The organism is Micromonospora sp. NPDC048871, assembly GCF_043198155.1.
In the GTDB taxonomy this organism is placed as follows: Bacteria; Actinomycetota; Actinomycetes; order Mycobacteriales; family Micromonosporaceae; genus Micromonospora.
The window spans coordinates 1-184,302 of record NZ_JBICUM010000011.1 but is presented as its reverse complement, the minus strand read 5'-3'; the positions used below and the strand labels follow the sequence as shown (position 1 = coordinate 184,302).

The following is a 184,302-nucleotide window of genomic DNA, read 5'->3' as shown; positions in this document are numbered from 1 at the left end:
GCGGGGAACTACCTGGCCGCCACCGGGGAAAAACCATGGCCGCCAGCGGGGAAAACTACTGGCCGCCTACGGGGAAATCTGATTGGCCGTTGACAATCCGCGCACCCGCAAGACCACGTCGACCAGCTCCGACTGCTCCCCGCGCACGCGGGGGTGATCCCATGTACGGGGCCATCCACACCAACCAGGTGGCCTGCTCCCCGCGCACGCGGGGGTGATCCGCGGCTCCACGAACAACCCGGCGACCACGGAGCCTGCTCCCCGCGCACGCGGGGGTGATCCCGGCCGTCGGGAAGTGGCTGTCCCGGCAGGGGTCTGCTCCCCGCGCACGCGGGGGTGATCCGTCGCGGCCGTGTGCGGCGGCGGCGGCCTGCTGCTCCCCGCGCACGCGGGGGTGATCCCAGTGCACCGCCAGCGCCAAGAGCGCGATCGCACTGCTCCCCGCGCACGCGGGGGTGATCCCAGTGCACCGCCAGCGCCAAGAGCGCGATCGCACTGCTCCCCGCGCACGCGGGGGTGATCCCCCGGTCTACCACAGCTGGCAGATCGGCCGAGTCTGCTCCCCGCGCACGCGGGGGTGATCCCGATGTGACGGCCACCAGGCCGGGCGGAAGCTCCTGCTCCCCGCGCACGCGGGGTGATCCCCGCGGCCGTCGCCATGGCCAGCAGGGATTCCCCTGCTCCCCGCGCACGCGGGGGTGATCCCAGGCTGCCGAGCGTCCGACCCAGCCCGGTCAGCTGCTCCCCGCGCACGCGGGGGTGATCCGAAGGAGGCCATGTGATGCAACCCGATGCCCACCTGCTCCCCGCGCACGCGGGGGTGGTCCTCCGGGACCAGCGACTCCAGCTCCGGCGCATGCCTGCTCCCCGCGCACGCGGGGGTGGTCCTCCGGGACCAGCGACTCCAGCTCCGGCGCATGCCTGCTCCCCGCGCACGCGGGGGTGATCCCCTTGGCGCTGAGCCTGTCGCCCCGAGGGGGATAGGTCGGGCCGCGGAACCGGGTCGGCTGGGCGCCCGGCCCTGGTGCCTTACTTGATCTCCGGACCCTGTTCCCGCCGTGGGGGTGGTACCGGCGCTGACGCCGTCGACGCGGGTTTGTGCTTCAGAGCTGCGATCGACCGGGCGAGCGAGTTGGTACCGTAGGTAGTACCATCGCAGCCGTCAATAGCCAAGCTAGTTGAGGCGATGAGGAAGAGTCAGCAGAACATCGCGTACAACGATCTTTACCGGGTGTGCGAGCACTACTTCGGGAAGCCGCGCCAGACCGGCACTTCCCACGCGGTATTCAAGATGCCCTGGGCTGGCGACCCGCGCGTCAATATTCAGGATGACAAAGGTAAAGCCAAGGCTTACCAGGTGCGGCAGGTACTCAAGGCGATCGACAAGAAGGAGGTCATGTGATGTCGGAGTCCTTGGAGGTCTCCCACTACACCTACCGCGTTACGTGGTCGGCCGAAGATCGTGAGTTTGTCGCCACCTGCGTCGAGTTTCCCTCCCTTTCCTGGCTGGCTCCCTCACAGATGGAAGCTCTGCATGGGCTTCAGAGTCTGCTGAGGGAAGTGATCGCGGACATGGCAGAGCAGGGCGAGCAGGTTCCGGAACCGTTCGCCGAGCGTAGCTATTCGGGCAGGTTCAACCTCCGCATCGGCGAAAGTCTGCACCGCGAACTCGCCCTCCATGCCGCCGAAGAAGGTATGAGCCTCAATCAGTACGTGTTGCGGAAGCTGAACGCTGCCTGACCAACTGTCAGTCGATGGTGGGTAGAGGTGGGCCCAGGACGTCGTCGGCGTCGACGATGGTGTAGGCGTACCCCTGCTCGGCCAGGAAGCGCTGGCGGTGGGCGGCGTACTCGGTGTCGATGGTGTCCCGGGAGACCACGGTGTAGAAGTGGGCCTGCCGACCGTCGGCCTTCGGTCGCAGCACCCGGCCCAGCCGTTGCGCCTCCTCCTGCCGGGAGCCGAAGGTGCCGGACACCTGGATGGCCACCGCCGCCTCGGGCAGGTCGATCGAGAAGTTCCCCACCTTGGAGATCACCAGCGTACGCAGCGACCCGTCGCGGAAGGCGTCGAACAGCCGCTCGCGCTCCTTGTTGGTGGTCGACCCCTGCACGATCGGCGCGTCCAGGTACTCGCCGAGCTGGTGCAACTGGTCGATGTACGCGCCGATGACCAGGGTCTGCTCCTCCGGGTGCCGGTCGACGAGGGCCTTCACCACGGGCAGCTTGGTGCGGGCGGTGGCCGCCATCCGGTAGCGTTCCTCGGTCTCCGCGGTTGCGTACGCCATCCGCTCGGCGTCGGTCAGGGTGACCCTGACCTCGGTGCACTGGGCCGGGGCGATCCAGCCCTGCGACTCGATGTCCTTCCAGGGGGCGTCGTAGCGCTTCGGGCCGATCAGGCTGAACACGTCGCCCTCCCGGCCGTCCTCCCGGACCAGGGTGGCGGTCAGCCCGAGCCGACGGCGGGCCTGGAGGTCGGCGGTGAACCGAAAGATCGGCGCGGGCAGCAGGTGCACCTCGTCGTAGACGACCAGGCCCCAGTCGCGGGCCCCGAACAGATCCAGGTGGGTGAACGTTCCGCCGCGACGCGAGGTCAGCACCTGGTATGTGGCGATGGTGACCGGACGGATCTCCTTGCGCTCGCCGGAGTACTCGCCGATCTCCTCCTCGGTCAGCGAGGTACGGGCGATCAGTTCCCGTTTCCACTGTCGACCGGCGACCGTGTTGGTGACCAGGATCAGGGTGGTCGCCTTGGCCTCGGCCATCGCCGCCGCACCGACCAGGGTCTTGCCGGCGCCGCAGGGCAGCACCACCACCCCGGAGCCGCCGGCCCAGAAGGCCTCCACCGCCTCCCGCTGGTACGACCGCAGGGTGAACGGCTTACCCCCGTCCTTGCCGGCCTCGGCCAGCTCGATCGGGTGCGCCTCCCCGTCGACGTACCCGGCCAGGTCCTCCGCCGGCCAACCCAGCTTGAGCAGGGCCTGCTTTAGTCGGCCACGTTCGGAGGGGTGCACCGCGATGGTGTCGTCGTCGAGTTTGGCGCCGAGCATCCCGGCGAGCTTCTTGCTCTTGGCGACCTCGATCAGCACCACCCGGTCCAGGGCGCGCAGCACCAGGCCGTGCACCGGGTCGTTGGCGAGTTGCAGTCGGCCGTAGCGGTCCATGGTCTCGGCCACGTCGACAAGCAGGGCGTGCGGCACCGGGTAGCGGGAGTATTTGATCAGGGCGTCCACCACCCCCTCGGCGTCGTGGCCGGCGGCGCGGGCGTTCCACAGCCCCAGCGGGGTCAACCGGTAGGTGTGCACGTGCTCGGGGGATCGCTCCAGCTCGGCGAAGGGCGCGATGGCCATCCGGCAGGACTGGGCGTCGGGGTGGTCGATCTCCAGCAGCAGGGTTTTGTCCGACTGTACGATCAGGGGTCCACCGCTCACGCCGAATCTCCTCCTCCGTACGGCCGATGGGGTTGGCACGGTAGGCCGCTGACCTGCCACCGGGCGACCATCCAGTGTTGCACGTCGAAGTCGGTGCCAAGAATGCGTACGCGGGCGGCAACCTTTCCCTTTCCGAGCTGCGTTTAGCAGGTGGGAAGACGGGTCGCATCGGTCCCGGATGCTTCGTCTTCCAGGTCGGCGCGGTGCGTGTGCGTTCGATCCGTGATCAGGCGGGCCAGGAAGCGGGGGCGCTTTCCGCCATCACGGAAGCCAACGGGGGCGAGCGGCGCGCCCGGGCCGACCTTCCGCGTCGGATTCCGCGTACCCGCCGCCGGGTAGAAGCTGCCGGGACCGGTCGGCCGTGCTGCTGGCCGGTTGCCATCTTCAATGACACCCTGGGATGGCATGCCGACCGTACGGGGAGGGCAGATGTCCGTTGATCAGGAATTGATCTTTGCGCGTGACAAGGCCGATTCGGCGGAACCCGTATCCACCGCGACGGTGGTGGCGTACGCGGTCCTCGCGGCGCTGTTGTTCGGCTGGTTCCTGTACGGCTGGCTGGTCCTCCAGCAGGGTTTCATGGATTCGGTCGGGGAAGCCGCCGGCGCCGGTTCCGCGCTGCTGCTGATCGTGGCGATCGTCGGGTCGGTGCGCCGCAGCCGCCGTTGACCCGTTTCACTTCTCCAGCACCGCTGCGGTGATCCGATGCAGGGCGAAGGTGTGCAGCATCTCGGTGCGTTCGTCCTCGGCCCGCAGGTAGCCGGCGCCGAGGGAGACCGGTCGGACCAGCCGCGACGCGGTCGCCCCGTGAGCGTCGACATAGCCGACCCAGACCAGCGCCTTGTCGCGTACCGCCTGCTGGAGGACGGCCAGGGCCTCGGCGTGACCGCGTGCGGGGGCCGGGCCGGTCGAGGTCGCGGCACCCCGTACGGCCGCCGGAGCCCGCCGGGCCGCCCGGGCCGCCGCATCCCCCCGGCGGATCTGCTCGACCACCCCGAGCAGGCGGGGCAGCGGCAGGCGGGGGGTGGCCAGGGGGTCGAGGACCCGGGTACCCACGGAGACCCGGGCCGCCGCCCGGCGGACCTTGGGTCGGGTCAGCACCGCCGAGCCGGTGGCGTCCTCGGCCACCGGGGCGTAACCGGCCTCCCGCAACACCGCCAACATCCGCCCGGTCTGGTACGGGGTGACCAGCACGGTCGGTGCCAGGCGGCGCAGGGTCAGCTCCTCGACCCGCCGGTCGGCCAGCAGTTCGGCTAGCAAGGCCTCGTCGTCGCTGCGCAGGTACGCCCCGGCAGAGCCGACCCGCAGCCCGCCGTGCCGACGGGCCATGTCGTCGATGAGGTAGGTCAATCCCTGGGGTATCGGGGTGCGGGACCGGCGCTGGAACAGGTCATGCAGCTCCTCGGCCGAGTGGCCGGTGTCCAAGGCCCGGCGCACGCTGCCCGGGGTCACCCGGTACACGCTCGCGCCACCGGCCGACTCGGGTTCGGCGACCGCCTCCAGTTCGACGGCGAGGATCGGCTCCGGTGGCCCGGGAACCACCACGGTCAGGTCGGCCTGCACCAGGAAGTGATCGACCGGGGCGGGCAGCAGGGCGTCCAACACCCGCACCGCCGTACCGGCATCCTCGGTCTCGCTGCGCAACCCCAGGGGGTCGCTGCCGTCCCGCTCCTCGGTGTCGGTCACCTCGGTCAGCAGCAGCCGCCCGTACGAGGTGAGCGCCCCCAGCCCGGTCACCCCCAGGGCGGCCGCCTCGGCGAGTACCTCCCGGTGCGCGGCCTCCCGGCCCCGGCTGCGGCGGGGGGCCCGCCAGTCGAGCAGCGCCAGCACCTCCTCGACGGTGGGTGCGGCGGCCGGCTCCAGGTCGGCGAGCACGCCGAGCACCGCCCGTCGGGCGGCCGGCGTACCGGCCCGTTCCGCCTCGGCGGAGAAGACCGTGATGGGTCGGTCCCGGTCGTCGCGTTGGCCGATGAGCCCGACCTGCCGGGTCATGATCAGCCAGGCCCGGGCCACCTGGGCCCAGCGTTCGGCCAGGGAACCGGCCCGCCACAGCTCGTACCCGGCGGTGGGTAGCACCTGCTGGTCCGCCCCGTACCGGCTGGCACTGCCGGGCAGCTCCACCTCGCCGGCCAGCCCGGCCGCGTACGCCGCCTCCAGCAGCAGCGCCGCCGTCGGCTCGTCCAGCCCGGTGGCCCGGGCCAACCGCCGCAGATCACGTACCCCGATCCCGCCGGAGCGCAGCACCGGGGCCGGTTCGGCGGCCAACTGTTCCAGCAGCGCCTCGGTGTGGCGTACCACCTCCATGGTCTGCCCGGCCCCGGCGGAGTCGACCGCCTTCGGCTCGCGGGGGGTGCTGACCACCTGCGGCCCGCTGACGCTCAGCGGACCCAGCGGCCCGGTGTCGCGGCGCAGCAGCAGCCCGATCTCCCGGGGCAGCTCGACCATGCCGCTGGTGCCGCCCTTACCCCCGGCGACCCGCACCAGCAGCCGGTGGTCGACCAGCCAGCGGACCGGGGAGCCGGTGGGCGCCCCGCCGTTGGTTTCGTCCGGGGGCAGGTCGTCGTCGCTGCCGGTGGCCGGTGCCTGCAACGCGCCGGGGGGCACACTGCCGACCGGGGGCCCGGCCGCCAGCCGGTCCAGGATCGCCCGCGCCGACGGGGGCGCGGCCAGCAGGGTCCGGCGCAGTTTCGCCGGGTCCGCGCAGAGGGCGGCCGTGCGCGGGTCCAGCTCCGCCGCCGGTCGGCCCAGCCCCGCCGGGTACGGGGAGATCTCGTCGATGCCGCCGACCAGGTGCAACTGATGGTCCGGGCCGTACACCAGCAGTCGCGCCCGCAGCCGGTCCAGGGCGGCTCGGACGGAGGTGGGTGCGGGTGGGTTGGGGCCGGCGGTGGCCATGGCCAGGACCCCGTCGACCGAGGTGGTGCCCTCGGCCGGGTCACGGGTCAACCGGGCGGCGTCCATGATCTGAAGGGTGAACTGGTCCAGCCCGTCCAGGGCCCGTGACACCGAGACCCGGGACTGGGCCCGGATGGCCAGGGCGTCGACGTCGGCGGGGACCGGCACGACGAGGTCGGGCCGCAGTTGCAGCAGCGCGGCGAGGGAGTCGTCGGGCAGGGCCCGCAGGTGGTCGGCGAGTGAGTTGCTCATCGTCGTTCCACGCTAGCCCGCCGGGGGGTCCTCCCGCCCATCGGACGACCGGGCCGGGTCGGGGGCCGGGTAGCTTTCCAGGATGCCTGCACTGACGGTCGGCTTCGATCTCGACATGACTCTGCTCGACACCCGCCCCGGCATCGCCGCGGCCTACCGCGCGCTGACCGAGCGGACCGGGGTCCGGGTCGATGCCGAGGCGGCGGTGTCCCGGCTCGGCCCGCCGCTGCGCACCGAGATCGCCCGCTGGTTCCCCCCCGAGCAGGTCGACGAGGCGGTCCGGGTCTACCGGGAGCTGTACCCGGCGTATGCGATCACCCCGACGGTGCCGCTGCCCGGCGCGCGGGCGGCCCTGGACGCGGTACGCCGGCGGGGTGGGCGGGTGGTCGTGGTCACCTCCAAGCTCGGCCGGCTGGCCAAGCTGCATCTGAACCACCTTGGCCTGGCCGTGGACGAGCTGGCCGGAGACCTGTTCGCCGAGGAGAAGGCGACGGCGCTGCGGGCGCACGGTGCGACGTACTATGTCGGCGACCACGTGGCGGACATGGTGGCCGCCGAGGCGGCCGGCGTGCCGGGGATCGCAGTGACCACCGGACCTTGTTCCGCCGATGAACTGCGGGCCGCTGGCGCGGCGGTGGTGCTGGCGGATCTCACCGGATTCCCGGCGGCGCTCGACGGCATGATCCGGCTAGCCTTGAAGCAGTAGTCGTCTCAAAACGAAGCAGGGGATCTCAGGTGCCTACGGGTCGAGTGAAGTGGTACGACGCGACCAAGGGATACGGGTTCGTCACCAGTGACGAGGGTGGCGACGTGTTCCTGCCAAAGGCCGCGCTACCGGCAGGTGTCACCGACCTGAAGGGCGGCCAGCGCATCGACTTCAGTGTGGTGGACAGCCGGCGCGGCACCCAGGCGATGGGGGTCAAGCTGCTGGAGGCCCCGCCGTCGGTGGCGGAGCTGCGCCGTCGCCCGGCCGAGGAGCTGCACGGGCTGGTCGAAGACATGATCAAGGTGCTGGAGGCGAAGGTGCAGCCGGACCTGCGCCGGGGTCGCTTCCCGGACCGCAAGACCGCCCAGAAGATCGCTCAGCTGGTCCATGCGGTGGCCCGCGAGCTGGAGGTCTGAGGCACCAGCCCGGCGTCGGCGGCCCGGCCCAGCAGCGCCTCGACGGCAGCGAACCCGGCCTCTCCCAGGTCGGCCGTGAACTCGTTGACGTAGAGGCCGATGTGCCGGTCCACCACGTCGGGCTCCATCTCCTGGGCGTGCTCCAGCACGTACCCCCGGCTGGCCGCCGGGTCGGCCCAGGCCTGCCGGACGGACTCCCGGATCCACCCGGCGGCCTGCTGCGGGTCCACCACCCCGCGTCGGGCCAGGATGGCCCCGAGGGGGATGGGTAGGCCGGTGTCGCCTTCCCACCACTCGCCCAGGTCGACCAGCGCGGTCAGCCCGTGTCGCGGGTAGGTGAAGCGGGCCTCGTGGATCACCAGCCCGGCGTCGTACCGCCCTGCGGCGACGCCGGGCATGATCTCGTGGAACGGCACCACCTCGATGCGCCGGGGGGTTTTCCCAGCCGACCAGAGCCGGAAGATCAGGTACGCCGTGGTCCGGTCACCGGGCACCGCCACGGTGGCGTCGCGCAGGTCGGTCCGGTCCGGGCCGCCCTCGCGATCCGCCCGGGTCAGCACCAGGGGCCCACAGCCGCGTCCCAGCGCGCCGCCGCAGGGCAGCAGGTGGTAGTCGTCCAGCAGCCAGGGCAACGCCGCGTAGCTAACCTTGACCAGGTCGAAGGCGCCCCGCTCGGCGGCGGTGTTGGTCACGTCCACGTCGGCGTAGGTCACCTCGACCGGGGGTGCCCCGGGCACCTGCCCGTGCACCAAGGCGTGGAAGACGAAGGTGTCGTTGGGGCAGGGCGAGATCGCCATCGAGAGCGCCACGCCCCCACCGTATCCCCGCCCGGTCCGCCGCCACCGGGCGGTCGGCGCCGCACCCTGCCCGGTCACACCCCACCGCCGCAACAACCCGACCCTGAGCCCTCCGGGTCCGCCGAGCCTGCGGCCGGCGTCCAGACGTGGCGTACGCGGTGGGGATTGAAGGGCATGTCGCGGCGGACCATGTCAGATGCGGCCCCTGTCGAGCTGAGAGCAGCAACGGATCACCCATCCCGATGCCCGTCCTGGCAACCCCTGCGCCAGGAATGCCGACGATGCGCCAGGAATGCCGACGATGGGTCAGAGATGACGATGATCCCCGTCGGGATGGCGGGGCGGTGGAGGGCCGATGATATGGCAACCTTTTGTCGCTGGCCGTGCCATGGGTCGTCGCTGACGGGTCTGCTGGATCAGTCTGCGGCGATAGCGCAGACGGTTCAGCTCGACAGGGGCCCTGGGAGACACCCTCGGTCCTGGGCCGACACACGCTGCTGGAGACCGGTGCGCGCTGCTGGGTGCAGGCGTTCCCCAACGGCCTCCGGGTTATCCACAGGGTTGTCCACAGGTGGACGATCGGGGTTGAGTGGTCTGGGGCGGAGCGGAAGCATCGATGGCATGGGGGACGAGTCGGGTGCTGACGGTCTGGCTGATCTGGGTTCGATGCTGCGGTCGCTGCGTCGGCAGGCCGACCTGAGCCAGCGCGAGTTGGCCGGGTTGTCTGGCGTGCCGCAGTCAACCGTGGCGCGGATCGAGTCCGGGCAGTGCACCGATCCTCGGTTCCAGACCGTGCACCGGCTCATCCGGGCAGCAGGCGGGAGGTTGCGACTTGCCGGCGCCGGTGATCCCGCTGCTGGTGATCCCGCTGCTGGTGATCCCGCCGCTTCCTGCGGATGCGATGACGCAGGCCGCGAGGTGATCCAGGATGACACCCGGCGCGACGAAGCGGGGCGGCGATATCCGGCACACCTGGACGTGCGGAAGGTCCGTACGTTGAAGGACTGGTCGGGGGCTTGGTGGGCGTACTCGTACACGCTTGCGCCCGACCGGTGGCCGTTGCGGGTACCCGAGGTCACGTACGACCTGGATCGTGGTCGTCGGGACGAGCGGCGCCTGCGGGAGCGGATTCGTGACTCGGTGGTGATCCGACGGGTCACCGAGGGTGTGCCGGACGGGTGCTGGCGTCTGCTGGCCGAGCTGCCCGACGGGGATGTCGTCGGCGAGCTACGCGCTCATCTGCGCAGCCTGAGCCTGCTGTATGGGGAGGATTGGGGCAACGGGCGTGAGGTCGTGCTGGACGGGGTGTTGGTGGCGCCGGGGCTACGGCTACTCGGCATCGGTCGCCGGCTGGTGACCCGACTGGCCGAGGAGACCCGTCTCGCGGGCGTGCCGGCAGTGTGTGCCACTGCGGAGTTCGGTGGCATCGACTTCCTGCGGGCCTGTGGATATCAACTCGATGGGAGTCGGCCGGCCACGCTTCGTCTGCCGCGCCCCTGGTCGGCCCGGTCAGGGTAGAGCGACGGCGGCAACCGCGGCGGCGGCGGTGGTCAGGGCGGCCAGGGCGTCGGACAGGCGCCAGGCCTCCCGGTCGCGGGGGCCGATCGGGTTCGAGATGGTACGCAGTTCGGCGAAGGGGACCCCGGCCTGACTGGCGGCGACGGCCACCCCGTACCCCTCCATGGCCTCGGCAACCGCGTCCGGGTACCGCTGCCGCAAGGCCTGGGTGCTGGCCGCGGTGCCGGTCACCGTGTTGACCGTCAGCACCGCGCCGACCATGACCGAGGGCAACGCCGTACGCAAGGTGGTCAGCAGCTCCGGGTCGGCGGACACGGCGGGGCCGCCGCCGAGCAGGGCGGGCGGCATCCCCAGCTCGTCGATCGGGAGGAAACCGTCCGGCGACTCCGCGCCCAGGTCGGCGGCGACGGCCCGGGTGCCGAGGACCACCCCGCCGACCCGCACCCGGTCGGCGAAGCCGCCGGCCACCCCCGCGCTGATCACTGCCCGGTACGGCCTACCGGCGGCCTCGGCGAAGGCCAGCAGTCGGCCGGTGGCCGCTGCGGCGACCGCCGCTCCCACCCCGACCGGGACCACCGCGATCGTCGGGTCGTCCAGGCCGGCCTGGATCGCCTCGGCCTCGGCGGGTACGGCGGTGACCACGAGCAGGTCGGTCACGAGACCGACCCGGGTGAGTTGCTGCGCGTCTCGTCCTCGCCGCCGGTGACCGCCGAGGAGGGCCGGTAGATGTGGAAGCCCGGGGGTGCCAGGTCCGGCTCCTCGGGGGCGGTACCTCCCTGGGTGGGAGCGGGGGAGGTGGGGGCGTTGTCCTCGGCGGCCTTGCGGTCCCGGTCGGCCTGCTCCTTGGCGGCCCGCTCGTCGGCCTCCCGCTCGGTGGCCTTCAGCTCCTCGTCGGTCAGCGGGCGGCCACGGAGCCGTTCGGCGCGCAGCCGGTGGGCCATCACCAGCCCGCGTACGGCGGCGAGCACCCCGACCCCGGCGGCGACCGCGATGCCGACCCGGCCGTGGAAGGGTACGAGTCCCAGCCCGCCGCCGGCCACGAAGGCGAGCATCAGCACGGTCTCGGAGTGGGCGAAGGAGCTGGCTCGCAGCCGTTCCGGGATGCGTTCCTGGATCGAGGCGTCCACGGCCAGTTTCGCGATGCCGCTCATCATGGCCGCGACCACACAGAGCAGGGTGACCATCGGCAGAGTGAAGGACAGGGTGGCGAGTACGCCCACCCCGGCCACGATGACCATGCCGCTGGACTGGAGGGCGGTCGGCCGGTGGATGCGCAGCCGGGTGCCGAGGGCGGTGGCCAGGAAGGTCCCGACCGCCAGCGCCCCGCCGACCAGGCCCAGCGCTCCCTTGTCGCCCAGGTCGCGGCCGAACAGCACCGTGGTCAGGTCACCGGCCTTGATGGTGAAGGCCAGGAAGAGCAGCAGGAAGCCGTAGATGGCACGGAGTACGGCCGCGCCGACCAGGTTGGAGATCACCAGACGGCCGGCGGGGCGGCCCCGTCCCAGCGGGCGGTCGCCGGTGGCTCGCCGGAGGGCCCGCAGTGGTCGGGGTACCCGCTCCGGCGGTTCGGAGTCGGCCTTGGGCGGTAGCCGCAGGGCGATCACCATGCCGACCAGGAAGATGATCGAGGCTACCCGTAACGGCCACTGCGCCCCGAACCAGAAGGCGGCCAGCCCGATCGGCGCGACCAGGGCACCGGCGACCGTGCCGTACACGCTGGCCCGTGCGCCGACCTGGGACAGGCCCAGCCCTTCGGGCAGCAGCCGGGGGACGGCGGCGGAGCGGGCCACCCCGTACGCCCGGGACAGCGCCAGCACCCCGAAGGCCGCCGGATACAGCCCGAAGCCGTGGATGTAGTCCGAGATCATCCAGGCCAGGAAGGCGCGGCCCAGCATGGTCGTCGCCAGGGCATACCGGCGGCCGTGCCGGAAGTGATCGAGCAGCGGACCGACCACCGGGGCGAGCATGGCGAACGGCACCATGGTCACCAGCAGGTAGAGGGCGACCTTGCTGCGGGCCTCGCCGAGCGGCACGTTGAAGAAGATCGTGCCGGCCAGGCCGATCGCGATCAGGGTGTCCCCGGCGCAGGAGACCGCGTGCAGATCGAACATGCGGACCATGCCGGTCTCCCCGCCGGCCCCCCGGGCCCGCGCCCGGGCGGCGCTGCGGGTCACCCACCGGCCCCCGCTGAGGGAGCCGCGGAGCAGCAGTCGAACGGCACGGATGCCGGTGCCGACGGTCCGCCCCAGGAGGGACCGCTCGGAGTGGGAGGACAGCGGCATGGCACCCATCCTGACCTATCCGCTGCCCGGATGCCGCACCACCTTCGGAGAACACCTCTGGGGAGTGCCTCACGGTCCGACCCACCCATGGGGAACAATGGTTGGGTGACCAGGCCTGTCTCCGCCCGCGCCGCTCGTCTCGACCAGGTCTGCGCCGCCGCCGTCGAGGTGGCGCGTGCCGGCATCACCGAGGTGGACGCCACCGAAGTCGGTGAACATCTCCAGGCTGTCGCCGAGGGCGATCGGCTCGTCACCCACTACTTCGAATGCCTGCTGGCCGGGTATCGCGGCTGGCGGTGGGCGGTCACGGTCACCCGGGTGCCGCGCAGCCGTACGGTGACCATCTGCGAGACCGTGCTGCTGCCCGGTCCGGATGCGCTGCTGGCACCGGGCTGGTTGCCCTGGCAGGAGCGGCTCAAGCCGGGTGATCTCGGCCCCGGTGATCTGCTGCCCACCCCGGCCGACGACGAGCGACTCGCGCCCGGCTACCTGCTCTCCGACGACCCGGCGGTCGAGGAGACCGCCTGGGAGTTGGGCCTGGGCCGACCCCGGGTGCTGTCCCGGGAGGGGCGGGCCGAGGCGGCCCAGCGCTGGTACGACGGCGACCACGGCCCCTCGGCGCCGATCTCGGTCTCCGCTCCGGCCGCCGCCCGCTGCGGCACCTGCGGTTTCTACCTTCCGCTCGCCGGGCAGTTGCGCCAGTGCTTCGGGGTCTGCGGCAACTTCTACGCCCCGGACGACGGTCGGGTGGTCAGCACCGACCACGGCTGCGGCGCCCACTCGGAGACCCTGGTCGAGGCCGAGACGGCGGTGGAGGAGGTCCCCGCCATCTACGACGACAGCGCGGTGGAGCCGATGTCGGTGTCCCGGGCACCCGGGTCGGTCGAGTCGAGCGAGCCCCCGGAGCCGTACGGCCACCCCTGATCAGGCGGGCCGGTTCGGTCGACCGCGCTCAGGCGGTGGCGCGGCGGCGGCGTCGGTGGGCGTCATGCCGCATCATCACGGCCAAACCGGGGAAACCCCACAGGAAACCGGCCAGGCAGATCCAGAGCCAGTCCTCATGACCGCTCGCGGCCAGCCGGTCTCGGAACAACAGCAGCACCAGACCGGCCACCGCCCACGCCGCCATGCCGGCCAACGCGAACGGAACCATCGGCGGGTCTAGTGGTTCGGGTCTGGGCTGCTGCTTCGGCACCTGGTCAGGGTACGCGACCGACCTTTGCGGGTGGCCGATCATCTGGGACGATGCGCGCGACGACCTGATCATTCGCTGTGAGGTTTCTGATGGCAGTAGCCCCGCTCGACAACAGCACACCCCCCGACCCGAGTCGGCCACGCAACGGCTTCGACCGGTACTTCGAGGTCACCGCCCGCGGCTCGACGATGAGCCGCGAGGTACGGGGTGGACTGGCCACCTTCTTCACGATGGCGTACATCGTGGTGCTCAACCCGCTGATCATCGGTGGCGCCGTCGACGGTGACGGCAAAGCCCTGGCCATTCCGGCGATCGCCGCGGCGACCGCGCTGGTCGCCGGTCTGATGACCATCCTGATGGGCGTGGTCGGCCGGTTCCCGCTGGCCGTCGCCGCCGGTCTGGGGGTCAACGCCCTGGTGGCGTACGAGATCGCGCCGGAGATGACCTGGGCCGACGCCATGGGCCTGGTGGTCATCGAGGGTGTGATCATCGCGGTGCTGGTGTTGACCGGCCTGCGTACCGCGGTGTTCCGCTCGGTGCCGACCCAGATGAAGACCGCGATCGGGGTCGGTATCGGTCTGTTCCTGACGATCATCGGTCTGGTCAACGCCGGTTTCGTCCGGCGGATCCCGGACGCGGCGAACAGCACCGTGCCGCTCGGTCTGGGCATCGGCGGCAAGCTGGCCACCTGGCCGACCCTGGTCTTCGTGCTGGGTCTGCTGCTGACCCTGGTGCTGGTGGTACGCCGGGTCAGGGGTGCGATCCTGATCGGCATCTTCGCCTCCACCGTGCTGGCCATGATCGTGGAGGCGGTCGGCAACATCGGCCCGTCCTTCGTCAACGGGCAGCCGAACCCGAATGGCTGGTCGCTGAACGTCCCGACCCTGCCCAGCAACCCCATCGACCTGCCGGACCTGTCGCTGCTCGGTCAGTTCAACGTGCTCGGCTCCTGGGAGCGGGCCGGTTGGCTGGTCGTGGTGATGTTCATCTTCACCCTGCTCGTCACGGACTTCTTCGACACCATGGGCACGATGGTCGCGGTCGGGCAGGAAGGCAGCATGCTCGACGAGCAGGGCACTCCGCCGCGGACCAAGGAGATCCTGCTGGTCGACTCGATCGGTGCGGCGGCCGGCGGCGCGGCCAGCGTCTCCAGCAACACGGCGTACATCGAGAGTGCCGCCGGTGTCGCGGAGGGCGCCCGGACCGGGGTGGCCAACCTGGTCACCGGGGCGCTGTTCCTGCTGGCCATGTTCCTGGCCCCGCTGGTCGTGGTCGTGCCGTTCGAGGCGGCCTCCGTAGCCCTGGTGGTGGTCGGCTTCCTGATGATGACCGCGGTCCGGACCATCGACTGGTCCGACTACGAGATCGCCATTCCGGCGTTCCTCACCATCGTGCTGATGCCGTTCACCTACTCGATCTCCAACGGCATCGGCGGCGGCTTGATCGCCTACGTGGTGATCAAGGTGGCCAAGGGCAAGGCCCGTGAGGTCCACCCGTTGCTGTACGGGGTGGCGGCACTGTTCGTGGTGTACTTCCTGCGCGGTCCGGTCGAGGCGCTGGTGTTCTGACATCCCAGGTCCGGGCCGGGTGTGGGTTCGCCGCACCTGGCCCGGTGGGGTGAGGGTGGTCATATTCCCTGCGGTCCGGGCAGCTCATTAGTTAGGCTAACTATCGTGACGGAGCGGACGGTGACGGCGCAGAGCATGCCACCGGCGCAGCTGGCCCATCAGCTGCGTGATGCGATCACCCGGCTCAACCGGCGGGTCCGCCAGGCCCGGCCGGTAGGTGACCTCACGGTCACCCAGTTGTCCGCGCTCACCAGCATCCGGCTGGGTGGAGCGCTCACGCCGCGGGAACTCGCCGACGTCGAACGGGTGCAGCCACCGACGATGACCAAGATCGTCGCGAAGCTGGAGGAGCGCGGCCTCGTGCAGCGCACCCCGCACCCGACCGACGGGCGGCAGGTGATCCTCGCGGTGACCGCGGGGGGCCAGGACGTGCTCGACCAGTTCGAGCGGGTCCGAGACGAATGGCTGGCCCGCCGGCTGACCGAGCTGAGCGATACCGATCGGGAGACTCTGCAACACGCCGCGGAGATCCTCCAGCGACTCTCTCGCGCCTGACGCCGCACACCGGTTGTGCGTAGCGCCGCGCCGTCCGGCGACGACGACGCGTACCACCGCGAGGAGGCGCACCGAGAGTGCAGGCACGGTTTAGCACGATGTTCCAGTCCCTACAGGTCCGCAACTACCGGCTATTCGCATCCGGGCAACTGATCAAACTGATCGGCGTCTGGATGATGTTCATCGCCCAGGACTGGCTGGTCCTCGAGCTTTCCGACGATTCGGCCACCGCCCTCGGCGTGGTGGTCGCGCTCCAGTTCACCCCCGTACTGCTGCTCACGCTGATCTCCGGCCGGTTGGCCGACCGGTACGACAAGCGGATGCTGCTCTTCATCGCCAACGCCTTCTGGACCGTGCTGTCCCTGGCGATGAGCCTGCTGGTCGTCACCGGCCTGGTGCAGCTCTGGCACGTCTTCGTCTTCGCCGCCCTGCTCGGTACGGCCAACGCGGTGGAGACCCCGGTCCGGCAGGCCTTCGTCTCCGAACTGGTCGGCACCCGACTGCTTCCCAACGCGCTCTCCCTCAACGCGGCCGTGTTCAACTCGGCCCGCATCGTCGGACCGGCCGTCGCCGGCCTGGCCATCGCCGCCTTCGACGTCGGGCCGGTCTTCATGGTCACCGCGCTCAGCTCGATCGCACCCCTGGTCACGGTGGTGCAGATGCGCAGCTCCGAGCTGCACCGCGCACCCCTGCCGCCGCGTGAGGAGCGGGCCGCCGCCACCGTGATGGACGGACTGCGGTACGTCGGTCGTCGCGCCGACCTGCTGCTGCCGATGGTGGTGATGTCGGTGATCGGGATGTCGCTGTTCAACTTCCAGCTCACCCTGGCGGCGCTGGCGAAGACCGTGTTCAACACCGGCGCGGCCTCCTTCGGCCTGCTCAGCACGACCCTGGCGGTCGGTGCCCTGATCGGCGCGCTGGCCGGTACCGGTCGGCGCAGTCGCCCCTCGGTCTGGCTGGTGCTCGGTTCCGCCATCGCCTGCGCGATCTTCGGCACCCTCGTCGGGCTGGCACCTACGTACTGGATGGTCGTGGCGCTGCTGCCGCCGACCGGCTTCTTCATGGTCTACTTCGCCCAGGCCGCCAACCAGCGGGTCCAACTCGGCACCGACGCGGCCTTTCGGGGCCGGGTCATGGCGCTGTGGGTGCTGGTGTTCCTCGGCACCAACCCGGTAGGTGCGCCGCTGATCGGCTGGGTCGCGGAGACCTTCGGTGCCGGTGTCAGCATCTGGGCCGGCGGCCTGGTCTCCCTGGTCACCGCCCTGCTCGCGCTGGCCTGGCAGCTCCGGCGTGACGGTGCCCGAGTGCGGTTCCGGATCCTGCCGATGCCGCGCTTCTACGTCACCGAGGTCTGAGCGGCCGGGCGGTCGGATACTGGAAAACCAGTGACGTCACTCTCCGAAGCGGCATAACTTCGTTGGGTGGAGGTCCTGCGCTTACTGCTGCTGTCCCTGGCCCTGGTCGCCGCGGTCTTCGTACCGGTGCTGATCGCGCTCGTGGTCTGCACGGACGAGGCCCTCGCCCGCTTCACCTGCGGCTTCGACCAGCGGCGCACCCGGCGACGGGAGCGGCGCCTGATCCGACAGCTCGATCAGGCGGTGACGGCCGGCGGGGAGACCCTCGCCGCCCTCGACAGCCCCGACCGGCGCCCCTTGGAGCAGCTCGCCGCGGATCTGCGGTGCCTGCGCCGGGACCGGCTGGGCGGCGCGGCCGTGGTGTGGCACAGCAGCGTGCTCGACGCGTACGACGACCGGCTCCGGTGGGCCTGTCAGGCGCTGGGCATCACCGAACACCTGGTAGAGCTGACCGGTATCGACCGGCAGCTCGAACGGGTCCGGATCGAGGGCGAACTGGACGCCGCCGGCCTCCGCCTGCCGGCCGCCCGCCCCGGCCAACACCAGCGCCACCACTAGCCCGGGTACGCCCGGCGCCGGGCCTGCGGCCTGACATCCTGCCTCGATGCGACTCTTCATCGCGGTCTACCCGCCCGCCGAGGCGATCGGACACCTGTTTCGTACGGTCACCGGGCTGCGGCTCAGCGCGGCGGCAGCCACCGGGGCGAAGGTACGACTGGTCGACCCCGACCGCGCCCACCTCACCCTCGCCTTCCTCGGCGAGGTAGACCCCACCCGGCTGCCCGCCGTACGGCAGGCACTGTGGCTAGCCGTCACCACGGTCCGCAGTGATCCACCGATGCTCCGGCCACCGGTGCTCCGGCCGCCTGTGCTCCGGCTGGGTGGCGGCGGTCGGTTCGGCCAGGGCCGCAGCACCGTGATCTGGGTCGACGTCCGAGGCGAGGTCGACGGCCTGATCACCTTGGCCGGTGCCGTCCGCGCCGAACTGGCCGCGATCGGGGTGCCCAGCGACGACAAGCCGCTGCGGCCCCACCTGACCATCGCCCGCCCCGGCGACCAACTGCCCCCCACCGACCTGGACGCCGACCTCGCCACCCTGGATGACTACCGTGGCCCACCCTGGCCCGTAACCGAACTGGTCCTGGTGCAGACCCGCCCCGGCCCTCCCCCCACTTACCACCCCCTAACCACCCACCCCCTCTAGCCCACCCCCGCCCGCCGCCACCGCCCTCGACTGCTCGCCGATCTTGCACTTTTGGTCGGTGATTCGCCCCGGTATGCGCGTTTTGCGGGGACAGAAAGCGCAAGATCGGCGCGGCGGGGCTCGACGGGTGGGTGAGGGAGCGCGGGCGTTTCACGCCTGGCGGCAGGATCGTCCGCTCGCCCGGCGGTGCAGGTGATGCCCGGGTGGGGTTAGGAGGATTCGCGGGCGGCGGGGCCGGTGCCGAACAGGACGTCGTCCCAGCTGGGCAGGCGCTTGCGGGGCTTGCCGCCGGCCTCGGTCGACTCGGCGGCGGCCGCAGACGGGGTGTTGGTACGACGGGGGCGCAGCACCGCCAGCGAGGGTACGGCCGGCACCTCCTTCGGCGCGTCCGCGTCGTCGTCGAAGGCCGATCCCTGACCACCACCGAGCAACGCCGCAGCGCCACCGGAGACGGCCCGCTGCCGGGGGGAATCCGGGGTGCCGGCCAGCGCGGCCGGGGTGCGGGGTTCGAGACCCCGACCCGAGGTAGAGCCGAGTGGCCGATCGAGGGAGGCGAGCAGGGCGTCCCGACCGGCGCGGATCGGGTCACGGCCAGCACGGCCCGACTCGGCCGGTGACGGCAGCCCGTGGCCACCCCGGGTGGGCTCGCCACGCGAGGGACCGGGCAGCCCGTGACCGCCCCGCTCAGGTGCCGGCTCCTGCCCGAGGATCGGGGTGGGGCGTTCGGCGCAGAGGTACTGCGCCATGTCGTCGTGCGGCGCGACCGACTGGCGGGTCTTGTCCAGATCCCAGACCGCCTGGGCGGTGGCCTTGCCGGAGGGCCAGGTGGCGACGATCCGCCAGGTGCCGTCGTCGCGACGCCAGGCGTCCCAGGAGATCTTCTCGGTGTCGATGCCGTGCTGGGCGAGTCGCCCGTTCACCACCTCGGCCAGCGGGGTCGGCTTGTCGGCACCCTTGAGTCGGGTACGCCGGGCATGCTGGGCGAGCATGGCCCGCTCCTGAAGCACCGGACCGGCGTAGCGGAGCACCCGGTCGACCGGAACCCCGGCGATGCGGGCCACGTCCTCGGCGGACTCGCCGGAACGGATCCGGGCCTGGATGTCCCTAGGGGACAGGGAGGGAACCGGATCGGCCGTGGTCGGTGCCACCGCCAGGGTCGGTGCACCCGGCTCGGCGTGCAGCACTCCGGCGACACGCTCGTCGATGGGCAGGGCGAGCAGCCGCCCGACCTCGTCGGCGAGCACCAGGGCCTGGCCGTCCTCGGAGAGGGCGACGAAGCGTACTGGGCGCATCGCGTTGCCTCCGTCCCGCTTCGCTGGCCGTACGCCACGAGCCGGCCACCCGGGGCGTTGAGGACCACGGTACGCCCATCCGGGTCCAGGTGGGAGACGCCACGCCCGGGCAACTCGTGCTGAGCAGCCTTGTCCGGTGCTGGTGAGGGCTGTGCGGCCGGTCAGTCGCCAGGGGCCGAAAGGGCGATTCGACCCCGACGGTACGAAGGTCGCACGGCCGGTCCGTTCAGCGTAGCGGGCCCGGCCGACCGCGCAGGGTAGACCGGGCCCGGTGTCTCAGCGGCGGGTCAGAGCCGCTCGACCACGTAGTCGATGGAGGCGGTCAGGGCCTCCACATCGGCCGGCTCGACGGCCGGGAAGAGCGCGATGCGCAGCTGGTTGCGGCCCAGCTTGCGGTACGGCTCGGTGTCCACGATGCCGTTGGCGCGTAGCGCCTTGGCGATCGCGGTGGCGTCCACCCCGTCGGCGAAGTCGATGGTGGCGACCACGTTGGACCGCAGCGCCGGGTCGGTGACGAACGGGGTGGCCACGGCGGAGCGCTCGGCCCAGCCGTACACGATTCCGGCGCTCTCGGCCGTGCGCTTGGCCGCCCAGGCCAGCCCACCCTGGGAGTTCATCCAGTCGGTCTGCTCGGCGGCCAGGAAGACGGTGGCCAGCGCCGGGGTGTTGTAGGTCTGCTCCAGCCGCGAGTTGTCGATCGCGGTGACCAGGTCCAGGAAGGCGGGGATGTACCGACCGGAGGCCTTGATCTCGGTGGCCCGCTCAAGGGCGGCCGGGGACATCAGGGCCAGCCACAGGCCACCGTCGGAGCCGAAGCACTTCTGCGGGGCGAAGTAGTAGACGTCGGTCTCGCCGACGTTGACCTCCAGGCCACCGGCGCCGGAGGTGGCGTCGACCAGCAGCAGCGAGCCCGGGTCGGCGTCGGCCACCCGGTTGATCGGTACGGCGACACCGGTCGAGGTCTCGTTGTGCGGGGTGGCGTAGACGTCCACCCCGGCCTCGGCGACCAGGGTCGGGGCGCTGCCCGCGTCCGCCTTGCGGATGGTGGGCTCGCCCAGGAAGGGGGCGTCCTTGACGGACTTGGCGAACTTGGCCCCGAACTCGCCGAAGCTGGCGAACTGGGCCCGGTCGCGGATCAGGCCGAAGGTCGCCACCTCCCAGAAGGCGGTGGCGCCACCGTTGCCGATGATGACCTCGTAGCCCTCGGGCAGGGAGAAGAACTCGGCGATGCCGGAGCGCAGCCGGGCCACCTGGTCACGGACGGTCTTCTGCCGGTGCGAGGTGCCCAGGTAGCTGGTGGCCACCTCGGCGAGCGCGGAGACCGCCGCCGGACGGACCTTGGACGGCCCGCAGCCGAATCGGCCGTCGGCGGGCTTGATCTCGTCGGGAATCCGGATGGTCGGTGCGTCAGCCACGGTTTTCAAGATCCTTCCGCATGGGTCGGGGCCCGGTTGAGCAGGTGGGAGTGGACCGATCGACGTGCGCGTGTGGGTGCGTGATCGCACCCTCCGGCGGCACTGCCGCCTTCATCCTCGCACCCGCCGGTATCCCTCCGGGCGCTCGTCTCACCCCGAACCGTGAGTCGTCCGCCACAGCCCGTGGCCTGGCCCACATCGGTGTCGGCCACGGGGCATACGCCGACGATCCGCCCGCCCACGACCCGGACGGCCTCTGCGGTGCCACAAGCCGGGAACGGGGTGTTAAGAGGGGGCCCCTCCTCTACCGGAAACGTTAAGAAGGGGCCCTTCCTTACACCTCAGACGCCGTGCGGGACGGCGTCCCAGCCGTCGACCTCGTGCGGCTTGCGGGGGCTCGGACCGACGTAGCGGGCGGAGGGCCGCACCAGGCGCTGGAGCTTCTTCTGCTCCAGGATGTGGGCGCTCCAACCACCCATCCGGGCGCAGGTGAACATGGAGGTGAACATGTGCGCCGGAACCTCGGCGAAGTCGAGGACGACCGCCGACCAGAACTCGACATTGGTGGCCAGCACCCGGTCCGGCCGGCGGGCCTGCAACTCGGTCAGCGCCGCCTTCTCCAGCGCCTCGGCGACCTCGAACCGGGGTGCCCCCAGCTCCTTGGCGGTACGCCGCAGCACCCGGGCCCGGGGGTCCTCGGCCCGGTACACCCGGTGGCCGAAGCCCATCAGCCGCTCACCCCGGTCCAGGACGCCCTTGACGTAGCTCTCGGCGTCCCCGCTGCGCTCGACGGCTTCCAGCATGCTGAGCACCCGTGAGGGCGCTCCGCCGTGCAGCGGGCCGGAGAGGGCCCCGATGCCCGAGGAGATGCAGGCGGCGGCGTCCGCCCCGGTGGAGGCGACGATCCGGGCGGTGAAGGTGGAGGCGTTCAGGCCGTGCTCGGCGGCCGAGATGAAGTACGCGTCGACCGCCTTGACGTGCCGGGGGTCGGGCTCCCCGCGCCACCGCTTCATGAAGCGCTCGACCACCGTAGAGGCCTTGTCGATCTCCTTCTGCGGCACGGCCGGCAGGCCGAGGCCCCGGGCGGACTGGGCGACGAAGGACAGCGCGGTGACCGAGACCCGGGCCAGATCCTCGCGGGCCTGCTCGTCGGAGATGTCGAGCATCTGCTGCAGCCCCCAGTACGGGGCCAGCATCGCCACGGCGGACTGCACATCGACCCGGATGTCACCGGAGTGCACCGGCACCGGGAACGGCTCGGCCGGCGGCAGACCGGGCCCGAACCGACCGTCGACCAGCAGGGCCCAGACGTTGCCGAAGGAGACCTGGCCGATCAGATCCTCGATGTCGACCCCGCGATAGCGCAGCGCACCGCCCTCGCGGTCGGGTTCGGCGATAGCGGTTTCGAACGCTACGACGCCTTCGAGTCCGGGTTTGAAATCGGCCATCTCACTACTCCTGGTGTGTGGTCGGTGCGCCCGCCCGGGCTCGATGACCCGGCCCCGGCCGGGTGAGCGCCTTAGGCGACCCTCAGGGATGTGTTCGTGACATCTTGCCTGCTGGTAATCGGGTACGCGACCCACTGTCGATGTGCTGCACACGACATCCCCGGGTGCGGCGGCCGTGGCTGATTGGGTGAGACTTGACCGTACGGGCTGGTCGGGGGCGGATCAGCCGGATGGACAGGGGAGGACACGTGACGGGGGACACACCGCCGCCGGTCGACATGCGTAACGAGTACACGGCCGGATCGGGGCTGGTCGAAGCCGACCTGGCCGAGGACTGGCACACCCAGTTCGATCGTTGGTTCGCCGAGGCGGTCGCTGCCGGGCTGCCGGAGCCGAACGCCATGGTGGTGGGCACGGCCGACGCCGGCGGCCGGCCCAGTGGGCGGACGGTGCTGCTCAAGGGGTACGACCCGGAGGGGTTTGTCTTCTTCACCAACTATCACTCCCGCAAGGGCACCGAGGTGGCCGCCAACGCGTACGCCAGCCTGGTGTTTCCCTGGTTTTCCATCCAACGGCAGGTGATCGTGGCCGGGTCGGTGGAACGGATCGACCGGGCGGCGACGGAGGCCTACTTCGCCAGCCGACCCCGCGGTTCCCAGCTCGGGGCCTGGGCCAGCACCCAGTCGTCCGTACTGCCGGACCGAGCCACCCTGGACGACTCCTACCGGGCGGCGGCGCAGCGGTTCGCCGAGGTGGAGCCGATCCCCGCCCCGGAGCACTGGGGCGGGCTGCGGGTACGCCCCGACTCGGTGGAGTTCTGGCAGGGGCGGGCCAGCCGGTTGCACGACCGGCTGCGGTTCCGCCGTACCGACACCGGCTGGGTAGTGGAGCGGCTGGCCCCGTGACCAGGACCGACACCTCCCGGGGGCGCGAGCGGCGCCGCTGGGCGATCGACCTGCGCCCACTGCGGGTGCCGGCGTACCGGCGGCTGTGGAGCGGCAACGCCATCGCGATGTTCGGGTACCAGCTGACCGCGGTAGCCGTACCGGTGGAGATGTACGCGCTGACCCGGGACTCGCTGTGGGTGGGGCTGCTCGGGGTGGCTGCCTTCGTACCGTTGCTGGTCTTCGGGTTGTGGGGTGGCGCGGTCGCCGACGCCCTCGACCGGCGTCGGGTGTTGCTCGGTGGGTCCGTGCTGCTCTGGTTGTCCGTACTAGGACTGCTGGCGCAGGCCGTGCTGGATGTCGGCAGCCCGGTGCTGCTGCTGGCCCTGGTGGCGCTGAGTTCGGTGTCGTTCGCGATCGCCAGCCCGGCCCGCGCCGCCCTGGTCGGCCGGCTGGTCCCGACCGAGCTGGTGCCCGCGGCCACCACCCTGAACTTCACCACGGCGATGGCCACCTCCGTGCTCGGGCCGTTGACCGCCGGTCTGATCCTCGCCACCTTCGAACTCGGGATCGCCCTGCCGGTGGCCTACGGCCTGGATGCCGTGCTGTTCGTCGCGCTGATCTGGGCCGCCCTGCGGCTGCCCGCGATGCCGCCCGAGCCGGATCCCGACGGTGCTCCCCGGCAGGTCGGGCTGCGCAGCATCGTCGACGGAGTCCGCTACCTGGCCGGTGCCCCGGTGCTGCTGCTCTCCTTCGCGGTCGACCTGATCGCGATGGTGTTCGCCTTCCCCCGGGCCCTCTTTCCCGAGGTCGCGACCGAGCGGTTCGGTGGCGGCGCGGCGGTGGGCTGGCTCTACAGCTCCATCGCGATCGGCTCCCTGCTCGCCGGGCTGCTGTCCGGCTGGATCGGCCGGGTCCGTCGGCAGGGACTGGTGCTGGTCCTGGCCGTCGTCGGCTGGGGGATCGCGGTGGCCCTGGCCGGGCTGGCCCGTCAGCTCTGGCTGATGGTCGCCTTGCTGGTGCTGGCGGGGGCGGCCGACCTGGTCAGCGCGGTGGTGCGGCAGTCGATGCTGATCGTGTACGCCCCGGACCGGATGCGCGGACGACTCCAGGGGGTCAACACCGTCGTGGTGGCCGGCGGGCCCCGCCTGGGTGACCTGCGGGCCGGGGCCACGGCGGCCGGTTTCGGCAGCGGGGTGGCCTGGGTGGGCGGTGGTCTGGCCGCGGCGGTGCTGGCGGTGCTGCTGGCGGTGGCCTTCCCGGCGCTGACCCGGTACCGGGCCTCCGGGGGAGCGCGATGATCGTCGACCGTGGTGAGCGGGCGACGTACCCGGAAGCTAGGGTCTGGCGACATGGATAACCACGAGCCGCGTCCCCTCTCCGGAGCACAGTGGACCATCTCCGCCGCCGGACACGAGGCGGTCATCGTCGAGGTGGGCGGCGGGCTGCGCGCCTACCGGCAGGACGGCGTCGAGCACCTGGACGGGTACGGCACCGACGAGGTGTGCCCCGGATCCGCCGGTCAGGTGCTCGCCCCCTGGCCCAACCGGATCCGGGACGGGGTCTACACCTTCGACGGGCAGTCCTTGCAGCTCAACATCACTGAGCCGGAGCGCAACACCGCCCTCCACGGCCTGGTCAACTGGTCCGCCTGGCACCTGATCGAGCAGCGGCCGGACGAGATCACGATCGGGTTCGACCTGCCGCCCCAGCCGGGTTATCCGTGGCCGCTGCGGCTGCGTACCCGATGGAGTGTGGGGCCGGACGGGCTGCGGGCCGAGCACGAGGTGACCAACATCGGCGGGCAGCCGGCACCCTTCGGCTTCTCCGTGCATCCCTACCTGCAACTGCCCGGGGTACCGGTGGAGGAGATCGTGTTGCAGGTGCCCGCGCAGACCCGGATGGTGGTGGACGCCCGGTTGCTGCCGGTCGGGGTGACCCCGGTCAGCGGCACGGAGTACGACTACACCCAGCCGCGACGCATCGGCGACGCCGTACTGGATCTGGCCTTCGGGCAGGTGGACCGGGACGACGACGGCGGTTCTGCGGTCACCCTGAGCGGGTCGGAGGCGACCGGCGGGTTGCGGATCTGGGCGGACCCCCAGTTCGGCTGGTGGCAGGTCTACACCGGTGACACCCTGACCGGTGAGCGGTTCCGGCGTTCGGTGGCGGTCGAGCCGATGACCTGCCCGCCGGATGCCTTCCGCTCCGGCCGGGATCTGATCGTCCTGGCACCCGGCGACACCTGGCGGGGGACCTGGGGCATCCAGCCCATCAGCTGAGGGACCGCCGCCCGGACCAGCGTGGAGGAGAGTGCAGGTGGAGTTCGCGGAGGTGGTCCGGCGTCGCCGGATGGTGCGCAACTACGACCCGGACCGCCCGGTTCCCCCGGCCGTGGTGGACCGGTTGCTGGACCATGCCGTACGGGCCCCATCGGCGGGATTCTCCCAGGGCTGGGGGTTCCTGGTGCTGGAGGAACCGGCGGACCGGGAGCGTTTCTGGGCGGCCAGCACCCCGGCCGGGGGCGGCCGGGAACGCTGGCTGACCGGGATGCGCCGGGCCCCGCTGATCGTGGTGCCGCACGCCAACCGCTCGGTCTACCTGGAGCGGTACGCCGAGGCGGACAAGGGTTGGGCGGACCGCTCGACGGACCGCTGGCCGGTGCCCTACTGGTACATCGACACCGGCTTCGCCGCCCTGCTGATGATGCTGACCGCGGTCGACGAGGGACTGGGGGCGTGCTTCTTCGGCATCCCGCCCCAGCGGTGGGAGGCCTACCGGGAGGCCTTCGGGGTGCCGGAGGAGTACCACCCGATCGGCGCTGTCACTGTCGGTTACCGGGCCCCCGACCATCGGTCACCCTCATTGCGCCGAGGGCGGCGTCCGGTGGAGGAAGTGGTCCGCCGAGGGCGGTGGAGCTGACCCGTACGGGTGGTTTCGTCCGGTTGAGAACCGGACTCCCGGTGGCGAAACTGGCGCCGGGGAGCAGAACGCGGGGTGCGGGGTGCCGCTACGCTGGCACGGACATCGGTGCTGCGGGTCGCGGTACCGTGCCGCGACCCGCGTCGGCGTCGTGGTACGAACCGGGTAGGGGAGGGGAGCGTGCCGTCGTGATCTTCAGAGCGGTCCGGGACGGGCGTCCCTACCCGGAACACAACCTGACTCTCAAGCAGTGGGCGGAGATCCCGCCCCGCCCGCTGCGGCTGGACCAGCTCATCACCACCAAGCGTGAGCTGGCCCTGGACAAGCTCCTGGCGGAGGACTCGACCTTCTACGGTGACCTGTTCCCGCACGTGGTGCAGTGGAACGGGGGCCTCTACCTGGAGGACGGTCTGCACCGGGCCCTGCGCGCCGCGTTGCAACAGCGCAACCAGATCCACGCCCGGGTGCTCGTGCTCGCCGAAGCGGTCGAGTGACGGTGCCGGTCCCCGCCGGGTCCTGACCCGTCCTGAGCTGCGGAAACACGCGATCGGGTGACTCGGTGAGCGGGTGTCGTACGGGGGGCTTACCGTCATCACAGACAACGCGTCTGAACAAGGACGGTGAGGGCGATGGCACGCGACGGCGACATCAACGAGCCCACCAGCAGTTTTTCCGACACTGACCTGCGAGCGGACGACCGGTCCGAGGCCCCACCCGCGCCCCCGTCCAGTGGCGGCGCCGCCCGCGCCCTGCTCTGGGTGCTCGGCGCGGCGGCACTGGCCGTGGTGGTCCTGCTAGGTGTGCAGACCACCGGGCTCCTGCCCGAGTTCCGCAACCCCTTCAGCAAGGAGCAGACCGACCGCAGTCAGCCGGCGCTGCTGGAGTCGATGCGGGACCTCAGCCGGTACGTGGCCGCCGAGGGCAACTTCCAGGTCGTCGTCGACCTGCAGAACGACCGTCGCAACGTGCCGGACTGGCTGCTCAACCAGCGCACCCTGTTCGTCGGGTCGGGCAGCGTCGAGGCGTACGTGGACTTCGGGGCCCTCACCGAGGGGGCGATCACACAGTCGGCCGACGGCAAGTCCGTAGAGGTCAGGTTGCCGGCGCCGCAGCTCGGCAAAACCAATCTCGACCTGGACAAGAGCTACGTCTTCGCGGAGGAGCGGGGCCTGCTCAACCGGGTGGGTGACCTGATCGGCAATGACCCCAACCGGCAGCAGCAGGTCTACCAGTTGGCCGAGGACCGGATCACCGCTGCGGCACGGGACAGCGGGCTGGCCGCCCGGGCCGAGGAGAACACCCGCAAGATGCTCATCGGTCTGCTCGCCTCCCTGGGCTTCGAGCAGGTCACCGTCACCTACGTGGCCCCCTGACCCGCCGGGCGGCTCAGTCAATCCGTTAGCTGGGGCGACTTCGGGGATCGCCGCCTCCGACAGGTCGGTCGGCGGGCAGCATCCCCGAAGTCGGCTGCGCTGCTTGCCGTGAAGCTGGTTGCTCGCAGTCGGCTGCTTGAAGTTGGGCTGCTTGAAGTTGGCTGCGCCGGGCTCGGGTGGAAGCCCGGCGTGGGGGGATCAGCGACCGGCCATCACGTAGCGGTCCTCGTTGGGCATGATGATCCACAGGGCCAGGTAGATGATCACCTGGGTGCCGGGCAGTAGCAGCGACAGCAGGAACAGCAGCCGGACGAACCCGGCCGACATGCCGAAACGCTGGGCCAGGCCGGCGCAGACACCGGCGAACATGCGCCCCCGCCGGGGCCGAACAAGCTTGCGACTCATCGTGGTGGTTCCCCTCTGCGGCGATCCGCCGCTCCGGTTGTCAACGCTAGGGACTCGATCCGCCCTCGCCCTCCGTCCCGAGAACGAACCTCACCCCGCCCACCCGTAGGTACTTACCCGCGCCCCCCACCCCCCACCCCCCACCCCCCACCCCTGCCCCGCCCGCGCCCTCCCCCCACCCCCGCCCACCCCGTCGATCATGGAGTTTTGGTCGGGGCGTAACGGGCTTAGCGGGTCAAAACGGCGACCATAAGTGCATGATCGACGGGGGTGGCGGGGGTGCCGGCTGCTAACCTGGCGTCCGTTCGGTAGGCGGGAGAACGACGGTGACCTCTGGCGTGGGGGCGTTGTGGTCGCACCGCAACTCGCTGCGCATCCTGGTCAGGCGCGATCTGGCGGTCAAGTATCAGCAGTCGGTGCTGGGCTACTTCTGGTCCCTGATCGAGCCCCTGGGGATGGGGGCCATCTACTGGTTCGTCTTCGGGGTGCTCTACTCCCGGGACACCAACCGACACCTGGGCGAGGCAGCCGGGTCGTACCCCCTGTTTCTGATCACCGGGATCTTCGCCTGGATGTGGACCAGTTCGGCGTTGAGCGAGGCGACGAACGCCCTGACCGGACAGTCCCGGTTGATCACCACGATGAACGTACCCCGGCAGGTGTTTCCGATCGGTCGGGTGGCCGGCCGGTTCGCCGAGTACGCCGCCGGCCTGCCGATCCTGGCCGGCATCGCGATCTGGTACGCCGCCCAGGGCCGGGTCGAGCCGGGCTGGTCGCTGCTGGCCCTGCCTCTGGCCGTGCTGGTGCAGGCCACCCTGTTGATCGGGGTGGCCCTGCTGCTGTCCGCCTGGAACGTGCTGATGCGCGACGTGGAGCGGTTCATGCGACTGGTCATCCGGGTGCTGTTCTACGCCACCCCGATCATCTATCCGCTGAGTCTGGTCCGGGACTCCGGCCTGCCAAGCTGGCTGAAGGTGGGCTACGAACTCAACCCGCTGGTCGGCATCTTCCAACTGCACCACTCGGTGTGGTACCCGCAGGAGTTCCCGTCAGCCCGGATGCTGGCCACCACCGTCGGGATCAGTCTGCTGCTGCTCGTGGTCGGCTGGTGGTCCTTCCGTCGGCTCGAACCCGCCGTGCTCAAGGAACTCTGATGAGCGAATCGATCATCGAGGCGGAGGGTATCGGCATCCGGTTCGTCCGCAACCGCCGGCGGCAGTTGCGGCTGCGGGAACTGCTCATCCATCGGGGGCGGCGCAGCGCGGCCGACGGCCAGTTCTGGCCGCTGCGCGACCTGACCTTCTCGATCGCCCCCGGGGAGACCGTCGGGGTGGTCGGCCGCAACGGCACCGGCAAGAGCACCCTGTTGCGGCTGATCGCCGGGGTGCTGATCCCCGACGAGGGGGCGATCAGGGTTTCCGGGGAGGTGGCGCCGCTGCTGGAACTCTCCGCCGGGTTCTCCAACGACCTGACCGGGCGGGAGAACCTGTACCTGGTGGGTGGCCTGCACGGGCTGTCGTCGGGCTACCTGAAGCGGCACTTCGAGGAGATCGTCTCGTTCGCCGGGGAACAGGTGGAGCGGGCCATCGACACCTCGGTGCGACACTACTCGTCCGGTATGAAGGTGCGGCTGGGCTTCGCCATCATCTCCCACCTGCCGCACCCCATCCTGCTGATGGACGAGGTGACGGCGGTCGGGGACGCGGAGTTCCGCGCGAAGTGCTACACGACCATCGATCGTCTGCTCGGGGAGGGGCGCACTCTGGTGCTGGTGTCACACAACGAAAAGGACCTGACCCGGTTCTGCCGTCGAGGATTGTTCCTCGACGCGGGCCGGCTGAGCGTCGACGGCACGATCGCCGAGGCGCTGGCCGCGTACCACGACGCGGTTCCCCGGTGACCCTCGCGATCGTGCTCGCCGCCGGTTCCCCGGCCGCGGGCCTGCCGACGGGCGACGGTACGGCCCTGACCGACCGACTGGCCGCGCAGTGGCGGGCGGCCGGGGTCAGCGAGGTACGGTTCGCGGCCGACCTCGACGAGCTGGCCGACCTGGCCGGGACCTCCGTGGGCCCGGTGGTGGTCAGCGGTGCCGACCTGGTCGCGCACACCGCCGTACTGCGGCATCTGTTGACCAGCCCGGTCGGGCCGACGGTGGCCTTGGTGCTCACCGACCCGCCGACCGGTGGCCGCACCACGGTCCGTGAGGAACGCGGCCAGGTGGTCGGCGCGGGGCCCGCCCACCGACTGGACGGCGAGGCCACCGGGGTCTTCGGTGGCGCGGTGCGGGTCGGCCGGGACGACCTCCCGGCGCTGGTGGCCGCCGCCCGGGCCGCCGCCACCGGTCGGCTGGCCGATGTGGCCGCCGGGCACTCCGACGGCGGCGGTGCGCCGGTGGAGCCTTCGGGACCCGCGGTGGACCAGGTCTTCGCCGGGCTAGCCGCCCAGGGGGTGCTGGTCTTCGCCCAGCGGGTACGCCTGCTGGTGGCGCACCGGGTGGACGAGGTGAGCGATCTGCACGCGGCCCAGGCCGCGATCGCCGCGGTGGACGAGGACCGGGCCGAGTTGCGGCTGTCGGTGAAGGAGCGGGACGACTTCTTCACGACCTACTTCGTCAGCACCTGGTCCCCGTACGTCACGAAGGCGGCGGCCCGGTTGGGCCTGAGCCCGACCGGGGTGACCATGCTGTCGGTGGGGTTCGCGGTGGCCGCGGCGGCGTTATTCGCCACCGGCGGGCGGGTAGCCCTGGTCACCGGTGGGGTGCTGCTCTACCTCGGGTTCGTGCTGGACTGCGTGGACGGCCAACTGGCCCGGTACACCCGCAACTTCAGCGCCTGGGGCGGCTGGCTGGACACCATGGCCGACCGGGCCAAGGAGTACCTGGTCTACGCCGGTCTGGGGTGGGGGGCCACGGCGGCCGGGGTCCGGTACGGGTGGGCCCTGGCCATCGCCGCGATGACCCTGCAGACCGTCCGGCACATGACCGATGCCTGGTACGGCGTCCTGCACGACGAGGCGGCCCGACGGCCGAAGACGGTCGGCACCGGGGGCGGCGGCATCGGGGACCGGCTGAACGCCGCCTCCACGAAGGTGCAGGCCGACACCGGCTCGGTGTCGTACTGGCTCAAGCGCACCGTGGTCTTCCCGATCGGGGAGCGGTGGGCCCTGATCGCGCTGGCCGCCGCCCTGTTCAACCAGCGGATCGCGCTGCTGGCCGTACTGACCTGGGGGGTGCTGGCGTTCGCGTACACCGGGGCGCTGCGTACCCTGCGGGCCCGGTGGATGCGGGTGCCGGTGCTGGACACCCTGGATGCCCTCCTGCACCGCGACGACGGCCTGCTCTCAGCCCGGCTGCTGCCGGTGCTGCGTCGCCCGGGGCCGCTGGTGCTCGCGGTGTTCGCCGCCCTGGGTGCGGGGGTCCTGCTGCTCGCGGCGTTGCTGACCGGCGACGATGCGGACGGGTTGCGCTGGGCGGTACCAGTGGTGCTGCTGGTGTTGCTGGTGGGTGCGGCCGGGGCCCGGGCGGCCCACAACGGCCCGCTGGACTGGCTGGTGCCGGCGGCCCTGCGGGCCGCAGAGTACCTGTTCGCCATCGCGGTAGGGGTGATCGGCGGGGCTCCGGCCTGGCTGATCTTCGGGTACGTCTTCGTGCTGACCCTGCACCACTACGACCTGGTGGCCCGGCTGGAGAAGCGGCAACCGGCACCACCGTTGCACCCGGCGACCCTCGGCTGGGAGGGACGGTCGGTGGTGCTGGGGCTGACGGCGATTGCCGGAATCGTCGGTATTGGTCTCGCTACACTCGGTATCTACCTGTTGGTGCTTTTCGCGGCGAGTGTGGTGCTGGCCTGGTTCGTCCGGCCGGCCCGGGTGCCGACAGGTGCCGGGGGGAACGCGACAACCTGACGGGGGCCGGGACGATGACGCTGATCAGCTTCGTCGTCCCGGCCTACCGGGTCCAGGGCTACCTGCGGGAATGCCTGGACTCGATCCTCGCCCAGCCGGTCGTCGACATCGAGGTGATCGGGGTCGACGACTGCTCACCCGATGCCAGCGGGGAGATCCTCGACGAGTACGCGGCCCGCGACGAGCGGGTACGCCCCCTCCGGCTGGACCGCAACCTCGGGCTGGGTCCGGCCCGCAACGCCGGGCTGGACCGGGCGGTCGGGGAGTACGTCTGGTTCGTCGACGGCGACGACTGGCTGGTGCCGGACTGCCTGATCGAGGTGGCCGAGCGGCTGCGCAGCACCCGCCCGGACGTGCTGCTGGTCGACCACGTCCGGGCCCACTGGAACGACACGGTCACTCCCAGCGCCATGGCGGAGGTGTTCCCGCAGCCGCCCGGGCCGGTCACCTTCCGGCTGCGGGAGCGACCGGAGACCCTGAACCTGCTGCACACCGTCTGGAACCGGCTGGTCCGTCGACAGTTCCTGGCCGAGACCGGGCTGCGGTTCGCCCCCGGCTGGTACGAGGACGTCTCCTTCAGCTATCCGGTGCTGCTGGCCGCCGACCGGATCGGGGTCCTCGACACGGTCTGTGTCAACTATCGGCAGCGGCGGGCGGGTGCGATCACCAAGACCCGGGGCGAGCGGCACTTCGAGCTGTTCGAGCAGTGGCACCGGGTGTTCCGGTACGCGGATCAGCTCGGTGCCCAGGAGCTGCGGGCGGCGCTGTTCGAGCGGATGATGTGGCACTACCTGACCGTGCTCGGCAACCCCGATCGGCTCCCCGCCCACCTGCGGCCCACCTTCTTCGCCCGGATGTCGATCGAGTACGCCCGGTACCGGCCGCCGGGCGGCTACCGGGTCCCGCCCGGGGTGGAAGGGCTCAAGCATCGGCTGGTGGCGGCCGGGCGGTGGCGGGCCTACTCGGCGTTGCGGGCCACCAGCCGGAAGGGGGAGTTTGCTCGCCGGGCCGTCCGGCAGGTCAGACGTCGGGCGGTGCCACCGGTGCGGGCCACCGTGCGGGCGGCCAGGGATGCCGCGCTGCACGGGTACCACCGGGCCGAACTGCACCGACCCCTGGACGAGAACCTGGCCGTCTACGCGGCCTACTGGTACCGCGGCTACGCCTGCAACCCGGCGGCGATCTACGAGGCGGCCCGGCGGCTGGCACCCCAGATCCGGGGGGTGTGGATCGTACGCAGGGACCGGGTGCACACCCTGCCGGCAGGGGTCGAGTACGTGGTGGCCGGCAGCCCCGCGTATCACCGGGTGCTGGCCCGGGCCAAGTGGCTGATCAACAACGTGAACTTCCCGGACTCGGTGCGCAAACGGCCCGGTTCGGTGCATGTGCAGACCCACCACGGCACCCCGGTCAAGGTGATGGGGCTGGATCAGCAGCGTTATCCACTGGGGGCGGTCGGAATGGATTTCGCCGGGCTGCTGCGTCGGGTGGACCGCTGGGACTACAGCATCTCCGCCAACAGCTTCTCCACCCAGATGTGGGAGCGGGCCTATCCGGCCGCGTACACCACTCTGGAGGTGGGTTATCCGCGCAACGACCGGCTGGTCACCGCGACCCCCGAGGAGGTGCTGCGGCTGCGGGCCCAGTTCGGTGCCGGCCTCGGTGAGCAGGTGGTGCTGTACGCGCCGACCCACCGGGAGCATCTGCCCGGCTACCGGCCGCCCTTCGACCCGGAGCGGGTGCTCGACGCCCTGGGCCCCTCCGGGCTGCTGCTGATCCGTAGCCACTACTTCCATGACCGCAACCGGAGAGGGTGGCCCCCGGCGGGCCGGGACCGGATCATCGACGTCAGCTCTCATCCCCAGGTCGAGGACCTTTACCTGGCGGCGGACCTGCTGGTCACGGACTATTCCTCCGCGATGTTCGACTACGCGGTGCTGGACCGGCCGATCGTCATCTACGCGCCGGACTGGGACGCCTACCGGTTGACCCGGGGGGTCTACTTCGACCTCTTGGCCGAGCCGCCCGGACCGGTGGCCCAGACCTTCGCCGAGTTGCTGGAGGTGTTGCGGGACCGGCGATTCGACACCCTGGCGGCCGACCGGACACGGGCGCGGTTCCGGGAGCGCTTCTGCTCCCTGGAGGACGGTCAGGCCGCACAGCGGGTGGTTCGGCAGGTGTTTTCGGCCGACATCTCCGGCGGAGATGGAAAATTCAGTCGATAGTCGCTACTCGATGGCACGTATTAAGTCTGTCACGACTTGAACATGACACGTTTACCCGATGTGCGGCTGACATGATCCTGGCCACAGTCATTGCCGGGTTCGGCAGACGAGGGGTCGGGGGAGGAGACGGGTGAGCACCGTCGCGCTCAAGGATGTCACGAAGGTCTTCCGGGACGGCACGGTCGCGGTGGACAGCATCAATCTCGAGGTCAACGACGGCGAGTTCATGGTGCTGCTCGGGCCATCCGGCTGCGGCAAGTCGACGGTGTTGCGCATGGTCGCCGGGTTGGAGGAGCCGACTGCGGGCTCGGTGATGCTCGACGGTGAGGTCGCCAACGACCTCCCACCCCGGGAGCGCGGCATCGCCATGGTCTTCCAGGACTTCGCGCTCTACCCCCACATGAGTGTCGGCGACAACATCGCCTTCCCCCTCAAGCTGGCCGGGATCGAGCCGGCCCCGCGCGGCGAACGGGTCACCGATGTGGCCAGCGCCCTCGGCATCGGCGACGTACTGGCCCGACGACCCAGCCAGCTCTCCGGCGGGCAGCGGCAGCGGGTGGCGATGGGCCGGGCCATCGTGCGCCGCCCGAAGCTGTTCCTGATGGACGAGCCGCTGTCCAACCTGGACAGCGGGCTGCGGGCGGAGTTACGGGCGGAGATCTCCGCCCTGACCCGCGAGCTGGGGGTCACCACCATCTACGTGACGCACGACCAGGCCGAGGCGCTGACCATGGCAGACCGGGTGGCCATCATGCGCAAGGGAGTCCTCCAGGACGTGGGCACCCCGACCCAGGTGTACGGCCGTCCGGCCACCCTCTACGTGGCCGCCTTCCTGGGCAGCCCTCGGATGAACCTGCTGGAGGCCTCGGTCTACGTCCACCTCGACCGGTACGTCACCCTCACCCTCGGGGATCAGGCCCTCTACCTGCCCTGGGACGACATCCGCAGTCGGGCGGTGGCGCACTACCACGGGGAGCGGATCGTGGTGGGCATGCGGGCCGAGGCCCTCACCCCGGTGGCCCCGGACTCACCGGGTGACGTCCTGCAGGGCCGGATCCGCTACCTGGAACATCACGGGCACGAGTCCCTGGCCTTCCTGGACATCGGCGCCACCGCGATCGTGGTGGACGAGGTCGGCGCGGCCCCGGACAGTGACACTCCACTGGGCCAGCGCGGCCTGCGCCGCTTCGGTCAGGTGATGCAGCGGTTCACCAACCGTGCCCCGGTGCCCCAGGCCAACCCGAACAGCGGTCAGGCCAGCGTCCTGCCCGACCCCGGCCGGCACCACCGCCGCCCGGCCGAACTGGCCGTCCGGCTAGCGCCGTACCCCGCGGTCTCCGCCGGTCACCCACTGGCCATCAAGGTACGCATGGACGCCCTGCACTTCTTCGACGAGCGCGGCGACCGGATCGACGTCGGCTGGCGTTGAGGGCACCTGCGGCGCGCCGGGTTGAGCGAAGTACGTTTGCCGGCCGGTGACCGTGGATAGATTGGGGCGATGCTCGGCCTGCCGGATCACGTGACCGCGTGTCTCTTCGACCTGGACGGTGTGCTCACCCAGACCGCCCGGGTCCACAACGCCGCCTGGACCGAGACCTTCGACGACTTCCTGCGCCGGCACGCCGAGGCGACCGGTGCCGAGGTGGCTGATGCGGCGTACCGGCCGTTCGATCCGGGGCCGGACTACCACCGCTACGTCGACGGGCGGCCCCGACTCGACGGGGTCCGCACCTTCCTGGCCTCCCGGGACATCACCCTGCCCGAAGGGACCCCGGAGGATCCGCCCGGTACCCAGACCGTGCACGGCCTGGGCAACCAGAAAAACGCTCTGGTCCTGGAGCGGATCCGCAGCATCGGGGTGGACGTCTACCCCGGCTCGGTCACCTATCTCAAGGCGGTGGCCGAGGCCGGGCTGCGTCGGGCGGTCGTCACGGCCAGCGCCAACGGCCGGGAGGTCCTGGCCGCCGCCGGGCTCGAACCCTTGCTGGAGGAACGGGTGGACGGACTGAGCGCACGGGCCGAGGGGTTGCGGGGCAAACCGTACCCGGACACCTTTCTCGCCGGGGCGAAGCTGCTCGGCGTACAGCCGGAACAGGCGGCCGTCTTCGAAGACGCCCTAGCCGGAGTCGAGGCCGGACGGGCCGGGGGCTTCGGGTACGTCGTCGGGGTCGACCGCGCCGACCAGGCCGACGAGTTGCTGGCCCACGGCGCCGACGTGGTGGTCACCGACCTGGCCGAACTGCTCGACGCCGGACGGCCGGCGTGATCCGGGAGCGGGCCTATCCGGTCGAGCCCTGGCACGTCCGGGAGACCCGACTCGACATGGACGTGCTCGCCCAGTCCGAGTCGGTCTTCGCCCTCTCCAACGGGCACATCGGGTTGCGCGGCAACCTGGACGAGGGGGAGCCGCACGGGCTGCCCGGCACGTACCTCAACTCGTTCTACGAACTGCGTCCCCTGCCGTACGCGGAGGCGGGTTACGGGTTTCCCGAGTCCGGTCAGACCGTCGTCAACGTGACCAACGGCAAGCTGATCCGGCTGCTGGTCGATGACGAGCCCCTCGATGTGCGCTACGGCGACCTGCTCGCCCACGAACGGATCCTGGACCTGCGGGCCGGCACCCTCCATCGGACCCTGCACTGGCGCTCCCCGGCCGGGCGGGAGGTCCGGGTGCACAGCACCCGACTGGTCTCCTTCCGGCAGCGCTCGGTGGCCGCCATCCGCTTCGAGGTGGAGGTCGCCGACGACGCGCCACTGCGGTTGATCGTCCAGTCGGAGCTGGTGGCCAACGAGAACCTGCCGCCACAGAGCCGCGATCCCCGGGTCGCCGCCGTACTGGAGTCGCCGTTGCAGGCGGAGGAGGAGCTGACCACCGCCGACGGGGGGCTGCTGATCCACCGGACCAAGGTCTCCGGGCTGCGGGTCGCCGCGGCGATGGAGCACGAGATCGACTCACCGTCGCGCACCACGATCGAATCCGAGGGGTACGAGGACTGGGTGCGTACCACCATCGGGTGCGTGCTGGAGCCGGGCCAGCGGCTGCGGGTGGTGAAGTACCTGACCTACGGCTGGTCCAGCCGGCGCTCCCTGCCCGCCCTGCGCGACCAGGTCGGCGCCGCCCTGGCCGCCGCCCGGCTGGACGGCTGGGACGGCCTGGTCCGTGAGCAACGGGAATACCTGGACGAGTTCTGGGACGCCGCCGACGTGCAGATCGACGGCGACCCGGAGGTGCAGCAGGCCGTCCGGTTCGGGCTTTACCACGTCCTCCAGGCCGGGGCCCGCGCGGAACGTCGGCCCATCGCCGCCAAGGGCCTGACCGGTCCCGGGTACGACGGGCACGCCTTCTGGGACACCGAGATGTTCGTGCTGCCGGTGCTGACGTACACCCATCCGGCCGCCGTGCGCGACGCGCTGTACTGGCGGTACTCCACCCTGGAGCAGGCCTACGAGCGGGCCCGGACCCTCAACCTGTCCGGGGCGACCTTCCCCTGGCGGACCATCGAAGGCCCGGAGTCCTCGGGCTACTGGCCGGCCGGCACGGCCGCCTTCCACGTCGCGGCCGACATCGCGGACGCGTTACGACGCTACGTGCTGGTCAGTGGCGACATTGAGCTGGAACGCGAGATCGGACTGACCCTGCTGGTGGAGACGGCCCGGCTGTGGCGCTCGCTGGGGCACCACGACCGCGACGGCCAGTTCCACATCGACGGGGTGACCGGCCCGGACGAGTACACCGCCGTCAAGAACGACAACATCTACACCAACCTGATGGCGCAGCGGAACCTGCGGGTCGCCGCCGAGGTGGCGATGCGCCACCGGGACGACGCCTTCCACCTGGGGGTCACCGACGAGGAGGCCGCCGCATGGCGGGACGCCGCCGCGGCCATGCACATCCCGTACGACCAGGAGATCGACGTACATCAGCAGGTCGAGGGCTTCACCCGGTTGGAGGAGTGGGACTTCTCGCACACCCCGCAGGACAAGTACCCGCTGCTGCTGCACTACCCGTACTTCGACCTGTACCGCAAGCAGGTGGTCAAGCAGGCCGACCTGGTGCTGGCCATGCACTGGCGGGGTGACGCCTTCACCCTTGAGGAGAAGCTGCGCAACTTCCTGTACTACGAGCGGCGTACGGTGCGGGATTCCTCGCTGTCGGCCTGCACCCAGTCGGTGCTGGCGGCCGAGGTGGGTTACCTGGAGTTGGCGCACAGCTATCTGCGCGAGGCGGCGCTGATGGATCTGCACGACCTGAACGAGAACACTCGCGACGGTGTGCACATGGCGTCCCTGGCCGGCTCATGGATCGCGCTGATCGCGGGGTTCGGTGGGCTGCGGGACGACGAGGACGTGCCCACGTTCGCCCCCCGCCTGCCCAGCCGGATCGGCCGGCTGGAGTTCTCCCTGCAATGGCGCGGCACTCGACTGCGGGTCACCGTACGCCCCGAGGAGGCGACGTACGCCCTGCACCATGCCGCGCCGGACGCGGTGATGGACCTCCGCCACCACGGCGAGTCGGTGCGGGTCACCTGCACCGAGCCGGTGACCCTACCGATCCCGCCCGCGCCGGAGAACCTGCCCCCGGTGGAGCAGCCTCCCGGCCGGGCCCCGCTGCTCCGCCTGCCGGAGCGGGTGTCCTGAGCAGAGGCGCTCGACCCGATCCGGTCTAGATCGGCTCGCCCTGTGAGGGACGGCCGGTGGTGTCGTGGGGTGTCCGGGCCCGAGGGTCGTCCGCCGACCGGGCCTGGGCTGCCTTGTCCGCCCAGTCCCCTCCCTGAGGGTTCTGTTCCCGCCGCTCGCGTTCGGCGGCCTGGTCGACGGGCTCACGGTGGTGATGGGGCATGACGGTCCTCGCGATCTGATCGCCGGCACCGAGCGGCCGGTCCGTCTGCTGGTTCCGCGACGGCTACCCGACCCGACCGCCGACAAACCCGGACGGCGCGCGGGCAGGGGCCGGCGTGACCCCCTCCCGACGGGGTATGCCGGGCGGGGGTCACGGCGGGTCTACCAATTCGACCGGTGCGGCGTGGCCCGGCCCGTGATCTGGCCGGCCCGTGATCTGGCCCGGCCGTGTCTGGAGAATGAGGATGGACGTGCGGGACGAGGCGGTGACGATCCCGGCCGGCGGGGCCGACCTACCGGCGGATCTGCTGGTGCCGACCGAGCCGGTGGGGGCGGTGCTGTTCGCCCACGGCAGCGGCAGCTCACGGCACAGTCCGCGTAACGTCGCCGTGGCGAGGTCCCTCAGCGCGGGCGGGCTGGGCACCGTCCTGGTAGACCTGCTCACCCCGGAGGAGGCCGAGGCGGACGTCGTCACCGCGGAACTGCGCTTCGACATCGACCTGCTGGCCGCCCGGCTGGCCGGGATCGTGGACTGGCTGGCCTCGGCGCGCCCCTTCGGCGGGGCCCGGATCGGCATCTTCGGGGCCAGTACGGGTGCCGCCGCCGCCCTGGTCGCGGCGGCTCGACGGCCGGAGCAGGTGCACGCCGTGGTGTCCCGAGGGGGTCGCCCCGACTTGGCCGGTGCCGCCCTGGGCCAGGTACGCGCCCCCACCCTGCTGCTCGTCGGTGGCCTGGACGAGCAGGTGCTCGCGCTCAACCGGCAGGCGCGCAGCCAACTGACCGCCCTCGCTGACCTGCGGGTGATCCCCGGTGCGACACACCTCTTCGAGGAGCCCGGCACCCTGGAACAGGTGGCCGAGGCGGCGGCCGACTGGTTCCGCGAGCACCTGCACCCCCAACCCGCCCCGGCCTGACCCGGCCGGCCAGGAGCGCGGCGGCGCGGCGGGCGGGGTCAGGGCACCTCAGCCGGGTACGGGATGGGGTGGGGCCGGGGGGTCCTCCGGTGCCGGAGGTGCCGGACGGGCTGTGGCTGCGGCGGCCTGTCGTTGGCGCTGCACGCTGTCGATGACCCGCCAGGCCACGGCCGTTATCGGCACCGCGACGAAGGCGCCGGCGATGCCGGCGATGAGGGTGCCGGCGGTGACCGCCAACAGGATCACCACCGGGTGCAGCCGTACCTGGCGCTTCATCACCAGCGGCTCCAGCAGGTTCCCCTCGATCTGCTGCACGGCGATCACCGCGGCCAGGGTGAGCAGCGCCGTCGTGGGACCGTTGGCGGCCAGGGCCACCAGCACCGCGACCGCACCGGCCACGGTCGCCCCGATGATCGGTACGAACCCACCGATGAATGTGATCAAGGCCAGGGGGAAGGCCAGCGGCACCCCGAGCAGTACCAGCGCCAAGCCGATGCCGACCGCGTCGATGCCCGCGATCAGCATGGTGCCCCGGCTGTACGAGCCCAGGGTGCGCCAACCGACCCGGCCGGCCTCGGCGGCGATCTCCCGGTTCGGCCCGGCCGTGCGGCGCAACGTCCAGTGCCACATCGCCCGGCCGTCCTTGAGGAGGAAGAACAGCAACACCAGGGCCAGCAGGGCGGAGCCGAACACCTCGGTGACCGTGCGGGCGCTGGCGACCGGGTCGACCTTCTGGCTGGTGGCCGCCTCGCGCAACTGGGCGAGCAGACCGTCGAGCTGCTGGTCGGTCACCGGCAGGGTCGAGGTGATCAGATCGCGGGTTCGCCCGATCCCCTGCCGCAGTTCGTCACCCAGCTCGCTGAACTGGCTGGCGGTCAGGTTCCAGACCAGCACCCCCAGACCGCCCAGGATGCCGAGCAGCAGCAGGACGGTGAGCAGGGCGGCCAGCGAGGCGGGTAGCCGTAGCCGACGCAGCGCGAGTTGCACCGGGTCGAGCAGCGCGGAGAGGAAGAAGGTGGCGGCCAGGGCGATGGCCAGCGGCGTGACCAGGATGATGATCCGGGCCAGCAGGTAGAGCCCGGCGGCGATCACCACCAGGCAGGCGCTCCACAGCACGGCGGTACGTACCAGCCAGGGCAGGCTCGCCCACGCCTGTCGTGGTCCGGCTCCCCGGTCCGCTGCCTCCTCGGTCCCGCGCCCGGCACCCGCTGCGACCACGTCGCCCTCCTCGCGTCCGCGAGGAGGTACCCATCCACCCCCCATCCGACACCGCCCACCCGCTCCCAGCCTGGGTGATCAGAGGTTTCTCGGTCGGGATTCAGGCCGATCCGGACCAAAACTTCTTGATCAACACCCCGAGCGGCGGGGGTGGGGGTGGGGTGGTTAGTAGGCGGTGGCGGGGGTTCGGGGGGTGGAGACGGGGACGGCGGGGAGGTCGCGGGTCTGGTCGGTGTCGGGTTCGGCGAAGGGGAGCAGGGAATCCTGGGGTTCGGCTGCCGGCAGGAGGGCGGAGACGGTCTCCGCTCGCAGGCTGCGGGCGGCTGCGGCGGCCGCCTCGGCGGCGTGCCAGGCTTCCTGCTCCAGGTCGCGGGCGATGCGCTGCTGGGCCAGCCGGTGGTCGCGGATCGCCCGGTGCAGCACCAACTCCTGCTCGACCGGGTGCAGGCGGGGATCCCAGCCACGGTGCGCGAAGACGTCACTGAGCTGCTCCACCGACAGATCCCGCCGCCAGTACGCCTCCAGGGCCGCCCGGTGCAACCAGCGCTCCCGGTCGGCGTACTCGGCCGGGGTGCGGGGGGTCTGCGGCAGCGGCATGCTCGCGGCGTCGGCCAACCGACGAACGTCCGCCTCCGCCGCCTGGTACGCCTGCCACGCCTGCTCGGCCGCGTCCTGCGCGGCCACCCACTCCTCGCGTCGGCGGCGAGCGGTCGCCTCGGCCCGCTCGGCGGCCACCATGACCTCCTGAGCCCACCGGTCCTCCTCGTGGGGCTCCGGCGGACTCGGCAGGGCGGCCTCGCGGATGCGGGCACCCACGTCGAACCGGAGCCGCCGGGGACGCAGCAGCAGAGCGGAGACGGCGAGCGTGACGATGCCCAACAGGCTCAGCCAGATCGCGGCGGCCCGGGGCACGTCGGGAAGGACGGCGGAGAGAGTGGTCTGCATCATCAGCACCTCGTGGCGGATAGGTTTCGTCGTCTGTGCTGCCAGGGCGGGAACGAGGCCGGGAGGCGGTGGCACGGGTTCTGGACTGCGGCCCTGACCGGGGGCGGGACGGGCCGGTATCGGCGGTGGTCAGCCCCCGGTCGGCCGATGGTTCTCAGCCCGACCCGGTCGGGCGGCGCTCCTCGGCTCGCTCCGGTCAGGCGGTGGGTGGGCCGCGCCGGGTCGGTTCACCGGCACCGGTCGCGAGGTGTACGACGGCGGGCCGGGGCGCGACGGCGATGGCCGGCGCGGCAGCGGCCTCGGAGGGCTCAGGGTGCGACACCACGGTTACGGCGAGCGCCCGGACGGGCTGGGTTGGCGCGTGACCGATGGCGGACGCAACGGAGACCACAGACCCGGTGGCGGGCGCAGCGGTGACCGCAGGCCCGGTGGAGGTCGACACCTCTCGTCCCGGCCACTTGGTCAGGGGGCCATCCACGGCTCGGCTGGCGAGTCCGGTGGTGGCCGGCGCCGCCGGGAGATCGGTGGTGTCGGGGCGACCTGCGGTGGCCCCGCCGAGACCGACCGCGAGGATGAGTGCCACCAGCGCCAGGCGGGTCAGATCCGCCAGCGCGCAGCGCCCGGCCGGCCACAGTGGACGGGCGAACGCGAAAGTCGGCACGCGGTCAAACCTATCGCCCCTGCCGCAGGATCGCAGCGGTCCGTTCGGCCCGGGATGGTGAAGCCGACCACGCCGTCACTGCCGCAGCGGACGGGCCGCCGGGGCCGCACAGCTGTCAGGGGGTGGGGCCGGCCACCGGCTCCTTGGTGAACAACGCCAGCAGGTCGCCGACCTGTCGATCGGCCTCGGCGGGGTGACGGAACCGGCCGGCCGGGTTGAGGGTGTACTCGTTGCGTCGCCCGACCCGGGTGCGGTGCAGGTAACCCCCGGCCTCCAGGTCGGCGACGATGGCCTGGGCGGCCCGCTCGGTCACCCCCACCTCGTCGGCGACGTCCCGTAACCGGGCAGTGGGGTTGCGGGCGATGGCGAGCAGCACATGAGCATGATTGGTGAGAAAAGTCCAGTTACGGGCGTTCTCCCGCTCGCCGGTGGTTGCCATGCCGCCCATCGTATGGGCCTTTCGGCTTCTCCGGGCCACGCCGTCCGGCCCGAGCACCCTGACCTGCGCGAAGGCAAGTGTTCGGCGATACCTGAAATGCATATCACGCATTGCTTGACGCGGCTTGCAGTGCGTGTGACGGTTGGAGCAGCCCGCGACCAGCGTCGGCCGGGGTGACCAGGCATCCCATGAGCAGCGAGGAGACGCCGGATGAGTCGACCCGGAGCGATCGGAACACACCCAGGGCTGGAGCGTGAACTGCTCACTGCGGATCTTCCGGGTGCCCCGCAGCGGGCGCTGGCCGAGCTGATCGCCGGCAACCGGCGGTTCGTCACCGACACCCCGTGGCATCCGAATCAGAACGCCGGGCGGCGGGCCGCCGTGGCGGCCGAGCAGCATCCCTTCGCGGTGATCGTGGGCTGCTCGGACTCCCGACTGGCCGCCGAGATCATCTTTGATCGTGGGCTGGGGGACCTCTTCGTGGTCCGTACCGCCGGGCACACCATCGGCCCCGAGGTGCTGGGCAGTGTCGAGTACGCGGTGGCCGTCCTGCGTACGCCGTTGGTGGTGGTGCTCGGGCACGACTCGTGCGGTGCCGTGCAGGCGGCCCGGGCGGCCCTGGCCACCGGCAGCACCCCCGCCGGGCACCTGGGCGCGGTGGTGGACGCCGTGGTGCCCAGCCTGCGCCGGGCGGAGGCCGCCGGGGTGGAGGACCTGAACCAGATCGTCGACATCCACATCGCGCAGACCGTGACGGCGATGCTGGAGGCCTCCACCACCCTGGCCGCCGAGGTGTCCGCCGGGCGCTGCGCGGTGGTCGGCATGTCGTACCGGCTGGCCGCCGGGGAGGCCCGGGCGGTGGCCGCGGAGCCCGCCGACCTGGTTGCCACCGCCGCCCTCGCCGCCTGACGACGAGGGCCGTCCTGCCAGCCGGCGGGACGGCCCTCGAAGCGGTGCCGGAGACGCTAGAGCATCGAGACGTGTACGTGGTCGGTGTGGTTCGACGGGCCGCTGTAGGAACTCCATCCGGTCGCCGGGAACCAGATCTGCCGGTTCCAGATCACGTAGTAGACACCCAGCCGGTCGGCGTTACGGACCAGGAAGGCGGCCAGGTTGTTGCCGTAGATCCGGGTGTCGTTGTTGTACCAGGGGCGGAAACCGCTGTTCTGCAACGACCAGTCACAGGCCCGGCCCTTGGGGTGCTCCCACTTGTCACCCGGGCGGTAGCAGCCGACGAACCGGTTGAACCCAGCCCGCTTGACCTCCTTGTACATGTGCAGGGTGCGCGCGGTGATGCAGCCCGAGGTGGTCGGGTCGTCCTGGTTGCACGACTCGGGCTTCCAGCCGCCGTCGGAGGACCGGTTGGGGCCGGGGCGGGCCACCGGGGAGGTAGCGGCCACCAGGCCACCGGTGAGGCCGACCCCACCGACCAGCCGGAGGGACTTCTCCGCGTCGCTCTTCTTGCGGGCCATGTCGTTGGTCAGCTTCTGCTGCTCGCGTACCTCGGCGTCGAGCGCCAGCTTGGCCGTCTCGGCGCGGCGCTTGACCGCGTTGACCTCGGCCAGCTTCTTGCTGTTGACCAGGTTCAGCTCGTCCAGGGCGGAGGCCCGGTGGATGAAGGAGTCCGGCGCGTTGGTCTGCAACAGCATGGCGATCGCGCCGACCCGCCCGGTCCGGTACGACTGGGTGGCGATCTCGGCGACCTGTGGGGCAAGGGCGTCCAGGTCGGCCTCGGCGCGGCGGAGTTCGACGGCCAGCTTGAGCTGCTTCTTCTTGGACTTCTCCAGCTTCGACTTGGCCTTGGTGTAGTCCCGGTTGGTCGCCTCGATCAACTCGTTGAGCATCGGCGGATCGTCGTCGTGACCGGCTGGTTTGGGGGCGTTCGGCGCAGCCGTCGCCGGCAGGGGGCCGGCGAAGACGGCGAACGCGGCGAACACGGCCACCACGGGCGTCAACCAGCGGCGTAGGGGTGCCGTCACTGTCTTCCCTTCCATCGACCGCCGACCGGGTTAGCTGACGGGTTCGGGACGGAAGTGGCCCCTACCGCTTTCGCGGATTCACCCCAGGTACCTGGGTCCCCGGCTCGCCTGGCGGCGATTGGGCGGTGGCACCGCAGGCGCCGGTGCGCGCCTTCGGCGGTGACCGGCAGTGAGGTTACCCGAGAGTCCGTCTGGGCTTCTACGTACCGAACCCGGCGAGATACGTCATTTCGTAATCGCAATGGGTGACGAGCGCCACGCATAGCGACCGATGTGGTCGGCGTGCTCACGTTGAGCAGTGTCACCATGGGGTGTCGGTGCTCCTGTCCGGTTCGGGCCACTCCGAACGGGTGGCGGGGGGTGTGTGACGGGTACGCGGATCGCTGAGAGCCTGCAGGGCCTCGGCCCGGTCCGTAGCCGGCCGGGGGACCCGGGGGCGGCCTTCGCCGACGGCGGCCACCTCGTCGGGGGCGGGGGCCGCGAGGTCCGTCCCGGCGCGCTGCCGACCGGCGGTGGTCACCACCGTGGCCAGGGCGGTGGTCAGGGGTACGGCGGCGATCAGCCCCAGGGTGGCCACCACACTGCGGACGATCTCCTGGGCCAGGAACTCGCTGGTGAGGATCTGCCCCAGGGCGCGGGAGTCGGCCGTCAGCAGGAGCAGCAGGGGCAGCGAGGCACCGGCGTACGCCAGGACGATGGTGTTCACCACCGAGGCGATGTGGGCCCGGCCCACCCGGGTGGCCGAGCGGTACAGCTGGCGGCGGGACAGGTTGGGGTTGGCGTGGGCCAACTCGGTGACCGCCGCGGCCTGGGTGACGGTGACGTCGTCGAGGACCCCCAGCGAACCGATGATGATGCCGGCCAGCAGCAGGCCGTGCAGGTCGACATCGCCCCGGAACATCGACAGGGTGGTGGCGTCCTCGCTGCCGAACCCCGTCAGGTGGGTGGCGTTCGTGGCGGCCAGACCGAGCAGCCCGGTGAGCACCAGGGCGCCGAGGGTGCCGAGTACGGCCACCGAGGTCTGCGCGGACACCCCGTGGGTCAGGTACAGCACCACGAACATGATCAACGCGGCGCCGACGATGGCCACCACCAGGGGCGGCTGGCCGGCGCTGATGCCCGGCAGTACGAAGGTGAGCAGGATGGCGAAGCTGGCCCCCAGCCCGGCCAGGGCCGCCAGCCCGCGCAGCCGCCCGAAGGCCACGATGGCGGCGGCGAAGAGCACCCCCAGCCAGATCAGGGGCATCCCCCGCTGGTGCTCGGCGATGTTGTAGTTGCTGATCGAGGGGTCCTCCGGGTCGATCAGCGAGACCAGGATGACCTCGTCGCCGACGTCCACCGAGGGGGCGCCCGGCCCGGCCGGGATGGGGGTGTCGACCTGCTGACCGGCGTCCGGGCCGTCCTGGACCTGCACCGTGACGGTGCCGCAGGGACCCCCGCCGGTGGTCGGGGTGCCCTCCGGCACGGTGGGGTTGGGCGGGCAGGGTTCGGTGACCACCCGGGTGACCGTGCCCTGGTAGCGGGGCAGGTCGTCGGCGGCCTCCGGGCGGGGGGCGTCGCGGGGCCAGAGCACCAGGGCGGCGATCAACGTGACGAGGAAGAGGGGGACGACCGTCACGATGAGGATCCGCCGCACCCCGGGCGGGGTGGGCGGAGCGGTCCGGCTGTGATCGGCGCCCATTCGCTAGTCTCCCAACGATCTCTTCAGCGGAGTACGTGTCGGCGGGCGAGTCGGTTCAGCCCGGTCGTACGACTGTCGCGGTGGGCGGCCGAGGTGGCCGGAATGTGGCGGACCCGCTGCGTACGGTGATTGCCGGGGTGGGCTCTGACCGGCCGCCGGACAGTGGCGGCGGATGCGGGTGCGCCGCCGGTGGCGGACGCAGGCCGGTGGGCCCGGATGTCGGCAGACCATCGTCTGGGAATCGTAGCCAGCCCGGGATCGGATCGCAGGCCGCGCCCGTTCCTCGGCGGTTCGCGGCCGGCGACCTGGGTGTCGTGGTGGCGTTCAGCCCCGCTTCATCAGGCGGCCCACGGCGGCCATCATCTCGGTGGCCATCTCGTCGGCGCGGCCCTCGACTGCGCCGGTGTGCATGCAGTGCCGGGCGTGCCCGTCGAGCAGGCCCAGGGCGACCTTGTCCAGTGCCGCCTGGATGGCGGAGATCTGGGTCAGCACGTCGATGCAGTAGCGATCCTCGTCGACCATCTTCTCGACGCCGCGTACCTGACCCTCGACCCGGCGAAGCCGGGCTAGCAGTTGGTCCTTGCTGGCGGTGTAGCCACGGATCGGCGCGGGTGTGGTCATGACAACGAGGATAACCTACCCCCGGGGGGTATGTTAGGGTCGGCGTTGGAGATACCCCCCGTGGGTATTCTTCAAGACGCCGGCCGCCTCTCGGCCGGGTCAGGCGGAGGAGGAGAGTTCCATGGTCACCACGACGTACCAGGTGCAGGGCATGACCTGCGGACACTGCGTCGGCGCGGTCAGCGCCGAGGTCACCGCGCTGCCCGGGGTCACCGAGGTAGCGGTCGACCTGGCCACCGGCCAGGTCAAGGTCACCAGCGAACAGCCGCTGGACGACGAGGCGGTCCGCGCGGCCGTCGACGAGGCCGGATACGAACTGGTCGGCGCCTGAGGCGACCGACGGCGGAAACCCGAGGTGCGACCATGAACACAGCGACGAAGCTGACCGGCTTCGCGCTAGGTCTGGTGGCGGTGTTCGGCGCGGCCTACGGGGTAGGTCAGCTGACCGACCCGCCCGCCCCGATCGTCGCCGAGGGCCACCAGGCGGGCGACGGCTCGCACGACACGACCGCACCCGGCCACGACACCCCGGATCCCGGTGGGCACCTGCCGGGCGGGCTGCTCGTCTCCGACCGGGGCTACACCCTGGTGCCGGTCGCCGCCCCCGAGGGCGAGTTCGCCTTCCGGGTCACCGGCCCTGACGGGAAGCCGGTGACCCGGTACGAGGTGAACCACGACAAGCCGATGCACCTGATCGTCGCCCGGCGGGATCTCGGCGGCTTCCAGCACGTGCACCCGGAGATGGCCGCCGACGGCACCTGGCGGGTCGCCTCGCCGTTGAGTTCCCCCGGGGTGTGGCGGGCCTTCGCCGACTTCACCCCGACCGGCGGCGAGGCCCTGACCCTCGGGGTGGACCTGACCGTGCCGGGGGAGTTGACCGAGCAGCCCCTGCCCGCCCCGGCCGGCAGCACCCGGGTCCACGACTACACCGTCGACTTCCACGGCACCCCCCAGCCGGGCGGCAACACCACCCTGACCTTCACCGTCAGCCGGGACGGGGTGCCGGTCCGGAATCTCGAACCGCATCTGGGAGCCTTCGGCCACCTGGTCGCACTGCGCCAGGGGGACCTGGCCTACCTGCACGTGCACCCCGAGGGTCAGCCGGGAGACGGACGGACGGCACCCGGGCCCCAGGTGCGCTTCGGCGCCGAGTTCCCCTCGGCCGGGGCGTACCGGCTCTACCTCGACTTCCGCCACGACGGGGTGGTACGCACCGCCGAGTTCACCGTGCACGTCGGTGACCCGGGCGCCATCCCCAGCCCGGGGGGCCTCATCGCCGACGAGCACGGCACCCCCGGACACGAGCACAACTGACGGGACCAGCGATGACCACCAGCAGCCCGCTGCCCACCGCGACCAACCAGATCGAGCTGTCGATCGGTGGGATGACCTGCGCCGCGTGCGCCGCCCGCATCGAGAAGAAGCTGAACCGGCTGGAGGGGGTGCAGGCCAGCGTCAACTACGCCACCGAGAAGGCCAGCGTCTCCTACCCGGAGTCGCTGACCCCGCAGGACCTGATCGCCACGGTGGAGAAGACCGGCTACCAGGCCAGGCTGCCCGAGCCGCCCGCCGCGGAAGCCACCGGCGAGGAGCCGGTGGACGAGCTGCGGAGTCTGCGTACCCGACTGTGGGTCTCGGTGGCGCTGGCCGTGCCGGTGATCGTGCTGGCCATGGTGCCGGCCTGGCAGTTCACCTACTGGCAGTGGCTGTCCCTGGTGCTGGCCGCCCCGGTCGTGGTCTACGGCGGGCTGCCGTTCCACCGGGCCGCCCTGGTCAACCTGCGACACGGCGCCGCGACCATGGACACCCTGGTCTCGGTGGGCACCCTGGCCGCCTTCGGCTGGTCGGTGTGGGCCTTGTTCCTCGGCACCGCCGGCACCCCCGGAATGACCCACCCCTTCAGCTTCGACATCAGCCGTACCGACGGTGCCGGCAACATCTACCTGGAGGCGGCGGCCGGGGTGACCGCCTTCATCCTCGCCGGGCGGTACTTCGAGGCCCGGTCCAAGCGCACCGCCGGGGCGGCCCTGCGGGCCCTGCTGGAACTCGGCGCCAAGGACGTCTCCGTGCTGCGCGGCGGGGTGGAGCAGCGGATCCCGGTCGAACAGCTCGCGGTGGGGGACCGGTTCGTGGTGCGGCCCGGCGAGAAGATCGCCACCGACGGCAAGGTGGCGGAGGGCTCCTCGGCGGTCGACACCAGCCTGGTCACCGGGGAGTCCGTGCCGGTCGAGGTCGGGGTGGGCGACCCCGTGGTCGGGGGCTGCGTCAATGCAGGCGGACGACTGGTGGTCACCGCCACCCGGGTCGGCGGCGACACCCAACTGGCCCAGATGGCCCGGCTGGTCGAGCGGGCGCAGTCCGGCAAGGCCGCCGCCCAACGGCTGGCGGACCGCATCTCCGGGATCTTCGTACCGGTCGTCCTGCTGCTGGCGGCCGGGACCCTGGGCTGGTGGCTGGGCTCCGGGGCCGGACCGACCGCGGCCTTCACCGCCGCGGTGGCGGTACTGATCATCGCCTGCCCCTGCGCCCTGGGCCTGGCCACCCCGACCGCCCTGCTGGTCGGCACGGGACGCGGAGCCCAACTGGGTGTGCTGATCAAGGGGCCGGAGATGCTGGAGTCCACCAAGCGGGTGGACACGGTAGTGCTGGACAAGACCGGCACGGTCACCACCGGACGGATGACCCTGCTGGAGGTGACCCCGGGCGCGGGCGAGCAGCGGGACGAGGTGCTCCGGCTGGCCGCCGCCCTGGAGGCCGGCTCGGAGCATCCGGTGGCCCGGGCCGTGGTCGCCGGGGCCGCCGAGGTCGGCGAGTTGCCGCCGGTCACCGGCTTCGCGAACGTCGCCGGGCTGGGGGTCACCGGCGCGGTGGAGGGCCGGGAGCTGCTGCTGGGTCGATCCCGGCTGCTGCGGGAGCGGGGTCTGGTCGTACCGGAGGATCTGGCGCGGGCGGCGACCGATGCGGAGGCGGCCGGGCGTACGGCGGTGGTGGTCGGTTGGGAGAACCGGGCCCGGGCCGTGCTGGCGGTGGCCGACCAGGTCAAGCCGACCAGCGGGGAGGCGGTACGCCGGCTGCGGGCTCTCGGCCTGACCCCGGTGCTGCTGACCGGTGACAACTCCACCGTCGCGGCGGCGGTGGCCGCCGAGGTGGGCATCGACGAGGTGATCGCGGAGGTGCTGCCGGCGGAGAAGGTCGAGGTCGTCTCCCGGCTTCAGGCCGAGGGCCGGGTGGTGGCGATGGTCGGTGACGGGGTCAACGACGCCGCCGCCCTGGCCCAGGCCGACCTCGGCCTGGCCATGGGCACCGGCACGGACGCGGCGATCGAGGCCTCCGACCTGACCCTGGTCCGGGACGACCTGCTGGCCGCGGTGGACGCCATCCGGCTGGCCCGGCGCACCCTGGGCACCATCAAGGGCAACCTGTTCTGGGCCTTCGCGTACAACGTGGCGGCCCTGCCCCTGGCCGCCGCCGGGCTGCTCAACCCGATGATCGCCGGGGCGGCGATGGCCTTCTCCTCGGTGTTCGTGGTGGCCAACAGTCTGCGGCTGCGTCGGTTCCGTCCGGTCGTCGGCTGATTCAGGTGATTCGCCGGGGCTCGGCTGGGTACCTGATGGAGGTAGCCAACGAACGAACCCGGGAGGCTGACATGGGTGTCGAGGACAAGTTCAACAACAGCACCGAGAACACCACCGGCAAGGTCAAGGAGGGTGTCGGCCGGGTCACCGACAACGAGCAGTTGGAGGCCGAGGGCCGCGCCGATCAGACCCGCGCCAACATCAAGCAGGCCGGTGAGAAGATCAAGGACGCGTTCCGGAGCTGACCTGCTGATCCACCGAACCGCCGGGTCGACTGTCGTCGCCCGGCGGTTCGCTGTGTACGGCCGCACCCGGCATCGGGGGTTGACCGGCGGTGAGCCGGAGGGTGAAGCCCTCGGCGTCCCGGTAGTGGGTGACGTGGTTGCACGACTGGTAGGTGATCCACAGGCCCAGCCCGCCCGGCTTGCCGCCGGTCGGCGGCAGCAGACCGGCGTAGGGGTCCTCCGGCCCACTGCCGGTGTCGCTGACGGTGGCCACGATGCGGTCCGGGGCCGTCCACAGGCGCAGCCGCACGGGTGGAGACCCGTGCCGCAGCCCGTTGGTCACGGTCTCGCTGACCGCGATCACGAAGTCGTCGAAGTCCTCCGCCGGCAGGAGCCCCGGACCGGCGCGGTGCACCGCCGAGCGGGCCTGGGCGGCGGTCGGGTCGGTCAGTTCGAGCACCGGCGGGTAGGCCTGGATCGGGTCGGGGGGCACCGGCCGGTTGCGCCGCAGGAAGGTCTCCGGGGGCAGATAGTCGGGGCTGGGCAGGTGCCCCCGGTCGGCGGTGGCGAAGTGAGGGTGGGTGGCGGCGACATCGGCCAGCACCTCGGCCGGGGTGATCCGGGTGTCGTACGCGCACATGCTCCACAACGGCCAGTCGTCGTACGCCCGGTTGATCGCCGCCTCGTACCGGGCCCACCAGTCCCAGGTCGACCCGAGCGAGGGCGGCGGCACCTCGCCGATGATCCGGATCTGTTCCGCACCGTCGGCCACCAGGTCGGCCAGGAGCTTGCGGTACATCCGGATCGCGGCGGTGGGCCGGGCGTACACCCCGGCACCGGTGAGGAACTGCACCCCGCTGTCGGTCGGCAACGCCGAGCGGACCAGGCCGCCGGTGCGCTCGCCGAGGGCCACGAAGGTCGGCTCGCCGGCCGCCACCCCGTCGAGCAGGAAGGGCACCGCGACGGCCAGCAACTCCTCGTCCAGGGCGTAGCACAGGGCCTCGTGGAAGTAGCCGGACCGTCCAGCGGCCGGACCCGTTCTCACCGGGCCACCTCCACACACAGACCGGGCAGATCCAACAACGCGACCAGGCGGGCGGTGCCGGCCGGAGAGCCGCGCAGCACCAGTCTCGCCTCCCACTGCCGGGCGTACTCACTCAGATGAACCAGCGTACGGTGATCGAGGAAACGTAGCCCACGCGCGTCCAGTGTCAACTCGCCGTCGACCGGTCGCAATTCGGTGCGCTCCAAGGCTTCGCGGAACAGGTCGTGGTTGGCCGGGTCGAGTTCCCCGGCGAGCACTGCGTGACCCTGGTGGGTCGTCGGGGCGTACAACCGGAACAGCAGGTCGGCCAGGTTGTGCTCCGGATGCAGACAGGCCAGCTCGGCTGTCGCCCGATCCCCCAACGTGGGCCGGTGATATCCGCACATGGCGTGGAAGGCCGCCCCGGGCATCATCCGGTTGACCCGCTGCTCGTAGCGGGCGAAGGCCTCCCGCTGGGCCGGGGTACGGACCAGACCGGTGCAGTCCGCAGCGACCCGCAGGCCGCGGTAGCCGTCGTCGAGGGCCGCCTGGATGGCCGACTGGTACGCCGCCACCTGACCGGCCGGGTCGACCACCGCCGGGCCGGAGTAGGTCGCGTCCAGGGTGAGCACCTCGGCGGCACCGGCGGGCAGCGCGTCGGCGAACAGGTCCAGCTCGCGCCACCGGTCGCGGACGGGAACAGGTGAGTCGGGGACGACGTACCAGACCCGCTCGCCGGCGGCCAGGCCGGCCCGGAGGAAGTCCTCCGCCCGGGTGGTGAACTCGGCGGGATCGTCGTAGGCCCAGCACAGATGCCCGTACCCTCGGGCCTGCTCGATCACCTCACACGCCTCATCGTCGCAGTCTACGGCCCATCCCGGCGGACCGCGCGATTCGAGTGAGTCGATCGGCGCACCAGGTAGGCCGGGTCGGGTCGGTCAGGCGGCACGGCGAGAGGCCTGCCCCGAGACATGGTGGGCCTGAGCCGAGTACGGGGGCAGCAGCCGCAGGGTGGCGGGCTCCTCGGTCTCGTCGAGGCGCAGCCGCCAACGGGACCGTTCCGGGCGCTGCCGATCGCTCGGGTCACCCGGCTGCCGCATGCTGCGCGCCAGTAGCAGGGTGATCAGATAACCGACCACCAGGAAGCCGTGACTGACCAGGCGTTCCACCGCTACCTGGGAGGCGACGAGATCGTTGACCGACAGCAGCACGAGGGTGGCCACGAAGGCACTGAGCATCGGCAGCAGCCCGGAGGGGCGGGTGCGGCGCAGCGCCACGAAGAGGAAACCGGCCCCGACCGCCACGTTCCAGGCGGCGGACTCGTGCCACAGGTGTTGGCCGCTGGCGTGCAGGTGCTGGGCGACCTCGGCCCGCCCGACCTGCGCCAGCCCGAGGACCAACTGCACCGCCCCGAGCAGCCCCAGGGCGGTCCGCAGGGTGGTCACCCGGGTGACCCGACCGGCTAGCGGGGCGAACCGGCGTCGCCGCGGGAGGGGGGTACGCCCACCCTGCGGCGGCACCGCGCTGAGGATGGCCCCGGTCAGGTCCGGCAGCTGCGACACCACCTGGGTACGCGCCCGTCGGGTCACCGTGGTGACCTGCTCCAACCAGCCCTGGCAGGGCACACAGGTGTCGAGATGCCGGTCGGCCGCACGCTCCTCATCCGGCGTGGCCTCGCCGTCCAACCGCGCCGACAGAATCTCCCGCCACTGCTCGCACCCCATGTACCGATAGTCGCTCATCAGGTCGGCATGGTTCCCCACCGGGCCACTTCGTAGCTGGTCAGGGGGCACCTCGGGCCGCCCGCCCGATCGACTGACCCGCCGCCGGGTGCGTCCGTCCCCGGATCAACCTGCGCCGCAGTTCGTCGGCCCCCCACACGACGACGGGGAAGACCAGTAGCAGCGCCAGGGCCGGTGGCGGTGGTGGCCGGGTACCGAAGACCTCCGGCAACGGCGGCAGGGCCACGATGACGGCGGCGACGGCGAGTTCGAAGGCGATGCCCCACAGCAGCAGGCGGTTGGAGAACACACCGACGGCCCGCAACGGAGCGCGTTCGGTACGGGCCGCGAACGCGGTGCCGATCTGACAGGCCACGATGCCGAGGAAGGTCATCGTGGTGGCCTGGAGGTAGGTCTCGTGCAGCGCGGTGCCCGGCCCGGTCGGCGCGCCCGGCGTCCAGCCGCCGGCGAGCAGGACGGCGAAGAAGCCCGCCATCACCAGTACGGCGGAGACCAGCCCGAGGAACGCCCAGGCCCGCAGCAGCATCCGCCGGTCGATGACCCGTTCGGTACGCCGTCGGGGTGGGCGGTTCATCAATCCCGGCTCGGCCGGCTCCCGACCCAGCGCCAGGGCGGGCAGCGTCTCCGTGCCCAGGTCGATGGCGAGGATCTGGAGCACGGTCAACGGCAGCGGCACCGCCCCGGCGGAGAGCGCGAAGATCAGGAACGGGACGACCTCGGGCGTGGTGTGGGCGAGGATGTACAGGATGAACTTGCGGACGTTGGCGTAGACCCGGCGACCGGCCCCGACGGCGGCCACGATGGTGGCGAAGTTGTCGTCGGTGAGCACCATCGTCGCGGCTTCCCGGGTCACGTCCGTTCCGGAACGTCCCATCGCCACACCGATGTCGGCCCGGCGCAGGGCCGGCGCGTCGTTGACCCCGTCGCCGGTCATCGCCACGATCTGGCCGTCGGCGCGCAGTGCCTCGGCGATGTGCAGCTTGGCCTCGGGCGACACCCGGGCGAAGATCACTTCGCGTTGCTCGGCGAGCAGGTCCCGCAGCGCCTGGGGAGTCATCCGGTCGAGATCCGCGCCGGTCAGCACGGTCGGATCGCCCCGGGTGATCCCGACCTGCCGGGCCACGGCGGTCGCGGTCAACCCGTGGTCGCCGGTGACCATGATGATCCGGATTCCCGCGGTGTGGCACTTGGCCACCGCGTCCGGCACCGCTGCCCGGGGTGGATCCACCATGGCGACGAAGCCGAGGAAGGTCAGCTCCCGCTCGGTCGTGTCCCGATCCCCGGGCGGCCCGGTCAACCGGCGTCGTGCCAGGGCGAGGACGCGGCGGCCCTGCCGAGCCTGCCCGGTCACCGCTTCGGCCAGCTCGGCCCGCGCCTGCTCGGTCAGTGACCGGTCGTCGCCGTCGGCACCGATGACCCGGGTGCAGCGGCGCAGCACCTCCTCCGGCGCACCCTTGGTGTGCAGCCAGAGATCCGCACCGACGGCGTCGACGGTGGACATCAGCCGCAGTCTCGGGTCGAAGTGGAACTGGCTCTGCCGCCGGCTGCCGGCCGGCTGCCGGATCATCGCGGCGAAGTGCAGCAGCGCGGTCTCGGTCGGGTCGCCGACGTCGGCGTCCGGGCGCAGTTCGGCGTTGTTGCAGGCGGCCGCCGTGGCGGCCAGAGCGGACAGCGCGGGACCGGGCGACGGCACCGGGTCGGGCAGCGGATCCAGCAACTCGTCGGCGGCGCGTACAGCGGTCACCCGCATCCGGTTCTCGGTGATGGTGCCGGTCTTGTCGGTGCAGATGACGGTGGTGGAGCCGAGGGTCTCCACGGCGCTTAGCCGCTTGATCACCGCACCCAGCCGGGCGAGTCCGCGTACGCCGACGGCCAGCGCCAACGTGATGGTGGGCAGCAGTCCCTCAGGCACGTTCGCGACCAGCAACCCGATCGCGAAGGTGAACGCGTCGGAGATCGGCATACCGGCGGCGAACACCCCGATCGGGAAGAAGACCACACCGGCACCGATCGCCACTGCCGCGATCAGCCAGGCCACCCGACGTACCTGCCGTTCGAGCGGGCTCTCCTCCCGACCGACCCGCTGGGACAGGGCGGCGATCCGGCCCAGCTCGGTTCGCATCCCGGTCGCGTAGATCATCCCGCGGGCCTCGTCCGACAGGCAGGACGTACCGCTGAACACCAGGTTGCCGGCCTCGGTGAGGCTCTCGGCGGGACCGGTCGCGTCGGCGCTGCGGTAGGCGGGCTGCGACTCACCGGTCAGGGCGGACAGGTCGACCTCGACACCGCCGTCGAGCAGCCGGGCGTCGGCGCTGATCCGATCACCCTCGCCGATGGCGATCACGTCACCCGGAACCAGTTCCCCGACCGCAACCTCCTGCCAGTTGCCGTCTCGCAAGGCGCGTGCCTGCTGGGGGAGGTACCGGGTCAGTGCCTCGACCGCCCGCTCGGCCTGCCGCTCCTGCACCGAGGCGAACACCGCGTTGACCGCGATGACCGCCAGGATCGCCGCGCCCAGCACGGCGGTACCGGCCACCCAGGCGAGGATCGCGGCCACCCACAACAGCAGGGCGAGGGGATGGATCAGCTGCCGCCCGAGCTCCCGCCACCAGCTTCGTCTGCGGGTTCGGCGCAACTCGTTGCGGCCGTACTCGGCGAGCCGTTGGCGGGCCTGGTCGGTGGTCAGCCCGTGTTCGCTCGCGTCGAGTCGGTGCAGCAGGTCGGGCAGCGGCGACTGCGGGTCCACGGCCTGCTCACCCCGCACCGGAGCCTCCTCGCCCAGCTCAGCGGGCCGCCGTCTACCCGCCTGCGGCCAGGGCAAACCAGGCGCTCAGGCCCAGATCGCCTCGGCCAGGGTGACGCCGCCGAACGCGGCACCGAGCGCGGCGGTCACACTGACCACGGCGTTGGCCAGGGCGTACCGGCGGGCACCAGTCTCGACGAGGCGGATCGTCTCGTAACCGAAGGTCGAGTAGGTGGTCAGCGCCCCGCACAGCCCGCTGCCGAGCAGGGCGACCAGGGAACCGGGCACCGCGCCTGCCCCCGCGCCACCGATCAGCACCCCGAAAATCAAGGAGCCCAGCACGTTGACGGTGAGGGTGCCCCACGGGAACGCCGAGCCGTGCCGGGCCTGCACCGCCCGATCGAGCAGGTAGCGCAGCGGTGCGCCGACGGCCGCGCCGAGCGCCACGAGCAGGACCGTCATCCGCTGCTCCGCAGGCGTCGCGCGCCGGTCGCCAGCCGGGTGAGCGTGAGGCCGACCCGGACGGCGAGAAGCGCGGCGACCAGGGTGCCGGCCAGGTACAGCAGCGCGGTCCGTGCCGCACCGGCCGCCACCGCCTGCTGCACCTGCACCGCGTACGTGGAGAAGGTGGTGTATCCGCCGAGCACCCCGACGCCGAGGAAGGGCCGGACCAGTCGAGGCGCGGTCCACACCTCGGTGATCAACACCATCAGGACGCCGATGAGCAGGCAGCCGGAGACGTTCACCGCGAAGGTGGCCCACGGAAAGCCGGTGGGGGAATGTGGGAACGCCACCGCCAAGCCGTGCCGCAGGACGGCACCGATCATGCCGCCGAGGGCGATCGCCGCCAGCAGGCTGGGGGTGCCGCCGCGCAACTCGGCACGCTGGCGCGGGACGCGGAGGTCGACGTCCGGATCGACGGGTGGCTGCTCGGGCGGCACGGTCACCACCTCCTCAACGCCGACCGAGAGTAGTCCCCGGGCATCTGGTTGCCTGCGGTGACGCGCAGTAGGGTGCGGCAGGTGACCGTGCTGCGTTCCGTCGTGCTGTTCGTGCTGGCCGCTGTCGCCGAGATCGGTGGGGCCTGGCTGGTGTGGCAGGGCTGGCGGGAGCACCGAGGGCTGTGGTTCGTCGCCGCCGGGGTGCTGGCCCTGGGCGCGTACGGGTTCGTCGCCACCTTCCAGCCGGATCCCAACTTCGGGCGCATCCTGGCCGCGTACGGCGGGGTCTTCGTCGCCGGTTCCCTGGCCTGGGGAATGATCTTCGACGGCTTCCGCCCGGACCGCTGGGATCTGACCGGAGCGGCGCTCTGCCTGCTCGGGGTGGCCGTCATCATGTACGCCCCACGCGGCGCCTGACCCACAGCTGCCGGCGGACGCGGCGAACTGCCGGCCCGACCTGACCCGACCCGGCTGGTCAGGTCGGTGTGCTCACGCCGCGCTGTCACCGGAGCGGCGGCGGCGCAGCAGGACGACCACCGCGCCGATCGCCAGGGCAGCCAGTACGGCGGCACCGGTCAACAGCGCGGCCGTACCCGCACCCCCACCGGAGGAGTCGCCGGCGGCGGGGCTGGCGGGCGCGACGGAGGTCTGCTCGGCGGTCGGGCTGGGGCTCTCCGTCGGCTCGGTCGGCTCCGGGCTGGGGCTGGGGCTGGGGCTGGGCTCGGCGGTGGCGCTCGGGTCGGCCACGGTGAACTTGTACGAGCCCTGCACCGGGTGCCCGTCGCTGGAGACCACCCGGTACGCCACCGTGTAGACGCCGTTGGGCAGGGTCGAGTCGATCGTGACGGTGCCCTTGGTGCCCTCGACCTCCGGCTCGCCGGTGGCCACCGGCTGCTTGTCGGCATCGCTGAGGGTGATCGTGGTGAACGCCGGGTTCAGCTTCTGGAGGAAGTCCAGCGTGATCTTCTTGGGCGCCTTGGTCAGCTCGGCGTCCTGGGCCGGGGTGGCCTTGCGCAGCACGTTGTGCGCGTAGGCCGGGGTGACCGGCGCGACCAGCAGGGCGGTGGCGGCCAGCAGGGCGGCTACCAGGCCCAGGGCGGACAGGTGGCGGAGTCGGGTGCGCATATGACGATTCTCCTCCTCAGCCGAGCAGCTGCTGGCCGACCCAGCCGCCCTCGGGACAACCGGGCGCAATGGCGAAGACGGCGGAGCCGATCGGGGTGGTCCATTCGTTGAGCAGGTCCCGCTCGGCGAGCCGCTGCTGGATGGGCAGGAACTGTCGGGTGATGTCGGCCTGGTACGAGGCGAAGATCAGCCCGCTGTCGGCGGTACCGTCGGCGCCCGGCACCCCGTCGTAGTTGTAGGGGCGGCGCAGAATCCGGAACCGGTCGTCGCTCACGTGGGCCCGGGTCAGGTGGGAGAAGTCCGGAATCACCGTCAGCCCATCCGGACCGAGAGCGGCGAAGTCCGGCTCGTCGTGTTCGTCGGTGCCGGTCAGCGGGGCGCCGGTGTCCAGCCGTCGGCCGACACTGAACTCCCGGTCGGAGCGGCCCAGCAGGTCCCAGGTCTCCAGGTCCATGCTGATCCGCCGAAGCACCAGGGTGGTGCCGTGGCGCAGCCATTCCGGCCCGTCCGGGATCCACACCGCCGTCTCCAACGGCTGGCCCGGCTTGGGATTGGCGGTGCCGTCGAGCTGGCCGAAGAGGTTGCGCTGGGTACGGCCCGGTTCGGCCCCGGCGGCCCGCCGGAAGCCCTGCTGCACCCAGCGGACGGTGGCGAAGGGGCGGCTGTCCTTGATCAGGACCCGCTGGGCGTGGGCGACCGTGATCGGGTCGTCCGCGCAGATCTGCACCAGCAGGTCCCCACCGGACCAGCGCGGTTGCAGCCGGTCGATCGGGAACGGCGGCAGGTCGGCCACTGAGGGAGGCCGCCGGTCGTCCAGTCCGGCCGCGGTGAACAGGCCGGGACCGAAGCCGAAGGTGACCGTCAGCCGGGCCGGCAGCAGCCCCAGCTCCGGCTCGGTGTCGGCGAGCGCGGGTCTGCCCTGGGTCAGGCGGGCGGCGTCGTCGGAGAGCAGGCGCATCATCCGGCCCAGGGCGGCCCGGTCGGTGCCGGGACGCAGGGTGAAGGCGACGAAGGCCGCGTGCGCCTGGGGCTCGGTCGCGACGCCGGACTGGTGTACGCCGTGGAACGGCTCGACCGCCTCGCCGAGGGTAGCCACCGGCACCTGGGCCGGGGTGCCGGTGCTGTCCGCCTCGCGGGTGGCGGCGACCGCGGCGGCGCCGACCAGGGTGCCGCCAGCAGCCAACGCGCCCCCGGTGAGCAGGCCGCGTCGGCTCACCGGCCGTTTCGTCGAGGTCATGGTGCCGGGCTGTGGCTGGCCGACGGGGCGTGTGAGGGCTCACCGTGACCGGGGGCGTAGCTCTCCTGGGCGCCGGTGAACGGCTTGGCCACGGCGGTGAAGGTCTGGGTCCGACCGTCGGCGAAGGTCAGGGTGAAGCTGACCTCGTCACCGGCCCGTACCGGCTGGGCCAGGTTCATCAGCATCAGGTGGTCGCCGCCGGGCTCCAGGCGGTACTCGCTGCGCGCCTTGACCACCACACCGCCCTCCTTGGCCTGCATGACCATCTGCCCGTCGCGCATGGTCATCTCGTGCACCTCCATCGGCGAGACGGAGGAGGTAGCCCCGGTGATGGTGACATCGGTGTCGGTGTTGTTGACCAGGGTGACGAAGGCCCCGGTCATCCCCGAGTCGGCCGCCTTGATCCAGGGGTCCTGGACGGCCAGCACACCCTCGGCCGCCGCCTGGGTGGCGGAGGGGGAGGCGGTGGCGGACGGGCCGGTGGCCGCCGTCGAGTCGTCGTCGGACGAGCCGCAGCCGGCGATCAGGCCGGCGAGGAGAACCCCGGTGAGCAGTACGGCCGGGCGCGCGAACCGACCGAAGGTGGCGCTGGACATAGGCTTCCTCTCAACGGGCGACGTCGTGAAGTTGGTCGCTCGTGATCACCTACTAGTTCCAGCGACTCCGCAACTCTTGGGGCAGGTGGACGCGGACCACACCGCGCTCGCCAAGGTCGCCCGGTCACGAGTCCGCAAGGACACCACGACGGGACCGAGGATCATGAGCTGATCCGTACCGACACCTTGGGCGATCTCGACCGCCTCTGGGACACGGGGGCGGTCTGTCGTTGGATGACCAACCCCGCCGGCTGAACGAAGATCGACCGTCGAGCCACCGCATCGCCCTTCGCGTTGAGCTGGTAGCCGTCCAGCCAGATCCACCCGTCATAGGTAACCCAGTCCAGCACGCGGATGACCCGGAACAGGATCGGCTTGTGGAACTGCACGCTGGCAGATCGGGTCACCTGCAACAGGTCACCGGCTCGGAGCGTGATCACCGCAGATGCCTGACCCTGAGCCAGGCCAAGACCCAGGCACGCGAGACCGCGACGCGAGGGCACCAGCCGTCCGGGTAGCACCGGTGGCAGCGTTCGATGAAGCTCGGGATGCCGAAGATGCAGGAGACACCCAGCGCACCGATGATCCCGATGACCATGCTGGCAACCGCCTTGCCGCTGGTCCGGCGGGCGACGTGCACGACGCTCGGACCGTTCACGGATCCGGGATCATCGATCCGGTACGGCGATTGCAGGTTCACTGGTCGTCCTCCGGCGACTCGGACAGGTCGGGCATCCGACCCGTCGAAAGGAACTGCGCGATCTCCTCGTCGGACAGTCCTCGCTGAGCTTGGACCAGATTCGTGAACAGCGGTGCATTCGCGCCCGGCAGCTGGTCGCACCAAGTGGTGTGCCGGGCGAGCCGCAGCAGTCCGGTTATCCCGCGAGACAGGTTGCCCGCCTGCCGGATCGACAGCGGGAACGCCCCGGCCGGCTGCCTGGCCTCCGGGTCGGTGTCATAGGTCTCCAGCATCACCAGCAGCGGCGCACCCATCGGTGTGTGCGCCATGCTCAGCACCAGCCGGAGGTTGATGACCTCCTGGCCGTCGGCGGAGATCATGATCGGACGCGAGACGTGCGATCGTGCCGGATGGTCTGCGTTGACCTGACACCCTGGCGCGCACCACCTCGGATGCAACATACGGTTGCTCATGGGTCCACTCCTTCGCAGTGGATCTAGGTCCGGGACCGGAGGGCTCATCTCCAGTCCCGGACCGCCATCGCTTGATCAGTTGTCGGCTTCGGTGGCCTGCTCGTGCTGCTCGACCGGCGCGGCCTGCTCGGCCTCGGTGGTCGTGGTGTCGGCGTCGTTCCTCGGCTTCGGGCGACCGTCCTCGCACCGCCAGATGGCGGCCGAGGTGTAGCCGGTCAGCTCGGCCAGCGCGGTCCGACTGACCAGGGGGCCTCCCGCCGCTGGCGGACGCCCAGGTTGCTGCGGGTTTCGGTGGGGGCCTCGGCCTGCGCCGGGGCCTCGACGGCCTGCGTCTCGGTCATCGGTCATCACTCCATCGCTCGATCGCCGGACCGTTCGAACGGATAGATCGACCGAATCCCATCGAGGATGTGATGCAAATAGCTCAAGTGAGACGAACTCACACATCCTGTGATCAACCTTCCGGCGCCCGGTGACCTCATCAGCATCACTTACCACTTCGGCACCGTCAAGTAGGCAAGTGTCGAAGTGGCAACCCCCGGCCTGCCTACGGTCGCGTCGTGAGACTTGCCGCGCTGGCCGATATTGCCGAGATGCTCGGTGGTGTCTCGCGCACGCGGACAACGGAGATCGTCAAGCGTCCCGGCTTCCCCGAGCCGGTCGACGTGGTCGGCAACGGCCGGATGCGGATCTGGGACCGGGACGCGGTCGAGAAATGGATCAAGCAGAACCGCCCGCACCAGCACGCCGACTAGCCCTGGGGTGTATGTCGACACCCCTGACCGGAGCGCTCTACCTGGAGCGGCCCGGCGAGGTTGCCGCGTACGCTGCGGCCCACGAGCAACTGCAAGCCCTTGCGCTGGCACCCAAGCCCACGCGAGATACGCTGCGTGCGATTGCGGCAGACCTCACCTAGGAGGGCACGGGATGGACCTGACTCGCGTCACTTGGCGCAAGAGCAGCAGGTCCGGCTCAAGCGGCAACTGCGTCGAGGTCGCCATACCGCCCCAGGCCGTCATGGTCCGCGACAGCAAGGACCGACAGGGGTCGATGCTGTCCTTCAACGCCGACCAGTGGGCCGGCTTCGTGCAGGGCATCAAGGCGGGCAACTTCGACGCCTGAGCAACGGCCAGAACACAGAGCGCCCCGCCGCGACCCGAGAGGCGCTGCTCGGACCAACCCGATGGCATCACGAAGGGTTGCACGAAGGCAACCCCCAAGGGGGTTGCCTGATGCAGTTCCCTCAAGAGCAAGCCCCAGGGGTCATAGCGTCAGGTCGTGGATCTGCTCGGACTGGATGAGATCCGTGATCTGCTTGGCGGGATCAGCAAGCAGCGCGCCACGATCATTGTGGGCCGCAAGGGATTCCCTGACCCGGTCGTCACGTTGAAGATGGGCCGCGTCTGGGATGGCAAGGCCGTGCGGGCCTGGATCGCCGAGAACCGCCCCACCCCAACCGACGAGGACTGACCTGCAGGTACTCACGCTCCGCGTTGACCCTTGACGCCCCTGGAGATGGCTCCCGAGGACGGGTGGGGCGGGTAGCCCTCGGAGAGGGCCCGTCAAGATAGCTAGGTGACCGCGCTCGTGGACTGGCTCGCCCGCCGACCAACCCTTCGGCTCGCGGCCAGCGCGACCGTCGTCAGCACCGCAAAGACCTGCATCCGGCTGCGTACCACTCTGGCCGCCGTCGGGGTGCTCGCCGTACTGCTCGTGACCGGCTGCGCCGACGACCGAGCCGAACCACCGGTGGCCGGCGACGGGACCGGCGGCGAGTTGACCGTGTTCGCGGCCGCCTCGCTGACGGAGTCGTTCACCCGCATCGGCCAGGACTTCGAGGCCGCCCGAGGGGTGAAGGTGATTTTCAGCTTCGCCGGTAGCTCCGGCCTTGCCGCCCAGATCAACCAGGGTGCCCCGGCCGATGTCTTCGCCGCCGCCGCGCCGGCCCCCATGGCCACCGTCGTCGAGGCCGGCAACGCCGCCGATGAGCCGGTCACCTTCGTACGCAATCAGCTTGTCATCGCCGTACCGAAGGGGAACCCGGACGGGGTGACCAGCCTGCGCGATCTCACCGGGCCGGACCGGAAGGTGGCCCTCTGTGCCGAGCAGGTGCCCTGCGGGGCGGCGGCCCGCGCGGCGCTGGCGGCCGCCGGGGTGGCCCTGACCCCGGTCACCCTGACCCAGGACGTCAAGGCGGCCCTGGCCCAGGTACGGCTGGGTGAGGTCGACGCCGCCCTGGTCTACCGCACGGACGCCCGAGCCGCCGCCGAGGTCGAGGGGGTCGAGTTCCCGGAGTCGGCCGGGGCGATCAACGACTACCCGGTCGTGGTGTTGACCGACGCCGCCAACCCGGCCGCCGCCCGCGCCTTCGTCGAACATCTTCGCTCCGAGGCGGGTCGCGCGGTGCTCGTCGCCGCCGGATTCCAGGTGCCGTAGCCGGTGCGTCGATCCCACACCCGCCGGGTTCCGGTCGCCCTGCTGGTACCGGCCACGATCGGCCTGCTGTTCCTCCTGCTGCCCCTGGTCGGGCTGCTGGTCCGTACCCCCTGGGGCACCCTGCCGCAGCGGCTCACCGAACCGGGGGTGCTCACCGCGCTGCGGCTGTCGGTGCAGACCGCCACCCTGGCCACCCTGCTCTGCCTGGTCCTCGGGGTGCCCCTGGCCTGGCTGCTGGCCCGGGTGCCGTTCCCCGGTCGCCGGCTGGTACGCGCCCTGGTCACCGTTCCGCTGGTGCTGCCACCGGTGGTCGGCGGGGTGGCGTTGCTGCTGGTCTTCGGCCGTCGCGGACTCCTCGGCTCCTGGCTGGACGAGACCTTCGGGGTCACCCTGCCGTTCACCACCACCGCGGTCGTCATGGCGCAGGCCTTCGTCGCCATGCCCTTCCTGATCATCGCGGTGGAGGGGGCGCTGCGGGGCGCCGACACCCGGTACGAGGAGGCCGCCGCCACCCTGGGGGCCGGGCGGTGGACCACCTTCACCCAGGTCACCCTGCCGATGATCGCACCGGGGGTGGCCGCCGGGGCGGTGTTGGGCTGGGCCCGCGCGCTCGGCGAGTTCGGGGCCACCATCACCTTCGCGGGCAACTATCCCGGGCGTACCCAGACCATGCCGGTGGCCGTCTACCTGGCCCTGGAGACCGACCTGGAGGCGGCCATCGTGCTCAGCCTCATCCTGCTCACCGTCTCCGTGGTGATCCTGGCCAGCCTGCGGGATCGGTGGGTGGGCACGCCATGACCCGGCTTCTGGACGCGCATCTGGTGGTCGACCGGGGCGGCTTCCGCCTGGACCTGCCGCTGACCATCGCCGCCGGGGAGGTGGTGGCCCTGCTCGGGCCCAACGGCGCCGGCAAGACCACCGCCCTGCGGGCCCTGGCCGGTCTGCATCCCCTCTCCGCCGGGCACCTGACCCTCGCCGGTCGGGACCTGGACCGTCCCGGGTGCCGGGCCTGGGTTCCCACCGAGCGGCGGCCGATCGGGGTGGTCTTCCAGAACTACCTGCTCTTTCCTCACCTCAGCGCGCTGGACAATGTGGCCTTCGGCCCCCGCCGGCACGGCCTGGACCGGCGGCAGGCCCGGCAGCGGGCGGCCGGTTGGCTGGCCCGGATGGGCCTGACCGAGCAGGCCCGACGTAAGCCCCGCCAGCTCTCCGGTGGTCAGGCCCAGCGGGTCGCGTTGGCCCGTGCCCTGGCCGTCGAGCCGGCGCTGCTGCTGCTCGACGAGCCGTTGGCCGCCCTGGACGCCCGCACCCGACTCGACACCCGAGCCCAGTTGCACCAGCATCTGGCCGCCCACCCCGGAGCCACCCTGCTGGTCACCCACGATCCGCTGGACGCCCTGGTGCTCGCCGACCGGCTGGTGATCATCGAGGACGGCCGGGTGGTCCAGCAGGGGGATGCCGCCACCATCACGGCCGAACCCCGTACCGACTACGTGGCCCGCCTGGTGGGGCTGAACCTCTACCGGGGACACGCCACCGGCCGTCAGGTCCGGCTAGCCGAGGGGCAGGTCCTGACCACCGGCGACCCGTACGACGGGGAGGTCTTCGTGGCCTTCGCCCCGGCGGCGGTCGCGCTGTACCCGCACCGGCCGGACGGCAGCCCGCGCAACACCTGGCCGGCGACCATCACCGGCATCCAGCGGCACGGCGACAACCTGCGGATCCAACTGACCGGCCCGATCGAGGTGGCCGCCGACGTCACCCCGGCCGCCGCCGCCCACCTGAAACCGGCCCCGGGCCAACCGGTCTGGGCTGCGGTGCAGGCCGCCGAGACCCGGGCCTACCCCGTCAAAGGCTGACCTACTGTGGGCGTAGCCGGACCCGGCGCAGCAACTGGGCGTTGAGGGCCACCACGATCGTCGAGGCCGACATCAACACCGCCGCGACCGCCGGGCTCAGCGCCACCCCGGCCCAGGCCAGCACCCCGGCGGCCAGTGGCAACGCGACCACGTTGTAACCCGCCGCCCAGGCCAGATTCTGGATCATCTTCCGGTACGCGGCCTGCGACAGCCGGATCACCCCGGTCACCCCGCGCGGGTCGGAGGAGGCCAGCACCACCCCAGCGGACTCGATCGCCACATCGGTGCCGGCCCCGATCGCGATGCCGACGTTCGCGCGGGCCAGCGCCGGAGCGTCGTTGACGCCGTCACCCACCATCGCCACCCGCAGGCCCCGGCGTTGCAGGTCGGCCACCGTGTCGTCCTTGTCCGCCGGCAGCACCTCCGCGAACACCTCGTCCTCACCGGCCCGGAACCCCAGGTCGGCGGCGACCGCCTCGGCCACCGGACGGGCGTCCCCGGTGATCATGACGATCTTCCGGATCCCCTGCCCGCGCAGGTCGGCGATGGCCTGCCGGGCCTCCGGCCGCACCTCGTCCTCCAGGGCCAGGGCACCGAGCACCTGCGCCCGATGGTCGTCCAGCCGCAGCAGGTACAGGACGGCGGCGCCCCGTCGGGACCACTGCTCCTGCCGCCCGGTCAGCGCCTCGGGGAGGGTCACCTCGAACTCCCGCAACAGGGCTGGCCCGCCTACGGCGTACCCGACCCCCTCGACCTCGGCGCGTACGCCCCGGCCGGTCAGCGACCGGAAGCCGGTGGCCGTACGCCGGAGCCCCTGGGCCTGGGCGGCGGAGACGATCGCCCGGGCCAGCGGATGCTCGCTGTCGGCCTCCACGGCCGCCGCGAGGGCCAGCACCTCCCGCTGCCCGGGGGTCTCCTGCCCGGTGTCGTCCTGGCTCGGTGGGTCGGCGGTGGCGGCTACACCGGTGAGGGTGTGGGCGCCCCGGGTCAGGGTGCCGGTCTTGTCGAACAGCACCGTGTCGATGGTGCGCATCCGCTCCAGGGCCAGTCGGTCCTTGACCAGGATGCCGCCCTTGGCGGCCACCGCCGTGGACAGGGCGATCACCAGGGGAATGGCCAGGCCGAGGGCGTGCGGGCAGGCGATGACCAGCACGGTGACCGTACGCACCACCGCCTCGCTGGGGTCGCCGAGCAGGGTCCACACCAGCAGGGTGACCAGGGCGGTGGCGGTGGCCAGGTAGAACAGCCAGGCGGCGAAGCGGTCGGCCAGCACCTGTGCCCGGCCACTGGACTGCTGGGCCTGCGCCACCAGCCGCTGGATGCCGGCGAGTGCGGTGTCGTCGCCGACCGCCTCGACGCGTACCCGCAGGGCCGCGTCCGTGGCGACCGTGCCGGCCACCACCCGGTCACCGGGGGCCCGGGCCACCGGCCGGGACTCGCCGGTGATCATCGACTCGTCCATCTCGGCCCGACCCTCGACGACCTGACCGTCCGCCGGCACCCGGCCACCCGGCCGTACCAGCAGGAGGTCCCCGACCCGCAGGTCGGCCACCGACACCGGCTGGGCCCGACCCTCCGGGTCGAGCCGTTCCGCCTCGTCGGGCAACAACGCGGCCAGCGCGGACAGGGCACCCCGGGCCTGGCCGATCGCCTTCATCTCCTGCCAGTGCCCGAGCAGCATGATGGTGACCAGGGCGGCCAGTTCCCACCAGAAGTCCAGGTCGAACGCGCCGACCGCGGTGGCCAGGGAGGCCAGGTAGGCGACCGAGATCGCCATCGCGATCAACAGCATCATGCCGGGGGCCCGGTCCCGGATCTCCCGCACCGCCCCCTGGAGGAAGGGCCATCCGCCGTACCCGAACACCACCGTGCCCAGCACCGGCCCCACCAGGCCGATCCCGGGAAAGTCCAGTTCGTAGCCGAACCAGTCCATCACCATGTGGCTGGTGACCACGATCGGTACGGTCAGGACCAGGCTCAGCCAGAACTTGCGCCGGAACGCCTCCGGATCGTGGCCGGCGTGCTTGTCGTGTCCACCGTGCTGGTCGCTGCCGGGACGGTGTGCGTCATGCGCCATCTCATCCCTCCTCCCCGCCACCATATACCCGGTGGGGGTATATGGTGGCGGATCTTGAGGGGTGTCGCCTCACTCCAGGTGGAACCGATCGTCGACGGCCAGGGCCGCCAGTTCCGCCTCGGAGAACGGCAACTCGATGCCGCCCTGCTGGTTGCTGCCACGGTTCATGGCCTGGGCGACGAAGACCACCACACCGTCCGGGTGGCGGTAGGCGGCCCACTGGTCGAACCGGTCATCCCCACCGGGGCCGACCACCACCCCCACGTGTGCGCCGGCGACCGTCATCGGTTCGCAGTTGCCCTGCATGCCCCAGAACTGGCGGGCCAGGGCGCACGGATCGGTAGCCAGTTGATTGCCGGCGGTGTGCACCTCGACCAGTACGGTGCCCGTCCACTCGCCCTTGGCCAGGGGAAGGGAGGAGGTGTAACTCCACACGTCCACTCCCTTGACGGTCTGTTCGTACTGCGCCTGGTGGGACGGGGCCTCCGGGGCCTGCGGCACGGTGTAGCCGGCCGGCACGACGGCGCGGAGCTGGTCGAGCAGTTCGGCGCCCCGGTCGTACCGGGTGCCGGCCTTCGCGGTGCGATCCTCCTGCGGCAGGCCGTCCGGCCCGGTAGGCCAGGGGGAGGCGGTGTCGTCGTCGGAGGAGGGGCCTCCGAACAGGGGCGCCGCAGGGCTCCACCCGCCGCCCACACCCGGGCTGGCGAAGGTGCCGAAGAAGGCGACGGCCACGACCGCCGCCGCCGACCCCACACAAGCCTGCAAGGTACGGCGACGGGTACGGGCCCGGCGGGCGGTGCCCAGCATGGCCTGCGTGTCCAGCGGCGGTGGCGAGGTCAGAGTGGTCATCTCGTCCCGCAACGCCTCACGCAACTGCTGTCCGTCCATCATCGACCTTTCTCGGTGCCGCTGTACGTGGGTGACAGGAGGCCGCGCAGGGTGTCCAGGCCGCGGGCGGCCTGACTCTTGACCGTCCCGGGCGAGCAGCGCAGCAGGGTGGCGACCTCGTCGACCGGCAGGTCCTCCCAGTAGCGCAGGACCAGCACGGCCCGCTGGCGAGGCGGTACGGCGGCCAGGGCCTGGAGCAGCACCAGTCGGTTCTCCGGCGCCTCGGTGGGCGCCGGCCGCTCAGGATGAGCACCGTCCACCTGCTCCCGCCGCCACCAGCCCCGTCTTCGCTCGTCCAGGAAGGCACGCACGATGATCTGACGCAGGTAGGCGTCGAGAACCTCATGCCGGGACACCCGGTGCCAGGCCAGGTACAGCCTGGTGAAAGCGGTCTGGACCAGGTCCTCCGCCCGGTGCCAGTCCCCGCAGAGCAGGTACGCGGTGCTGCGCATAGCGTTGGACCTGGCCGCGAAGTACTCCGCGAACGCCGTGTCGCGATCGCCCATCCATGCCTCCGATCCCCGATTCGAGTTAGTCACGCCAGGTGCCGCCTGCGGGGTTGCATGACCTGACGAGGGGTGGCGAATTCGGCCTGGGCCGATCGTCATCCGGGTGTAGACGCCTACGGCGGCACAACGGTGGCGAAGGAGAACACGATGCGTTACGCGCTGATGATTCATTACCCCGAGCCGGGGGAGGGGGAGCTTTCCGACGAGGTCGTCGCGGAGGCGAAGATGGCCTTCGACGCGTACGGTCGGGCGCTGCGCGCGGCCGGGGTGCTGCTGTCGGCCGACATCCTGCAACCCGCCGCGGCGACGACCACCATCACCCGCAAGGACGGAGACCTGCGGGTGCAGGACGGGCCCTTCGCCGAGACCAGGGAGGCGCTGGCCGGGGTGTTCCTGCTCGAGGTACCCGACCTGGATGCCGCGATCGGCTGGGCGGAGAAGTGCCCGGCCGCGCAGTGGGGGACGATCGAGGTACGCCCCACCGCGACGGCCTTCGTCGACGGAGCCTGGACGAGTTGACCACCGGGGAGGCGGGGCGGGCAGCCGCGGCCGTCGCGGCCCGCGACAGCTACGGACGGCTGCTGGCCCTGCTGTCCACCTCGACCAACGACATCGTCTGGGCCGAGGACGCCCTGGCCGACGCCTTCGAGCGGGCCCTGCGGACCTGGCCCGAACGAGGCGTACCCGACAACCCCGACGGGTGGCTGCTGACAGTCGCACGTAACCGGCTGCGGGACCGGTGGAAGTCGGCGCAGTGGCGGCGCAACGTCCCGCTCGACATCGAGCGGGACGCCCCCGTACACCTCGACGACCTCGACCCCGAGGCGATCCCCGACCGGCGGCTGGAACTGATGCTCGTCTGTGCCCACCCGGCGATCGGACGCGCCGCGCACACCCCCCTGATGCTCAACACCGTGCTGGGCTTCACGGCCGACCAGATCGGTAGGGCCTTCTCGATACCCCCCTCGACGATGGCCACCCGCCTGGTCCGAGCCAAGCGGCGGATCAAGGCCGCCCGCATCCCCTTCCGCATCCCGGACCGCACCGACCTGCCCGGCCGGATGGCCGCCGTCCTCGAAGCGATCTACGGGGCGTACGTCATCGACTGGGCGACCACCAGCCCCCAGGCCCGCCCGGTACCCACCGAGGCCCTGCACCTGGCCGAGGTGCTCACCACGGTGGCGCCCGAGGACCCCGAGACCCACGGGCTGGCCGCCCTGGTCCAACTCTCCGCCGCCCGCCTCCCCGCCCGCCTGGATGCCCACGGGCGGTTCGTGCCACTGGCCGAGCAGGACCCGGCGCGCTGGAACGATCACCTGATCCACCGGGCCCACGAGCACCTGCGCACCGCCCACGCCCGTGGACAACTCGGACGCTTCCAACTCGAAGCCGCAGTCCAGGCCGTGCACTGCGCCCGGCGGCACACCGGCACCACCGACTGGCCGGCCCTGCTGGACCTGCACCGGGCACTCCACACGGTCGCACCCTCGCTCGGTGGTGATGTCGCCTACGCCGTAGCCACCGCCGAGGTGCAGGGCCCGGCGGCCGGGCTGACCCGGCTGGACGAACTGACGAACCCGACCGACGACCGGGCCCGACGATTCCAGCCCGCCAAGGCCGTCCGGGCCCACCTGCTGGAACGGCTCGGCCGCCACCCGGAGGCGGTGGCGGCGTACGACAGCGCCATCGACCTCACCCACGACCCCGCCGAACGCGAATACCTTGCCCACCGCCGAGCGCGGCTGACCCGGGCACCCTGACCGGCCGGGTGCCCGGGACCCTCGGCGCAGGCCGTCACGTCACGCCGACCCAGCACGGGCCAGCGACACCCCGACCGCCAGCAGGCAGTACCAGGACCGGGGCGGCCCAGGCCCGCTCGGTCGCCTGGGCCCGGCTCGTCCACCGGCGCGGTTTCCACGTACACCGCGATCAGGCGTCTGGTGACCCCGGGCGACAGCAGGGCCTCACCGGCGGCCACCACCCGGACCGCCCGGACCAGGGCTCGGAAACCGGCCCGAACCAGCACCTGGTCATCGGCGAGAACGACCCGGATCACCCGGACCCCTCCGCGCACGGCTCGGACCGTTCCTGGGCCGCCGTACACCCGCTCGGCCACTGGGCGGTGACCCGGAACCACCCGCCGCAGTCGGCCCGGCCACCAGGGAGCCGCCGGTGGCCACCGCCCGTTCCCGCATACCGCAGATGCCGACACCACCCCCCGGCACCGGCCGGGGCGAATCCGATCCGGTGTACTCGACCACGACCCGCAACCCGGCCTCCTCCGCGTAGCTGACCGCGACCCGGGCGCTGGCCCCGCTCGCGTGTCGGGCCACGTTCGTCAGTGACACCTGCACGATGCGGTTCTTCGGTCTCGGTAGCATCCCGGTGACCACGAGGGGGCGCCGAGTGAGTGACATCATCCCAACCCTGCCCGAGCTGGGGCTGACGTTCCTTCCTTTGAACGCGGACGATCCGGTGGTGGTGGGCGACATCCAGTTGCTCAGCCGGATAGGCGAGGGTGGCATGGGATCCGTCTATCTCGGAGTGACCCAGGCCGGCCGGGCGGTGGCGGTAAAGGTCGTCAAGGACCCGTACTCGACCGATCCCGCCTTCCGGGCCCGCTTCGCGCGTGAGGCGGCCATCGCCAGGCGGGTCGGCGGCATCTTCACCGCCCCCGTGCTCAGCCACGACTCCGACGCCGTCCGGCCCTGGCTGGCGACTGCCTTCGTGCCGGGCCCGAATCTGGCCGTCGCCGTCGCGCGCCACGGAACGCTGCCGTTGCCCGGCGTGTGGCGATTCGCCGCCGGGGTGTGCGAAGCGCTCAAAGCCATCCATGCCGCTGGCATCGTCCACCGGGACCTCAAGCCCGGCAACGTGCTGCTCGCTGCCGATGGCCCCCGCGTCATCGACTTCGGCATCTCGCGGGCCGACGGCGAGGTCGACCTCACCCAGACCGGCGTGCTGATGGGAACGCCGTCCTACATGTCACCGGAACAGCTGCGTGGGGAGCGGTCCACCCCGGCCACGGATGTCTTCGCGCTCGGTTCGGTTGTCGCCTTCGCCGCCACCGGGACGGCCCCGTTCCGGGCCGGCAGCAACGCAGAACTCGTCTACCGCATCACGCAGGGCGAACCCCACCTCGACGGGATCGCCGATCCGGGCCTCCGCGAGCTGATCAGCCGGTGCCTGGACAAAGAGCCGGAGCTGCGCCCCACTCCGCAGGAGGTCATCGCCGCCTACGTCGAACGCAGCGCGGCAACCGCCGGGCAAGGCTGGCTGCCCGCAAGCCTTGAGGAGACTCTTTCCCAGGTCGGTGCCGCGTTGACCGTCCCTGTCAGAGTGCCCGGCATCGCACCGACGCTGACTGCCACCGCGTTGATTGGCCCAGACGGGTTCACTGCCGTCGACCCCGGCCAAGACACCACCCCGGAGTCGGTCGGCGCGAAGTTGACGAAGCTGCCGGACCTGACGACCCACGTCATGTCGCCGGCCGACACCCGTCGCCGGAAATGGCTTCTACCGGCTGTCGGCACGGTGGCCGGTGTACTGGTGGCGGTGTCGCTGGGGACCTATCTCGCCAATGGTGGGGCGGCATCCCGTGAGCCTTCGGCCGGCGACCCACCGGCCAATCTTGCCGCCGTGGGCACCTCCTCCCCGGCCGCTGGCGGGAGCGCCCGTCCTGCCGATTCCCCCGATGCCACCAATTCCCCCGATGCCACCAATTCCCCTAATGCCCCCAATGCGCCCGGCCCGACTGGTCCGACGGGTGCAGCCGACGGCGGCCCGGGTGCGGCTACCAGCCCTTCGGCCGGGGAGCCTCCGGCCAAGAACGATTCGGGCGCCCCGTCGCCGACCAAAACTACGCCTCGCACCACGGGCCTACCCTCGGGGCCGTTCAACCGCGACAGCATGGTGATCGTGAGTTTTGACGGCACCGTTCTCAGCACCACCGGCACGGACCACGGATCAAAGGTGGTGACCGCCGCCTGGCGGAACCAGCCCGGCCAGCGATGGGAATTCGAGTCGGACGACATCATGGTCGTGAAGTCTTTCCCGTCCATGCAGTTCACCATCCGCTACGACGGGATCGGCATGCTGTCGCCGGCCAACTTCGGAAATCTGAACGGGTGGGTCTACGACTCCGGCAAACGTCAGCTCCACAGGGCGAACAAGAGCGGGTGCCTGGCCTCCCACGGCCCCGGTGAGCCGGTCAGCTTCGACACGTGTGACGGCAGCGCGAGCCAGCGTTGGCGGATAGTTTCGTGATCGCTCCGCCCGGCGCCGCCCGTTGCTGGTGCCCGCCCGCGAGTAGCGACCGCAGGTGACGGTCACGAGGGCGAAGGGTGACGGCAGCGGCGGATGACGCCCAGGCGTACCGCTGGAGAGATCGCACAGCGTTACCGTCCGAGCCGCACGACCCCCACCCCATCGGTCCCTTTGCTCTGCATTCGTCGACGCAACAGTCACGCTGGGTTCCGGCTGGCTGCGGAGGCAACTACGGAGGCGGGCGGGAAAAGCGAGCCCAGGAAGCTGGTGCGTCCATGGCTGCAGAGCCAGGGCCTGTGGGCGGATCCGTCAACCCGCAGGCACCGTCACCCTGCGCGACCCAACGGATCGCCGCGCATAGCGACGTCCGCGGCACCAGCCGCGTTGACGGAGGGCGGGCGCGGCGGGTTGCGGCTCGGCGCGGGTCGAGCGGCTCACCTGAGGTGGACTCTCATGCCGCGATCCAGGCGCGTTCGGCATCCGCGCGATGAGGCAACGCGAGGATGCCCTGGCCGCTGAGCCGGGGCATCCTCGATCGTCTACTCCAACGCGAAACCGGCTTCCGCGATCAGTGACTGACCGGTCGCGTCTCGCGTTTGCAGTTCTGTGACGTGCCCCCGGCAGGATTCGAACCTGCGACACACGGTTTAGGAAACCGATGCTCTATCCCCTGAGCTACGAGGGCGCGAGGGCCTAGTCTAGCGACCTGGGGTTCACCTGGGGTGGCAGGGAGTGGCCCACGTTCACCCACGTCACCCGGACCCCTGTTCGGCCAGCCCAGGACCACAGCTCGAGCACACGAACCCCGGTTTGCGACCGGCGGTCGGCCGGGTGCCCCGCGTTGGCACCGGTTCACCCAGGTTGGCATCCGCTGGAGAGCACACGTCGAGCACAGCACGCAAGATCATGACCGGGGCCGCCCGTTAGTCCAGTCGCCGCGACTTGTCGCCGGAAGACGTGCAGTCCAGCGACTGACCGAAGCTGGTCAAGGTTCAGTGCCGGTGCTGCTCCCAATGCAGGTCGAGTCACCCGGGGGTGTCAGCATCGAGCCGGCCGACCGACTTCGACACGGACCCTAGAGCCGCCGGATCACTGCGCCAAACGGCAGTCTGTGGCCGGACACCGTGGCCGCGATCGGTGCGCCGTGCCCGACCCGACGCCGCCACGAGGACGACGGCGCAGGCAAGCCCGTGAAGAGCGACCACCGGAAGCCGACCACTACGTTTGCCCTGCTCCGCGGCACCGACTGAGAAAACTGGGGAGTTGAACCAAGATTTTTTGCAAGTTCGGGCGGATCTCGCGGCTGGGAGATAGGAGAGTCCAGCACCAGCCCCTATGAGGAGTACGACCAACCATGAACGCGCACGACCACGACCGGAGCAGCCCGGCCGGAGATCGACAGAGCCGGGAACCTGCGCCGAGCAGCATCCCGGCCGGCAAAGCGGAGCAGTTGCTGCCGGTGCGGCAGACGGCCTTCCACCGGGAATTCCCCCGTGTCGGGTCGGCGGAGCTCAAGGCGATCGTGTATGCCTCGCAGATGCTCGCCCAGCACGAGAAGACGATCAAGAGCATCATGGCCGCGTCGGGCGCGATGGCGCGGGTCGCCGAGATCGCCGACCAGGCAGCCACGAGGCAGGCCATGAAGATCGCCGCTGCGCCCGCGACGGCCCGCGCCGTCGAGGTCGTCACCCCCGCCGCAGTGCGGACCGTCGAGTCCGCCCGCGCGCAGTTGGCCTCACCTGCGACGAACCTGCTCGCCTCCATTCAGGCCGGGCCGCAATTCACCTTCGCGCTGGCGTCGTCCGCCCAGATTCACACTTTCGCGACAGGCGTAACCCCCCATCTGGCCACGATGGCGGACGCCATACCTTCCCGGGCCGCACTGGAGGCCTTCCGCACACAGAACTACCTGCAGGTCATGTCCCATACGCGCGGCCTGTGGTCGATGCCCGACGTGCTGGGCGACCTGTTCCGCGACTGGCGGCGTGCCGTCGAGCTGCAGGGCCCGGACCGAACGTTGGCCAGCCAGGCGTACAACGCGGCGCTCCGCACGCGGGAGGCTATCCTCCAGAAACCGGACTCCCAGGCTGCGGTCGCCGAGTTCGGAATGACGTGGCTGGGTTTCCGCAGGATGCCGCAGGCCCGGATCGACGCGACCGTGGCGGCGCTGCTCGACGACGACTGGCTGGACGCCGCCGAAACGAACTTCCCGACCGTGATGCGCTTGCGGGTCAACGAGCAGCACGAGGCGCACCGGCCGATCTGGGAACGACAGATCAAGGGCCGGCTGATCGACTCCCTCGACAGGCCCGTCCTGCTGAACCCGATGGCCGACCCCGTCTCTTTGGTCGACGTCATCCCGGGTGCGGAGGTCGTGGAGCAGCAAGTCCTCTCCGACGTCGGCGGATGGGACGATCCGCGCATCGGCCGGGTGCTGAGCCGGCTCAACGACGACGAACGGGCCATTGCTGCAGCGTTCGCGCAGAACCCTGACGCCTCTTGGGAGGTGGCCGCGAGAGTGAGTGGGAGGGATGAGCGGTTCGGCATCCGGGTCCAGCGCAAGCTGAAGCGTGAGGGCGAGCGGATCTCCGCCCGCCTCGCCGCTGCTGGTGCGGGTGGCGACCGTGGGTGACCTGTCGACCGGTCCGCGCGACATCGAACCGCTGCTGACCGTGCGCGCCGCTGTGGTGCTCCTGCTCGCCGTCCTGACCGGCGTGGCGGCTGGTGTTCTGATCCACCTGGCCGGGCAACCGCTGGCCGCCGCCGTTTTGGTTGGCGGCGGTGCCGTCGGTGCCGCGATCCCCCTGTTCCACAGCATCATCGGTCGTCGGTGACCCGGGCTCTACCTGGTCATCGTCAGCGTGGTCTGCGTTTCGTCGTGCCGGCCACACGCCGGGCCGGCTCGGCGTGTGGCCAGTCAGTCCTTTGGCCCGATGCGCGCGTGGTTCGGGCAGTAGGGCGCCAGCTCGGACTCCTGTTCGACAGGGCCGGTACGCTCGAATGGGAGATGCTCCCAGAGTTTCGTCAAGATTTTTTGCCGGTTCGGGCGGGCCCGGGACCTGAGAGGTGAGAGGCCACTAACGAGCAGCTGAAGGACCTACCTGATGCCGTACGACGAGCACTACATCCCTTCGGAGCCCGAGCCAAGTTCCCCGTGGATACGGCGGATGTCCGCCGACGTGGGCATCGACGGTATGCGGTGGACCCCGGACGGGTCGATCGCCGCCTTCCAGTGCAAGTCCACAGACAGCCGCTACCCAGACGGTTCCCAACGGAACCTGCAGCACTTGTTCGGGGACTGTCCGGAGTGCGCCGGTTGGTACGGGCCGCTTCACGGAGACCTTAGCGCCAGCAACATCACTGTGGCCGCGTCTAATGCCTACTTCAGCGGGCTCGACCCCGCCGCAGTCACCGAAAAGATGATCTGGGTCATCGACGACGTGGAACAGCACCTTAACGTTGGGGAATTGCTGCGCCAGCTGACGCCCGACCCGGAGATCCAGGTTCTGGTGGCCAGCGACCCGAGCGACGACCACCTGCCACCTTACGGCTTAAGCGGTGCTCCAGTCGTTGACGCTATCGACCGTGGCAAGGTCATCCGCCTGCTCAAGCATTGGAACTCGGTATCACAGCGCGGCACCACACCGCAGTTCGCGTTCGAGGTATTGACGGCAACACTCCTGACGGACCATCTCGCCGTTGGCGCCGCCCGCTGTGCCGTGCGGGCCGCCTACCAAGCACGGCAAGCAGTCGTACAGGACCCCGTAGCCAGCGGACCAATCGTGGCGCGGTTCGCCGAAAGATGGCTCGGCCTCCGCCCGAGCGACATAAACATCGCCGCCACGGGCAATGCCCTGCTGCAGGCGCCGCTCGATGGCGCTCACCCAGATGGAGACCATGCCGTGGTTCGCCGGCTCCGCTCCGGCGTCCGGGATCAACGACGGGCGTGGCGCCTCATCGGTGAGACAGAGCTGCGTGGCCGTACGGTTGACTCCCTAGACCGGACCCTAACGAACATGGGCACCGACAGCCCTTGGACCGTGGCCGACACCGTCGCCGGCGGCGCCCCGGTGGACAGCGTCGACGGGTGGAACGACCCGAGGCTGCACCGGGTGCTCGCCCGCCTTCAGCCCGATGAGCTGCAGGTCACCATGTCAAAGGCACACGATGGGCTCACCTGGTCCGCGGCGGCGCTAGCCTGCGGCAAGACCGTGGAGTTCGGCGAGCGGGTCCGATGCAAGCTCAAGCGGCTCGGCGCCGAACTGACCGCCCGGATCGATGCAGCGGCCAAGGCACGGCACCAGCTCGCTTGACCTCCTGCGACCGCTCGCCTCGGCACCGCTATGAGTATCGAACCGAGACAAGATCTTTTTATTACCGCCCTCAGCAACCACCGATCCGGGACGCCGTAGTTGGGGTCGATGCCGATCGGCTCCAGACCCGAGGTCCCAGCCCTCGGCGGCAACCCCTCCGAGGGCTTCGAGCGCCGGCTCAGATCACGCGCGGATGCCCGGCCAGCGGTCGGTGGGGCGGTGACGGACGAGTCTTTGCCGGGAGATCTCCGGGCTGACCCGGGTCGGGTTGCGCCGCCACACCCCGTCGAGCAGGTCGTCGAGGCCGTGCGGCGCACACACCGGGATCTGGTCGTACGCGTCGAGGCGTACCGGCACGGCGGTGGCGTACTCAGGCCAGGTGCCATCGGCATCGGTGATGGTCCGCAACGGGGCCACCGGGTTGCCGCCGAACTTCGCCGGATACCAGGTGTGCACGGCGGCCTGGTTCTTCGCCTCCCACGGCGGCGCCGGCCAGGCCGCCACCAGCCGCCGGGTAGCCCGGTCGTCGTTGTCGCGGCTCAGGTCCGCCGGGTCGAGGAAGACGACGTCGACATTGCGGACCAGCGAGAGGTCGAAGCCATCGCCGTACCGCTCGCCCCAGACCAGGTCGCGGATGGCGCCCGCACCGATCCAGGCGTCCGGCAGGCCGGAGTCCCGGACGACGCCCAGCGCCCGGATCATCCATGGGCTGCGCAGGACCAGGTCCCGCAGTTCGTCTTCTCGCATCGTTCGCCCGACTGTCGCTGTTGGAATTCTGGTCAGTCGAACAACCGGCCCACAAGCGCGCCCTGGCCAGACTGCAGGACGTGCGCGGTCCGTAGCGGTACCCAGAAGCACTCGAAGCGGGTGGGCTCCTGCTCGCCGTCGTGGTCTTCCTGGCTCGCCCATCGCTCGGGCGCCGGCCCGTGCAGTGCCAACTCGAAGACGTGCCGACGTTGGATCTCGAAGCGGAGCGGGCTGAGGTCGTACTCGATCTCCCCTAGCTTGCGCACGACGGTGAAGCCGGTCAGTCCGGTCTCTTCGCGGGCCTCGCGCAGCGCCGCGTCCGCCGGGTCCTCACCGGGGCGAACGCTGCCGCCGGGCACCTGGATGCCTACCTTCTCGTAGCTGAAGTCGGTGTGGCGGAAGACGAGCAAGTGACCTTCCCGCACGACGTAGCAGAGAACCTTGTTGGTGATCACCTTCTCGGGCACGGTGCCTTCCTCCACTCCTTTCCTTTGGTGCGTCTACCCGGGGTCTGGCAGGTCCGTATCGGGCAGGCCGAAGATGGCTTCCTGGGCCGCTCGGGCGAGGGTGGCCTGGGTGGTGGCGGGTAGTCCGAGCCTGTTCCAGTGGAAGATCACGTGCAAGGCGATTACTGCCCGCAGACCACGGGTGAGTGTGCCCCTTTCCCGTTGGCGGTGTAGAGCCGCGCCGGCGTGTGCGAATGCGGTGTGCCAGTCGCCGGAAGTGCGAGGTGCGCCGAGCAGCAGGCTTCGAACGTCTCCGGTGAACCTCTCCCACCTGCGGGCATCGGTTGTGGGTGCCTGGTTGAGGTGTGCTGCGCGGTGCTCGAGGACTTGGGCCCAGACGTCGCCTTGCTCGTTGGGGTCCAGCCCTGCTGCGCGCATCAGGGCGGTGCACAGGATCAGGGAGTGTTCGCGCCGGGTGGTGGGGTGCTGGTGGAGGTAGGTGAGGAGGTGGCGGCTGTCGTGGTGGAACAGCGTGTGGGCGGTGGTCGTGGCGTCGTGGCCGCCGAAGGCGTGGGTTTCGGGTTCGTAGATGTCGCCGGTCCAGGTGGCCCCGTCGGTGAGTAGCCGGCGGGCCTGGTCTCCGCTGTCGGGGCTGGTTGTAGGGAGGTAGCGGATGCGCCAGGCGCCTTTGCGGATGAACCACCAGGAGGTGATCAGGCCGGCGGTCTCGGCGGCGGGAAGCACTCGGCGCAGGTGGGCGACGGCCTGTTTCTCGCGCTCCTGGGCGGTCTGGCCGGGGTAGGTGATGTTGACCTGGTGCCAGGGGGTGTGGTCCACGGATGGCTCTTTCAGGTGAGGAGGAGACAGGCGTCCCAGGCGGTGGCGACGGCCGTGACGAGGTCGGCGCCTGTCCTGCCATCGAGCAGCCCTTCGGGCTCGTTGGTGGTGGGGGCGGTCTGCCGGTGGAGATCTTCTACGGCAGCCAGGGGTATCAAGGTGAGGGCATCGGAAGCGACCCGGCGGGCGGTGGCCACCAGTCCGGCGGTGCCGTGGCACAGGCTTCGGTCGGTGAGCCGTCGAAGCTGTTCGGGGTCGGTGACGCAGCTGGTGAAGGCGGTCTCGGCGAGGCGCTGCCGAGTGGTGTCGCGCAGGGCTTGTGCGGTGAGTTGCTGGGCGCGGGCTATGCCGGGGGTGCCGTAGCACCAGGACGGCCGCAGCGGGGTTTGCTGGGCCGGCGTTGTGCGGTGCAGGTCGGTGAGGGTGATGGTTTGCGGCCACCAGATCGTGCCGTCGGTGTGCTGCTGCCAGGCGTCCAGCCATCGGCTGATGCGGTTGATCGCCGTGGTGTGTCCGGCGACGGTGATGCCGTCGCGGAGGGTGAGGGCGAGCAGTGCCAGTGGGCCGGTGATGCCGTGGGCCATGCCGAAGTTCGCGTGACCGCCGGGGGGCGGTGGCTGGTGGCGTTCGGGCCCGTTCCAGCACCACCAGCCGGGCAGTTCGTCGCACGGTTCGGTGAGCCGGACGAGGTAGTCCAGGACCTGGCGGAGCAGGTCGTGATCGCCGAGCCGGCGCAGGACGACGCCGAGGCCTGTCAGCCCGCGGATGAGGTCGTACTCGGCGTAGTGCGGCTGCTGGTGGCGGTCGATGCGGCGGTGGGCGGCGTCGAGCCGTCGGCGAGTCACCGTGGCGGTGCCGTCGGCGGTGGCCGCTCGTGCCTGGGCGAGCCCTAACTGGTCGGTGGTGGCGAGGACGAAGGCGAGTGCGGGAGCGCCGTAGAAGAGGCTGGCTCCGTCGCTGATGCTCACGCCACCGGCGGTGGCTTCGCGTAGTGCCTTGTGCGCTGCGCGCCGATTGCCGGTTTCGAGGTGCAGCAGGGCGATGCCGGCCGCGCCGTCGGCGAGGGACTGCCCTGCGGTCACGGCTTGAGCCTGGCGAGGGTGGCGCGGGCGATGGTGCGGGCCAGCCGCAGGCAGTGCTGTTCGGAGGTGAGGTCGACGCCGATCATGCGGGCGTGGTGCAGGTGCAGCAGGTCGCCCAGCACCTCGTCGGGGTCGAGTCCGTCATCGACGACCAACGGCCGGTAGGCGGCCAGTGCTGCCGCGAGTCGCTCGTCGTGCACTGGGCGCCGGGCGTGTTCGAGTTGGGCGGGGTTGAGGCGGGGGCCGGTCCGGTGGGCGATGTGGGTGGTGAGCCAGCGCGGGCCGTCGCCGGTGAAGCCTTCGGCGATGATGATCATCCCGGCGGCGGTGGTGGCTTGTCGGTCTCCACTAAGTCGGCACATTGCGGCACGGGAGTCGGCGGCGAACACCCGCTCGGCGGCGGCGAGGGTCGCTGCGGAACCGTAGCGGGTCTCCGGGCGGTACGGATGGATGCTGTAGTCGTGTACGAGGGCGTCATCGTGCAGGTGCTGCACCCAGTCGGCGAGATGACGGGCGATGTCGGCGAATCGGTCGGTGTCCGATAGTGGGATGCGTAGCCGCAGGTGTAGCTCGGGATGGGGATACCGCAGGAACCACCAGCCGGCTGGAAGGTGGTCGGCGGGGCGGCCGGCGAGGTCGGCCAGGATGCCGTCGAGGTGGCCGTACAGGTGTGCCTCCAGCCACCGTGACCGCCCAGGCCAGTGCTGAACAGTGGTCGCGGTTCGGGCTGGCCGGGCTGTTCGGGCGGCCGGCGCGGGGTGGATGAGGGTGAGCAGGAGTTCGGCAGGGCGGTCGTCGATCCAGCCCGCCGGCCCTGGCGCCTCAGCGATCACGGCGCGGGGATGCCGGTCGAGGTGGTCTCGTAACACAGCCAGGTGGGCCGGGTTGTCCAGGTCAAGGCGTAGGCGTATGTCGTCGTCGCCGACCAAGACCCGCTGCGGGATGTGCCGCTGATGGCGGTGTCGCTGCCAAGCGTCGCACCACTGCTGCCATCCGGCGCCTTGAGCGGGAAGCGCGGTGTGGTCGATGATCCAGCGGGCGGGGTGCACGACCGTGCGTCCTCGCCGCAGGCGGGGTAGGAACGGCAGGCCGCTGGCGTGTCCCCAGTCGAACCGGCTGCAGGGTGCCGTCCAGGCGGTCCAGATCTCGGTCAGGAACCGCATCAGCGGCTGCTGCAGCGTGGGTAGCAGCACGCTGTTGAACAGCAGCGGTTCGACGGGCTGACCGGCGGCCAGCGATACCAGCCACAGCCGACGTCCGTCGCCGACCACCGCCAGGTCCTCAAGCGTGTACGGCGGTGCCGGGTGGAAGTCGCCGACAGGAAGGACGGGCAGCAGTTCGGGCGTCCGGGCTACTGCGGTGAGGCGGGCGTCCAGTGGGGGTCCGGACAGCTGCACCGTGGCTGCGCCGGGCAGGGCGGTCGGTAGTTGCCGGTAGACCTGTTGGAATCCGGCGAGTTCGGCGGGGGTGAGCAGGTGCAGGAACCGGGCTGCGGCGACCCCGGCGTGGCGGGACCCGCTGAGGACCGTCAGGGTGAACGCGCCGCGGTCCAGATCGTGCGGAGTGTCGGCGGCGAGGGTGAACCGCAGTTCGGTGTGCGGGATCGGTGGCCGGTCGTCATTCCCGCGTAGCCGGTCGATCAGCGCGTCGTCGAGCACCACCTCGGCGCAGGCGTCGAGTGCGGCCTGCTGCGCGAGCTGTCCGAGCAGCCGGTCGCGGGCGTTGAACAGCGCTGGGGCGCGGCGAGTGGATCCCCGGTAGCCGGCCGGGAACCCCAGCACGTTGAGCACCTCGCGGATGGGAACGGCCGCTCCTGGACCCCATCGCTCGATGAACACGCTGTGGTACTCGGCCCATCCGGGGGTAGGTGGTGGCGCTACCGCCACTAGGGTCGACGCGGCCCGCTCCGCCTCGTGCAGGACCGGCGGGGGCAGGGTCACGGCGATGTCGGCACGTAGATCGACGGCGGTCCGGCTGCCCGGCGTCGGAATGACGCAGTGGCGGGCGACCTGAGCGGCCAGGTCGGTGGCGGTCATGGGCGGGCGGAGAGCCGACAGCAGCACCCCGGTGTGAACCAGGTCGGCCAGCAGCCGCTCGGCGTCGGCGATGCTGGCGGGTCCAGCGACCCTCGCGGCGAGGTCGGTGAACCTGACCGGGGACTGCGCGGCCTGGATCGCGGCCCGGATCGGGCCGGTCAGGCGGACCTCGACGTCCCACCGCCGATCGTCGCGGGCGTGGGCACAGGGCAAAATCCACCTGTCGCCGCGCCGGTATCCCAACGAGTTCGTCACGACGGGGACGGTGCGCAGGGTAGCCAGGTCGTGTTCGGCCCGCGCGGTGTGCTCGGCGATGAACTGGCCGTCGGGGCGGGAGACCGCGCGATGGGCGTCACCCAGGCAAACCGCTGCGCGAGCGCCGATCTGGACCGGGGCGACGCCGGCGAACGTGCCGAACGGGGTCGCACGGGTGGTCCAGCGCAGCAGGTACCGGACCGCTGACTGCACCAGGCGCCGCAGCCGCTGCTGAGGCACCAGGTCACCGCTCAGTGTGTGTTGGATCTGATCGGCCAGCTGCGGTGCCGCGCCGGTGACGGCTGCCGCGAACCCGGGCAGCGTCCACGTTGTGTCCAGCCACTCGCGCCACTGATCCGGATGACCATGGGCCATGTCGGGCCAGGGAGGCAGAACGAGGCCCTTGGGGTAGGCGGCGATTCTGATCAGCGCCGCACCAGCTGCGGGAACCATATGCACCACCGAATCGACGGGCCCGGCGCGCTCGACGCCGGGCCCGATCGGGAGAGGAACGGATGGGGTCAGTTGCCGCCGTCGCACTTCGTGGTGCAGGCGTTGGAGCCGGTGTTGCCGGAGCCGCACCCGTCGTCGGTGGCGGTGGCGTAGCCGCCTGCGGTAGGGCCGGCGTCGACCAGGCTGACGTCCAGGGCGAACTCCGAGGCCTCGGTTTCGTTCACGTGCGTTCCCTTCTATGCGGGGGTGAAGGTGAGGACGAAGCGGCTGTGCCGCTTGTCCAGCACCGTCCCGGCCGGCAGGTCGCCGTCGGGAGTACCAGCGGGCAGGACGTGCAGCACCGGTGAAGGGCTGCCCGCATACAGCCATGCGCGCATCTGTCCGACCATCCGACCGGCCGCCGCCGCGGCGGCGGGCCCATGAGCGCAGGCGCTCAGGTCGAACATGTCGTCGTCGTTCCAGCGCAGCGTCGAGCGGTAGCAGAACGCGCCGTCATCGAGGGCGGCCGGTGTGCCGAAGCGCCACGCCGGGGCGACGACGCCCGCATCGACGGCCTCCTGCTGGGCCGTGAGAACAACGAACCGCTGTCCCGCACCGGTGATGCGGGTCGCCAGCCACAGGTCGAGGTCAGCCAGGACGGTACGAGGGGGCAGGCTCACCCCGGCCCATGCCCGAGCGGGTGCCTGCGCCAACAGCTCACCGACGGCGTGGCGATTGACCTGCTGGTCCTCGTCCAGCCGCAGGTGGACCCCGTCAGCGATGTCGACGTACCGCACCTCGTGCGCCCCAGCGCCCTGCATCGACACGAACCCGCACAACCGCTGGCTGTGGCTGACCAGCCGGTCGCCGGTCCGGCGCATCGCCCACGAGCGGGTCATCCCGAACGTCCGTAGCGGCACGACCAGCGTTCCGTTCTCGGCGAGCTGCGCGATCCAGGCCGGTGAGATGTCCCACGCGCCGACCGTGACGATGATCAGGTCGTATGAACGGCCCGGGTTGACCGGTTGCTCGGCATCCGCGCACACCACGACCACGTCGTCGTAACCCGCCGCGGTGAGGCAGGCGGTGGCCCGGTCGGTCACCTCACGGTCGATGTCCACGGTCGTGACCGAGCCCGACGTGCCGACCAGCTCGCGCAGCAGAGCGGCGTTGTACCCGCCGGAACCGATCTCCAGGACGTGCCGGCCGGCCAACCCGCCGTCGACGGCGTCGGCGGCCTGACCGAGCATCTCCGCGATGAGCCACGGCGCCGACACCGAACTGACCGCCTCGTCGCCGATCCGCTTGGTCACCACGGCCTGGTCGGCCCGGTACGCCTCCGCCAGCGCGGCATCCGGAGTGAACAGATGGCGTGGCACGGACCGTAGCGCCGCCTCCACCTCGGGCCGCATGACCAGCCCTTTCTCCGTGTGATCAGCGACGAGCTGATCGACCATTGCGGCGTGGAGGTCCTCGCCGCTCGCCGTGTCGACACTCATTCGGGTGCTCTCCCTCTCCATCAGGGCCTCCCGATCGGGTGGCCCGCCGTACCGCTCTTCTTCGAGACCAACAGAGCGTCAAGCCGCTGGACTCGCCGAGTCACACGGGTATCTCACGTCGATGTGGTGCCGGTCGAAGGTCGCCTCCTACTGGCGCTCATGGGTGCCCGGGTAAGCGCCCAGATGCCCATAGGCATGATCGTTCGTGCGGCGGGAAGGCCGGGGTGCCGCCGTTTATCAAGATCACGGCGCGGAGCGGACTCCTGCTGCACTGCAGCCTCCCGTGCTAGGTCGGTGGCGGATCTGACGAGCAGCCATCGGCACGTCTCCACACTCGCCCGTCGAGCCGGTGGAGTGAATGCCGAGCATGCGGACGAAGCGGTTGTCCGCATCTGAGCCACCGGATTGGCGTCTCCCGCACCTGTGCATCTCGGTGTTCGTGGTTGCGCCGCGCTGAACACCGAGTGACCCTATGTGCGCGATAGTCACGCTGATCATCGCCATAGTGGTGCGAACAGTCACGAGGAGGCGGTGCTGTGGGGCAGACCCCGCGGATGCTCCAGCCGTCCCTGTCCGAGCGTCACTTCTTCGGAGCCGAGCTGCGTCGGCTGCGGGAGCGGGCCAATTTCTCCCAGGCGCGACTCGGCGCGATGATCCGCTTCAGCGCCGACCTGGTGCGTCGGATCGAGACAGCGGACCGTTTCCCGTCCCGGGAATTCGTCGAGGCCTGCGACAGGGCGTTGGAGGCCGGAGGGGCCTTGACCCGCCTGCTCCCTCTTCTCGAGGAAAGCCGCAACAGCGAGAACAAGCGGGCAACTTCACCGAGCGGCTCTGGCAACGCAGACACCCTGCTGCCCACCCAGTTCGAGGAGAAGCCCGCGGTGGCGGGCATGGTAGTCCGTGTTCCCTTCCAGCCCGGCGTTCTCGACCGCGCCGCCCTCGACTGGCTGAACGCTGCGGCGGGACCCCGGCCGCCCGTGGCCGGACGACCCGGCTCACCTGACCAGGTCGACGAAGAAGATCTTCATTCGGCGGAGACCGCTCTGGCGATGTTCCGGCAGTTGGACCACACCCACGGCGCCGGACGAGTCCACGCCCAGGTGCAGCGGTACGTCGAAGGCGAACTGAACCGGCTGTTGGCGAACACTCCCACCTCCGAAGCTGTCGGCCGCCACCTCTACACGCTGGCGGCGGGATTCTTCGAGCTCTGCGGGTACCAGGCGGTCGACACCGGCGCCCATGGCCTCGCCCAGCGCCGCTACCTCCGCGCTCTACGTCTGACGGAAGCCGTCGGCGACCGCCTGTACGGCAGCTACCTGCTCGCCGTGAACATCGGCCACCTCGCACTGCACTGCGGGCACCCCGAGCCGGCACGCAGGATGGCGCTGACGGCGGTGCGAGGAAGCGAGACCCGGGCGACGCCTGCCGTGGCAGCCGCGCTGCACGCGGTGGTGGCGCGTACGCACGCCCGCCTTGGACGCGAAGAAGACTGCCTGACCCACCTCGACATCGCGGAAAGGCAACTGGCCCGTGCCAAGCCCGAGAACGAGCCGGCGTGGATCGGGTATTTCGACGGGGCGTACCTCGCTGACGAGATCGCCCACTGCTTCCACGACCTGGGCCGACCGCAGCACACCCAACGGCACCTGGGTGACGCCCTCACCGCCCTGAGCCCCACCCATGTCCGGCGACTCGCCATCGACACCGCGCTCCTGGCCTCGTCGCTGGTCGCCGCCGGCCGCATCGACGAAGCCTGTGCCACCGCACGCGAGGCAGTCGACCACGCCGCACGAACCACCTCACACCGCTGCCTGCAGCGCATCGTCGAGGTACAGGCCGACCTCGAGCCCTACCGGTGCGAGCCGGAGGTCCGCGAGTTCGGCGAGTACGTGCGTCACCGACTACCGCTGGCCGCCGTGTAACGCCCGTTGGTCGTTGGCCGCATCCGCCATCACCGAGCGGTAGTGGGCCAGCTCGGCCTCCAGCGCCGCGCCAGCTTGAGGAGACGACGCCACGTAGTGGCCGACATCAGGAAGAAGCAGCACCTCGGGTGCCATGCCGCAAGACGTCAACTCGTCGGCGAGTTCGCGGACATCCTCGACCACGGCCACCTCGTCGGCGCTGCCGTGAATGAGCAGCACCGGCCGTTGGACAGCAGCGGCACGGACCCGGCCGGCACCACCTCGCAGCCGCATCGCGTGCGCCCGCTGGAACCGGGGCACCGTCTGCGCCCACCGGTCAGGATCCACGATCGCCGACACGGCCGTGGCAGCGGCGAACGGACCGTCCTGGGCCACCGCGTGCAACGCGGTGTAGCCACCGGCGCTGGCACCACGGATGAACACCTGCCCCGGCACCGCCCGCCCCGTCGACAGCAGGTGGACCGCCACCGCCGCGCAGTCATCGACGTCGTCCAGACCCCACCGGCCGTACAGCGACTCCCGGAACACCCGGCCGTACCCGGTGCTACCCAGATAGTCGACATCAACGACGGCGAACCCATGGCTGGTGAAGAACTGCGCCTGCCAGTCCAGGCGCAGCAGGCAGGAGGCGGTAGGCCCGGGATGGGCCCGCACGATCACCGGTGCCTGCCAGTCCGCCGCCTCGCCCGTCGGCGGATACACCAGGGCAAGCACCTCCCGACCACTGGCCACCCGAACGCGCAGCTCCGTCGGCGTCGACACTCCCACCCCGTCGAGTCCGGCATGCTCCGACCTGGCAAGCACCTCCACCTGGGGGTCAGCGTCAGCCAGGTCCACGATCGCGACCTGCGGGGCTACGGTCGGTGACGATCCGATCAACGCCACCGTCATCCCTCGGACGGCCAGGTACGGCTTGATCGACGTGTACGGCAGGTCGACCGGGCGGACAGTGCCGTCGGCCTCGACGACGACAAGGCGGTGTCGCGGCCCCTCCTGCACCGCCACGACGATCCGACCGTCGTCGAGGAAGCCGTACGACGCGTAACCCAGCTCCCACGGCTCCGCGGCGCACTCGCCCGCGATCGGTGCCACCGCCTCCACCCTGTGGCCGTCCCACCGGTAGAGGTTCCACCAGCCACTGCGGTCCGACACGAAGTACAACGCCCCGTCGGGTCCCCACCGCGGCTCCACCGCAGACTCCTCCGGACCGCCGGCCAGTCTCACTGCACCGTCGACCTGACCACGCGGCGAGTAGGACGCCACCCATACCTCACACGCGTCCCACGGCATGTCGCGCTCGCTCCACGCGGTCCAGGCCAACCAACCCGGACCCGGCCGAGGCGCACCGAGAAACCCCGGCGACGAGACGAGGGTCCGCACCTTCGGAGCACCGGTGAGCGACACCGCGACGAGTTCGTCACCCTGCCCAGACTCCCGCACAGCTAGCAACTCGCCGTCGCCGACCGTCAGGTCACCGAAGGATCCATGAGCGATCAATTCGAGTTGATCGTCGGAACGACGACTCCGGTAGAGGCCGTCTCGGCCGACGCACCACAGCGTCCCCTTGGCAGCAGCGAAAGATCCACCCCCGTACGCGTGAATGCCGCTGGCGACATCAAAGCCCTTCGGACTGACATCACGCTGGCCCTCGCCGGACCGCCACCGTGTCACTGCCGTGCCTCCGCCGGCGTCGGGACGGGTCTCCAGCCAGTACAGGGCGTCATCACCCATACGCAGTTGGTCGTAGCTCACCGAGGCGCGGACGGCGTCTTCCACCGACACTTCAGCGATCCTGTCAGCCGGCCTCACGGGTCCTCCTCGAACAACTGCACGCGGGGCGGACGACGGCGGTCTAGTCAATCGGTCGCAGGGACACTGGGATGGCCAGGTCTTTCGTGCCGGTGTGCGGGCCTAGACGGCCGACTACGTCCGAGCGCCGTGCCCCTGCCCTTGGAGCACCCCGCAGACTGCCTCCGCCCGATCGCTTTTCTTGGGGGCAAAGTCGATACGGACAAAGGCTCCCGTTCAGCATCACTCCTGATCATGCCTTGTGTCTCAACAGGAGGCCGTGATGGTCGGCGAAGGAGCGAACGAGGTCTTCGAGTACGGCTTTGCCCTGGGCTGCGGTGGCGTGGGACGGCAGGCCGATGACGCCGCTGGTGGTGTAGCCACTCATGCCCTGCGTGAGGAGGTGACGCCGATCGTCCGCTAGATGGTCGGCATACTGGAAACCGTCACGCACCACCTCGGGCGCGACGTGCAGGAGCAGCGAAACCTCGAGCTCGCCCGCGTGCATGTCCTGGTGGGCTGTGCTGTGTAGGCCTGCGGCCACTCGGGCTTCGTCCCAGTCGGCCCGAGAGGGGAACAGAGTCATCCTCGGTCCGGCGACGTTGGCTTCCTGAACGACGTTGGCAAGCGCGTAGTTGCCGCCGTGTCCGTTGATCACAGCGAGCTGATTGATGCCTGATTGACGCAGGGAGGCGGCGATGTCACCGACCACGGCGGCGAGGGTGGTGGCGCTGATACTGACCGTTCCACGCCACGCCGCGTGTTCGTGGGAGCAGGAGATCGTCACGGGCGGCAGCAGAAAGAGGTCGTAGCGCTCGGCGACGGCCTTCGCGATCGCGCAGGCCACGATAGTGTCCGTCAGCAGCGGCAGGTGGGCGCCGTGCTGTTCAAAACTCCCGACCGGAAGGATCGCGATGGACGCCGCTCGCTCGGACTCCTCGGTGCTCGTCGCCGTCGTGATCAGATCCACGGGCTAATGGTTGCACGCTTCAAGAGTGGCCTGCCGATAGGCGCGCACGAAGGTCGCCGCCTCCGGAACGGCTGTCTGCTGGCGCAGGGCCACCGCCGTCGGGTTCAACCAGCGCAGAGCCCGTGCTGACGAGGTACCCGTGGCCAAGGTCAATGCGTTGGTGGCCTCGATCGCTGCGCGCTCAACGTCGCCACTGTTGATGTAGGCGGTGGACAAGGCCGATCGCCACAGGGCCTCATCGACGCGCCACTGATCTGGCCATTGGCGCAGGAGTTGCTCGTAGAGATCGGCGGCAGCCGCCGGTTGACCGAGGAGCAGACGGCATTGTGCTTCGTGGGCAGCCACATACACCAGGTCGCAGTGGGCACCAACATCGACCGGCAACGCCGAGCCCCAATCGGCGCGGCCCGCGATCCTGTGCGCCTGGTCGATGGTAGCTGCGCAGGCGTTCTGGTCACCTCCCATCGCGTAGGCCTGGGCCTGGCGGACCAGCAGTAAAGCGCGGATGCGGCCTGGTAACCGAACCTCGTCCAGCGCCCGCTGCGCCAAGGCAGCAGCATTACGCGGGTCGAAGCGCTCAAGGGCTCGTTGGCTCTGCCTCATCAGGACATAGCTGGCAAGCGCCGGCGCGTTCGCTTCGACGGCGTGCCGCTGGGCGCGTCGCAGCCAGGCGTCAACCTCGGCGGCGTCGCTCTGCTCGTCGATCCAGCTGAGGAACTCCGCCCACAGCGCCTGCGCGATTAGTACGTCTCGGCGGTCGGCTGAACGGCTTCGCCGCCCGATGGCGGCTGCGACGCCAATCTGCGCATGGGCAGTGGACGCCATCCCGACATATCCGGTGCGGTTTCCGGCAACGGCCAGACTGGCAAGCTGCTCATGCCACGAGCGGAGCAGGTCGGTCTTGTCGGGGTGATCGATGGAGGCCCGGAGTTGGCCCTCCGCACCCTCGGCCAAGCGGTAGCCGACACCGGTGAGGCGGCGCGCGCTCTCCAGGTCTGCCAGGAAGCGGACCAACTCGCCACCTGTCTGCAGTGCGCCTTCACACGACTCGACGAAGCGGGCGGACGGCCAACGTTCGGCTTTCTCCACCTTGCCGATGAGGTCCCCACTGACGTGCACGAGCCTGCCTAGCCTCGGCCCTTCGTTAAGGGCCGTCCAGAGTGTGGGTGGAGAAAGAAGAAGTGCCTTCTGATCAGGGAAGATAGGGCTTGTCGAAGGTCCTGATCATCCCGTTACGGAAGGCACTTGCTGGGTGAAGGCTACCGCAACGCGTCCGAGGATCGTGGTGACCGGCGACGGGCGGGGCGTGGTCGGTCACGCGGGTGCCCGCTTGCTCGCCGACCTGGCCGACGCGACCGGGTTGACCAGCGCATTCAGTCAGGCTCTCGCCGGGTTGCGGCAGCGGCGGAGCGGGCACGATCCGGGCCGGATCGCGGTCGATCTGGCAGTGATGCTCGCCGACGGCGGCGAGGCGATCGCCGATCTCGCGGTGCTACGAGATCAGGCCGCCCTGTTCGGGCCTGTCGCCTCTGATCCGACCGCGTGGCGGCTGCTGTCGCACCTGGACGAGACCCTGCTGGCCCAGTTGCGGGCGGCACGGGCTCAGGCCCGCGAGGTGTCCTGGGCCCAGCACGCCGAGGTTCACGACCAAGCTTTCCCGCAGGTCAGCGTGGCCGGCCAGCAGGTGGCGGGCCTGGTGCTGGACCTGGACGCCTCGATCGTGATCTGCCACTCCGAGAAGGAAGCGGCGACCCGCACGTGGAAGAAGACGTTCGGGTATCACCCGTTGTTCTGCTTCCTGGACAACACCGGCGAGGCGCTGTCCGGCCTGCTGCGCGAGGGCCGGGCCGGGTCGAACACCACCGCCGACCACATCACCGTGCTCGATCAGGCCCTGGCCCAGATCCCGGATGAACACCGCCACGGCACCCCGATCCTGATCCGCTCCGACTCCGCCGGCTCCAGCCACGGCTTCCTCGCCCACCTCCGCGGCCTGCGTGAGCAGCACCTCGACGTCCGGTTCTCCGTTGGCGCCGCGATCACCGAACCAGTACGCCAGGCCATTACCGCCGCCACCGGCTGGGTCCCCGCCCTCGACACCGACGGGGAACTGCGCGAGCACGCCGAGATCTGCGAGATCACCGGACGGTTCGACGCCGCCGGCTGGCCCGACGGAACCCGGTTCATCGTCCGCCGCGAACGACCGCACCCCGGCGCCCAACTGTCGCTGTTCGACACCATCGAAGGCTGGCGGCACCAGTTGATCGCCACCGACACCCCGCCCGGCCAGGGCAGCATCCAGTTCCTGGAGGCCCGCCACCGGGCCCACGCCCGCGTCGAAGACCGCATCCGCTGCGGCAAGAACACCGGCTTCGGCCGGTTCCCGTCCCGGGTCTTTGCTATCAACCAGGCCTGGCTGCAGCTCGCACTGGCCGGCATCGACCTGCTCGCCTGGGCCCAGAACCTGCTACTCGACGGAGACCTCGCCATGGCCGAACCGAAGAAGCTGCGCTACCGGCTGCTACACGTCGCCGCCCGCCTCACCCGCACCGCCCGCCGGACGTGCCTCGCCATCGCCGCCGCCTGGCCCTGGGCAAACGCACTGATCACCGCGTTCCAGCGGCTCGCAGCACTACCACGCCCGGCTGGCTGAACCCCGCCCCAACGTCCCGACAACCACCACGGAGGAACCCGGCCCACGCGCCGGGCCGCCGCCATGCCCGCACCCAGCACGGGCATCCTCAACCAAACTCATCGAGCCACGCCTATCTAGACACGCCCAGATGAAAGACCGAGGCTAGAGCGCGCTGGGACAACCCGCGGCACTCTCGCCACTGCCGAAGCGCGGCACCGAATCCATGCAGCGCCGACCGATGCGGGCTCAGCTGTCGTGGAGTTTGCGCCACCGGTGCTCCTGGTTGCCGTCTGTCCGTCGTTGCTGGATCCGGACAGGTCTGACCGTACGTGGTCGAACGCTACGCGGATAGTTGCATGCGGACAACACCGTATGTCCGCATCAACGGTATCGACTCAACTAGCCCGGTGAGCAATTCTCGTTGCCGAGATACCCGTTCGCATGCTCGACGAAATCGTTTGTGGCGGTTCAAGATCGAAGAGTCATTTGCCTTCGCTGACGAATGAGCTGCGAAATAGCGTGATTAGCCAGGACCGGAAAAGCTTGAGGAGTCTGATGAGTTCCCAGAACGACCTCTCCAAATATGGCTATCGGCAGGAGTTGAGCCGTCAACTACGGTTCCGGGACCTTGTCGCGTACGGCCTGGTGTACATGGTGCCGATCGCGCCGATGGCGATCTTCGGAAGCGTGTACGCCGGCTCCGGCGGGATGGTGGCCCTGGCGTACACGGTCGGCGTGGTCGCGCTGGTGTTCACCGCGTTCTCGTACGCGCAGATGGTCAAGGCGTTCCCCATGTCCGGCAGCGTCTACAACTACTCCGGCCGAGGCATCAGCGCGCCGGTCGGGTTCCTGGCCGGCTGGGTGATCCTGCTCGACTACGTCCTCGTACCAGGCCTGCTGTACCTGGTGGCGTCGGTGGCGATGCACTCCACCGTGCCGGCAGTGCCGGTGTGGCTGTGGTTGCTCGGCTTCGTCGCGGTCAACACGGTCGTCAACTCGGTGGGGATCCGGATGACCGCGATGGTGACCCGGGTGATGCTCGTCGGCGAGCTGATCGTCCTGGCGATCTTCCTCGCCGTCGCCGGTTGGGCCGTCGTAACGGGCAGGGGCCGGTTCAGCTGGGATGCGTTCTACAACGCCGACACCTTCACCTGGTCACTCGTCGCGGGGGCGGTGTCGATCGCGGTGCTGTCCTTCCTCGGCTTCGACGGCATCTCCATGTTGGCTGAGGAGACCAAGGGTGGCTCCCGCCAGATCGGCCGGGCGATGGCCGCCGTCCTCGTCCTGGCCGGCGTGCTGTTCATCGCGCAGACGTGGCTGGCCGCGATGCTCGTCGCCGAGCCAGCCTCGCTGCTCAGTGACGGTGATCCGAACGGCACCGCCTTCTACGATGCCGCGCAGGTGGCTGGCGGAGGTTGGCTGGCAACGTTGTGCGCGGTCGCGACCGCGATCGCGTGGGGCCTGCCGAACTCAATGGTCGCGCAGGTCGCCACGTCCCGGCTGCTGTACGCGATGGCCCGGGACCGGCAGCTTCCCGGCTTCCTGGCGAAAGTGTCGATCCGCCGCAACGTGCCGATCAACGCGACCCTGCTCACCGGCGTCGTGTCCCTCGCGCTGGGCCTGTACATGGCGACCCGAGCGGACGGGATCACGCTGCTGTCGTCGCTGATCAACTTCGGGGCGATGGTCGCGTTCCTGGTCCTGCACGTCTCCGTCGTCGTGCACCACCTCATCCGCCAGCGCAGCCGCAACTGGTGGGCACACCTCGTCATGCCCGGTTTCGGCTTCGCGATCCTCGCCTACGTGGTGGTCAACGCGAACATCGCCGCGCAGCGTCTCGGTCTGGCCTGGCTCGCCCTCGGCATGGTCGTACTCGCCGGCCTGTACCTGACCGGTCGCCGGCCCGCCCTGTCGGGTCTGGCGCCCGCGCAGCCGCAGGCCCGCCACGTCGAGCGGGTGTGACGACCATGGACGCGATCAGCTACCGGCCCGCCCGCGACGAGCTGGCCTACACCTTCGGTGGCCGGATGCCCGTAGCCCACATCCGCTCCGGTGACATCCTGCAGGTGCACACCGAGGACTGCTTCGGCGGCCTCGTCCGCGGCCCGGCGGACCTGCCGTCGCAGGTGTGCCGCATGCCCTACCTGAACCCCGTGTGCGGGCCGTTCTTCGTCGAGGACGCAGAGCCAGGCGACACCCTCGCCGTTCACCTCGCCTCGATCGTTCCGGCCCGCGATTGGGGAGTCTCCTCGACGTTCCCGCACTTCGGGGCACTGACCTCCACCTCACATACGGCGACCCTGCAGCAGCCTCTTGATGAGCGGGTGTGGGTGTACGACATCGACCAGCAGGCCGGCACGGTCCGCTTTCACGCCGCCGACAGCGACCACACAGTTGACCTGCCGCTGGCCCCGATGATCGGCACCATCGGCGTGGCCCCGGGCGGTTTCGAGTCGCGTTCGACAATCGTGCCCGACAGCCATGGCGGGAACCTCGACACACCGGAGCTGCGCGCCGGTACCACCCTGTACCTGGGGGTGAATGTGCACGGGGCGATGCTCGCCCTCGGCGACGGCCACGCCCGCCAGGGCGAGGGTGAGGCCTGCGGCGTCGGGGTGGAGATCGCCACAACCACCACCCTGACCATCGAGGTCATCAAAGGCGTCCAGACGGTGTGGCCCCGCCTGGAGACTGACGCGTCGATCATGTCAGTCGGCTGCGCCCGCCCGTTGGAGGACGCCTACCGGATCGCGCACCGCGACATGGTCGGCTGGGTGGGTGATCTCACCGGCCTGGAGCAGCTCGACGCCTACCAGTTGGTGTCGCAGGCGGGACGGGCGCCAATCGGCAACGTCTGCGACCCGAACTACACGGTCCTCGCCGCCGTCGACAAGCTGCTGCTTCCGCAGCCGCAGGCCGCCTACGACGGGATGCACGCCCGCCTGCGGCAGCACCCCGGCGAGCCACGGTAGGGGACGGGATCCATATGACCTCGTCCATCCCGCAGTTGCCGTTGCGAGACGAGTTGTTCCTGCTGGGCCACGACGACGACACCGGCCAGCCGCACATCCACCGCCAAGCCCTCGCCCTCGGCCTGGCTGGTGCGGTGCTGATCGACCTGTTCCTGGCCGGACGGATCGCCCTTGACACCACCGACGACGACACCGGGCCGGGCGGGGAGCAGCGGCTGTGGCTGCACCTGGACCGGCCGGTAGGGGACCTGATCGCCGACACCGCCCTGGCCTCCATCCGCTACGCCCACCCGACCCCGCCGCTGCGGGGGTGGCTGCGCGGGTTCGCCGCCGATCTGTACGACCGCACCCGCGCCGGCCTGCACGCCGGCGGGATCCTGCGCCACGACGTGCGCCGCCGCCTCGGCGGGCTCGCCCGCACCGACCGCTACCTGCCCGCCGACCTGAAGTGGCCGGTCGTCGCCCGCGCCCGGCTGCACTACATCGCCGCCGGCCGTGACCAGCCCGACAACCACACCGCCGCCCTCGGGGGCCTCGTTGCGACCCTCGGCCTGACCAATCACCTGTACCTCGCCGACGACATCGCCGCCCTCACCGTGCAGCTACGCACCATCGCCGCGCAGCACCACCGGCAGGTACGCCACATCACCGCCGCTGTCGACGCCGCTGTCGGTGACCTCGCCACCGCCGCCTACCGGTGAGCCCGCACCATTCCACCCGATCCGCTGCCCTTGGAGGCATCTCATGGACGTCAATCCGCGTATCCGTGCCGCCCGGTGGGCGGACAAGGAACCCGTCGCCGCACTGATCGCCGACGCCCTGCACTCCGGCCCGCTCGCCCAGTGGCTGATCCCCGACCCGACCTGCCGGCGGCGGATGCTGGCCGACGTGGCGGTCATCTGGGTGGAACACGCCATGTTCTTCGGCGACATCCACATCACCGACGACCTGAGCGCCGCCACGATGGGGTTTCACCGCTACCGCAGCATCCCGCCACCGTCGAACTACCGCAGCCGACTGGCCGACGCCGCCGGCCCGTACGCGCGCCAGTTCGAACTCCTCGACCACATACTCACCCAGGTCCGACCCACCGAACCTCACTACCACCTGGCAGTTCTCGCCATCCCTCCCGCCGCCCGACGGCGCGGTGCCGGCGCGGCGATGCTCACACACCACGAGAGCCGCCTTGACAGCATCGACATGCCCTCCTGGACCGAAACCATTCACGGCAGCCAGGGCGTGTACCGCCGGCACGGCTACCTCCCGAGACCCGCGCTCACCCTGCCCGACGGGCCGGTCATCGCCCCGATGCGCCGCAACCCTCACCCGAACCGCGGCGCCTGGCCCGTGAACACCGCCAAGCCGGCGACCGTCACCGCCCCAGCACACGCGCAGTCCGACACCCAACGCTAGGCCCTGGCTTTCGGCGGCCAGATCGCAGCTCGCACCACATCTCCCTGTCGCCGGCTGCGTCGCCGCCCACCTTCTGCGCTGGGCTCACATCGGGGCGTTCAAGCCGGTCGCCCGCCCTTAGAGGGAGGGCAGCGGCGACCGCCGTGGCCGGCGACGACAGCCCCCACTGTCGTCGCCGGCCACACCCTCCGCTCACATGCACCGTCTGCGGGTCGTTACGAACTACACAAACCCGGCTCTGCTGCCGCCGCCTGAACGCAACCATGAAACCTAGGAAGGAGTGCCGATGCCGACGCGGACGACAGTCCTCCCCGCGTGGACACCCGCCTTCGTCGCCGAGGTCGTCGCCGCGACCATCGAGCACGCCGCCGTCCACGGCCTACACCAAGCGACCCGGTACGCCGCCCGCAGCCACGGTCTGTCGCCGGCGACGGTCGAGGAATGGGTCTCGCGTGCCCGAGCCGTGCAGGCCGCGCCCGTGCCACCTGACCTCCTGGCCTGCCACACCTGCACGCGATCCATGATTCTCATCCAACTGCCCGGCTACGGCAGGGCATACCTGTGCGCGCCGTCCTGCGGGCGCACACCAGTTCCGGCCGACGAGATCCGCGACGCCGTGGCCGCAGTGGTCCTGCGCCGCACCCCACACCTCGTTCCAACCGGCAAGACGACCCAGGCCGCGTCCTACGCGCTCGGCCCGATCCAACGCGTCACCGTCGGCGGGACCGGCACAGACCTGCACATCACCTGGAGGGCCGTCTCCCGGCGGATCACCCGCCCGATGATGGGCATGGCCCAGCGTCTGCACCTGGCCCAGCGCCACGCCGCCGACAACACGCCCGAGCGTGCCATCGACGTCCTGCACAGCGGGCTGCTGCACATCGACCCCACCAGCGGCAGGCTCGCCCAGGACACCGCGACCGCCCGCGCCGCCGCGCTCCTGGCCACCCTCACCCTCACCGGCGGCGACCCAGCCGTCGCGCTCCCCTGGGCCCAGTGGGGACACAGCAGCCTGCGTCACCTTCTCCGCGATCCCACCAACCCGGAAGTCCGTGCCGCCCTGCGCGTCCTGGCCGCCACCCACCGCGCCGCCGGGAACCTCACCGCCGCCGCCGACTGCTACAGCGACCTCATCCGCCACCACACCCAAGCCGACGGACCCTACGCACTACCGACCCTCGCCGCCCAAGCCACCCTCGCCGTCGTCCTGTACGAACACGGCCGCCAGGAACCGGCGCAGCAGCTCCTCGCCCGGACCATCGCCGACCACCGCCGTATCCATCCCCGCCACCCCGCCATCGCGCGCATGACAGCCGTCCTATACCGCATGGACACCACAGCTACCGGCCCGCCGGGTAATCCCACACGCATCGCAACGTCCGCCACGCCCGGCACCAGCTAGGCGCCCGCACCTGACCACCCACCACCGGGGCAGCTTGCCTGGGCGCACTCGCGCCGAGCAGCAACACCACCACCCGGAGACGGGATGACCGCTGTTCGATCCCAGCCAGCCCAGAACGGTCCGCGCCAGCGATACCGCTTCAGTTCAGCTCCTCGAACGGCTCGGTGGTGGTGTCCCGCTTCAGCAGGCCCGTCTAGCTCAGGCCCTGTCGAAGGGCGTAGATCGCTGGCGCACTTCGGGCGCCGCTGCCCGATTTCAGGGGCTGGCTGGAAGGGCATCGTGGTTTCGGCGCGGCGCTGTGTACAGCGCGGTGACGTAATTGTCGGTCGCTGTCGCGCCGGGTTGGCCGGCGACCACCTCGGCGACGGCGTCGAGGAATGCCTCCCGCTGGTCAGTGCTTAACTCGCGTACGTTCGGGAAGGTCTCCCACAGCCCCCGCGCGCCGTGCGGGGTCAGCTGGTGTTCCCAGCGGATCATCTCGACCTGGACGGGGCCGAACCAGTTACCTGCCTGCAGTTCCGCCGTGCGCTCGGCGACCCGCAGCGGCGCTGGCACACCGGCGGGGCCGCGCCCCTGCCCCGGTAGCCATCGTCGGTACGCCGCGTCCAGCTCCGTGCGCCAGGGCGGGCTGCGGTCGGGGGCACCGAAGACCGTCCACCACACCGCCAGTCCTCCGCCCGGCCGGACGAAGCGGGCCAGCCGTCGCACCGCTGCGTCCTTGTTCAGCCAGTGGAAGGCGGTGGCGCAGACGGCTAGGTCGAAGGTGTCGTCGGGCAGCGGCACGGTGGCGAAGTCGCCCTCGATGACGGTCACGTCGTGGCCGGTCAGGTTCGTCCGCAGCCGGGCCGCCAGCCGGCCACCGAGTTCCACCGCCAGCACCGACGCACCGGCGTCCACGAGGGGGCGGGTCACCTGCCCGGTTCCGGGTCCGATCTCCAGGACGCGCGCACCCGGTCGCAGCCCGTGCTCGGCAAGCACCTCGTACACACGCGGTGGGTATTCCGGCCGAGCCGCCTGGTAGTTGTCCGGGTCCTCGTCGAAGCTGCGCCGCCGGCTCAGCCGCTGGTCGTCACCGCTCATGTCGCGAGCGTATTCGCTCGGGCGGCCGGGGCCGGCCTGACCGCACGCGGTCGTCCGCTGCCGCTTCGATGGAGGTGGATTTCACCCCGCCTTGCGGCGTTTCTGGTTGATCTTTCTGGCGACGGCATCGGCGGCGTCCTGGTGCATCCGCTTGGTGACGCTCTGGTAGGTGTCGCGGGTCAGGGTTGTGGTGGAGTGGCCGAGTTGCTCGGAGACGACCTTGATGTCGATGCCGGCGTCGAGGGCGATGGTGGCGGCGCTGTGGCGCAGGTCGTGCAGCCGGATCGGGGGCAGCCCGGCTTTGCGGACGAGTTTGCGGAACCGTTGGGTGACGGCGTTGGGGTGCCAGGGGTGCCCGTCGGGGCGGACGAAGAACAGTCCGGTGTCGGGCCATGTGTCGCCGGCGGCGAGTTGCCAGGCGGCGCGGCGGGCCTTGTAGGCGGTGAGGACCTTGGTCGTGTCGGTGTCGAGGGCGACGTCGCGGTTTCCGGCTCTGCTCTTTGGCGGTTTTTGCACGGCGGTGTAGCCGTGGGTGGCGATCTGGTTGTTGATGGTGGTCTCGCGGCGGTGCAGACGCACCTCGCTGTCGCGTAGGCCGCACGCCTCGCCGCGGCGGGGCCCGCGGTAGGCCATGTAGTGCCACATTGGGTGCAGGTCGGGGGCATGAACGGCGGCGTAGTCGAGGAACTGCACGACCTGGTAGTCGGTCCAGACCATCACCGGTCCAGGGACCTCGCCGGTGGTCTTCCACCGTTGCACGCGTTCGTCCTCCCACACGATCGGCAGGGGCCGGTCGGCGGGGACCTTGACCAGGGCGGCGGGGTTGGCGCCGACGATGAGTTCGTCGGCGAGGGCGTCGTTGATCGCCTTGCGCAGGCAGGCGCGGATGCGCTGGCGTGTGGTGGCGCCGGTGGGTCGCACGCCGGTGACGGACGCGCGGATGGCTGGGTCGGTGCTCGCTTTCGCGTCGGCGATCTCGTCGTTGCGGCGCTCGATGGCGGCGAACATGGCGCGGATGTGGGTGGTGCGCAGCTTGTCCAGCGGGATGTCACCCAGGTGTGGGATCAGGTGGACCCGGGCGATCGATTCGTAGCCGCGCTGCGTGTTCGCGTCGATCGTGAGGTGGGTCAACCAGCCCGTGAGGTACTCGGCGACGGTGGGCATGTCGGCCAGCGTGCCGTCGCCGCGCAGCCGCTGGCGGATGCGGTCGATCTCGGGCAGGGGACGTTTGGCGCGTACGGCGGTTTGCAGCAGGTCGGCGATCTCGGTACGGCGGCGCCGGTCACCGTTGGCAAGGGCGAGCAGGTCGCGGGCGTGGTCGAGTTCGGCGGCGGCGGCGCGGCGGGTGGGAAAGCTGGAGCGGCGTAGCTGCCGGCGCCCGCCATCGGTGGTGGGTGGGAGTTCGAGCTGGTAGGCCCAGTGGCCGTGGTCGGAGCTCCAGGCGCGGTTCGCGCGGCGTAGTTTCGGGCAGTCGTTTCCCAGTGGCTTGCCGGTGTCGGGGTGGCGGCAGCCGCAGCGCTTGAAGATGCTTCCGTCTGGCATCGGTGGTGGTGCTCCCGTTCGTGTGGGGTGGTGGGGCATCGGTTTGGTCGATCGACATCCACGCGTGACCGGCGGGCACGATCAAGTCGCCCCGGCTCCAGGTCCGGCGGTTGGTCCTCGCGCTGGGGGGCTGTGACCGGCGAAAGTCAGATGCGCACTGCTGGGGAGTCTGGGATTCTGTCCGGTTCGCGTGAGATCGGGCATGGAGGACGACCAATGGTGGCGGCAGATGACGTGGCGAGGGGCCCGGCGCGACGCCCGGAGCTGCATGCAGCAATGGCGCAGTTGATGGCAGCGGTGCTCAGCGACTTGGCCGCTCGCGACGGCGCCCCGGTGTTCGCGACCGTTTCCGACTTCGGCGAGTGGCACCGCCACGGGCAGGAATCGTTCGTCGCGATCCGCCGCGACGTCTGGAAGATGTCGGGCCGAGTCACCGACTACCGGTTCCTGGACACCTTCGCCGAGATGGGGGCGGTGCGGGCCGTCGTAGCCGCCGATCAGGTGCTACGCGAGCGGGTGGACTGCCTCGTCGGCGTGGAGTTCGCCCTCAGCCTCCGGCAACTGGGGTGGACGCTGGTAAAGCACGTCCTGGAACCCATGGTTGCCGCCAGCCGGAGCTACCGATTCGACCAGGACGCCTTCGACGCCGCGTACAGCAGGTTGGAGGACGGTCTGCTTGCCACGTGGGCGCGGCTGGTCGAGGTGGTCCCGCTCAACGCCTTCACCCCCACCGCGGGCATCGAGGCGGTCACGTTGCCGGACGGCCTGGTGCTGCAAGCGATGAGCGACCGGCAGGTGAGCGCCGCGATCGGCTACCTCGCGGTTCCGATCGCCTTCGCGGGCGGCCCGAACTCGGTGACCGTGTCGCGGTTCCACCAGTGGGCCCTGACCCGCTGCACCTCGTACCCGGTGTGCTCGACCATGGATGTACCCGCCCAACCGACGGCGCCGGAGTCTGGCGTGCTGGTCGAGCCGGCCAGCCGTCTGGTGACCGCGCTTCGGCTGGTGAGCGGTGGGTCCGTCACGGCGACTCGAGCGATCCGCTGCCCGCCTGACGACGACTTTCCCCAGGGGCTCGGGCCGACGGCGTTACTGTCGGCGCTGCCCACCTTCGACGAGGAGCGACCGACGATCCTTGGGCGCGAGCAGGTTGAGGCAGTGCGCGAGGTGTACGGACTCCTCGCGCATCCCGCGGTCCGGGAGAACCGGGGTCTGCAGACCGCGCTGCGCCGGCTGGTCCTGGCGGGGGCCGACCGGGTACCGACCGACCGGCTCATCGACCTGATCGTCTGCGCCGAAGTGCTGTTCATCAAACTGCCAGGCCTGCCAGCGGATCGCCGCAAGCAGGACAAGGTCGTTGCCGGAGCGACCGCGCTCTTGGCCGACGACCCTGTCCTGCAGGCGCCGCCCGAGCGGCTCGAGGCACTCCTGCGTCTCGGGTACCGGATTCGTAACGACGAGATGCACGGCGACGACCCGAGCAGGCAGGAACTGCGTACGCTCACCGGCCAGCCGACAGATGACCTGTCAGCGGTCGTGGATGACATCGAGCGGGTGTTGCGCCGCGCCCTGGTCTGGCTTCTCTCCGGCGTCGTCGAGCAGTAGTCGGCGCGACTGCACCGGCACGGCGTACGGAGCCGTGCCGGTGGACAGTGCGTACTACCCCGGGCGGGGTCAAGGCGTAGGACTGCAGCCCGTGGTGTCCCTGTCCCGGCCCGAATGCCTGCCGTCCTCGTCGGCACCCGCCCTGTCGGTGTCATCAGCTGTCGATATCGGTGGGGAAACGAGGTGCAGTTTCCGCAGGATCGGGGCGGTCGGTACGCGGTAGTACGCGCCGGCTCGGAACAGCGGCACCGGGAAGGCGTCGCGGGCGGCCAGTTTGTAGGCCGCCGAGCGGGAGATGCCGAGGATGGCGGCGGCGGTGGCGAGGTCCGTTGTCGCCCCGAGCGCCAGGATGCGCTCCGTGGTCCAACTGCAGGATGCGTCGTCGCTGTCTGGGTTGGCGGCGGGGGTGAGGTTGCGGGTTCGTCGTGCTGATCGCATGGGCTTGACTCCTAATCTCGGACTGCGCCAGCCGCAGGGGCGGTGGGGTCCGGGGTTTCAGATGAGGGCTGGCTCGCCGGAGGCGGCACCGCCACCGCGTCGGACTGGCGGCGCCGCCAAGGAGCGAGGCCGTGGAGGCGCAGAGCAGGCCTATGCCGGTTAGCGGGATCTCACTGGCACCCTGGCTCAGCCGGCGCACCATCCCTGGATACCTCGGTAGACCAAGGGACCTTTTCCCGCTACCACCTGTACGGGCACAGCAGCAGCCGCAGGGCGGCGGCGGCCTGTTGGGGCACGACCCCGTTGCCGAGGACCCGCAGCGCGAGCGTGCGCGGCAGCCCCAGGTCGGGGTCGGTGACGTGGCCTGGGTCAAGGCCCATGAGCCACTCCACGAACGGCGGCGCGAGGACGGGCTTGCCGTGCCGGCCGGTCTGCGTGGGTGCCGGTGCGGGCCGGCCGATCAACAGCTCCCAGCGGGCAACTGCGTCGGCGTAGCCGCCCCACCGCTGCTCGTCGGGCTGCCCGAGCTCAGCAACGGTGGTGCGCAGGTCCGCGCCACCGTCGCCATGCCGCCCGGGACCGCACCCGTCGGACACGCGCGGGGTGGGCAGGAGCCGGGTCGGGACCCGCACCGCCGCGGAAGGGAGAGTCAGGTCGCCGTGTGAGCCGCGCTGCCCAGGGCAACCTTTCTCGCCGTCGGTGGCCCGCGGGGTGGGCAGCAGCACCTGCGACAGCGGGGGCCGGAACCCGGCCCCCGCACGTCGTCCGGGCGTCCCGGTGTCACTCGCCCTAGGGGTGGGCAGCAGACGCGCGCCGTCGGCCCGCGTATGCCGGTGCTCAACGTCGCGTGCGCTGCGCCCCGCGGTGGTAGTGGATAGGAGGCCGTGGGTCGAGCCTGACGGTTCGATGACGTCGGGCAGCCCGTACGGAAGGCCGGGTCCTTTGCCGTCACGGGCGCACGGCGTCGGCAGCGTCCGCACCTCCTCCCACTCGTCCGGTGGGTGCGGCCAGCAGGAACAGCCTGTCGCGGCGGTGCGCGGCGCCGATGTCGGACGCGCGTAGGCACGTCCAGCTCGTGTCGTACCCGATCGCGGCCAGGTCGGCTTCGACGACGTCGAATCCCCGCCGTAGGAGGGCGGCGACGTTTTCCACGAACAAGAGCGGCGGTCGAAGGACGCGAACGGCGTCGGCAACGGAACTCCACAGGCGGGAGTGCTCTCCGGTGATGCCAGCGCGCTTGCCGGCGTTAGAGATGTCCTGACACGGGAACCCGGCCGTGAGGACGTCGACGGGCTCGACGCGGGTCCAGTCGACGGTGCGGATGTCACCGAGGTTGGGCACGCCGGGCCAGTGGTGGGCACAGACGGTGCGGGCGTGCCGGTCGGTTTCGGCGTACCAGGTGAGCTGGCCGCCGAGCACCAGCTCGACGGCCATGTCGAGGCCGCCGTAGCCTGTGCACAGCGATCCGATGCGCGGTGCCGGTCGGTGGTCAATCACGCACCTCCGCCGCCATCGAGCGTCGGAGTCTCACTGCGTGCGGCCAGCAACAGAAGGCAGCAGCTGTCTACTCCCGCCGCGCGACTCGGGTGGCGGTGGGCAGGCGCACTCATGCGACCACCCCGTCCCCGAGGGTGCCCGTCAGATTTCCTGCACCCGAGTCGGACTTCGGCTGCTTCGCCAGGATCAGGACGTCCTCGTGGGCGATGAGGTGCATCGGCACCCCGCCGGCCCTGGCCTTGCGGACTTGCTGGAGTTGGAAGAACGATGGCCGGGCGACGAGATGCCCGTCGCGGACGGCCGCGAGGAGCGCGACGCACCGTTCGATGGGGACGAGACCTGCACGAATGCCGGCGGCGATGACGGCGCTGGGCAGGTCGACCAGTTCGCCGCGTTTGCGCCACGGGCGGGCGGTGACCACGGCGACGCCGCCGGGTCGTAGCAGGGTGGCGCAGCCGGCCAGGATCTGGGTGAACCCGTCGGCGAGGCCGGTCAGGTCGCGGTAGGCGAGGTTGCCCCGGTCCTCGCCGTCGTTGTACCGGTGGTCGTACTTGACGACCCCGTCCGCGCCGGGCCGAACGAGGCCGTGCACCGTCGGCCCGTACGGCGGGGAGGTGACCACGAGCGCCACCTGCCCGGTGAGGGCCTTCGGGACCAGTGACATGAGTCGGGTGGCGTCGCCGCGGATAACCGACGCCCGGCCGGTCGCGCCTTGGTCGTGGGCGTGGCGGATGTTGGCGTCGGCGATGTTCGACCACTGCGGCTCGTACTCGATGCCGAAGGCGTCGCGGCCGGCGTGGACGGCCTCGACCAGGGTGGTGCCGATGCCACACATCGGGTCCAGGACCAGGTCACCGGGCTGGGTGTAGGCGCCGATGGCGTGGGCGGCGATCGCCGGCAGCATCCGGGCCGGGTGCTTGACCGACTCCGGTACGTACCGGCCCCGTCGCTGCACGGGGCCGGTCGTCTGCGCGGTGGTCCAGACGGACAGGCCGTCGGGGTCGGCCCGGTGGCGGTCGTCGTAGTCGTCGTCGCGGGTGGGGCTGGCGGTGGCCGTGTCTGCCTCGAGGTGTCCCGGGTCGCGGTGTTCAGGCACGGCGCTCACCGCCCTCGCGGTCACGGTGCCGCCGCGACCCGGGCACGGCGGGGAACTGCGGGATGGTGAAGACCAGCAGGTCGGCGTGGACCCGCAGGTGGGCGACCTGCCACTGCTCGGCGTCGGCGTGGGCCAGGCAGAGCAGTTCCTCGTCGGTGACGTGGTAGACGAACTGGTCGCCGTCGGTGTCGGCCTCGACCGCGACGATGTGTTGCAGGTAGCCGAGTCCGGCCTCCGACGCGGCGGCCACGAGTGGCCCGAAGTCCTCGGGAGTGGGCTGTGTGCCGGTGGGAACGCCGGCGACGAGGACGAGGCAGCCGCCGGGGCGCAGTAGCCGCGCGCAGGCGGTGAGGAGCCAGGCGAGGCGGACGCGGGCGGTGATGTCGGCCTCGTGTAGCGGCCAGGAGGCGACCACCAGGCTGGTGGCCTCGTCCAGTGGACCGTCGTCGGGCGGACGGACGACCGCGGTGTCGGCGCCGCACAGGTCGGGGTCGGTGAGGTCGTCGCCGAACCAGTCGACCAGCTCGGGCGGGTCGTGCGCGACACCGGCCCGTGGCTCGACCGGGACGGTGAGCGGGCGGGTTGCGGTCGTGGCCGCCGGCAGGCCGGCGGTGGCAGGTCCGATGATCAGGCTGGAGCTGTCGGTGAACCAGGCACGGTGGTGCCGGCGTCCCCCCTGGGCGCAGATCGCGGTCAGTGTGTGGTCGGTGGTGAGGTCGACCACCGCCTCCCCGGGCCGGCTGTAGGCGGCGACGAGGCGGTAGGCCAAACGGGTGGGCAGGCTGGTGGGTCGGTCGGCGTCGGTACGGGCCGTGCGCCAGACCGTGATCGGTACCGGCGGGTCACCGGCGATCAGGTCGATGAGAGTGGCCTCGGCCGGCCCGGTGTGGTCGGCCTGGTGGTGCGGGTGCGGCGGGTGCTCGCTCATATGGATGTCGGCTCCGCGCCGCGCCGTGAAGCGCTGACACCCCCAAACCGGGCCGTGTGAGCCCTGGCGAACACTTGCCCAACCCACAGGCCCTCACACCACGCGACCCGCGCACCGGCATGTCCTGCTTCTGTCGCCTCGTCTGCTGCCCACGACGTCAGAACCACCCTCGGTCGCCGTCTACCGCGCCGGAATCGGCCCTATTCCTGCTCGCCGTCGGTCAGTGACGTCACTGACAGGAACGCTGACGGATGCCCATACCGGTGCGGAGGGCGCCTCGGGCGCCGACGTGGACACCGCCGTCGACCAGCACTGTGAGACGTCGTCGAGCACCGTCTGCCGGGCCTATGCCATCGAGGTGGCGTCGCCTGTCACAGGACGGGGGATGGCCGGCGGTGACAACTCGCCCGCCACTGCCGCCGGTATGGCGAGAGTCCCCTACGGGGCGTGCCCGGCCGGCGGTGACAGTGGCGCGGCGAGTCGCTTGGTCGTCACAGCGGGCCGCCCGTGTCCCTGGTGGTGTCGTCCGGGCCGTCTCGCGGTCACGGCGTGAAGCCTGCGCCACCGCCACCCGGGCCGCGCGGTCACAGGGTCTGTCAGGGTGTCACAGGGCAGGTCAACCGGCCTCTGTCAGAAGTCCCGCCGCGATAGAGGGCGATGGCAGATCGTGCGGGCTGGGCCACTGACAGAGGTCCGACCCCGGTGGCGAACAGCGCCCGGAAGCTCCGTCAGGTCCTTGTGAGTCGCTTGTGGCGCAATCGATGGCACCGGTCGCCGTGACAACACCGGCAACGGCATCCCGCATCCCTTCGCTGTCACAGGAGTATTGCCATGAGCGTGTCCGACGCTACGAACTGGCCGACGTCCGCCCTCGACGCGGCGCAGACCGCCTTCGCCGCGCTGACCTGCGAGCCCGCGCCGCTGGTCTTCGACTGCACGGTGCTGGCCTGCGACGCGGGTCTGCCGCAGCCGGTGATGACGCTGCCCGCGCTGCGGGACTGGCTGCTGCGCCATCCCCGCGCCTACACGGCGCGTGACGAGGTGTGGCGGGAGCTGATCCGACGTGCCCGGCTCGACGGGCCGCACTGGGTCGTCGCCGCGGTCGGCATGGCGATGCCGGCGCTGCAGCGGTACGCGGCCCAACTGTGCGAGGGCTACGACGGCGACCCGGCGGACATCGACGCCGAGATCCTCACCGGGTTCCTGACCGCGCTGCGCGACCGGGCGGACCTGACCAAACCCGCACCGTACGCGAGCCTGTGCCGGGCGGCGTGGCGAGCCGGTCGGAACCTGCGCCTACAGCGGCAGGAGTACGTGCCGGTGGAGGACATCGAGCACGTCACCCCCGGCTCCCGCACCCCCAGGATGCCGTACGGGCATCCGGACCTCCTGGTCCGCCGCGCGGTGACCCTCGGCATCCTCGACCCCGAGGACGAACAGCCCTACATCGACGTGCGGCTCGGGTACCGGGCGATCGAACCGATCGCCGCCACGTACGGCGTCAGCGTCGACGCCCTGCGCATGCGGCTGTCCCGCATCGACAGCCGCATCGCCGAAGCCCTCGCCGGCGGGCTGCTGACCGGCGCCGTGTCGCCGGAGACCACGGCACGACTGCGGCAGCGGGCCGAGCAGCGCCGTCGGCGCCGCGCCGGACGCGCCGCAACCACCCGCCGCGAAAACGCCCGTCAGCACGCTGCGGCAGCCGCCTGACCGACCACCGCAAACGGCTGTGGCCCGACATTGCGCGTCGGGCCACAGCCGTTTCTCCGTGCCGGGCGCCTGACCTGGCGCTGTGAGCCCTCACAGGACGGTGTGAGCGCGACAAGTGTTCGCCAGGACTCACAAACCCCGGTTTGGGGGTGCGGGACTCGGCGAGCTGTACCGCTCGCCGGTTCCGCCCGCCGCCGGGCGATGCGAGCAGCCGCGATCCGCGTGCCTCGGGTGCCGCGCCAGTTGATGCGCTGACACCACATTGATGACCGCAACCCACCCATGAGGGAGGACGAGCTCCTCCCGGGGCTCACGCGGATCCGCGCTTCTCGCCCGCGCCCGGCGGCAGTCCCCATCTGCTTCGAGTAATCGCCGCCCCCGGCCACGTCCGTTCGTGGCCCGGGGCGGCGGGAGGTGAACGCCCATGTCCCGCACCCCACAGCACCCTTCCCGAATTCCGCGAGTCGTTCGTCTCGCGTTCCGTGTCGCCGTACCGCTGGCCGGTGTCGGCCTGTCGCTCGCCGTGCCGGCCGCCGCGTACGCCGACCCGGGTGGCACCGTGTATCTGGCGGCGAACTCGTTGCCGGTGGTGATCGCCAACCTGCGGGCCTGGATCATGGGGATCCTCGCCGCTCTGGCCACCCTGTTCCTCGTCCTGGCGGGCGTGTACTGGGCCACCGCCGGTGGTGACCCGTCGCAGGTCGAGAAAGCCAAACTCGCCCTGCGTAACGCGTTGATCGGCTACGGCCTGGCGGTGCTCGCACCGATCCTGCTGCAGGTCGTCCAGGGCATCGTCGGGGGCTGAACCCGATGGGATGGTTCCTCGACCAGACGTTGGACTGGCTGACCGACGCGATCCTGGCCTGCCTCGGCGCGATCTTCGACCTCATCACCAGCGTCCTGCTCACCACCCCGAAGGTCACCGGACTGCCGCAGGTGCAGGCCCTCACCGGCCGGTCGGTCTGGATCGTGGACACCGTCTTCGTCCTCGCGTTCGTCGCCGCCGGCGTGCTCGTCATGGTCGCCGGCGGCGGCGAGCAGTCGCGGTACACGGTCAAGGACCTCCTTCCGCGGCTGGTCGTCGGGTTCACCGCCGCGCACTTCTCCCAGTTGGCCTGCGACCAGCTCATCGATCTCGCCAACGCCCTGACCGCGGCGGTCAGCGACGGCGGCTACGACGGCGACGGCGCGTTCACCGCGATCCGCACCCATCTCGCGGCGGCACACGACCGCACTGTCCCGCTGTTGTTCCTGGTCCTGGCCCTGGTCATCACCGTGCTGGTCGTGACGGCCGCGTTCCAGCTGATCGGCCGGTTCGTGGCGCTGCTGGTGATGACGGCCATCGCGCCGCTGGCGCTGGCCTGCCACGCGCTACCCGCCACCGACGGCCTCGCCCGACTGTGGTGGCGCGCCTACGCCGGATGCCTGGCGATACCCGTGGCGCAGGCGTTCTTCCTCACCGCCGGTGAGCAGACACTGCTGGACCCGACGGCCATGCTGCCCGTGTTCGGTCTGCCCGCCGACCCGGGCGGCACCCTGAACCTCCTGGTCGTGGTGGTGCTGCTGTGGACCACCGTCAAGATCCCCGGGCTGATGGCCCGCTGGGCGGGCCAGACCGGACGCGGCACGAGCACCATGCTCGGCGCGGTCGTCCGCGTCGTCGTGGTGCAGCAGCTCTCCCGCACCATCCCCGGCCTGAACACCCTTCGGAGGACCATCAGATGACCGCACCTGAGCCCGAAACGCCGACCAGGGCACGGATGCCCGCCGACGTCGACGCCCCCGACAAGGTCGCCTACGGGCTGACGTTCCACCAGCTGGCGATCGTCGCCGCCGGCGCGCTCGTCTTCTACAGCCTGTGGCGGGCGCTGCACGGCGTCGTCGCGACACCGCTGCTCACCGGTGCCGGTGTCGTACTCGGCGGGCTGGTCATCGGCCTGGCGCTCGGCCGCCGCGACGGCCTGTCCCTGGACGTGTGGCTGCTCCACGCGATCCGCCACACCCGCACCCCCCGGGCCCTGACCACCGCGCCCAGCGCCACCGCCGACGGCGGCGGTGTGCCGGACTGGGTCGATGCCCCCAAGACCGGCCGGCAGCCGTTGCCGGCGCCGCTGCGGCTGCCCGCCGACGCCATCGACGACGACGGACAGATCAACCTCGACGGCGCGCGGGCGGCGATCGTCGGCACCACCACCGTGAACCTGGCGCTGCGCACACCCGACGAGCAGGCGGCGTTGATCGACGGCTGGGGCCGGTGGCTCAACAGCCTCTCGGCCCCGGTCCAGATCGTCGTGTCCGCGCAACCGGTCGACCTGGCCTCCCACAGCCGGGCCCTCGCCGCCGCCGCGGACACCCAGCCACATCCACGGCTACGCGCGGCCTGCGCCGACCACGCCGCGTTCCTCGCCGACCTCGCCGAACGCCGCGACCCGCTGCGCCGGCAGGTCCTCATCACCACCGCCACCGGTGTCGGCGAACGCGGCCCGCACGCCGCGCGTCGCCGCGCCGACGACACCGTCCGCGCGCTGTCCGGCCTCGGCGTCACCCCACGCGTCCTGGACGGACCGGCGGTCACCGCCGCCCTCACCTGCGCCGCCGACCCGTACCGGCCGCCGCGCCCGGGTGCCCTGGCCGCACCCGACGCCGTCATCAGCGCAGCCCGAAACACCCGCGTCGACGAGAGGAGAACAAGACCATGATCATGATGAGGCGTCGCATCAGAGGTCGTTCCGCCGAGCGGTCCCGGACCGGTTCGGTGGCGTCGGCGGTCGCGCCGGCCACCGTCGAGGTCACCCCCCGGTGGCTACGCGTGGGCGACGGCTACGCCGCCACCCTGGTGGTGACCGGCTACCCGGCCGAGGTCGGCCCGGCGTGGCTGGAGCCACTGCTGTCCTGGCCGGGCCGCCTCGACCTCGCCCTGCACATCGAGCCGCTGCCCGCACCTGTCGCCGCGTCCCGGCTACGCACACAACGCGCCCGCCTGGAGTCGTCGCGGCGGGCCGACGCCGAGCGCGGCAAACTCGCCGACCCCTACGTCGACGCCGCCGCCCACGACGCCGGTGACCTGGCCGAACGACTCGCCCGAGGCGCGGCGAAACTGTTCCGCGTCGGCCTCTACCTGACCGTGCACGCCCGCACCGAAGACGAACTACTGCAGGCATGCGCGCAGGTCCGGGCCGCCGCCGCGTCCACCCTCCTGGAGGTGCAGCCCGCGACCTGGCGGCAACTGTCCGGCTGGACCACCACCCTGCCCCTCGCGACGGACGGGCTGCGGATGCTCCGCACCATGGACACCGCCGCCCTGGCCGCCGCCTTCCCCCTGTCCAGCCCGGACCTGCCCGCCCCGCTGCCCGGCGACCCACCGACCACCGGCGGTGTCCTCTACGGCGTCAACCCCGCCAGCGCGGGGATCGTCTGGTGGGACCGCTGGACCCAGGAGAACCACAACTCGATCGTCCTGGCCCGCTCCGGAGCCGGGAAGTCGTACTTCGTCAAACTGGAGATCCTGCGCAACCTCTACCAGGGTGTGCAGGTCGCGGTGGTCGACCCCGAAGACGAGTACCTGCGCCTGGCCGACGCCGTCGGCGGCAGCATCGTCCGGCTGGGCATGCCCGGCGTGAAGATCAACCCACTCGACCTGCCGGCCGACGACCGCCGCCCCGACACGCTGACCCGCCGCGGCCTGTTCCTCCACACCCTCATCAGCGTGCTGCTCGGCCACCAGCCGCCACCGGCGGAACGGGCCGCCCTGGACCGGGCGATCCTCGCCGTCTACCGGGCCGCCGGCATCACCGCCGACCCGGCCACCCACCACCGGCCCGCACCACTGCTGCGCGACCTCGCCGCCACGCTGCGCGCCGACGACGACCCGGCGGCAGCGACCCTGGCCGCCCGGCTCGCACCGTGGGTGCAGGGCAGCTTCGCCGACCTGTTCGACGCCCCGACCACCCAGGCCCCCGTCGGACACCTCGTCGTGTGGTCACTGCGACACCTGCCCGACGAACTACGCACCGTCGGCACCCTCCTCGCGCTGGACGCGATCTGGCGCACCGTCGACACCCCGCAACGCCCGTCACGGCGACGCCTCGTCGTGGTCGACGAGGCGTGGCTACTGATGCGCGACGGCGAAGGCGCCCGCTTCCTGTTCCGCATGAGCAAGGCGGCCCGCAAACGCAACGCCGGACTGACCGTCATCACCCAGGACGCCGCCGACCTGCTCGGCACCGACCTCGGCCAGGCCGTGGTGTCCAACGCCGCCACCCAGGTGCTGCTGCGACAGGCACCCCAGGCCATCGACGCCGTCGGCGAGGCGTTCGGGCTCACCGACGGTGAGCGGCGGCTGCTGCTCTCGGCCCGTCGTGGCCAAGGAGTGCTGATCTCCGGCGTGAACAGGACCAGCTTCGAGTCGATCTCCTCGGACACCGAGCACAACCTGTGCACCACCGACCCGACCGAACTGGCCCATGTCGACGAGGAAGAGGACGACCTGTGACACCACCGACCGAAGTCCTCGGATCAGCGCTCATGTCACCGCCACCGGCGCCCAGCCCCACCATCGGGCCAGGCGCCGGTCCCATTCCCCCTCCCGCCGGGCCCGGGGCTGGGCTGGTCGACGCCGCCGTGTGGGCGGCACAGCGACCCTGGCTGGCGGCTGTCGCCGCCGGACTGCTCGCCGCATGGATCGCGGCCCGCAACCTCGTCGAGATCTGGCGGCACCACCACCACGCCCACGACGCGCGGCTGGTCACGATCGCCCCGCCGCCCGAGGTCGACCCGCACAGCGCCGCCGCGTTGTGGGCGAACCTGGCCGGCGTACTCACCCCGTCGCGACGCCGACGCCTGCTCTACGGCACCCCGCACGTCGTCTGGCAGTACACCTGGTCCGGCCGGCAGTTGCTGATCTCGATCTGGGTGCCCGGCACCGTCCCACCCGGCGCGGTCGAGGCCGCGGTCCGAGCGGCCTGGCCCGGCTCGGCCACCATCACCGACGACAACCCGCCGCCCCCGATTCCGCTCGACGCGCATCCCGCCGCCGGTGGACACCTACTACCGATGTACGCGGAGTGGCTACCGCTGACCACCGACCACGACACCGACCCGCTGCGTCCCCTGATGTCCGCCGGCGCACAGCTCAAACCCGGCGAGTACGCCTGCGTACAGGTCCTCGCCCGCCCGGCCACGCCCCGGCGAGCGGCACGGGCCCGTCGGGCGGCCGGACGGCTTCGGGCCGGCAAGACCGCCGTGCCGGCGCTCAACCCGGCCGCGCCGGTGCTGTGGCTGCTGGAGGCGTTCCTGCCCGGTAGCGGCGGCACCGGCCGCCCCACGCCGGTGGCACGGCGGGATCCCACCGTCGAGCGGGACGTCCGGGCGATCCTGGACAAGACAGCGCACCCGCTGTGGCAGACCGGTATCCGGTACGCGGTCGCCACCACCAGCCGACGCCCCGGCGCCGACCCGCGGGGCCGGCTGCGGGGCATCGCCGACACCCTCGCCTCAGCGTTCGCCATCCACACCGGCCGCAACCGGCTCACCCACCGGGCCCGGATGCCCGCCCCGGTGGCAGTCCTCGCCGCCCGACGGCTCGGCGCGGGGTTCCTGACCTCCGCCCCGGAACTCGCGGCGCTGGCTGCCCTGCCGCGAGACCTGGCCGTGCCCGGTCTCGACCGGGCGCGGGCCGCGTCCATGCCGGCACCGGTCGCCGTCCCCGGCGGCGGTCGTGGGGTGAAGATGCTCGGCGACGCCGAGATCGGCGGCCACGCCGTCGGACTCGCGGTACCCGACGCCAGGTATCACCTGCACGTCATCGGCTCGACCGGCTCCGGCAAGACCACCCTGCTGGTCAACATGGCCCTCGACGACATCAAAGCCGGCCGCGGCACCGTCGTCATCGACCCCCACGGCGACCTCGTCCTGGACATCCTCGACCGGCTCCCCGCCACCGTCGCCGACCGCGTCGTCCTCTTCGACCCCGACCAGGACAACCCACCCACGCTCAACCCGCTCGAAGGCAATGATCCCGACCTCGTCGTCGACAACCTCGTGTCGATCTTCGGCACCATCTTCGCCAAAGCGTGGGGTCCACGGATGGACGACGTCATGCGGGTCGCCTGCCTCACCCTGCTGCGCCACAACAACGTGACCCTGCAGCACATCCCCCCACTGCTCAACAGCCCCCAGTTCCGCTCCGCGATGACCGTGGACCTCGACGACCCAGCCGGGCTCAGCGGCTTCTGGCAGTGGTACGACGGCCTCAACGACAGCCTCCGCTCCCAGGTCATCGGCCCGGTCCTCGCCCGGCTGCGGGCGTTCCTGCTCCGCGACTTCGTCAAACGGACGATGCGCTACCCGAAGTCGAGCTTCGACATGGGCCGCGTCCTCGACGGCGGGGTCCTGCTCGTCCGCATCCCCAAAGGCGTCCTCGGCGAGGACACCAGCCGCCTGCTCGGCTCCCTCATCCTCGCCCAGGTGTGGCAGGCCACCACCGCCCGCGCCGCCATCGCACCCGAGAAGCGTCGCGACGCGAGTTTGATCATCGACGAGGCGCAGAACTTCCTCACCCTGGCCGACTCGCTGGACACGATGCTCGCCGAAGCCCGCAAGTACCGGCTCTCCCTCGTACTCGCCCACCAGGACCTAGCCCAGTTCCCGCGCGACCTGCTCGCCGCCGCGTCCGCCAACGCCCGCAACAAGGTTTACTTCACCTGCGCACCCGAGGACGCCAAAGTCCTGTCCCGACACACCCTCCCCGAACTCGGTGAGCACGACCTCGCCCACCTCGACGCCTACACCGCCGCCGCACGCCTCGTGGTTAACGGTCGCCACACCCCGGCGTTCACCATGCGGACCCGACCACCCAGGCCGGTCGTCGGTGAGGCGACCGCCATCCGGCAGGCAGCCGCCGCGGCGGTACCGGTCCAGGACACCAGCGCCGTCGACGAACTCGTCGAACGACTCAGCCGCAACCCCGAACAACGGCGTACCCGCCCGAAGAGCGACCGGGCCTGACCGTCTTCGCCGGTCCGGTGGCGTCGCCCGGGTCGCGCACCGGATCGTCACCGGGCTCGCGACCGGTGACCGCTGAACACTGCCCCCACAGTGCTGACCTGGTCTGTCAGTGCCGCACACGCCCCCTGACAGACCCTCCGCACCGACCTACCCGCTGCCAGACACCCTCCCGATCGGGAGGGAACCCCATCCTGCCCAGGAGCAAACATCGTGTACTCCCGCGTTCCCCCCGCCTTCAGCAAACCCGACCCCCTCGCGGTCTTCGGCCGCATCGTCCCCCGCGACCACGCCCTCCTCGCGCTACTCGCCGAGCACTACCTGCTGTCCACCGACCAGATCACCAACGCCTTCTTCGACAGCCGCCGCACCGCCCAACGCCGACTCACGATCCTGCACCGCCTCGACGTACTGCACCGCTTCGGCCGCAGCAACCACACCGGCCGCTACGGATCCCTGCTCTACACCCTCGGCCCCGTCGGACTGCAACTACACCCCACCGCCTACCACGACCCGAACGGCACCGGCGGCAAGCCGCCGCGCAGCTCCCTGGAACGCGCCAAGCGGATCGCCGCCAGCGGCCAGGTCAACCACCTCCTCGGCGTCAACCAGTTCTTCACCGACCTCATCGCCACCGCCCGCCGCAGCACCGACGCCCGCCTGTCCCGCTGGTGGTCCGAACAGCACGCCACGACCGTCTACGCCCAAGCGGGCATCCGTCCCGACGGGCACGGCGTGTGGACCATCGGCGACACCTCGACCGGCTTCTTCCTCGAACACGACAACGACACCGAGAACCTCGCCCGCGTCGTGGCCAAACTGCGCGGATACGAACGCCTCACCACCTTCGGCCCCAGGTACCCGGTGCTGTTCTGGGTACCCAGCCGACGCCGCGAGGCCAGCCTCCTCGGCGTGCTCGCCGGACTCCGCACCACCAGCCCGATCGCCACCGCCGTACACGGTCCCGACCCGGCCGGCAGGATCTGGACCCTTGTTTCGGACCCCACCCACCGACGCTACCTGCGAGAGCTGCCCTGCGACCACGGCCCCGACACCGTCACCAACCCCCAGCGCTTCAACCTGTAGGACTCGCACCGCAGGTAGCGGACATCCACATCTGCGGTCAGGTCAAAGACCACGCCCGGAGCAGCATCGATGACAGACACGACCTCGATAAACGCCGCCACGAATAAGCGCCGTGCGCTGAGGGCCGTCGCAAGTCGCCCCTTCGTGGCTACGCAGGCTTCCGGCAGCTGGGTGCCGGGCAATTTCGGCAGCGGCGCTCGGAGCAGGTGAGGATGCGTAGGCAGAGTGGGCTCGGGCTGGCTGCGACAGCCCGTTCCATCAAGACCACGCGGGGCAGGCCGGAGTGTGTCTGGGAAGGCGCCTCGTCTGAGAAACGATCGAGAGATCCAAGGAATTCTTCGGCCAGGATGCACCGAATGCCGCCTCACGACACCTCGTCGTACCTCTTCCAGAACTGCGCCCGAAGCTTGTGTCGCACTTGTTCACTCAAGTCGAATTCGCCGCGACGATCAGACAAATCGGTCAGCAATGCCTTGTCGATGTCGCGTGGAATCGATGGCTTCCCATCTTTGAGTTCGGCCAGTTCCTGTGCGGAGGCGGACTTGCGGTATGTCGTCAGGACGTTGATGACCACCGAGTCGATCTGCTCGGCAAGTTCGACGAGGTTCTCATGCTCCGCCGTGGCCTGTGGCTCGCGGCCGGTGGCCGCACTGTTGACGATCACAGGCGACGGCTGGAGCGCGCCTGGTTTCCCCAGCCCGGCGAGGTCCCTGGGCGTAGCCTTGACCTGCGGTTGCCCGGCTGGCGGTACGACCACCGGCTGCGGCGTCGGCGGAAGCATTTCGACCTTCGTCACCGTCTGATCAACAGTCTCCGGAGGCAGGGTTTCAAGCCCGTCGGCCGCCCGCATCAGATGCCGGCTGATGCCGTGGGGCTTGTCCTCCTTGGTGGGAACGGCGAGCAGGATGACCTGTACGCCGTGAACTTGGGCTTCCTCGACAGCCTCGGTCAGATCGTCATCGCCCGAGATGAGGATGAAGACGTCGGCGGCTCCGTTACGTGCGTGCGTCACGAGATCAAGCCCAATACGCAGGTCGACGCCCTTTTGCTGGCCGTCCATGCCGAACCGGCCAAGCCGCAACTTGACCTTGGGCAGCTCGCCGATGCGCTGCTGCTGGAGATCGGGCACGCCGTCCTTAGCTGAGTCGTACCAGTGCACCCTCAGCAGCGGCAGCTGGGACATGCTTTCGGCTTGCCTTACAAGCGCGTCGATCAGCGGCGTGTAGCCGACGTGAACTCCGCTGCGCAGCGACGTCCCGGTCACCCGAAGAGCTGCGGAACTGAGCAGGTAGCCGGCATCCACATACAGGGAGCACATAGACCTCATGGTCTACAGGATGTCACCGACCCTGATTTGATCGCTGACAGGTGCGAGGGCTGCTGTGTTGACTGTGAGCCATCGCCCGCGCCGATCAGTGAATCGTTCGGTGATCCACGGCGGTTGACGACGCTAAACCTTCGGTGGGTCCGCTCAGCCTGGCCCGCCTCGACCTGTGGGAATTTGGTGACGGTCTCGACGTCGAGCGCGGCGCAGTGTTCGATGACCGGTTCGGAGCCGACGTCGATCCAGGTTTTGGTCAGGGTGGGGCAGGCGGTGGTGGCCTGGTCGAGCAGGTTGATTCCGGTGGTGGTTCCGCTGGTGCTGGCCACGGTGACGATGGTGGCGGTAGGTGATGATGCCGCGTTTACGGCCGATGATCCTGGCGCTGCAGCAGCGTTCTTGATCACTAGAAGTAAGGTGTGTGTTGCAGAGAGCGGTGGCCCGTGATCGCAGCGGCGGTGTAGAAGATCTATGCTCTCGGGGTTGGCCTGCTCGCCCAAACCTGGCGGCGATTTCGATGGCGGGGGGTGCTGGCCCCGGTGGGAATGTCGACGGTGGTTGTGTCGCTGACGCGACCGAACGCGTATCGAGGTATCGGTGCCGCAGTGGCCGCTGCGCCGCACAACGCGTTGATCCTCGTGGAGCCTGGTCGTTACGACGGGCAGGTTGTGGCGCGGGCGAAAGCAGTCACCATCCGGGCTGCCGTCCCGGGCGGGGCGCCGGTCCTGTTGGAGAACCGTGACGCCGCGCCTGCGGTCTACTGCGACGGTGCCGAGGTCACGCTGCAGGGTGTGGCGCTGCGGACGTGGAGTTCCGACGCGCCGGCCACCGTCGCGACCCTCGGTGGGATATTGACCTTGGAGTCATGCACCGTCACGGGGCAGGCGACCAACGCTCTCCTCGCTGAGCAGGGTGAGGCGTACCTGCGGGGCTGCCATGTCCATGGGATGCGTCGCGGTGTGGCTTTTGTCGATGCCCAGGGAGTGGTCGAGCACTGCCGGTTGTGGGATGTCGATGAGTACGCCTTGCTGTCCAAAAGGGACAGCTTTCCGATCATTCGGCACTGCCATGTTCAAGACGTCGGGCACGGGTTCGAGGCGTTTGAGGGTGGTCGCGGCGCGGTGGAGGACTGCCAGTTCACCGATGTGCGGCAGGCGGCCCTGGTGGTGAGTAGCCGGTCCCGTCCATCGGTTCGTCAATGCAGGATCTCCGGCAGCCGGGGTAGCGGGTTGAAGTTCAGCGGCTCAGCCGGTGGGCTGGTCGAGGATTGTGAGCTGATGGATCTGGCAGGCTGCGGCATCGAGGTGTCCGACAGCGCGGAGCCAGACATCCGCCGCTGCCTGATCGAGCGGGTCGGCCGTAACGGAATCTACGTCAGCGCCTCGCGCGGCACGTACGCCGACTGCACGGTGACTGCTAGTCGAATGCCCGCGATCGCCGCAGTTGATGGGGCGGTACCGCAGGTCACCGGCGGTGTCCTGCGAGATGTACGGGGCGACGCGGTGCTGGTCCGCGCCGCTGCCGGCCGGTACGACAACCTTCAGATCGAGGCACCAGGCCGGTACGGCGTTCGCGTGCAGGGCGGTGATCCGAGCTTCACCGATCTCTTGGTCACAGGTGGCGAAGCCGGGATCGTGCTCGACAGCGACCTCGTGGCAGACGTGCGAATTGAGGGTGCCACCGTTCGAGATGCCGCACACACCGGGATTGCCGCCGAAGGCCCTGGTCGACTTACCGGCACCCGAGTCAGGGTGGAGAACTCCCTGACGGGTGTGATCGGCGCCGAGACGGTCTCGATCGACCTCACTGACTCCACGGTGTCCGGCGGTGAGATCGGGCTCGCCGGAACGGGTCAGGCCAGTCTCCTCTTGGACCAAAGCGAGGTCATCGGCACGACCGGGCCGGCGGTACTTGTGCAAGATCAATCACGGCTGACCATGCGAACGAGCACCGTGCGCCACTGTGGCAGTGACGGCGTACAGGTGGAGACTGACGCTCCGGTGCTGGTGGACCGGTGCGAATTCGTTGACGTCACTGGTGAGCCGGTACGGGGCGTCGACCGCCCGCTCGTATCGGTAATCGCCCCACCACAGGCCAGCCCGAAGCGACCGGCCTCAGGTGACTCCGCAACCGACACCGACGGCATCAGCGACGACACCGGTCGGGACCGCAGCGGTCGCCCCCGTGATCGCTCGGAGGCCGAGAGCACTGACGTCGACGCTGTCCTCGCCGAACTAGACGCCATGATCGGGCTGGCGGCGGTCAAGCGCGAGGTGCGAACCCTGGCCCAGCTCATCAAGGTGGGTCAGCAGCGACGAAAGGCCAACCTCCCGGTTTTGCCGGTCAGCCGGCATCTCGTCTTCACCGGACCGCCCGGCACCGGAAAGACGACCGTCGCCCGCATCTACGGACGGCTCCTCGCCCACCTCGGCCTGCTGTCGAAAGGGCAGGTCGTCGAGGTGGCCCGGGTTGATCTGGTGGGCGAGTATCTGGGTAGCACCGCGCTGAAAACCGCTGCCGTGTTCAAACGAGCCCTTGGCGGCGTGCTCTTCGTCGATGAGGCATACACGCTCGCGCGCCAGTTCGGCACAAACTCAGACCTCGGCTTGGAGGCCATCGACACTCTCGTCAAGCTGATCGAGGACAACCGGGACCAGATAGTGGTGATCGTCGCCGGGTATCCCTCCGAAATGACGCAGTTCCTAGCCGCCAACCCCGGCCTCGCCTCACGGTTCACCAAGACCATCGAATTTGCCGACTACACCCCCGACGAGCTGCTCGCCATCGTCTCCGGGCTAGCCGCACAGCACGGGTACGACCTGAAACAGCCGACCAACGACGCCCTACTGGACTACCTCGCCGAGGCCTCCAGCGACCCCGACTTTGGCAATGGCCGCGGCGCGCGAAAACTGTTCGGCGCCATGGTCGAACGGCAAGCCGAGCGACTCGCCGACATATCGGCACCGACAGCGGAGCAACTTCGGCTGCTGCTGCCCGAAGACCTCCCGCCAACAGGCAGCTGAGCTGAGGAGATCAGTCCCGCAGCTGGTGTGGTGACCATCGTCTCTTCCGCCGTTGCCACCGGATCCCCCAAATGCGGGACACGCCCGCCGATGCGCCTCCCAGGCAGGATCATTTGTGAGACTCAGCGAGTCTCACAGCGTCCGCGTCGACGACGCTCACGCGGGCCGAAATGTCTCACAGAGCAGGCCAGCCCGCTTCGCGGCGATCGGCTCGCCGAATCGGCCTGACAGAACAGACCGCTACCGTTCACGGCACTAACAGCACCTCATATATCTCCACCCCGGTTCGGTCCCACCTCGGAACCACCGCCGCACCTACCGGTGCGCTCGCCCACCCGCCCATACGGGCCGGTCGGCGCCGCGCCGTGCGGCGACCCCAGGTCGCACCCAACCACCTGCCGCACCACCCATCCCCGCGACCGACCCACGCACCCAGTGGGCCGGTCATCTCCGCGCGCCCTGACGCGCCCACCTCGAAGGAGGACCCACATGGGCAAAACTCCCCGCAAGGTCACCCCCGCTGCGCCTGTCAAGCCGCAGGCCAGGATCCGCGCCATGGTCCTGTGCATTCCGCCAGAGTTGCCCCGCGAGGCGCTGACCGCGCACCAGCTCGACCGCAACTTCGGCGTCCAGGGCACCCTGTCGCCCCGTTTCTGGGCCGGCACGGCTCTGCACCGGTGGCAGCACCGGCAGATGATCAGCCTGCGTAAGGGTCGCCCGGCATCCTGCGCCGGTGGACCGGTACGGCTTCTCGACCTCGACGGCATGCTCCAAGCCGCGGCCATGGGGGCGGGCATCCGCCACCAACTGTTCAGCCGCGTCGTGCACGGCACCCGCAACGCCGTTCCCTGGCACGTCTACGAGGCCCGCCATCTGGCAGACCCGGACACGTACCCGTGGGACAAGGCCGTGGCGGACTTCAACAACCAGACCCGCGTCAACGCGATCCGGATGCACAACGCCGCCACGTACGGTGCCGGGCAGATAGCTCTCGCCGAGGTGGAGATGTACCAGGCCGGATACATGGCCTACCAGCACTACAGCGCCCTGACCGCGGTCGCGGGCGACGCACTGATCACCACTGACGGGGCGACGTTGGCCCCGGCCAGCGACGCCATGGCCGACCGGGTGACCTACCTCGAACAGGCCAACCGCCTGTTCGCCGCCCTCGACCCCGACCAGCGACTGCTCGCAGTCGCGCTCTGACGGCCCTGGTCGGGGCAGGCGAGAAGACGAGCCCACGGCCGTGGGCGCTTCCACACGCCGCACCGACACCTCACCGAAGCGATCAGGCTGGCAGCCGCCATCCCTGTACCCGATGGATGCGCGCTGCAGCCCGATCGGCTCCTGCATTCACCCCTTGAGCATCCCCGAGCAGGAGGGATCCCACCCACATGATCTCGGTCTACCGGTTCCGACTCACCGACGTCTTGGAGCTGGCCGAACACGCCGCCACCGCGCACGCCGCCGCCGACGAGCCCGACGGCCCGGCGCTGCTGCTCGTCGCTGCTGACAGGGCCTACCTCGCCTGCAACGGCCTGCCCGCAGCACCGTCGGGCCCGGACGCGCCGGGGATCTGCCCTGTCCAGGCCGTGTACGCCGAGTACGCCGGCCACAATCCGCCAGGCCACACCGGCGAGGACCTGCCGATCGCCCTTCCACTGCGCTGGCCCGACGCTCGGCTCGTCAACGACCTACGGTCCGCCGCCAGCCACGGCCACTCGACCCTGGTCATCACCGTCGTCGACGGCACGGTCGGCCTGTCGACCGTCACCGTGCCCACACCGCCCGGCCCGCCGCCCGTCGTCTGAACCTCCCGGCCGCCCCGCGCCGGGGGCACCGAACGCCCGACCGGCCGGGCGATTGGCCGACCTTTCCCTCTTCCCACCAACTCGGAGGTTCCACCATGTCCCACCGACTGTGGTTCCGCGTCGACGACGTCCTCCCCCTCGCCGAACATGCCGCCGCCACCGCCGCCCACTCCACGACCCGGCAGCAGTACCGGGCCGGTCTACCGGACCAGGCCGCACTCATCTGGTACCGCGACGCCGACGGCGACTGGCTGACCTCCAACGGCGTCCCCCGCTGGTACGACGCCGACGGCACCGAACACCGGGCCCTCGCCGAGACGTGGACCCACACCGCCACCGGCGCCACCGGTAACCCGCGCCCCGCCGACGACGGGCACGGAGTCCTGCCCCTGCACACCACGTTCCTCGACGGCCGTCGCGACCTGCTCGACCTGCTCCGCTTCGCGCGCCGTCACCGGATGCACTGGTTCGGTCTGCACCCGGACCCGACCAGCGACGCCACCGACAACCGCTACCGGATCTCCCGCGATCGCGGCGACATCAGCCCACCGTTGGCCACCTGGACCCCGGCGGCCGTCACCTGCGACGTCGTTGGCGGCGGCGCCTACCGGGCCATGGTCGCCCCCGGCTACACCACACTCGGCCGGACCGGCCTGCTGTGCCGGTTTCCGCTGTTCGCGGTGCAGTGCATGGCCGCCCACCTCGACAGCCTGCATCCCGGCCGCATGCCCGGCGAACATCCCCGTCTGCGGTTCGACGGCGACGAGGCCGTCATCGAGTGGGAGCACGACGACGGTCTGGGCAGCCGGTGGGTCGAGCACGACCGGGCCGTACCCGACGCCAACCGCTGCTACGCCATCGGCGCCTACCAATGGCCCTGGGTCCTGGTCCCGGCCGAGACGACCGCCCCGCGTCACTAGCCCAGAGAAGCAACGCGCAGTGATCGTCGACGGGCTGCTCAGCGAGGCGGTCACGGCAGCCACGAGCTGACCGGGGTGCACCACCTCGACGGGGCCGTCCTGCGGATCCGGCTCTACGGCGGCAGCGACGTCGAGCAGAGCACGGCGGTCGCCGAGGTCGTCACCTCCGGCTGTTCATCTGAAACCTGCGATCCCATCCGCCGCACCCGCGGCCGGCGGCTGCTCGGCGCGTCTACGTCGCGCCGCTAAGCCTCTGAGCCGCTTGTCACTGGCACGACCTGGCCGATGCCCGGCCATCCGCGCACTCGCGCACACCCGGGCACGGCCGTGCCCGGGTTCCTGCCCTTTCCTTCAGGAGGGAACCCTCATGACATCCATCGCCAGGCTGGCCTCCGGCCGTCAGCTGCGTATCGCCGTCGTCGGCGGCAGTATCAGCGGCCCGGTCAGCGCGCTGCTGTTGCTGCACGCCGGATTCGACGAGGTCACCGTCTTTGAGGCGGCACCGGAGTCCGCGCCCCGGGGCGGCGGTCTCATCGGTCTGGAACACTGCGCCCTGGACGTGCTCGACCGCCTCGGCATCGCCCAGCACGAGTTCGTCGCCCACGACTCCGAGGCTGTCGTCCAGATGACCATCCGGGACCGCCACCCGGCCGAGGTCATTCGACGTACCTACCCGGGCCGCAACACCACCTGGACGTTGCTGCACCACGCGCTGGCCCGTCGCCTACCGGCCGGTGTCCTGCACACCGGCATGAGGGTCACCGCCCTTACCGGGCAGGCCGGTCAGCCGGTGCTGCGGTTCAGCGACGGCCACACCGAACCCGCCGACCTGGTCGTGTTCGCCGACGGCCGGTCCTCGACCGGCCGCCGGCTCCTCGACCCCGACCGAACCCTGCGGTACGCCGGTTACGTCGCCCACCGCGGCATCGCCGAGATCACCCCACCGTCGGGTCTGCGGGACTTCCTGCGGCTGCAGCCCTGCCCCGGCGTGCAGTTCAACCTCGCCCCGGTACCCGGGGGCTGTGACTGGACCTTCTACCTCGGCTGCACCAGCGCCGAGTACGCGCAGCGGTTCGGCGCCGACCCCACCCGCCGGGTCTTCGCCCTGCCCCGGCACGTCAGCACCGCCGCCCGCAGTCACGTCGACACCCACGCCGACCTGCTCCTGCCGGCCGAACACGCCGCGATCGTCCACGCCACCACCACCCGGATGGCCGTGCCGGTCCTCGACATCACCCCACCGGAGCGCATGGTGTGGCCGATCGGAGCTGGTCACGCCGTCCTGCTCGGCGACGCCCTCGCCCCCGTCCGCCCACACACCGCCCGCGGCGCCAACAACGGCATCGAACAGGCCGCCGGCCTCGTCGCCGCCCTCACCCAGCACCGCAAGTACCGGGCGGACCTCACCGCCGCCCTGCACGGGTGGCAACGCCGTCACCTGCCCGCCGCCGTCGCCGCCGTGCACCGAGGACCCGAAATCGGCCACCGCCTCGGCCTCGGCACCCGATAACCCACCCCGCAACCAGGAAGGGAGACCCCGCGTGGCCACCAGGACGACCGCAGTGCTCGTCGACGACCTCGACGGCTCCACCGACGACGTCGGCACCTACCAGTTCGCCTTCAACGGCGTCACCTACGAAATCGACCTGTCCGCCGGCAACTTCGACCGGATGGCGGCGGCCTTCGGCCCGTTCATCACAGCCGGACGTCGCCTGCCCAAACAGCCCAAGACCGCCCGGCGACGCCAGTCGGGCAGCGCCGCCGGGCGTACTCACACGCAGGAGATCCGGACCTGGTGGTGGACCACCAACTGGCAGGAGCGCAACCTGCCCCAACCACGAACCGGCGGCAGCATCCCCGCCGCGGTACGCGACGCCTACCACGCCGCCCACTGACACCAACCACGCCGCGAATGCGCCCGCCGGTGCGCGCCACACTCCCGTACTCCGGGCGGACGACTTGACCACCACCCCGATTCGAAGCGTGCATCAGCGCACGCGCCTCACTCACCGATCCCTGCCCAGCGGCAAGGAGAAAGGGGGCTACCCGCCCATGGCCAGCACACCAACCGACAAGACCACCGGTACGGCCGAAACACCGGCACCCAGTGTCGCGAAGGTCCTCGCCGCGCTGCACCGGCTCGGCGAGGCCACCGCCGCCGCCATCGCCACCGAAGCCGGACTCGGCTACTCGACCACCACCCCGAAACTACGCAGCCTGGAGACCGCCGGGCTGGCCGAGCCCACCCGCAGCGACACCGGCCGCAGCCTATGGCGACTGACCGACACCGGCCGCGCCCAGGTAGAAGAAGCCGACGACCACAGCCAGCCCGAAGGACAACCCACGCCTGATGCCGCCGCAGACGCACCACGAGGGACGCACGGCGACGACCCGCAGGACGCCGGGCAGGACCACGACCAGCGGCAAGCCGTAGCGGACCCCGCCGACCGGCCGCCAGCCACCGCCCCCGGATCGGGACCACCGGATCCCGGTGCTGCGGAGCCGGCACCTGGCGAGGCCACCCTGTCCGACAACACCGAGGACAGCCGCCCGCGTGCCGAACCCGAGGAGCTGGTCACGGCCACCCACGCCGACGCGCCCGCCGAGGTGCCCACAGCGGACGAACCCTCTGACACGGCTGCCGACGACCCCGCCGACAACACAACGGGCGATCCCACCGCCGAGGGAACATTCTCCGCCTCCGTTGGTCAGGCGGTGGGCGGGCCGGCTGGCACCCGTCGGGCGTCGGGCACGCTGCGCGGCGCGATCCTCGACATCCTCGAGGCCAACCCCGGCAAGCAGTACAAGGTCAGCGAACTGTGCAGGCTGATCGACCGGGCCAACGAGGGAACCGACGCGAAGAAAGCCAGCGCCGGTGCGGTCCACAACGCCGCGGTGAAACTCGTCGGGACCGGACGGGCGGTCATGGCCGCCGAGAAACCCGCCACGTTCGCCCTCACCGACCCCACCACCTGAAACGACCCTCGCCCCAGCCGGTAGCCCGTGGGCGGGCGTCGAACTTTGCCGGAACCACGCCCGCCCCCGGTGCTCCTTCACAGACAAGGAGCTACCCGAAGTGTCTCCCATCCTGTCCTCGATCGTCACCGCCGTCGGCGGGGTCCTCGCGGGTCTCGCCCTCGCCGCAGGGCTGCTGTGGCACCAGCAGCAGGCCCTGACCCGCGCCCGCCACGCCGCCGACCACGACGACACCACCGGCCTACCCAACCGGCGGGCCCTGCTCGCCGCCGCCGGCCGCGCCGCACGCCGTGGCACGCCGTTCGGGCTCGTCCTGCTCGACCTCGACGGCTTCAAAGCCATCAACGACACCTTCGGCCACGAGGCCGGCAACGACGTGCTCACCGACATCGGCCGACGGCTCACCGCCCTGCGCGGGCCGGTGCGGCTGGCCGCACGGCTGTCCGGCGACGAGTTCGCCCTCCTGGTCGACGGCGGCCCCGACGAGGTCGCCGCCGCCGCCCGCGCCGCCTGGCGGACGGTCGGTCGCCACCCGGTCGACCTCGGCGCGCACACCGTGTCCGTGCGGGCCAGCGTCGGGCACACCACCGCCGCCCTCGGCGTCAGCCCCCGCACCCTGCTCCACCACGCCGACATGGCCATGTACCAGGCCAAACAGTCCGGCGCGGGCGTCTACGGAACCACGACGACCACCGCCCACACCGGGCTGCCGCCGGGTACCCGCCTGCGGGACCTTCGCCGTCACCGCTGATCCGGCACCCGCACGGGGCGCCCTGGAGGGGCCTCGCGCCGATCGTCCGGCGCGAGGTCCTCACCGTGCCCCACCCCGCCTACCCGACCTCGTCTGTCCACATCCTCGGCCGTCGTCGAACCCCGCCCGCCCCGCACGACTTGACCTTGACCGAGAGATGAGCGTCGATCAGCGCTGGTCGTCGTCCGCCGGGCTGCCAGGGGCACCAGCATCCCTGGCCCAACGTGGGTCGGACGGCGACCGCGCATGCCCGCGATCCGCCGACCGAAGGGCCAACCCGTGGCACCCAACCCATATCCCGCCCGCCGCAGCCGGCGGCCCAGCGACCGCACTACCGTGCCGGACGACGTCACCGACCGGCTCCTGTGGACCCTCGCGGTCGATGTCGCCGCCGCCCACCAGCCCGGACCCGACGGCGCCTGCACCAACCTGCAGTGCCGCGGGCAGCAAGGCCCCTGCTGGGCGCTGCGCACCGCCCACCGCGCCCACCGCCACGCCCGCCGCACCCCCGCCACCTTTGGCGAATCCCGGCCGCGCCCGGTCGGGGCCGTACGCGGACGCGCCCCTATACCCGCGCCCTCCGTGCCCGCCCCGTCCGGCCGCTTCACCGGCTGGTTCACCCCCACCCACCCGCCCGCACCCCTGACACGAGCCGCGCCCATAGCCGACGCGGTGCCACCGGAGTCCCGGGGGCACCGGCGTCCACCCGTGGCGGCGATGGCCGCCTGAACCCGCGACCCCTGGAGGCAGACAGTGAACTTCCTACCGAACGACACACTCGCCGGCTACGCCCGCACCGCCGTCGACCTGCGGACACGCATGGTCGACTACCATCGCGGCCCGCTCGCGGCCCAGTACCTGCAGGCGTTCTTCGGCGGCCGACTCGCCGACCATCCCAGCCCCAGCCCGGCGGGCATGGCGAAGGTCCTCGACGCGGCCCGGGCCATCACCGCCAACCCGTGGCGATCCGGCGAACCGTACGTCATCGCCCCCGCGATGACCGCGATCATCGCCGCCGCCGCGACGGCCCTCGACCTGACCGGCGAGGTGCTCCCCGCCGACGTCGCCCCCACCGACGGCGGGGTGCTGTTCCTACCCGAACCGATCTACCACCGCAGCCACAGCGGTGAGGTGTCCTCGCTCGGAGCGATCACCTGGGCCCGCACCACCAGCACCGGCAGCGGCCGGTCGGCCTGGGCCATCGGCGGCTGGGCCGACCACCACGACCCGCACGACCCCTCCGCCATCCGCCGCCGCGAGCAACTCGCCGCCCGACCTGACCTCGCCCGGCAGTTCGGCCCCTACGTGCTGACCGACTTCACCGAGATCCCGATCGGCCAGCCCGTCGACCCCCGCCCCGACCTGCCGGTCCTCGACGGCGACGACCGCGACTGGGAACCGGCACCCGACGGCCGGTTCTGCATCGACGAGACCACCACCGCGATGCGCGCCTGCGCCGCCGTCGCCTACGCCTTCTGGCGCATCCAGGCCCAACCCCTGGCCACCGTCGCCGCCGCCCCACTGGACCGGGCCGCCCGCCGCCGCGCCGTGCGCGCCAGCATCCGCCACGACACCCGCGTGGTCATGCTGCGCCGCACCAGCCCACTCGCCGAACCCGCCGACGGGGAACCCAAGTGGCACTACCGGGTGCGGTTCGTCGTACGCGGTCACTGGCGACGGCTGATCGACCGTGAGGGCAACCCGTACCGGATCTGGATCAACGCCCACATCAAAGGCCCCGACGGGGCGCCCCTACTGCACGGCGAGAAGGTCGCCGTCCTCGCCCGCTGATTCCACCCACCGTCCGAAGGCCACGCGTGACGCCTCCAGGCCCCGCGTGGCCTTCACCGGTTCCCGGCCCTGCCCGCCTGCCTTCGAGGAGCGACTCATGTCCATCCGTCTGCTGACCGGGATCGCCGTCGCGGTCGCCGGTGTCCTGCTGCTGTGCTCCGGACTGGCCCCCACCCTGATGCTCGCCGACCGGGCCGCCGCCTGCGGCCCGACCACCGGTGCCGCACCCACCACCTCGCCGACCGCCCGCAGCACCGCCCCGACCAGTGTCGGGCCGATCGGTGACTGGAACGCCGAGCAGGTGGGCAACGCCGCCACCATCACCGCCGTCGGCATCCGTCTCGGCGTCCCGCCACGGGGCTGGGTCATCGCCGTGGCCACCGCGATGCAGGAGTCCTCCCTGCTCAACACACCGGGCGGGGACCGCGACTCGGTCGGCCTGTTCCAACAGCGCCCCTCCCAGGGCTGGGGCACCCGTGAGCAACTCCTCGACCCGCAGTACGCGGCGACGGCGTTCTACCGCAGCCTGCGCTCCGTCGACGGGTGGCAGGCGATGCCGCTGACCGAGGCCGCCCAACAGGTGCAGCGGTCGGCCTATCCGGACGCCTACGCCAGATGGGAACCCGACGCCACCCGCATCGTCGCCGCCCTGACCAGGGTCCGCGCCGACCTGACCGCCTGCCAGCTGACCGTCAGCATCCACGGCTGGACGCAGCCGGTGCACGCGGACGTCGGCTCCGGTTTCCGCACCACGAGCCGACCCGGCCACGACGGTGTCGACCTGATCGTGGCGAAAGGCACCCCGATCCACGCCGCGTCCGCCGGCACCGTCACCGTCGTGCGCTGCAACGCCGTCGACGTGCGCACCGGCCGGGACTGGGGCTGCGACCGCGACGGCCACCCCGAGCTGACCCGCGGCTGCGGCTGGTACGTCGACATCACCCACCCCGACGGGGTGGCCACCCGCTACTGCCACCTGCTCACCCGCCCCTCCGTCATCGAGGGCCAGCGGGTGACGGCGGGCCACGTCATCGGCGTGGTCGGCAGCTCAGGCCACTCATCCGGCCCGCACCTGCACTTCGAAGTGCACCTCGCTGACCACACATCCCGCACGGCGGTCGACCCGGTCGGGTTCATGGCCTCCGTCGGCGCACCCCTGAACCAGTAGCCCCGAGCACCGATACCGGCGGCTGCCACGCCATCCACACCCAGCCCGGCAGGTCGTCCCCGCCCGGGGACGACCACCGCGACCCATCCCACTGATCCTGAGAGAAGGGAAAGGCACGTGAGTACACCCACGCTGATCGGCGTCGCCGCGTCGCGCGGCAGGTACACCGCCCGCTACCTGCAGTTCGGCGAGGAGCCGGAGAAACTGGTGCCGCTGCTGCGCCGGATCTGGACCGACACGTTCGGCCGCGACACCAACGCCATGGCCGCCGCGCTGCTGGCCCACAACTGGTGGACCCTCGCCATCAACCCCAAGCCCCGCCGCTGGGACCGGCAGCCGCCCGTAGCGGGACTGGGCTACCCGGCCGACACCGGCACGACCCGGCAGGGCCTCCTGCGGGAGGACATCGACGGCGCCCTGGAATGGCTGTACCTGCTGCACCTCGACCAGCGGCGGCTGGTGGTGTACGAGGCGAGTATCCACGGCCACTGGCTGCGGCACAGCGCCCACCACCTCGACCCCGTCGAGGACCTGTTCATCACCGCCGCCGACGAGGGCGGCCCGGAGACGACGGTGTGCACCGCCTGCGGCGCGGTCGACGAGATCGACCACATCGAAGTGCCGTCCATGGCCGGCTACGGCCACGACACCTCCATCAGCTGCACCCGCTGCGGCTCCTCGGTCGTCACCGACCCGATGTTCGGCGACCACGTCACCCGCAAACCCTGGCCGCCGCACAGCCCCACGACGGACGGCACCCGATGAGACCGCCCATCCCGGGAGGCCGTCGCCGTCGACCGGCCGCGGCCTGCCCATCCACCGATCGGAGAACCTCTTGACCTACCAACCCGGCCAGCGCGTCGCCCTGGTCCACACCAGCGACCCGCACACCCTGCTGCGGCCCGGCGACACCGGCACCGTCCGCCGCCACGACCAGCAGCACCACACCGTCGACGTCACCTGGGACAGCGGCTCCACCCTGTCGATGTGCCTCGACGACGGCGACCGCATCGAACCCCTCACCACCACAGCGTCGACGGGGGACCCGGTCGACGACGCCGCCGAATGGGCCGCCACGCTGCGGCGGATCCGCGCCGCAGGCACCGAGGCCGGCCGCACCGCCGCCGACTGGTGGGCGCAGGACACCATCGGCACCCGCGCGAGCGGCGACACCCGCCTGGCCGCGCGCAGGATCCTCACCGGCATCGACGACGGTGACCCCGCCGTCCTCGACACCCTGCCCCAACCGACGGCGGCCGGGGATGCGGTCGACACCAGCGGATGGCAGCTGTTCGCCGACGCCACCGGCGATGTCTCCGGCTGGTTCGGGCTGCGCATCCCGCAACGCGACGAGGCGATGACCGTCTACCGCGACGCCTTCGACACCGCCGCCGTCGACCGCGTCACCGAACTGTGTCACCTCGCGGCCAGCCCCACCGGCCGCGACGTGTCCCACCTGCACCCCGACCGGATCCGTATCGGCGACGTCGGTGTGTTCTCCGGCGACTGGGCGCGCACCACCGGACCCGACGGCGACGACCGGATCGCGGTCGGGTTCGTCGGCACCCTGATCGACCGCTGGAACGGGTGGGCGGTGTTCTCCTGCACCCGCGAAGTGGCCGAGGCGATCGTCGCCGACCACCAGCGTCACCGCGACCAGTACCGCCACCGCCTGCGCGACGAGGGCGTACCGGCCAACGACCTGGACCGGCGGGTCGACGCCGCGCTGGCCGACCTGTCCTTCGACGGCGACGTCATCGTCGCCGACCAGCGCGCCACCTCCGACGACCCGGAAGCCATCGACCACATCACCCCGGACGGCGACGGCCGGTACGTGGTGATGGGCCGCAGCTGGTGCTGGGAGGCCGTCGACCCCTACGCCTGCGACCGGATCATCGGCGACCTACCCGACCAGGCGTAAAGGGCAGAACCGACCCAGGTCGGACCGGCAGGACCACAGCAGACAGGCGACACCGACGAGGAAGGAACTAGATAGTGACTGTCCGTACCCAAGAGGAGATCGTCACCCGAGTCCGGGCGCTGCGCGCTCACCGCCGGGACATCTTCGGCTTCCGGGAGGAGGTGCTCGTGGAGGCACTCGATCTCGACCACGCCCGCCAGCTCCTCGGCCCCGGCACCCCGGGCGGGTGGACCCCACGGGTCGACCATGAGACCTACGCCCGGGATTACCTGCGATTCGCCATCGGAAAGATCATCGACCACCGGGGCAACTCGGCGAGCCGGTCGGTGGACAAGCTCGGGGAACTGGCCTGGCTGCTCGGCCGCGACGACATCGTGCGGGCGATGGACCACACCAGCTACCCGATGTATGGAGCACCCATGGTCAAGGCGTTCGCCGACGGCTTCGGTTGGCCGTTCCTCGACGACCTCGACAGCGACGACCAGCGGGCCCTGGCCCGGATGGCGGACGGGCAACAGTGCGACCCGCAGGGCTGCCGACGAGGCTGCGCCGACTGACCGCAACCGGGCCACCCGGCACCACTCGCGGCCATCGAGGCGCGCACACGGTCAGCCGGCACCCCAGCAATCCCACAACCCGCACATCCATTCGACTTGATCGATCAGGCCCGGGGGCGTTGCATCGTCGGCGCCGACACGCCCGCGCAAGACCGCCCCCCGGCAGCACGCACCGGCGGCGTACCTCCGCGTCGCCGTAACCCTTCAGCACCACCGGGTGTGGTCGCCCACCTGCCCGGCCCGAACCGGCCGGCAGGTGCTGACCGCATCCGTCTCCGCAGTGCGGTAACCGACCGCCCGCGCACCCGGAGACGGGTGCGCGGGCCCGACGAGATCGAGGCAACCACATGGTCACACCACACCCGCCGACCCCACCGACCGGCCCACCCCGCACCGACCCGGCCGCGGCCGGCACCGGCGGCACACCCACCACTGAGGCCACCTCCGGACGGTCCGGCTACCTGTACCGCAAGGTCGCCCTACACCTGGCCGACCATCCCGACGACATCCTCAAGGTCGGCGAGATCACCCGGGCGATCGGCGCACCGTCCACCGGCGCCGTGTTCGAGGCGCTGAAGAAGATGGCCGCCGCCGGGCACGCCACCCACCACCGCGACCCGCACCACCGCTTCCAGATCACCCAGGCCGGCATCGACGCCGCCGGCACCCTGCCACCTGCCGCACCCCGCACCCGTTCCACCGGCAGCGGTGGTGGCCGCAGGTCCCGGCCCGCACCCGTATCCCGACCGAACGGCACCCTGTACCACCCGCGGCGGCTCGGCAGAGGCTGGGACGTCGAGGAACTACAGCGACTGCGTACCCAGCGGGTGCCCGTACTGCTGTACGGGCCACCGGGCACCGGCAAGACCGCCATGGTCGAAGCCGCGTTCCCCGACCTGCTCACCGTCGCCGGCACCGGCGACACCGTCGTCGACGACTTCCTCGGCTCCTACAACCCGATCCCCGGCGGCGGCTACGAGTTCATCCACGGACCCCTCGTCACCGCCATGCGCGAAGGCCGGGTACTGCTGGTCGACGACGCCACCCTCATCCCGCCCCGCGTCCTGGCCGTCCTGTACCCGGCCATGGACGGCCGCGGCGTCATCACGATCCCCGCCAACGGCAACGAAACCGTGGAAGCCGTCGACGGGTTCTACATCGTCGCCGGCCACAACCCCGGCGTACACGGCGCGGTCCTCACCGAGGCCCTGGCCTCCCGGTTCACCGTCCACCTGCACGTCACCACCGACTGGGACCTCGCCCGCCAGCTTGGTGTCCCCAAACCGGTCGTCGACGCGGCGATCGACCTCAACGCCGACCTGACCGCCGGCAAAACCATGTGGGCACCACAGCTACGTGAACTCCTCGGCTTCGTCACCGTCCGCGACCAACTGGGCATGGCCGCAGCCCTGGCCAACCTCGCCGGCATCGCCCCCGAAGACGCCCGCGACGACGTCACCGCCGCCCTGTCCCGACACACCGGCAGCCCCATCACCGCCCTCGCCCTCGGCAAACGCTGACCCCACCTGGAAGGAGCACCCGCATGTCACACACCCATCTGCGCCCCGGCACCCCACCGACACGGCCCGGCGCCAACGACTGGCAGGCCTGGTCACAGGCCTGGACCCAACATGTGCCGCTGCTGACCGGCCGCACCGACCTCACCGTCCTCGTCGCCCCCGGCGCCGCCGGGGACGCACCCGAATGCTTCTACCCCGACCTCCACCGCATCGAAGTCGACGCCACCTACATCGCCGAGCGCCCCGACATCACCGACCCGACCAAAGCCCGCCACAAGCGCCTCGTACCCACCGGCTACGGGCTGCTCGTGCACGGCGCCGCCCACGCCGCACACAGCCGCTGGACCACCCCACCCGGCACCCCGCCCATCCTCGCCGACGTCGCCGCCATGCTCGAGGAATCCCGGGCCGAAGGCCGCCAACGCACCCGCCGCCGCGGCGACCGCCGCTGGCTACGCCACGTCGTGAAAACCCTCCTCGACCCCGACGACGCGGCCGTCGACGACCCCTGGCACGCCGGACAACTCGCCGCCCTGCTCCTGGCCCGCGTCGACGCCCGCATCGTCACCAGCAAAGACGTCCGCCCGGTCCGCGCCGCGGTCACCGGCCTCCTCGGACGCAAACGACTAAGGCACCTGCGCGACATCTGGCGCGAGGCCCACACCTGCGACGACACCGACGCCGACACCATGATCACCCTCGCCCGGCGGTGGTGCCAGGTCCTCGGCATCGACCCCGACCACCAGTACGCCACCCCCGTACCCGACGCCGGGCAGTTCCCCGGCCGCCTCGCCGCCGCCCTCGTCGACTACCTCGCCGCCGCCTCCGGCCTCACCCCGGCCGAGTACACCGCATCACAGCTGGCCCACCGGCACAGCCCACCATCGGAGTGGGCGCGCCGGGACCCGACCGAACAGGAACGTCACGCGGCCGGCGACCTCGCCAACCGGCTACAACAGGCCCGCACCCGCCACCCCGAACCCGGCCGGCGACCGTCGACGATCCCACGCGGACGGCTACGCACCCGCCACGCCATCACCGCCGACGCACAAACCGCCGCCGGGCAACTGCCCACCGCTGCCCCCTGGCAGCAACGCACCTACCTACCACCCGAGAAACCCCGCCTACACCTGGCGATCCTGGTCGACCTGTCCGGATCCATGGGCCGCTACACCGAGCCGATGTCCTCCGCGGCATGGATCTTCGCCCACGCCGCCCGCCGCGCCCACGCGGTGACCACCACCATCGGATTCGGCGACCGCACCACCATCCTCGTACCCCCACGCACCTCACCGACACAGGTGCTCCACATGCGCACCGACGTCGCCACCGCCACCTTCCCCGAAGCGGTCAAGGTCGCCGACCAACTCCTCGACCTGCGCCACGGCCGCACCCTGCGGATGCTCGCCGTCGTCTCCGACGGCTACCTCGACGACATCCCCGCCGGACAACGCCTCGTCACCACCCTGCACCGGGCAGGCTGCGCCGTGCTCTGGCTACACCCCGCCGACCCACCCACCCCAGGCCAGCCCACCGAACCCGACCAGAGATGGGGACACACCTTCACCCACACCACCACCCTCACCGTCACCGACCCGGTCCACGCCATCACCGCGATCACCGACGCCGCCGTCACCGCCCTCGAACAGGCCTAGACCAGACCGCACCAGATCCCGCCAGCAGCCGATCAGCCCCGCCCCCGCAATAGCAGGTGAGCGGGCCGGCAGCGCCACGCAGACGGCGACCACGACGTACGCAAACCCCGGGCTTGCCGCCCGGCCACTCGTCCGCGCCCTACAAGGGCCGCAGCCGACGACCTGCATCGCCGAGCCGCGACTTGACCATTCCGCGCCATCGAAGCGTGCATGCATCGCGTCCCCAACCGGCCCTCGGCGGCCCGGCCCAGACGACAGACAACTCCGCCCCCATCACGAGGAGCCCATCCGTGCGCTACGACAGCGACAACGAATACCCCTTCGACACCGACAACCGCGCCTGGCGACGCCTCGGCGACGTCACCAGCGAACACTTCGACGCGATCACCTGGACCCGCGACCCAGACGCACGGCCGATCCTGCTCACCCTGCGCGACATGCCGACCGGGGACACCATCACCCTCGCCGTCCTCGACTCCCTGGAGATCCGCGACCCACACGCGCTGCTCGCCGTCCACACCAGCGGCGAACTCGACGCCCACGGCCCCACAAGCGGCACCACCGCAGCCCACTCCCACGCGGCGACGCTCGCCCTCGACAACGCCACCCTCGCCGCGACCAGACCCGCACCGCTACACAACCCCGCCGCCCCGACCCTGCCCGCCACCTGCTGGGTCGACCTACCCGCCGACCTCGCCGCGACCCTACGGCCCGCCCTCCACCACGCCCGTGCCGCCGCCCTCGTGCTGCTCGACCGCACCGGTGGCCGGCTCGCCACCGTCGGCCCGTTCCCCACCCACGCCGCCGCCGCCGCCTGGCAACCCGACGACGGACCCGGCCGCACCGCCGACCGCCTCATCGTGCCCCTACACCCCATCACCCTCCACGAGACCCCAGCCGTGACCGACACGGTGCCGCCAGCTGGCTGATCCGGCTCTCCACCAGCTCGGTACCGGCACCAACTTGACCGCCCAGCACGCCGGTGTGGGGCCCGCATCCACCGGATGCGGGCCCCACATGCAGGACAAGGAGACGACGATGAACAGCACGCCCCACCCCGGCAACGAACCGGACTCCGATAGCCCAGCCCGACTCAACGTCGGCGACCCGGACCTCCGCAAAACCCGCCTACTCGCCCGCGAATGCGCCACCTGCATCTTCAAACCCGGCAACCCGATGCACCTCGCACCCGGCCGGCTCAAGCAGATGGTGACCACAGCCTGCGGCGACGCGGGCTACATCATCTGCCACTCAACCCTGCCGTACGCCGGCAGCCCGGTCCCACCCGCAGTCTGCCGCGGCTTCGCCGACCGCTACCGCACCTGGCAACTACAGGTCATGCAACGACTCTGGGGCTTCGTCGAAGTCGAACCACCCACCCCGAACACCGCCGAAGCGCCTGAGTGACGGGAGACAACACATGCCTGACATCGACGACTTCCTCAGAAACCAGGAACGCATCATCACAACCAGGGGCTGGGCCGTCACACACGTCCTGCCCACCGACGACGACCCCGACACCACCGCCCCGTTCGCCTATACCGTCGGGCTCACCGCCCACGACCACCCCGAACTGATCATCGCCGGACTGCCGCCCCTGGTCGCTCACACCCTGCTCAACGACCTGGCCCGACAGGTCTACGACAAGGCCGAACGATTCAGCCACGGTCAGCGCATCAGCGACCTCATCGCTGGCTACGACGCGGTCATCATCGACGGGCGACCGACCGACGACCTGCTGCCTGGGGCGGCGATCGCACGCTACGGCCGCCACCAGATCCGCCTACAGCAAATCGTGTGGCCCGACCAGCAGGCTCAGTTCCCCTGGGACAGCGGCTACAACTTCGACCCACGCGTACAGCCCCTGATCGCCCATCTGTAATTGGACAACCTGCCGGCAGCGATGTCGGTATAGGAACGGACCTTACGTAAAGAGTTGCAGCGCAGAAACCGCCCCGACGATCGGCTGGTCTTGGCACCGCCAGGGACCAGCCGATCCGGAGGGCGACTGAAGGGCTGACCGTTCAACGACGGGAGCCTCGATATCCGCTCATGCCGAATACAGTGCGTCCGATTTGGCGGCCGGGGCAGCTGCGCGGATCGACTAGACATGGGCTGCTACTAGATCCGAGCAGTGACCGCCGCGCAACCACCTTTGCCATGTACCACGATGCACCCGACGGCGCTGATCTCTGCTCTCGGGAGCGGTTGCAGCAAGCGTCGATGATGTCGGGGCGGAGCAGGTGGCCGAAGCCGGCGCGGTCGAGGCGGTGGACGGGTCCGTTTGGTTGCCTAATACGGCAGCCGCCGTTCGGGATCATGGCTGAAGTTCGAGGTTGAGGCGGCGTGTGTAGTGGGATCGTCGGGCTCGGGCTTGATGCTGCCGCCGCCATCCTGACCAGTGCAAACGGTGGGCGAGGTCGCTGATCGGGCGGATGATGCAGGCGTTGATCAGGCGGCGGACCTCGTTGACGGTCAGTTTGATCAGTCCGGTGTCGGTCGGGTCGTCGTGGGTCGCGTCGGCGGCGCAGATCGCCAGGACGGCGAGGGCGGCCAGGGCCAGGGTGGTGAACCGGTGCCAGGAGTCCCAACGGCGGACCTGGTGCTGATCCAGGCCGACCTGGCCCTTGGCGGCCTGGAAGCTCTCCTCGACGGTCCAGCGGATGCCGGCGATCCGCACGAGTTGGGCAAGGGTGGCCGGGCGTGGGGTCCAGCAACGGTAGAAGGCCAGCTCATCGGTGCTGGTGTTGCGGCGGATCAGCAGGCTGTGGTGGCCGCCGTCGTCGGGGTCAGCGTCGGTGCACACGTCATCCAGCCAGGCCCAGTCGTAGAAGCGGGGGCCCTTGGATCCGGCGCCAGCGCTGCGGCGCTGCCACGCCGAGGCGGGCATGTCGGCGGCGATCCGGTCGGCGCGAACTCGGGCCTTGCCGCCGTCGAGCGGAACCAGGTGGCTGCGGGACACGGCCAGGACGTAGCCGAGGTCGTGTCCGCGCAGATGAGCGCGGAAGGCGGCGCTGTTGCCGTATGCCTCGTCCGCAGCGACCCAGCCTGCCGGCACCCCGGCGTCGAGGGCCGTGGTGATCATGTCCGCCGCCAACTCTGACCTGGTGGCGAACTCGATCTCGTCGGGCACGCCGGCGGCGTGGCAGCGGTCCCGGTCGTCGGTCCACGACGCTGGTAGATACACCCGTCGGTCGATCAGGGTGTGTCCGTCCCGGCCGGCGTAGCCCAGGAACACCCCGACCTGGCTGTTCTCGATTCGCCCGGCGGTGCCGGTGTACTGGCGCTGCACCCCAACCGTGTGGGTGCCCTTCTTCAGGTCGCCGGTCTCGTCGACGACCAGGACCGCGTCCGGACTGCCGAACCGGTCGGTGATCAGTTGCCGCAGGTCGTCGCGGACAGCGTCGGCGTCCCACACCGCCCGGTACAGCAGCCGCTGCATCGCATCCGGCCGGGCGTGCCCGGCCTGCTCGGCCAACTGCCAACACGTCTTGACCTCAAGATCGGACAGCAGCCCCGTCACGAACTGTCCCGCCACACGACGCGGCTCCACTCGCCCGAACCGGCCCGCGAAGCAGCCCAGCACCTCGGCCAGCACCCGCTCCCACCGACCAACAGCTACGCTGTGGCACGCGGCCACCGCAAGATCTGATGTTGTGTCCACAACGCACAGACGATCACGCGGTGGCCGCCTCGCGTCCACCCCGGTTCACCAGCAAGATTTCAAACGGCGGCTGCCGTACTAGCCCACTCTTCGCTGCCAGCGATTCGTGTGAGCGTCAGTCGTCCTGGCGGGTGCCTCGTGTGGAACCTTGTCGTTGTCGTATCCGTTTTCTCGGGATTCCTGGACGCCGGGGGTAGTCCGCTGGCAGGTACCGGTAGACCGATCGCAGCGACTTGCCGATACGTTCGGCCAGCATCTCGGGAGTGAGGTCTGGTTCTACCCGCAGCCAGTAGGCCACGGACTCTGCGGTACTCGTGGGCGTAATCGCCTTGCCGTTGCCCCACCTGGTTTCGCCGACGGACTCTTCGGAGTCGTGTGTGTCGGCCATGCCTGTGCCGGTCGGCCTCGTGGAAGGCGCTGCGATAGGTGGTGAGGCGTCATCGTTCGATGAAGGGGCTGGCTGAGGTTCACGGTTCAAGTTCGGCATGTGGTCGGCGGCGTTCGACGTAGCTGGCGTGGAAGGACTCAGGACCGGCGGCTGGGCCGGGGTTGGCGCAGGTGCCGTGGGCGTGACGGGGGCGTTTTCGCGTTTGCGCCAACGCCTGCGGGGGCGACCGCCCTGTCCCGCCGCGATGATTGTTTCTGGGGTTAGATCGGCCGCGAGGAGTGTGGTCAGTCCGGCGTAGTCGGCGCTGGCTGTGAGGCGTTGGGCGATCTCGTCGAGGTCGTAGAGGTGTATGGCGATGTCGGCGGTGGCGGGGTCGACCGCTTTGCGGATCTTGCGTCGCAGCACTGTGGCGATCGCCTGGTGGCGGTGTTCCCGCGTGATTGCGGTGCGGGCGGCTTGCAGGGAGTCGTAGAGGTCGAGGCCGTCGGCTTTGGCGAGGGATCGTGCGCGGATGGTGATGGAGGGGTGGCGGATCCAGTGGCCGATCAGTTCGTAGGCGGGTGGGGTGGGTGGGAGGTTGCCGGTGGCGCGGAGTCGGTCGCGGCGCTGGTTGCCGGTGTGCATGAGCCAGACGAGGTAGCCGAGGGCGGACATGGCGGCGTAGAAGCCGCCAACGAGGTGGTCGGGGTGGGCGATCCAGTTGAAGGTGACGGCCGCTGCGGCGATCACTGCGGACAGGAGTCGGGAGGCTAGGGCGTGTTCACCGAGGCGGCGTCGTACGTCGGCGTTGGCCATCACGACCACGCCGCCGAGTTCGAGTGCGGCGACGGCGGGGATCGCGATGAGCGGGGGGATGTCGAGGGTGTGGACGCTGCCGGTGACCTGTCCGACGAGGGCAACCAGCAGGACCAGGACGTAGAAGGTCTGGCGCATCAGGGCGGTGCGACGTACGGCGGCGGCCAAGTCGGCATCGACGGAGTCACGGGTCGCCACGTCGGTGGTGCCGCGCCTCGTCGGCGTCGTGTGAGGGCCGCTTTCCGGCGCGGCGCCTTCGCCTGTGGTGGAGGCCGGCCTGGTGCTGCGACCACCGCCGTCGGCGACAGCGTGCGCGCTGTTGTCGCGGTGGGGGGCGAAATGGTCGATGGTGTTCGTGGCGGTGTCGGGTGCCTCCGACCGGTGGGCCGTCATGGGCGCTGTCCGCGGGCGTCGGGGCGCGACCGATCTCGGGAACTGGCTTGTAGTTCGGTGATGAGTTGGTCGGCGAGGGCGAGGGTGTCCTGGCTGGGGGTGGTGTCGATGTCGTGGAGCCGGTGGGTGAGGGTGCGGCGGAGGGCGTGGATCTGGTCGAGGTGTCCGAGTACGGCGTGGGCGCGCATCGCGTGTTGGTAGACGGATTCGGCGTAGGGGTCGTGGTAGATCGCGGTGGTCAGCACGGTGATGGTCTCGGCCGGGTCGGGGGTGGCGGCGGCGAGGGCGAGGTGGGCGTCGAGGGCTTGGCGGCGGATGGCTTCGCGGGGTGCCTCGATCCATTCGTAGTCGAAGCCGTCGGCGAGAGCACCCTGGTAGGCGGCGACCGCGGTGCGCAGCGCGGTGAGCCGTTCGTCGGGGTTGTCGGCTCGTTGCGCGTGGCGTAGCGCGTCACGCATCCGCCACAGGTCCGCGTCGATCAGTTCGCGGTTGAGGGTGTAGCGGCGGCCGGGGTGGGTGAGGTAGTTGCCGGTTGCGCCGCCGGTGCGGGTGAGGGTCTTGCGGAGCGCGGACACGTAGGTGTGGAGGCGGTGTGGTGCCTTCGATCGTGGGGCGTCGGGTAGCAGGTCGTCGAGGATGGCGTCCTGGGTGGCGTCGCCGTCGTGGACCACGAGGTAGACGAGTAGTTCGAGGGCTTTGGCCCGCAGGGGGATGGTGGTGTCCATGTCGACGATGCGGGCGGTGCCGAGCGTCCGCACCGCGACGCGTCCGTCAGGCCGCGGGGTCGGCTCTGTCCGGTCGTCGGCCGCTGCCGGCGCCCCGGCGTGGGTGTGCCCGTCGACGGCTCCTGTTTCCGGCCTGGTTTCGGCTGCGGCGGCTTGAGAGGGACCGGGTTCGGCCTGGTCGGTGCCGTCGGCCCTTCCGCGTTTCGTTTCCGATGTGGTGAGGAGGTCTGTCGCCGGGGTGGGTGGTGTCTGCCGGGTTCCGGTGTGGGCTTCGGTGAGCGTGGTGATCAGGTCGATGGTGTCCGCGGGGGTGAGGACGGTGAGCCGGCCGAGGTCGGCGGGATGCCCGGCGCCGGTGTGGCGGGTCGTCTCGTCGGCGGGGGAGGTGGTGCCGTCGGTGGCGACGACGACGGTGTCGCCCTCGGGCCAGGTGCCGAGGAGGATGCCGTGGATGTCGAGGCGTTGTCCCTGGGCCAGCAGCGCGGCGATACGGACGCGTTCGTGGCGGGCGGCCGTGTCAGCGATGAGCAGGACGGGTGGCTGCGGCTGCAGGTGGGGTCGGCGGTGGCGGAGGTCGGCGATGGTGTCGACCTCGTGCTGGTAGACCAGCCGGGTCCGGTGCAGCGCCAGTGTTTCGAGGAGGTCCAGGGCGTCGGCCAGGCTGCGGGTCACGGTCAGGCGAGGGCTCGCGGGCAGGACGGCGGGGTCCAGGAGGGTGGCGGCGGTGGGGGAGGGGATGACCACCGAGCCGCGCGTGTGCGGATCGTGTGCGTCGCCGGCGGCGAGAGCGGCGGTGAGGAAGCCCCGCCCGGCCGCGTGCGCGCCGGGACCGGTCAGACCGAGGCCGGCGGCCGGCCACACTGCCGCCGGGTTGTCCAGAGCGGGCACCACCGGCGCCGCTGCGTCGGCCGCGGATCTCTCGTGGGACCTCGGTTCGCTGCTGGCCGGCGTGTCGTCCTCGACGTCGTCGCCTGCTGCTGCGGGCTCGGGTGCGGTGTCAAGGGGGTTCGTGGTGTCGAGGATGTCAACACCGATGTCGTTGTCGTTGTGCTGCTGGCGCAGGCTCCGCCGGATGCGGGTGACGACGGCGGGCAGCGGCGTGAGGTCGGCGTCGCCGCGCCGAGCCGGGCTGGGGGGTCGTGGTTGGTAGTGGCGCCGACGCAGGGCCCAGATCAGGGCGGCGGCTGCGGCGATCGCGGCGGCGAGACCGACATCCAGCCAGCTGCCGCTTCCTACCGTGATGCCGTGACTCGTCTGTGTCGGCGGGCTGCTGGTGGGCCCACTGGCGGTAGAGCGGGCCGGACGGCCTTCGGCGGACGGGATGGGCGGCGTAGCGGGGCCGGCGTCGTCGACCGGCGTAGAAGCGGTCGGGCCCGGGGGCGTGTCGGCGCTGGCGGGCGGAACTGGTGTAGTAGCGGGCTTGTCGGGTGTGGTCGGTCGTGGTTCGGGTGCGTCGGCCTCGGGCGGGGCTGGCGGCCGGGGTATGGCCGTCGCGGGTGGGAGCGCGTCTTGCGGTAGTCGCAGGGTCCAGCCGGGGTGGATGAGGTGGGGGTTGGTGAACGTGCCGCCGCCGGTGTCGAAGCGCGTACCACGGTTGAGCTTCCAGATCTCGGGCCAGCGGTCGGGGTCACCGAGCCGCTGTTCGGCGATCGCGGAGAGGGTGTCACCGGGACGCACCACGCACGTGTCAGCCTGTGCCGGCTTGCCGGTCGTCCGTGCCGCCGACGATGGCTGACCGCCGGTGTGGGTGGTGCGGTGAGGGGCGGCCGTGCGGGTGTGATCGATGGCGTCCGCTGCTCGTTGGCTGTTCGGGGGTGCGTGGCGGGTGTCCGTCGACGATGCCGCGACGGTGGGCAGCGGTGCGGGCCGCTGCAGGTTCCGGTCCGGGGTGGGGCTGAGGGTGTCCGCAGGTGGCGGAAGGTCGGGGGGAGAGGTGTCGGCGGTGGAGGTGGTGGTGTGCGCGGCCGCGGGTAGGGCGGCGGAGGTCACGGCGGTGGCGCCCAGCAGCGCCGCCGCGAGCCCCTGCAGCGGCCCAGGTAGACGCAACGCGAACCGCCACCGCACCCGCGCCCCGACACGCTGACGGACGCGGTGGGCCACGGCGGTGGCGAACAGTGCCCAGAGCAGCCAGGCAGCGGCCTGCAGCAGCGCGGTAAGGAACCCGGTGGTCAGGGGCTGGTGCACCCAAGCACGCAGCTGCTCGCCGGAGGGCGGCCCCGGAATCAGGTCCGGCCCCGCCAGGTACAGCAGCCCCAGCGGTGCCGCCGCGAGTACGACCGCGGCCACGGTCGCTGTCGACATCGGTGCTCTCACGCCTGCCTCCCTTCACCGGGCACCACCTACCGGCATGTGCCGGCCATGCGGTGACACAGACCGTAGGAGCGACGCGACGGGATCGACCCGGTTCAGCGGCTAACAGAACCTGACACCGTCTAACACGACCTCACAGCCGCAGGTCAGACAGCACACCCCGCGCGGGCGCGGCTCGCGGTGCCCGTCACGGTCCGGGGTGCCAACAGGCCGCCCTGCCACCAACGGCGGACTGTCGGTCGCCGGGTATCCGCTACCGACGGCCCGCCGCTCGCCGAGCGCCCTCGTTCTTCCGAGATTCCTGCCGCAGCGGCGGAGTCCGCTCAGGTGGTGCGGCCGTGTAGGAGCGCGATCTGGAGGACGTGGTCGGGGTTGAGGCCGGCGGCGATGAGACCCCGCTTGTACCGCTCGGTCAGGTCGGCGGCGGCCGTGTGCTCACCCAAGGCGGCGAGGACGCTTACGGCTCGCTGGTGCAGGTCGGCGTTGTACGGGTCGACGCGGATGCCGTCCTGGAGGTGGGCGAGGGCGCGTCGGGGGTCGGGTTCGGTGTCGGCCAGGGCGGTGTAGGCGTCAAGGACCAGGCGGCGGGCGGTTTCCCGGTACGCGTCGAGCCAGGGCCAGCTGTGCCCGGCGGCGAGGTCCCCGGTGTAGACATCAATGACCGCCCGCCACGCCATGGCCGGGTCGGTGAGAACAGATGCCGCGTGGGCCGCAGCGGCGCGCAGATGCCACAGGTCGACGTCGACATGGTCGGGGTGCAGGCGGTAGCGGTCACCGGTCCGGTCGATCAGGGGTAGGCCGGTGGCGGCGCGTACGGCGGTGCGGAGCTCGCTGAGGGTGGTGTAGAGGCGTCCGGTGAGCCGGTGCGCGGGCAGCCCTGGCCAGAGGGCTTCGGCCATGACGTGGCTGTCGACGCCGTCGGCGTGCACGGCCAGGAAGACCAGGGCCTGTCGGGCCGCGGTGCGCCGCAGCGGCAGAGGTGTGCCGTCGCAGAGCAGCATCGGTTCACCCAACACCTGCGCCCGCAACCGCCGACCCACCTCTCCGCCGTCGGGGCGCGGACCTGGTTGGCGGGGTATCCGAGCGTGCGGTATCGGCTGAGGTCGGGCGTCGCGGACAGGTGGATGGAGGTGACCGGTGACGGTGAGCAGATCCGCCGCGGCGACCGGGTCCAGCACGCACACCCGCGGGCCAGACGCCATCGTGTCGAGGGCCCGGGTGTGGCCATCGGCCGCCACATCCCAGGTCGTCGCTCGTGGCCAGTCGGCCAGCACGACCACGGTCGCCACCTCGGTGACGAGCGTGTCCGGGGGCGGCCCGTCGAGGATCAGCACCGACCGCCCGCCCGGCAAGGAGGGCGTCGCCGGTGGTGCGGCGGCCGCCAGGGTGGTGGCGTGCGTGACGGTGTCGGCGATCCACAGCCCCGACCCGGGACGGAGGCCGGCTGCCGCAGGCCCGAGCAACACCTGCGCCGCGCGGCGGGTGATCACCAACCGGGCGGTGTCCTGGCGTAACGCGGCCAGAAGAACCGTGACCAGCAGCCCACGGGCAGCTGCCAACGCGCCCGGCCCGCTCAACCCCACCCCGGTAGGCGGGAACCCCGGCGGCAGAACCCCCACCACCGCCGACGGCTGTGGTGGAGGTGAGTCGGGACGGACGGTGGTGATGGTCTGGATGGCAGCCACGGTGGCCGGTAGCGGCGCCAGATCATCCGCGTCCTCACTCGCCCGGCGGGGGCGGTAGGCCAGACGGCGACGCAGCCACAGCAACCCCACCGCCACGCCCACCTGGTCGGCGACCGCACGGGGCAGCCACCCGCCCACCACGACCACCCCATCGCTACTCGCGGCCTGCTCAACGTCGTCCCGGTCGTGAATGTCGCCGGCACCCACCGCCGTCGCGGGATGCTCGGGGCCACTGGTAAGGGTGGTGGGGGTCGCAATGGTCAGGGCGGCGGCACCGGCCATACCCGTCGCGGTGGCCTGCCACGGCGTAGGCAGCGGCAGGCGACGCAGCCACCGGACACCAGCCCACAACCGCACCGCCGTCCGCACGGTGACGGTGTAGGCGACGAAGGCCCACAACGCCCAGGCCAGCACCACCACCATCAGAACCAGGTTCTGCTCGGTCAGCGGATCACGAACCCACCCCCAGATCGCCACACGAGGACCACCCATCGCCGGCCAGCCGACCAGCCGTACGAGCAGCAGCGGCGGACCGACCAGCAGGACAACGACCATCAGCGCCGACGCGAGCCGCCGCGGCCACCACATCAGCTCACCCCACCCGACCCGGCCCGACCGCAGGCGGTCCCGGCGGGAACGCCGCAGGTCGGCCGGCAGTGGGGCCGGGATGGATGATGCGCGACCACAACCGGCGCAACCACCACATCGTCACCGCGATGGTGTAGATGACCGCGAGGATCCCCGTGGTGCGGTGACTGACCAGCGCGGCCAGGAGGATCGCGAACGGAGCACCCAGAACCAGACGCAGCGCCAGACGGGACACCAACGCGGTGATCACACCGACACCCATCAGCAGACCACCGACACGACCAGCCAAATCCAGCCACACGATCATGTCCTGCATCCGAGGCGCGGTCACCGACCACTGGATCACCAGCATCCCGGCGGTGGCCGCGACCACCGACGACACGGGAAAAGCCAGGAACTCCGACCAGCCGCCACGCGGACTACGCCACTGCCGGGCGGCGATCAGCGCCAACACGGCCGCCACCACCAACAACGGAACGGTGGGCAGTAGAGCCCACCGCAGGAACGGGCCCAACTGCGTACCGATGTACTGACTACCCACCACCGCGTACATGCCGGCCACGGCCACACCCAGCCACGCCGCGGTCACAATGCCAGTGGCGACCTGCGCACGCGGCGACAACGGCACCCCCGTGTCGGTACGCGCGGCGAGCGACGAGCCGAGCACCGTACCCGCACCCAGACAGGCGAGCACGGCGAACACCGCCGCCATCGCCAACTCACCCCAATTGAGCATCGCCCACGGACGCAGATGGCCGCTGTTCCAGATCGGGGTCAGCAGCATGTGCGTCACCAGCGCCAACGACGCGAACCCCGGCACCGCGATCTCCACCGCCCGCCGGATCGGCGGCACCGGCTCCGACACAACCTCCGACACCTGCTCCAGACTGCGCCCACCCGCATCCGCCGCACCCGCAGCGGCGGCCAGCAGAGGATCCCGCACCAGCAGCGGCGCGAACCCCGTCTCCGTGGACATCACCTCGGCGACCAGCGGCATCCTCGCCGCACCACCCGCACACCACAACCCGGAAATGCTGGCCGGATCGACCTCCGCCGCAGCCACCACATCACGGACCAGACCCGCCGCCCGGGACAGCACCGGACGAGCCGCCTGCTCCAACACGACACTGTTGAGCACCACCGCCGGCCCCGCCGGCACAGGCACCGTCACCGCCGCATGCTCGGACAGGGCATGTTTCGCCGCCCGCACACTAGCCGCCAAAACCCACCCGTCCGACGGTGACCCCGCCTCCGGCAGAACAGCGGCCAAAGCCCGGTCGATGGCGTCACCACCCGCGTCGACATCGGCGAGCGTGGCCAGGACCTCGAACCCGACCGGACCGCGCCGCACCACACTCACCTCAGCGCCGCCCCCGAGATCACACACCACGACAACGGAACCCACCGGCAGTGGCACCCCTACGGCGAGCAGGTGGCAGGCCACCGCCACCGGAGCCTCCACCAACCGTGGCTGCGGTAGACCCGCACGGTGCGCGGCATGCCGCAACCACGTCCGCCGCCGCGGCCCCCACCCCGCCGGCACCACCAACCGCACATCCTCCACCGGACCGCCCGCCACCACACGGGCCTCATCGACGACCCGCCGCAACGTTGCCGCCACCAGATCCGCCGGCGCCACCTCACCACCGGCCACCACCAGCCGGTCATCAGCAGGACGCCGGGGGAGAGGAACGAACCGACCCGGGTCAGCCGGAGCGGCCTGCCACGCCCGCTGCCCCGTCAGAACAGTCCCGCCGTCGGCGACGAACACCGCACTCGGCAGGCCCGGCTCGCCATCGAACAACAACGGCGACCACGACCCATCCGGCCACGCCAGCACCGCGGTCGTCGTGGCGCTTCCACAATCGATCGCCAGCCGCGCCTGACCCGCACGCATACCCGACAGTCAAACATGAGGATCACATTCACGTCACGCCTCAAACACACCCCGCGACCGTTAGGGCGGCGCCTTCCCGACTCATACCGAACCCCGCTCCCGAGGCCAGGGAACCGCTTGCGCCGATCGATACGATGCGCCGCATGACCGACGCCCTGCTAGATATCGTCCGCGCCGAGTCCGCGGTCAGGAACCTGAGGGCCTACTTCGACGACAACGGGCCTCGCCTGTACAGCGGACGCAGGTTCGAATCCCTCGCAGGAGGCGGCGACCGCCCCGACACGCGCAACGTGATCACCGCGGACGATCTCGTGGCAGTCCAGACGTTGTCGGTCACCGTCCCGACGGAGACCGCAATCGGCCTACTCGAAGGAGAACTCGGCGGGCGGATCGGGGAAATGCTCGCCGCGATCCCCACCAATGTCGAGTTGGGCACCGACAACGCTGACGAACTTGTCGCAGACGGACAGGCCGCAGACCAGGCCTGGCACCTACTCGACGAACAGCCCGGAATCGACTACGTCATCGCCGGCAAGCTCATGGCCCGCAAACGCCCCCACCTCATCCCCGTCTACGACCAGGTCATCGCATGCCTACTCGGCAGACCCGACCACGTGTGGCTCCAGATGCACTGTCGGCTCTCCGCGAGCCATGGCGTACTACGCGAAGAACTAGCTCGCCTGCGCTCCGACGCCGCCATCCCTGCCACCATCAGCATCCTGGGAGTTCTGGACGTGGCGCTCTGGATGCACCACCGCCCGCAACATCGCCGCACCAGGTCCTGCCCCGGATTCGGCACCGTCGCCTGGGCCAACTGTGACCAGGACTGTTCCTCAACTCAGCCGCCGGACCTCACGCTCCAGGCACCAGCAGCCGAGCCAGCGGGGTAACTTTGACGTACGGCTCGTGGGGCGACCAGCTTTCGTCGTCAGCGGCTTGCTGACTGGTACCGCCACCAACCTGCCAGAACTACACCGCCTCGCCACCAACGATCGAGACCTGGTGGCCAGAAATCCTCGCGTTCCTACACACCGGCATCACCAACGCCGGCTCAGAAGGCACCAACCGCGTCATCAAAACCCTCGCCCGCAACGCCTACGGATTCCGCAACCCGGAAAACCAACGCCTCCACGCCCGCGCCGCTACCACCCGCCGCCACCGCGGGGACACCTCAACCCCGCTTAACTTCTAAGAGCCCCAATACCTGGACCGGAACGGCCTGGTTCATCGAGGGAGACATCGCCGACTGTTTCGGGTCGCTTGATCACGACCTGATGCTCACCATCCTGTCGGAGAAGATCCACAACAACCGGTTCCTGCGGCTGGTGCGTAACATGCTCACGGCCGGATACCTGGAGGACTGGAAGTGGGGCGCGACTCTGTCCGGGGCTCCCCAGTGCGGAGTGGCATCACCGATCCTGTCCTCGATCTACCTGCACAAACTGGACCAGTTCGTCGAGACAGTCCTGATTTCGGAGTACACCCGAGGGGGACGCCGGGTGCGTAACCCTGCCTACCTCGACCTGCAAACAAGTTGGCCAAGGTCCGGCGACGTGGTGACCGCCCGTTGGCGCGGGCATTGCGGCGGCGGATGGTCAGCCTGCCCAGCGCCGACCCGGACGACCCGGGATACCGGCGGTTGCGGTATTGCAGGTACGCAGACGACCATCTGCTCGGGTTCACTGGCCCGAAGGCCGAAGCCGAAGAGATCAAACAGCGCCTGGCCGAGTTCCTGCGCGACGACCTCAAGCTCGAACTCTCCCAGGACAAGACGCTGATCACCCACGCCCGCACAGGCGCGGCCCGCTTCCTCGGCTACGAGATCACCGTCCAGCACGACGACACGAAGAAGACCGGCCGTTACCGACGCGTCAACGGCCAAGTCGCCCTACGTGTCCCCTTGGACGTGATCATGGCTAAATCGGCCCCCTGCTCCGCGGCAAACCAGCCAAGCAGAAGGCCCTGACCAACGGCAGCGACCACACCATCGTCGCCACCTACGGGGCCATCTACCGGGGCATCGTCCAGTACTACCTGCTCGCCGGGGACATCTCCCGGCTCCACCGGCTCCACCGGCTGCGCTGGGTCATGGAGACCTCCATGCTCAAGACCCTGGCAGGCAAGCACCGCTCGACGGTGTCGAAGATGGCGGCCAAGCACAAGGCGAAGATCCAGACACCGCACGGGCCGCGCACCTGCTTCGAAGCACGCATCGAACGCGACGGGAGGCAGCCACTCAGTCAGAGCCGGCGGCGCGGGCGTGGCCCGGGGCGGTGAGAGCGGATCGGGACAGTTGGTTCGTCGCTACTACCACTGAGCCGTGCAGCCCGGGCCTTGGCCCGCCGGTAGGCGTGCAGCAGAAGCGCCACGTCCTCGCCTACCGGGGGCGCCGCGAGGATCAACGAGGCGACGAGCTCTTTGCGATTTGTCCGTTCGCCAGCCTCTTCAGCGAGCGTTACGAGATCGTCAAGTCGATCGCTAATCGGCGCTGGCAACGAAAGGCCGATGCGCTTCTCGGGGCATTCAGGCAGTGGCGTATCGGCGCTGATTCGTCGCCGCGTGGTCATGTACCTGCTCCGGACACCGAGGTAGTCTATCGCCGAGAAACGCGTCTAAAACATGTCTATCGCATTTTGAGTTGGCAATGTACGATCACGCACCCGGCGATCGGGCCGGCAGGAGGTGGCGTTACTAATGGCGACGCAGGTCGACAGCGGTTCAGTCGTTCGGCCTCGGCTCGTAAACCCCGCCAACTTCCTCTTCGCAACCCGCGACACTGGGTACAAGACGACCGGACTGGCGATCGCGGAGTTGATCGACAACTCCCTGCAGGCCGGAGCGCGGCAGGTCACGGTTGAGGTTGCTGCCACCCGGAGCCCCGACCGGCAAATTGAGATCATGGTCGTCGACGACGGCGTGGGCATGGACGCGGAGACACTCGCGGAGGCGCTGACCTTCGGCGGGACGAGCCGGTTCAACGACCGGAGGTCGCTGGGGCGCTACGGCATGGGGCTGCCGAACGGTGCGCTCAGCCGAAGCCGGCGCGTTGAGGTCTACACCTGGCGGCCTGGTGTCGGTGTCCTCTGGTCGAGGCTAGACATCGACGAACTGGTGCACGCTGGTGATGCTGCGCTGCCTCCGGTCGAGCACATCGACCGGCCAGCGTTTGTGCCCAAGACCGGCTCCGGTACAGTGGTGCGCCTGACGCGCTGCGACAGGGTGGAATACAAACGTTCTTCTGCGCTCGTCCGGAGGCTCAAGGACGATCTAGGGCGAATCTACCGACACTTCCTTGCCGACGGCGTCAGCCTCCAGGTGAACGGGCAACCTGTGGTAGCAAACGATCCTTTGTGTCTGCAACCTGGGTCGAAGATCACCGGCGGTAGACAGTTTGGCGATGATCTCCTTTACGAGATCCCGGTAGGTTCCACGACCGGCACGATGTCGGTCACTTTTAGTGAACTTCCGATTGATCGCTGGCACGGGTTGTCGACGGAGGAGAAGCGGACGATGGGCGTTACGGCTGGCCCGCCGGTCTCTATCGTCCGCGCGGGCCGCGAAATCGACCGCGGGTGGTTCTTCATGGGCGGTAAACGTCGCGAGAACTACGATGACTGGTGGCGGTGCGAGATTAGGTTCGATCCAGTCCTCGACGAACTGTTTGGGATCACCCACGCCAAGCAGGCAATATCACCGCGACCGGAACTTTTGGATGTTATCTCACCGGATCTGGAAACGATCGCTCGCGCGCTAAACGGTCGCGCCCGAAACCAATTCATGCTCGTCAAGGCCGCAGAACCGCTGAGCGCGGCGGAACGGCAGGCGGCGCGGGCTGAGGCCTCACTGCCATCCTTGCCGCGCGGGCGCCGGCCCATCCCTGACGAACTCAAAGACTTGGTGGATAGCCTGAGCCGGCACGAGGCGCCGTACCAGATCGCAGCTGCGGAGTTGCCCACGATGGGCGCATTTGAGGTCGTCGTGCGAGATCGGCAGATCATCGTGTTACTCAACACGAAACATCCCTGGTATCGCGATCTATATGGTCCGCTCGCGATGAGTGAACTAGGCAGAGACCACGATCTTGCTCGTCAAGTTGCTCTCACACTTCTGGCCTCCGCCCGCGCTGAGGCAACGCTGCGGCGAGGCGCCGAGCGGGGGCATGCACAGACGCTGCGCCAGATGTGGGCCGACGTACTCGCCACCTTCATGAATGCCTAGCATGATCGAGATGTGGTACTCGCTCCCCTGCCCGCCAGGGTGTCAACCCGCTGAGCGGCGGGCCTTTGCGGCACTTGGTCGCGCGCTGGCAACCGATGACGCTTCGGCACGCCAGGCCGCACGGGAACGTTGCCTCGCGAAGGACAACGCCGCGCTCACCGCCGCTACCCACGTTCTGATTGATCTTGTCGGCCAAGGCTGGAACGTGCGGGTCGATGACCACCAGGTGGCCATCGCTCCGCCGCTTGGAGTCGCCGATCCGGTTGAGGAGAAGAATCGAGTACGGCGGCAGGAACTCATCAAGCGAGATGAGCAGCTTTCCATCCCGTCGGTGCGCCGCTTCATCGCCGCTATGGAGAAGCCGCGGGAGTTCGAGGGCAAGTTCGTATCGATCTTCAGCCTCATGAGAGATGGCAAGGAACTTTCGACGGCTCTTCAGGCCCTCGAGATCGACGGCGACGCGGATCTTGCTCGGTTGCGCGGGGTGATCGACCCGTACGTACAGGTAGTGTCCAGTAGTGAGCGCTGCATGCAGACTGGTTTCAGGCTCATGGACATTTGGCGGTACTTTCGTCACACCTGGTCTAATCAGTACACGAGCACTCCCGGGCGCACCATGATGGTTATAATTCGGGACCGTGCAGCCCCATTCCACCCGGTAATCGGAATCGCCGCACTTGGCAGCGCGGTCGTACAACTAGCGGAACGCGATGACTGGATCGGTTGGCAACCGGCAGTGTTCCTTGAAAACCTGCGCGCCGCCCCGACTCTGCGGATGGCTCGGTGGATTACCGCCCGACTGAAGACAGCGTTGGAAGAACTGTATGTCGATGACTTGGTTAAAGACGGCTTGTACTGGCCCACGCTGTGGGAAAACCCCACCACGGATGCAATCGAGCGATTGCTGAAGGAGGCGGAAACTCGCCGTCGAGATCATCATCGGTTCGTCAAGGCGACGGACTTCAAAAAGGTTCACGACGCCGACGATGTCAAAAGCTGGCGTCGACGTGCCGAATCCGACCTCTTCCGCAGCAAGCGTTGCCTGGCACTGGCCGATCTTCTCAGCGCTCGACAAGCGCTCGCGCCCTACCTATACCCAAAGGCAAGCCGCACCGGGCTGTCCGACGCGCTCGACAGCCCGAAGGCCCGGCGGGCGATCATGTCCGTACTGCGTAGGGCGAAAGCCGATGCAGTAGGAACCGAGATTGCCGATCTCACCGTATGCGGCGCTGTCGCTCCCTATAACGCGCTGCTGGGGGGCAAGCTCGTCAGCATGCTGGCGGTCAGCCCAACGGTCGTCAAGGCCTACCACCGGCGCTATTCGACCTATGCCAGTGAGATCGCGTCATCAATGGCCGGTCGACCGATCCGTCGGCGGTCAAACCTTGTTTTCGTCGGAACGACCTCGCTCTACGGCTCGGGCGCCAGCCAGTACAACCGGATCCGGATCCCGCCCGAGGTCCTCGGCGGGCTCTCGCCTATCGAGTTCCGCCAGCTCGGCCGGTCGAAGTCGTTCGGCACGTCGCACCTATCGGCGGAATCGGTGCGAGCGTTGGTGCGTCTTGCGGAGCAGACCGCACGCGGTGCGCGGGTCAATAGCATCTTTGGCGAAGGGGTGAACCCGAAGTTCCGCAAGGTCCGCCACGGCTTCGACCTCCTGCAGTGGCCGTCGGATACCCTGCTGCAGCATGGGCGTCAACGCATCATCTACGGCATCAGCTTGGTGGACAACCTCTTGCCCTACCTACTCGGTAGCGACGCGGAGCCGAGCTACAAGTTCCGCCGTCGTAAGAGCACCGCGGACGTGGACGCCATCTCCGCATGGTGGATGCGTCGGTGGTGCCACCCACGCAGCAAGTCGCCAGCGGTGCTGGAGGCGGTCACGGCGCACCGCCTAACCAGACCGGTCAGGCACGGTGCACGCGTCACACTGCCCGATTTGCCACTTGCCGCTGGCGAACATGAGCAGTTGGAACTGTACTGACTGCCTAGAAGAGGCGATCGTGTGGCGCCGGGTCAACATCGATGATGCGCTCGTAGTAGGGACGAACTGAGGTTCGTGTGTACGGCGTCTGGTGGGCGTTCTGCACAAAGCAGGTAAGGGGAGCCATCGTTCTTACTGCCTCGGCCAGGCGTTCGGCTTCAGGACCGCTGGTCTTTCCGACCAGGGCTTTCTGGACCGCACGGACCTGGTCGACCTGGGTCTGGCTGAAAAACAGCCTCGTCGCCGTAGCGCCAGACACTGCATCGGGCAGATCCTTCGGGTACTGCGTGGCGATGACGACACCCGCGCCGAACGCCCGGCCCTCTCGCATGAGAGGTTCCAGGAAGGGCGATTGGACGAGACGCCATGCCTCGTCCAGCACGACAAGCCGCTTCAGCACCCGCGGCTGTGGGCGTCGGATGAGCTGGTTGTAGAGGGCCATCAACAGGAATTCCGCCACCGCATTCTTGACCTCCTCGCCGGGCAGTTGGCTGAGGCGGACCACGGAACGCCCGTCGAGCAACTGCTCGAGCGTGGCACCGTCTCCATCGCCGGCGAACAACCCCAGATCAAAGATGGGCGACAGGCGCCCGATGAGCGCATCATGGCCTTCACGTTCGAGCACCTCACGGATGGCGTCAAACGGTAGATAGGTCTGGTCCGATGCTGGTGTGAAGGCCCTACCGTCGAGTCCCAGGATCGTATAGGTCTCTTTCATTGCCTCTCGCAGGTGGTATGCCTGCTGATCCCCAAGCCGATAGATCCGCTTGAGGATGCCGACGAGTTGATGCACGTGCGACATCGGGTTTGCCCTGCCGGAGGCGGGATCGGTCGGCGGTACCAACGGGTTGAAGGGCAGCCCGCCGATACTGGCGTCGAACATGGACAGCTGCTCGGTACGCGTGTACTCCGCGCCCGCGTAGTCATCTTTAAAGTCGAGAATCAGGGCCGGCAGACCGTTCGGCGCTGCCATGAGTTCGCGCAGGATCGCTTTGGTGGCTTGAGTTTTGCCACTGCCTGTCTCACCAGTGATTGCAATGTGGCCGTTGGCCAGCGGACGGTCGGGACGCTGCGGGTCGTACCAGACCTCAACCGGCCTGCCGTACTGCCCGGCAGCTTCACCAAGAAACGCGCGTGGCCGGTCAGCAGACGACGACGCTGCTACCGCGGTCTCAGGGGCTGCGACTCTGTTAGACGACGACCTTGCATGGGTCGTTTCGGCGGAGGCAGAGACTGGTCGCCCTACTTCAGAAGGCGAAGGGCTGTCAGGTTCCGCCCTTGGTGGCGTCTCTTGTTCCGGCGGACTGGGCACCTCAGGTACGGGCGCGACGGCCTGCTGAAGCGCGCCTACGCCGGATTCGTTGAGCTGCGTCACGGTGAGCGGAAACGTGTGACCTTTGGTGGTCTGGGCGCTCACACGCCTGGGCGGTCGTAGTGACTCCGTGTCCACACCGATGGAGACCTCGACGAGATGCAGCTCGATGGTGAAAGGCACCTCGCCTTCAAACAGCCGTTGCGAGGCGCTTGCCCAAGCACGTCGTTCGTCGGTGTCGTGGCCGCGTTTCGCGAGTTCGCGATACACGTGCGCTCGAAGGATCTCCCGGCGAGCTGGCGTTGTGATGAGCTCATCCGCCCGGTTGGGATTGAAGACGTCACGAAGCAGCATGCCGGTGGACAGGGCCTGATTGACCGCCGGCCCCGTGGCGGTGTCACCATCAATATGAAACTCAGCCGAGGTGTCCTGCATCGTCTTTACCTCGAAGACGGTGATGATGCACCCTTCTTCGCTGTACTCGATCCCGAGCAGGTCGGCCCTTCGGGCATCTTCGTGAAGGTGCAGCCACCTGCGGGCCATGTCGTCATCAAGGCTGATGAGCAGACGCTTGCGACCCGCGGGCCGGTTCTTCTTATACCACCGCGCCACGATGAGCGTTCCAAGCAAACCCTTGGTCCGGTTCTGGTCAACTTGGCGTTCGAAGTCAGGCGTGAGTGTCAAAGCGCCCACGTCGAGAAGCTCGGTTAACTCCTGTAGGAGTTCGTCAAGATCAGCGTCACTGACGGCAGTGTTGTACTGACGGACGACCTCGCGCAGCGCTCGCCGGAACGGGTCGGTGGCGTCGGCAAATGCAACTACTTCACGGGTGCGATCGCGACCGCTGAAGACCTGAAGCTTTCCGAGCATGAGGTCTCGGTCGACGTGCCGATCGGCCAGGACGAACCACGGAGCCGTTGCCGCAACGGCCTTGAGCCGTTCCCGCACGTCGCCATCCTGTCGCACGGCCAGGCGTGAGGCGGGCGCCTGCTTGGCAATCAGTTGGGCGACAGTGAAATAGGCGGCGAAGGGACCGCCTGGCGCGGGTTCCAGGTCCACAGTCTTGGCAAATACGCGGTACTTAAGTCGCTGAGGCATCGCGAGGGGCTGGACCGGCTGCTCTATGAAGCTGAGCGCATCCTGCATACCCGCCGATTGGTCGAATGCTACCAGGACGTGTGCAAGCATGCCTGCCGGTGGCTTCACCGTGTCGGCCGGCAGCGCGCGCACTTCGAAACTGAAGCGCCGATCCTCTGCGGTTGCGTGGAAGAGTTGCGCTACCCGCGCCTCGTCGTCGTCATCAAGTTCGAGCGACTGGATTCCAGCGTTGCGGCCCTTGTAGAGCACGGTGAGGTGAGCGCCCTGGATCTTCTCGCTGTACGCCAGGTCGGTCAACAGCTTCAGATAGGGCCCTGGGCCGGGCGGGTCCAGCAACGCCAGGCGGAGCCCGTGGCGCGCTGGAGGGTGTGCTTCAAGGAACGCCTCGACGATGCGACGAATTTGCGCATAGCCGTCTTGCCCCACGCTTCGTTCTTGCTTAACCGCGAAGTACGGAAGATGCCCGATGTCGCTGACGTGGGGCAGAACCTGTGGCGTGTCAGGCGTCAGATCTGGGAGGCAAAGACTGGTCAGAAAGTTAGGTAGCTTTCCCGCAGAGTCTCTCACCAACTGGAGGTCGCGTGCGCTGAGCCGATCACGCTGAGCGACAACGATGCGCGCGAATTCAGAGTACCGCCACAGGTACAAGGGATGCAGGGGGGTGAGCATCGCGATCGTAGTCAGGCCAGACCCAAAGGCAATGGTGTCAAGCTTCAAGATCTGGGAGATAACCTGATTGACATCTTGGGTGTACTCCGCAAACAGCTTCCCGTACGTGTTGCCGATGCACGTTAATAGGTCGTGATACCGCTCGACGTAGTCGCAGATCGCGACCCTTGAATTCCGTGCCGCCGCCACCGCAAGGGGCTCGACTGTCAGACGACCCGCATACCCCACGATCTTGTCTCGAGCCTTGTCGAACGACTCAAATCGCGCACGTAGTTCCCGGCCAGCGTCGTCGTCGAGGCTATCGAGGAATTCAAGGATCTGCTGGCTGGTCCACTCTGCCTTGAGGTCATCTTCACCCCGGTAGCCGCGGATTCTCTCCCAGATGTCGCCGTCGTTCCCGTCGATCCAGCCCCCGTAACGACCGACGCCCACCAGCCGGGTCACGATGTCGACGACTTCGCCGGAGACCTGCCCTTGGACGATGATCCCGGAGGGAAGCTCGTCCTCCCATCGTTCCGTGCCGACGGGAGTTCCCCCGCTGTCGAGTTCGCTGACCCCTGCAGCCGATTCCACGGCGGCGTCGAGATCATCCTGAAGGGACGCGTCACCGGAAAGCAATGCGTCCGCAGCGACAGTCGAGGCCGAAATCGGCGTGTCGAGCGGCCGATTGCCGCTCCCATCATCCGCGACGCCGCCCGAGGGGTGAGAGCCTTGGGTGCTGGTATCTGGCGGTATGATGGGGCCAGTTTGCGGTACCGCGTCATGGTCTGCTGGCAGGGGCGGGGGTTGCCACCGGCGGACCGAGAAGAGATCTTCGGCGTCAGCGACGGTGAGCTGATCCGCCGACTCGCCGCGGCGCAGCTGCCGAAGGAGGCGAAGACTGCGCCGAAGGGCCGCGCGCCGGTTCGGATCGGCCTCCTTGGCGATGTTCTCGGCGATTGCACGCCGGTCCTTTTCCGTCAGCGTTTGGAGCCGACCAACCAGATCGCGATTCCTCTGAATGCGATTGGCGACCGCCCGGTCGCTCGCGTCGTCAAACAGCTTCGGGTCTGCCAGCAGGCCCAAGCGCGGAAGTTCCCGGCTCGACTTCAGTTTGAACTCCATCGCCTGGTCAGGCCCGTCTGGCAATGAGGTGTAGTAGTCGAGAAGTTGGCCGAAAGAGATGTTTCGGTCACCGCCGAGCCTTTTCCACCAACTGATGAGTACATCGTTGGCGCCAGCGAGCTGCTGCTGTGCTTGCCTGATAAGTAGACCCTTGAGCTCGACTGGGCCGATGGGAGCGAAATCTTGCAGCGATGAAAGCCGGGCCTGATCTCCGGCCGCGATCACCACGATCGTCGCCTCAAGGCTTCTGTCATTACGCCACTGCTCGGCTCGCTGGACGCTGTTGGTGAACTTATCTGCCGGCATGCCGACCTCGGCGGCCACAGCCAGGGCATCGCTCGACAGCAACGCAACCCGCAAGTCGGACCTGTCTAGGATCCCGCTCAGCCGGGCTAGCACAGTGCGTGCGTCGAAATGCGGGATGTCCCGAACAAGGACGCCCACCGATCCGTGCAGCTCAATAACCTTGCGGCACAGCAGCTCGCTGACTAACTGTTCCCGAGGGTCGATCGTCGTCATAGCAGCGCCAAACTCTTTGGGTCGGTAGTGATGACGGTCTGCCCGTCGGCGAACGCCTTCGCGTAGCCAGCCTCAAGCATTGCCCTGCGCAATGCCTCGACGTTGAGTCGCAACTCCTCCTCGCTTACGGAAGTTGGCGTCCCGAACGGCTTCTGTGCCAGGTTATTGCATCGCACGATCTGGTCATCGGAGCGCTGTCCGACTACTATTCCATAGTTCGCGCGAATTTCGTCGAGAAACTCCGGAAAGTCGAGCGGCCTTTCTGGATCGACAGTGGCCGCAACGAGCGTTTCGAGGAATTCGGCGTTGATCCCATAGCGCTTTTGCTGCTTGCCGCCACGGCCGGCGACGGACCAAGGAGTGAGGTAACCAGCGCGGCGCCCAAGGTCTGCCAGGAAGCCTCGCGGATGGTTCTTCTCTTCCGCGGCAACTTGCCAGAACGCCTCAGCAATGGCTTCCAACTCGGACACCTGGTCGTCGTGACGGTACGCATCGAAGCCCTGTCGGACCCGGTCCTGAACCTTGGTGGGGAGGCCTGCGATCACTTGTTCAGCCCCGAGGGCACTGACCTGCGGCTGAAGCCTTTCTCGAATACGAAGCAGCATCAACGCCTCGATCGTGTCGCCCGCAGCACGAAAAGATGCTCGCGATGCATTGCGCAGGGATGTGCGGGAGCCATCGAACATGTCGAGCAGGATCGGGGAGCGTGGAGCGCCTTCAACAGCCTCGGAGTAACGGGAGATCAGATGGACGTGTACGGCGAAGCAGGCGAATGTCACCAGCCTTCGAAGGGAATTCAACTTCGAACCGCTGGTTCGCTCGAAACGGGCGAGACGGTCAAAGGAGCGGCGAAGATTGGTGAGGGTAGGTGAAGCAAGAACAGGCGTGCTTGCATCATCAACGATCATGGGGGCATAGGCATGCTGCATTGCGGCTTCAGTTGCGGTGTCAACGCCCTGCGGTTTAGCGAGCTTCGCCATCGGCATTGCCAGCATCGACCACGGGTCGTCGTCAGTTGACAGTAATTCACGGATATGGATGGCGGCTGCCGCTTCATGCCCAGCCGTCAGTAAACGCGCCAGAAAGATGCCGCAGCGATGATCCGATGGGTCACGGGTGAGGAGTGTTTCGTTGGACAGGGTGTATGAGGAGCGTGCCGCCTCGCCGAATACGGCCTTGTCTGTCCCCAGCACGCCTTCGGCAAGGTTCCGCAACGTGCTAAGTGAGTCTCGATCGATGACTTCACCATCGCGACCGGTGATCGCCTCGCCGTAACGCTCAAGGATTACGCTATTCGGGTTGCGCTCGACTTTCTCGCGTGTCTTCTGATTCAGGATTGATGGCCGAAGAAATTCGGCTAGTGCGTCCGAGTCATATACGCGTCCCGTCAACGCCCTTCCGAGGCCGTTGGCCACATGCACAGGTTTGATTGAGTTGTTGGTGGGAACAAGTCCGAACTCGGCGATGTAGAGGTCATTCAGGAACGTCTTCAGGTCCGTTATCACAGTCGGTACCTCGCCGGATGACGCTGAATTTCGAACCTCGCTTCGATATTCTTCTCCACGTTGCGGATTCGCACATCGACAACTTCTGTCTTGCTCGGCCCCACGGAATTGTGCACGCTGTCGACAAATCGTGTGATGCGCCGAGTTGCGCTCCGCGACCAACTCGTTCGCCCGAGACCCCACCTGGCCTCGGTAAGCGTTAGGTACAACGCGCGATCGACCAAGAGGCTGGCGACCGCCACGCCGTACTCGTCTGTAGCGGTGAGGGCAAAGGTCCGGACGAGACGCTGCTCATCGGGCAACCACTCGTCCACCCACGGAGCCAACTTGGGTGGATCTACCTCGAATCGGCCATGGTGGACCTCGTGCAGGGAGAGGAACGTGCTTGGGGCCCTGACGTCGAAGCGGTGGCTTTGCCAGAGGACGAGGCGTTCGCGGTCGCTATCGGGGCAGTCTGGCTCGTAGAACCTGTTGATCGCTAGAAGCAGTTGCCGGACAACGCCTCCGCCTGCTCCGTTACCGTCCGTGACCAGCCTGTCGAAGCTGCGTTCGTCGCTCGGCAAGAGGTCGAGAAGCGACCGACCGTCACGGTGCTCAAAGAAGAACCGCCGCTTGAGCGCGCGATACTCGTTATCTCGGTCATCCGCCGGCATCGGCTGTATGGCAGACGGGCGGAGCCCGCCGATCCACTCTTCTGCCTTTGTGGTCCCCTGCCAGAGCTCTGTGTCGCGCCGGGGGTGCGTTACGGCAGCGGGGTCGAAAACCTCCCGGACAGCATCGAACAGCGGTCCGACGCCGCCTTCGAAGGCAAGCTGCGCGTAGTGGTATCGGTGCGAACCCTGGCTCGCGAGCCGGACCGCAGCCGTTGCCCCTCCGGCGATCAGGAACGCCACGAAGCCGACCAACTGCCGCATTGTTGCGTGGTGGCCTCGCCGTGCAACCTCCGCAAGCATGAGGGCGATCCGCTCTCGAACCTGAGGATGGCGCAATGCCTCGCGGTTGACGACGGCCGGGTCTGTTGGCGACAAGCTGGCGTAGAAACGATCATCGGTTAGACGGGCGATGACCTCGAGTGTGATGGGCGCAGCAAGCACATTTCGCAGGCTAAGGTCGAGGACTCGAACGGGACCCTCAACATCCTTCACAGGCTCCCGGCCATATGACACCGCCTGCTGCACCTGCCGAAGCGCTGCCTTGAGTGGCTCGAAGTCGACAGCCAACGGATGGCGCCGCAGCACGAAAAGCGGCCACTCATTGATAGCTAGCACCATGGCTCGACGGTCGCGGTCGCAGTCGCGCCAGCGAGAGAGGATGCTGTCATCGGACAATTCATTGGCATCGGTAAGAACAACCGCCCCGGCCGCCTCTAACGCTGGCCTGAGCCGCTCGATGAGGTGCGTCTTTCCGTCACCGGGGTTACCCGTGATGATGATCTGATGGTGGGCGCGAGCCAGACCCAGGACATGATCGTTGAGACCGAGGTCCACATCGATCCAAGCGAGTTCTTCGGCGGTCAAGCGGTCCGCATAGCTGTTGGTGCTGCGGTACAGGCGTTCCACGAACTCACTGGTCTGAAGAGAGGCCGGCGAGCTTCCGAGGGACCCGGTGGCGTCCATGCCGCCCGAAACTGGCGCACTCTCACCGCTCGGTGTCACCCAGCAACCGCCCGTTCCCAGGTACATGCTGAGAGGTCGGCCAACCGCTGCTGAGGCACAGGCCCATGCGGACGGGGCATCGGGGTCACCACCATAAGCTTCTCGCTGCTATAGAGGGCTGACTAACGAGGGGTCGACCGCGCAACCGCGGTCAGCGCACCCCGACAGAGTAGTACCTGACACGGTATCGCCCACGTCTGAGTGAGTGTTTGAGAAGGGGCGTGTCGGACTCGGTGTGCGGCTGATGATCGTGGATGCCTGGTTGCCTTCGGCGTGTCTCGTAAGCGTCGGTACCCCTCTGATTTGACCACCGCTCAGTGGCGTCACATCGCTGGCCTGCTGCCACCACCTCGCCCGGGTGGCCGGCCGGAGAAGCACTCCCGCCGGGCCATCGTGGACGCGATCCTCTACGTCGTGCGTACCGGCTGCTCCTGGCGGCAACTCCCGGCGGACTTCCCGCCATGGCAGACCGTCTACTGGTACTTCGTCCGCTGGGAGCAGGAGAAAGTCACCCCACGCATCCTCGACCACCTCCGGGAACAGGTCCGCATCAGCCAGGGCCGCAACCCGCAGCCGTCCGCCGGGATCATCGACTCCCAGAGCGTCAAAGCGGCCGACACCGTCGGCACCGACAGTCGCGGCTACGACGCCGGCAAGAAGATCAACGGCCGCAAACGATTCATCGTCACCGACACCCTCGGCATGATCCTCGTCGTCATGGTCTGCGCCGCCAGCGTCCAGGACCGCGACGGCGCCAAGACCACCCTGCTCAGCCTCTACCTGGCCACACCAGTTCGGTTCGTCCTCGCCGACGGCGGCTTCGCCGGACAACTTGTCGACTGGGCCGCCCGCATCCTCCGAACCACCCTGCACATCGTGCGCAAACCCGCCGGCCAGAAGGGCTTCGTCCTCATCCCCAGAAGATGGCCGGTCGAACGGACCTTCGCCTGGCTCACCGCTCACCGCCGCCTGGCCCGCGACTACGAACGAGACCCCGCCACCTCCGAAGCCATGATCCGCTGGGCCGCCATCAACACCATGACCCGCCGCCTCACCCGAGGCCAACCAGCCACCCGCCGACAACGCCGCACCTACCACCAACAACCGACGTCATAGCCCCTTCTCAAACACCCTCTGACATTCGGTGCAACCGATCTAGATGCCCTGGGATCGGTCAGCGGATTCATCAATTAGGCGTTGCGGCAGGTCGATTAGAGCCCATAAGGCTGGTTTTACCAGAAAGGGTGTTTTTACGGTTTTAGTAATACTTTTTATGATCGGCGCCCCCAAGCGGCCTCAACAGACGGCCTCGGTGGCGCAGTGTTGGCCCGGAAGACATCACCCCTCAGGACCAGGAGAGACATGGCCCGTAGGCTGTGGCCTGGCGATCGTCAGGCTCAAGATCGGAACGCCCATGGAAAGAGCGCTGGCTTCACAAGAAGTCAACATGGCGCGCGAGTGGGTCGCGGGTAAGAAGATCGAGTTTTTCCGGGTGTACGGCGTCAACTCGTTGAAAACCTTGGCGCCCTCGCTCGACGACCTCGTCGGCGACCAGATCGTGGACCTGGTCGCCCGAGACGACGCTCGGCGGGTCGACGTGGTTTGCCGTGATCACGTCATAGCCGTCGAGCTTGAGCGGACCGGAAAAATGGCGGCGTTGCGCGAGGCCGCCGCATGGAGTCCGGCCGCCGGGACACCTATGCCGACCGGACGAATGACCTTCGAAGACGGCACCGGACTTGATTTCAGGGAGCCGGCGAAGACGAAGCGAATCACGTTTGCCGTGCGTCGTCGCTGACCGCAACTCCTTGCCAGCCGAAACACCATGCACGCCAGCACTGCAGATCAGAAGGTCCCTGCCGGCCTTCTCGGTACCCGCCTGCAGCGGTCGGGGTCGGGAGATGAGCGTCAAGGTTCCACAGCCCAGCCGATGACGCGCGTCCGGCCGCTTCCTCTTCCTGTCTGCCCTACCCGACCAGAGGTCGTCGCGAAGCAGCCGCCAGCCTCCCTCATCGCCGCACACAGCTGTGCAAGCATCGTTGCATGGACGCCCTACCCGGCTCCACGAGGCCGCCTGCCCGCCTCCGTGCAGGGGTTGTTGGACCTGCTCGAGAAGGCGGAAGGATCTGTGCAGGTTCTGGACCCGCCAGAACCGGTGAGGGCGGCCTGGCGTCGACTGATCCATGCTTTGCGGTCTGGCGGACATGTGCCCAAGGGCTGGCATCTGGTTCACCGCGGCCGCAACACCGGTGACCTGGTTATCGAGCTACGGCGGGGCCGCTACCCGAGCAAGCAGTACGTGCCGCCAAGTCGCTCATCAGTGCCGGTCCCCGAGTTCCTGGTGGATCCTCATCCGGTCATCGACCGGTTGCGTGAGCAGCCCAGCCGCCTACCGGAGTCCGACGAGAACCGCTCCCGGACGCTGTTGCTCCTGCAGGCGCTGTGTCTGGAGGCGGAGAAGCGGGAATGGGCCGTCAGGTCCGGTACGGACGCGCTGCTGAGCGTGGTCGTCGACGAACAGCCGCTCGAGGTGCGGGTACGGGAGGAGAAGGGAGCCCGCTGGATGCTACGCCTGGTGCTCACAGTCACCGACGCCGACGCCGGTGTGGCCGAGTGGAAGGACTACGCCCGCAAGCGGCTTGAGGACGAGTTGCCCGCCGTCCTGACGGACCTGCGCCAACGTGGCCGGCGGCTACGTGACCGCCGCGAAGCTGCAGCGCGGGCGGAGCAGGTGCGCTCCAGCAGGAACGCGACCGGGTGGTGACGGCGCACCGTGACCAGATCCTGCGGCAGCAGGTGGCTGCGTGGCTGCTGGCCGAGGACATCCGCTCCTACTGCGCAGATCTCGTCAACGCCGGCATGCGGATCGACGACCCGTGGCTGGCGTGGGCACACACCTACGCCGATGACCTTGACCCGCTGGCCGATCCGCCCGGAATTCCCAGCGATCCACCGTCATCGGTGGCCGTGCCGACACCGAGACAGCAGCACGTCGGGAGGACTGCCTCTGCGGCGCCGCCCTGTCAACCGTCGCATCCGAACCGCCGCTGGTACCACGGCTAGTAGTGCCAGTGGCCCGCAGGCAGGTACGGCCGCAGGTCATCGCGCTCGGGCTTTGGCGTCTTCGGCATGCCCTCCCGGCTGAGCCGGGGATCCACCTGGTCGGCATGCTGCAGGATCCACGTCGCCCAGGCCCGCACCTCCTGCGCACGGTCGGGCTCCAAGTCGTCAGCGACCGCCGCTAGCGCTGCCGCGTAGGCGCGGGCGTCGTCGGCGAACTGCCGCTCGCCGATACGAGCCTGGATAGTCTTGCGGCGGTGGTCCTCGGTGAATTGGCGTTGGGCCTCATCTTCGCGCCGCTGCCGTTCCCGTCGGCGCTCCTGTTCGCGGCGCTCCTCGGCCTCGCGGCGCGCGATCAGGAGGTCGGCCCACCGCTCGACGTGGGTGAAGATCTCGCCGAGTTGCCTGTGCAGGGGCTTGTCGGCGGTGTCGGTCCAGGTGTCGTAGCCGCGGCGCCGCGCCGGATGCACGTCCTTGATCGTCAGCTGTAGCGGCTTGCCGCGCTCCCCGTAGAGCTGGAGCGGGAACTCGTCCCGGTCGATCCGCAGGATCAGCTGGCCGCTGTCGTAGTGGTCCCGTCGGTTGTGCCGAAACAGCGTCTCGTACCCGCGGAACTCGGCCTCGGTGATGATGGCCTGCCAGACCTGGCGCATCCGCTGCACGGGCCGACGCTTGTTCGCCATCAGGTAGGGCCGGTGCTGGTAGATCATCCGCTCCGGGAAGTCCAGCGCCTCGGTGAGGTCCTGCACGATCGGGTGTGGGCGGCGCACCGTCGAGGGGACCGGGACGATCCGGCCGAGGAACTCCTGGGTGCGGGGCCGTGGACACGGAGGCGGAACCCACTGCCGGGTTGGCTGATCCGGTGGCGCCAACGCGGGCGACTCGACGCCCCGGCGGTCGACCTCCACAAGCAGCAGCGACATGCCACCCGGAAACGACCAACTGCGCAGCCGGTGCGGGCCGGCTCGCAGCAACCGCAGCTTGGCCACCTTGGCCGCGTGTCGCCACGCGGCCAGGGATTCCTCGTCCAAGCCCTCTAGCTTGAGCCGGCCATGCGCCGCTCTCACCCGCTTGAGCACCAGCTCCGGTGTAACCTCCATCACCTCTCCTTAACGATCCCACTCGCTGTGCGGGACGCGTTCATCCTGGCCAAATTGCCATAGCGAATTCGCCTCCGGGCGCTCAGGCACGGGCATGGCCGAGTTCCTCGATGCACTCGTCGATTGACTAGCCAGAGCCGGTGGTGCGCTGGGCATCGTCACCAGTTGGCTGGGGCTGATGCTTGGAGGCTTCGTCCGCGCTCGCCGCGCGAGCAACGGCCGTCGGCGCCTGTGAGTTCCGATAGGCAAGACGGGGGTAGGGCAGACCGAACCACTCCGCGAACGGTGGACATTCGTCGACTGCCGTGCCCACCTCTGGGGCCGGTTCCGGGGCGTGCCACGGCGCTGCGGTTCGCCCATCAGGCTCTAACCCATAGCGGCGCATTTGGTCCGCCTCGGTTCCTGTCAAGCTGAGTTGTAGATCGACGAGGTCGTCACCTGCAAGGCACGCGTCGCGAAGCGCCCGTTCGGCCTCCGTCCGGCGTCCGTCCATGTCGAGTACATCGGCCAGCGTCGACAACACTTCTGTCGTTGGTTGCGCCACGCCGCGCAGTAGTTGTTCCGCCTCAGCAGTGCGCCCGGTTTCGGCGAGCATGCCGGCCAGTACGACGAGTGCGTGCAGGTCGTCGGCGGCTGTCTGACGAAGGAGCGCTTCGGCCTGCTCGGGCTGCCCGGCTTGCTGCAGGACGTGCGCGAGTCGAACCGGCGCCTGGGGTTTGCCAGCGGCGGTCAACCGCCCAAGCACCTCGTTGGCCTCGTCGTGGTGCCCGAGGTGCATGAGTTCGTCGGCAACATCGAGAAGGACTCTCTGGTCGTCGGTGGCCGCCCGCTGTCGTAGGACATCCGCCGCATCCTCGGTCTTGCCCAAGCGGTCCAGCAGGTTAGGCAGCAGCAGATTGGCGTGCTCGTCGCCGGCGTTGGCGGCCTGCCGCAGCCAGCTTTCGCCTTCTTCGAAGAGCTCGGGGTCATCGTCGAGTTCGATGCCGTCTTCGATGAGCAGTCCGGCGAGCCGCTGCATGGCCCAGGCATGGCCCTCCTCGGCCGCGTGTCGCAACAATTCGTCGACTCCGCACCACTGGTCGGCCTCGATCAGTAGTTCGATGCAGTGCTGGAGGGCATCCGCGGGGATCCTCTCAACAATGGTCGAACGTAGTGTCTGACTCTCCTCTGCGCGGCCGACTTCATCCATGAGGCCGGCGAGCAGGATCGCGGCGACCGGGCTGCCCTTGGCGGTCTGCTGGTGCAGCAGGGGTTCTAGATCGCCTTGCTGGTCTTGGTCGTACAGCACGTTTGCCAGTACGACGAGCGCGGTGGGATTGCCTTGTTCTGCGCGTCCCGTCAACAAGCTGCGGGCCTCGTCGCTGCGTCCGCTGTCGGTGAGCAGGTACACGAGCCGAACAAGAGCATCGAGATCGTTAGGGTTTTCGACGAACTGTCGCAGGTGCCGCTCGGCGTCGGCGGGGTCTTCGTGCACCTCCCGGCCCGAGGTCGCGTCCCACTCGTAGCGCTGTCCGAGCGATTGAATGGCGCCCTTATGGCCGAGGGCGGCGGCGCGCCTTACCCAGGGGTCGCTCTCGTCGTGCCGGCCGAGCCGGCTGAGGAGCACGCCGATGGCCATGGCCGCGCCGGGTGAGCCCTGATTGGCCGGCGACGCGCAGAGCGTGACCGCGTCGCGGTAGAGGTGGCGATCCTCGGCCTCCCTGGCCAGGCGTAGCTGATCCTCAAGCGGACCTGGATCCGCAAGCAGGACGGCCCACAACTGTGGAGGCAGCGGATACATATGTTGCTCAGGACGCAGGTGCTGAAGGAGATAATCGGCGAGCACGTAGCCGTCGGGCTCGCCGAGATCGGGCTGAGACCGCACCGGGGTCAGCGGAGCGATAACGCCTTTGACCGTCCGGGTGACGTAGGTGATGGCCGCGGCGAACCAGGGCGCCGTGCGGGCTCGTTGCTGTTCGTCGAGATAACCGGCCGCGGCGCGTTCGAGCATGGCCGCCGACAGCGGGGCGGCGCGACCGGCGGCGCGGGCGTCGGCTGCGGCGAGCATGAGCGCTCGGGCGTACGGATCGGCATCCCGGTAAGCGGCGATGAGGTCCGGGCCGGCTGCCAGTGCTTGGGTGATCCGGTTCGAGGACCCGGCGGTCGCGATGGCCTCGCGGAGGCGTGAATCGGAGCGCGACCGGGCCAGTTCGACATCGGCGGCTAAGAATGTCGGCGGTACGTCGATGCGGACGGCTCGGGCCAGCAGTGTTCGAACTTCATGGTGCGGATCGGCGTCGCCCGGGTTCGGCTGTGCGGTGAAGCGTTGCCAGTACTGCGGCCACAGGGTGCCGATCACGACCACAGGCGCGTTCGATCGCAGTATCTCCATCAGGGCGACGGCCGCCGCCTCGCCGTGCGAGGAGCTGAAATATCGCTGCGCCTCGTCGAGCCAGATGACTGAGTGTGGACTCGCTGGCCGATCCCGCAAGGCGAGCGCGGTAGTGGGGAACTCCAGCGCCCAGTCCGGCAGACACGTCAGGACCGCCTCGTATGCGGTGCGCGTCTTCCCGGTCGACGAGCCACCGACGAGGACGACGAACACCCCGTTAATGGGCATGGGGTGCAGCAGGCGGCGAAGGTGCGCGTCATGGCTTCGACCGACGTAGTCCGGCAGCGTCGTCGCGACCTGCTCCGCCGGGCTGATCGAGCGGTGCACGCCCAGGTCGAAGGGCTCCCAGTCGACTACCTGGCGCTTCGGCGCTCCGGCCGCGCTCCGCCGCTCACGCAGGGCTTCGCTCCGCTGCTCACGCAGGGCTTCGTTGACATCATTGATGGTGTCCATGGCCTGAGCCAGGACATCACCGGGCGTGAGGAATTCCGCGAAGCGTCGGCTGATCTCGGGATAGGCGTCCAGGTAGGCGGACAACTGATTGGCGTCCCACAAGGCCCAGCCCTTGAGGCCGAGGCGCTGCCCGTATGCGCTGAGTAGGTCGGTGACACGGTCGATGCCGCCGCGCCCCGCGACGCTGGAAAGGCGGACGTTCGTGGCAACAATCAAGTACTGCGGGATCCGGCCGTTGGTGACGCGCCGTCGTCGCGGATCAAGCCACTGGTCCAGTTCGCTCGTGAGGGTCTGGCACAACCATTGAGCATCGGCGGCACCGCCAGCGGTCCGGCGGCACTTCGCCTGGAGGACGCCGTAGCCGCACCAATCAGGCCGAAACGACACCTCGCCGTCGAAGGTGGCCTCGCGGCCACCGTCCGGTCCCGCGCCAAAGGCCTGGATCGCCGGGCCCAGCACTCGCATCGCGAGCGCCCTACACAACTCCTCGAATCGCCGCTCGTCGAGTCTGCTCAGCTCGTATGCCACAGAACCATCATGAACCTGAGCCCTGACGCGCTCTGTCCTGGCTGGACGGGGCGTAGCTCGAACGAGGCAGTCCTCATGTCCTACGCCCTCAAGGCAGCACGAACTACGAGCCTGTAGGCGGGTGGCCCCTCGACTTCTTTGGCCGGGAGAACCGGCCAGACTCGTCGCGCGTGATCAGCCGTGCGATGTGATGGACGGTGCAGCGCTGGTTGCGAGTGCAGCGCCGACTTCTGCGGTGCAGGTAGTCCGAAGCAGAGCGCCGATGCCTTGGTGGCGCGACATCTGGACATTCCGGACAGTCGGTCGAGTTGGGCTGCTGCGTCGCTGCTCAACGCTTGCTGCCGTCGGGAACTGGCGACGGAGCCCTACCGGCCGGCCGGAGCTGCTGTCAGTCATCGGGTTCGAGGAACCCGAACCCGGACGCCAGGTACCGCAGTGTGTGCTCGACGAGGTCGTCGACCTCGGCGACGGTGAGGTCCAACGGCGTGGTCACCGTCGCCGACATCCACGGACTGAGCTGCTCGGGTGGGCTGCCCCAGTCGGCGAGATCAAGCATGTCGAGCAGCCCGACGACCCGTCCGCCAGGCGGCGATGCCCACGGCCGTTCAGTGCCCAGGTGCACTTCGACACGGCTCGGTCCGGCGGGTGTGGCGGTGTCGGGATGCGGGGTGGCGGCGGGCGGCAGCGACTGGGTCGCGGCCAGCCACGCAGCGGTCAGGTAGCGGTGCAGGTCGGCCGGGTTTAGCCGGTGAGACAGGTCGACCGTCGGGGCGTCCGGGCCGGTGACGTGCTTGGGCAGGGCGGTGAAGTCGATGCGCAGGTCGACGATGCTCACGACGGTGTCACGCAGCCCGTCGGGCAGCTGAAAGCGCGCCCACACTCCGAGCGCTGGACGGCCCTCGGTGCCAGGGACGAGCCGTCGGTAGCTGGCGAAGCGCCGGTTGTTGTAGCCCTCGGCCTCGGGAGTCCGGTGCCAGTCACCGCCGGCGTCGAGCCCGAACCGGGCGGCGAGCGCGGCGATGACCTCGTCGAGCGGTCCTTCGCGCAGCGCGGCGCGCAGCCGCCGCCGTCCGTCGCCGTCGATCGCGCACGCTGCGATGTCGGCCCAGCGCATGGTGGCGGCACACCGGAGCCGCAGGTCCATCGTGTCGCCGCCAGCGGTGTGCCAATCGCGGGTCATGCCGACGTCGAAACTGAACGCAAGCTGCGGTTTCCACCGCCAGCCACCGTCGGGGTCACGGACCAGGCGGCCAGCCTTCCAGTCGCCGCCGTCGAGGAGCACCTCGTCGGCGTCGGTGGACAGCAGCGGCGGGGTATGTGCGGTGACGACTGGGTAGCCGACCGAGGACAGCTGCCCGGCACCAGCAGCGGCGCGGATGGTGTCCCACAGTGCGGCGGTGACCGCGACCGCCGGTCGGCCGCGCCCGGCGCAGATCACCGCCTCGCCACCGACCGGTACGTCAGATGTCGTGCTGGATGGGGCGTTGAAATGCTGTACCCAGCCGGGTCCGTCGTCGTACACCTCGCTGCTCGGCTCGCCGAGTACGGCCGCGCCACCGGCGGCCCGGTACGCCGCCTCGAACGCGCGTCGGCAGCCGGGCTCGCCTTGGCCGACCGTGATCCGGGCGCCGGCCAGGGCGGCGTGGACGTCATCGAGCGTGCCGATCGCCTTGACCAGCACCTGACCCGGCGAAATGTACTCGGCGAAGCGTGCCGCGACATCGGGATAGGCGTCGAGGAACGCGGAGAGTTTGTTGGCGTCCCACAGGTCCCAGCCCTTCAGGCCGAGCTGGCCGGCGTAGCCGGCCAGCAGGGTCCGGACCCGGTCGATGCCGCCGCGCCGCGCGACGCTGGTCAGCCGTACGTTCGTCGTGACGATCAGGTACTGCGGGACGCGGCCGTCGCTGACCCGTTTGCGGGCGGGATCGACCCACAGGTCCAGCTCGCGCATGATCGTGCGGCTCAGCCAGTCGGCGTCGTTGCGTCCGACGTCGTGCTGGCGGCACTTGGCCTGCAGTATGCCGTAGCCGTCCCAGCCGTTGCTGCTGGTCGGGTACGGCACCGGGCCGTCGAACGCGGCTTCCCGGCCGCCGTCCGGTCCGGGACCGAAGACCTGCAGGCCAGGCCCAAGCACATGAACCGCCAACGCGCGGCACAGGTCCTCGAACCGCCGTTCGTCAATCCGGGTCAGGTCGTATGCCACCGCACCATCATCCGGCACAGATGCGTGGGCGACGTGGGTAGCACCGCGCCGCAGGCAAGGGCGCCACTGACAGCCGCCGCACCGGATTGGGTGAACACCGGCCCGGGCCGACGGCGTCCGCACGTTGCTGCCGATGCCCGAGCGGCGGCGCTCATGCCGGTGCCCTGCGGGAATCCCGGTGGCGTCGGCGACGGGTTGGATGCGTCCGAGCCAGAAAGTCAGCGGCGGCACCCGCAGTGAGTGCGGCAAGATGGAGCGGCTCCAGGCGGTCCATGGACACGTCCTGTTGAGCGAGGCAATAATCCGGCGAGCTGCGATCGGAACGGCTCGACCGACCCGACAGAGAGCATCAGTTTCGAAAGGTGGACGGCGTCGTGCGCGCACTCAGGGTTCGCTTGCAGCGCTTCCGCGGCTTCGTCGACCTGGAGCTGTTCCCGGCCGAGCACACCGTGGTGGTAGGGGAACCGAGGGCAGGTCGCACCGATTTGATCACTGCTTTGCGGCGGGTGCTCGACCCGCGCAGCACCAACGCCCGCCCCAACCTGCTCGACGTGCACCGACCGGTCCCGACGCCGGACGCGGAGGATGAGCTGACCGAAGTCGAGGTCACGCTGGTCGAGCTCGACGATGCGGTCGCCCAGGAACTCGACGACCGGCTGGAGCTGATCGATCCGGACACCGGTCTGCCGGCGGAGGAGGCCCGTGCCGACGAGGCGGTCATGGGGCTGCGGTTGTGCTACCGGATGCGCGTCGACCAGGTCAGCGAGACCGCCGAGCACTGGGTGGAGTATCCGAAGAGCGGCCTGCGGGCGCCTCGCGCCGAGCGGGACCTCGTCGCGGCGATCGTGCTGGACCGGCGTGCTCCGCTGCAGCTGCGCCCGGACGGGACGTTCCGGCGCCTGGTCTCCGACGCCGACGAGCCGGACCTGCTCGCGGCGCTGGCGGCGCTGAACACGGATGTGGCCGCCGCGACCGAACGGCTGACCGGCAGCAACAGCATCCGAAAGACGATCGAGGAGGTCCTCGGCGCCGGCGCGGCGCAGCTGCTGCAGATGACCGGCACCGCCCCGGCCGACGACATCGGCTTCGCCGCCGATGACGGCTCCGTCTCGGCGATTCTGCGGGCTCTACAACCCACGCTGGCCCTCGACGCCGCCGGCCCACTGCCGCTTACGGCGCACGGCTCCACCACAACTGGGGTGCTGGCCGCTGCCGAGGCGGTGGTGTCCGCGTCGGCACCTGGCGCGATTGTGCTCGCAGACGACTTCGGCGATGACCTCGACGCGGCGTCAGCGGAGTACCTGGCCTGCTTGCTGCGGCGCAAGGCCGGGCAGGTGTGGCTGTCCACCCGCCGCCCGGACGTGGTCCGGGCGTTCACACCTGAGGAAATGATCCGGCTAACCCGCAGCCACGGTCACCGTCAGGTCCATCAGTTGGCGCCCACCACTGACCGCAAGGAACGCTCGGCCCGCCGCCAACTGCACCTGCTGTTGCTGCCGGCGATGACCGCCCGCACCGTGGCGCTGCTGGAAGGCGCGCACGACTTGGACGGCTACACCGCCGTCGCCGACCGCAGGCTGCGCCGGAGTGGCGTGGCGCCGCCGGCCGCGTCCGGTGTGCGGATGGTCGCCCCGGCCAACGGCGACGGCGGCAAGGATGAACTGCCCAAGCTGGCCCGCCTCGCGAGCGAACTCGGCTTCCACGTGCGCGTGGTGCTCGACAACGACAAGCCCGGCGCCGACGCCGCCCTCATCGCCGAACTCACCGGGGTGGCCGAGCAGGTGATCCAACTGCCCGAACGCACCTCGGTCGAACGGGCATTGACCCACGGCGTCGAACCGGCCCGGCTGCGGACAGCGCTGCGCCAGCTCGTTGATGACCACGACTTGACCAGCATCGACGTTGACACGATCGACGACGAGGATCTCGAAGGCAAGATCATCAAGCAGTTGAAGGCGAAGGGTGGGCTGCACCAGCCGTATGTGGAGGCGCTGCCGCCAGGTCAGGCACCGCCACTGGCCAGGAGGGTCCTCAGCACGCTGTGCAAGCCGGTCGGCGCGGTCAACCTGGTGGAGCTGGAGCTGCCGTGACCTATCAGCCTGACCCGACGCAGCGGCAGGTCGTCGATGCCGACGATCCTGTCCTGCTGGTGTGCGGCGGTGCCGGCACGGGCAAGACCACAACGGCCGCGGCAGCTGTCCGAGCACACCTGCAACGCGTCGACGACCATCACGCCGCCACGGCCGTCCCGCGCCAGCGCACCCGCCGGCCGGCGGCTCGGGCGCTGTTCCTGTCGTTCTCCCGCTCGTCGGTGGCACAAATACTCGACCGCACCGCTGAGGTCCTCGGCCCGTACCAGCCGCGAGTTGAGACCACCACCTTCCATGCTTTCGCCTGGCGGATGCTCGCCCGCTGGGGTGGGACGATCGGGCTGGCCGAACCGAGGATGCTCAGCGAGACCGAAGCCAAGCTGTTCCGCGTCCGCGACACGGTCCGCTACCGGGACATGCTGCCCCGCGCCCTAGAGCTGTGCGCCGTTCCTGCCGTCCGCGAACACCTTCAGGCCCGCTGGTCGATCATCGTCTGCGACGAGTTCCAGGACACCGACGACCGGCAGTTCGAATTGCTGACCAGCATCCGCGGCGACGCCCGGCTGTTGCTGCTGGGCGACCCCAACCAGTGCATCTACAGCGAACTGCCCGACGCCGTCGGCGTCGGGCCGGAACGGCTCGACACTACCCTCGAGCTGCCCGGTGCCCGGCGCATCGACCTGCCCGACGTGTCCCACCGCGACCCCAGCAACATCCTGCCGGCCGCGGCAGCCGCGATCCGTCGCCGCGAGTTCGACCATGACGCCGTCACCGCCGCCCTGGATACCGGACGACTACACATCCGGGCGGGCCTGCCGACCGATCGGGAGGCGGAGGTGGTCGCCGGCGTCGTCGAGCAGCTGCGGGCCGAGGGGCACACCGTCGGGGTGTTCAGCCATCACGTCGACGCCACCACCGGTCTGTCCGACCAGCTCACCGGACTCGACATCGCCCACGAGGCCATCGGCCTGCCGGAATGCCTGAGCTCGGCCCTCGACGCGCAGCACGCGATGGTCCAGTTCGCAGGCGATGTCGCCTCCTGGACGCGGGTGCTGCAACGTCTCGCGGTCTTCGTGACCAGCTCGGTACGTGGCAAACAGGTTCCGGACCTGGCTCGGATACTCCTTGGCCAAGTCCCTGCGCCCGCGACCCTTGAGCGGCGTCTGAACAACCTCCGCCAACACCTGGACGGTGCCGGACCGTCCGCCGCTGTGGTCCTCGCCGCCGAGGCGCACGACACTCTTGGACTGCCCCGCGGCGGCCGTCACTGGCAACGCGCCGCTCAGCTGCTGCAGCCGCAAGTCGTACGTCACCTGCGTCGGCACAGCGAGCCGGCCGAGGCGTTGGGAGCCCTCGACACCGCCATCGCCGCGTACCGCACCGACCTGCTCACTCACGTCACCGGTGAGCCGGCCGCACCGGTGCAGCTTATGGGGCTGTACCAGACGAAGGGACGCGAAGCCGACGCCACCGTCGTCGTCCTGCGCAGCAACGACTTCTACGGACCGGAGCGCCACGAGCCCTTCGAAACCGGCTCTCGCCTGCTGTACGTGGTGCTAACCCGCGCCCGCCACAAGACCATCGTTCTGCTCTTCGGTGACGACCCAAAGCCGCTCGTGGCACCACTGGTCAAGCTGGCCCGCTGAGCCGCGTCCGCGCCCAACCGATCGAGTGATGCCGGTCCGGGGACCAGACCGGCCCGACGAGTGGGCTGACCTCATTCGTAGCGCCCACCCGGACTGCACCGGATCAACAAGCCGGCTATGGGGCTGGCCTAGGTATCGGCTCGACCTGGCCGGTTCTTTATCCCCCGAGCGCCCTGGTATCCCTTGTCCGCGAAGGTAATCACGTCCGCGTTGGTCAGCACGTCGATGATGCCATGGATGCGGGCGGCGGTGAGGTCGTGTGCCGAGCCGGGTAGCGCCGCTGAGGCCCACACGAGCCGACCGGCGGCGTCGGTGAGGACCTGGACGTTGACGCCATGGCTTGTGTTTGCCTGAGGAGTACGGCTTCTGGTCCGCCACGCGGCCGATCGGAATCAGCGTGCCGTCCGATCACGTACGCCAGGCGGCGGATGCGCCTCATCGCGGTGGCCAGGTCCTCGGCGCCTGCGGCGAGCAGCATGATCGCCTCCCGGACGTAGCACCAGGCGGTGGCGACATCGACGGCCATCCCGGCGGTGAGCCGGGCGTAGGTGTCGCCGTTGCGCAGGTGCGCCAGGGCGAGCAGCGCCTGCCGGCCCGGGCCGAGGCGCCGCCACCGGCTTCGGTGCTGGGTGCGGTGCGCTCGGATGCGTTCGGCGAGGTGGTTCAGGGTGCGGCTGGACAGCGGGATCGTGGAGAGGTAAGACAGCACAGGCGAGGCTCTCAGTCGGGGCATCTAATCTTGGTCGACTGCTGTCTTACCTAGCGCCTCACCCTCATCGATCTCCGAGCTCGCCGCACCCGCCCTGAGCTGCAAGATCAGCTTGGAAAGGCTCCAATGGTTGATCATTCCGGCCTGGTGTGAGTCGCTGGGCGTGCGGTAGCCGCCGATCGGTGGTCGGCTTGCTCCCGTAGCGGCGACGGGGACACTACGGATCAGATGGTTAGGGGTTCCAGCCCCTTTGGGCCGCCCCACACGATCAAAGCCGTGACGAGCGGAGACGCGGGCGGGTCACTGTCTGCACGTGGGCGATGCCACCCTGGTTCAAGCAGTCAAGCACCAGGTCGTACACCTGCTGGTAAAAGTCTGCCGACTCCGCGTCTGCTCGTACCGTCACCTCGATGGGCGTGTACTGGGCGAGGGGAATGGTGCTGCCCGCGTACGAGAAGTTCATCGCGTCGGTGGTCCAGATCTGGAGCCGCTCGGTCTTGTTCCACTCAAACCGGACCCTGACCTCGTACTCACCGAGTCCCAGACGGTCGCTTGCCTCACGGATCAGGCCCATAAAGTCTGCGATCGCCACCTCGACGTCTCGCGATTCGACGACATGGTCATCGTTGTACTCCGTGCTCGAACGCCGGTGACCGCCGACCGCTGCCGCGAGGCTCACTGAGCCGTTGTCGTGGATGCTGATCCAGGCTTCCTTCCAGCGTTGGCTGTCGCCGTCGATCATGGGTCTAGCCGTCCATCGGCGGAGCCCGGGGCGGGGGTTGTTCCGGTCGACGTTCTCAATCGGGTGCAGGCTGCCTCGCCCGACGTAGACGAGGGCGTTCTTGCTCGCCTCCTCGAACGCCATCCTGGCTGCCGTCTGATCTGGCCGGTTCGTGAGCGCCGACGGCAGTCGCGGGTGCGCTACTGCCACGATCCAGGCGGGGCTGTCGGGTGAGCGCATGGCGGCCGACTCGGCGTAGAGCTTGTCGAGCACCTCGGTGGATCGCCGGCGTTCGTCGAAGCGCGCTCGGTACATCGCCTCGATCTGACGCTCTTTCATCCAGACGGTGTCTGCGTCGTTGCGGATGGGTGCGCCGAAGTACTCCTTCTTGTAGATCAGATGCGGGCCGTCGACACTGGGCGGGATCACGACCACTACGCACTGGTTGCCCGGTTCGCCGAGCTGAAGTACCTCGAGCCCGAAGACCGGCGGGCTGATCGCCGTCACGGCGGCGCTGCGCAGGCCGCGCTCATAGACCTCAGTCAGCTCGCCGGTGTCCTTGCGTCCGGTGGCTGTCTTCTGTACTTCGGTGACGCCGAAGACCAGTGTGCCGCCACCGCTGTTGGCCATGGCAGCAACGTCCTTGGGGAAGTCGGAGTTCGGGATCGCGCCGAGCGGCGGCAGCTCGGATTTCCAGTCCAGGTCGTCCGTTTCGCGGAGGCCCTGAGCGATGGCGCGGTCGATCATCTCGCCTGTGAGCGGACCGGACGGATCGCCGAGGTAGCGATGGAGCGATGTGAAGGTCATCGAGGTACACCTACCAATTGCGGCTGGTCAGGTAATCCGAGTCCGGTGTGGTCACCAGCGACCTCTGCGACGTTTCGAACTTGTCGAGGATCTTCTTAAGCCTCTCGATGGTGTGCTCGGACTTGGACTGTCGGGCGTACGCGAGCACCAGCTCGCGGTCGTAAGCACCAGCTGCTGCGAGATCCTTGAGGAAGCTGAGGGTCACGAGCTCATCGGTGCCCTTGGTCCAGCCGTTGTATCCCTCGGACACGATGCCCTCCAACACCTTGGAGATCTCGGCGCTCAGACCCGCGTCCATGACCTCGCCAGTGACGACGTTGTACGCGCCACGAAGCCTCGCCCAAGCGTCAAACTCGCTAGGGATCCACTCGACGAGCACCACCACGCTCCGATCCAGGCGCTGGATCTTCTCCATAACCTTGTAGGTCGGGCACCAGGCAAGGACCACGCCGCCATCTTGTGGGTGGCCGCTCCGCTCGGTCACGATGTCGAGCTTGGCGAGTTCGGGGTGGTGAGTCGCCGAGTTCTTGTCGGGCGCTACGACCGTCAGATGGGCGCTGCGCTCGCGCGCTACAGCAAGGCCGAGCCGCTTGCCAGGCTGGATCGTGTCCGTTTCGGTGCCACGCGGCACGTAGATGTAGCGATGCCTGAGCACCTCTTCCAGCTGGCCCGACACAGCAGCTCCCTCCAGGTCGTTCTGCTCAGGGAGGCTAGACGGCACCTCCGACAGTTCCAGCACAGCCCCGAACAGGCCCGGAAACCGTCACCGACCAGCCGCCTCGGTCGTCCACCTCAACGGACTCGCCGTCAACGCCGCCCTCACTGAGCTCGTCGCCTGGCTCACCGGTGCGCGCCCGCCCGCCGCCTGGCTCGACATCGACCTGCTCGGCACCACCAAGCGGCCCGGCCGCCGGCGGCGCTTCCGGGTGCCGTCGGCTGCCTATCCGCCGACGCACCGCGCCGCCACCTGCACCCATCGACTCTCTCTACAGATCGGGGGACGGGCGAGTCCGGCGATGAGCCCGAGCACGAGGCCCAGCACCAGTAACGAAGACCACTTCAGCTCGAGACCCGGTTATCCCAGGTGCAGCCGTTATGCCACGCCTGCGCAGCAGAACTTGTACTTGCGACCGCTGGCACATGCGCACGGCCGGTACGGTCCCTCCTGGTACGTCGAGGCGTTCCCGTCCACCGATGGCCCGCCGGGGACGAAGTCGACCAGCATCGAGCCGGAACTGACGACAACGTTCATGCCGGCCTCCGCCGGGATGCCCCAGTTCCGGTCACCCGGTTGGTCCGGCCCGGGGATGGCCGGCTGGTCACGGGCGGGCAGTTCGCGCGCTGCCCGGCGACCGTGCCGCGCCAGTGTCGTCCAAACGGTGGCGGAGGTCTGGTTCTGGCCGGCTTCGAGTTTCCGCTTGACCATTTCGATGATCGTGGTGGTGGCGACGGCAGCCGCGCCGCCGGTGGGAAACATCGTCTCCGCGACGATGCCGGCACCGAGGGCGAAGGCGTCTCCGCCGTACCGGACGCCGATGCGCGACAGCGCTCCCCGGTCGGCGTCCCGGCGGGCGGCGTCGACCAGTGGCCGCAACGTCGCATCCTCGCGGTCGCGCAGGTACGTCGTGCGTTCCTGCGGCGGGGCGGCGGGCAGCTCGCCGTACGTCTCGTAGAGCTGGCGGCGGAACTCGCCGAAGTTGTCGTCGTCGTGGACGGCGGCAACCACCTTCGCGTTCAGACCGTGGAAGATCGGGACGTCCGAGGCGATCAGCAACTGGGCCACCCGTGCTTCAGCGGGGGCGAGGCCGGCACCCACCCGATCGCACAGGAACTCCTCGAACGGGAATGGGGCACAGTACGTCGCACCGGTCTGCGACGCGAACATAAACTCCCGTGCGAAGTAACGCACGCCGTGCTCGATGGCGGCACGCAGCTGCGTCTCCCGGTCACCTCCGGCGAAGACGAACGTTCCTCGCAGGTTGTCCGCCGTCGCCACGTCAGCTGGGGAGAAGCGGCTCGTTACGGCGTAGGGATCGGTGATCTGCTCCATGATCGCGGCGATCAGATCGCGCACCTGCGCGTCCTCGCGTCGGTGCAGCGCAGCGGCCGGGACGATGCTGACGATGCCGCGCTCGACCAGCGGCTTGAGAGCGAGCAATCCCGGTACGGCATTGCCGAGGAAGGCCCGCGTCTCCGCGACGTTCGCCCGGCCGTCCTCGCTCAGGTATCCCGGCCGCCCGGCCATCGGACGCTCCAGGTAGTACTGGTCGGCCGAGAACCAGTCCGAGATCGGATCACGGACGACGACGTGCCGGGCGTAGAGCAGAGACGTCAGGATCAGATCGCTGGACTCGACGTAGAACGGGTTAGCCGACGGCCATCCGCCAAGGTAGGTGGCCTCACGCGCCGGTGCGGCGACGGCCGCGTCGAAGTAGCGGCGGACCTCCTCGCCGAACGCCATCAGCTCGGTGCCGGGTACCCGGGAGAAGTCCACGCGGCCGTCGCGGCCCGCGTAGTTCTCCACCACATCGATGATCGAGACCACGATGACGAACATACGTTTGATCACGGGGTTCAACCAATACCAGGTACGGCATCGCATACTCACGGGTGATCGCCAACCGGAACGGCGACGCGCACCGGCGACCACGAGCAGCGTCGAGAATCGGCGGCCGCGCCGACGCTGCTCTCCGGTGCCCTCGGGCGGCTCACGGCGTATGCCGCCACCATCTGGTCGGCCGTCACGGCGGGCACGGGCCGGGCGACGACGCCAGGCGAAGTCGCAGAAGGGTCGACCCGAGTAACTCGCAACGGCAGTTACCCAGCGCGATGGTGCTCCGATGGTGCTCGGATGTTCAGCACCTGACTGGTACGGAGCGAGAAAAATCAGCACGCCCCCAACCAGGCGCTCGTGCTCGGGACACGCTTCAACACGCGTCACATCCGCATGCCGCTGACCAGGCATAACTCTACGGCCCTCATCAGCACGAACAACCGCCAAACAACACCCACGACCGGACGAGTCACGGAAAGTAAGAACATCTGATCCGTGCGGACTACGGATCAGAATGCTCGAGTCAGAGTTCCATCGCATGGTCAGGGGCAACGAGGCACTGTCCACCGTGGTCCTCCGCTCGCGGTTAGACCATGGCGAACGACGCCTTACTGATCTTTAGCAAGCGATCACAGCAAGGCCCCGCTGCGACCGGCAAACGCAGGCAGAAAACGGAAAGCCGCAGGTCATCACCCTGCGGCCACAAGCGAAGCCTCGGGTTAGGAAACCGATGCTCTATCCCCTGAGCTACGAGGGCGCGAGGGCCCAGTCTAACGGCCTGCGGGTTGACCCGGGGTGGCAGGGAGTGGCCTGGGTTGTTCCGGCGGGTCGGGGCGGCGGATGACCACACGTCGATCACACCGACCACGTCTGCGATCGTGATCGTTGGCCTGCTTTGCCCTGGTGTGGCATCGGTTGACCCAGGGTGGTATCGGCTGGAGAGCACACGCCGCACACATCATCCAAGATCACGGCTGGCCGTTTGGGGCGCGTTCGGAGGGCCGCGAACGGGCGGGTGTTGGCCATGTCGGCGGCTGTCGGGTGAGTCGTGGGGCGGTTCAGGTGATGACACGGACGCCGGGCCAGCGGTCGGTGGGGCGGTGGCGGGCGAGTCGCTGGCGGGAGATTTCCGGGCTGACTCTGCTGGGGTTGGGTCGCCAAATCCCGTCGAGGAGGTCGTCGAGGCTGTGTGGTGCGCAGACGGCGATGTGGTCGTGTGGGTCGAGGCGGATGGCCACGGCGGTGGCGTATTCGGGCCAGGTGGCGACTGCTTCGGCGATGCTGCGCAGGGGCGGTACCGCACCGCCGCCGAACTTCGCCGGGTACCAGGTGTGTACGGCGGCTTGGTTCTTCGCTTCCCATGGTGGCTCCGGCCAGGCCGTTTCCAGCCGTTCGGTGGCGCGGTCGTCGTTGTCGCGGCTGAGGTCGGTCGGGTCGAGGAAGGCGACGTCGACGTCGCGTACCGAGCTCGGGTCGAAGCCGTTGCCGTACCGTTCGGCCCAGACGAGGTCGCGGATGACGCCGGCGCCGATCCAGGCGTCCGGCAGGGCGGAGTCCCGCACGACGCCCAGCGCCTGGATCAGCCAGGGGCTGCGCCGTACCAGATCCCGCAGTTCGTCTTTTCGCATCGCTTCCCCCTGGTTGTCGCTGTTCGGTCCTGCCCAGTCGAAACATCCGGCCGATGCGAGGCGCTCGGCCGGATTGCAGGAGGCGCGCGGCCGCCACGGTATCCGGAAGCCTCATGGTTGCACCGTCAACGGTCAGGAGATCCCAGGGCAACGGGTCTGAATCGCAGCGGCCAGTTTGGCTGTCGGCAGCGCTGCGACGATCACCTGCGCAGCCTGGGAGATGCCCGCGGTCGGGCATCGCGGTGAGGATGAGTGGCAAGGGAAGGGGGGTGGCGATGACCGAGGAATCCGCTTCGGAAGCCCCGCCGGACCCGACCACGGCCGCCGGTGCACCCGTTGTCCCGTCCTCCGTCGAACCGCCGAGCAGCCTTGACCTGTGGGTCCGGGCGCAGCAGTTGTACCGCTGGTCCGGCGAGGACGACGGCGAGCCGCACATCCTGCGCGGATTCGACTGAGACGGGCGGGGTCACCTCCGCCGGTCGGCGACAGCCGGCAGGCGGGCGGGCGTGTCCGTCATCCGCCGATGGAGGAGTGCCATGTCCATCCACGACGCACGAGTCGAAGTCATGGATCCTGTCGAGTTCGCCCGGCTGGTCAAGCGCACCCCGGTTGACGAGCTGCGTCAGGTTTTGCGCGGTGATCGGCGGGCTGAGATTCTCGATCACCTGATCGGCGCGATGCCGGCCGTGTTCCGACCTGAGGTTGCCGGCAAGACCCGTGCGGTGGTGCATTGGCGCATCGGTGACCGGGCCGACGGTGGGGTCGACTCCTACGAGATGGTCATCGCCGACGGGGTGTGCACCCTGTCGCCTCGGGTCGACGCGAAACCGCAGCTGACGTTGAGTCTTGCCGCGGTCGACTTCGTCCACCTGGTCACCGGTAACGCACACGCGGTGATGCTGGTGATGAAGGGCCGGTTGAAGACCCGTGGGGAGCTCGGGTTGACCGCCCGGTTCCCCAACTTCTTCGCCGCGCCCAAGCCCTGACCGGGCCGGGACTGCGCACCCAAGCCCTGACCCGGCCGGGCCGCGCCCCGGACCTGATCGGGCCGAACAACTAGCCGGAGGCAGCGCCATCGCGTTGCCATCACCAATTCGAAGAGGGGTACTCGAGTGACGGAGCAGCCGAACGTGATCGCCGACCTCATCGCCGAGGGCGAGGATATCGACAGGTTGGTCGCCGACCTTGACGAGCAGGGTTGGGCGACGCCCACCCCGGCGCCCGGGTGGACGGTCGCTCACCAGGTTGCCCACCTGGCTGCCACCTTCCGGCTGGCGGCGCTCGCCGCGTCGAACCCGGAGGCATTCCAGGGGGTCATCTCCCGACTGACGCCGAACTTCAGCGCCAACGTCGACGCCGCTCTGGCCGAGTTCCTGGCGGAGCCGCCACCGGTCCTGCTGTCCCGGTGGCGGGCCGAGCGGGCCGGTGCCGAGAAGGCTCTCGCCGCGTTGCCGCCGGACCAGATGGTGCCGTGGCTGGTCCGGCCTCTGCCCGCTGCCGTGCTGGCCATGGCCGGCATGATGGAGACCTTCGCCCACGGGCAGGACATCGCCGACGCCCTGGGCGTACGGCGGGAGTACACCGACCGGGTCGGTCACCTGGTCGCCTTCGCCGTCCGTACCTGGGACTTCGGCTACCTGGCCCGGGAGTTGCCGGTGCCGGAGGTGGAGTTCCGGTTCGAGTTGACCGCCCCCTCGGGCAAGGTGTGGTGTTTCGGCCCGGAGGACTCGGCCCAGCGGATCACCGGCCCCGCGGTCGACTTCTGCCTGCTGGTCACCCGCCGCCGCCACCGTGACGACCTGGGGTTGACGGCCTCCGGTGAGATCGCCGACGGCTGGCTCGACATCGCGCAGGCCTACCGCGGGCCGGCGGGTGAGGGCCGGCGTCCCGGTCAGTTCGCGGCGGCCAGCCGCTGACTTTGGTGCCCGGCACGGCGACGCCGTGCCGGGCACGCTCGTGTTTTGACCGTTGTGTGGGCAGGGTGGTCTGGCGGTGTGGTGTGGGTGTGTTCGTGGTGGTGTGGGGGTGGGGTGTTATTTGCCCTTGTG

General features: G+C 69.9%; 160 protein-coding genes, 1 tRNA gene, 2 pseudogenes, 1 CRISPR repeat array and 1 riboswitch. Of the genes and pseudogenes, 94 read left to right on the top strand and 69 right to left on the bottom strand.

What is annotated here, in order from left to right; translation table 11 throughout:
• Positions 1 to 132 precede the first annotated feature (132 nt).
• Positions 133 to 945: a CRISPR direct-repeat array (repeat unit 24 nt; unit sequence CTGCTCCCCGCGCACGCGGGGGTG).
• 241 nt (positions 946 to 1,186) lie between these two features.
• Both ACGFIK_RS22375 and ACGFIK_RS22370 read left to right on the top strand, forming a co-directional pair.
• Positions 1,187 to 1,402 carry a toxin HicA gene (locus ACGFIK_RS22375; protein WP_393341114.1) on the top strand — a complete coding sequence of 72 codons (216 nt, stop codon included), beginning with the start codon at positions 1,187 to 1,189 and terminating at the stop codon, positions 1,400 to 1,402.
• Entirely contained in the window at positions 1,402 to 1,740 is a 339-nt protein-coding gene (locus tag ACGFIK_RS22370) for a type II toxin-antitoxin system HicB family antitoxin (protein ID WP_393341111.1), read from the top strand. Before ACGFIK_RS22375 ends, ACGFIK_RS22370 begins: the two co-directional genes overlap by 1 nt.
• Before the next feature lie 7 nt (positions 1,741 to 1,747).
• Here the strand turns inward: ACGFIK_RS22370 and ACGFIK_RS22365 are convergent, their stop codons facing one another.
• Positions 1,748 to 3,427, bottom strand: a complete 1,680-nt coding sequence (locus tag ACGFIK_RS22365; protein WP_393341108.1) for a DNA repair helicase XPB — start codon at positions 3,425 to 3,427, stop codon at positions 1,748 to 1,750.
• Between the two features lie 429 nt (positions 3,428 to 3,856).
• On the opposite strand from ACGFIK_RS22365, the gene ACGFIK_RS22360 reads away from it, so the two are divergent.
• Positions 3,857 to 4,096 (top strand): hypothetical protein, encoded by a 240-nt coding sequence (locus ACGFIK_RS22360; protein WP_327027300.1) that lies wholly within the window; start codon positions 3,857 to 3,859, stop codon positions 4,094 to 4,096.
• Positions 4,097 to 4,102: 6 nt separating this feature from the next.
• Here the strand turns inward: ACGFIK_RS22360 and ACGFIK_RS22355 are convergent, their stop codons facing one another.
• Entirely contained in the window at positions 4,103 to 6,574 is a 2,472-nt protein-coding gene (locus tag ACGFIK_RS22355; RefSeq protein WP_393341105.1) for a helicase-associated domain-containing protein, read from the bottom strand.
• 82 nt (positions 6,575 to 6,656) lie between these two features.
• Here ACGFIK_RS22355 and ACGFIK_RS22350 point away from each other — a divergent pair, with 82 nt between their 5' ends.
• Together ACGFIK_RS22350 and ACGFIK_RS22345 are read left to right on the top strand one after the other, a co-directional pair.
• Entirely contained in the window at positions 6,657 to 7,280 is a 624-nt protein-coding gene (locus tag ACGFIK_RS22350) for an HAD family hydrolase (RefSeq protein WP_393341103.1), read from the top strand.
• A gap of 29 nt (positions 7,281 to 7,309) precedes the next feature.
• Positions 7,310 to 7,696 (top strand): cold-shock protein, encoded by a 387-nt coding sequence (locus ACGFIK_RS22345; protein WP_013731110.1) that lies wholly within the window; start codon positions 7,310 to 7,312, stop codon positions 7,694 to 7,696.
• Here ACGFIK_RS22345 and ACGFIK_RS22340 read toward each other — a convergent pair.
• A complete protein-coding gene (locus ACGFIK_RS22340; protein ID WP_393341100.1) occupies positions 7,657 to 8,505 on the bottom strand; it encodes a 1,4-dihydroxy-6-naphthoate synthase in 849 nt (282 codons plus the stop codon). The two genes, ACGFIK_RS22345 and ACGFIK_RS22340, sit on opposite strands and share 40 nt — an antisense overlap.
• 609 nt (positions 8,506 to 9,114) lie before the next feature.
• Here ACGFIK_RS22340 and ACGFIK_RS22335 point away from each other — a divergent pair.
• The gene (locus ACGFIK_RS22335) at positions 9,115 to 10,011 is read left to right on the top strand and encodes a GNAT family N-acetyltransferase (protein ID WP_393341098.1); all 897 of its coding nucleotides are present in this window, start codon (positions 9,115 to 9,117) and stop codon (positions 10,009 to 10,011) included.
• Here the strand turns inward: ACGFIK_RS22335 and ACGFIK_RS22330 are convergent.
• Together ACGFIK_RS22330 and ACGFIK_RS22325 are read right to left on the bottom strand one after the other, a co-directional pair.
• The gene (locus ACGFIK_RS22330) at positions 10,003 to 10,668 is read right to left on the bottom strand and encodes a futalosine hydrolase (RefSeq protein WP_327023154.1); all 666 of its coding nucleotides are present in this window, start codon (positions 10,666 to 10,668) and stop codon (positions 10,003 to 10,005) included. The genes ACGFIK_RS22335 and ACGFIK_RS22330 overlap by 9 nt on opposite strands.
• 224 nt (positions 10,669 to 10,892) lie before the next feature.
• Positions 10,893 to 12,293, bottom strand: a pseudogene (locus tag ACGFIK_RS22325) (MFS transporter); the annotation flags it as partial.
• A gap of 87 nt (positions 12,294 to 12,380) precedes the next feature.
• On the opposite strand from ACGFIK_RS22325, the gene ACGFIK_RS22320 reads away from it, so the two are divergent.
• Entirely contained in the window at positions 12,381 to 13,217 is an 837-nt protein-coding gene (locus ACGFIK_RS22320) for a DUF3027 domain-containing protein (RefSeq protein WP_357529234.1), read from the top strand.
• Positions 13,218 to 13,245: 28 nt separating this feature from the next.
• Here the strand turns inward: ACGFIK_RS22320 and ACGFIK_RS22315 are convergent, their stop codons facing one another.
• A complete protein-coding gene (locus ACGFIK_RS22315) occupies positions 13,246 to 13,446 on the bottom strand; it encodes a DUF2530 domain-containing protein (RefSeq protein ID WP_393341141.1) in 201 nt (66 codons plus the stop codon).
• A 131-nt stretch (positions 13,447 to 13,577) separates the two neighbouring features.
• Between ACGFIK_RS22315 and ACGFIK_RS22310 the strand changes: the two genes are divergently transcribed.
• The 5 genes from ACGFIK_RS22310 (at position 13,578) to thpR (ending at position 18,170) form a co-directional block, all read left to right on the top strand.
• Positions 13,578 to 15,056, top strand: a complete 1,479-nt coding sequence (locus tag ACGFIK_RS22310; protein WP_327023150.1) for an NCS2 family permease — start codon at positions 13,578 to 13,580, stop codon at positions 15,054 to 15,056.
• Positions 15,057 to 15,161: 105 nt separating this feature from the next.
• Positions 15,162 to 15,611: a MarR family transcriptional regulator gene (locus tag ACGFIK_RS22305; protein WP_327023149.1), complete on the top strand. Its 450-nt coding sequence runs from the start codon at positions 15,162 to 15,164 to the stop codon at positions 15,609 to 15,611.
• A 77-nt stretch (positions 15,612 to 15,688) separates the two neighbouring features.
• Positions 15,689 to 16,966, top strand: coding sequence for an MFS transporter (locus ACGFIK_RS22300; RefSeq protein ID WP_327023148.1), 1,278 nt, complete (start codon positions 15,689 to 15,691; stop codon positions 16,964 to 16,966).
• 66 nt (positions 16,967 to 17,032) lie between these two features.
• A complete protein-coding gene (locus tag ACGFIK_RS22295; protein WP_327023147.1) occupies positions 17,033 to 17,524 on the top strand; it encodes a hypothetical protein in 492 nt (163 codons plus the stop codon).
• Between the two features lie 46 nt (positions 17,525 to 17,570).
• Positions 17,571 to 18,170: an RNA 2',3'-cyclic phosphodiesterase gene (gene thpR, locus ACGFIK_RS22290; protein ID WP_393341094.1), complete on the top strand. Its 600-nt coding sequence runs from the start codon at positions 17,571 to 17,573 to the stop codon at positions 18,168 to 18,170.
• 209 nt (positions 18,171 to 18,379) lie between these two features.
• Here the strand turns inward: thpR and sepH are convergent, their stop codons facing one another.
• From sepH to ACGFIK_RS22275, 3 genes are all read right to left on the bottom strand, one after another.
• Positions 18,380 to 19,462 (bottom strand): septation protein SepH, encoded by a 1,083-nt coding sequence (sepH, locus tag ACGFIK_RS22285; RefSeq protein WP_357529225.1) that lies wholly within the window; start codon positions 19,460 to 19,462, stop codon positions 18,380 to 18,382.
• Between the two features lie 287 nt (positions 19,463 to 19,749).
• Positions 19,750 to 20,877 carry a phosphoserine transaminase gene (gene serC, locus ACGFIK_RS22280; RefSeq protein WP_357529223.1) on the bottom strand — a complete coding sequence of 376 codons (1,128 nt, stop codon included), beginning with the start codon at positions 20,875 to 20,877 and terminating at the stop codon, positions 19,750 to 19,752.
• Between the two features lie 341 nt (positions 20,878 to 21,218).
• Positions 21,219 to 22,325 carry a citrate synthase 2 gene (locus ACGFIK_RS22275; protein ID WP_327023143.1) on the bottom strand — a complete coding sequence of 369 codons (1,107 nt, stop codon included), beginning with the start codon at positions 22,323 to 22,325 and terminating at the stop codon, positions 21,219 to 21,221.
• Between the two features lie 278 nt (positions 22,326 to 22,603).
• Between ACGFIK_RS22275 and pdxH the strand changes: the two genes are divergently transcribed.
• The 6 genes from pdxH (at position 22,604) to ACGFIK_RS22245 (ending at position 27,504) form a co-directional block, all read left to right on the top strand.
• Entirely contained in the window at positions 22,604 to 23,230 is a 627-nt protein-coding gene (gene pdxH / locus ACGFIK_RS22270) for a pyridoxamine 5'-phosphate oxidase (protein ID WP_393341139.1), read from the top strand.
• Positions 23,227 to 24,510 (top strand): MFS transporter, encoded by a 1,284-nt coding sequence (locus tag ACGFIK_RS22265; RefSeq protein WP_327023141.1) that lies wholly within the window; start codon positions 23,227 to 23,229, stop codon positions 24,508 to 24,510. The genes pdxH and ACGFIK_RS22265 overlap by 4 nt, the downstream gene beginning before the upstream one ends.
• A gap of 51 nt (positions 24,511 to 24,561) precedes the next feature.
• Complete coding sequence (locus ACGFIK_RS22260; RefSeq protein WP_327023140.1) at positions 24,562 to 25,491, top strand: aldose 1-epimerase family protein; 930 nt, start codon at positions 24,562 to 24,564, stop codon at positions 25,489 to 25,491.
• Between the two features lie 37 nt (positions 25,492 to 25,528).
• Positions 25,529 to 26,131 carry a nitroreductase family protein gene (locus tag ACGFIK_RS22255; protein WP_357529217.1) on the top strand — a complete coding sequence of 201 codons (603 nt, stop codon included), beginning with the start codon at positions 25,529 to 25,531 and terminating at the stop codon, positions 26,129 to 26,131.
• A 188-nt stretch (positions 26,132 to 26,319) separates the two neighbouring features.
• Positions 26,320 to 26,625 carry a type II toxin-antitoxin system VapB family antitoxin gene (locus ACGFIK_RS22250; protein ID WP_111214238.1) on the top strand — a complete coding sequence of 102 codons (306 nt, stop codon included), beginning with the start codon at positions 26,320 to 26,322 and terminating at the stop codon, positions 26,623 to 26,625.
• 135 nt (positions 26,626 to 26,760) lie between these two features.
• On the top strand, positions 26,761 to 27,504 hold the full coding sequence (locus tag ACGFIK_RS22245; protein WP_357529215.1) for a DUF4230 domain-containing protein: 744 nt from the start codon (positions 26,761 to 26,763) through the stop codon (positions 27,502 to 27,504).
• A gap of 198 nt (positions 27,505 to 27,702) precedes the next feature.
• On the opposite strand, the gene ACGFIK_RS22240 is transcribed toward ACGFIK_RS22245, so the two are convergent.
• Positions 27,703 to 27,909, bottom strand: a complete 207-nt coding sequence (locus ACGFIK_RS22240) for a PspC domain-containing protein (protein WP_393341088.1) — start codon at positions 27,907 to 27,909, stop codon at positions 27,703 to 27,705.
• A 326-nt stretch (positions 27,910 to 28,235) separates the two neighbouring features.
• Here ACGFIK_RS22240 and ACGFIK_RS22235 point away from each other — a divergent pair, with 326 nt between their 5' ends.
• From ACGFIK_RS22235 to ACGFIK_RS22200, 8 genes are all read left to right on the top strand, one after another.
• Complete coding sequence (locus ACGFIK_RS22235) at positions 28,236 to 29,063, top strand: ABC transporter permease (protein ID WP_327023136.1); 828 nt, start codon at positions 28,236 to 28,238, stop codon at positions 29,061 to 29,063.
• On the top strand, positions 29,063 to 29,809 hold the full coding sequence (locus ACGFIK_RS22230; protein ID WP_393341086.1) for an ABC transporter ATP-binding protein: 747 nt from the start codon (positions 29,063 to 29,065) through the stop codon (positions 29,807 to 29,809). The genes ACGFIK_RS22235 and ACGFIK_RS22230 overlap by 1 nt, the downstream gene beginning before the upstream one ends.
• Positions 29,806 to 31,812, top strand: a complete 2,007-nt coding sequence (locus ACGFIK_RS22225; protein ID WP_393341083.1) for a DUF5941 domain-containing protein — start codon at positions 29,806 to 29,808, stop codon at positions 31,810 to 31,812. Before ACGFIK_RS22230 ends, ACGFIK_RS22225 begins: the two co-directional genes overlap by 4 nt.
• Positions 31,813 to 31,826: 14 nt before the next feature.
• A complete protein-coding gene (locus ACGFIK_RS22220) occupies positions 31,827 to 34,037 on the top strand; it encodes a bifunctional glycosyltransferase family 2 protein/CDP-glycerol:glycerophosphate glycerophosphotransferase (protein ID WP_357529208.1) in 2,211 nt (736 codons plus the stop codon).
• A 130-nt stretch (positions 34,038 to 34,167) separates the two neighbouring features.
• Positions 34,168 to 35,466, top strand: coding sequence for an ABC transporter ATP-binding protein (locus tag ACGFIK_RS22215; protein WP_327023133.1), 1,299 nt, complete (start codon positions 34,168 to 34,170; stop codon positions 35,464 to 35,466).
• A gap of 69 nt (positions 35,467 to 35,535) precedes the next feature.
• On the top strand, positions 35,536 to 36,303 hold the full coding sequence (locus ACGFIK_RS22210; protein ID WP_393341081.1) for an HAD family hydrolase: 768 nt from the start codon (positions 35,536 to 35,538) through the stop codon (positions 36,301 to 36,303).
• Positions 36,300 to 38,675, top strand: a complete 2,376-nt coding sequence (locus ACGFIK_RS22205; protein WP_393341079.1) for a glycoside hydrolase family 65 protein — start codon at positions 36,300 to 36,302, stop codon at positions 38,673 to 38,675. Before ACGFIK_RS22210 ends, ACGFIK_RS22205 begins: the two co-directional genes overlap by 4 nt.
• A gap of 446 nt (positions 38,676 to 39,121) precedes the next feature.
• On the top strand, positions 39,122 to 39,790 hold the full coding sequence (locus ACGFIK_RS22200) for a dienelactone hydrolase family protein (RefSeq protein WP_393341076.1): 669 nt from the start codon (positions 39,122 to 39,124) through the stop codon (positions 39,788 to 39,790).
• A gap of 48 nt (positions 39,791 to 39,838) precedes the next feature.
• Here the strand turns inward: ACGFIK_RS22200 and ACGFIK_RS22195 are convergent, their stop codons facing one another.
• The 4 genes from ACGFIK_RS22195 to ACGFIK_RS22180 form a co-directional block, all read right to left on the bottom strand.
• Positions 39,839 to 41,008, bottom strand: coding sequence for an AI-2E family transporter (locus ACGFIK_RS22195; protein WP_327023129.1), 1,170 nt, complete (start codon positions 41,006 to 41,008; stop codon positions 39,839 to 39,841).
• Positions 41,009 to 41,173: 165 nt separating this feature from the next.
• Complete coding sequence (locus tag ACGFIK_RS22190; protein ID WP_393341073.1) at positions 41,174 to 41,953, bottom strand: hypothetical protein; 780 nt, start codon at positions 41,951 to 41,953, stop codon at positions 41,174 to 41,176.
• Positions 41,954 to 42,149: 196 nt separating this feature from the next.
• Positions 42,150 to 42,614: a hypothetical protein gene (locus ACGFIK_RS22185; protein ID WP_393341071.1), complete on the bottom strand. Its 465-nt coding sequence runs from the start codon at positions 42,612 to 42,614 to the stop codon at positions 42,150 to 42,152.
• 115 nt (positions 42,615 to 42,729) lie between these two features.
• The gene (locus ACGFIK_RS22180; protein ID WP_327023126.1) at positions 42,730 to 43,062 is read right to left on the bottom strand and encodes a MarR family winged helix-turn-helix transcriptional regulator; all 333 of its coding nucleotides are present in this window, start codon (positions 43,060 to 43,062) and stop codon (positions 42,730 to 42,732) included.
• Positions 43,063 to 43,263: 201 nt separating this feature from the next.
• Between ACGFIK_RS22180 and ACGFIK_RS22175 the strand changes: the two genes are divergently transcribed.
• Positions 43,264 to 43,962: a carbonic anhydrase gene (locus tag ACGFIK_RS22175; protein ID WP_327023125.1), complete on the top strand. Its 699-nt coding sequence runs from the start codon at positions 43,264 to 43,266 to the stop codon at positions 43,960 to 43,962.
• A 56-nt stretch (positions 43,963 to 44,018) separates the two neighbouring features.
• Here the strand turns inward: ACGFIK_RS22175 and ACGFIK_RS22170 are convergent, their stop codons facing one another.
• The 3 genes from ACGFIK_RS22170 to ACGFIK_RS22160 form a co-directional block, all read right to left on the bottom strand.
• A complete protein-coding gene (locus tag ACGFIK_RS22170; RefSeq protein WP_327023124.1) occupies positions 44,019 to 45,032 on the bottom strand; it encodes a hypothetical protein in 1,014 nt (337 codons plus the stop codon).
• A gap of 3 nt (positions 45,033 to 45,035) precedes the next feature.
• Positions 45,036 to 45,167, bottom strand: a riboswitch (cyclic di-AMP (ydaO/yuaA leader).
• Between the two features lie 166 nt (positions 45,168 to 45,333).
• Positions 45,334 to 46,713: a YibE/F family protein gene (locus ACGFIK_RS22165; protein ID WP_327023123.1), complete on the bottom strand. Its 1,380-nt coding sequence runs from the start codon at positions 46,711 to 46,713 to the stop codon at positions 45,334 to 45,336.
• Positions 46,714 to 47,037: 324 nt separating this feature from the next.
• Positions 47,038 to 47,334: a metal-sensitive transcriptional regulator gene (locus ACGFIK_RS22160; RefSeq protein ID WP_327023122.1), complete on the bottom strand. Its 297-nt coding sequence runs from the start codon at positions 47,332 to 47,334 to the stop codon at positions 47,038 to 47,040.
• A 121-nt stretch (positions 47,335 to 47,455) separates the two neighbouring features.
• On the opposite strand from ACGFIK_RS22160, the gene ACGFIK_RS22155 reads away from it, so the two are divergent.
• The 4 genes from ACGFIK_RS22155 to ACGFIK_RS22140 all read left to right on the top strand — a co-directional run bounded on the left by ACGFIK_RS22155 (position 47,456) and on the right by ACGFIK_RS22140 (position 51,154).
• A complete protein-coding gene (locus ACGFIK_RS22155) occupies positions 47,456 to 47,665 on the top strand; it encodes a cation transporter (protein WP_327023121.1) in 210 nt (69 codons plus the stop codon).
• A gap of 32 nt (positions 47,666 to 47,697) precedes the next feature.
• The gene (locus ACGFIK_RS22150) at positions 47,698 to 48,648 is read left to right on the top strand and encodes a hypothetical protein (RefSeq protein ID WP_393341067.1); all 951 of its coding nucleotides are present in this window, start codon (positions 47,698 to 47,700) and stop codon (positions 48,646 to 48,648) included.
• Between the two features lie 11 nt (positions 48,649 to 48,659).
• Entirely contained in the window at positions 48,660 to 50,909 is a 2,250-nt protein-coding gene (locus ACGFIK_RS22145) for a heavy metal translocating P-type ATPase (protein WP_327023119.1), read from the top strand.
• Positions 50,910 to 50,980: 71 nt separating this feature from the next.
• Positions 50,981 to 51,154, top strand: a complete 174-nt coding sequence (locus tag ACGFIK_RS22140) for a CsbD family protein (protein ID WP_327023118.1) — start codon at positions 50,981 to 50,983, stop codon at positions 51,152 to 51,154.
• Here the strand turns inward: ACGFIK_RS22140 and ACGFIK_RS22135 are convergent.
• The 6 genes from ACGFIK_RS22135 to crcB (ACGFIK_RS22110) form a co-directional block, all read right to left on the bottom strand.
• A complete protein-coding gene (locus tag ACGFIK_RS22135; protein ID WP_327023117.1) occupies positions 51,132 to 52,178 on the bottom strand; it encodes an anti-sigma factor RsbA family regulatory protein in 1,047 nt (348 codons plus the stop codon). The genes ACGFIK_RS22140 and ACGFIK_RS22135 overlap by 23 nt on opposite strands.
• Positions 52,175 to 52,999, bottom strand: coding sequence for an MEDS domain-containing protein (locus ACGFIK_RS22130; RefSeq protein WP_327023116.1), 825 nt, complete (start codon positions 52,997 to 52,999; stop codon positions 52,175 to 52,177). Before ACGFIK_RS22130 ends, ACGFIK_RS22135 begins: the two co-directional genes overlap by 4 nt.
• Positions 53,000 to 53,095: 96 nt before the next feature.
• Entirely contained in the window at positions 53,096 to 53,881 is a 786-nt protein-coding gene (locus tag ACGFIK_RS22125) for a zf-HC2 domain-containing protein (RefSeq protein WP_327027297.1), read from the bottom strand.
• A gap of 58 nt (positions 53,882 to 53,939) precedes the next feature.
• Entirely contained in the window at positions 53,940 to 56,663 is a 2,724-nt protein-coding gene (locus ACGFIK_RS22120) for a cation-transporting P-type ATPase (protein ID WP_327023115.1), read from the bottom strand.
• Between the two features lie 66 nt (positions 56,664 to 56,729).
• Positions 56,730 to 57,104, bottom strand: a complete 375-nt coding sequence (gene crcB, locus ACGFIK_RS22115) for a fluoride efflux transporter CrcB (RefSeq protein WP_327023114.1) — start codon at positions 57,102 to 57,104, stop codon at positions 56,730 to 56,732.
• Entirely contained in the window at positions 57,101 to 57,589 is a 489-nt protein-coding gene (gene crcB / locus ACGFIK_RS22110) for a fluoride efflux transporter CrcB (protein ID WP_327023113.1), read from the bottom strand. Before crcB (ACGFIK_RS22110) ends, crcB (ACGFIK_RS22115) begins: the two co-directional genes overlap by 4 nt.
• Before the next feature lie 75 nt (positions 57,590 to 57,664).
• On the opposite strand from crcB (ACGFIK_RS22110), the gene ACGFIK_RS22105 reads away from it, so the two are divergent.
• Positions 57,665 to 58,000 (top strand): YnfA family protein, encoded by a 336-nt coding sequence (locus tag ACGFIK_RS22105; RefSeq protein WP_327023112.1) that lies wholly within the window; start codon positions 57,665 to 57,667, stop codon positions 57,998 to 58,000.
• Positions 58,001 to 58,072: 72 nt separating this feature from the next.
• Here ACGFIK_RS22105 and ACGFIK_RS22100 read toward each other — a convergent pair whose 3' ends face one another.
• The 7 genes from ACGFIK_RS22100 to ACGFIK_RS22070 form a co-directional block, all read right to left on the bottom strand.
• Positions 58,073 to 58,708, bottom strand: coding sequence for a copper resistance CopC family protein (locus ACGFIK_RS22100; RefSeq protein WP_327023111.1), 636 nt, complete (start codon positions 58,706 to 58,708; stop codon positions 58,073 to 58,075).
• Positions 58,709 to 58,724: 16 nt separating this feature from the next.
• The gene (locus tag ACGFIK_RS22095; RefSeq protein WP_327023110.1) at positions 58,725 to 59,945 is read right to left on the bottom strand and encodes a Dyp-type peroxidase; all 1,221 of its coding nucleotides are present in this window, start codon (positions 59,943 to 59,945) and stop codon (positions 58,725 to 58,727) included.
• A complete protein-coding gene (locus ACGFIK_RS22090) occupies positions 59,942 to 60,541 on the bottom strand; it encodes a copper chaperone PCu(A)C (RefSeq protein ID WP_327023109.1) in 600 nt (199 codons plus the stop codon). The genes ACGFIK_RS22095 and ACGFIK_RS22090 overlap by 4 nt, the downstream gene beginning before the upstream one ends.
• Positions 60,542 to 60,702: 161 nt before the next feature.
• Complete coding sequence (locus tag ACGFIK_RS22085; protein WP_327027296.1) at positions 60,703 to 60,978, bottom strand: hypothetical protein; 276 nt, start codon at positions 60,976 to 60,978, stop codon at positions 60,703 to 60,705.
• Entirely contained in the window at positions 60,978 to 61,199 is a 222-nt protein-coding gene (locus ACGFIK_RS22080) for a hypothetical protein (protein WP_327023108.1), read from the bottom strand. Before ACGFIK_RS22080 ends, ACGFIK_RS22085 begins: the two co-directional genes overlap by 1 nt.
• A gap of 38 nt (positions 61,200 to 61,237) precedes the next feature.
• Positions 61,238 to 61,600 carry a hypothetical protein gene (locus tag ACGFIK_RS22075; protein ID WP_327023107.1) on the bottom strand — a complete coding sequence of 121 codons (363 nt, stop codon included), beginning with the start codon at positions 61,598 to 61,600 and terminating at the stop codon, positions 61,238 to 61,240.
• 168 nt (positions 61,601 to 61,768) lie between these two features.
• Entirely contained in the window at positions 61,769 to 62,041 is a 273-nt protein-coding gene (locus ACGFIK_RS22070; RefSeq protein WP_327023106.1) for a hypothetical protein, read from the bottom strand.
• 212 nt (positions 62,042 to 62,253) lie between these two features.
• On the opposite strand from ACGFIK_RS22070, the gene ACGFIK_RS22065 reads away from it, so the two are divergent.
• The 6 genes from ACGFIK_RS22065 to ACGFIK_RS22040 all read left to right on the top strand — a co-directional run bounded on the left by ACGFIK_RS22065 (position 62,254) and on the right by ACGFIK_RS22040 (position 65,988).
• Positions 62,254 to 62,448, top strand: coding sequence for a hypothetical protein (locus ACGFIK_RS22065; protein ID WP_327023105.1), 195 nt, complete (start codon positions 62,254 to 62,256; stop codon positions 62,446 to 62,448).
• A 172-nt stretch (positions 62,449 to 62,620) separates the two neighbouring features.
• Positions 62,621 to 62,815: a DUF397 domain-containing protein gene (locus ACGFIK_RS22060; RefSeq protein ID WP_327023104.1), complete on the top strand. Its 195-nt coding sequence runs from the start codon at positions 62,621 to 62,623 to the stop codon at positions 62,813 to 62,815.
• Positions 62,816 to 62,971: 156 nt separating this feature from the next.
• Positions 62,972 to 63,163, top strand: coding sequence for a hypothetical protein (locus ACGFIK_RS22055; protein WP_013731172.1), 192 nt, complete (start codon positions 62,972 to 62,974; stop codon positions 63,161 to 63,163).
• A gap of 192 nt (positions 63,164 to 63,355) precedes the next feature.
• On the top strand, positions 63,356 to 64,129 hold the full coding sequence (modA, locus tag ACGFIK_RS22050) for a molybdate ABC transporter substrate-binding protein (RefSeq protein ID WP_393341136.1): 774 nt from the start codon (positions 63,356 to 63,358) through the stop codon (positions 64,127 to 64,129).
• A 3-nt stretch (positions 64,130 to 64,132) separates the two neighbouring features.
• Entirely contained in the window at positions 64,133 to 64,927 is a 795-nt protein-coding gene (locus ACGFIK_RS22045) for an ABC transporter permease (RefSeq protein WP_327023103.1), read from the top strand.
• Entirely contained in the window at positions 64,924 to 65,988 is a 1,065-nt protein-coding gene (locus tag ACGFIK_RS22040) for an ABC transporter ATP-binding protein (RefSeq protein WP_327023102.1), read from the top strand. The genes ACGFIK_RS22045 and ACGFIK_RS22040 overlap by 4 nt, the downstream gene beginning before the upstream one ends.
• Before the next feature lies 1 nt (position 65,989).
• Here the strand turns inward: ACGFIK_RS22040 and ACGFIK_RS22035 are convergent, their stop codons facing one another.
• From ACGFIK_RS22035 to ACGFIK_RS22025, 3 genes are all read right to left on the bottom strand, one after another.
• Entirely contained in the window at positions 65,990 to 68,065 is a 2,076-nt protein-coding gene (locus tag ACGFIK_RS22035; RefSeq protein WP_327023101.1) for a heavy metal translocating P-type ATPase, read from the bottom strand.
• Between the two features lie 69 nt (positions 68,066 to 68,134).
• Positions 68,135 to 68,956 carry a hypothetical protein gene (locus tag ACGFIK_RS22030; RefSeq protein ID WP_327023100.1) on the bottom strand — a complete coding sequence of 274 codons (822 nt, stop codon included), beginning with the start codon at positions 68,954 to 68,956 and terminating at the stop codon, positions 68,135 to 68,137.
• On the bottom strand, positions 68,953 to 69,459 hold the full coding sequence (locus ACGFIK_RS22025) for a SigE family RNA polymerase sigma factor (RefSeq protein ID WP_327023099.1): 507 nt from the start codon (positions 69,457 to 69,459) through the stop codon (positions 68,953 to 68,955). Before ACGFIK_RS22025 ends, ACGFIK_RS22030 begins: the two co-directional genes overlap by 4 nt.
• Before the next feature lie 150 nt (positions 69,460 to 69,609).
• On the opposite strand from ACGFIK_RS22025, the gene ACGFIK_RS22020 reads away from it, so the two are divergent.
• The 3 genes from ACGFIK_RS22020 (at position 69,610) to ACGFIK_RS22010 (ending at position 73,728) form a co-directional block, all read left to right on the top strand.
• Entirely contained in the window at positions 69,610 to 69,981 is a 372-nt protein-coding gene (locus ACGFIK_RS22020; protein WP_327023097.1) for a YciI family protein, read from the top strand.
• Positions 69,978 to 71,222 carry a DUF6596 domain-containing protein gene (locus tag ACGFIK_RS22015; RefSeq protein ID WP_327023096.1) on the top strand — a complete coding sequence of 415 codons (1,245 nt, stop codon included), beginning with the start codon at positions 69,978 to 69,980 and terminating at the stop codon, positions 71,220 to 71,222. Before ACGFIK_RS22020 ends, ACGFIK_RS22015 begins: the two co-directional genes overlap by 4 nt.
• Before the next feature lie 646 nt (positions 71,223 to 71,868).
• Positions 71,869 to 73,728, top strand: a complete 1,860-nt coding sequence (locus ACGFIK_RS22010; RefSeq protein ID WP_327023095.1) for a protein kinase — start codon at positions 71,869 to 71,871, stop codon at positions 73,726 to 73,728.
• A gap of 612 nt (positions 73,729 to 74,340) precedes the next feature.
• On the opposite strand, the gene ACGFIK_RS22005 is transcribed toward ACGFIK_RS22010, so the two are convergent.
• Positions 74,341 to 74,413: transfer RNA gene (locus ACGFIK_RS22005), tRNA-Arg, on the bottom strand.
• A 669-nt stretch (positions 74,414 to 75,082) separates the two neighbouring features.
• Between ACGFIK_RS22005 and ACGFIK_RS22000 the strand changes: the two genes are divergently transcribed.
• The 3 genes from ACGFIK_RS22000 to ACGFIK_RS21990 all read left to right on the top strand — a co-directional run bounded on the left by ACGFIK_RS22000 (position 75,083) and on the right by ACGFIK_RS21990 (position 78,041).
• Positions 75,083 to 76,360: a hypothetical protein gene (locus ACGFIK_RS22000; RefSeq protein ID WP_393341056.1), complete on the top strand. Its 1,278-nt coding sequence runs from the start codon at positions 75,083 to 75,085 to the stop codon at positions 76,358 to 76,360.
• Complete coding sequence (locus ACGFIK_RS21995) at positions 76,353 to 76,562, top strand: hypothetical protein (protein ID WP_393341054.1); 210 nt, start codon at positions 76,353 to 76,355, stop codon at positions 76,560 to 76,562. The genes ACGFIK_RS22000 and ACGFIK_RS21995 overlap by 8 nt, the downstream gene beginning before the upstream one ends.
• A 333-nt stretch (positions 76,563 to 76,895) precedes the next feature.
• A complete protein-coding gene (locus ACGFIK_RS21990; protein WP_393341053.1) occupies positions 76,896 to 78,041 on the top strand; it encodes a hypothetical protein in 1,146 nt (381 codons plus the stop codon).
• A 183-nt stretch (positions 78,042 to 78,224) separates the two neighbouring features.
• On the opposite strand, the gene ACGFIK_RS21985 is transcribed toward ACGFIK_RS21990, so the two are convergent.
• The 7 genes from ACGFIK_RS21985 to fxlM form a co-directional block, all read right to left on the bottom strand.
• Positions 78,225 to 78,788: a nucleotidyltransferase family protein gene (locus tag ACGFIK_RS21985; protein WP_393341050.1), complete on the bottom strand. Its 564-nt coding sequence runs from the start codon at positions 78,786 to 78,788 to the stop codon at positions 78,225 to 78,227.
• A 32-nt stretch (positions 78,789 to 78,820) separates the two neighbouring features.
• Positions 78,821 to 79,255 carry an NUDIX domain-containing protein gene (locus tag ACGFIK_RS21980; RefSeq protein ID WP_393341134.1) on the bottom strand — a complete coding sequence of 145 codons (435 nt, stop codon included), beginning with the start codon at positions 79,253 to 79,255 and terminating at the stop codon, positions 78,821 to 78,823.
• 33 nt (positions 79,256 to 79,288) lie between these two features.
• Positions 79,289 to 80,071 carry a thiopeptide-type bacteriocin biosynthesis protein gene (locus tag ACGFIK_RS21975; protein ID WP_393341048.1) on the bottom strand — a complete coding sequence of 261 codons (783 nt, stop codon included), beginning with the start codon at positions 80,069 to 80,071 and terminating at the stop codon, positions 79,289 to 79,291.
• 11 nt (positions 80,072 to 80,082) lie between these two features.
• On the bottom strand, positions 80,083 to 81,153 hold the full coding sequence (locus tag ACGFIK_RS21970; RefSeq protein ID WP_393341045.1) for a lanthionine synthetase C family protein: 1,071 nt from the start codon (positions 81,151 to 81,153) through the stop codon (positions 80,083 to 80,085).
• Positions 81,150 to 83,897 (bottom strand): lantibiotic dehydratase, encoded by a 2,748-nt coding sequence (locus tag ACGFIK_RS21965; protein ID WP_393341043.1) that lies wholly within the window; start codon positions 83,895 to 83,897, stop codon positions 81,150 to 81,152. The genes ACGFIK_RS21970 and ACGFIK_RS21965 overlap by 4 nt, the downstream gene beginning before the upstream one ends.
• A gap of 68 nt (positions 83,898 to 83,965) precedes the next feature.
• Positions 83,966 to 84,121 carry an FxLD family lanthipeptide gene (locus tag ACGFIK_RS21960; protein WP_393341041.1) on the bottom strand — a complete coding sequence of 52 codons (156 nt, stop codon included), beginning with the start codon at positions 84,119 to 84,121 and terminating at the stop codon, positions 83,966 to 83,968.
• Between the two features lie 12 nt (positions 84,122 to 84,133).
• Positions 84,134 to 85,375 (bottom strand): methyltransferase, FxLD system, encoded by a 1,242-nt coding sequence (gene fxlM / locus ACGFIK_RS21955; protein WP_393341131.1) that lies wholly within the window; start codon positions 85,373 to 85,375, stop codon positions 84,134 to 84,136.
• A gap of 536 nt (positions 85,376 to 85,911) precedes the next feature.
• On the opposite strand from fxlM, the gene ACGFIK_RS21950 reads away from it, so the two are divergent.
• On the top strand, positions 85,912 to 87,297 hold the full coding sequence (locus ACGFIK_RS21950) for a helix-turn-helix domain-containing protein (RefSeq protein ID WP_393341038.1): 1,386 nt from the start codon (positions 85,912 to 85,914) through the stop codon (positions 87,295 to 87,297).
• Here ACGFIK_RS21950 and ACGFIK_RS21945 read toward each other — a convergent pair.
• The 3 genes from ACGFIK_RS21945 to ACGFIK_RS21935 all read right to left on the bottom strand — a co-directional run bounded on the left by ACGFIK_RS21945 (position 87,277) and on the right by ACGFIK_RS21935 (position 91,144).
• Positions 87,277 to 88,794 (bottom strand): S9 family peptidase, encoded by a 1,518-nt coding sequence (locus tag ACGFIK_RS21945; RefSeq protein ID WP_393341035.1) that lies wholly within the window; start codon positions 88,792 to 88,794, stop codon positions 87,277 to 87,279. The two genes, ACGFIK_RS21950 and ACGFIK_RS21945, sit on opposite strands and share 21 nt — an antisense overlap.
• A 544-nt stretch (positions 88,795 to 89,338) precedes the next feature.
• Positions 89,339 to 90,055 carry a creatininase family protein gene (locus ACGFIK_RS21940; protein WP_393341031.1) on the bottom strand — a complete coding sequence of 239 codons (717 nt, stop codon included), beginning with the start codon at positions 90,053 to 90,055 and terminating at the stop codon, positions 89,339 to 89,341.
• A 3-nt stretch (positions 90,056 to 90,058) separates the two neighbouring features.
• Positions 90,059 to 91,144, bottom strand: a complete 1,086-nt coding sequence (locus ACGFIK_RS21935) for an XRE family transcriptional regulator (RefSeq protein WP_393341029.1) — start codon at positions 91,142 to 91,144, stop codon at positions 90,059 to 90,061.
• Positions 91,145 to 91,256: 112 nt separating this feature from the next.
• On the opposite strand from ACGFIK_RS21935, the gene ACGFIK_RS21930 reads away from it, so the two are divergent.
• The 6 genes from ACGFIK_RS21930 (at position 91,257) to ACGFIK_RS21905 (ending at position 98,477) form a co-directional block, all read left to right on the top strand.
• On the top strand, positions 91,257 to 92,708 hold the full coding sequence (locus ACGFIK_RS21930; RefSeq protein ID WP_393341129.1) for an IS1380 family transposase: 1,452 nt from the start codon (positions 91,257 to 91,259) through the stop codon (positions 92,706 to 92,708).
• A 537-nt stretch (positions 92,709 to 93,245) separates the two neighbouring features.
• Positions 93,246 to 94,652, top strand: a complete 1,407-nt coding sequence (locus tag ACGFIK_RS21925; RefSeq protein ID WP_393341026.1) for an APC family permease — start codon at positions 93,246 to 93,248, stop codon at positions 94,650 to 94,652.
• A complete protein-coding gene (locus tag ACGFIK_RS21920; protein WP_393341023.1) occupies positions 94,649 to 95,662 on the top strand; it encodes an acetamidase/formamidase family protein in 1,014 nt (337 codons plus the stop codon). Before ACGFIK_RS21925 ends, ACGFIK_RS21920 begins: the two co-directional genes overlap by 4 nt.
• Before the next feature lie 14 nt (positions 95,663 to 95,676).
• The gene (locus tag ACGFIK_RS21915) at positions 95,677 to 96,363 is read left to right on the top strand and encodes a GPP34 family phosphoprotein (RefSeq protein WP_393341020.1); all 687 of its coding nucleotides are present in this window, start codon (positions 95,677 to 95,679) and stop codon (positions 96,361 to 96,363) included.
• A 43-nt stretch (positions 96,364 to 96,406) separates the two neighbouring features.
• Positions 96,407 to 97,075, top strand: coding sequence for an N-acetyltransferase (locus ACGFIK_RS21910; protein ID WP_393341018.1), 669 nt, complete (start codon positions 96,407 to 96,409; stop codon positions 97,073 to 97,075).
• 286 nt (positions 97,076 to 97,361) lie between these two features.
• Positions 97,362 to 98,477 carry a tetratricopeptide repeat protein gene (locus ACGFIK_RS21905; RefSeq protein ID WP_393341015.1) on the top strand — a complete coding sequence of 372 codons (1,116 nt, stop codon included), beginning with the start codon at positions 97,362 to 97,364 and terminating at the stop codon, positions 98,475 to 98,477.
• Between the two features lie 255 nt (positions 98,478 to 98,732).
• Here the strand turns inward: ACGFIK_RS21905 and ACGFIK_RS21900 are convergent, their stop codons facing one another.
• Together ACGFIK_RS21900 and xerC are read right to left on the bottom strand one after the other, a co-directional pair.
• On the bottom strand, positions 98,733 to 99,557 hold the full coding sequence (locus ACGFIK_RS21900) for a class I SAM-dependent methyltransferase (protein ID WP_393341013.1): 825 nt from the start codon (positions 99,555 to 99,557) through the stop codon (positions 98,733 to 98,735).
• Positions 99,558 to 99,638: 81 nt separating this feature from the next.
• Positions 99,639 to 101,099, bottom strand: a complete 1,461-nt coding sequence (gene xerC, locus ACGFIK_RS21895; protein ID WP_393341010.1) for a tyrosine recombinase XerC — start codon at positions 101,097 to 101,099, stop codon at positions 99,639 to 99,641.
• Between the two features lie 276 nt (positions 101,100 to 101,375).
• On the opposite strand from xerC, the gene ACGFIK_RS21890 reads away from it, so the two are divergent.
• Entirely contained in the window at positions 101,376 to 102,704 is a 1,329-nt protein-coding gene (locus tag ACGFIK_RS21890) for a hypothetical protein (protein ID WP_393341008.1), read from the top strand.
• Positions 102,705 to 102,773: 69 nt separating this feature from the next.
• Here ACGFIK_RS21890 and ACGFIK_RS21885 read toward each other — a convergent pair whose 3' ends face one another.
• From ACGFIK_RS21885 to ACGFIK_RS21865, 5 genes are all read right to left on the bottom strand, one after another.
• A complete protein-coding gene (locus ACGFIK_RS21885) occupies positions 102,774 to 103,142 on the bottom strand; it encodes a DNA-binding protein (protein WP_327023051.1) in 369 nt (122 codons plus the stop codon).
• Positions 103,143 to 103,381: 239 nt separating this feature from the next.
• Positions 103,382 to 103,867, bottom strand: coding sequence for a hypothetical protein (locus ACGFIK_RS21880; RefSeq protein WP_393341006.1), 486 nt, complete (start codon positions 103,865 to 103,867; stop codon positions 103,382 to 103,384).
• Between the two features lie 223 nt (positions 103,868 to 104,090).
• Positions 104,091 to 104,639, bottom strand: a complete 549-nt coding sequence (locus ACGFIK_RS21875) for a DNA cytosine methyltransferase (RefSeq protein WP_393341004.1) — start codon at positions 104,637 to 104,639, stop codon at positions 104,091 to 104,093.
• Positions 104,640 to 104,748: 109 nt separating this feature from the next.
• Entirely contained in the window at positions 104,749 to 105,744 is a 996-nt protein-coding gene (locus tag ACGFIK_RS21870; RefSeq protein WP_393341001.1) for a TRM11 family SAM-dependent methyltransferase, read from the bottom strand.
• A complete protein-coding gene (locus ACGFIK_RS21865) occupies positions 105,728 to 106,663 on the bottom strand; it encodes a hypothetical protein (RefSeq protein WP_393340999.1) in 936 nt (311 codons plus the stop codon). The genes ACGFIK_RS21870 and ACGFIK_RS21865 overlap by 17 nt, the downstream gene beginning before the upstream one ends.
• A gap of 831 nt (positions 106,664 to 107,494) precedes the next feature.
• On the opposite strand from ACGFIK_RS21865, the gene ACGFIK_RS21860 reads away from it, so the two are divergent.
• From ACGFIK_RS21860 to ACGFIK_RS21830, 7 genes are all read left to right on the top strand, one after another.
• Positions 107,495 to 108,373 carry a hypothetical protein gene (locus ACGFIK_RS21860; RefSeq protein ID WP_393340997.1) on the top strand — a complete coding sequence of 293 codons (879 nt, stop codon included), beginning with the start codon at positions 107,495 to 107,497 and terminating at the stop codon, positions 108,371 to 108,373.
• A gap of 424 nt (positions 108,374 to 108,797) precedes the next feature.
• Positions 108,798 to 109,178, top strand: a complete 381-nt coding sequence (locus tag ACGFIK_RS21855; RefSeq protein ID WP_393340995.1) for a pilin — start codon at positions 108,798 to 108,800, stop codon at positions 109,176 to 109,178.
• A gap of 5 nt (positions 109,179 to 109,183) precedes the next feature.
• Positions 109,184 to 110,098, top strand: a complete 915-nt coding sequence (locus tag ACGFIK_RS21850; RefSeq protein ID WP_393340993.1) for a conjugal transfer protein TrbL family protein — start codon at positions 109,184 to 109,186, stop codon at positions 110,096 to 110,098.
• 35 nt (positions 110,099 to 110,133) lie between these two features.
• A complete protein-coding gene (locus tag ACGFIK_RS21845) occupies positions 110,134 to 111,072 on the top strand; it encodes a PrgI family protein (RefSeq protein WP_393341126.1) in 939 nt (312 codons plus the stop codon).
• 5 nt (positions 111,073 to 111,077) lie between these two features.
• Positions 111,078 to 112,865: a VirB4 family type IV secretion system protein gene (locus ACGFIK_RS21840; protein WP_393340990.1), complete on the top strand. Its 1,788-nt coding sequence runs from the start codon at positions 111,078 to 111,080 to the stop codon at positions 112,863 to 112,865.
• A 32-nt stretch (positions 112,866 to 112,897) separates the two neighbouring features.
• On the top strand, positions 112,898 to 115,378 hold the full coding sequence (locus tag ACGFIK_RS21835; RefSeq protein ID WP_393340988.1) for a helicase HerA domain-containing protein: 2,481 nt from the start codon (positions 112,898 to 112,900) through the stop codon (positions 115,376 to 115,378).
• 210 nt (positions 115,379 to 115,588) lie between these two features.
• Positions 115,589 to 116,461, top strand: coding sequence for a replication-relaxation family protein (locus ACGFIK_RS21830; RefSeq protein ID WP_393340985.1), 873 nt, complete (start codon positions 115,589 to 115,591; stop codon positions 116,459 to 116,461).
• 364 nt (positions 116,462 to 116,825) lie between these two features.
• On the opposite strand, the gene ACGFIK_RS21825 is transcribed toward ACGFIK_RS21830, so the two are convergent.
• Together ACGFIK_RS21825 and ACGFIK_RS21820 are read right to left on the bottom strand one after the other, a co-directional pair.
• On the bottom strand, positions 116,826 to 117,779 hold the full coding sequence (locus ACGFIK_RS21825; protein WP_393340982.1) for an NYN domain-containing protein: 954 nt from the start codon (positions 117,777 to 117,779) through the stop codon (positions 116,826 to 116,828).
• 5 nt (positions 117,780 to 117,784) lie between these two features.
• On the bottom strand, positions 117,785 to 118,111 hold the full coding sequence (locus ACGFIK_RS21820) for a hypothetical protein (RefSeq protein ID WP_377679358.1): 327 nt from the start codon (positions 118,109 to 118,111) through the stop codon (positions 117,785 to 117,787).
• Positions 118,112 to 118,309: 198 nt separating this feature from the next.
• Between ACGFIK_RS21820 and ACGFIK_RS21815 the strand changes: the two genes are divergently transcribed.
• The 20 genes from ACGFIK_RS21815 (at position 118,310) to ACGFIK_RS21720 (ending at position 137,757) form a co-directional block, all read left to right on the top strand.
• Complete coding sequence (locus tag ACGFIK_RS21815; protein ID WP_393340979.1) at positions 118,310 to 120,805, top strand: right-handed parallel beta-helix repeat-containing protein; 2,496 nt, start codon at positions 118,310 to 118,312, stop codon at positions 120,803 to 120,805.
• A 489-nt stretch (positions 120,806 to 121,294) separates the two neighbouring features.
• The gene (locus tag ACGFIK_RS21810) at positions 121,295 to 122,011 is read left to right on the top strand and encodes a hypothetical protein (protein WP_393340977.1); all 717 of its coding nucleotides are present in this window, start codon (positions 121,295 to 121,297) and stop codon (positions 122,009 to 122,011) included.
• Between the two features lie 188 nt (positions 122,012 to 122,199).
• Entirely contained in the window at positions 122,200 to 122,616 is a 417-nt protein-coding gene (locus ACGFIK_RS21805) for a hypothetical protein (RefSeq protein WP_393340974.1), read from the top strand.
• 95 nt (positions 122,617 to 122,711) lie between these two features.
• A complete protein-coding gene (locus tag ACGFIK_RS21800) occupies positions 122,712 to 123,536 on the top strand; it encodes a hypothetical protein (protein WP_393340971.1) in 825 nt (274 codons plus the stop codon).
• A 75-nt stretch (positions 123,537 to 123,611) separates the two neighbouring features.
• Positions 123,612 to 123,785 carry a hypothetical protein gene (locus tag ACGFIK_RS21795; RefSeq protein WP_393340969.1) on the top strand — a complete coding sequence of 58 codons (174 nt, stop codon included), beginning with the start codon at positions 123,612 to 123,614 and terminating at the stop codon, positions 123,783 to 123,785.
• A gap of 118 nt (positions 123,786 to 123,903) precedes the next feature.
• Positions 123,904 to 125,046 carry an FAD-dependent monooxygenase gene (locus ACGFIK_RS21790; protein WP_393340966.1) on the top strand — a complete coding sequence of 381 codons (1,143 nt, stop codon included), beginning with the start codon at positions 123,904 to 123,906 and terminating at the stop codon, positions 125,044 to 125,046.
• 31 nt (positions 125,047 to 125,077) lie between these two features.
• Positions 125,078 to 125,431 (top strand): Lsr2 family protein, encoded by a 354-nt coding sequence (locus ACGFIK_RS21785; protein WP_357529076.1) that lies wholly within the window; start codon positions 125,078 to 125,080, stop codon positions 125,429 to 125,431.
• Positions 125,432 to 125,588: 157 nt separating this feature from the next.
• The gene (locus tag ACGFIK_RS21780) at positions 125,589 to 126,512 is read left to right on the top strand and encodes a MarR family transcriptional regulator (RefSeq protein WP_393340965.1); all 924 of its coding nucleotides are present in this window, start codon (positions 125,589 to 125,591) and stop codon (positions 126,510 to 126,512) included.
• A gap of 100 nt (positions 126,513 to 126,612) precedes the next feature.
• Positions 126,613 to 127,263: a diguanylate cyclase domain-containing protein gene (locus ACGFIK_RS21775; protein ID WP_393340962.1), complete on the top strand. Its 651-nt coding sequence runs from the start codon at positions 126,613 to 126,615 to the stop codon at positions 127,261 to 127,263.
• A 279-nt stretch (positions 127,264 to 127,542) separates the two neighbouring features.
• On the top strand, positions 127,543 to 127,992 hold the full coding sequence (locus ACGFIK_RS21770; RefSeq protein ID WP_393340959.1) for a hypothetical protein: 450 nt from the start codon (positions 127,543 to 127,545) through the stop codon (positions 127,990 to 127,992).
• A gap of 24 nt (positions 127,993 to 128,016) precedes the next feature.
• Positions 128,017 to 129,054, top strand: a complete 1,038-nt coding sequence (locus ACGFIK_RS21765; protein ID WP_393340958.1) for a hypothetical protein — start codon at positions 128,017 to 128,019, stop codon at positions 129,052 to 129,054.
• Positions 129,055 to 129,151: 97 nt separating this feature from the next.
• Entirely contained in the window at positions 129,152 to 130,222 is a 1,071-nt protein-coding gene (locus ACGFIK_RS21760) for a peptidoglycan DD-metalloendopeptidase family protein (protein ID WP_393340956.1), read from the top strand.
• A gap of 117 nt (positions 130,223 to 130,339) precedes the next feature.
• On the top strand, positions 130,340 to 130,987 hold the full coding sequence (locus ACGFIK_RS21755) for a hypothetical protein (protein ID WP_393340953.1): 648 nt from the start codon (positions 130,340 to 130,342) through the stop codon (positions 130,985 to 130,987).
• A gap of 70 nt (positions 130,988 to 131,057) precedes the next feature.
• Entirely contained in the window at positions 131,058 to 132,143 is a 1,086-nt protein-coding gene (locus tag ACGFIK_RS21750; protein ID WP_393340951.1) for a DUF4314 domain-containing protein, read from the top strand.
• Positions 132,144 to 132,217: 74 nt separating this feature from the next.
• A complete protein-coding gene (locus ACGFIK_RS21745) occupies positions 132,218 to 132,700 on the top strand; it encodes a hypothetical protein (protein ID WP_393340950.1) in 483 nt (160 codons plus the stop codon).
• A 347-nt stretch (positions 132,701 to 133,047) separates the two neighbouring features.
• Positions 133,048 to 134,220 (top strand): AAA family ATPase, encoded by a 1,173-nt coding sequence (locus tag ACGFIK_RS21740; protein WP_393340948.1) that lies wholly within the window; start codon positions 133,048 to 133,050, stop codon positions 134,218 to 134,220.
• Between the two features lie 23 nt (positions 134,221 to 134,243).
• Entirely contained in the window at positions 134,244 to 135,875 is a 1,632-nt protein-coding gene (locus tag ACGFIK_RS21735) for a VWA domain-containing protein (RefSeq protein WP_393340947.1), read from the top strand.
• Between the two features lie 290 nt (positions 135,876 to 136,165).
• Complete coding sequence (locus tag ACGFIK_RS21730; RefSeq protein ID WP_393340945.1) at positions 136,166 to 136,804, top strand: hypothetical protein; 639 nt, start codon at positions 136,166 to 136,168, stop codon at positions 136,802 to 136,804.
• A gap of 109 nt (positions 136,805 to 136,913) precedes the next feature.
• Positions 136,914 to 137,282, top strand: a complete 369-nt coding sequence (locus tag ACGFIK_RS21725; protein ID WP_393340942.1) for a hypothetical protein — start codon at positions 136,914 to 136,916, stop codon at positions 137,280 to 137,282.
• 13 nt (positions 137,283 to 137,295) lie between these two features.
• Positions 137,296 to 137,757, top strand: a complete 462-nt coding sequence (locus tag ACGFIK_RS21720; protein ID WP_393340939.1) for a DUF4262 domain-containing protein — start codon at positions 137,296 to 137,298, stop codon at positions 137,755 to 137,757.
• Between the two features lie 435 nt (positions 137,758 to 138,192).
• Here the strand turns inward: ACGFIK_RS21720 and ACGFIK_RS21715 are convergent, their stop codons facing one another.
• From ACGFIK_RS21715 to ACGFIK_RS21695, 5 genes are all read right to left on the bottom strand, one after another.
• Positions 138,193 to 139,458, bottom strand: a complete 1,266-nt coding sequence (locus ACGFIK_RS21715) for an IS701 family transposase (RefSeq protein WP_393341124.1) — start codon at positions 139,456 to 139,458, stop codon at positions 138,193 to 138,195.
• Between the two features lie 196 nt (positions 139,459 to 139,654).
• Entirely contained in the window at positions 139,655 to 141,115 is a 1,461-nt protein-coding gene (locus ACGFIK_RS21710; protein WP_393340936.1) for a hypothetical protein, read from the bottom strand.
• The gene (locus ACGFIK_RS21705; RefSeq protein ID WP_393340933.1) at positions 141,112 to 144,153 is read right to left on the bottom strand and encodes a BTAD domain-containing putative transcriptional regulator; all 3,042 of its coding nucleotides are present in this window, start codon (positions 144,151 to 144,153) and stop codon (positions 141,112 to 141,114) included. Before ACGFIK_RS21705 ends, ACGFIK_RS21710 begins: the two co-directional genes overlap by 4 nt.
• 320 nt (positions 144,154 to 144,473) lie before the next feature.
• The gene (locus ACGFIK_RS21700; protein WP_393340931.1) at positions 144,474 to 146,390 is read right to left on the bottom strand and encodes a hypothetical protein; all 1,917 of its coding nucleotides are present in this window, start codon (positions 146,388 to 146,390) and stop codon (positions 144,474 to 144,476) included.
• Between the two features lie 37 nt (positions 146,391 to 146,427).
• Entirely contained in the window at positions 146,428 to 148,320 is a 1,893-nt protein-coding gene (locus ACGFIK_RS21695; RefSeq protein WP_393340929.1) for an Hsp70 family protein, read from the bottom strand.
• A gap of 143 nt (positions 148,321 to 148,463) precedes the next feature.
• On the opposite strand from ACGFIK_RS21695, the gene ACGFIK_RS21690 reads away from it, so the two are divergent.
• The 6 genes from ACGFIK_RS21690 (at position 148,464) to ACGFIK_RS21665 (ending at position 154,522) form a co-directional block, all read left to right on the top strand.
• Positions 148,464 to 149,210: a DUF6308 family protein gene (locus tag ACGFIK_RS21690; protein ID WP_393340926.1), complete on the top strand. Its 747-nt coding sequence runs from the start codon at positions 148,464 to 148,466 to the stop codon at positions 149,208 to 149,210.
• Between the two features lie 53 nt (positions 149,211 to 149,263).
• Positions 149,264 to 149,512 carry a transposase gene (locus tag ACGFIK_RS21685; RefSeq protein ID WP_393341122.1) on the top strand — a complete coding sequence of 83 codons (249 nt, stop codon included), beginning with the start codon at positions 149,264 to 149,266 and terminating at the stop codon, positions 149,510 to 149,512.
• A 399-nt stretch (positions 149,513 to 149,911) separates the two neighbouring features.
• On the top strand, positions 149,912 to 150,286 hold the full coding sequence (locus ACGFIK_RS21680; RefSeq protein WP_393340923.1) for a reverse transcriptase domain-containing protein: 375 nt from the start codon (positions 149,912 to 149,914) through the stop codon (positions 150,284 to 150,286).
• Positions 150,241 to 150,597, top strand: a complete 357-nt coding sequence (locus ACGFIK_RS21675; RefSeq protein ID WP_393341119.1) for a group II intron reverse transcriptase/maturase — start codon at positions 150,241 to 150,243, stop codon at positions 150,595 to 150,597. Before ACGFIK_RS21680 ends, ACGFIK_RS21675 begins: the two co-directional genes overlap by 46 nt.
• A gap of 417 nt (positions 150,598 to 151,014) precedes the next feature.
• Complete coding sequence (locus tag ACGFIK_RS21670; RefSeq protein WP_393340921.1) at positions 151,015 to 152,538, top strand: ATP-binding protein; 1,524 nt, start codon at positions 151,015 to 151,017, stop codon at positions 152,536 to 152,538.
• 1 nt (position 152,539) lies between these two features.
• Positions 152,540 to 154,522 carry a Druantia anti-phage system protein DruA gene (locus ACGFIK_RS21665; protein WP_393340919.1) on the top strand — a complete coding sequence of 661 codons (1,983 nt, stop codon included), beginning with the start codon at positions 152,540 to 152,542 and terminating at the stop codon, positions 154,520 to 154,522.
• Positions 154,523 to 154,526: 4 nt separating this feature from the next.
• On the opposite strand, the gene ACGFIK_RS21660 is transcribed toward ACGFIK_RS21665, so the two are convergent.
• Genes ACGFIK_RS21660 through ACGFIK_RS21650 form a run of 3 tightly spaced genes read right to left on the bottom strand, consistent with a single transcriptional unit; the run spans position 154,527 to position 162,288 of the window.
• Complete coding sequence (locus ACGFIK_RS21660) at positions 154,527 to 159,224, bottom strand: ATP-binding protein (protein WP_393340917.1); 4,698 nt, start codon at positions 159,222 to 159,224, stop codon at positions 154,527 to 154,529.
• Positions 159,221 to 160,729 carry a hypothetical protein gene (locus tag ACGFIK_RS21655; protein ID WP_393340914.1) on the bottom strand — a complete coding sequence of 503 codons (1,509 nt, stop codon included), beginning with the start codon at positions 160,727 to 160,729 and terminating at the stop codon, positions 159,221 to 159,223. The genes ACGFIK_RS21660 and ACGFIK_RS21655 overlap by 4 nt, the downstream gene beginning before the upstream one ends.
• Positions 160,726 to 162,288 (bottom strand): hypothetical protein, encoded by a 1,563-nt coding sequence (locus ACGFIK_RS21650; protein ID WP_393340911.1) that lies wholly within the window; start codon positions 162,286 to 162,288, stop codon positions 160,726 to 160,728. Before ACGFIK_RS21650 ends, ACGFIK_RS21655 begins: the two co-directional genes overlap by 4 nt.
• A gap of 354 nt (positions 162,289 to 162,642) precedes the next feature.
• On the opposite strand from ACGFIK_RS21650, the gene ACGFIK_RS21645 reads away from it, so the two are divergent.
• From ACGFIK_RS21645 to ACGFIK_RS21630, 4 genes are all read left to right on the top strand, one after another.
• Entirely contained in the window at positions 162,643 to 163,500 is an 858-nt protein-coding gene (locus ACGFIK_RS21645) for an IS5 family transposase (RefSeq protein WP_393341117.1), read from the top strand.
• A gap of 331 nt (positions 163,501 to 163,831) precedes the next feature.
• Complete coding sequence (locus tag ACGFIK_RS21640) at positions 163,832 to 164,182, top strand: hypothetical protein (RefSeq protein WP_393340908.1); 351 nt, start codon at positions 163,832 to 163,834, stop codon at positions 164,180 to 164,182.
• Between the two features lie 543 nt (positions 164,183 to 164,725).
• Positions 164,726 to 165,148 carry a hypothetical protein gene (locus ACGFIK_RS21635; RefSeq protein ID WP_393340905.1) on the top strand — a complete coding sequence of 141 codons (423 nt, stop codon included), beginning with the start codon at positions 164,726 to 164,728 and terminating at the stop codon, positions 165,146 to 165,148.
• Complete coding sequence (locus ACGFIK_RS21630; RefSeq protein ID WP_393340902.1) at positions 165,142 to 165,447, top strand: hypothetical protein; 306 nt, start codon at positions 165,142 to 165,144, stop codon at positions 165,445 to 165,447. Before ACGFIK_RS21635 ends, ACGFIK_RS21630 begins: the two co-directional genes overlap by 7 nt.
• On the opposite strand, the gene ACGFIK_RS21625 is transcribed toward ACGFIK_RS21630, so the two are convergent.
• From ACGFIK_RS21625 to ACGFIK_RS21615, 3 genes are all read right to left on the bottom strand, one after another.
• Positions 165,444 to 166,523 (bottom strand): hypothetical protein, encoded by a 1,080-nt coding sequence (locus ACGFIK_RS21625; RefSeq protein ID WP_393340899.1) that lies wholly within the window; start codon positions 166,521 to 166,523, stop codon positions 165,444 to 165,446. The two genes, ACGFIK_RS21630 and ACGFIK_RS21625, sit on opposite strands and share 4 nt — an antisense overlap.
• Positions 166,524 to 166,671: 148 nt before the next feature.
• Positions 166,672 to 169,896, bottom strand: a complete 3,225-nt coding sequence (locus tag ACGFIK_RS21620; protein ID WP_393340896.1) for a hypothetical protein — start codon at positions 169,894 to 169,896, stop codon at positions 166,672 to 166,674.
• 388 nt (positions 169,897 to 170,284) lie between these two features.
• Positions 170,285 to 172,099 (bottom strand): hypothetical protein, encoded by a 1,815-nt coding sequence (locus ACGFIK_RS21615; protein WP_393340893.1) that lies wholly within the window; start codon positions 172,097 to 172,099, stop codon positions 170,285 to 170,287.
• A gap of 374 nt (positions 172,100 to 172,473) precedes the next feature.
• Between ACGFIK_RS21615 and ACGFIK_RS21610 the strand changes: the two genes are divergently transcribed.
• Both ACGFIK_RS21610 and ACGFIK_RS21605 read left to right on the top strand, forming a co-directional pair.
• Positions 172,474 to 174,189, top strand: a complete 1,716-nt coding sequence (locus tag ACGFIK_RS21610) for a hypothetical protein (protein ID WP_393340890.1) — start codon at positions 172,474 to 172,476, stop codon at positions 174,187 to 174,189.
• A complete protein-coding gene (locus tag ACGFIK_RS21605) occupies positions 174,186 to 175,835 on the top strand; it encodes a UvrD-helicase domain-containing protein (RefSeq protein WP_393340888.1) in 1,650 nt (549 codons plus the stop codon). The genes ACGFIK_RS21610 and ACGFIK_RS21605 overlap by 4 nt, the downstream gene beginning before the upstream one ends.
• 146 nt (positions 175,836 to 175,981) lie before the next feature.
• Here ACGFIK_RS21605 and ACGFIK_RS21600 read toward each other — a convergent pair.
• The 5 genes and pseudogenes from ACGFIK_RS21600 to ACGFIK_RS21580 form a co-directional block, all read right to left on the bottom strand.
• Positions 175,982 to 176,544, bottom strand: a pseudogene (locus tag ACGFIK_RS21600) (transposase family protein); the annotation flags it as partial.
• Positions 176,545 to 176,812: 268 nt separating this feature from the next.
• Positions 176,813 to 178,072, bottom strand: coding sequence for a helix-turn-helix domain-containing protein (locus ACGFIK_RS21595; RefSeq protein WP_393340885.1), 1,260 nt, complete (start codon positions 178,070 to 178,072; stop codon positions 176,813 to 176,815).
• Between the two features lie 10 nt (positions 178,073 to 178,082).
• Positions 178,083 to 178,748, bottom strand: a complete 666-nt coding sequence (locus ACGFIK_RS21590) for a hypothetical protein (RefSeq protein ID WP_393044153.1) — start codon at positions 178,746 to 178,748, stop codon at positions 178,083 to 178,085.
• Positions 178,749 to 179,165: 417 nt separating this feature from the next.
• Entirely contained in the window at positions 179,166 to 180,650 is a 1,485-nt protein-coding gene (locus tag ACGFIK_RS21585) for a hypothetical protein (RefSeq protein WP_393340883.1), read from the bottom strand.
• Between the two features lie 1,034 nt (positions 180,651 to 181,684).
• Positions 181,685 to 182,254, bottom strand: coding sequence for a nucleotidyltransferase family protein (locus tag ACGFIK_RS21580; RefSeq protein WP_327022991.1), 570 nt, complete (start codon positions 182,252 to 182,254; stop codon positions 181,685 to 181,687).
• 275 nt (positions 182,255 to 182,529) lie between these two features.
• Here ACGFIK_RS21580 and ACGFIK_RS21575 point away from each other — a divergent pair, with 275 nt between their 5' ends.
• The 3 genes from ACGFIK_RS21575 to ACGFIK_RS21565 all read left to right on the top strand — a co-directional run bounded on the left by ACGFIK_RS21575 (position 182,530) and on the right by ACGFIK_RS21565 (position 184,170).
• On the top strand, positions 182,530 to 182,709 hold the full coding sequence (locus tag ACGFIK_RS21575) for a hypothetical protein (RefSeq protein WP_327022990.1): 180 nt from the start codon (positions 182,530 to 182,532) through the stop codon (positions 182,707 to 182,709).
• Positions 182,710 to 182,820: 111 nt separating this feature from the next.
• Entirely contained in the window at positions 182,821 to 183,240 is a 420-nt protein-coding gene (locus ACGFIK_RS21570) for an SCP2 sterol-binding domain-containing protein (protein WP_327022989.1), read from the top strand.
• Positions 183,241 to 183,366: 126 nt separating this feature from the next.
• A complete protein-coding gene (locus tag ACGFIK_RS21565; protein WP_327022988.1) occupies positions 183,367 to 184,170 on the top strand; it encodes a TIGR03084 family metal-binding protein in 804 nt (267 codons plus the stop codon).
• The last annotated feature ends 132 nt before the right edge of the window (positions 184,171 to 184,302 follow it).

Coding starts and splice junctions, on each gene's coding strand:
- ACGFIK_RS22375 (WP_393341114.1), top strand. CDS start 1,187: ATGAGGAAGAGTCAGCAGAACATCGCGTACAACGATCTTTACCGGGTG.
- ACGFIK_RS22370 (WP_393341111.1), top strand. CDS start 1,402: ATGTCGGAGTCCTTGGAGGTCTCCCACTACACCTACCGCGTTACGTGG.
- ACGFIK_RS22360 (WP_327027300.1), top strand. CDS start 3,857: ATGTCCGTTGATCAGGAATTGATCTTTGCGCGTGACAAGGCCGATTCG.
- ACGFIK_RS22355 (WP_393341105.1), bottom strand. CDS start 6,574: ATGAGCAACTCACTCGCCGACCACCTGCGGGCCCTGCCCGACGACTCC.
- ACGFIK_RS22350 (WP_393341103.1), top strand. CDS start 6,657: ATGCCTGCACTGACGGTCGGCTTCGATCTCGACATGACTCTGCTCGAC.
- ACGFIK_RS22335 (WP_393341098.1), top strand. CDS start 9,115: ATGGGGGACGAGTCGGGTGCTGACGGTCTGGCTGATCTGGGTTCGATG.
- ACGFIK_RS22320 (WP_357529234.1), top strand. CDS start 12,381: ATGGGGAACAATGGTTGGGTGACCAGGCCTGTCTCCGCCCGCGCCGCT.
- ACGFIK_RS22315 (WP_393341141.1), bottom strand. CDS start 13,446: ATGGTTCCGTTCGCGTTGGCCGGCATGGCGGCGTGGGCGGTGGCCGGT.
- ACGFIK_RS22310 (WP_327023150.1), top strand. CDS start 13,578: ATGGCAGTAGCCCCGCTCGACAACAGCACACCCCCCGACCCGAGTCGG.
- thpR (WP_393341094.1), top strand. CDS start 17,571: ATGCGACTCTTCATCGCGGTCTACCCGCCCGCCGAGGCGATCGGACAC.
- sepH (WP_357529225.1), bottom strand. CDS start 19,462: ATGCGCCCAGTACGCTTCGTCGCCCTCTCCGAGGACGGCCAGGCCCTG.
- ACGFIK_RS22275 (WP_327023143.1), bottom strand. CDS start 22,325: ATGGCCGATTTCAAACCCGGACTCGAAGGCGTCGTAGCGTTCGAAACC.
- pdxH (WP_393341139.1), top strand. CDS start 22,604: ATGCGTAACGAGTACACGGCCGGATCGGGGCTGGTCGAAGCCGACCTG.
- ACGFIK_RS22260 (WP_327023140.1), top strand. CDS start 24,562: ATGGATAACCACGAGCCGCGTCCCCTCTCCGGAGCACAGTGGACCATC.
- ACGFIK_RS22245 (WP_357529215.1), top strand. CDS start 26,761: ATGGCACGCGACGGCGACATCAACGAGCCCACCAGCAGTTTTTCCGAC.
- ACGFIK_RS22240 (WP_393341088.1), bottom strand. CDS start 27,909: ATGAGTCGCAAGCTTGTTCGGCCCCGGCGGGGGCGCATGTTCGCCGGT.
- ACGFIK_RS22230 (WP_393341086.1), top strand. CDS start 29,063: ATGAGCGAATCGATCATCGAGGCGGAGGGTATCGGCATCCGGTTCGTC.
- ACGFIK_RS22220 (WP_357529208.1), top strand. CDS start 31,827: ATGACGCTGATCAGCTTCGTCGTCCCGGCCTACCGGGTCCAGGGCTAC.
- ACGFIK_RS22210 (WP_393341081.1), top strand. CDS start 35,536: ATGCTCGGCCTGCCGGATCACGTGACCGCGTGTCTCTTCGACCTGGAC.
- ACGFIK_RS22200 (WP_393341076.1), top strand. CDS start 39,122: ATGGACGTGCGGGACGAGGCGGTGACGATCCCGGCCGGCGGGGCCGAC.
- ACGFIK_RS22190 (WP_393341073.1), bottom strand. CDS start 41,953: ATGCAGACCACTCTCTCCGCCGTCCTTCCCGACGTGCCCCGGGCCGCC.
- ACGFIK_RS22180 (WP_327023126.1), bottom strand. CDS start 43,062: ATGGGCGGCATGGCAACCACCGGCGAGCGGGAGAACGCCCGTAACTGG.
- ACGFIK_RS22175 (WP_327023125.1), top strand. CDS start 43,264: ATGAGTCGACCCGGAGCGATCGGAACACACCCAGGGCTGGAGCGTGAA.
- ACGFIK_RS22165 (WP_327023123.1), bottom strand. CDS start 46,713: ATGGGCGCCGATCACAGCCGGACCGCTCCGCCCACCCCGCCCGGGGTG.
- ACGFIK_RS22160 (WP_327023122.1), bottom strand. CDS start 47,334: ATGACCACACCCGCGCCGATCCGTGGCTACACCGCCAGCAAGGACCAA.
- ACGFIK_RS22155 (WP_327023121.1), top strand. CDS start 47,456: ATGGTCACCACGACGTACCAGGTGCAGGGCATGACCTGCGGACACTGC.
- ACGFIK_RS22150 (WP_393341067.1), top strand. CDS start 47,698: ATGAACACAGCGACGAAGCTGACCGGCTTCGCGCTAGGTCTGGTGGCG.
- ACGFIK_RS22145 (WP_327023119.1), top strand. CDS start 48,660: ATGACCACCAGCAGCCCGCTGCCCACCGCGACCAACCAGATCGAGCTG.
- ACGFIK_RS22140 (WP_327023118.1), top strand. CDS start 50,981: ATGGGTGTCGAGGACAAGTTCAACAACAGCACCGAGAACACCACCGGC.
- ACGFIK_RS22125 (WP_327027297.1), bottom strand. CDS start 53,881: ATGGGGTGCGAGCAGTGGCGGGAGATTCTGTCGGCGCGGTTGGACGGC.
- crcB (WP_327023114.1), bottom strand. CDS start 57,104: ATGACGGTCCTGCTCGTGGCGCTCGGCGCGGCCGTCGGCGCACCGCTG.
- ACGFIK_RS22100 (WP_327023111.1), bottom strand. CDS start 58,708: ATGCGCACCCGACTCCGCCACCTGTCCGCCCTGGGCCTGGTAGCCGCC.
- ACGFIK_RS22095 (WP_327023110.1), bottom strand. CDS start 59,945: ATGACCTCGACGAAACGGCCGGTGAGCCGACGCGGCCTGCTCACCGGG.
- ACGFIK_RS22090 (WP_327023109.1), bottom strand. CDS start 60,541: ATGTCCAGCGCCACCTTCGGTCGGTTCGCGCGCCCGGCCGTACTGCTC.
- ACGFIK_RS22075 (WP_327023107.1), bottom strand. CDS start 61,600: ATGATCTCCGCCGACGGCCAGGAGGTCATCAACCTCCGGCTGGTGCTG.
- ACGFIK_RS22070 (WP_327023106.1), bottom strand. CDS start 62,041: ATGACCGATGACCGAGACGCAGGCCGTCGAGGCCCCGGCGCAGGCCGA.
- ACGFIK_RS22060 (WP_327023104.1), top strand. CDS start 62,621: ATGGACCTGACTCGCGTCACTTGGCGCAAGAGCAGCAGGTCCGGCTCA.
- ACGFIK_RS22040 (WP_327023102.1), top strand. CDS start 64,924: ATGACCCGGCTTCTGGACGCGCATCTGGTGGTCGACCGGGGCGGCTTC.
- ACGFIK_RS22035 (WP_327023101.1), bottom strand. CDS start 68,065: ATGGCGCATGACGCACACCGTCCCGGCAGCGACCAGCACGGTGGACAC.
- ACGFIK_RS22030 (WP_327023100.1), bottom strand. CDS start 68,956: ATGATGGACGGACAGCAGTTGCGTGAGGCGTTGCGGGACGAGATGACC.
- ACGFIK_RS22025 (WP_327023099.1), bottom strand. CDS start 69,459: ATGGGCGATCGCGACACGGCGTTCGCGGAGTACTTCGCGGCCAGGTCC.
- ACGFIK_RS22020 (WP_327023097.1), top strand. CDS start 69,610: ATGCGTTACGCGCTGATGATTCATTACCCCGAGCCGGGGGAGGGGGAG.
- ACGFIK_RS22000 (WP_393341056.1), top strand. CDS start 75,083: ATGAACGCGCACGACCACGACCGGAGCAGCCCGGCCGGAGATCGACAG.
- ACGFIK_RS21990 (WP_393341053.1), top strand. CDS start 76,896: ATGTCCGCCGACGTGGGCATCGACGGTATGCGGTGGACCCCGGACGGG.
- ACGFIK_RS21985 (WP_393341050.1), bottom strand. CDS start 78,788: ATGCGAGAAGACGAACTGCGGGACCTGGTCCTGCGCAGCCCATGGATG.
- ACGFIK_RS21965 (WP_393341043.1), bottom strand. CDS start 83,897: ATGGTTCCCGCAGCTGGTGCGGCGCTGATCAGAATCGCCGCCTACCCC.
- fxlM (WP_393341131.1), bottom strand. CDS start 85,375: ATGAGTGTCGACACGGCGAGCGGCGAGGACCTCCACGCCGCAATGGTC.
- ACGFIK_RS21925 (WP_393341026.1), top strand. CDS start 93,246: ATGAGTTCCCAGAACGACCTCTCCAAATATGGCTATCGGCAGGAGTTG.
- ACGFIK_RS21915 (WP_393341020.1), top strand. CDS start 95,677: ATGACCTCGTCCATCCCGCAGTTGCCGTTGCGAGACGAGTTGTTCCTG.
- ACGFIK_RS21910 (WP_393341018.1), top strand. CDS start 96,407: ATGGACGTCAATCCGCGTATCCGTGCCGCCCGGTGGGCGGACAAGGAA.
- ACGFIK_RS21905 (WP_393341015.1), top strand. CDS start 97,362: ATGCCGACGCGGACGACAGTCCTCCCCGCGTGGACACCCGCCTTCGTC.
- ACGFIK_RS21900 (WP_393341013.1), bottom strand. CDS start 99,557: ATGAGCGGTGACGACCAGCGGCTGAGCCGGCGGCGCAGCTTCGACGAG.
- xerC (WP_393341010.1), bottom strand. CDS start 101,099: ATGCCAGACGGAAGCATCTTCAAGCGCTGCGGCTGCCGCCACCCCGAC.
- ACGFIK_RS21890 (WP_393341008.1), top strand. CDS start 101,376: ATGGCGCAGTTGATGGCAGCGGTGCTCAGCGACTTGGCCGCTCGCGAC.
- ACGFIK_RS21885 (WP_327023051.1), bottom strand. CDS start 103,142: ATGCGATCAGCACGACGAACCCGCAACCTCACCCCCGCCGCCAACCCA.
- ACGFIK_RS21865 (WP_393340999.1), bottom strand. CDS start 106,663: ATGAGCGAGCACCCGCCGCACCCGCACCACCAGGCCGACCACACCGGG.
- ACGFIK_RS21860 (WP_393340997.1), top strand. CDS start 107,495: ATGAGCGTGTCCGACGCTACGAACTGGCCGACGTCCGCCCTCGACGCG.
- ACGFIK_RS21855 (WP_393340995.1), top strand. CDS start 108,798: ATGTCCCGCACCCCACAGCACCCTTCCCGAATTCCGCGAGTCGTTCGT.
- ACGFIK_RS21850 (WP_393340993.1), top strand. CDS start 109,184: ATGGGATGGTTCCTCGACCAGACGTTGGACTGGCTGACCGACGCGATC.
- ACGFIK_RS21845 (WP_393341126.1), top strand. CDS start 110,134: ATGCCCGCCGACGTCGACGCCCCCGACAAGGTCGCCTACGGGCTGACG.
- ACGFIK_RS21840 (WP_393340990.1), top strand. CDS start 111,078: ATGAGGCGTCGCATCAGAGGTCGTTCCGCCGAGCGGTCCCGGACCGGT.
- ACGFIK_RS21835 (WP_393340988.1), top strand. CDS start 112,898: ATGTCACCGCCACCGGCGCCCAGCCCCACCATCGGGCCAGGCGCCGGT.
- ACGFIK_RS21825 (WP_393340982.1), bottom strand. CDS start 117,779: ATGTGCTCCCTGTATGTGGATGCCGGCTACCTGCTCAGTTCCGCAGCT.
- ACGFIK_RS21810 (WP_393340977.1), top strand. CDS start 121,295: ATGGGCAAAACTCCCCGCAAGGTCACCCCCGCTGCGCCTGTCAAGCCG.
- ACGFIK_RS21805 (WP_393340974.1), top strand. CDS start 122,200: ATGATCTCGGTCTACCGGTTCCGACTCACCGACGTCTTGGAGCTGGCC.
- ACGFIK_RS21800 (WP_393340971.1), top strand. CDS start 122,712: ATGTCCCACCGACTGTGGTTCCGCGTCGACGACGTCCTCCCCCTCGCC.
- ACGFIK_RS21790 (WP_393340966.1), top strand. CDS start 123,904: ATGACATCCATCGCCAGGCTGGCCTCCGGCCGTCAGCTGCGTATCGCC.
- ACGFIK_RS21780 (WP_393340965.1), top strand. CDS start 125,589: ATGGCCAGCACACCAACCGACAAGACCACCGGTACGGCCGAAACACCG.
- ACGFIK_RS21760 (WP_393340956.1), top strand. CDS start 129,152: ATGTCCATCCGTCTGCTGACCGGGATCGCCGTCGCGGTCGCCGGTGTC.
- ACGFIK_RS21740 (WP_393340948.1), top strand. CDS start 133,048: ATGGTCACACCACACCCGCCGACCCCACCGACCGGCCCACCCCGCACC.
- ACGFIK_RS21735 (WP_393340947.1), top strand. CDS start 134,244: ATGTCACACACCCATCTGCGCCCCGGCACCCCACCGACACGGCCCGGC.
- ACGFIK_RS21725 (WP_393340942.1), top strand. CDS start 136,914: ATGAACAGCACGCCCCACCCCGGCAACGAACCGGACTCCGATAGCCCA.
- ACGFIK_RS21720 (WP_393340939.1), top strand. CDS start 137,296: ATGCCTGACATCGACGACTTCCTCAGAAACCAGGAACGCATCATCACA.
- ACGFIK_RS21710 (WP_393340936.1), bottom strand. CDS start 141,115: ATGACGGCCCACCGGTCGGAGGCACCCGACACCGCCACGAACACCATC.
- ACGFIK_RS21700 (WP_393340931.1), bottom strand. CDS start 146,390: ATGGTCGTTGTCCTGCTGGTCGGTCCGCCGCTGCTGCTCGTACGGCTG.
- ACGFIK_RS21695 (WP_393340929.1), bottom strand. CDS start 148,320: ATGCGTGCGGGTCAGGCGCGGCTGGCGATCGATTGTGGAAGCGCCACG.
- ACGFIK_RS21690 (WP_393340926.1), top strand. CDS start 148,464: ATGACCGACGCCCTGCTAGATATCGTCCGCGCCGAGTCCGCGGTCAGG.
- ACGFIK_RS21680 (WP_393340923.1), top strand. CDS start 149,912: ATGGTCAGCCTGCCCAGCGCCGACCCGGACGACCCGGGATACCGGCGG.
- ACGFIK_RS21670 (WP_393340921.1), top strand. CDS start 151,015: ATGGCGACGCAGGTCGACAGCGGTTCAGTCGTTCGGCCTCGGCTCGTA.
- ACGFIK_RS21665 (WP_393340919.1), top strand. CDS start 152,540: ATGATCGAGATGTGGTACTCGCTCCCCTGCCCGCCAGGGTGTCAACCC.
- ACGFIK_RS21660 (WP_393340917.1), bottom strand. CDS start 159,224: ATGACGACGATCGACCCTCGGGAACAGTTAGTCAGCGAGCTGCTGTGC.
- ACGFIK_RS21640 (WP_393340908.1), top strand. CDS start 163,832: ATGGCGCGCGAGTGGGTCGCGGGTAAGAAGATCGAGTTTTTCCGGGTG.
- ACGFIK_RS21595 (WP_393340885.1), bottom strand. CDS start 178,072: ATGACCTTCACATCGCTCCATCGCTACCTCGGCGATCCGTCCGGTCCG.
- ACGFIK_RS21580 (WP_327022991.1), bottom strand. CDS start 182,254: ATGCGAAAAGACGAACTGCGGGATCTGGTACGGCGCAGCCCCTGGCTG.
- ACGFIK_RS21575 (WP_327022990.1), top strand. CDS start 182,530: ATGACCGAGGAATCCGCTTCGGAAGCCCCGCCGGACCCGACCACGGCC.
- ACGFIK_RS21570 (WP_327022989.1), top strand. CDS start 182,821: ATGGATCCTGTCGAGTTCGCCCGGCTGGTCAAGCGCACCCCGGTTGAC.